This window comes from Leclercia sp. J807 (assembly GCF_009734465.1).
Lineage (GTDB): Bacteria > Pseudomonadota > Gammaproteobacteria > Enterobacterales > Enterobacteriaceae > Enterobacter.
On record NZ_CP046446.1, the window covers coordinates 1,948,399 to 2,170,245 of the forward strand.

Consider the following 221,847-nt stretch of genomic DNA (forward strand, 5'->3'; position numbering starts at 1 on the left):
TTCTGGTTCGATGCTACCCGTCTGCTGCGCACCCAGACCTCTGGCGTGCAGATCCGCACCATGAAAGAGAAGCAGCCGCCAATCCGCATTATCGCGCCGGGCCGCGTCTATCGTAACGACTACGATCAGACCCACACCCCAATGTTCCATCAGATGGAAGGGCTGATCGTGGATAAAAACATCAGCTTTACCAACCTGAAAGGCACTCTGCACGACTTCCTGAGCAACTTCTTTGAAGAAGATCTGCAGATCCGTTTCCGTCCTTCCTACTTCCCGTTCACTGAACCTTCTGCTGAAGTCGACGTGATGGGTAAAAATGGCAAATGGCTGGAAGTGCTGGGCTGCGGCATGGTGCACCCGAACGTCCTGCGTAACGTCGGCATCGACCCGGAAGTTTACTCCGGCTTTGCGTTCGGTATGGGGATGGAGCGTCTGACCATGCTGCGTTATGGCGTGACCGACTTACGCGCTTTCTTCGAAAACGATTTGCGTTTCCTCAAACAGTTTAAATAAGGGCAGGACAGAACAATGAAATTCAGTGAACTGTGGTTACGCGAATGGGTAAACACCGCGCTCGACAGCGAGGCGCTCTCTAACCAGATCACCATGGCAGGCCTGGAAGTGGACGGCGTTGAGCCGGTTGCAGGCGCGTTTAATGGCGTGGTTGTGGGTGAAGTGGTGGAATGCGGCCAGCACCCGAATGCAGACAAGCTGCGTGTTACCAAAGTAAACGTGGGCGGCGAACGCCTGCTGGATATCGTCTGCGGCGCGCCAAACTGCCGTCAGGGCCTGAAGGTAGCCGTGGCGACCGTTGGGGCGGTGCTGCCTGGCGATTTCAAAATTAAAGCGGCGAAACTGCGCGGCGAGCCATCAGAAGGCATGCTGTGCTCTTTCTCTGAACTGGGTATTTCTGACGATCACTCTGGCATCATTGAGCTGCCAGCAGATGCACCGATCGGTACCGACCTGCGCGAATACCTGAAGCTCGATGACAACACCATCGAAATCAGCGTGACCCCGAACCGTGCCGACTGCTTAGGCATTATCGGCGTTGCGCGCGACGTCGCTGTGCTGAACCAGACCGAACTGAACGTGCCAGAGATTGCACCGGTTGCTGCCACCATCAACGATACCGTATCTATTCAGGTTGACGCACCGGATGCCTGTCCGCGCTACCTTGGCCGTGTGGTTAAAGGCATTAACGTGAAGGCACCCACTCCGCTGTGGATGAAAGAGAAGCTGCGTCGCTGCGGCATCCGCTCCATCGATGCGGTGGTTGATGTGACCAACTACGTTCTGCTGGAACTGGGTCAGCCAATGCACGCGTTCGATAAAGATCGCATCGAAGGCGGCATTGTGGTTCGTATGGCGAAAGAGGGCGAGACCCTGGTTCTGCTCGACGGCAGCGAAGCCAAACTTAATGCCGACACGCTGGTGATTGCCGACCACGGCCAGGCGCTGGCGATGGGCGGGATCTTTGGCGGCGACCACTCCGGCGTGAACGATGAAACCCAGAACGTGCTGCTGGAATGTGCATTCTTCAGCCCGCTCTCCATTACCGGTCGCGCACGTCGTCACGGCCTGCATACCGACGCTTCTCACCGCTATGAGCGCGGCGTGGATCCAGCGCTGCAGTACAAAGCCATGGAGCGCGCTACCCGCCTGCTGATCGACATCTGCGGTGGGGAAGCCGGTCCGGTTGTTGATATGACCAGCGAGGCGCATCTGCCGAAGCCTGCGACCATTACCCTGCGCCGCAGCAAGCTGGACCGCCTGATTGGCCACCACATTGCCGATGCGCAGGTGAGCGACATTCTGCGTCGTCTGGGCTGCGACGTGACCGAAGGTCAGGACCAGTGGACAGCCGTTGCGCCAAGCTGGCGTTTCGATATGGAGATCGAAGAAGATCTGGTGGAAGAAGTGGCCCGCGTTTACGGCTACAACAACATCCCTGATGAGCCGGTGCAGGCAGGCCTGGTGATGGGCTCCCATCGCGAAGCCGACCTCTCTCTGAAGCGTGTGAAAACCATGCTGAACGATAAAGGCTACCAGGAAGTGATCACCTACAGCTTCGTTGACCCGAAAGTGCAGCAGCTGATCCATCCGGGCCAGGAAGCGTTGATCCTGCCAAGCCCAATCTCCAGCGAAATGTCCGCTATGCGCCTGTCGCTGCTGACCGGCCTGCTGGGCACCATCGTTTACAACCAGAACCGTCAGCAGAGCCGCGTGCGCATTTTCGAAACCGGGCTGCGCTTTGTGCCGGACACTCAGGCGAGCCTGGGTATCCGTCAGGATCTGATGCTGGCGGGCGCTATCTGCGGCAACCGCTATGAAGAGCACTGGGATCTCAGCAAAAACAGCGTTGATTTTTACGACCTGAAAGGCGATCTGGAATCGGTGCTGGATCTGACCGGTAAATTGTCTGAAATTGAGTTCCGTGCTGAAGCCATTCCGGCGCTGCATCCGGGTCAGAGCGCCGCGATTTATCTGAAAGGTGAACGCGTTGGTTTCATTGGTGTTGTGCATCCGGAACTGGAACGCAAACTCGATCTCAATGGCCGTACACTGGCGTTTGAACTGGAGTGGAACAAGGTCGCAGACCGCGTCATTCCTCAGGCTCAGGAGATTTCTCGCTTCCCGGCAAACCGTCGTGATATCGCCGTTGTGGTGGCTGAAAATGTGCCTGCCGCAGATATTTTGGCCGAATGTAAGAAAGTTGGCGTAAATCAGGTAGTTGGCGTAAACTTATTTGACGTGTACCGCGGCAAGGGCGTGGCAGAGGGCTTTAAGAGCCTGGCTATCAGTCTGATCCTTCAGGATACCAGCCGTACACTCGAAGAAGAGGAGATTGCCGCTACCGTTGCCAAATGTGTAGAGGCATTAAAAGAGCGATTCCAGGCATCATTGAGGGATTGAACCTATGGCGCTTACAAAAGCTGAAATGTCCGAATATCTGTTTGATAAGCTTGGGCTTAGCAAACGGGATGCCAAAGAGCTGGTTGAGCTGTTTTTCGAAGAGATCCGTCGCGCTCTGGAAAACGGTGAGCAGGTGAAACTCTCCGGCTTTGGTAACTTTGATTTGCGCGACAAGAATCAACGTCCGGGTCGTAACCCGAAGACGGGTGAGGATATTCCCATTACGGCTCGCCGCGTGGTGACCTTCAGACCCGGCCAGAAGTTAAAAAGCCGTGTCGAAAATGCTTCACCCAAAGCAGAGTGAGATGATCTAACTAAAAAGGCCGCGAAAGCGGCCTTTTTTCTTTGCGCTGCTGTAAACCCACCGTAAAATCAATTACATCTTTTTCCCGCAAAATGATTCCAATGTCTGAATTTGCCCGTCTGCAATACCGTTCCGATCTACGTAAAGTGCTCTTACTGCTGCTGGCGCTGATCACCGCGCTAGGGCTGAGCCTCTGCGCGGGCGATCAATGGATCGGGCCGCAGTCGTGGTTTACGCCGCAGGGGGAGCTGTTTATCTGGCAGATCCGACTGCCGCGTACCCTGGCCGTGGTGCTGGTGGGCGCTGCGCTGGCGCTAAGCGGGACAATCATGCAGGCGCTGTTTGATAACCCGCTGGCGGAGCCTGGCCTGTTGGGCGTTTCGAACGGGGCGGGTGTCGGGTTGATTGCCGCTGTGATGCTGGGTGGGGGAGCCCTGTCCGGATGGGAACTGAGCCTCTGCGCTATTGCCGGGGCACTCATCATTACCCTTATTCTGTTGCGCTTCGCCCGCCGTCATCTCTCAGTGAGCCGTCTGCTGCTTGCCGGAGTGGCGCTGGGCATCATCTGTAGCGCCCTGATGACCTGGGCGGTCTATTTTTCTACCTCATTTGATTTGCGTCAGCTGATGTACTGGATGATGGGCGGCTTCGGTGGCGTGAATTGGGAACAGGGCTGGCTGATGCTGCTGCTGGTGCCTGCCATCGTCTGGGGCTGCTTTCAGGCCGCGCCGCTGAACATCCTGGCGCTGGGCGAAGTCTCTGCTCGCCAGCTGGGATTGCCGCTAACCTTCTGGCGAAACATTCTGGTGATCGCCATTGGCTGGATGGTGGGCGTGGGCGTGGCGCTGTCTGGCGCCATCGGATTTATCGGCCTTGTTATCCCCCATATGCTGCGTTTGTGTGGCATCACCGACCATCGGTTGCTGCTGCCTGCTGCGGCCGTGACAGGCGGCGCTACGCTGCTTATTGCCGACATCATTGCGCGTCTGGCACTGACCGCGGCAGAGTTGCCGATTGGTGTTGTCACCGCTACGCTGGGAGCACCGGTATTTATCTGGCTATTATTAAAAGCGGGCCGCTGAGGCTGCCACTCTGAACATCAACCTGAGGGAATGTTATGCCGAACGATATTCTGAACACCGAAGTGACGACCATTGATGGAGAAAAGACCACTCTGGAAAGCTACAAAGGCAAAGTGCTGCTGGTGGTTAACGTGGCCTCTAAATGCGGTTTGACGTCCCAGTACGAGCAGCTGGAAGCGATGCAAAAGACATGGGAAAAAGAGGGGTTCAGCGTGCTGGGCTTCCCGTGCAATCAGTTCCTCGGCCAGGAGCCAGGCAGCGAAGAAGAGATCAAAACATTCTGCAGCACAACCTATGGCGTAACCTTCCCGATGTTCAGCAAAGTGGATGTTAACGGTGAGAACCGCCATCCGGTTTATCAGAAGCTGATTGCGGCAGCACCGACCGCCGTGGCGCCAGAGGGTAGCGGTTTTTATGAGCGTATGGCCAGCAAAGGGCGCGCACCGCTCTCTCCGGACGACATCCTGTGGAACTTTGAGAAGTTCCTGATCGGTCGCGACGGGAACGTCATCCAGCGCTTCTCACCGGATATGACCCCAGACGATCCGGCCATCACCTCTGCGGTTGAAAAGGCGCTGGCCAGCTAATGACCGTCCTGATGCAGCTCAGCGCCGTAGCGGTGAAAGGCCGGCTGGGCCCGCTTGATATCACCGTCAATAGCGGGGAGATCGTTCATCTTGTCGGGCCGAACGGTGCCGGGAAAAGCACGCTGCTCTCCCGTATGGCGGGTTTAACCGGTGGTGAAGGGGAGATTACCCTGTTGGGGGAACCCCTCTCACGCTGGTCGCCCACGTCGCTGGCCAGCCGCAGGGCATATCTGGCGCAGCAGCAAACTGCGCCGTTCGCCATGCCGGCCTGGCACTATCTGATGCTGCATCAGCACAATAGCCCGCAAAAAACGCTGTTAAGTGACGTGGCAGCGATGCTGGGTATTGAAGATAAGCTGTCCCGCCACGTCAGCCAGCTTTCGGGTGGAGAGTGGCAGCGCGTGCGGCTGGCAGCGGTGATCCTGCAAATCCATCCCCAGGGCAATCCGCACGGTCAACTGCTGCTGCTGGATGAACCCATGACCAGTCTCGATGTGGCCCAGCAGGTGGCGCTCGACAGAGCGTTAAGCGCGCTGTCACAGCAGGGCGTTGCGGTGGTCATGAGCAGCCACGATCTCAACCATACGCTACGCCACGCGCATCGCGTCTGGCTGCTGAAGCGGGGGCAGCTCATTGCCAGCGGGGCGCGTGATGCCGTGCTGACGCCTCCGAATCTGGCGAAAGCGTATGAGATGTCTTTCCGCCGTCTGGACATCGAAGGTCACAGAATGATTATTTCGACGTCACAGGAATAACCGCTTGTTGCACAGCGACATATTCACAGGCTAAATTACAGAAAATTCAAAAAATCAGAGGATTCGTCGGGAATGCGATTCTGTTTTCTCCTGGTAGCCGCGCTATTTCTTGCAGGATGCAGCAGTCATCGCGCACCGCCGCCCAACGCGCGGCTGTCTGATTCTATCGCCGTGATTGCAGGCCTTAACGATCAGCTCCATAGCTGGGGGGGCACGCCTTATCGCTACGGTGGCATGACCCGCGGTGGGGTGGACTGCTCGGGGTTTGTCCTGCTGACGTTTCGCGACAAGTTTGCCCTGCAGTTGCCGCGTGAAACGCGCCAGCAGGCGACAATAGGCACCGAAATTGATAAAGACGATCTCTTACCGGGCGATCTGGTCTTCTTTAAAACCGGTTCCGGAGAAAGCGGTCTGCATGTCGGGATATACGATACTGATAACCAATTTATACACGCCTCGACCAGCCGCGGCGTGATGCGTTCGTCTCTTAATAACGTCTACTGGCGTAAAAACTTCTGGCAAGCCCGGCGCATTTAACCCCGTCGCGCCAGCCGGGCGCGACGCAGCTTCTCTTTAAATGAGATTCGTTTCTGAGCATTAATTTACAGGGACCAGAGGTGGGAATTAATGTTAAGCAATTGTGGTAGTTAGCGAATACTGGCTATTAAACAGCAACCAGGATAAGATTATTTCAGGACTAAGGAAAATCCGAAAATTAAACGGAACGAATGAAATTATTCTTATTAAAATCCATAAGGTTGAATTGCTTCAGCATATGTTTCAGGATGTCATGTATCGTCTTTAAATCAGGACGGATGCCATGATTGTGATGCTGGATATTGCGTATCAAACAGAATTTTTATTGGTCCCTGCGCGCCATGACTCAGGAGCGCTAAAAGGACTTGAAATAAACGTCAACTTTGTGGGCGTTAACAACCAGGTGCGCATACCTACCGAGCTGGTGCGGCCTATGCTAACGCCTGTGCAGGAGTTGATGCTGTTTCAGGAGCAGCTCGCCTTGCTTGAAACCTGCAAACTCTTTTTTATTCAGCAACAGCTCATCGCCTGGATAAATATCTCGCCAGTCATCGTTGAATACCTGATAACAGAAGAAGAAGGTGTTTCAATATGTGAACGATATCCATGGCTGGAGTTCACCATTTATGAAAACTACCCTGACCTTAATAAAGGCAATTTAAATACCACGCTAATGAATTTCGCGCTGCGCTTTCCGCTGGTGTTGGGTAATTTCGGAACCGGGGATGCGTCAACCAAAGCCATTTTTGATGGCATGTTTAAACGCGTGGCGCTGGATAAAAATTTCATTCAGAATCATCTTACTGAAAATACCTTCGATCCTTTTTTACGGGCTATCTTTGCCCAGGTATCGCCGTACTGTCAGTCGCTGATGGTAGCGGGCGTTAATGATGAGATCGTCTTGCAACGGTTGTCGGCTTACGGCTTCAGTGCCATGCAGGGTAACCTGTGGCCTGCCGTTCCCCTTGAGCGGATCACGTCGCTGGTGCAGTGATAACCTTGGTCTTAACCGGTGTTTAACATCTGACAAACCCACTACACTAAAAGCAGGAGGACCTATGACCCTGTCTTTTACCGCGCACTGGCATGATGAACTACCCGGTTTTTACACGGCCCTGAAACCCACGCCCCTGAACAATGCCCGTCTAATCTGGCATAACACGGCGCTGGCAGACGAACTGGCAATCCCGGCCTCGCTCTTTACCCCTGAACAAGGCGCTGGTGTCTTTGGCGGCGAAACACTGCTGCCGGGCATGCAGCCGCTGGCGCAAGTCTATAGCGGGCACCAGTTCGGCGTCTGGGCCGGACAACTGGGAGACGGGCGGGGGATCCTGCTTGGCGAACAGCAGCTTGCCAATGGACAAACAATGGACTGGCACCTGAAAGGCGCCGGACTCACGCCATACTCGCGTATGGGCGATGGCCGCGCCGTGCTGCGCTCCACCATCCGCGAAAGCCTGGCTTCCGAGGCGATGCATGCCTTGGGCATTCCCACTACCCGCGCACTGTCGATTGTCACCAGCGATACCCCCGTCGCGCGTGAGACGATGGAGCAGGGGGCCATGCTCATCCGTGTTGCCCAGAGCCATGCCCGTTTCGGCCATTTTGAACACTTCTACTATCGCCGCGAGCCGGAGAAAGTCCGCCAGCTGGCAGATTTTGTTATTCGTCACCACTGGCCGCAGTGGCAGGACGAGGCCGATAAGTACATTCTCTGGTTCCGCGACGTGGTGGCGCGTACCGCATCCCTGATCGCCAGCTGGCAGACGGTGGGCTTTGCTCATGGCGTAATGAATACCGATAACATGTCGATCCTCGGGCTGACTATCGATTATGGCCCGTACGGTTTCCTCGACGACTATCAGCCAGGTTATATCTGCAACCACTCCGACTATCAGGGGCGTTACAGCTTTGATAACCAGCCTGCTGTCGGGCTGTGGAACCTGCAGCGTCTGGCCCAGTCCCTGTCGCCGTTCATTGATGTTGAAGCGCTCAACGACGCGCTGGATGGCTACCAGGAGGTGCTCCTGCAGCAATACGGCAAACTGATGCGCCGCAAGCTGGGGCTGATGACCGAGGAGAAGGGCGATAACACCCTCCTGAATAACCTGTTTGCGCTGATGGCTCGCGAAGGCAGCGACTACACCCGCACCTTCCGCATGCTGGGGCAAACCGAGCAGCAGAGCGCCGCTTCGCCGCTACGCGATGAGTTTATCGACCGTCAGGCCTTTGATGACTGGTTTGCGATTTACCGCGCGCGCCTGCAGCAGGAGAACGTTGCCGACGATGTGCGTCAGGCCCAAATGAATGCCGTTAACCCGGCGATGGTGCTGCGTAACTGGCTGGCGCAGCGGGCGATCGAGCAGGCTGAAAAAGGCGATTACGCTGAGCTTCACCGCCTGCATGATGCCCTGCGGACGCCGTTTGCTGACCGTAACGATGACTATATCAGCCGCCCGCCAGACTGGGGCAAGCGGCTTGAGGTGAGTTGCTCAAGCTAACGCGTGAGAAAACCGGCTGCGGTGGCGAAGGGGTTATTTTGTGAGGATGAGTTTTCCGGCATGTGTCTGGCGCAACAGGTAGTGCTGACCATGATGCTCGATGATGACGCGTCCCTCTTCGCCCAGCAGCTGTTTACTGTCGATACGGCGATCGGTCGCCTCCGGGGCCGGCGCTTTTTTGTCTTCATGACGGGCAAGCGTTGCTGCAGTGTTATCCATACGTGACATATAAGTTTTTAAAATAGCAATCAATGTAACATTGATAATCATTATCGATAAACTGACCGGTTCAGCAACTGTTTTTGTGAGAAAAAGTAAAGGGATTGAGAGATGCGCCCAGAAAAAAAGCCCGGTGGTGCTTAACTTACCGGGCCTACGGTAGGGGTTTGTAGGCCGGGTAAGGCGTAGCCGCCACCCGGCGCAGGTGCTAAAAGCGTGAGTCCACCGCCGCCGCAAGTTTATCCAGCAGCACTTCAGTATCTTCCCAGCTCAGGCAAGGATCGGTAATTGACTGGCCGTAAGTAACAGGCTGGCCGACCACCACTTTTTGCGTACCTTCGCGCAGGAAACTTTCGGCCATCACCCCGGCAATGGCGCTGGAGCCGTTGCGGATCTGCTGGCAAACCTCGTCGCAGACATCAAGCTGGCGACGGTGCTGTTTCTGGCAGTTACCGTGGCTAAAATCCACTACCAGCTGTTCCGGCAGGTCGAACTCCCGCAGGGTGTCGCAGGCTTCCGCGATATCCTGCGGATGATAGTTCGGCTGTTTGCCGCCGCGCATAATGATGTGGCCGTAAGGATTGCCGCTGGTCTGATAGATGGTCATCTGACCGTTCTTGTCCGGCGACAGGAACATATGGCTGGCGCGGGCGGCGCGGATGGCATCTACCGCGATGCGGGTATTGCCGTCGGTGCCGTTTTTAAAGCCCACCGGGCAGGAGAGCGCCGAGGCCATTTCACGGTGGATCTGGCTTTCGGTGGTACGGGCACCAATCGCCCCCCAGCTGATGAGATCGGCAATAAACTGTCCGGTCACCATATCGAGAAATTCAGTGGCGGTCGGCACGCCAAGCTCGTTGACCTGCAACAGCAGTTTGCGTGCCAGCTGGATGCCGTGATTGACCCGGTAGCTGCCGTTTAAATCGGGATCCGAGATCAGCCCCTTCCAGCCTACCACCGTGCGCGGCTTCTCAAAGTAGGTTCGCATCACGATCTCCAGTCGTGACTGGTGCTTATCCCGAAGTCCTTTCAGGCGCTGGGCGTAGTCCATCGCGGCGTCAAGATCGTGAATAGAGCAGGGACCTACAATCACCAGCAGGCGGCGATCGTCCCCATTAAGGATTTTTTCAATACGTTTACGTGACGTTGTCACGTTCTCGGCCACTGCCGCAGAAACAGGGTACCGCTGGGCCAGCTCTGCTGGCGTCACCAGGCTATCGATACGCGCTGTGCGGAGTTCATCGGTTTTATTCATGGTATTTCTCAGAATGTAGTGCTTCATCGGTAACTTACCGGGAAGTGATGGGCATCACCTTAAACCAATCCCCGCTGATTTCAAGTGCAGGGCACAGACGTGCCCTGTAATGGGGAGCAAGTATAAAGGATCGTGAACTAATGTACTAGCCTGTTAGTACATGCGGCGATTCAGGCCCATAATATCGAGAATTTTGGTGGCGATCTCTTCGACCGAATAGTTGGTGCTGTTCAGACACGGAATATTGTTTTTGCGGTACAGGGCTTCGACTTCAGCCACTTCCATACGGCACTGGCGCATGGAGGCGTAGCGGCTGTTTTCCCGGCGCTCTTCACGGATGGCCGCCAGGCGTTCCGGGTTAATGGTCAGACCAAACAGCTTATGTTGCAGGGGTTTTAACGCCGCCGGGAGTACCAGATTATCCATATCATCGGCAATAAAGGGGTAGTTGGCGGCGCGGATCCCGAACTGCATCGCCAGATAGAGGCTGGTAGGGGTCTTACCGCAGCGCGACACGCCGAGCAGAATGACCTGGGCCTGATCGAGATTACGCAGTGAGATACCGTCATCATGGGCGAGGGTGTAATCGATGGCGGCGATACGCGCGTCATATTTAGTGATATTCGCCGGGTTCAGGCCATGGGTACGGTGCGCCACCGGGGTGGGATCCAGTTTCATCTCCTGCTGTAGTGGGGCCACCAGCGCCTGGACGATATCCTGGCAAAAGCCTTCGCTCTGTAAAATGATCTGGCGAATCTCCGGGATCACAATCGAATAGAAGACCAGCGGGCGCACGCCGGTCTGCTGAAAAATGGCATCGATTTGATCTTTCACTGCTCTGGCGCGGCTCTCATTTTCCACAAACGGCAGGGTAATGCTGTTAATGGAAACCGGGAACTGCGACATCACCGCATGGCCCAGTACTTCGGCGGTGATGGCCGTACCATCGGAAATATAAAAAACGTGGCGATCGACAGCATTATCCATTTTGCACACTCGGTATATCAGATGTAATTGACTGAAAGCATAAATTAAAAAAGTAAAATACAACAGGCAATGTACGCTGGAAAATAAAAATGAAACGCTATTTTTATTTTAATTGAAAGGGGTGTTTCATTTTTCAGAATCACACTAAAGTCTGAGTATTTTTGTGGGAATCCATAAGAATCATCAGGTTAGGATTTAAGCGGGAAGAGTCTGAAAAGCTAAAAAATAAAAGTGCTTACACGATTCACCGTTTTTTTAGTGCGAATAAATATGACAGTATAAATACGCAGTAAGGAACTTCTTAAAACCCGTTCATATATCATAAAAGGATTGTTTCGATGTCCAACAATGGCTCGTCACCGCTGGTGCTTTGGTATAACCAACTCGGCATGAATGATGTAGACAGAGTTGGAGGCAAAAATGCCTCCCTGGGTGAAATGATTACAAATCTGTCCAGTATGGGTGTCTCCGTACCGAATGGATTTGCTACCACCGCCGATGCTTTTAACTATTTTCTGGATCAAAGCGGCGTAAACCAGCGCATTTACGAACTACTGGATAATACGGACATTGATGATGTCTCCGAGCTTGCTAAAGCCGGGGCTCAGATCCGCCAGTGGATCATCGACACACCTTTCCAGCCTGAACTGGAAAAAGCCATTCACGACGCCTACAACCAGCTTTCCGCTGACGATGCGCAGGCCTCCTTTGCCGTGCGCTCCTCTGCGACCGCAGAAGATATGCCGGATGCCTCCTTCGCCGGACAGCAGGAGACCTTCCTCAACGTGCAGGGCTACGATGCGGTGCTGGTGGCGGTAAAACATGTGTTTGCCTCCCTGTTTAACGACCGCGCAATCTCCTATCGCGTGCATCAGGGTTATGACCACCGCGGCGTTGCGCTGTCGGCGGGCGTGCAGCGCATGGTGCGTTCAGACCTGGCCTCATCAGGTGTGATGTTCTCTATTGATACCGAATCGGGTTTCGATCAGGTGGTCTTTATCACCTCTGCCTGGGGTCTGGGCGAGATGGTGGTGCAGGGTGCCGTCAACCCTGACGAATTCTATGTTCACAAGCCAACCCTGGCCGCGGATCGCCCGGCTATCGTGCGCCGCACTATGGGGTCGAAAAAGATCCGCATGGTTTACGCCCCGACCCAGGAGCACGGCAAACAGGTTCGTATTGAAGATGTGCCGCAGGAACAGTGCGACCGCTTCTCCCTGACCGATGCCGAAGTGCAGGAGCTGGCGAAGCAGGCGGTGCAGATTGAGAAGCACTATGGCCGTCCGATGGATATCGAATGGGCCAAAGACGGTAACACCGGCAAACTGTTCATCGTCCAGGCGCGCCCGGAAACCGTCCGTTCCCGCGGCCAGGTGATGGAGCGTTACACCCTGCATGCCCAGGGCAAAATCATCGCTGAAGGCCGTGCTATCGGCCACCGTATCGGCGCAGGCCCGGTGAAAGTGATCCACGACATCAGCGAAATGAACCGTATCCAGCCGGGCGATGTGCTGGTAACTGACATGACCGACCCGGACTGGGAACCGATCATGAAAAAGGCCTCGGCGATTGTCACCAACCGTGGCGGTCGTACTTGTCACGCGGCGATCATCGCCCGTGAGCTGGGTATTCCGGCGGTTGTCGGCTGTGGTGACGCCACGGAACGCATGAAGGACGATGAGAACGTCACCGTCTCCTGCGCCGAAGGCGACACCGGTTATGTCTACGCGGAGCTGCTGGACTTCAGCGTGAAGAGCTCCAGCGTGGATACCATGCCGGATCTGCCGCTGAAGATCATGATGAACGTCGGCAACCCGGACCGGGCGTTTGACTTCGCCTGCCTGCCTAATGAAGGTGTTGGCCTGGCGCGTCTGGAGTTCATCATCAACCGTATGATCGGGGTTCACCCGCGTGCGCTGCTGGAGTTCGATGACCAGGATCAGAAGCTGCAAAAAGAGATCCGCGAGATGATGAAGGGCTACGACTCGCCGAAAGAGTTCTATGTTGGCCGTCTGGCTGAAGGGATTGCGACGCTGGGTGCGGCCTTCTTCCCGAAACGCGTCATCGTGCGTCTCTCTGACTTCAAATCTAACGAATATGCCAACCTGGTGGGCGGCGAGCGTTACGAACCAGAAGAAGAGAACCCGATGCTGGGCTTCCGTGGCGCCGGTCGTTATGTCTCTGACAGCTTCCGCGACTGCTTTGCCCTGGAGTGCGAAGCGGTGAAACGCGTGCGCAACGATATGGGGCTGACCAACGTTGAGATCATGGTGCCGTTCGTGCGTACCGTGGATCAGGCGAAAGCGGTCATTGACGAACTGGCGCGTCAGGGGCTGAAGCGCGGCGAGAACGGGCTCAAAATCATTATGATGTGTGAGATCCCGTCCAACGCCCTGCTGGCAGAACAGTTCCTTGAGCACTTCGACGGCTTCTCTATCGGCTCGAACGATATGACGCAGCTGGCGCTGGGTCTGGATCGCGACTCTGGCGTGGTTTCCGCGCTGTTTGATGAGCGTAACGAGGCGGTCAAAGCGCTGCTGTCGATGGCCATCCGTGCCGCGAAGAAGCAAGGTAAGTACGTGGGTATCTGTGGTCAGGGACCTTCCGACCATGAAGACTTTGCCGCATGGCTGATGGAAGAGGGGATCGATAGCCTGTCCCTCAATCCGGACACCGTAGTACAAACCTGGCTGAGCCTGGCCGAACTTAACAAGTAACATTCAGGTTCTGCACGATAAAAGGTGAGGATGTTGATCCTCACCTTTTTTATTTTCCCCGAGACTTGCTCTCCATCACAAATAAATCAAAAAACTAAATATCATAATTTGTCTGTTAATTTAGACAATTGTTAGCAGGCAAGGCGTTGCTAATAATTGAGCCTCGAATGCGCATGAATCTGATTCTTGCGCAGCTGGTTGAAATAATTTTAACCTGATAAAAAGGCTCATTAAAAATGACAATTTCCTCTGTATTGAGTACGAAGGATAAAATAGGCTATGGATTAGGTGATATGGCCAGCGCGCTGGTGTGGCAAACGGCGACGTTATTTTTGGCCTACTTTTATACCGATGTTTTTGGTCTGCCTGCGGCCATTATGGGTACCATGTTTTTAGTCGTCAGGGTAGTGGATGCCTTTGTCGATCCCTGTATTGGCGCGCTGGTCGATCGCACCCAAACCCGCCACGGTCGTTTCCGCCCCTGGCTGCTCTGGTTCGCCATTCCGTTTGGCGTCAGCTGCCTGATTACCTTCTATGTACCGGACGTAGGCGCCACGGCAAAAATTATCTATGCCTGCGTCACCTACGCCATTTTAAGCCTTATCTACTCCGCCATTAACGTACCTTACTGCGCCATGCCCGGCGCTCTGACGCTGGATCCGCGCGAGCGCCACTCCCTGCAATCCTGGCGTTTTGGTTTGTCGTTTATCGGCGGCCTGATCGTCACGGTTATCGCCTTACCGCTGGTCTCTTATTTAGGCAATGACAACGTTCAGAAGGGCTATTTTTATGCCATGAGCCTTATGGGGTTATTAGGCATTATCTTATTCTTCTGCTGTTTCTTTATGACCCGCGAACGTTATTCTCCCCGTAATGACACCTCGGGCTCAATGCTGACGGATTTAAAACTGCTGGCCGGAAATAGCCAGTGGCGAATCGTTTTCCTGTTCAATATTCTCCTGCTCACCGCGGTGGTCACGCGTGGATCAGCAACGATGTATTACGTGAAATATGTTCTGCTGCGGCCTGAGCTGATTTTTGCTTTTATTGTCTCGGGGATGGTGGCTTCGCTGAGCGGCGCTTTATTATCCGAACGCCTGCTGGGAAAATTTGACCGGGTTCGCGCATATCAGTGGACCATTATTACCTTCGTTATTTTTGGCGCGCTGATTTTCTTCATTCCGCCTTCCCAGGTCTGGCTGATCTTTGGTTTGAATATCATCTTTAGCTTCATACAAAACCTGACCACGCCGCTCCAGTGGACCATGTTCTCGGACGTGGTGGACTACGAAGAGCATCGCAGCGGCCGCCGACTCGACGGGCTGGTGTTCTCTACCGCGCTGTTCGCCATCAAATTTGGTCTTGCGCTGGGCGGTGCCGTGGTGGGCTGGGTGCTGGGGATGGTGGATTACGCGCCGGGAGAGGCCACCCAGACCCCGCACGTGCTCTCTACGATCAACGCCTTGTTCACCCTGATCCCCTGCGGCCTGTTTATTTGCATGGTGCTACTGCTGGCGGTCTACAAGCTCAACAGCCGACTGGTGGATAACATTGCGCGTGAACTCGCAAGCAAACGTGAAACCCGTAACGAGGCTGGGCACCTCAGCCCGGCAATTCATTCCGCAACTCAGGAGTAACTGATGACTGCTATTTACAAGGATGCGGGCCGTCCCGTGCAGGAGCGCGTCGCCGACTTACTGGCGCGCATGTCCCCGGAAGAGAAATTTGCCCAGATGCACGCCTACTGGCTGATCCTCGATGAGAACGGCAATCACCGTGAGCGTAGCGATTTAAGCGATGAATTTGCCGGTGTAAGTGAACAGGCCGCCCTGAGCGAACGCCTGAAGCTGGGCGTCGGGCAGATCACCCGTCCGCTGGGCACCCACATCGTTGATGCCAGAACCGGCGTGCGTGCCGCTAACCGTCTGCAACGCATGATGATGGAGGAGACGCGGCTCGGTATACCGGCGCTGTTCCACGAAGAGTGCCTGGTGGGGCTGCTGTGTAAAGACGCCACCCTGTTTCCCTCCTCGCTGAATTACGGTTCAACCTGGGATCCGGAGCTGGTGCAGCGTGCCGCTGAACAGATAGGTAAAGAGGCCCGCTCGGTTGGCTGCCAACAGGGGCTGGCACCGGTGCTGGACGTCTCCCGCGACGTACGCTGGGGGCGTACAGAAGAGACCTTTGGCGAGGATCCGTGGCTGGTGGGTGTCATGGCAACAGCATATGTGAAAGGCTTGCAGGGCGATAAACGCGATCTGCTGGCGACCCTCAAGCACTATGTTGGCCACTCCTTTAGCGAAGGGGCGCGCAACCACGCCCCGGTTCATCTTGGTTTCAGCGAACTCAACGACACTTTCCTGCTGCCTTTTGAGATGGCGGTGAAGCTGGCGAATGCCGGATCAGTGATGCCGGCTTATCACGATATTGATAATCAACCCGGCCACAGCGACCATTTCCTGCTCACCACCGTGCTACGAGAGCAGTGGGGCTTTGACGGCATCATCGTGGCGGATTACGGCGGTGTGAGTCTGTTGCATCAGCATCATGGGGTGTCCCACGATGCAGCCGAATCGGCCGCACTGGCCTTTAACGCCGGGCTGGACGTCGAACTGCCAAAAGATGACTGTGCCCGACATCTGGCCGGGGCGGTGGAGCGGGGCCTGATCACCATGGAGAAAGTGGATGAGATCGTTGCCCGCGTGCTGACCGAAAAATTCCGCCTTGGTCTCTTTGAACATCCGTATGCCGACGAAAATGCCATCGATCTGCAAAGTGACGAGACTCGCCGGGTGGCCCGCGAGGTGGCGACGCGCTCGCTCACTCTGCTGGAGAACCGCGGCGTTCTGCCTCTCTCCGGTAAACCTCGCGTGGCGGTGGTTGGGCCCACGGCGGACGATCCGCTGGCGCTATTAAGCGGCTACAGCTTCCCGGTCCATTTGATCATCAGTGACATGGTGGAAGAGACCGCCCAGGTGACCACCCCGCTGCAGGCGCTGAAACACTACCTGGGCGAGGCCCACGTTCAGTATGCGCAAGGATGTCATATCATCGAAAAACGTATGGCGGGGGCCCCGGTTTTCCCGGGGGACAGCAGCGGCAAACCGATGCAGCAGTCACCGGTTTCGCAGGATACCCACCTCATCCCGCAAGCCGTGCGGGTCGCCAACGACAGCGATGTGGTAGTGGCATGCGTGGGGGACCTGGCGGGCCTGTTCCAGAGCGGCACCGTGGGTGAAGGTTCGGATACGGACAGCCTGAATCTGCCCGGCGTTCAGCAGCAGTTGCTGGAGGCGCTGGTGGCGACCGGCAAACCAGTGATCGTGGTGATGACGGGAGGGCGGCCATATAACCTGCAGGGGCTGGAAGATCGCGTAGCGGCCCTGATGATGGCCTGGGCGCCGGGTCAGGAAGGCGGCTGGGCCATTGCCGACGTACTGACCGGGCGGACAGAGCCACAGGGCAGGCTGGTGGTCAGCGTACCGAAAAGCGCGGGGGCAATGCCTTTCTACTACAACCACAAGCTGAAAAGCGGCGGTACGCCGTTCGCCTTCCACTTTGGGGCTCGCTATCCCTTTGGCTATGGCCTGGGCTGGACGACCTTCAGCTGGGGAGCCGCACGGCTGGCTGAGAGCAGTGTGCCCGTCGACGGCGAAGTGACGCTGAGCATCGACGTGAAAAACAGCGGCGAGCGCAGCGGGAGCGAAGTGGTCCAGGTTTACGTCCGGGATAAAGTTGCCAGCCAGGTGCGGCCGTTGCAGGAGCTAAAAGCCTTCCAGCGCGTCACCCTGTCTCCGGGTGAAAGCGCCACGCTCACCTTCACGCTGCCAGTTGATCTCTTCAACTTTACGCGGCGGGACGGCAAACGCGTTGTCGAACCGGGTGAGTTTGAGCTGCAGGTTGGGGCATCATCGGCGGATATTCGCGAGGTGGTGACGGTGAACGTGACCGGTCAAACGCGGGTGCTGACGGGTGAGTGGAAGATGCTTAGCAGATGCTCAGTAAGCCAGTTATAACGTAAGTGAGCTTACCTTGGTTCTTAATCAGGGTAAGCTCAAATTAAGTGATTAAAAAAATCCTCTTTTTTCCTTGAATAGCACTAATCCCTCATAAAAACGGTTCGTATAGGAATAATCTTACGCGCCTGAAATAAGCCCTGTGCCGCAAAATAGATTGCGCTCAAATATTACGCAATTATTGGCGGCACTTAATTCGAAAGGGCCTGTTTATTGTTAATAGAATGTCTAAAATTTATTCTTGATAGTTTGCTCGTGCAACGTTCTGCGGGCTGAATTGAGCAAGACACATCTCGTTTCAGGATCAGGAATTCCTTCAGCAACGATGAAAATTGATAACAGAATGATAACGGTCAAACTTGTTGCTGAGAAGATGGAGTGATGTCAGTGAATAATAACTAATGATGGTAGCAAGATTCTTCTAATTTTTTGTCAGGAAACATATTTAATGAAACTTAAAGCCGTGGCTGTGGCTTGTATTTGTGCTGTGTCTTTATCTGCTTGCTGTACTATTGTCGATGGAACCAAACAAAAAGTAGCAATTAACACTGATGCACCTGCGTTATTTAGTGTCAGGAATGCTGATGGAATGGAAGTCGCTAAAGGTATCGCTCCTACTACCGTTAATTTAAAACGTGGTGATGCGCCTTATCACGTAGAAGTAAGAAGAACAGAAACAAGTCCTGTTACTCGAGGCGATATAAATGATAGTAGTAATGGCTGGATGTGGGGCAATATTCTGTTCGGTGGTTTAATTGGAATTGGTGTAGACCACTTTGACGGGGCAAGCCGTGAACTTGATAAGCAGATAACACTGGTTACTATGAAAGATCCTAACCACCCTGAGCAGAACGCTAATGATTTTCAGCATGTAAGGGCTTTGGGTGAAGTGCCAGTAACACCTGTCACGATTAACAACACTATAAATAACAAGCAGGGTTAATTTGAAGTTCAATTCTGAATTAAATGCGGTAGGGAGAGGTAATTCTCAGAGCAATGGATAGAGGACGAGCAGGCCGCGTGTTATCGCAACGTGATATTGAAGGGCAGAGCTTTTAGAAGAATGCAAAGAAACCGCTGAGAAGTTTGGATGGGTTTTCACCATTCCGGAGAAGTTGGACACGCACCTTAACGAACGATGCAGGCTGGGCATCTAAGCCAACAGCATGACAGAAGCAGAGTTCAGCTTAGTACAGGCGAAAAGGCAAAAATGGGCCACTCCCGCTTCTAAGAGTGGGTGCGCTATGGTTTCAGGCTTGATGACTATTCGCAAGCAAGAACCAGTGCGTTTCACACGCTTCGAAATGACACATATATTAAGCGGTTGATTTATAAGGGGAGAGGAAGAGCAGTCTCTTTATACTTCAAACGGTTTGACACTAATGCTCTACGAAGCCGGTAACTCACTGAAAAAAAAGCCCATCGTGGGAGATGGGCAAAGACTACACACAGCAATTCGTTGTTTCACTCAGGGGATTTCCATGCTTATAAATCAAGGTGTTGTTGATTCATAACCGTGACCTAATAGTAGGCATAGGGAATTTTTGCGTCGATCAGATTCGTCTCAATAGTTTAAGAAGCATGAAGAATTTATGAAGTAGATTGAAGGAATTACGAGCAGGAGAGGCTTTAGCAGCGCTTAAGGGAAATCAAATTGATAAGTGGTGCTTTACATTCTGGTGGGCGAACCCACCAGAACGGGAGCGTTACTTTTTGACCTCGTCCGTTTCGTTAAGGGCGGCAAGCAGCACATCAGGATCGGTTGGCGGCAGCGGGACCTCATGCACCCACGCAGAGAAGAGTCGCCAGGAGACGGCCAGCAATACCGGTCCGATAAACAGGCCGATCATCCCAAAAGCAATCAGCCCCCCGATAACGCCGGAGAGGATCAGAATCAACGGCAGGTCGGCACCCATGCGAATCAGAATCGGGCGGATAACGTTATCCATCGTGCCCACCACGCAGCTCCACACCAGCAGGAAGGTGCCCCAGGTGGTATCGCCGCTCCAGTAGAGCCAGACAATCGCCGGGACCAGAACCAGCAATGGCCCCAGCTGCATCAGGCAGGTTAACAGCATCAGCACCGTAAAGAGGGTGGCGTAAGGCACCCCGGCGATCGCCAGACCCACACCGCCCAGCACCGACTGCACCAGGGCCGTCACCACCACACCTAGCGCCACGGCACGCACGGCCTGCGCCGCCAGCAGCATCGCCGCGTCGCCGCGCGTCGAGGCCAGACGGGTGGCGAAATGGCGAACACCCAGCGCTACCTGCTCGCCGCGCCAGTAGAGCAGGGCGCTGAACAGCAGCATCAGCACGCAGTGGACCACAAAGCGGCCCAGATGCGCGGCGGTACCCACAAACCAGGTGGTGGTGGCGCCAATATAGGGCCGTACTTTCGCCATAATTGCGCTGCCGCCCATATCCAGCAGGTTATGCCAGCCGGCATAGAGCTTATCGCCAATCAGCGGGATATCGTTGAGCCAGGCCAGCTCCGGCAGCGTCATATCGCCGCTGGTAATACTGGTGATGAGCGGGCCGCTGCCGTCAACCAGGCTATTGACCAGCAACGCGACAGGAATGACAAAGAGCAGGACCAGCAGTAACGTCATCACCAGCACCGCCAGCGTCCGGCGGCCAAACAGTAAGCGTTCAAGACGAATAAATAGCGGCCAGGTGGCGATAACCACCGTTCCTGCCCAGGCAAAACCGAGAATAAAGGGTTGAACAATCCATAGACACGCAATAATCATGATTGCCAGAAACAGCACCGACAGCAAAACTTGTGCAACGTCCCTGGGCTGGTGTCGATTGACCATAGATGAAATTTACCTTTTGAGAACACCGGCAAACCGGCGAGAACATAAAACCGCATCACTACAATCATTAGTGATTTCAGCCATTTTTAACAGGCAGATTCTGCCTGTAATTCTGTCGGGCGGATACGTTTAAAATGTGATACAAAATGTGAGACACAACGCAAACGATTATCTACAACTCTTAAGATTGGGCAGGGTCGACAGTAATGATCCCACAAATTTCTCAGGCACCCGGCGTCGTTCAGCTGGTGCTGAATTTTTTGCAGGCACTGGAGCAACAGGGTTTTACCGGCGATACCGCCACACGTTATGCCGACCGGCTGACCATGGCGACCGACAACAGTATCTACCAGCTACTTCCCGATGCAGTCGTTTTTCCCCGTTCTACCGCTGATGTGGCACTCCTGGCCCGTGTGGCCTCCCAGGAGCGTTTCGCTTCGCTGATTTTCACCCCTCGCGGCGGCGGCACTGGCACCAACGGCCAGGCGCTTAACACGGGGATCGTCGTCGATATGTCCCGCTACATGAACCGCATCATCGAGATCAACCAGGAAGAGGGGTGGGTGCGGGTAGAAGCCGGGGTAATCAAGGATCAGCTCAATCAGTTTCTGAAACCTTACGGCTATTTTTTTGCCCCGGAGCTGTCGACCAGTAACCGCGCTACTCTCGGCGGGATGATCAATACCGACGCCTCCGGTCAGGGCTCGCTGGTCTACGGTAAAACCTCCGATCACGTTCTCGGCGTGCGGGCGGTACTGCTGGGCGGCGATATTCTTGATACCCAGCCTGTGCCGGTTCAGCTTGCCGAAACGCTCGGCAAGGACAACACCACCGCCGGGCGCATCTACCGCACCGTGCTGGAACGCTGCCGAGACAACCGCCAGCTGATTATCGATAAATTCCCGAAACTGAACCGCTTCCTGACCGGTTACGATCTGCGTCATGTCTTTAATGACGATCTCAGTCAGTTCGATTTAACCCGCATCCTCACTGGCTCAGAAGGGACGCTGGCCTTTATCACTGAGGCGCGTCTCGACATCACCCGCCTGCCAAAAGTGCGCCGCCTGGTGAATGTAAAGTACAACTCATTCGACTCTGCGCTGCGCAATGCGCCGTTTATGGTGGATGCCCGGGCGCTGTCTGTTGAGACCGTTGACTCAAAAGTGCTCAACCTGGCGCGGGAAGATATCGTCTGGCACTCGGTCAGCGAGCTTATCGCTGACGTGCCCGATAAAGAGATGCTGGGCCTGAACATCGTTGAGTTTGCCGGCGATGACGCAGCGCTTATCGAAAGCCAGGTTGCTGACTTATGCCAGCGGCTGGACGAGCTGATCGCCCGGGGCGAAGGTGGGGTGATTGGCTGGCAGCTGTGTAACGATCTCGCTGGCATCGAACGTATCTATGCGATGCGTAAAAAAGCGGTGGGGTTGCTGGGCAACGCCAAAGGGGCTGCCAAGCCGATTCCGTTTGCTGAAGATACCTGCGTGCCGCCGGAGAACCTGGCGGACTATATCGTTGAGTTCCGCGCTCTGCTCGACAGCCACGGCCTGAGCTACGGCATGTTTGGCCATGTCGATGCCGGGGTGCTGCACGTACGCCCGGCGCTGGATATGTGCGATCCGCAGCAGGAGATCCTGATGAAGCAGATCTCCGATGAGGTGGTGGCGCTCACCGCCAAATATGGCGGTCTGCTGTGGGGCGAGCACGGAAAAGGCTTCCGCGCAGAGTACAGCCCGGCCTTCTTTGGCGAACAGCTCTATGGCGAGCTGCGCAAAATCAAAGCGGCCTTTGACCCGGATAACCGCCTCAACCCCGGTAAAATCTGTCCGCCTGAAGGGGTCGATGCGCCGATGATGCAGGTGGACGCGGTGAAACGCGGGACCTACGATCGCCAGATCCCCATTGCGGTGCGTGCCTCCTGGCGCGGCGCGATGGAGTGTAACGGCAATGGCCTGTGCTTTAACTTCGATGCCAAAAGCCCGATGTGTCCGTCGATGAAGATCACCAGCAACCGTATCCACTCCCCGAAAGGGCGTGCGACCCTGGTGCGCGAGTGGCTGCGTCTGCTGGCCGATCGTGGTGTCGATCCGCTGGCGCTGGAGAAAGAATTGCCGGAAAAACGCGCCAGCCTGCGCACCCTCGTCGAGCGCACCCGCAACAGCTGGCATGCGAGTAAAGGGGAGTACGACTTCTCCCACGAGGTGAAAGAGGCGATGTCGGGCTGCCTGGCCTGTAAAGCCTGCTCTACCCAGTGCCCGATTAAAATCGACGTGCCGGAGTTCCGCTCCCGCTTCCTGCAGCTCTATCACAGCCGTTATCTGCGCCCGATGCGCGATCACCTGGTCGCGACGGTAGAGAGTTATGCCCCGCTGATGGCCCGCGCGCCGCGCACCTTCAACTTCTTTATTAACCAGCCGCTGGTACGCAAGCTTTCCGAGAAGCATATCGGCATGATCGACCTGCCGCTGCTCTCCACGCCCTCCCTGCAGCGTCAGATGGTCGGCCACCGCTCTGCCAACCTGACCCTTGAGCAGCTTGAGGCGCTGAGCGCGGAGCAAAAAGCGAAAACGGTGCTGGTGGTGCAGGATCCCTTTACCAGCTATTACGATGCCCAGGTGGTAGCGGACTTTATTCGTCTTGCCGAGCGGTTAGGATACCAGCCGGTGCTGCTGCCGTTTTCACCAAACGGCAAGGCGCAGCACATCAAAGGTTTCCTCAGCCGCTTTGCGAAAACCGCGCAAAAAACCTCGGACTTCCTTAACCGGGTGGCGCAGCTGGGTATGCCGATGGTCGGGGTCGATCCGGCGCTGGTGCTCTGCTATCGCGATGAGTACAAACAGACCCTCGGTGACAAGCGCGGCGACTTCCACGTCATGCTGGTACATGAGTGGCTGCCGACGATCCTCGATGCGCAACCCGCCCAGGAGACCAGCGGCGAGGCGTGGTATCTGTTCGGACACTGTACCGAAGTAACCGCATTGCCGGGCGCGCCAGCACAATGGGCGGCCATCTTCGCCCGCTTTGGCGCGAAGCTGGAGAGCGTTAGCGTCGGCTGTTGCGGCATGGCCGGAACTTACGGACACGAGGTGGTGAACCACGCGAACTCGCTGGGCATCTACGAGCTTTCCTGGCATCAGGCGATGCAGCGCCTGCCGCGCAACCGCTGCCTGGCGACCGGCTACTCCTGCCGCAGCCAGGTCAAACGCGTCGAAGGCAACGGCGTGCGCCATCCGCTGCAGGCCTTACTGGAGATTATGGGATGATCTGGAAACGTGCGGTGACGTTGCAGGCGTTAAACGCCATGAGTGACGGAAATATGTTGGGGTTGCTGGATATCCAGTTTACCCGCATCGGCGAGGATGAACTGGAGGCCACCATGCCGGTCGACAGCCGCACCCATCAGCCTTTTGGGCTGCTGCACGGTGGTGCGTCGGTGGTGCTGGCTGAAACCCTGGGCTCGGTGGCCGGCTACCTCTGTACCGAAGGAGAGCAGAAGGTGGTGGGGCTGGAGGTGAATGCCAACCATATTCGTTCCGTGCGCAGCGGCCGGGTACGTGGCGTCTGTCGCGCGTTGCATGCTGGCTCGCGCCATCAGGTATGGCAGATTGAGATCCTGGATGAGCAGAACCGTTTATGCTGTTCGTCGCGGCTGACTACCGCGGTGATATAAAGCGAAAGGCCGCAAATGCGGCCTTTTTTCATTTTTTATCACCTTGAAATACCGACGTTTACTGGCGGGCCGCAAGAAATGTTAATTCGCGCACCCGGGTTTATGAGATTATTCCTATGCTCCTTCAAGAGCTAAGCCATATTGAGTGCCGGAGATAAGCGCCGGATGGAGCGAGAAGCCCTTAAGATTACCTCTGGTAGTCTTAAGGGCTTTCTTTTTTCCGCATTCAGTAATCGTTTTTAATGTCCTGCATGGCAGACAGGATAACCAGACCGGTAATGACGACGGCAACGATGGCGATGGTCACAAGTGCAATGAGCATTTCCCCTCCGTATGTTGCCCTTTTGCCGAAGCATAGCGCACCCGGCGGCGATCGCCTCAGTCTTCCGACTGATATTCAGAATACGCCTACAAAAAGAGAACACCCTGCTGGTGGGCTGTTTTACCTAGTATCTGGCGGGGAGCTTGTTGATGCTAATTAGTCGACCCTCTTCCATTTCCACGTAACCACCAGCTTTCAGATCGGCCAGAATACGCATCACCCCGCTGCGCGAAAGCTGGGTTTTATCCCGGATGTACCTTTCAGCGGTGATCCTGGCGCGAAAACTTTCGTCTTCGGCCATCAATTCCTGCAACTGCTGGCGAATTAATTCATACGCGGTGGGTGAGCCCACTGGCATAACGTGGTGATAGAGTCGGTTATAAACAAACATCAGGTGGCGGGAGACAACGCTCCACAAATCTTTTTCTGTACAGATGTCGTTGACTTTATCGGTCGCAAGCGTACCAATGACGCAAGGCTCAAGGGTTTTGAAGTAGTTGTCGAAGTAGATATCCGTCAGGTTTGCCAGACCCAAAATTGCCGGGCTGTTGGCGGTTGAAAGCAACATATCGTTGCTCCGGCGATAAATCGCCACGCTGCCCTCAATAATCAGATAAAAGACACCCTGACCATTGATACAAAGCTCGAACCGCTCTCCCCGTTGGGCGTGGTGAAGGGTCGCGTAGGGTTGCAGATGGGATACAAGCTCCTGCGCCCAGGGCGACCCACGCTGAGCCTGACCGGGCGGCGTCGTTGGCGATGGCATAAAATGACCTGCTGGATGAGGCTGACGTAATGAGGGTTATTATAGTGCTTGTGCGCCCTCCTGGCTCCGCGTTATGGCTCCTTAATCAATATTTCAGCGGCAGATGATGAATATCAATCAGTACCCCCCGCTGCATGGCGATATATCCCCCGGTTCGTAACTCCGACAGGATACGCATGATCCCGCTTCGGGACAGATAGGTCCGGCTTTTGATATAGGCTGCCGCGGTGGTGTTGAGCCGTACCGAGTCAGGCTCCTGTAACAGTTCGACTAACTGCAGACGAATAATGTCATACGCGGACATTTGCGATATCTGTGAACAGTGTTCATAGATTCGGGAAACCGTATAAATCAGCAGCCGCGAAAAGGGTTCCCATAACCCCTCATTGGCTACGATCTGATTAAATAAGGCCAGAGGCATGGGCGCCACCTCAACATCTTCCAGGGCTCTGGCGTATAAATGTTCCGAACATAGCTGACTGCTAACACCAATAATAAAAGGACCCGATTCAGAATTCAGCACCACGCCGTCGCCACGGCGATGCAGGGCTACGCTGCCACTTAATAACAGCCAGCACTGCCGTATCTCCCCATCGTAATAGTGCACCACATCGCCTTTATTTATCGTCACGGTCTCGGTAAAAGGACGAAGATGGGCAATCAGTTTTTCTATATCTGCAAAAGGTTTAAACGCCAGCGAAGAGGTGGTGGGAGCGCCCTTTACCGCCGTCATTCGGGTATTCATCAGGTGACCTCATCTTACTGAAACTAACGGTGATTCTTAACCGGGCGCGATTATCGTAAAAACTATTGATGCTGGGAATATCAGTCTCGGGTCTAAAAATAGACTGGTCGTGTCCGTTTATGATTAACATCTTGATAAGATTATGTTTTCTTGCTGGGTCTATTAATAGACCAGACGCTTAGACGGGGCATTCTATTCACTGAAGAACAAAAGTGAGAGCATCCCGGGCTGAATCTCGGCGCTGAAGGGCAGGCAAAAAAAAGAGTGGCAAAGTCTAAAACTAGACCGAGAAATAATTTGAGTTCAGGAAAATCTTTATATAAATTGCACCATGTGAGTGAAATTTGACCAGGGCGCTTTATGTAAAGTTACGATGGCACCTCTTTTACTCACAAAAAGGAACCAGCATAACGGGCATAAAAAAATAAAAGGTGATTCACACCTTAGGGAATGCTTTTGCCCAAAAAATGGTGATGGTAAGTGTTATTAAGGACATAATTCTATGAAAAAGACTATTGTTGCGTTAACGGCTCTGGCTGCAGTCTGCACTTCTTCTGTCTTTGCGGCAGCAGGTACGGTTAACTTTGCCGGAAATATTCTGGATTCTGCCTGCGACGTTGCTGTCGCTTCGCAAAACCAGACCGTAGTTATTGGCGATTTTTATAAATCTGAGTTCGCGGGTATGGGAGACCGAACCGCAGCAAAAGGCTTCGATATTATATTAAAAAATTGTCCAGATACCGTAACATCAGCAAAGGTTCGTTTTGACGGTACGCCGGATCTCGTTAACCCAAGTCTGCTGGCCATTAATACTGCGGTTTCGGGTGCGGCAACGGGCGTGGCAATTAATCTGATGTCAGCAGATAAAGTGGATCTGCCGCTGCATGGCGAGAATAACTATAACTATGAACTGACCAGCGACCAGGATAATACCCTGAAATTCTACGCGCAGTATATTTCGACAGCGTCAAGCGTGACGGCAGGTCCGGCAAACTCGGTCGCTAATTTCTCTGTTGTTTATAACTAATGACCTGACCGGACATCAGGTGGGGCCATAACACGGCCCCGTTGTCACTGAGGTATGTAATGAAATTTGTTCACAAAATCCTGCTCGCCAGTCTTTTTATTGTGACGGGCGTTTCGGCTGCACAGGCAGGGATCGTTATTGGCGGAACACGGCTTATATTTGACGGCAGCAAAAAAGAGGCCGCTATCAACGTCAATAATCCTGATAACTCACCTTATCTGGTTCAGTCGTGGATAGAGGGAGTGAGTGACAGTGCGCCGAAACCGCCTTTTATCATTACGCCACCTCTCTACCGGCTGGATAAAGGACAACAAAACGTTGAGCGGATTGTATTAACCGGGACACTGCCACAGGACCGCGAGAGTCTGTTCTGGCTGAATATCAAATCGATCCCCTCGGCAACGACCACCGAGAATTCGCTGCAAATTGCGGTGAAAACGCGAATTAAATTAATTTACCGTCCGGCAGGCTTAAAGCGCTCAACACCAGAGGAACAGGCGGATAAATTAATCTGGCGACGTAACGGCAATAAAATTGAGATCGTTAACCCCACTGATTATGTGATGAATTTTAATGAAATTACTGTTGGAGGTAAAAAAGTACCAGAGGCAACCTGGATATTGCCTCATGGACAAACGGCAATTTTCCTTCCCGCACAAACTATGGGCAGCGCCGTGGTCTTTAAATTGATTAATGATTTTGGCGGCACAGGGGACGCACATACAGCAAACCTGTGACCGCTAAAAGGTTGCAGGTGATATTCATGGAGCAGTATTAAGATGGAAATCAGCGGAAATAAAGCCACCTGGCTGGCAGGGGTTATTACCGTTGTCCTGGCCGGTGAGGTAAATAAAATTCAGGCGCGCGAATTTTTTAACCCCGAACTGATTGAACTCGATAATCCGGGGCTCGACAGAGCCGATCTGAATGGCTTTGAAACAGGTTCTCAGGCTGCAGGTGTTTATCATGTTGATATTGTTCTTGATGGTCAGCTGACGGACACCCAGGACGTTACGTTTCATAAGGTGACAGACAGTGAGGGTGAGTCGCGCCTTGAGCCCTGTCTCAGCGTCGACCAGTTGCGTCAATGGGGGGTTAAAACCGAGCGCTTTCCGGGGCTCAGTCAGCCAGGCTCGCCGTGCGCGCATCTGGCGGCTATCCCTCAGGCCAGCACCGATTTTCAGTTTGCCAGCCAGCGCCTTGCCATCAGCGTTCCACAGGCCGCGCTGACGATACAGGCCAGAGGCTTTGTTCAGCCTGCGCTCTGGGATGAGGGGATCACCGCCGCCATGCTCAACTACTCGCTCAGCGGTGCAAGCATTATGAACAAAAACGGCGGCAGCGACAGCAGTCAGTACGCCAACCTGCGGCCGGGTTTGAATATCGGTCCGTGGCGATTGCGAAACTACACGACCTGGTCACGGGGCAGCGAAGGTCAGACGCAGTGGGATAACGTTTATACCTATGCCCGAAGGGGCATTGTCCCGCTGAAAGCCCAGCTGACGCTCGGGGACAGCGCGTCACCGGCAGATGTGTTTGACAGCATGCCTTTTCGCGGCGGACAACTCGCTTCAGACGATGACATGCTGCCGGATTCGCTCAGGGGCTATGCGCCAGTGGTGCGCGGTATTGCAAGGACCAACGCGCAGATCATTATTCGCCAGAACGGCTATCAGATTTACCAGAACTACATCGCACCGGGCGCCTTTGAAATTACCGATATGTACCCGACCGGCGGCGCAGGGGATCTCGAGGTCACTATTAAAGAGGCCGACGGCAGCGAACAGCATTTTACCGTGCCGTTTGCCTCACTCCCGGTATTGCAGCGTGAAGGACAGCTGAAGTACGCCGTCACCGGCGGGCAATATCGCTCATGGGATCATCGCGTGGATAAAACTCCGTTCAGCCAGTTCACCGGCATCTACGGTATTCCGTATGGCCTGACCCTGTACGGCGGATTTCAGGGGGCGAGTAAATACCAGTCGCTGGCCGCTGGAATGGGAAAAAATATGGGCGATTTCGGTGCCTTTTCGGCAGACGTCACCCAGGCCTGGTCTACTCCGCAGGATCGCGCAAAATTGAACGGCCAGTCATGGCGGATGCGCTACAGCAAGAATTTTGTCAACAGCGGGACCCATGTTGCCATTGCGGGCTACCGCTACGCCACGCGGGGTTATTACGGGATGCAGGAGGTGCTGGACACCTATGGCAGCGACAGCGCGCTCAACGACAGGCGCCGTAATCGCGCCGAGTTAACCCTGAGCCAGACGCTTGGCAACCACCTGGGCTCGCTGATGTTAAGTGCCGTAAGGGAAGATTACTGGGATATCAGGCAACCAAAGATCTCATGGAGCCTGGGCTATAACAATTTCTGGCAGAGCGTCAGCTACGGGCTGACCTATACCCGGAGTAAAAGCGGCAGCGACGGCACGCGTGGTGATGCCAAAGAGCAGATGGTGGCCTTGAATATCAGCGTTCCGCTGGGAGCCTTCCTGCCGCAAACCTGGGTGAATTACGGTATGAGCGCCAGTAAAAACAGCGGCACCCTCCACAGCCTGGGGATGAACGGCACGGGGCTGGAAAACAATGCCCTGAGCTGGAATGTGCAGCAGGGTTACAGCACGGATAACGTCGGCTATACCGGCAATATAAACGGTGATTACAAAGGCACTTATGGTGAGGTGACGGCGGGTTACAGTTACGATCAGTACAGCGACCGGCTGAATTATGCCCTCCAGGGGAGCGTGGTCGCCCATGCCGACGGCGTGACCTTTTCTCAGACGCTCGGCGAAACCAACGTGCTGATAAAAGCGCCCGGCGCGGCAGGGGTAGGGATACAAAACCAGTCCGGGACGAAAACCGATTACCGCGGTTATACCCTCTGCAGCAACATGACACCCTACCGGAAAAATGACGTTTCGTTGTTGACCGATACCCTGCCTGACGATGTTGAGCTGGAACAGACGGTACAGACCGTGATCCCGACCCGGGGCGCGATTGTGCGCGCCAGCTATGTCGCCAGCGTCGGGCTGCGGATCCTGATGACGCTCACCCGACAAAATGGTCAGCCGGTGCCTTTCGGCGCTATCGCGACGGTGAACGGAGCGCAAAACACAGGTTTCATCGTGGGTGACGGCGGCCAGGTCTATTTAACCGGTTTGCAGCCGGATGTGAAATTAACGGTGAAGTGGGGCGAGGCGGCACAACAGCGTTGCCAGGCTCACTACATCCTTAATACCCAACAACCTCCCGGCGAGATAATTCGTGCGGATGTGGTTTGCCATTAATTGAATGATTGTGGATGACTCGACATGTCTATTATCAGGTGCCTATTCATCCTGGCGGGAATACTCTTTCCACTGTACGGCTATGGATGTGATTACACCTATATCGGTGCCCCGTATAGCGTTAATTACGGCAATATTATCGTTCAGCGCGATCTCCCGGTCGGGCAGGCGATCAGCAACGAAATTTATGGCTCCCTGGCGCTGACCTATAGCTGTACGCCAACGGGGAATGAAGGTTCAACCGCAGGCATGAAGAGCGGGGGACTGGCTTATGCGTTCACCACCGCCAACGGTCGCCGGGTATATCAAACCGGATTGCCAGGCGTCGGGGTCTCCGTGGGATATTATGAAAAAACCACCGCCGGGAGCGCCAGTTTTAATGGAACCACCTGGTTAGGGGCCGATCTTTTCAGCGCCTCCTGGAGCTCGAACGCTAATGAAGTACACGCCAGCAATTTCCAGCCGATTATTCAGTTCTGGAAAACCGGCGATATTACGTCGGGTTCTGTGAACGGACTACTGGCCTCCTTTGTCGCCTGGACAGAGCAATATCGGGGCGGCACGGCGGCACCGGATGTGCCCGTCTATGCCGGAACCGGTTCGATTACACAGGTAGCCTGCGCCATCACCACGCCAAATCTGGTATTCCTTCTCGGCGACGTGCCGGTAAGCCGTTTCGGCGATACGGTCGGCACCCTCCCTGAGGGGGGACAAAACACGCAAAACCTCGGCCTGAACTGCGACGCTGGGGCGAAAATTAACGTCACGCTGAACGGCATTCAGTACCCCGGACTCAGTAACAACAGCGTGCTGGCCTTAACCGGCCAGGGCTCGGCGGACGTAGCTGACGGCGTAGGTGTCCAGCTGCTTTATAACGGCGAGCCGCTGGTTTTAAACAGCACGATTGCCCTTAAACAGACGAGTGGCGGTCAGGAGAGTATGCCGATCACCGCCCGTTACTATCAAACCAAAACCTCAGTAAGCACCGGAACCGCGAATGCCAGTGCCACCCTGATCCTCACCTATCAGTAAAAGGAAACGATCGATGAGGCTGAATATTATCGGGATAGCGATCATCTGGCTGTACACCGCTGCAGCGTTGGCGACGGATGCGGTAAGCGTCTCAGTAAAAGGGAGGATTGTCGCCTCTCCCTGTATTTTTAATGGCGGAAATTCGAGTGTGAATGTCAATCTGGGAAATATGCAGGCGAAGAATATGGCTACGCCAGCGTCATCCTCCACGCCTGTGCCTTTTTCGCTCAACTTCACCCAATGTCCGGCGGCTACCCAGAGTGTGACGGTCAGCTTAACCGGGACGGCAGATCCCGTGGCCGGAGCGCACTATTACAGGAACAGCGGCACCGCCACAAATATCGCGCTGGGCATAATTGAAACCGGTACGGGGAATTTAAAAGGTCCGGGGAGCCGCATGACTCAAAATATTGGCGACGATCGTACTGCAACCATGAATTTGCAGGCCATTACCTATTCCGCTACCGGTGGCGTCACGCCTGGAACTATCAGCGTCGCCGTGGTCGCGACACTGGAATACAACTGAACGAGTGAGGGAAATACCGACGATGGTCAACGTGCTTATTAATGAGACAGAGACACTTTACTGTTATGCGCTGAAAAAATTGATTGTCGATCTCTTCGGGACGCAATTCGGGTGTGAAATAGAGTTTATGACGGAATTTACCCGAGAGTATATTAGCAACGCCGATCTCATGGTGCTGTCACTCTGCCGGGGAGAGCCCTTTATCTGTACGCCAGAATTACTGGCGCGCAGGAAAGGGGTGATGATTGGTCTGGTCAATGGCGAACACTACAGTAAAGAGACATTACCGGCCTGTTTTCAGGAGATGATTTTCGTGTCGCGGGATGCGCCGTTGAGCGATTTTTATCGGGTATTCAGTTCGGCCTGGCACACCCTGCAGCGCCACGAAGAGATCAGGGTTAACCCCGTCTGCGCCGAGTGTCAGCACCGGACTTTATCTCCGCGGCAGACGGTGATTATGGCGAGCCTGTACCAGGGGCTCTCGACGCCCGCTATTGCACAAAAGCTGAAGATCGACAGCAAAACGGTGTATGCCCACAAGTATGATGTCATGCAAAAATTCCAGCTGGAGAGCGATCACCATCTGCAGGCATTGCTGACCCGAATGCGGGACAAAAATATGCAAATAAACCTGCTGCGTGAATGTCTGAAAGCCTGATTGTTCCTGTGACGCTCTGAAAGATGCCCGCCTGCGCGGGCGTCTTACCTGTCTGGCTATCCCAAAAATAGGCATTTTCTATACATATTTTAGCTTTTGACCATTTCCACCGATTTCCTCTTGTAATTTCCAATATTATCAACCGATTAAACAATCTCCGTCAGGCCTGTTAAGCCCGTCATCAGGGTCTATGCTTAATAAAAGTATTCAAAAAGGGCGGTTAAGCCGAATGACCCTGCAAGTGAGGGGTTGAAGTGATAATCATTATCACTAACATGGTGTTATGCCCAGAGGGCGCAATACATGAGGTGGACTTATGGAACAGCATTCAGAAACGTTTGATCCAACAGATTTTGCATGGCGTGGATTATCGCTGACCCCTGCCGCAGCGGCGCACATTCGCGAGCTGATGAGCAAACAGGCAGGTATGCTCGGCGTGCGGTTAGGGGTGAAACAGACCGGCTGCGCCGGTTTCGGCTATGTCCTCACCACCGTCAGCCAGCCGGAAAAAGACGATCTGGTTTTTGAACATGACGGCGCCCGGCTCTATGTGCCGCTCCAGGCGATGCCGTTCATTGACGGTACGGAAGTGGATTACGTGCGCGAAGGCTTAAACCAGTTATTCAAATTCAATAACCCGAAAGCCCAGAACGAATGCGGCTGCGGCGAAAGTTTTGGGGTATAGGCGGTATTATGTCTCGACATACTGAAGCAACTGACGACGTCAACACCTGGTCCGGCGGCCACATTAATTACAAAGAGGGCTTCTTCACCCAATTGCAGACCGACGAGCTGGCAAAAGGGATTAACGAAGAGGTCATTCGTGCCATTTCCGCCAAGCGTAACGAACCCGACTGGATGCTGGAGTTCCGGCTGAATGCGTTCAAGGCCTGGCTGGAGATGGAAGAGCCGCACTGGCTGAAGGCGCACTACGACAAGCTGAACTATCAGGATTACAGCTACTACTCAGCGCCGTCCTGCGGCAACTGCGACGACACCTGCGCCTCTGAGCCTGGTGCGGTACAGCAGACCGGGGCCAACGCCTTTTTAAGTAAAGAGGTGGAAGAGGCGTTCGAACAGCTCGGCGTACCGGTGCGTGAAGGGCGCGAGGTGGCGGTGGACGCCATCTTTGACTCCGTCTCGGTCGCCACCACCTACCGGGAAAAACTGGGCGAGCAGGGGATCATCTTCTGCTCCTTCGGGGAGGCTATCCACGATCACCCTGAGCTGGTGAAGAAATATCTTGGCACCGTGGTGCCGGGCAATGATAACTTCTTTGCCGCCCTGAATGCGGCGGTGGCCTCTGACGGCACCTTTATCTACGTGCCGAAAGGCGTACGCTGCCCGATGGAGCTCTCCACCTATTTCCGTATCAACGCCGAGAAAACGGGTCAGTTTGAACGCACCATCCTCGTCGCCGATGAGGGGAGCTACGTCAGCTATATCGAGGGCTGTTCCGCTCCGGTGCGCGACAGCTATCAGCTGCACGCGGCAGTGGTGGAGGTGATCATCCATAAAGACGCCGAGGTGAAGTACTCCACGGTGCAGAACTGGTTCCCGGGGGATAACAACACCGGCGGCATCCTGAACTTCGTCACCAAGCGCGCCCTGTGCGAAGGCGACAACAGCAAAATGTCGTGGACCCAGTCGGAAACCGGCTCCGCCATCACCTGGAAGTACCCGAGCTGCATCCTGCGCGGGGATAACTCCATCGGTGAGTTCTACTCCGTGGCGCTGACCAGCGGGCATCAGCAGGCCGATACCGGCACCAAGATGATCCACATCGGCAAAAACACCCGGTCGACCATCATTTCGAAAGGGATCTCCGCAGGGCAGAGCCAGAACAGCTATCGCGGCTTAGTCAAAATCATGCCGACGGCCACCAACGCCCGTAACTTTACCCAGTGCGACTCCATGCTGATTGGCCCGGACTGCGGGGCGCATACCTTCCCGTATGTTGAGTGCCGTAACAACAGCGCCCAGCTGGAACACGAAGCGACAACCTCGCGGATTGGTGAAGATCAGCTCTTCTACTGCCTGCAGCGCGGCATCAGCGAAGAGGATGCCATCTCGATGATTGTGAATGGTTTCTGTAAGGATGTGTTCTCTGAACTGCCGCTGGAGTTTGCCGTGGAAGCACAAAAATTACTGGCGATTAGCCTTGAACACAGCGTCGGTTAAGGATTAAGGAAAGCACATGTTAAGCATTAAAGATTTACAGGTCAGTGTGGAAGATAAAGCGATCCTGCGCGGCCTGAGCCTTGAGGTTCGCCCGGGCGAAGTGCATGCGATTATGGGCCCTAACGGGTCGGGTAAAAGTACGCTGTCAGCGACTTTGGCCGGGCGCGAAGATTACGAAGTGGTTGGCGGTTCGGTCGACTTTAAAGGCAAAGATCTGCTGGAACTGTCGCCGGAAGAGAGAGCCGGGGAGGGCATTTTTATGGCCTTCCAGTACCCGGTAGAGATCCCAGGCGTCAGCAACCAGTTCTTCCTGCAGACCGCGCTGAATGCCGTGCGCAAATACCGCAGCGAAGAGGAGCTGGATCGTTTTGATTTCCAGGACCTGATGGAAGAGAAGATCCAGCTGCTGAAGATGCCGGAAGATCTGCTCACCCGCTCGGTCAACGTCGGTTTTTCCGGCGGGGAGAAGAAGCGCAACGACATTCTGCAGATGGCGGTGCTGGAGCCGGAGCTGTGCATCCTCGATGAAACCGACTCCGGGCTCGATATCGATGCCCTGAAGATCGTCGCCGACGGCGTTAACGCCCTGCGCGACGGCAAGCGGTCGTTCATCATCGTCACCCACTATCAGCGCATCCTTGATTACATCAAACCCGATTATGTGCATGTGCTTTATCAGGGGCGGATTGTGAAATCGGGTGATTTTACGCTGGTCAAACAGCTGGAGGAGCAGGGCTATGGCTGGCTTAGCGAACAGCAGTAACGCGCTGCAGCAGTGGCACCGCCTGTTTGAGGCGCAGGGCGGAACCCGCTCTGAACAGGCCCAGCAGCACCTGCAGCAGATGCTGCGCCTCGGGTTGCCGACACGTAAGCATGAGAACTGGAAATATACCCCGCTGGAAGGGCTGCTTAACGGTGAGTTTGTTTCCCGCACCGCCAGGGTGGCAGCGAGCGATCGGGATGCCCTGGCGCTTACCCTGGACGCCACGCGGCTGGTCTTTGTTGACGGACGTTTTAGTCCGGAACTGAGCGACAGCACCGACGGCAGCGGGTTTGAGGTGACCATTAACGACGAGCGGCAAAGCCTGTCGGCACCGATTCAGCCGGAGCTGTTCCTGCATCTGACCGAAAGCCTGGCTCAGAGCGTGACGCATATCAGCGTGAAACGTAACGCCCGTCCTGAAAAGCCGCTGCTGCTGATGCACATCACCCAGGGGCTTGAGGGCGAGGAGATCAACACTGCTCATTATCGTCACCATCTGGCGCTGGCCGAAGGGGCAGAGGCGACGATCGTCGAACACTATGTCAGCCTGACCCCGGCGCACCATTTCACCGGCTCGCGCCTGACCATGAACGTGGCGGCCAACGCCCGGCTGCACCATATCAAGCTGGCGTTCGAGAACCCTGCGAGCCACCACTTCGCCCATAACGACCTGCTGATGGCCGCCGATGCGACGGCATACAGCCACAGCTTCCTGTTGGGGGGCGCGGTATTGCGCCATAACACCAGCACCCAGCTGAATGGCGAAAATAGCACCCTGCGCATCAACAGCCTGGCGATGCCGGTAAAATCTGAAGTGTGCGACACCCGTACCTGGCTTGAGCACAACAAGGGCTACTGCAACAGCCGCCAGCTGCATAAAACCATCGTCAGCGATAAGGGCCGGGCCGTCTTCAACGGGCTGATCAACGTGGCGCAGCACGCCATCAAAACCGACGGCCAGATGACCAACAACAATCTGCTGATGGGGCGACTGGCGGAGGTGGACACCAAACCGCAGCTGGAAATTTACGCCGATGATGTGAAATGCAGCCACGGCGCCACTGTGGGGCGGATCGACGATGAGCAGATGTTCTATCTGCGCTCCCGCGGGATCGATAAGCAGGCGGCTGAGAAGATGATTATCTACGCCTTTGCCGCCGAACTGACCGAAGCCCTTGACGATGAAACGTTAAGACAGCAGGTGCTGGCACGTATCGGCCAGCGTCTGCCTGGAGGTGTGGCATGATTTTCCCTGTAGAGAAAGTGCGGGCGGATTTTCCTGTCCTGACCCGTGAAGTAAACGGTCTGCCGCTTGCCTATCTCGACAGCGCCGCCAGCGCGCAAAAGCCCACGCAGGTGATCGAGGCCGAGGCGGAGTTTTACCGGCATGGTTACGCGGCGGTGCACAGGGGGATCCACACCCTAAGCGCCGAGGCGACGCAGCGGATGGAGAATGTCCGTACCCGCGCGGCAACATTTTTAAACGCCCGCTCGCCGGAGGAGCTGGTCTTTGTTCGCGGCACCACCGAAGGGATCAACCTGGTGGCCAACAGCTGGGGCAGCGCCGAAGTGCACGCGGGTGATAACATCATCATCAGCCAGATGGAGCACCATGCCAATATCGTGCCCTGGCAGATGCTGTGCGAGCGCGTCGGGGCGGAACTGCGGGTCATCCCCCTTAACGAGGACGGCACGTTACAGCTTGAACAGCTGGATACCCTGCTGGATGAACGCACCCGGCTGGTGGCTATTACTCAGATCTCCAACGTGCTGGGTACCGAAAACCCGGTAGCGGAGATTATCGCCAAAGCCCACGTGGTGGGGGCGAAAGTGCTGATTGATGGCGCCCAGGCGGTGATGCACCATACGGTGGATGTCCAGGCGCTGGACTGCGACTTCTACGTCTTTTCCGGCCATAAGCTCTACGGGCCTACCGGTATCGGCGTGCTGTACGTCAAAGATGAGATTTTACAGGCGATGCCGCCGTGGGAAGGGGGCGGGTCGATGATCGCCACCGTCAGCCTGAGCGGAGGCACAACCTACGCCCGGGCGCCGTGGCGCTTTGAGGCGGGCACCCCGAACACCGGCGGCATTATCGGGCTGGGCGCGGCGATGGAGTATGTGTCAAACATCGGCCTTGATGCCATCGCCGAATATGAACAGATGCTGATGCGCTATGCTCTTGCGGAACTTGCCAGCGTGCCGGATCTTACGCTGTACGGCCCGGCGGACCGTCAGGGTGTTATTGCCTTTAACCTTGGCAAACACCACGCCTATGACGTGGGTAGTTTTCTCGATAACTACGGGGTGGCGGTGCGAACCGGGCACCACTGCGCTATGCCGCTGATGGCGTTTTATCAGGTACCGGCGATGTGCCGCGCATCGCTGGTGATGTACAACACACTGGAAGAGGTCGACAGACTGGTGGCCGGGCTGAAGCGTATCCACCAGCTGCTGGGCTAAAAAGAGGGCAAGAGATGGCTGCATTGCCAGACAGAGATAAATTGCTGCGTAATTTTACGCGTTGCGCAAACTGGGAAGAGAAGTACCTCTACATCATTGAGCTGGGGCAGCGTCTGCCTGCCCTCAGCGAAAGCGACCACGTCCCGGAAAATAGTATTCAGGGGTGTCAGAGCCAGGTGTGGATAATAATGCACCAGAATGAAGCCGGGGTGATTGAATTAGCGGGCGACAGTGATGCGGCAATAGTCAAAGGCCTTATTGCCGTCGTGTTTATTTTATATCAGCAGATGTCCGCCCAGGATATTGTCGCTTTTGACGTTCGCCCGTGGTTTGAAAAAATGGCGCTCACTCAGCATTTAACCCCCTCCCGATCCCAGGGGCTTGAGGCGATGATCCGCGCAATCCGCTCCAAAGCCGCCAACATTAGCTAAACTATCAGGACAGCCCTCATTCTGCTCCGCGAGACGGCTCCCGCCTCGCGGATTTTTCAGCTTTCTGACGTTCTGTCAGTGAATAAGGAATCTCAGTATGAAGCGCGCGTCTTTATTAACTCTCATTCTTTTAGGTTCGCTCAGCGCGCTTAATAGCGCCCGGGCGGTGGATTATCCTTTGCCACCGGCTGGTAGTCGGTTAATCGGGCAAAATCAGACCTATGTTGTTCAGGAAGGTGATAATAACCTGCAGGCCATTGCGCGCCGGTTTAATACCGCTGCGCATTTAATACTCGAAGCCAATAATACCATCGCCCCGGTCTATCCGGCGCCGGGAACGGTGATCACCATTCCGTCGCAAATGTTGCTGCCGGATACCCCCCGGGAAGGGATTGTGGTGAATCTGGCGGAGCTGCGGCTCTACTTCTATCCGCCGGGTGAAAACAGCGTGCAGGTCTATCCGCTGGGTATTGGACAGCTGGGGCTGGACACGCCGGTGACCACCACCCGCATCAGCCAGAAGATCCCGAATCCGACATGGACGCCAACTGCGGGCATCAGAGCGCGCTCGCTGGCCCAGGGGATCAAACTGCCGCCGGTAGTACCCGCAGGGCCAAATAACCCGTTAGGACGCTTTGCACTGCGTTTGGGCGTGGGTAACGGTGAATACCTGATCCATGGCACCAGCGCGCCGGACAGCGTGGGGTTGCGCGTCAGTTCCGGTTGTATGCGTATGAATGCGCCGGATATCAAAGCGCTCTTCGCCCAGACCTCTGTCGGCACGCGGGTGCAGATCATCAATGAGCCGGTGAAGTTCTCGGTTGAGCCGGACGGTAAGCGCTACGTTGAAGTGCATCGCCCGCTGGCGACGATGGAAGGGGAGAATCCGCAAACGCTGGCGATTGCCCACTCCAGTGCGCTTGCATCCTTTATATCGCAGAGCGGCAGCGATAAGACATTGGTGAACAAAGCGTTGTCGCGTCGGGCGGGTATTCCGGTAGAGGTCTCGACAGGTGCCGGGGCGAATGTTAACAGTACCGGGCTCTCAGCGAAGAACACGCTTTCGCCGATGGGGCATGAACAGGCGATTCAGTAAAGCGAAATGCGGGGCAAAAAAAATGGCGCACAATGTGCGCCATTTTATTAACACAGGTACTATTACTTACGGTATTTAGTAGCCTGGTTGTCCAGACGCTGGTTAGCGCGAGCTGCGTCGTCTTTAGCAGCCTGAACGTCGGAACGCATTGCGTTCACGTCGTTGCTCAGCTGGTCAACTTTAGCGTTCAGAGTCTGAACGTCAGAAGACAGCTGATCGATTTTAGCGTTGCTGGAGCAACCTGCCAGCAGAGTAGAACCCAGGATTACCGCGCCCAGTACCAGTTTAGTACGATTCATTATTAATACCCTCTAGATTGAGTTAATCTCCATGTAGCGTTACAAGTATTACACAAAGTTTTTTAGGTTGAGAATATTTTTTTGATGGGAATATGCCTATTTTTGATCGTTCGCTCAAAGAAGCACCTGTTTTGACTATTTCGAGGAAAATATTGTGTTAAAACAGACAATTTTCATCGGATTCATCTTAGAAAACGACCCCGTTAAATAGAAAAACCCGATTTGCTTTTTTAATAAATTTGGCTGATAGCGGAAATAAAAAAAGCGCCCCGAAGGACGCTTTTTATACAAACTAATTCGAACGAAATTATTACAGCACGTGAACAGATGCGGTATTAGTGGTGCCGCTTGGAACCAGTGCACCAGAAACCATCACCACTACGTCGCCTTTCTGCGCCAGGCCACGTTCAACCAGCTGCAGGGCCACTTCTTTACCCAGACGGTAGAAATCATCAGTAGAAGCGATCTCTTTAACCAGGTGTGGAACCACGCCTTTGCTCAGCACCAGCTGACGCGCAGTGGTTTCGTTGGTGGTCAGCGCCAGAATGGTGGCATCCGGGAAGTATTTACGCACTGCGCGAGCAGATTTACCGCCCTGGGTGGCGACGACAATCAGTGGCGCTTCCAGTTTCTCGGCTGTTTCTACCGCGCCACGGCATACCGCTTCAGTGATGCGCAGTTTACGGCTGTCGTTGTTGTAATCCAGACGGCTCTTCATCACGCGGTCGGTACGCTCACAGATGGTCGCCATGATGGAGACCGCTTCCAGCGGGTATTTACCTTTAGCAGATTCGCCAGACAGCATTACCGCATCGGTACCATCGAGGATGGCGTTTGCCACGTCGCCGGCTTCTGCGCGGGTAGGGCGTGGGTTTTTGATCATGGAGTCCAGCATCTGCGTTGCGGTAATAACCACTTTACGCGCGCGAACACACTTCTCGATCATCATCTTCTGCGCGAAGATTACTTCTTCAACCGGGATCTCAACGCCCAGGTCACCACGTGCAACCATGATGCCGTCAGAAGCTTCGAGGATTTCGTCGAAGTTGTTCAGGCCTTCCTGGTTTTCGATTTTGGAGATGATCTGGATGTTTTCGCCGCCGTGGGCTTTCAGGTGCTCACGGATTTCAACAACGTCAGAACGCTTACGGATAAAGGAAGCTGCAACGAAGTCAACGCCTTGCTCGCAACCGAAGATCAAGTCCTGTTTGTCTTTCTCAGCCAGTGCTGGCAGCGCGATGGAAACGCCTGGCAGGTTAACGCCTTTGTTTTCGCCCAGGTCGCCGTTGTTCAGCACTTTACAGATAACTTTGTTACCTTCGATAGCGGTGACTTCCATACCGATCAGGCCATCGTCCACCAGAACGGTGTTACCGACGGACAGGTCGCTGGTGAAGCCTTCATAGGTCACAGCAACGATTTCACTGTTGCCGACAACAGACTTGTCTGTAGTGAAGGTGAAAGTCTGTCCCGCTTTCAGCGAAACGTCGTTGCCGCCTTCCAGTTTAATGGTACGAATTTCTGGACCTTTGGTATCCAGCAGGATTGCTGCTTTTTTACCGGTCTTGCTCATCACGTTGCGCAGGTTCTGGATGCGCTGGCCGTGTTCAGCATAGTCACCGTGAGAGAAGTTCAGACGCATCACGTTCATGCCGGCGTCCAGCATCTTGGTCAGCATCTCTTCAGATTCGGTTTTCGGGCCGATGGTGCAAACAATTTTCGTCTTTTTCATGACAGTCTTAGTCTTTAAGTTGAGAAGGATATGGAAATCTCGCTCCGCGGGCGCAGAGCCCTGGAGTCAAACCTGTGTTGCGAAATTTTTTATGGCACGCAGTAAGGATAGGTGACATCAATTGAGCGTGCAGAAGAATGTGTGCCTGTGTTTCAGCCCAGGAAGAGAGGTTAAGTTGTATGCGTTGTTTTTTGTAGTCCAAGCGCTGAAACCATTCATCAGAAGACAGGCGCGCATTATACGCTGAAAGATGCGCAAAAGGAAAATGAAAACAGCGTTTCAAAAATTATATATGCAGTTTTACAAAGGGTTGTTATCAATGCGTTAAGGTTGACTACGTAGATGTTGCGCCCGCGAAAAACCTTCAGGCAAATGCCCCATTTTTATACGTTTCGCCATGGCGACTTTTTAGCTATCGATTGCAGAAAATTAGCAAAGGGCCTTCTCCCCACGCGCCACGCCTCTTATCACTCAAAGTTATAAGATATTCGTTTTCATTCATTCAAAAGCTAATAACGGCTGTTTACTATCGTTTGGACATCCATACTGCTAAACCGCCACAGGCGAACGGATTACCCGAAGAATGATTGTACTCAGGAATATTTCGAAGATTTTTGACAACGGAAAAGTGGCGCTGACAGCCGTTGATAACGTGAACCTGACGATAGAGCAGGGGCAAATTTATGGAATTATTGGCTACAGCGGCGCGGGTAAAAGCACCTTAATCCGCCTGCTTAACGGCCTGGAAAAGCCGACCACCGGCAGCGTGACCATTAACGGACACGATATCTCTGCGGCGAAAGGTGAAACCCTGCGCCAGGCGCGGCTGAAAATCAGTATGGTGTTTCAGCACTTCAACCTGCTGTGGTCGCGCACCGTGAGCGAGAACATCGCCTTTTCAATGCAGATTGCCGGGGTGCCTAAAGCCAAAATCAAAGCCCGCGTGGCAGAGCTGGTTGAGCTGGTGGGGCTGAAAGGCCGCGAACAGGCTTATCCGTCCCAGCTTAGCGGTGGGCAAAAGCAGCGCGTCGGCATTGCCCGCGCGCTGGCCAATAACCCGGACGTGCTGCTCTGCGACGAGGCCACCTCGGCGCTGGATCCCCAGACCACCGATCAGATCCTCGATCTGCTCCTCGACATCAACCGTCGTTTTAAGCTCACCATTGTACTCATCACCCATGAGATGCACGTGGTACGCAAAATCTGTGACCGCGTAGCGGTGATGGAAAACGGCAAAGTGGTGGAAGAGGGTGAGGTGCTGCAGGTCTTTACCCATCCTCAGCAGCCGATTACGCAACAGTTTGTGCGTCAGGTCAGCCAGTACGCCGAAGACGAAACCTTTAACAGCGAGCTGGCAAACGAACTGGAAGGCACCGTTATTAAGCTGACCTTTACCGGCCACAGCACTCACAAGCCGGTCGTCGGGGAACTGACGCTGCGCTACGGCCTGCCGTTTAACATCCTGCACGGCAAAATGACACAAACCGCCCACGGCGTCTTCGGCCAGCTCTGGCTGCACGTGGTGGCAACAGATGAACAACTGAACAATATCCTCGCCGATTTGCAGCACAGTGATATTGAAGGCGAGGTAATTAAACATGGCTGAGAATCTTTTCCCACACCTGAAATGGGACCAGCTCTGGGCGGCCACCCTGGAGACGCTGTATATGACGGCACTCTCCGGCGTTGCGACTTTTGTGCTCGGGCTTGTCCTGGGTCTGGCGCTGTTTTTAACCGCACGCGGTGGCATGTTCCACAACCGCACGGTCTACAGCGTCATTTCGATTGTGGTAAACGTCTTCCGCTCCATCCCGTTCATCATTCTGATTGTGCTGCTGATCCCCTTCACCAAAACCGTGGTGGGGACCATCCTCGGGGCCAACGCCGCACTGCCTGCGTTGATCGTCGGTGCCGCGCCGTTCTACGCCCGTCTGGTGGAGATCGCCCTGCGTGAAGTGGACAAAGGGGTGATCGAGGCGACGCGCTCAATGGGCGCCCGACTCAGCACATTAATCTTTCGCGTTTTACTGCCGGAATCATCGCCTGCCCTGGTGTCAGGGATCACGGTGACGCTGATTGCCCTGGTGAGCTACAGCGCCATGGCGGGGGTGATTGGTGCCGGTGGTCTGGGAAATCTGGCTTATCTGGAGGGATTCCAGCGCAACCATGGTGACGTCACGCTGGTGGCAACGGTGACCATTTTGATCATCGTTTTCATTATCCAGTTCTGCGGCGACATCATTACTTCCATTCTTGATAAAAGATAAACACAACAATACACAGGAACCATCATCATGAAAAAAACACTGACGTTGATCGCCGCAGCAACCCTGAGCGCCCTGAGCTTTGCCTCCTGGGCTGATACCCTGACCGTAGGGGCCTCCAACACCCCGCACGCCGAAATCCTGGAGCAGGCGAAGCCGATTCTGGCGAAACAGGGTATCGATCTGGAGATTAAACCGTTCCAGGACTACATCCTGCCGAACACCGCGCTGGCAGGCCGTGACATCGACGCCAACTACTTCCAGCACATTCCATACCTGAACAGCGTGCTGAAAGATCACGCCGGGGATAAAGAGTACGATTTCGTCAGCGCCGGGGCGATCCACATCGAGCCAATCGGTATCTACTCCAAAAAATACAAGTCGCTGAAAGATCTGCCGGAAGGCGGCAAAATCATCATGCGTGATGCGGTCTCTGAAGAGGGACGTATCCTCTCTATCTTCGAGAAAGAGGGCGTGATCAAGCTGAAGCCGGGCATCGACAAAGTGACCGCGCGCATCAGCGACATTGTTGAGAACCCGAAAAAGCTGCAGTTCACCCCCAACGTAGAAGCCTCTCTGCTGCCGCAGATGTATAACAACGACGAGGGCGCGGCGGTTGTCATCAACGCCAACTACGCCATCGACGCCGGTCTGGATCCGGTTCACGACCCGATTGCGGTAGAGAGCGGTGAAAACAACCCGTACGCCAACATCATCACCGTGCACCGTGGCGATGAGAAGAAGAAAGACATCGTGGCGCTGGTGGATGTCCTGCACTCTAAAGAGATCCAGGACTGGATCCGCAACAAGTATAAAGGCGCGGTGATCCCGGTTAACAACTGATTTATCCGTTTGATTTCAAAGCCCGGCGAGTCTCTCGTCGGGCTTTTTTGTATAACGGCGATGAATCTATTAAGCTGGCCTTTTAAGGCAACGGAGTGAAAGTCATGGGCAATGTAACCAAAGACGAAGCGCTGTATCAGGAGATGTGTCGCGTGGTAGGCAAAGTCGTTCTTGAGATGCGCGATCTCGGGCAGGAGCCAAAGCATATTGTCATCGCCGGGGTACTGCGCACCGCGCTGGCAAACCAGCGCGTGAAACGCAGCGAATTAACCACCCAGGCGATGGAAACCGTCGTTAAAGCGCTGGCCGGTTAAGCCGCCAGCGTTTCGCAAGCTGTTCAACGCCACAGCACAGCAGGTAATAGACCACGCCAGTAAAAATAAAAATAGCCGCCGGGTAGATCTGCACCCGGTTGTTCACCTGGCCTGCCACGGTGGTCAGCTCCGGCACGTTGACAATAAAGGCCAGCGAGGTGTCCTTCAGCAGGCTGATAAAAATCCCCATTAGCGAAGGCAGGGTGTTGCGCAACGCCTGCGGCAGCAGGAGTAACCCCAGCGTTTGCAGCGCGCCAAACCCCTGGGCCTGCGCGGCTTCATATTGTCCTCCAGGCAACGCATTCAGCCCGGCCAGCACGGAGTGCATCACGGCGGCGGCAGTAAACCACGCCAGCGCCAGTGTAACGGTGAGCGCCCCCGGCAGATCGCCTCCGGTGATGAGGGGTAACAGATACCACAGCCAGAAAATGACAAAAATCAGCGGGATCCCGCGGATAATCTCCGCCCACAGGAACAAGGTGTTGCGTATCGCCCCCGGAAACCGCCACGCCAGCCCCGCCAGCGCTATTCCAACCGGGAACGCCAGCGCCGCGGCACCCAAAGTCATCAGGAGCGTCAACAACACGCCGCCGGGCTCTCCGGCCGCAACCCGCCCCCAGAGCAGATAATCCAGGTTATCGGTAATGACAGTAAGTCCGGCTAACATCTCTCTTCACTCCGGGTCGTCAGCGCGGCTTTACGCCGCCGTTCTGTTGAGGGGCCCAGTTTCGTCAGCAGGACGCCCATCGCCACGCCGGTAAGCAGGTACAGCACCGTGCCAACGCTAAAGGCCTCCAGCGCGTGGGCGTTATAGCTCTCTGTCTGCCGCACCTGGTAGGTGAGCTCCGCAAAGCCGATGCCGCTCGCCAGCGAAGAGAGTTTCATCAGATTGAGGTACTGACCCACCACTGGCTGCCAGGCGTTCGCCAGCCCCTGCGGCAGCAGGATGTACCGTAACAGCGGCCAGGGGGAAAAGCCCTGCGCCAGGGCGGCTTCCCGCTGACCGGCGGAAACAGCGCGTAGCCCGGCGGTGATCTCCTCGGTCAAAAAGGCCGAGGTAAAGACCCCCAGCCCCCAGGCGGAGCAGAGAAACTCTGGCGTAAACCACCAGACCTGACCCGGCAGCACTGACCAGCCATGATCGTCCATCACAAAGGTGCGAAACCCCTGCGGCAGCCCGTTCCAGGCGGCGAAATACCAGAACAGCAGCTGCACCAGCAGGGGCGTATTGCGAAACAGCGACACCCACAGGGCGACGATATGCGCGCCGATGCGCCCCCCGGCGAGACGCAACCCCAGAGAGGCGAGAGTAATAAGGCTGGCGACCACCATCCCTGCCAGGGTCACCCACAGGGTGGTGAGAAAACCGGAGAGGATCCACTGCAAGGGCTGGCCGGTCAGCACCCCTTGCCAGTCGAGGGCAGGCATCACAACGCTCCCGGATGCAGCGGGTTCAACACCTTCTGCAGAAAACGCTGGGTGCGCGGATGGGCAGGATGCTGAAAGAACTGCTCTGGCGGAGCCACTTCCAGGATGTGGCCGCCGTCAATGAACACCACCCGGTCGGCAATCTCCCGGGCAAACTGCATCTCATGGGTGACCACAATCATGGTGATCCCGCTGTGGGCGAGGGCTTTCATCACCAGCAGGACTTCGCCAATCATCTCCGGATCGAGGGCCGAGGTGGGCTCGTCAAAGAGGATGATCTGCGGCGAGGAGGCCAGCGCCCGTGCGATCGCCACCCGCTGCTGCTGCCCACCGGATAAGGCTTCCGGATAGTGATCGGCTTTATCCGCCATCCCCACCTGCGCCAGTAGTGCATCGGCGCGGGAGCCGGCCTCTGCCGAATGCCAGCCATGGACGTGCCTCAGCGCCAGGGCGATGTTTTGTCGGGCCGTCAGATGGCTGTAGAGATTAAACTGCTGGAAGACAAAACCGACCCGGCTGCGCAGCTGGCGCAACGCCTGGCGGGAGAGCTGACGCGTCGATTTCCCGTCAATCAGGATGTCGCCGGAGGTGAGATCTTCCAGCTGGTTGATCAGGCGAATCAGCGTCGATTTACCGGAACCCGACGGGCCGAGAATAGCGACCACCTCACCGGGCGTCACGCTGAGGTTGATGCCTTTCAGCACCGGGCGATCGCCGTAGCGTTTCACCACTTCGCAAAAAGTGACGCTGGCCTGTTGCAGATGTGAAAAATCCGCGGCATGGGCCGCGGAGCGAGAGAATAAACCTGACAGCATATTACTGGGCTTCTATTTTAAAGGCGCGAGGCTGCGGGGAGGGCGTCTGTGGACCAAACCAGGCATCGTAGATTTTTGCCGCGTCGCCGGTATTCTCCAGCTTCACCAGCTCATCGTTCACCACCTTTAACAGTGCGGTTTCGCCTTTTTTCACTCCGACGCCAATCTCTTCTTTACTTAGCAGGTCAGGGAGGATCTTAAAGTTGGCTTTATCGGGCGCCTGCGCCAGCAGACCTGCCAGAATGGTGCTGTCCTGGGTGATCGCCTGCACGTTGCCGTTGCGCAACGCCGTCAGCGCCAGCGGAATATCATCATAAGAGAGCACGCGCGATTGCGGAAAACGCTGATGCAGCGCCTGCTCCCCGGTCGTCCCTTTCACCGCCCCGATACGCGCCTTGCTGTAGGCCTCCAGATTGTCCGCGCCCTTGGCCGGAACCAGGAACTGCTGCCCGGTCACGAAGTAGGGAGTCGAAAAGTCGATCACCTGCGCCCGTTCCGGGGTGATGGTGATATCCGCCACAATCAGATCCGCTTTCCCGGACTGCAGCAGCGGGATGCGGTTTGCCGGGTTAGTGGCGATCAGCTCCAGTTTTACCCCGAGCGATTTTGCCAGCGCTTTGGCGAAGTCGACGTCATAGCCGACGATCTCGTGGCTTTTCGCATCCACCGATCCAAACGGCGGATTGGCATCAAACGTTGCGACTTTCACCACACCCGCCGCCTTAATATCCGCCAGCTGGTCTGCCTGCGCCTGGGTGGAAACCATCCCGACAGCGGCCAGTAAAGCCAGTGCCAGCGTCCGTTTTGTGTGTATTGCCATAGGTTCCTCTGCTTCTGTTTTTATTTTGTCCCCATACGCTCCCATACCCGGCGCGGGTAGCCAAATGCCAATATTGTCTTTGCTTAACGAAAAAAATCATTAGTGAACAGCGCGTTACCCATCAGTTAAAGCAGCGTTGCTTTTGCGCCTGGCGCAAATCCTCTGCCGGAATCGGCATTTCCACCGCCGACACATTGCTGGTTTACTGCATTCAGGCTGAACACATGAGGAACAGGGCAATGGGCAAACTGATGAGTACGTTACGGCGGTTTTTTACCGCACGATCGGAAGAGAACAGCGCGCAGCGTATTATTGAATCCATTCTGCCTGTCGCCAGCCTCTACGGTGTGGATATCGCCAATATTGACCCGGAGTGGTTCCATGACCAAACGCCACGCTGAACACCGCCTGGTGCGGGAAACATACTGGAATGAGGTGTGCGATCTTCACCGCGCCCTCTGCCATTCTGGACACTAACATCCAAAAATCGCCGCAAGTTTTGTCCACGGCTTAGCTTCCTGCTAAGGTCTCTGGCGTCCTTTTCCTGCGCCAGTTAAATGAATGAACAGCAAAAACTATCTACAACGAGGGCTCCTGATTTGGCTCACGCTCGGCCTGCTCAGCAGCGTGCTGCTGTATGCCGAGCAGATCCGCCGTCAGTACTGGGCACTCGACCGGGAATTTGCCACGGCGTTTACGGAGATCGGCGCGGTTCTCACCCAGAATGAATCAGTGCTGCCGCTGTTGAATGGCGATGAAGATCTGGCGGCGCTGCGTAAAAAATTCCCGCAAATACTCGACCTGCAAACCACCTCTGGTCGCGCGCTCGACACCGCACGGGTTGAACCGGTGACGGCCAAGCAGTACTGGCTCTACAACCCCTGGCGACAGATCCGGGTGCTGATTGACCCTTCGCCGGTCCTCACCGCCTGGCCCCGCTTTTCCCGCCTCACCCTGAATCTCTCCGGTGAGATGGCGCCACCGCCAACAGAGGCTTTCTGGCACTGGCAGCGACAGTTTTCTCAGCATACCCAGCCGTTTATTCTGCTGGCCGAGGCCCAACCGGCGTGGCTGAGCGTGGCGCTGCTGCCGTTTGTCCTGCTGTTTGCGGGCTGGGCCATCGTGGTAGCGGCAGGTGGCGTGATCCTCTGGCAGCGTAAGCAGCGCCAGAACGCCGACCAGCGCGCCTGGTACTATCAACATGCCCGGCTCAATACCCTGGGGGAGATCACCGCGGGCATTGTGCATGAGATCAACCAGCCTCTCACGGCGGTGCAGACCTGGATCCAGGGGGCGCAGCGCCAGATGCGCCAGGATAACCCTGCGGCGGTTGCTCAGGCGCTGGGCTCGGCGCTGGTGCAAACCCAGCGCATTAGCGCGCTGCTGACCCGCTTTCGTGAGCACGTTACCCAGGAGGCTGTCACCTTAGGGGCGGTGGATCTGGCCGAGTGCTGGCGGCATGTCAGTAACCTGCTGGAGCATGAGCGCACCGCCAGTCCTGTTCGACTTACCCATGATTTCGCCGCCGATGCCCGCACGCTCTGCGCCGACCGGCTGTGGCTGGAACAGGTGCTGCATAACCTGCTCAGCAACGCTATTCAGGCCCAGCAGGAGCGCGCCGCGGGATGGGTGCATATCCGCAGCCACCGCGAAGGCGAACGCATCCACATAGCGATCACCGACGGCGGCCCTGGCTTTACCCCGGAAGCACTCCACAACGCCTTTATGCCTTTTTATAGTGGGCGAGAGGGCGGCACGGGGCTGGGAATGACCTTAACGGAGTCGTTGGTCACCCGGATGAATGGCACGCTGGCTCTGGATAATGCCCCGGAGGGCGGGGCCAGGATCAGATTACAGTTTGCTCACCACGGGGGTCAGGTAAATGGATAACGTCATCTGGTTGATTGATGATGATGCGTCAGTCAGGGAGTCGCTGGTTTTTCTTTTCACAGGTATGAACTGGCATGTGGAGCCTTATGACAGTATTGCCGCGTTTACCGCGGCTCAGAGTGGGGAAAAATCCCTGACCGGCTGTCTGCTACTGGACATGCGCATGCCGGGCAAAGGTGGGCTCGCCTGGCTGGAGGAGGGCGCCTGGCCGTGGCCGCTGCTGCCGGTGATCCTCATGACCGGCCATGGCACCATTGATGCCTGCCGCCGCGCGTTTCACAATGGCGTGTTTGAATTTTTCACTAAGCCGCTGGATGCCGACACGCTGATTGAATCCATTACCGCCGCCCTCGCCGAGAGCCAGCGGCGCTTGGGCGTCTGGCAGGAGGCCACGCGGGTCCGAGCGCGGTTTGAACAGCTCACCACCCGGGAACACGAGGTGCTGCTGGCGCTCATGGAAGGCAGCAGTAATAAAGAGGTCGCCGCCCGGCTGAATCTCTCCCCAAGGACAGTAGAAGCGCACCGGGCGGCGGTGTTCGTCAAGCTGGGCGTCTCAAGCCTGGTGCAGGCCATCCGGGAATACGACAAATTACAATCCGTATAACTACCAGGATCACCGCGTAGTCAACCGAATAACATTTCATCGCCCGCTTCGATACGCTGCAAGGGTTCCCACTTACAAGAGGATGTGCGATGAAAAAGTTAATGATGGCGGCAGTGTGTGTAGCAGGGATGGTCAGCGTATCGGCGCATGCACAGTCTGTAGCGCAAAAAAATCTCTCCCTGACTCAGGCGAATGCGTTAGCCAGTGCGGCGATCCAGGCCTGCACAGCAAAAACTATCAGGTCAGCGTCACGGTGGTGGATCGCGCCGGGGTGGTAAAAGCGGTGCAGCGCACGGATAACGCCGGTCCGCACACCCTGAAAGCCAGCGAAATGAAAGCCTTTACCGCCCTCAGCACAAAAAACGCGTCGGGGAAGGTGATGGAGTCTGCCCAGAGCAACGCGGGCGCGCAGAACCTGCGCGATATCCCGGGCCTGCTGCTGCTGGCCGGTGGTTTGCCGGTCAAAGAAGGGGATGAGACGATCGGTGCCATCGGCATTGGCGGCGCGCCGGGTGGGCACCTGGATGAAGCCTGCGCGCAACAAGCCATTGATGGGCTGAAGAAGTCGTAAAAATGCCCGGCGGCGCTGCGCTTACGCGGCTCTGAGGGAAGGATGTTGTAGGCCGGGTAAGCGTAGCGCCACCCGGTATAAAACTAAAAGCCCCGGCGCTAGTCCGGGGCTTTTTTATCAGATCTTGCAGGCGTCGCCGCAATCATCATCCGCCACGATCGCCTGGGCTTTTTTATCCGCATCTTCAAGGCGTTCAGCGTTACGTTCTTCGGCTTCGTCCAGCCCGTCAAACACCAGATTGTTGAGATCAATTTCCATCGTTTACCTGCTTTGTTCGGTTTTTGTTCCAGGTCGTATTATAGAGCAAAACAGAGGGAGGAGGCACCCCAGCGCACATAAGGATAATCCTTGCCATACTGATGACTCACCCGGACTCAGGAGGCGTTGTGATCGTCTTATGTAAAACCTGCGGCACGTCTTATGACGCCGACCGCGAACCGCAGCACTGTGCCATTTGCGAAGATGAGCGCCAGTATGTACCCACGACGGGCCAGGAGTGGCTTGATTTTTCCGCCCTGACCAACACGCACACCAACAAGTGGCAACAGCTTGAACCTGACTTATTGAGCATCAAAACCGTGCCCGCGTTTGCCATCAACCAGCGCGCGATCCTGCTGAAAACCGCGCAGGGTAATGTGCTGTGGGATTGCATCGCCAATCTCGATCCCGCCACCCAGGCGCTGGTGACCGCGCTGGGCGGTATCGACGCCATCGCCATCTCGCACCCGCACTACTACACCACCATGCAGGATTGGGCGGCGGCCTTTAACGCCCCGGTATACCTGCACGCCAGCGATCGGCAGTGGGTGATGAGGGACAGCCCGGCGCTGCGCTTCTGGGAGGGGGATTCGCTGGAGATCGCCCCTGGCGTGACGCTGCACCGACTGGGCGGCCATTTTGCCGGCGGGACAGTGCTGCACTGGCACCGCGACGACGGTATTCTGCTGGCCGGGGATATTCTGCAGGTAACACCGGGCAAAGATGCGGTGTCTTTTATGTGGAGCTACCCGAACATGCTGCCGCTTCCGGCAGGCGTCGTGGCTGAGATCGCCGCCCGGCTGGAAAAGGTTTCCTTCGAACGCCTCTACGGCGCCTTTGAAGGCCAGAACATTTCCGCGAACGCGCGGGACATTGTCCTGCGGTCGGTCCAGAAATATATTGCTTGTCTGAAGTCGTGACCGGTGGGTAAACTCAAAAAACCGTGATCTCGATCATGCCTGTAACAATCACAAAAAAATGAGACATTGCTATGCAACATATCATTGAAGGTTTTCTCAGCTTTCAAAAAGAAATTTTTCCGCAACGTAAAGACCTTTTCCGCAGTCTGGCGTCCAGTCAGAATCCCAAAGCGCTGTTCATCTCCTGTTCTGACAGCCGCCTGGTGCCGGAGTTAGTGACCCAGCAGGAGCCGGGACAGCTCTTTGTCATTCGCAATGCTGGCAACATCGTTCCGCCTTTCGGGCCGGAGCCGGGCGGTGTTTCCGCCACCATCGAATATGCGGTGGTCGCCCTGGGCGTGACCGATATCGTGATCTGCGGCCACTCTAACTGTGGCGCGATGAAGGCGATTGCCGACAACGCCAACCTCGAGCCGATGCCTGCCGTCTCTCACTGGCTGCGCTACTCCGATGCGGCGAAAGCGGTGGTGGAAAAGAAAACCTGGGAAACCCCGACCGACAAGGTCAACGCCATGGTGCAGGAGAACGTCTTCGCCCAGCTGAGCAACATCAAAACCCATCCTTCAGTGGCGGTCGGCCTGCGTAACAACGCTATTCGCCTGCACGGCTGGGTGTACGATATCGAAAGCGGCGAAATTCGCGCCCTGGATAAAGAGACGAAAACCTTCGTTTCGCTGTCCGATAATCCTGGCGTCTACTTCGAGTAACACGCCGCATTCAGGGCGGGCGATCCCGCCCTGATTTCCCTTACGGTAGCGCCTCAAGTTTCAGACCCGCGCGCTTCGCCGTTTCCGGCAGCAGATCCGCCGCCGTGACGTACCCGTCCGGATCCAGACAGCGGTTTGCCGCTCTCGCCTGTTGCAGTATCTCTTCATCCCAGTAGACGCGCTTACGCTGATCGCCTTCGGTGGTCAGAATGCACTCCATGTCGCCATCCAACGCGCGATAACGCCGCCAGCTGTTCGCCGGAACCGAAATGACCGAACGCTCAGGGGCGACAATGCTCACCTCTTCGCCCTCTTTATTCCAGGTCACCTCCAGCGTGCCTTTAAAGACCATGATCACCTGCACATCCGGGCAGAGGTGGCGACCTACCACATGCTCCGTGGCCAGGCGCAGCCACTCAACGGAAAAACCGTGCGGGTTAACGATAGCTGGCGCGGCGTGTTTATCCTGGCTGATACCAAAGCCGATCACCGGGGCGATCTCGCCGCCGTGGCCGGGCAGGACCGAATCGAGTAACCCCGCCGCCGACCAGCGCCGATCTTCCCCGGTTACCGCCCTCTGGCGCATCTCCTCCACGGAGTAGTGGCGCAGGGCGGCAATCTCTACCGCAGGCAATGGCGCCAGCAGTCCTGCCGGTTCCGGGAGGGTATCGCCCGCATTTACGTCGATAAGCATGTTGTCTTTGCTCAGATAGAGGCCATACTCGCTGGCCGCGTTCAGAATCGACGGATGCCAGATAATCCCCCCGGTGTTATTCCCCCCGAGCACCGTGTAGACCATGCCGCAGGTCTCTTCTTTACTGACATTGGTAAAGCCGCGGAAGATCCAGGTGGGAATAGAAAGAATGGCCGGAGCGCTGAACTCGGCTTCATTTTCCCCGTTGGCTCCCCAGCGAAAACGCCAGGTGCCCTCGTGAATCAAGAACACTTCGGCGGTGAAATGCAGATGTAGATTGTTGGTCACCCCTTTTGGCATCGCCGCGGCGCCGATATTAAAGCCGTGTGGTTCCGGGATGTTCACCACCTGAGCGGAGGACTGGGTAACGCCCGGGCCAATAAAGGAGTAGTTCTGTTTCAGGTGGGAGCCGGGTAGTTTGCAATCGATAAACGCCAGATTGCAGGACACCATATCTTCAGGGGCAACCAGACGGCTGCGGGCCAGTTCGGGGCTAATGTGACGTGCTTTCATCTTTTCTCCTGTTAATAACCTGATGCGCCGGTAGTGGGGAGCGCATTGCCCCGCGCCAGGGCGATGGCTTCGCGTGAGGCGCGGCCAAGTTGCATGACATCGTTCGCCGGGGTGACAAACTGAAAACCTTCGCTAATGCGCCGGGCAGCAGCCTCACCAGAGGTGCAAAAGATCCCGGCGATTTTTTGCCACTGACGACACCGACTGACGACCCGCTCAATGGCAGCCAGCATCTCAGGGTGACGGGATTCGGCGCTGGCGCTGCCGGTCAGGGTCAGCGACAGATCGTTCGGGCCAATAAAGACCCCGTCCAGCCCGTCGGTGGCAAGGATTGCATCCAGGTTCGCCAGCCCATCACGGGTTTCGATCATTGCCAGGGTCAATATTTCGTCGTTGGCGTGCTGCGGATAATCCGCGCCACCGTAGAGCAGCCCCCGGGCAGGGCCAAAGGAGCGGTTGCCCAGCGGTGGATAACGGCAGGCGGCCACAAAGCGGCGGGCCTCTTCAGCCGTGGAGATCATCGGGCAGATAATGCCGTAGGCACCCGCATCCAGCATGCGCATGATCTGCGCCGGATCGTTATCCTGCACCCGCACCAGCGGCACCGCCGGGGTAGCGGAGAGGGCCTGCAGCATGGAGAGCGCGCTGGCGAAGTCAATCATGCCGTGCTGAAGATCGACGGTGACGGCATCAAAACCCTGATGGCCGGCGATCTCCGCGCTGTAGCCCGACGGGATGGCCAGCCAGCCGTTAATCACGGCGCTGCCGTCGGGCATTGCCTTGAGTCTGTTTTTACGCATCTAAACACTCCTGGATCCAGTGACGTAGCGGGTGAGCAACCTCATCCGGCGCTTCAAGCAGGGTGAAGTGCCCGGCTGAGGCGAGGGTGACAAGCGTCGCCTGAGGCGCACTCTCAATAACCCGCTGGTGGTGAGACGGCGTGCAGATGGGATCGTGCAGGCCGTTGATAACAACGATGGGGCAGGCGAGGGCCGGGAGCGCCCCGCGATTGTCCCGCCGGGTAATGGCGATTTCGGTCTGCGTCGCCAGGATGGCGGGCCCGCATTCTCTGGCCATCTGGCAAATCAGATCGTGCAGGGCGGCATCCTGCGTGCGCGTCGGGGCAACGTATTTCGGCCACAGGCTGGCGGAGAGCCAGTCCGCCACACCCTGCTGTCGCGCCACGCGTACCGCCTCGCGTCGGGAAGCCGCATTTTCTGGCGTATCGGCAAGGGGATTGACCGACAGCAGCGCCAGCCCGGCGATGCGCTGTGGCGCGTCGGCGACCATCTGCAGGGCCACAATCGCCCCCAGCGAAAAGCCAGCCAGCAGGAAGCGCGGCGGCAGTTCGTGCAGCAGGTTTCGCGAGGCGTCTGCCGCCGACGTCGCGTCCGTCAGCGTAATGCAGAGCACGTCAGAGAGGTTGAGCCTGTCGAGCACCGGCTGCCAGAGACGCGCGTTACAGAGCGTGCCGCTAATCAGCACCAGCGGCAGGGCGTGATTATCCACAATCTTACTCCTCAGGTTGCGGTCCAGCCGCCGTCGACCATCAGCGCGCTGCCGGTGATCATCGCTGCGGCGCCGGAGGCCAGGAACACCACCGGCCCCATCACATCTTCGACGGTACCGGTACGTCCGAGCTTGATATTCTCCAGCACGTAGTGGCGAAAGGCGGGGTCGGCCAGCGACGATGCGGTCAGCGCCGTCTCAATAAAGGTCGGGCAGAGGGTATTAACCCGGATCCCCGCCTCGCCAAGCTCCAGCGCCATGGCTTTGGTTAACCCTTCCAGCGCAAATTTCGACGCGCAGTAGACGCTGCGCTTAGGGCCGCCGACATGCCCCATCTGGGAGGAGATGTGGATGATCGAGCCTGCTATTCGCTCCTCACGCATCCGGGCGGCGATCCGTTGGCTGACAAAAAAGGTCGCCCGCAGGTTGATCGCCATCACCGCATCAAAGTTCGCCTCGCTGACCGCCAGAAACGGTTCGTGGCGAGCCAGCCCGGCGCTGTTGACCAGAATGTCGAAGGCGGGCAGGGCTTCGGTGACGGCCTCCACCTGGGCGACATCGGTGATATCCAGCGCCACCGGACGCAGCAGCAGCCCGCGTTCGGCGGCGAGGGTGGCAGCCGCATCCAGCGCCTGGCGATCCCTGGCGGCAATCCACACCTCTGCGCCACTCTGCGCCAGGGCGACAGCGCAGGCGAATCCCAGTCCGCGGGAGCCGCCCGTCACCAGGGCCCGCTTTCCGTGCAGGCCGAAGGAGGGCATCTCAGGAAACGCCATGACTTACACCTTCTCTCTGATCGGCGCCGGGGTGGCGTAAGGCACCTCAACCTGGCCGTAGCGGCGGACGCGGATATTGGCCTGCTCAGCATGTCCGGCGAAGCCTTCCAGCAGCGAGAGGCGCGAGCAGTAGCTGCCGATCTCGGTGGTGGCTTCATCGCTGAGGACTTTCTGCCAGGTGCAGGTTTTCATGAATTTCCCCACCCACAGGCCGCCGGTGTAACGCGCCGCTTTTTGCGTGGGCAGCGTGTGGTTGGTGCCGATCACCTTATCGCCATAGGCAACGTTGGTGCGCGGGCCGAGGAACAGGGCGCCGAAGTTAGTCATGTTGGCCAGGAACCAGTCGTCCCGGGCGGTCATAACCTGGACATGCTCAGAGGCGATGCGGTCGGCTTCCGCGAGCATCTCTTCGTAGCTGTCGCAGACGATGATCTCCCCGTAATCGCGCCACGCCTGGCGGGCAATATCAGCGGTGGGCAGTTTTTCCAGCAGGCGATCGATCTCGCGCAGCGTCTCTTTGGCAAGGGTCATCGAGTTGGTCAGCAGAATGGCTGGGGTGGTCACACCATGCTCTGCCTGTCCCAGCAGGTCGGTGGCGCACATTTCGGCGTCAACGGTGTCGTCGGCAATCACCAGCGTCTCCGTCGGACCGGCAAAGAGGTCAATCCCGACCCGACCAAACAGCTGGCGTTTGGCCTCCGCCACAAAGGCGTTACCGGGCCCGACCAGCATATCGACCGGCGAGAGCGAATCGGTGCCCAGCGCCATCGCGCCGATGGCCTGAATTCCCCCCAGCGCATAAATTTCCGTGGCACCAGCCATTTTTTGCGCCGCGACGATTGCGGGTGCCGGTTCGCCGCCGAACGGCGGCGCGCAGCTCACGATGCGGGAGCAGCCCGCCACGTTGGCGGTGATAATCGACATATGCGCCGAGGCCAGCAGGGGATATTTCCCGCCCGGGACATAACACCCCACCGCATTAATGGGGATGTTTTTATGCCCGAGAATCACCCCCGGACGGGTTTCAATTTCCAGATCCCGCAGACATTCTTTTTGAGCGCGGGCGAAATTAAAGACCTGCTCCTGCGCAAATTCGATATCGTGAATATCCTGGCGGCTTAATTTATTGATACAGGCATTAATTTCCGCGTCGCTCAGGCGATAATCCTGCCGATCATAGCGGTCAAACTTAATGGATAATTCGCGAATAGCTTTATTACCGCGTTTTTCAATATCCGCCAGAATAAGCTCTACCGTTTCCCTTATTTGACGCTGCGCATCCTGACGTTCCTGAACCGGTTTACTGGTTTTAAGCATATAAGCCACAATCTCTTCCTCGCATAATTAAGGTGACAACTGTCCTCCCGGCGGGCCGGGATAAATGTTTGGGTGTTAAATATTACTGGTCGCGCGCGGGCGCGAGTGGGGCGTTAAGGGATAATTCCGCAGACGGCGGCGTTTTACGACTATTCACCCAGCGCACGGAGAGCGGGGTGGCAATGGCCGCGATAACCGACAGGCCAGCAATAAAGAGATAGCCGGACGACAGATTAATGTGCTGCATCATCACGCCCATGATCACCGGCCCGGCAAACATGCCGCAGGAGTAGATGGTCTGGAACAGACCCATGCGCGTGGACTGCTCATCGGAAGTGGTATTGACCACGCTCAGGGACATAAAGGCCGCGAACGCCATCCCGAACGAGAAGCCCGCCAGCGCCTGCAACAGATAGATGACATACATATTGCTGGTGAAGGGGATGCCTAAGGTCGACAACACCTGCAGGACAATGCCCAGCACCGCCGTCTTCATCAGCCCAAGGCGCTGATAAAAGAGGCTGCTGCACAGGGCGATGGCGAGGGCGTAGAAGATCAGATGGATGTTACTCAGCAGGGTTAAGATCCCGGCACGCCCGCCTAACTGCTCGGCATAGATCGGCGTCAGCGTATCGCGGGTAGCAAAAGGCACCAGGATAACGAGGGTCGCCAGGATACCGATCAGCCACACCGAACGGTCGGCCAACTGCAGGCGGGCACCGGCGATACAGGCTTTCAGCGTCGGGGCTTTGACCGGATCGTGTACATCCTGGATGCGGGTGGTGAGAAGCAGCGCCACCAGCGCCGAGACGCAGGAGACGAAAAATGCGATGTTGTTCTCAAAATAGTGAATCAACAGACCCCCAATGCAGTTGCCGAGAAACACCCCCAGCGGCCCTGCCAGCGCCAGAAAGGCCACCGCAGCAGGGGCATCTTTGCGGTCAAAATAGCGAATAAAGAGAATGTTGTAGAGCACCCAGGTGGCAGCGGTGACGCCGTCAGCCGCCTTCGCCAGATAGAGGGTGAGGGCGTTAGGCTCCAGCCATGCCAGTGGCCAGGCGATAATCGGCAGGACCAGCGCCCCCTGGATAAAGATTTTTCGACTCTTCACCACATCGGAAACAATCCCCAGCGGAAAGCGGATCAGCAGCGTGGCGAGGCCGCTGGCCCCCATGATGATCCCCATCACCTGCGGCTCCATCCCCTGGTTGATCATCATCGGGGCCAGGAACGCATCAATGCTGTGAATACAGATAAAAAACAACACGCTGATGATAAAAAAGAGCCGGGCTTCGGGTCGGCGTAACAGTGCTCGAAACATGGTTGTGAACCTCTTAAAACGTAATGGGTTAAAACCAGTCAAGTACAACGTTTACCGGCTCAATCCCTTTGGATACTGACCAGGCTGCCCGGTACAATTGACGGTGTGAATATTGCTCTGCATACGTATTCAAAAATTGAAGTTACGAAAAGGTTTCAAATTTGTAAAGGTCGTTTATCACCATTGTGAAAAAAATAATTTAGGCTGTTGCATACGCATGCAAACATGGTGTAAGTATAAAAAGTACCCGCTTCCTGCGGCGCGGTGACAGGGAATAGCCCTGCCACAAGTGCCGATGAGGGGAGTCACAGGGATAAGGAACTCACGGTAATGAAACGTAAGACTTTTACAGCGGTGACCTCTCAGCAGGTGGCGCAGCTGGCGGGAGTATCACAATCGGCGGTGTCCCGCACCTTCACGCCGGGGGCGAGCATCTCACCGGCAACGCGTGAGAAGGTGCTCAAGGCGGCGCGTGAGCTGGGCTATCGGCCTAACGCCATCGCCCGCTCGCTTAACACGGCCCGCTCGCGGATCATCGGCGTGGTGATCTCCTATTTTGATAACCAGTTTTACCCCCAGGTGCTTGAGGCGCTGGCGCAAAAGCTGGACACCCTTAACTATCACCTGCTGCTGTTTGTCGGCGATCGCGACGGGAATGTTGACCGGATTTTCGACCAGATCATGCAGTACCGGGTGGACGGCATCGTGCTGGCTTCGGTCACCCTGTCGCTCGACCTCTCCCAGGAGTGCCTTGCCGCCGGGATCCCGGTGGTGCTGTTTAACCGCAGCGAAGAGAGCGGAATGGCATCGAGCGTTAACAGCAATAACGAGGCGGCATCCCGCCAGATTGCCGAATTTTTACTGGCGGCAGGACATAAACGCTTTGCCTACGTAGGCGGGGTGGCGGACTCGTCCGTCAACATCGCCCGTCAGCGCGGGTATTTGCAGGCTTTGCAGGAGCAGGGCATTGACGATGTCCGGGTGGTGAACGGCAATTACGATGCCCAGGAGACGGCCCGAGCGGCCTATGCGCTCTTCTCTGCATCCCCCGCGCCGGACGCCATTTTTGTCGCCAATGACCATATGGCAGTGATCGTCATGGACGTGGCGCGCTACGAGTTTGGCCTGCGCATCCCGGAAGATGTCTCTATTGTGGGTTACGACGATATCGGCCCCTCCGGCTGGGCATCCTATGCATTAACTTCCGCGTCACAGCCCGTCGAGGCGATGGTCAGCGCCACGGTGGAGCTGCTGATGAAGCAGATCGACAGCGGTACGATCGAACCTGAACAAATTACCGTGCCGGGCAAACTGGTGGTACGCCACTCCGCGCGCCGACCGCATGCGGGGGCTATCGACGCCGAGGGTTATTACATGTTCCAGACGCAGGAGGACAAATGAGCAGATTGCCGGGCTTCAGCCCCCAGTTCGATTCCATCCAACAGTTTATTCTCACCCTGACGCATGTGGTCTGGGAACAAAAGGATATCGGCCAGCTTGCCGACTTCTACGCTACGCCGGTGGTCTTTATCACCCCGGAAAAACAGCTAACCGATCTGCCGCAGTTTATGCGCCTGACCCTGGAGGCGATGCACAGCTTTCCCCAGCGCACCGTGCTGACAGAAGACATTCTGGCGACCGAGAATCCCGGCAATGAGTACTACGCCGCCCAGCGTACCATCGCCTGCATTCGCCATATGGGCGAAGGCTTCTTCGGCGCACCCAGCGGCAAAACCCTCTGGGTGCGCACCTGGGCCGACCGTATCTGTGCCGACGGCGCGGTGCGCCAGGAGTGGCTTTTGCAGGACAGAGCGGCGATTGTCGCTCAGCTCGGACTCAACGTGCAGGAATTTGCGCGCAATCTGGCGGGCATGCAGGAGCAGCTGGGTATTCCCCGGGCGACCGCCGAAACGCTGGACGCCCGCTGGGCGGGTGGCCCGGAAGGGGATGATGTCGAAGGGCCGATTGCCGGAGTAGTAGAGCGCTATCTCACCATGTGGGCGGGCGGTAACAGCGGCACCGTGCCGGGTCTGTATCATCCTGCCGCCACGCTCTACGCGCCGGGCCACTGCAGCGGCACGGGAGAGCAGGAGATTGCTGCACTACTGTCGGGATACCGCGCCTCTTTTGCCGACAGCGAAGTGCAGCTGCACCACCTTATCGTGCGCCGCGACCCTGGCGAGCCGGTGCGCATTTCGCTGCGCTGGTCGCTCCTGACCTGGCACGACGGATATGGCAAGTTTGGCGTGCCGACCCGTAAGCCGGTATCGATCACCGGTATCAGTCAGCTTGAATTACGCGATGGTTTAATTATTCGCGAATATCTTGGTATTGATGAATTAGCTATCTGGTCGCAAATCGTCAATTAACCGGAGGTCCGCCTCCGCTATATTTCTTACCTGAACGTTTTTAAATCCGCCGCAATAAATATTGCGGCTCCATTCTCCATCCATTCCGGGTGCGGGATCGTATTGTCTGAAAACAGAAGCAGGGGTTTATATGTCTTCAACTGAAGCAACAAATAAAGCACCAGCCGTACCTGAAAAAAATAATAAGCTCACCCGTGATGAACCGGTATTACAGGTTGAGCGTCGCGACTTTATTGATTTAGTGCCGCAGAAACGTCCGCGGGCGCAATCATTACGCGGGTTCGATGAGTGTTATACCGACATAGTCGATTATATTGTTCGCTGCACCCATAAAATATGGGATGAACGCGACGTAGGATTAATTTACACCCACTATACGCACAACTGCGTCTTATATAACGCGCTGGGTACTCTCTATACCCGCGAGCAGGTGGTGCAGGATACGCTGCAACGCCTGGTGGCTTTTCCGGAGCGCCGCGGCATGGCGACCCAGGTGATCTGGAACGGTAACGACGTGGACGGTTTTTACACCTCGCACCTGGTGACCGGCAGCGGGCGCCATACCCAGTTCAGCCACCTTGGCAAACCGACCAACCGAACGTTCGTCACCCGCACCGTGGCCGACTGCATGATCCACGAGAACAAGATCTATCGCGAGTGGGTGGTGAGCGACAACATGTCGCTGATGAAGCAGCTGGGACTGAACACCGATGAGATCGCCTTTAACATGGCGAAAGAGCAGTTCGACAAGGGCTTTCGCGTTACCGACATCGGTGAAAACGGCCGCATGCTGGGGCAGTATCCGCCGGAGATGGTCTGCGATGTCTCCATCGCCCATACCGACACCGAAGAGCAGTGCCTGCGCTGGATGCACGAAATCTATAACCGCCGGATGCTCGGCAAGATCAAAGAGGTCTACGCGCCGAACGTTCAGTGGCATGGCCCGCTGATGAAAGAGCTGTACGGCACTGCGTCGGTGACGCACCAGACCCTGGCCCTGATCGGCATGATCCCTGACGGCGCCTGGCTGCCGCAGCACATCTGCTCCAACCCGTGCGACGAAGGCGGCACGAAAGTAGCGATACGCTGGATCATCGAGGGTCACCACCTGGGCTACGGCGAGCTGGGTAAACCGACCGGTAAACGTCTGTTCGTGATGGGGATGTCTCACTACCACATTATTAACGGCAAAATTGTCGACGAGTGGGTGCTTTACGATCACCTGGCGCTGCTGGCACAAATCAAACTGGGTCAAATGGAGGAAGCATAATGTCTGTACAGTCAATTGTTGACCAGGTGAGCTGGATCAAACGTCCCCAGGGGCAGGATGCGCAGGCCGACAAATCGTTAACCGACACGGTCGGTGGCATTATTGCGCGGGTAAAAGACGAGGGCGACGCGGCCCTGAGAGATTTCTCGCGGCAGTTTGATAAGGTGGTGCCCGCGCAGTTTGAAGTCACGGCCAAGGAGATTGAGACCGCGCTGCGCGAGATGGACCCGCAGACCCGCCGCGACAGCGAGTTTGCCATCGCCCAGGTCAGGCGCTTTGCCGAGGCTCAGCTTGCCACCATGCAGCCGCTGGAGGTGGAAACCCTGCCTGGCGTGCATCTGGGGCACCGGATTATTCCGGTTCAGACGGTGGGGTGTTATGTGCCGGGGGGCCGCTATCCGATCCTCTCCGCGTCGGTGATGTCCATCGTGCCCGCCACGGTTGCCGGATGCGAACAGATCATCGCCTGTCTGCCGCCCGCGGCACACCCGTCGATGATTGCGGTCTGTCACCTGGCCGGGGCCCATCGGATCTTTAAAATTGGCGGCGCTCAGGCGGTGGCGGCCATGGCCTGGGGAACGGAGAGCGTACCGGCAGTGGACAAAATTGTCGGACCGGGCAACGCCTTTGTGAACGAGGCCAAGCGCCAGGTGTTTGGCAAAGTGGGGATTGATGCCCTGGCGGGGCCGAGCGAGATCTTCACCGTCGCCGACGACAGCGCCGATGCGCGCATTATTGCCGCCGATCTGCTGGCGCAGGCCGAGCATGATGTCCACACTCGCGTCGGGCTGGCAACCACCAGCCGGGCAATCGCCGAGGGGGTGCTGTCAGAAATTGAGCGCCAGCTGATGACGCTGCCTACCGCCGCGACCGCGGGCGAAGCCTGGCGTCGTCAGGGAGAAATTGTGGTCTGCGACAGCGAAGAGCAGCTGATCGCCTTTGCGGATCATATGGCGACCGAGCATCTGCAGGTCCATACCCGCGACCCGCACAGCACGGCGGCGAAAATCCGCAATTATGGCTCGCTGTTTATCGGCCAGAACGCAAGCGTGGTCTTCTCGGACAAATGTTGCGGCACCAACCACACCCTGCCAACCATGGCGGCAGCACGTTACACCGGCGGGCTGTGGGTGGGGGCTTACGTTAAAATCTGTACCCATCAGTGGATCGATGAGCAGGGCATCGCGGCGATTGCGGAACCGGCCATTCGCCAGAGCCGTACCGAGGGGATGCAGGGGCACCGTCGCGCCGCGGAGATCCGTCTGCATCCGGAAGCGCTGGATGCCATCACCTCCGGGCTGCGGGACTGATTGCAACGGGAGGTCAGCGCGCTGCGCTGGCCCCCGGCATGACTGTGAAGAGGACAATATGCAAAAGAGTCGGTTGATTCCCCCCAGGGATGCCCCCGAAGAGATAGCCCGACGGCTGGCGATCATCGCCGGGCAGCCGCAGCTGAACGCAATCCTCGGCATCAACCCGGAGGCGCAGGCCCAGGCGCACATCTGCCAGTCGCTGCGGCGTCGCGGCCAGCTGCTGGGGCCGCTACACGGCGTGCCGCTGATCGTCAAAGATAATATCGCCTGCACCGGACTGCCGATAACGGCAGGGTGTCAGGCCCTGGCCGCGCTTCGGTCCACAGGGGATGCGCTGGTGGTGCGCCGTCTGCGGGCTGCCGGGGCGATAATTCTGGCCCGGGCCAATATGTCCGAGTTTGCCTTCGACGTCCGCTCCCGCAGCTCCCTTGGCGGCGATGTACATCATCCGCTTTTCCCAGGCATCACGGCAGGCGGCTCCAGCGGTGGCAGCGCGGCGGCGGTAGCGGCAGGGATGGCGGAGGGGGCGTTAGGAACCGATACCGGCGGTTCGATCCGCATCCCGTGCAGCTATACCGGGCTGGTGGGGTTAAGACCGCGGGTGCGCAGGGTGCAAATGGAGGGCATCGCGCCGCTCTCTCTCAGTAAAGACACGGTGGGGCCGATGGTACATAGCGTGCAGGATGCGGCCCTGCTGCACTGGATTATTCACGGCCAGACGCCACGGACCCTTGAACCCGTTTCGCTGAAAGGGGTGCGTTTTGGGGTGCTCCGCACCCTGCAAGGGAGCGACTCACACCTGGGAGAGGTATGGCATGCCGCCCTCGCGCAGCTTGCGCGTCACGGCGCAACGCTTACGGAGATCGACCTGCCGATACTGCGCGACGTGGAGGAAGCAACCTGCCTGAGCCTGTTCGAATTTCGCGTGGGGTTCGATGCCTGGTTAAAGCGGCAGCCAGGGGCGCCGACGGATCTGCATGCGATTGTGGCATCCGGGCAATTTTTACCGGAGTTTTTGCCGCTGCTGACCCGGATGCTCGCCAGCGACAAACTAAAAACCCCGGCGTGGCGCGCCGAAAGAGAGCTGCGGCGTCGGCTGCGCCACACTCTTGGTCAGGTAGCTGAGCAGGCGGGAGTCGACGCTTACCTTTACCCAACGGTATGCCGTATACCTAACAGCCTGGAGAAGATGCCGCCCGGATGTGCGCCTGAGCTGGCGGCCATCAGCGGTTTCGCCGCGATCACGCTTCCTTGCGGCAGAACGTGCAGCGGCTTTCCCGTGGGGCTGGAAATTCTCTCTCCCGCAGCCGATGAATCTCCGCTGCTGGCGTTGGCCGCCGCCTGCGAAACCGCCTTTACTCCGCCATAAACGGCAATCGCCTGCGTACGCGGGAGGCGGGCTGAACGGCGGCTTTCGCCATCGCTTCGCCGATCTCCGCACAAGCCACCAGACCCTGGACAAAGGGACGATCGTGCATCAGATAGGGCAGGGCGCCGAAGGCGATGCGCCCGCGCAGGTACTCCGGTGCCAGCAAAGTGTAATCGTCGCCGACGTCGGGGATATCTTCTCCCGCAGAGACAAGCTGTTCGCGCAGGGAAGGGAACGGCAGGTCTTTGCTTTTCAGCGCTTTTTGCCCGCGGGCGTCGATAAAGGTATCAAAGATCCAGCGTTTACCCTCGGCGTGAATGACCGTCCGGGTCTCTTCTGCGGCCAGTTCATACTCATTGCCCAGCGCCTCGATGCTGATGATGCCCGCCTCGCGCAGGGCCAGCAGTCGGCGCACCGACCGTGAGGGGATCGCCGCATAATTGTCGATAAACACCCGCGCCAGCCCCGTTTTGAAACGTTCTCTGTCGGTCTCATCCAGGTAGGGCACAATCTTCTCCACAGCCTCATGCAGCCGCAACACGGTGTAGCGCCACGGCAACGTGCGGCGGTCCCGCTTGTTGCGCTCCACTTCATCCAGGTTAGAGACCGCCCAGCGGAACGGGCCATGCTTCTGGCGATCGGCAAACCAGGCGTCGCGGATGCTGTCGGCGGTGAGGATGTCCAGGGCGATCGCCTTGCTCCACTGCGGGTCGGCCTGCTTCAGCTCTTCAACCATCAGCCTGAACACCCGGTCGAGCAGGCCGGTGGTGCCCTGCTGGATCGCCGCCTCGATGGCCGTTTCCGTAACCACGGTTAAAGGCTCGTAAGGGATAGGACAGTAGAAATCGGCTTCGGGCAGGATGCCAGAGCGGGACATCAGCACAATCTTCAGCGCCTCGCTCTTCTCATCGAGCCGGTAGTGGATCTGCTCGTCATCGGTCTCAATGAATTTGCCATGCTGTACGGCGACGGCCATTGCCGCGTCCAGTCCGCTCAGGGAGGTACCTAAAATGCCCACCTTGCCCGCGCCGATACTGGCCTCCATCAGCCCGGACCAGGGGCTCGGGAAGAAGTCGCGTGGAGAGGTATCTTCGTCCGGCCAGACGTGGCCGGTGGCGATCACCGCCAGCTCGAACTGGTCAGGAGTGAGTTTGCCGTCGGTCCAGATGCTCACCCCCTCGGTGCTGGCCAGCAGATCGCTCACCTGACAGGACTCCTGGACGGTGATCTCGAAGCCCTGTTTTCGTGCCTGTGCGATGAGCGCCTGGAACTGGTCACGGAAATACTGGCCCAGCAGAATGCGCGGCAGGAACTGTCGGTCGTGCAGGGTGGATTTCTGCACGCCGTAGCGCGCAAGATGCGCCTCGCTCTGGGTGCGCAGCCACGCGAGGTAGGTGGAGAAAAGGGGCGGGATCTCAATGCTGGCGATGTTGGCCAGCATCATGCGCGAGTTATCTTCATCGCTATAGGGCATCCCGACGCCGGCCTCTTCAGCCTGTTCATAAACGGTAACGGAAAGCGGTGTATTCAGTTTCAGAAGAGAAAAGAGGGTATAGATCCCCGTGGGACCTGCTCCGACAATGGCAATTTTTTTCATTGTGTTTACCTGCTGTTTTTTTACCGAATCCATGGGAAAAATGCTATGCAGGTTAAGTGTGGTAGAAAACGGGTGATGAGCAACTCAGAAACGAAGCGAAAGTGATAAATCAGAGAAGAAGAGGGATTGCACCATTTCAGAACTGAAATGGTGCGTCCGAGTGGACTCGAACCACCGACCCCCACCATGTCAAGGTGGTGCTCTAACCAACTGAGCTACGGACGCAGAATGGTGCGTTCAATTGGACTCGAACCAACGACCCCCACCATGTCAAGGTGGTGCTCTAACCAACTGAGCTATGAACGCATTGTTGTGTGTGACAACGGGGACGGATATTAGCGGCAGTGGTCGCATGAGGCAAGAGGCAAACCGCAATTTTCTTTCAGATTTCACGCGATTGCTCTATTCCCGCGCAAAATGAAGAGAAAGTAGCCGCCCGCAGGCGGCTGGCGGGTGATTAACGTGCAGCGCGTTGCAAAATCACGCTGGATGGCTGGCGCTGTAAAAAACGCATGCGCAGCATCATCATAACGGCGGCGGAGGTCAGACCGATGATAAAGCCCATCCAGAAACCGGCCGGGCCCATACGATCCACCACCAGATCGGTGAGCGCCAGAATATAGCCGCTCGGCAGACCCAGCACCCAGTAGGCGATAAAGGTGATAAAGAAGATCGACCGCGTATCTTTATAACCTCGCAGCACGCCGCTGCCGATCACCTGGATTGAATCGGAAAGCTGGTACACGGCCGCGAGCAGCATCAGATGGGAGGCCAGCAGCACCACTTCCGGGTTATCGTTATAGAGCAGGGCAATCTGCTCGCGCAGCGTGACGGTGAACAGCGCGGTGCAGACGGCCATGCACATGCCTACGCCAATGCCGGTCCGGGCTGCGATTTGCGCATCCAGCGTGGAGCCCTGACCGAGGCGATAACCGACGCGAATGGTCACCGCGGCAGCAAGCGACAGCGGCAGAACGAACATCAGCGAGCTGAAGTTAAGGGCGATCTGGTGCCCGGCCACATCCACAATCCCCAGCGGGGAGACGAGCAGCGCGACCACCGCGAACAGCGTCACCTCGAAAAAGAGCGCCAGCGCGATAGGCAGGCCCAGCTGCACCAGACGTTTGACCACCTCCATGTCCGGCTGGCTGAAACCCGCTTTGTTACGGATATCACGCATGGAGCGGGCACGCTTCACATAAGAGAGCATGCCGAAGAACATCACCCAGTAGACTGCCGCCGTGGCAACACCGCAGCCGATGCCGCCCAGTTCAGGCATGCCGAAATGACCGTAAATAAAGATGTAGTTCACCGGAATATTGACCAGCAGGCCGATAAAGCCCATCACCATGCCCGGTTTGGTCTTCGCCAGACCTTCGCACTGATTACGCATCACCTGGAAGAATAAATAACCCGGCGTCCCCCAGAGAAGGGCGCGTAAATAGCCGACGGCTTTATCCGCCAGGGCCGGGTCAATATTGCGCATGGCGTGAATAATATAGCCCGCGTTCCATAGCACCAGCATGATCAACACCGAGACCAGACCGGCCAGCCAAAAGCCCTGACGGATCTGATGGGCGATGCGATCCCGCCGCCCGGAGCCGTTCAGCTGGGCAATCACTGGCGTCAAGGCCAGCAACAGGCCGTGGCCGAAGAGAATAGCCGGTAGCCAGATAGAGGTACCGATGGCTACCGCGGCCATATCGGTGGCGCTGTAACCACCCGCCATAACCGTATCGACGAACCCCATTGAGGTCTGGGCGATTTGCGCGAGTATCACCGGGATTGCCAGAGCTAATAACTGACGCGCTTCACTCATGTACTTCTGCACGTGAACACCTTTGGTTTTGTTGTTATTTGAATGCAAAAAAAGCCGCTGCGAAAAACAGCAAGAAGAAGATGCGGGGAATTCCAGCTATTGTAGCGGGGATAAGCTAATTATCTAGTGAAAAAATCGCCAGAAAAGGTGGGTACTGGCAACCTCTATTTTCAACTGTTATTGTGGTGAGATTAAACGGTGTTAACACCGAAGGAACAAACAGGAGTCGTAAGCATGTTTACTGGTATTGTGCAGGGCACCGCAAAACTGGTGTCCATTGATGAAAAACCCAACTTCCGCACCCATGTCGTCGCCCTGCCGGATGAGATGCTTGATGGGCTGGAGACCGGGGCATCGGTTGCACACAACGGTTGTTGCCTGACGGTGACCGAAATTAACGGTAATCTCATCAGCTTCGATTTAATGAAAGAGACGCTGCGCATTACCAATTTGGGCGACCTGGTTGAGGGCGATATTGTTAACGTGGAGCGCGCCGCGAAATTCAGCGACGAAATTGGCGGGCATTTAATGTCAGGCCATATTATGACCACCGCGGAAATCGCCAAAATCCTCACCTCAGAAAATAATCGTCAAATCTGGTTCAAGGTGCAGGATCCGTCATTGATGAAGTACATCCTCTATAAAGGTTTTATTGGCGTGGATGGCATCAGTCTGACCGTTGGTGAAGTAACGCCTACCCGATTCTGCGTCCACCTGATCCCGGAGACGCTGCAGCGCACCACCCTCGGCAGCAAAAAGCTGGGTCACAGAGTGAATATCGAAATCGATCCGCAAACCCAGGCGGTGGTGGATACCGTGGAGCGCGTACTGGCGGCCAAAGAGGCCGCCGCTATCCAGCAGACGCTCAACGACGCGTGATAAAAAAAGACCCCGGCAAGCCGGGGTCTTTTTTAGCGGGCCACCCGCAGACCGTGCTCCACACCGCGGCTGAATACCACCTGCCACAGCTGAATATCACGGGCGCGAAACGCACCGGCACAGGCATTCAGATAGTAGCTGAACATCCGTTTAAATCGTTCAGAATAGTTGTCGGCGATCTCCGGCCAGCTGGCAATGAAGCGCTCATGCCAGGCCATCAGCGTGGTATCGTAATCAGCGCCAAAATTATGCCAGTCCTCCATCACAAAATGGGCTTCGCTGGCGTTGGCAATCTGGCGAACTGAGGGTAAACAGCCATTCGGAAAGATGTACTTGTCTATCCAGGGATCGACGCGATGGTCGGTTTTTCTCGAACCAATGGTATGCAGCAGGAACAGGCCATCCGGCTTCAGGTTACGATCCACCACTTCAAAATAGGTGTTGTAGTTTTTTGGCCCCACGTGCTCGAACATCCCCACCGAGACAATACGGTCGAACTGATCGTTCAGATCGCGGTAATCCTGCAACAGGATAGTCACATCCAGCCCGGCGCAACGCGCCTGCGCCATGCGTTGCTGTTCCGCTGAAATGGTCACGCCGACTACGCTCACGCCATAGTGCTGCGCCATAAACTCTGCCAGACCACCCCAGCCGCAGCCGATATCCAGTACCCGCATACCGGGCTGTAGCTGCAGTTTTTCGCAGATGAGCCGCAGTTTATCCTGCTGCGCCTGCTCAAGCGTGGTGGCCTCTTTCCAGTAACCGCAGGAGTACTGCATCGCCGGATCGAGCATGCGGCTGAACAGGTCGTTGCCAAGATCGTAGTGCTCTTTGCCGACAATCCAGGCGCGCTTTTTACTTTGCAGGTTGAACAGACGGGCAGTGGCGATGCGAAGGGTATCCTTCAGGTGGCTGGGCAGCTGTGATTCCAGACCCGCGCGCAACACCTTGTGGAAAAAGATGTCCAGCCGTTCGCACTCCCACCAGCCGTCCATGTAGCTCTCGCCGAGACCCAGCGAGCCCTGCTTCAGGACGCGTTTAAAAAAATCGGGGTGTTTAATTTGTAAATCGGAGGATGCCGGGCCGTTGATGGTGATACCCGCGCGGCTCAGCAATTCATTGACTATCCGGAACCAGTCATCATTCCGGATGCTGACTTCTTCTATACACGATGAACTCATAGCTTCTCCATCACCTGATGTGATCAGAACCCATAAACAGCGTAGACGCTCTTTATGGAGAGTGAGAAATTTCACGGTGTGACCCGTGAGGCTAATATCCGACGTAGAACAGAGGAAGGGAGAGGACCCTTGCCGAAAGGCCATCCATGGTAAAACGGGAGCACTCCGGCTCCCGTTAACACTTAATATTTGTAGTATTTATCAGAACGCTTCAGTCAGTATAGGACTGATATCATGGTGATTCAACAAGATATTGTTAGCGCGCTAATTAACTATCCTGTCAGGCGTGGGAAGATTCGGCCTGCGGGCGCTCATCCTGCTGGCCCGCAGGGAGATACTGCATCCGATAGCCAAGCGCAGCCAGCACGACGGTTGCGACCATTACGCTGGTGGTGGTGAGCAACGGGGTAGCAATCAGCCAGGAGACCAGCAGGCTGGCGAGGAAGCAGAGTCCCAGTTGCAGGGTGTTCTGCAGCGCCGCCGCGCTGCCGGTCGCCTGCGGGAAGGGACGCAGCGCCTGCGCTACCACGATAGGGTAGATGGCACCGTTCGCCACTGCCATCAGGCAGAAGGGGGCTAGCAGCGCCGCCAGGCTGACGCCCGGAATAAACCCGATCGCCCAGGTGCCGATCACGCTCACGGCAAACAGGCCCAGCAGCCACGGCAGCATCTGGTGACCCGACCATTTTTGCAGGGCGGCGCGGCAGCCGTACCCCCCAATCAGGAAGGCGATGGTCTGCGGCACATAGCTCAGGCCAATCACCGCCGGGCTGTAGCCCATATCGTTGAGGATAAACGGCGAGCCGGTCAGCCAGGCGAAGAAGCTGGCGGAACAGGCAGCGTAGATCAGCACGTTACCGCGGTAGATCCGGGAGCGAAGCAGGGTAAAGAAGGTCACGCGGGAGGTTGGCTGCGCCTCTTTTACCGTCACTGGCTTCAGGAAAAAGGCCGGGAGCATCAGCACAAGGGTAATGGCAAACAGCACCGCAAAAATGGCCTGCCAGCTGAAATGGGCGAGGATCCAGCTGCCGAGCAGCGGTGCCAGCGCCGGCGACAAGCCAACCAGCGGCATGATGGTGGCGAAAATGCGGTTGGTTCGCGAGGCCGGGTAGTAATCGGTCACCAGCGCCTGCCATGTCACCGCCGCGGCGCAGACCCCCACCGCCTGGATGAAGCGCAGCACCAGCAGCCAGGTGGCGTCGCGTACCCACAGCATGCCGAGGCAGCCGAATGCAAAGATGGCTAAGCCAGCCAGCAGAACCGGCTTGCGTCCGAAGCGATCAGACATCGGTCCCCAGAGCAGCTGCGCGAAGGCAAAACCGGCCAGGAAGAGGCTCAGGCTGGCGCTGATGGCGGCAGCCGGGGTTTGCAGATCCGCCTGCATGATGGCGAATGCAGGCAGATACATATCGGTGGCGAGAAAGCCCAGCACGCTCAGGCCGCCGAGCCAGACTAAAAATCCTTTCCCGGGTTGCATTGTTTTATTGTCCTTATGGATGCAGGTTTAGGTAGCCGCTGAGTGTAGGCAGTGCAATCCCGCTTGTGAAACGTTAATATTTGGCGGTTGCATTCAAATTTTTTGCAGGCAGAAAATGTGGTCAGAATATTCCCTTGAAGTGGTGGATGCCGTTGCGCGTAACGGCAGCTTCAGCGGCGCGGCGCAGGAGCTACATCGCGTCCCGTCAGCCATCAGCTATACGGTGCGTCAGCTTGAGGAGTGGCTGGCGGTGCCGCTGTTTGAACGGCGTCACCGTGATGTGGAGCTGACGCCTGCAGGGCTGTGGTTTCTGAAGGAGGGGCGCTCTGTTATCAAAAAAATGCAGATCACCCGCGAACAGTGTCAGCAGATCGCCAACGGCTGGCGCGGGCATATCTCCATTGCGGTGGATAACATCGTTCGTCCCGAACGCACCCGTCAGATGATCGTCGACTTTTATCGCCACTTCGCTGACGTTGAGCTGCGGGTCTCCCAGGAGGTCTTTAACGGTGTCTGGGATGCGCTGGCGGACGGCAGGGTGGAGATGGCGATCGGCGCGACCCAGGCGATACCGGTGGGGGGACGCTACGCGTTTCGCGATATGGGGATGCTAAGCTGGGTCTGCGTGGTGGCCAGCCACCATCCGCTGGCCGCGCTTCCCGGCCCGCTCAGCGATGACACTCTGCGCAACTGGCCGTCGCTGGTGCGAGAAGATACCTCCCGCTCGCTGCCGAAACGGATCACCTGGCTGCTGGACAACCAACGGCGGATCGTCACCCCGGACTGGGAATCGTCTGCGACCTGCCTGTCGGCCGGGCTGTGCGTGGGGATGGTGCCGGTCCATTTTGCCCGGCCCTGGATAGACAGCGGCAAATGGGTGGAGCTGACGCTGGAAAACCCCTTCCCGGATGCGGCCTGCTGCCTCACCTGGCAACAAAACGACATGTCACCGGCGCTGGCGTGGCTGCTGGATTATCTGGGGGACAGTGAAACGATGAACAGGGAGTGGCTGCGGGAGCCAGAGGTACTGGCTCCCTGAGCGGATCAACGGCGGTAGTCGCGGAACGGGCCATCGGCGACGGAGCGGCGTTCGATCAAACGCGGGTGCACTTCAATGGACTGCGACTCTTCACGTTTGTTGACGATACGGTCGAGCAGCATGTTGAAGGCGGTCTCGCCCAGCGAATCTTTTGGCTGGTGGATGGTGGTCAGCGCCGGGGTGAAGAAACGGGCGTTGCGCACGTTATCATACCCGATCAGCGAAACGTCCTGCGGCACGCGCAGCCCCATCTCGTCAGCGGCACACAGGGCTCCCATCGCCATCACATCGCCGCCACAGAAAATAGCGGTTGGACGCGGCGTCTGGGAGAGGATCTGCTGCATGGCGCGATAGCCGGACTCCGGCTCAAAGTCGCCCTGGACGATCCAGTTTTCTGGCACCGTGATTAAGGCCTCTTCCATCGCTTTCATAAAACCGGCCAGACGACCGGCGCCGGTGTTGCGCTCCAGCGCGCCCGGGATGACGCCGATATCGCGATGACCGCGTTCGATCAGATAACGTCCGGCCATGTAGCCACCTTCAAAGGCGTTATCAATGACCGAGTCGGTGAAGTCGGCTTTCGCTTCGCCCCAGTCCATCACCACCATCGGGATGTTGCGATACTCTTCCAGCATCTTCAGCAGCGGCTCCGGGTATTCCGAGCACATCACCAGCAGGCCGTCGACGCGCTTTTGCGCCATCATCGACAGATAGGCCCGCTGCTTCTCCAGGCTGTTCCAGGCGTTGCCGAGGATCAGGGTATAACCTTTCTGGAAGCAGTTTTTCTCTACCGCTTCAATAATTTCTGCGAAGTAGGGGGCTTCGCTGCTGGTCGCCAGCAGGCCGATCGATTTGGTGTGGTTCACCTTGAGACTACGGGCGACGGCGCTCGGAGAATAGTGCAGCTCTTTGATCGCTGCCCAGACGTTGTTACGCGTCTCTTCCGCCACAAAGCGGGTTTTGTTAATAACATGTGATACGGTTGTAGTGGAAACGTTTGCGCGTTTCGCTACGTCTTTAATTGTTGCCATCAGATGTCACTCCAGACCATATCTTAAGCTCCTGAAAAACCAATAGGTAAACGTTTGCCTTCACTCGCCCTAATTGCGCAATTTGAATTGCGGTACGCCGGGAAAACGACACAGGACGTCAGGAGGGGGTCAATGGCCGGTACGCTAATAAATTTAGCGTGGAATTTTGGCTGATCTTGACCAAAAGGGGAAGAGTAAAAATCGATATCATTCTAAATCCAGCAAGATTTTTACCCTGAACTGTGCAAAAATGAGCAAGCTCACTCTTCGTAGGGTGATTAAAAGGAGAAAAATTGATGAGTACCGATCTTAAGTTTTCGCTGATTACCACCGTTATTGTTCTGGGTCTGATCGTTGCCAGCGGACTGACGGCTGCGCTGCACTGATATTTGCGAGGGAGTTAACGCTCCCTCGTCTCCTTACTCTCATTGTTACGCTTCTTGCAAAAATCTTTTGCCAAATTGTTAACTTCTCATTTTTTGTGATTGATGTCATGCTTTCGCCTTCATTGTTCTGTGTCGCCTGACGACACGGTATCCGGAGTTGAAGTATGAAAATCAATTTTCCGCTGCTGGCCCTGGCCATTGGCGCATTTGGCATCGGCACCACCGAGTTTTCTCCAATGGGACTGCTACCGGTTATCGCCCGGGGTGTGGATGTCTCTATTCCCGCTGCGGGCATGTTAATCAGCGCCTACGCTATCGGCGTAATGGTAGGGGCGCCGCTGATGACCTTGCTGCTTTCCCATCGCGGTCGTCGTAATGCGCTGATCTTCCTGATGGCGATCTTTACCGTCGGTAACGTGCTGTCGGCGCTCTCCCCGGATTACACCACCCTGTTGCTGTCGCGTATTTTGACCAGCCTTAATCACGGCGCCTTCTTTGGCCTCGGGTCGGTGGTCGCCGCAAGCGTGGTGCCGAAGCATAAACAGGCCAGCGCCGTAGCAACCATGTTTATGGGGCTCACCATCGCCAACATTGGCGGCGTACCTGCCGCAACGTGGATGGGCGAAGCTATCGGCTGGCGGATGTCCTTCCTGGCGACGGCGCTTCTGGGCGTGGTCTCGATGGTCGCGCTCTTCTTCTCCCTCCCTGCGGGCGGCGCGGGCGAAAAGCCGGAGTTGCGCAAGGAGCTGGCGGTGCTGATGCGCCCGCAGGTGCTTTCCGCCTTGCTGACCACGGTGCTGGGCGCCGGAGCGATGTTCACCCTCTACACCTACATTGCGCCCGTTCTGCATGACATTAACCAGGCGACGCCTGCTTTTGTTACCGCGATGCTGGTGCTGATTGGCGTCGGTTTCTCGCTCGGCAACTTCCTGGGCGGCAAGCTGGCGGACCGCTCCGTAAGCGGCACCCTGAAAGGCTTTTTACTGCTGCTGATCGCGATTATGGTGGCGATCCCGTGGCTGGCACGTAATGAAGTGGGGGCGGCGTTCGCGATGGTGGTATGGGGGATGGCGACCTTTGCGGTGGTACCGCCGCTGCAAATGCGCGTGATGCGCGTGGCAAGCGATGCGCCAGGGTTATCCTCTTCCGTCAATATCGGGGCGTTTAACCTGGGGAATGCGCTGGGTGCGGCGGCAGGTGGTGCGGTGATCTCAGGCGGGCTGGGGTACAGCTTTGTTCCGGTGATGGGAGCCATCATTGCCGCGCTGGGACTTCTGCTGGTGCTAATGGCCGACAGAAAACAACCTGAACCGGTTTGCGCCGCCGAATAACACCAAAACGCAGAAGGCCCGGCCTTCTGCGTTTTTTGTTATGCCGCGAAGTTCTTCGCAACAAATTCCCAGTTTACCAGCGCCCAGAAGTGCTCAAGGTAGTTCGGGCGCGCATTACGGTAATCGATGTAGTAGGCGTGTTCCCATACATCCACCGTTAACAGCGGGGTAGCGTTGCTGGTCAACGGCGTGCCCGCATTGGACGTGGAAACGATGGCTAGCTTCCCGTCCGCCTCTTTCACCAGCCAGGTCCAGCCTGCGCCAAAGTTTTTCACCGCGGCGTCGGTAAACTTCGCTTTAAATTCCGCAAAGCTGCCAAAGGTGGCGGTGATGGCGTTAGCCAGATCACCCGTCGGTTCGCCACCGGCCTGAGGCGCCAGGCAGTGCCAGTAGAAGGTGTGGTTCCACACCTGGGCGGCGTTATTGAAGATGCCGCCCTCAGAACTACGCACGATCTCTTCCAGGGTTTTCCCTTCAAATGGGGTGCCGGCGATCAGGTTATTCAGGTTGGTGACATAGGTCTGGTGGTGTTTGCCGTAGTGATACTCCAGGGTTTCCGCAGAAATATGCGGGGCCAGGGCGTCTTTTGCATACGGTAATGCAGGTAATTCAAACGACATTGCTTCTCTCCTTATTATAGTGAACCATCCAATAACCATATTGAATGTAAGGATAGAGTAGCAAATTGAAAGACCCTACAAAAGAGGAACTTACCCCGCAGGCTTACCCGCGGGGTAGGGGGTTAACGCAGCGTGCTGGGCTTCATCACGCGGCGAGCGCCAACGTAATGGCGCTGCCAGTAGTCTTCGCTCAGGGAGGTGATCTGAATATCCTGGCCGGTGCGCGGCGACTGAATAAATTTGCCGTTGCCAACGTAAACACCAACGTGATCGGCGGTGCCGCGACCCTGGGTGCGGAAGAACACCAGATCGCCGCTTTCGAGCTCACCGCGATCTACCGGGGAGGCGTCACGCAGATGGTACATTTCGTTGGCGGTGCGCGGAATGCGGAACTTCACCAGATCTTTATAGGCGTAATAGACCAGACCACTGCAGTCGAAACCGGTACGCGGTGAGCTGCCGCCCCAGCGATACGGTTTACCAATCTGGCCCATCAGCTTATTTAACGCCGTTTTCTGCGCTTTTTGCACCCGGACTTTGTGCGCTTCGGCAAGGGTCGTGGTCTTGCTGGTTTTCACGCACTGCGCTTTACGTCCTTTACGGGATGTACATTTTTCTGTCACAACGCGGGAAGCGGTTTGAGTTGTACGGGGCGCGCTGCGGGAGGAATTTTTGCTTTTCTTACTGGAGGTGGCTGGCTGTGTTTTAGCGAGGCTGCTTTTTTTGCTGCTGCTCTTTTTACTGGCGGTGCTTTTTTTGCTGGTGCTCTCTTTTTTCGTGGTTTTGCTGGTGCTGCTTTTTTTCTTCGGTTCGGTGGCTTTTGCCAGATGCGTTTTGTGGGCGGCAGAAGGCCGCGCCTGCTCTGAGGCGTTTGCCACCGGCGTGAAGGTGAGAGATGAAAACAGCAAAGCACAGAGCGTGATCGAGAATTTATTTATTCGCGCCACTGGGCATTCCCCTGGTAATAGCTGGATATAAATTATCCTGCGTCTGATTTACAAAACTTGTCGATTCTAATCTATAAAAAGCCCCTGCGTTAATAAACTTTTTGCATCTAAAACTGCGTTTCGTTAGCAAGTGCAAAAAATCGGAATTTCAACCGGTTGATTTGTACATTCGCTGAGCAAAGACGCAGGGGGGAACGGGATAAGGTAGTTTTACAATGCAACTTTACGCCACGTTCGGTAAAATCATATACGTGACGAAAATGTTATTTTCCGTAGTCGGCCTGAAACGCTACAATGTCAGACTATTGCCGTAACAGAAGTAAAAGGAAGCAAGACATGAGCACTACTATTGAAAAAATTCAGCAGCAGATTGCTGAAAACCCGATCCTGCTGTACATGAAAGGTTCTCCGAAACTGCCTAGCTGTGGTTTCTCCGCTCAGGCGGTGCAGGCGCTCTCTGCCTGTGGCGAACGTTTTGCTTACGTTGATATTCTGCAGAACCCGGATATCCGCGCTGAGCTGCCAAAATACGCTAACTGGCCGACCTTCCCGCAGCTGTGGGTTGACGGTGAACTGGTTGGCGGTTGCGACATCCTGATTGAGATGTATCAGCGCGGCGAACTGCAGCAGCTGATTAAAGAGACGGCTGCGAAGTACAAATCTGAAGAGCCAGGCGCCGAGTAATCTCGCGCACGGTAAATAAAAAAGCGACCTTCCGGTCGCTTTTTTTATGCGTTGTTGCCAACATCTGGCAGCGGCCAGCCGCCGAGACGCTTCCAGCGGTTAACGATTTCGCAAAACAGTTCCGCCGTGCGTTCGGTATCGTACAGGGCGGAGTGCGCCTGTGTGCCGTCAAAATCGATACCGGCGGTAATACAGGCTTTCGACAGCACGGTTTGCCCCAGCGCCAGCCCGCTTAAGGCCGCGGTATCGAAGGTCACAAACGGGTGAAACGGATTACGTTTCAGCGACGCGCGCTCGGCGGCAGCCATCATAAAGCTGTGATCGAAGGTGGCATTGTGCGCCACCATGATTGCGCGATTACAGTTCTGCTCTTTCATGCCCTTGCGCACCATTTTAAAGATGGCATGCAGCGCGTCATATTCACTCACTGCCCCACGCAGCGGGTTATGCGGATCAATACCATTAAATGCCAGCGCCTCAGGCTGCAGGTTCGCTCCTTCAAAAGGTTCAACGTGAAAATGCAGCGTGGAATCCGGCAGCAAATTGCCCTGTTCATCCATCTTCAACGTGATGGCGGCAATTTCCAACAGCGCATCGGTTTTGGCGTTAAATCCAGCAGTTTCGACATCAATCACGACAGGATAAAAACCACGAAAACGGTCGCACAGACCGGTAAGTTGAGCGTTATCGGACATCTGGATCTCTTACAAGGGGAAAAAAGCAGTGCGTATTATGGCAAATTTTGAGGCGAGATGCAGTAAAACAACGGGCGCATGGCGCGCCCGTCAGGATCAGTTGCCCAGACCGCGACCGGCGTCTTTGGCTTCGATCAGTTCGATTTTATAACCGTCCGGATCTTCAACGAAGGCGATCACGGTGGTGCCGCCCTTAACCGGACCCGCTTCACGGGTCACGTTGCCGCCATTGCTGCGGATTCGCTCGCAGGCTTCTGCCGCGTTATCCACTTCCAGGGCGATATGGCCGTAGGCTGTGCCCAGCTCGTAGCTATCCACACCCCAGTTATAGGTGAGTTCGATAACCGCTTCGTCGCTCTCCGGGCCGTAACCGACAAAGGCCAGGGAGTATTTGTATTCCGGGTTTTCGCTGGTGCGCAGCAGGGTCATGCCCAGCACGTTGGTGTAGAAATCGATGGAACGTTGCAGATCGCCAACGCGCAGCATGGTGTGAAGTAGGCGCATATTATCCTCTTAGCTTTTATCATCTTGAACAGAAACGATGTTTTAGTATAGCGGCGAAGTGTCGCCGCTATCAATGCGAGGGCTTATAAAGAGGGGTAATCGGTGTAACCTTCCGCGCCGCCGCCGTAGAAGCTCTCCGGACGCTGCGGGTTCAGCTCGGCTTTGCGCTGCAGACGAGCCACCAGGTCCGGGTTGGCGATATAGGCGCGGCCAAAGGCCACGGCATCGATCAGCCCTTTGTTAATCAGATCTTCGGCTTTCTCCGGTGTATAAGCCCCGGCACCGATGATCACGCCCGGGAAACGGTCGCGCACTTTCTGACGGAAGGCATCGGTGTATGGCTCGCCGCCGGCCCAGTCTGGCTCGGACATGTGCAGATAAGCGATGCCGCGTTTTGCCAGCTCTTCGATCAGATACAGCGCGTCGGCTTCTTCGTTCGCGCCGTTATCCACGTTCTGGAAAGAACCGATTGGCGAGACGCGAATACCAATGCGATCCGCGCTCCACTCTGCAGAAACCGCATCAATCACCTCAAGCACCAGACGGGCGCGATTCTCAACGCTGCCGCCATACTGGTCAGTACGCTGGTTAGAGGAAGGCGACAGGAACTGGTGCAGCAGATAGCCGTGGGCCCCGTGCAGTTCAACCAGATCGAAACCGGCTTCGCGAGCATTGGCGACGGCCTGGCGGAAATCGTTCACGATCCCCGGGATCTCGTCCAGCTCAAGCGCACGTGGCGTGGTGGTGTCAACGCGGATGGCGTTGCCATTCTCATCGCGCAGGGAGGTGCGGGTACCCGCATTGATCGCAGAAGCAGACACCGGCGCCTGACCGCCAGGCTGGATGCTGCTGTGGGAGATACGGCCAGTGTGCCACAGCTGAACCGCGATGCGGCCATCTTCAGCATGCACGCCGTCGGTAATTTTCTTCCACGCCGCGATCTGCTCCGGGCTATGCAGGCCAGGGGCGCCGGCATAACCTTTCGCCTGAGCAGAAATTTGCGTGGCTTCAGAGATGATCAGTCCTGCGCTCACGCGCTGGCGATAGTATTCGCCCATCAGCGGCGTCGGGATATCACCCGGCTCAATGCTGCGCAGGCGGGTGAGGGGCGCCATAAAGACACGGTTTGGTGCTTCGATCGCGCCCACCTTAAGCGGGGTAAACAATTTTTCAGCTGACATAAAGGCTCCTGAGTAGACCGGTCGTCTAGTAATTTGCGAAATAAAAACGCCTGTTAACTGCCAGGCGTAGCAATAATGGTTTTGACATGATCCAGGGCGCTTTCAAGCGGCAGCGCGCTGCGGGACATTTTGGCCTGCAGATTGGCCCCCAGCCACAGGGAGTAGAGCACCTGCGCCTGGGTGAGCGGTTCCCCGACGAAGGCCAGGGATTTCTCCTCGCGACCCTTCGCCAGCGCCTGCGCCAGCAGGGTGATGACACCCGTGGCCCCTTTATCCATTGCCGTGCGCATATCTTCCGAGAGATCGCACACTTCAGCAGAGAGTTTTACCGTCAGACAGCCGCTGATAATGCCCTGGGCGCAGAACTGGGCCAGCGTCTCCTGATAATAAGCCAGAACACGATCGCGATAATTGCCCTGACCGCTGGCGAAATGGCTGGCCAGACGCTGATGGTAATCCGCGTAATGCCGCTCCAGCAACGCCACGCCAAACGCCTCTTTTGAGCGGAAGTAGTGATAAAACGACCCCTTCGGCACATCGGCGGTTTTCAGCAGCTCGCTCAGACCCATCCCGGTGAACCCGCGGTGCATGCAAAGACGCTCGCCGGTCGCAAGGAGATGTTCGCGTGTATCGTGTTCAGTGTGCTTATTCATGTCGACAATGTAATAGACCAATCGGTCTATTGCAAGCCTTACGTTCGACGACAGGCGGTAAGCAGGTCCATTTGCGACTGATAAACGGAGGTGCGAATGTTCATCATCCCCAGCACCGTGGAGAAGAGATTATCCTGCGACACCGCCTCTTTCGCGGCGTGGTTACGCAGGCACTGCGCATCCACGCCAAAGTTCTTTTTATAGTCCTGCGAGAGCCAGAACATAAACGGAATGTGCGTCTGCTGCGAAGGTGCCAGCATGTACGGCGTACCGTGCAGGTAAAGACCGTTTTCCCCCAGCGATTCTCCGTGATCGGAGAGATAAACCAGCGCCGTGTTCATCGTCGCCTGACGCGCCTTCAGGGCGTCGATGGTTTTACTCACCACGCTGTCGGTATACAGGATGGTATTGTCGTAGGTGTTCATCAGCGCCTGGTGATCGCAGTCCTGGATCTGGTTAGTGTCACAGGTCGGCGTAAATTTGCGGTACTGCTCCGGATAGCGCTGATAATAGGCCGGGCCGTGGCTGCCCATCAGGTGGATCACCAGCACCGTATCCTGTTTGAGCCCATCAAGGGTCTCATTCAGACGATACAGATTAACGTCATCAATACAGGATTTATCCTTACAGAACTGATCCAGCTTCCACTGGGTCATGTCGGTATGCGGGATGCGATTACAGGCCCCTTTACAGCCGCCATCGTTATCCCGCCACAGCAGGTTTACCCCGGCGTGGGCCAGCACATCCAGCAACCCTTCCTGATGATGGGCCAGATCGGCATCATATTTTTTGCGCGGCATTCCTGAGAACATGCACGGCACGGAGACGGCAGTTTCCGTGCCGCAGGAGGAGGCCTGCGGGAAGTTGATCATCTCCTGCTTTTCCAGCTCAGGGTTAGTGTCGCGACCGTAACCGTTGAGGGAGTAGTTTTCAGCCCGGGACGCCTCGCCAATCACCAGCACCAGCACGGTTTTTTTCTGCTGCGCCAGCAGCACCGGGCCTTTACGCGCGTCTTCCCCGAGGTGGATGAGAGTCTGGTCGCCCGCAAACCAGCGCGCCTTGCTGTACTTGACGATGGCGCTGACGTAATTCGCTGGCGTCACCATTTTGACGATGCCCTTGTTATTGCGAAACAGCGAGGCGTAGTCCTTGTAAAAGAGCGCGGCCACCAGAAGGATCACCACCAGGCTGGCGAGGATGGCCGCCACGCGCATCAACAGCGTCTGCCACCACTTACCCGGACGAATACGAATCAGCGCCAGCACGGCGGCCGGCACCAGCCCGGCTATCGCCAGCCACAGCATCAGCTGCGGGGTGATGAGCGCCGTGGCCTCCTGAGAGTTGGTCTCGAAGACGTTAACCATCATATTCTGGTCAATCACCGCGCCGTAGGTAAACATGAACCAGGTCGCCGCCGCGCATCCCAGGGTGAGCAACACCAGCAGCGGTTTACGGATAAGTGGAATATTCAGAATGCTGAAGACAATGACCCAGCCGCAGAACAGCACCAGCGGCACGGTCAGGGCAAAGACAAAATCATGCAGCCGGACGGGGGCGATGACCTGCCAGCTACGGTGAATAAAGAGGGCGTTTAACAGGGTAAACAGGAGCGCGCAGCCCAGCGTGAATCGCGTGTCGTTACACTGTAACTTTTTTAACATCTGCATCATCGTCAACCAGCAAGAATAGTGATGAGGCGAGTATAGGGAGCGAAGATTAGTGAAACCTTAATGCCACAATTCTGTGGTTGACCTCTTGCGTAACCCCGGCTTAAGGTCTTCACTTTACTGAATCTTGGGTTTCGGGAGGTGCGTGTGGCTGAACAACTGGAGTTCTTTCCTGTCCAGAGCCCGTGCCGCGGTATTTGCCAGTCGGATGAGCGAGGGTTTTGTCGCGGCTGTATGCGCAGCCGGGAAGAGCGTTTTAACTGGCAATCAATGAGCGATGCCCAGAAACAGGAGATCCTGCGCCTGTGCCGTCAGCGTCTTTTGCGCAAATTGCGCGCAAACAAGCCCCCTGAAGCTGAAGAACCTCAGCAGCCCTCACTTTTTTAGCGTCACAAACGCGTATACTCTCCCCAGACTTTTTTTAAAGGAAATTGCTATGGTTCAGCGTATTACCCTTGCCCCGCAGGGCCCGGAGTTTTCTCGTTTTGTGATGGGCTACTGGCGTCTGATGGACTGGAACATGTCCGCCCAGGAGCTGGCCAGTTTTATTGAAGAGCATCTGGATCTGGGGATCACCACTGTCGATCACGCCGATATTTATGGCGGCTATCAGTGTGAAGCGGCCTTCGGCGAGGCGATGAAGATCTCTCCCGCGCTGCGTGAGCGTATGGAGATCGTCACCAAATGCGGTATCGCCACCACGGCGAAAGCGGAGCATGCCCTCGGCCACTACATCACCGACCGCGACCACATTATTCGTAGTGCAGAACAGTCCCTCACGAATCTGGCGACCGATCGCCTTGACCTGCTGCTGATCCACCGTCCCGATCCGCTGATGGACGCCGATGAGGTTGCCGAAGCCTTCCTCGCCCTGCACCAGAGCGGCAAGGTGCGCCATTTTGGTGTCTCTAACTTTACGCCAGCCCAGTTTGCCCTGCTGCAGTCGCGTCTGCCGTTCACCCTGGCGACTAACCAGGTTGAAATTTCGCCAGTTTATCAGCCGCTGCTGCTGGACGGTACCCTCGATCAGCTCCAGCAATTGCGTATTCGCCCGATGGCCTGGTCCTGCCTCGGCGGCGGTCGCCTGTTTAATGATGATGCCTTCCAGCCGCTGCGCGATGAGCTGGCGAAGGTGGCCCAGGAGCTGAATGCCGAAACCATCGAGCAGGTGGTCTATGCGTGGATTTTACGTCTGCCATCTCAGCCGCTGCCGATCATCGGTTCCGGCAAAATTGAGCGTGTACGTTCGGCGCTGGCAGCAGAGCAGCTGAACATGACCCGCCAGCAGTGGTTCCGCATCCGTAAAGCCGCGCTAGGCTACGACGTGCCGTAATTCTCTATTTGTCTGACTTTCCGGTTAAAACGTTGCCCCTGGTATAAACTTAAGGGGCAAAAAATAACCAAGGAGGTCATATGAAGCGATTTACTCTGGCAGCGTTGACGCTGGTGGTTTGTGCAGGTGCGCAGGCTGCCAGCGAAGAAGTAAAGATGAACCTCGTCACCTCTCAGGGGATCGGCCAGTCCATCGGGACAGTCACCATCACTGAAACCGATAAAGGCCTTGAGTTTTCTCCGGATCTTAAAGCCCTCCCTCCGGGCGAACACGGTTATCACGTCCACGCCAAAGGTTCCTGCGAACCGGCCATGAAAGATGGCAAACCGTCCGCCGCTGAGGCCGCGGGTGGACACCTCGATCCCCATAACACCGGCAAACATGAAGGGCCGGAGGGGATGGGCCACTTAGGCGATCTGCCAGCGCTGGTGGTCAACAATGACGGTAAAGCGACCGACCCGGTCGTTGCCCCGCGCCTCAAAAAGCTGGACGAGGTGAAAGGCAAAGCGCTGATGATCCATGTCGGCGGGGATAATATGTCGGATCACCCTAAACCTCTGGGCGGTGGCGGGGAGCGTTATGCCTGCGGGGTGATCTGATCGCTCAGGGTGCCCGGAGCGGGTGCCTGTTCCAGCTGGGATAGCGAGCAGTGCAGCCGCCAGATCAGGGCTGCAAGCTCCTGTCCGGCGGGCTGCGGATGATGCGACAGGGTGTCACAGATACGCTGAAGCTCATCCAGCGTGGCGGCCAGGGGACGCTGCTGTACGCCGCGTTCGCTCATAATGTCACGCAGCAGTGAGACGGCGACGTCGCGCACCCGTGCCAGCGGATCCGAGCGCGTCTCCCAGTCCCGTAACTGCCAGACCACATGGCTGCAGTTCAGCAGCACCACCCCCCAACGCAGCAGCCAGCGTCGCGCCAGCGCATCCTGACTGTTATTGAGCTGGTTCACATGGTGATAGACCAGCGATTCGTAGCCATTCTCGCTGAGCCGCGGCCTGCGGCTCAGCTGATCGACAAATCCGCGCCGCAATTCGCGAATGTGACGACGGCTCTTACGCGCATCCGAGCCGGGGCGCAGCACCGCAAAGGCCAGCCACGTCAGCCCCACGCCAAGAATTTTTGCCAGGTTGTCATTAAGGAAATCGGCAAAGTCATACACCGGTGGGTTGGTCACCGAAATAAACGAACCCATAAAGACAATAAGCTGCCCCCACAGACCGGCGAGGGCGGGCATCTGCTGCTTCAGCAGCTGCATGGTGGTCAGCAGCGGGAAGAGAAACAGCAGAAACAGCCAGAGGTCCGAGATCTGCACCATCAGGCCAAACTTGACCACAAAGCTGAAGAGCGAGAGCAGGATCAGGGTGCGCAGCAGCAGGGTGAGCGAGTTAAAGGGCGAGGCCGCCACCGAATAGAGCACGCTGCTGATCGCGGCTAGGGTCAGGGCCGCCCCCCCGGCTTCCCACTGGGCGGTAATGGTCCAGGCGCCCACCAGACTGAGAGCGCAGAAGGTGCGAAACCCGCTCCACAGCGCTTCCAGATTATCGGTATGCCGGGCCAGCGCCGGGCTGCGGGGAACGATAAACTCTGTTATTGGCGTCGCGGTTTCAACGGCTTTTATCCAGCGGCTGCTCTGTAGATAAAGCCGACAGAAATAGCGTAGCCGCTGCCAGAAAGCACGATGGCGGTAATCCGCGTCGTTGCCTGGTCTCAGCGGAGCAAGGATCCGCGCCACGGTATAAAAATCGGCGTCAGGCCGGGCAAGGGTGGCGAGCAGCTGGTCAATGACCTCCCGGGTGTGGGCGGGCGGATTGGGCCAGTTCAGCAGCATGCGGCGAAGACTGGAGATGGCGCTGGTCATCCGAAGCTGCTGGTGGAGGAGATAATTGAGCAGGGCATTCTGGCGGCGAAAACGGTAGTGGCTCCAGAAAGCCTGAATGCGCAGCAGGTTCATGGTCAGGATCTGGGCGATGACCTTTTCGTGGGCCAGGCGAATGGCATCGTTACTGTCGGGCTGCCACAGCAGGCTGGCGTGCTCAAGCAGCCGGGTGTGCATGGTTTTTAACGCGGTAATAAGGGCTTTGCCGTCGGAGGTGCTGGGCAGGATCATCATCATTACCCCGCCGCTAAGGATGCCAATAATGACCTCGCAGACGCGGGCCTGGGCGATATCCCACAGCTGGGTGGTGTCGAGAATATCAATGACCGGAAAGGCGATGATCGCCGCGGTGTATCCGGCCAGCTGGAAGGCATAGGCGACGTTATTGGTGAAATGGGCGCAGGCCCAGGTGCAGAGCGCCAGCCAGGCCGCCATGCTGAACAGAAATAGCCACGGATCGCTGAGCGTATGACCAGCAATAATCAGCGCTGCGGTGGCGCCGAGCAGGCTGCCCGCCACCCGGCCAAGGCTTTTACTGATCACCCCGCCAACGGTCGGGAAGCTGACCACCGCCGCCGAGGTCATCGCCCAGTAGGGTTCGTCGAGGTTAAGACAGTAGGCGACGGTGAGAGCCAGGCACATCGCAATCCCGTTGCGCAGGGCGTAGCGCCACTGCGCCGGAGTCGCCTTTATCCATGGCAGGTTGCGCCAGGAGAAAGCGGGCAGGTTCACCGGGCGGTTCCCACAGAGACGGTGCAGGTCGTGCCGGAGACCAGCGTCAGGTCAGACGGCAGCTTGTCAAAACTGATGCGCACCGGGATGCGCTGCGCCAGCCGCACCCAGGGAATATTGGGTTTCACGTCGGGCACCAGTCCTGAATCGGTCTCCACGCTCTGATCGTAGATAGCCCGGCCAATACTCGATACGTGACCCTGTAACTTTTGCGAACTGCTGTAGAGTACGATCTGCGCCGGTGCGCCTTCGCGGATATGCCGGAGCTTGGTCTCTTCAAAATAGCCCACCACGTAAAAGGAGTGGCTGTCGACCAGGGCGAACACCGGCTGGCCGGTGGTGGCGTAATCGCCCACCCGGGTAGAGAGATTGGTGACCCAGCCGTCCACCGGCGCTTTAACCACCGTCTGAGTCAATTGCCACTGCGCCTGTTTTAGCGTGGCTTCAGCCACCGCTACGTTGGCCTGCATCGCCTTGACGTTGATATTGGCGGTATCCAGATCTTCAGCAGAAATATAGTTTCGCGACAGATGGCGACGTCGGTTTGCTTCGTTGTTCGCTTTCGCCAGATCGGACTGGGCTTTAGCCAGCTGCGCCTCGGCGTTGAGCACCGCAATATGGAAAGGGGTTTCATCAATTCTGAAGAGCACCTCTCCCGCATGGACAAACTGGTTATCCTTAACGTGCAGGGTGGTGATGGTTCCTGAGACCTGGGGCGTCACGCTGACCTGTTCGGCGCGCACCTTTCCATCCCGGGTCCAGGGGGACTGCATATAATAATTCCATAGCCACCATCCGGCGATGATCGCCACGGCCAGAACCAGTAATGATGAAAAATATTTGATTGTTTTCATAAGCATAGTCACCACACAATGAGCAGAACCAGTCCCAGGCAAACTGCAAGGACGAACAGCGAAAGATCCATCAGCATGGGGTGCCAGATTTCACCGGAATAGATCCAGTCGCGCAGCAAGCGGTGGGTGACAAGCCAGAGAATAAAACCCAGCATCACCGCTTTGAACAGAGGGGGAAAGTAAACCGAGGCACCTACTATCAGATCCTGAAGCGGTAACCCCGAGGCGTTAAGCGTGAACGTCACGTGCCGGTTCCTTTGCAAATGGGGAGTGGCCAAAAAGCGCGGCCGCATAACGCGCTGAGGCGTCACAACAAAGTGTAAATCAGACTCTCATCAAGGATGTATGCAGTATTGCATTTGTTTTGGCAATATAAATGCTGCACACTATTCTAAAATCAGTATAATAACTTAGCAAGCTAATTATAAGGAGATGAAATTGGAATCGCCACTAGGTTCTGATCTGGCAAGGTTAGTACGCATCTGGCGTGCTCTGATTGACCATCGCCTGAAACCTCTGGAATTGACACAGACGCATTGGGTCACGCTGCATAATATCCATCAGCTGCCACCCGACCAGTCACAGATCCAACTGGCAAAAGCGATTGGCATCGAGCAGCCATCACTGGTACGTACGCTCGATCAACTGGAAGAGAAGGGACTGATCTCACGCCAGACCTGCGCCAGCGATCGTCGTGCCAAGCGGATTAAACTCACAGAGAAAGCCACCCCCATCATCACAGAGATGGAGGCGGTGATCAGCAAAACGCGCGGTGAGATCCTCTCCGGGATCACGCCCGCCGAACTGGAACTGCTGATCTCGCTGGTAGCGCGGCTAGAGCACAATATCAATGAGCTACAGTCCCGCGACTAACCTTTAAAAAAGCCTTGCGAACGCAAGGCTTTTTCTTTACTGGAACACGACCACCCGGTTACGCCCGCTCTCCTTCGCCTCGTACATCGCCTTATCTGCATGTTCGACGCACTCTTCAGCGCTGATTTTCCCTGTGGCGGTAAACACGCCCATACTGATGGTGATGGGCTCGGGGAGTTGTCCGTCGGAGCTAGCTTTATCGAAGCTGCTCAGTTTTAAGCGTATCCGCTCCGCAACCTGGCGCGCCGCTTCAGGGGGAGTATGGGTTAACAGCAGGACAAACTCTTCTCCTCCAATGCGCGCCGCAACGTCCTGTGGCCGGACGGAATCCTTCAGCAGCTGAGCGACAAACTGCAACACTTTATCCCCCTGCAGGTGCCCGTAGCAGTCGTTGATACGCTTAAAACGATCGAGATCGCTGACGATAACCGAGACCGGCTCCGTCGATTTTACCGTACGAAGGGCGTGGTTCAGGGCATCATAAAAATAGCTGCGGTTGTAGAGCCGTGTCAGCGGATCGCGAATGGAATTCTGGTAAGACTGTTGATACTTCAGATGCGATTCACGATAAAGATTAAATACGTCGTACAGCAGGACAAACATAATCAGCAGCGTGGCGACAGCCTCAAATAACCGTGCGCGATACCACGAGATATCTTCTGCCTGTCCGCCCAAAAACAACATGGCTAGCGTGGCGATATAACAGAGGCATAAGAAATTACCGCCAATCCAGAACAGATTGCGTACCCGCGTGGTACGCAGCAGCGCGGCTAATGCAATAACCCAGAGCGTGATGAGCGTAATGTTAATGGGCCGTTTCCACAGCAACAGATATTGCCGGGTTTCGTTGTCGACCAAATGTAATGATAATAACGCAACATTGCTGGAGTAGAGCCAGGCCAGTATCAATATCAGGGCCGTAAATATAAACATGCCTGTAATGACAGAAAGATGGAAAATCCGTGACAGCGGCCGGTTACGGATTGCATACAGCACAGCCGCAACGATAAACAGTACGCCCATCAGCAGATGACGGAACGTAAAGTAAATCATGGCGTCGTTATAGTTAATGACACTGTACCGATAGATATCCAGCCACGCCGGGAAGCTGGAGAGCGTGCCCACCATCAACAGAGCGGAGCCGATAAAGGCGAATGCAAAGCACATCAGATATAAACGCATTCTGTCGCACCAGTATTTCATTACCATAAAACAGGCAATAAACAGGTGAAATACCAACAAAAAAATGGTGAGCATGGGAAAAAGAAGCGGTGAAAATGATGCGGTCTTTTCAACCACTCCAAAAAAGAGAGAGTGTAAAATCCCGATGACAATAAAGCAGCCCAAAAAGAACTGCACATACTTGTTCTTAATATAATGATTTATCGCAAGCATATATTTTTTAAATAAAGAGGAAAAAGGTTATGCGAATGGTCTCATATGCACAGATGGAATACTTTGCGCAGGAACAAGCAGTATGAAAATTAAATATAAGCGACGTAAATGTATTTGGTGAATATATTTGTGAGGATGATACTTAATGGAATAGGGCGTGGTGAGATGACCACGCCCATAAGGTTATTAACGAGGGGAGACGGTGACCTGGCTGCCGTTGCTGGCCAGTACCACACGTTGACCAGCAGTAAACCGGGTGTTGCCCTGTTTCTGGACCACCATAATGGTGCTGCCGTCATCCTTGCGGATCTCTAACTCAACGCCCTGGGATTTGTTCATCGCACCCTGGACGCCCTGACCCGCAACACCACCGGCTACGGCACCTGCCGCGGTTGCCAGGGAGCGACCTGTGCCGCCACCCACGGTGTTACCGAGGAAGCCACCCAGTACCGCACCGCCAAGTGCGCCGATCACATTGTTCTCATCACCACCCTGAATCTGTACCGGGCGCGCGTTCACGATGGTGCCGTAAGTGACATTCTGAACCTGTTTCGCCTCAGAGGCACTGTAAACATCCCCGGAAAGGGAATTGTCATTAACACAGCCAGCCAGAGTGAATCCAACCAGCGAAACGGCCAGTACACGTAAAATCATTTGAATCTCCTGTTCACCAAAAACGCTCGTTGAGCATCCGTTATGGCTAAATTATATGGCATCGGGTGCCATAAATCCTATATTTGCTCAAACACAATCAGAATGGTACTCGATTCTCACTCAACCATAGCTATACAAGCGACGATGTCACCCTGCAGGCGATACGGATTATTCCTGGAATGACGCCCAGCAACAGCTATTGTTAAAAAGTATGAGTCCGCCGTAGCATTGATAATCGGTTTATGGTGGAGTGAGTTATCAGCCCAAACGGATTAAGGAAAACGGATGAAATCGGGTCGCTACATTGGCGTAATGTCAGGAACCAGTCTGGATGGTGTGGATGTTGTCCTGGCGGCAATAGACGAGAATATGGTTGCCCAGCAGGCAAGCCTTAGCTGGCCTATTCCCCAGGAGACGAAACAGGCGATCCTGAATATCTGTCAGGGCCAACAGCTGACGCTGTCGCAGCTGGGACAGCTTGATACGCAGCTCGGACGCCTGTTCGGCGATGCGGTGCTGGCGCTGATGAATCAGGAGAATCTGCGTCCGCAGGATGTGGTGGCGATCGGCTGTCACGGACAAACCGTCTGGCATGAGCCTGGCGGCGACGCGCCGCATACCTTGCAGATAGGCGATAACAACCAGATCGTCGCCAAAACCGGGGTGACGGTGGTGGGGGATTTCCGCCGCCGCGACATGGCCCTCGGCGGGCAGGGCGCCCCGCTGGTTCCCGCGTTCCACCACGCCCTGCTGGCCCATCCTACGGAGCGCCGCATGGTGCTCAATATCGGCGGCATCGCCAATCTTTCTTTATTGATCCCAGGCCAGCCGGTACGCGGGTTCGACACCGGGCCGGGAAATATGCTGATGGACGCCTGGATCTGGCGTCAGGCGGGTAAAGCCTACGATAAAGACGCCCAGTGGGCCTGCAGCGGTAAAGTCATTATCCCGCTGCTGCAAAGCATGCTCTGCGATCCCTATTTTGCCGCACCGGCGCCGAAAAGCACCGGACGCGAATACTTCAACTACGGCTGGCTTGAGCGTCAGCTGGCGAACTTCCCGGGCCTGGCGCCTGAGGATGTACAGGCCACGCTGGCAGAGCTTACTGCCGTTTCGGTGTCGGAACAGGTGCTGTTGAGCGGGGGCTGCGAGCGGCTGCTGGTGTGCGGCGGTGGCAGCCGTAACCCACTGGTGATGACCCGTCTCGCCGGTCTGTTGCCGGGCACGGAGGTGACCACCACCGACAAGGCTGGGATCAGCGGCGATGACATGGAGGCGCTGGCCTTTGCCTGGCTGGCGTGGCGCACGGTGGCAGGCCTGCCGGGGAACTTACCCTCGGTAACCGGGGCCCGCGAAGCGAGCGTGTTAGGTGCTGTTTTTCCAGCGAATCCGCGGCAAAATCAGAGTTAACCGAATTTCACTTAAGCCTGGTGTGGGTGAGAATAGCCGAAAAAACGGGAGGGCCTTCGCGCCCTCCGGGACCAGGAAAGTCTTCGGAATTTACCCATGAAAAAACTGCTTCTTGCTTTTACTCCCTTTCTGCTGGCGAGCTGTAGCGTTTACAACCAGTTCGTCGAGCGCATGCAAACCGACACGCTGGCCTATCAGTGCGACGAAAAGCCCCTTACCGTTAAGCTCAACAATCCCCGTCAGGAAGTCAGTTTCGTCTACGACAATAAGCTGCTGACGCTGAAACAGGGCATGTCCGCCTCCGGGACCCGTTACAGCGACGGGGTATATGTCTTCTGGTCGAAAGGCGACAGTGCAACGGTCTACAAGCGCGATCGCATTGTGCTGAACAATTGTCAGATCGAAAATCCGAAGCGTTGAGATTTTGCAGGGGGCGGCGCACAATAGCGTCACCCATTGTCAACGTCAGTTAACGCCATGACAGATAACGACGAATTGCAGAAAATTGCGCACCTTAGGCGCGAATACACCAAAGGCGGCCTGCGTCGCCAGGATCTCCCCGCCGAGCCGCTGGTGCTGTTTGAGCACTGGCTGAAACAGGCCTGTGAAGCACAACTGGCCGATCCCACCGCGATGGTGGTTGCCACCGTCGATGGAAATGGCCAACCCTACCAGCGTATCGTGCTGCTCAAGCATTACGACGACAAAGGGCTGGTGTTCTACACCAACCTCGGCAGCCGTAAAGCGCAGCATCTGGAAAATAACCCGCGTATCAGTTTGCTCTTCCCGTGGCATATGCTGGAGCGCCAGGTGATGGTCACCGGTTCCGTTGAGCGCCTCTCTACCCTTGAAGTGGTGAAGTATTTCCACAGCCGTCCGCGCGACAGTCAGATTGGCGCCTGGGTCTCTAAACAGTCAAGCCGCATCTCTGCCCGCGGCGTGCTGGAGAGCAAGTTCCTTGAGCTGAAACAGAAATTCCAGCAGGGCGAAGTGCCACTGCCAAGTTTCTGGGGCGGCTTCCGCGTCTCTGTTCAGCAGATGGAGTTCTGGCAGGGCGGTGAACATCGCCTGCACGACCGCTTTTTATACCAGCGCGATAACGGTGCCTGGAAAATCGATCGTCTCGCACCTTAATCCCCGAAATTTGTTCTCTTAAGCGCTGGCGCTACGTTGGTCAGCGCTTTATTCTATGTACCTTTCGCGTCTGGCGAAAAGTCGTGTACCGGCAAAGGTGCAGTCGTTTTATACATGGAGAATTTGATGGCAAGCAGTAACTTGATTAAACAATTGCAAGAGCGGGGGCTGGTAGCCCAGGTGACGGACGAGGAAGCGTTAGCAGAGCGACTGGCGCAAGGCCCGATCGCGCTCTATTGCGGCTTCGATCCTACCGCTGACAGCTTGCATTTGGGGCATCTGGTTCCTTTGTTATGCCTGAAACGCTTCCAGCTGGCTGGCCATAAGCCTGTGGCTCTGGTCGGTGGCGCAACGGGTCTGATTGGCGACCCAAGCTTCAAAGCCGCTGAGCGTAAACTGAATACGGCGGATACCGTAGAGGAGTGGGTCGCGAAAATCCGCAAACAGGTCGCCCCATTCCTCGACTTTGACTGTGGTGAAAACTCCGCGATCGCTGCGAACAACTACGACTGGTTTGGCAGCATGAACGTGCTGACCTTCCTGCGTGATATCGGCAAGCACTTCTCCGTTAACCAGATGATCAACAAAGAAGCGGTGAAGCAGCGTCTGAACCGTGACGATCAGGGCATCTCCTTTACCGAGTTCTCCTACAACCTGCTGCAGGGGTATGACTTTGCCTGTCTGAACGAGCTGCACGGCGTGTCGCTGCAGATTGGCGGCTCCGATCAGTGGGGTAACATTACCTCCGGTATCGATCTGACCCGTCGTCTGCATCAGAATCAGGTCTTCGGTCTGACCGTTCCGCTGATCACCAAAGCGGACGGCACCAAGTTCGGTAAAACTGAAGGCGGTGCGGTATGGCTCGATCCGAAGAAGACCAGCCCGTACAAGTTCTACCAGTTCTGGATCAACACCGCAGATGCTGACGTTTATCGCTTCCTGAAGTTCTTCACCTTTATGGACATTGAAGAGATCAACGCTCTTGAAGAAGAAGACAAGAACAGCGGTAAAGCGCCACGCGCCCAGTACGTGCTGGCCGATGAGGTCACGAAGCTGGTTCACGGCGAAGAGGGCTTAGCGGCGGCCAAGCGCATTACCGCCAGCCTGTTTAACGGCACCCTGAGCGATCTGAGCGAAGCAGACTTCGAACAGCTGGCGCAGGATGGCGTGCCGATGGTGGAGATGGACAAAGGTGCCGATCTGATGCAGGCCCTGGTCGACTCTGAGCTTCAGCCGTCCCGCGGCCAGGCGCGTAAAACTATCGCCTCCAACGCCATCACCATCAACGGTGAAAAACAGTCTGATGCAGAGTACGTCTTCGCTGACAGCGATCGCCTGTTTGGTCGTTATACCTTACTGCGTCGCGGTAAAAAGAATTACTGTCTGGTTTGCTGGAAATAATCATAAAAGCACAGGGGCGTGGGAAACCACGCCCCTTTATTTTTTCAGGGTTGTGGTAAGAAAATGAAGAATATCCTCGCCATCCAGTCCCACGTTGTTTTTGGGCATGCTGGCAACAGTGCCGCAGAATTTCCGATGCGCCGTCTCGGGGCCAATGTCTGGCCATTAAATACCGTTCAGTTTTCCAACCATACGCAATACGGTAAATGGACCGGTTGCGTGATGCTGCCCGCTCATCTCACAGAGATTGTTCAGGGCATCGCTGATATCGACAAACTCAAAACCTGTGATGCCGTGCTGAGCGGTTATCTGGGTTCAGCCGAGCAGGGCGAGCATATTCTCGGTATTGTTCGCCAGGTTAAGGCGGCGAACCCGGCGGCGAAATACTTCTGCGATCCGGTGATGGGCCATCCGGAGAAAGGCTGTATCGTGGCGCCTGGCGTGGCGGAGTTTCACGTGCGTCACGCTCTACCTGCCAGCGACATCATTGCCCCAAACCTCATTGAACTGGAGATCCTCTGTGAACATCCGGTAAACAGCGTGGAGGAGGCCGTTGCGGCGTCCCGGGAACTGATTGCGATGGGGCCGGAAATCGTGCTGGTCAAGCATCTGGCCCGCGCCGGAATCAGCCCGGATCGCTTTGAGATGCTGCTGGTGACCAAAGATGAAGCCTGGCACATCAGCCGTCCGCTGGTGGATTTTGGCAGTCGTCAGCCGGTGGGTGTGGGCGATGTGACCAGTGGTCTGCTGCTGGTGAAACTGCTGCAGGGGGCAACGGTGCGTGATGCGCTTGAGCACGTCACGGCGGCGGTGTATGAAATTATGATCGCCACCAAAGCCCTGCAGGAGTACGAGTTGCAGGTGGTGGCGGCCCAGGATCGTATCGCGAAGCCAGAACACGTTTTCAGCGCGACCCAACTGTAAACATGTGCCGGGTGGCGCTGCGCTTACCCGGCCTACAGTTTTTGTAGGCCCGGCAAGCAAAGCGCCGCCGGGCGAAAAGCGCTTACTTCAACCCTTCCGCTTCCAGTGCTGCCGCTACGGCAGGACGCTCCGCCATACGCGCCATATAGGCGTCAATATGGCTTAATCCTTCCATGTTCAGCTTCACGGCCCGTGCCCAGCGCAGGACGGTAAACAGATACGCATCGGCAATGGTAAAGCGCGGCCCACAGATCCACTGATCGTCTTTCAGCGACGCGTTCACATACTGCAGTTTCTTCTCCAGCAGGGCGCGAACGGTCGGCTTGTACTCTTCCGGGGTGTCCGGGCGGAACAGCGGGGTAAAACCTTTATGCAGTTCGGTGGCGATGTAGTTCATCCATTCAATGGTTTTATAGCGAGCGATAGTGCCGGCTGGCGCCAGCAGTTGGCGATCCGCGACGCTGTCCGCCAGGTACTGCATAATGGCAACACCCTCGGTGAGCAGGGTGCCATCTTCCAGCTGCAGGGCCGGAACCTGGCCTTTAGGGTTTACCGCGAAAAAATCATCGCCGTTTTCCAGACGCTTTTGCATCAGATCAACACCGTTGAGGGTGAAGTCTTTACCGCTCTCGCGCAGCGTAATATGGGAGGCAAGAGAGCAGGCGCCTGGTTTATAGAACAGTTTCATCGGTCACTCCTGTTTACGTAGGTTTACCCTATGTTAGTGCGCCCCATAATAAAAAAAAAGCCGCTAACGCACAGTTAGCGGCTTGTATTCAGTCGTTTCCCGATGACATTACACGGCGGCAGTGCTGCTCGCTTTAGCGGTAGTGTCGTCGTCCTGAGTCATGCGGTTCAGTTTTGGTGCAGTCAGCATCATCAGCACAGCAATAACCGCAGTGGCAATACCAATCTGCAGGAACACATCACCATAGACATGCAGAGACTGCAGCGGATCGGTCACATCAGAAGGCACAGCCATCAGGTTGGCAATCTTACCGGCGATGATGGCAGCACCCGCAGTGGTCAGGAACCAGCTACCCATGATGAAGCCCATCAGGCGCTGTGGCACCAGCTGCGCAACCATCGCCAGGCCCAGACCGGAGATCATCAGCTCACCGATAGACTGCAGCGCGTAGCTCAGGATCAGCCAGTTAACGGAGACGATACCCGCGTCGCTGGCGAATTCCGCGCCCAGCGGCAGTACCAGGAAGGCACCAGAGCACAGCACCATGCCCACCGCGAACTTGTGCGGCATTGGCAGACGGTCGCCCATCTTGTTGTAGATGGCAGCCAGGATCGGGCTACCTACCATGATCCAGAACGGGTTCAGGGCCTGGAACTGCTCAGGCTCGAACGCGATACCCAGGATAGAGTGCTCAACGTTACGGATCGCGAAGAAGTTCAGAGAGGTTGGCATCTGGCTGTACAGCACGAAGAAGACAATCGCTTCAACCATCAGAATGAAAGCAACCACCATCTTACGACGCGCTGCGCCCTGCATGGCAAAGGCTTCTTTCGCGAAGATGCAGACGATACCCAGCGCAACCACGCCCAGCACCGCACGGGCGATACCCTGGTTGTGCAGCAGCCAGGTGGCGATAGCAACCAGCACGACAACACCGACCAGCGTTGCCAGCAGTTTACCCATCTGTACTGGCGCAAAGTCAGGTTTTGAACCGTAGTCTTTCACCCAGCTGCGGCAGAACAGGAAGTTCACCACGGTGATCAGCATACCGACAAAGCTCAGGGCAAACGCCACGCTCCAGCCGAATTTTGCTGCCAGCCACGGGGTCGCCAGCATGGAGAAGAAGGAACCGATGTTGATGGACATGTAGTACATGGTGAATGCACCGTCCAGACGCGGGTCATCTTTCTTATAGCAGGTAGAAAGCAGGGCAGACGGGTTCGCCTTGAACAGGCCGTTACCCACCGCGATGGTCGCCATACCCAGGTAAACCACGCCAGCATCGTGACCAGACCAGGCTACCAGACCATAACCGATCGCCAGAACGATGGCGCCCAGCAGAATGACACGTTTGGTTCCCAGTACTTTATCGCCCAGCCAGCCACCAATTGCGACCAGACCGTAGACCAGAGCACTGAAAGAAGAGAACAGGGTGATGGAATCGGCTTCGGACATACCCAGTTGTTTCACCAGGTAAACCGCCATGATCCCTTGCAGACCGTAGTAACCAAAACGCTCCCACAGCTCAATAGAGAATATGAGATAGAACGATTTCGGTTGTTTGAAAGCGTTAAGACTTACGCTCTCTTCAGCTGGTTTATTGTTTGCAGTAGACACATATACCTCTTTTTTTACATCCCATATTAACGGGGGTGTTCATAGCGTGATGACCGTAGTCCATCCGCTTTATAGTTATAGTGGGAGGGGAAACGGCGGGTAATGTTCACTATCCTGACCCGTCTGGCAAGACGTTTGTAATAGTCTGTTACATTTAACTCCTGCCCTATAATGCGCCAGAAACCTAAATGTTATTTAGCGTTAAATTTTACCGTTTCGTTGAAACTGGTTTTTTTCACTGTCTTTCAGGAGAAAAAATCGCCATGTGGCGATATGTTCTGCTGTAAAAGGTGTTGGGCAGTGATATGGCCTATATTCTGAAAAATAACCGGACATATCTACGGGTGGGGAGGGGGTATTTCTTGATGCTGTAGGGCTTTAGTAGCCATTTTGACACATAAAATTAACAGTGTGTGAACAGGGTGATCGCGATCACATTTATATAGAAAATTTTGCTGACGAAAAAACAATTAACCTGTTTGATTGTTATATAGCCGCACAATGCACGAACCCTAAAGTTTAGCTCAGACAGAAAAACTGCAAAAGGTGAGCCTGGTAGATAGTCATGCTCGCTATAAGGATTTTGCGTTATGAAAAAACCGTCTGATGACGGTTTTAGTGGTCTGTTTTCTCTTTATATTCACAGAGATCTTCGATAATACAAGAGCCGCAGCGGGGTTTACGCGCAATGCAGGTATAGCGCCCGTGGAGGATCAACCAGTGATGGCAGTCGACCTTAAACTCCGCAGGAACCACTTTCAGCAGCTTATCTTCGACCTGCTCTACGTTTTTGCCGGGGGCGAAGTTCGTTCGGTTGCAGACGCGGAAGATATGGGTGTCCACGGCAATGGTCGGCCAACCAAAGGCGGTATTCAGCACCACGTTAGCGGTTTTACGGCCCACGCCGGGCAGCGCTTCCAGCGCCGCGCGATCTTCCGGTACCTCACCGCCGTGCAGCTCTATCAGCATCCGGCAGGTCTTGATCACGTTCTCGGCTTTGCTGTTAAACAGGCCGATGGTCTTGATGTACGACTTTACCCCCTCAACGCCAAGCTCCAGCATCGCCTGAGGCGTGTTGGCGACAGGGTAGAGCTTCGCGGTGGCTTTATTGACGCTCACGTCAGTAGCCTGCGCGGAGAGTAACACCGCGATCAGCAGTTCAAACGGCGAGGTAAAATTCAGCTCAGTGGTCGGGTGCGGGTTATTCTCCCGCAGGCGCTGTAAAATGGTTAAACGTTTCTCTTTGTTCATGAGGCCTTCTCAGGGATCCCTTCCTCTACGCTGCGCTTGGCAGCGCGGCGTTTACGTTTCTCATCAATGAGGTATTTCACCGCCAGCATCATCCCCAGGCCAATAAACGCGCCAGGGGGCAGCATCGCCAGCAGGAACGGCGTATCGGTGTGGAACACTTCAATACGCAGGACTTTGGCCCAACTGCCCAGCAGCGCATCTGCGCCATCGAACAGGGTACCGTTGCCAAGGATTTCACGCATGGCGCCCAGCACAAACATCGCCCCGGTTGCCCCCATACCGATGGCAAAGCCATCAAAAGCTGAAATCAGCGGATCGTTTTTCACCGCAAAGGCTTCGGCGCGGCCCACCACGATACAGTTGGTCACAATCAGCGGGATAAAAATCCCCAGCGACTGATAGAGGCCAAAGGCGTAGGCATTGATCAGCATCTGCACGACGCTCACCACCGAGGCGATAATCATCACGTAGATTGGAATACGAATCTCCGACGGCGTCCAGCGGCGCAGGGCAGAGATCGACAGGTTGGTCAGGGTCAGTACCAGGGTGGTGGCAAGGCCAAGGCCCAACGCGTTGGTAACGGTGGAGGTGACGGCCAGCAGCGGACACATCCCCAGCAGCTGTACCAGCGCGGAGTTGTTTTTCCACAGCCCCTGAACAAAAACCTCTTTTACCTGGCTCATGAACGCTCCTCACAGGCGGGCAGATTGTTAAGTTGTGCAGGCAGCGATTGCGCGTAAACCCCCGCACGTTTAACGGCGTTCACTACCGCTCGTGGGGTGATGGTCGCACCGGTAAACTGATCGATATCACCGCCATCTTTTTTCACCGCGAACGCCGGATCGTCAATACCGTGGATCACTTTACCCGCGAATTGCAAAATCCAGTCGCTTAAGCGGGTTTCGATCTTATCTCCAAGCCCTGGCGTTTCGTGATGCTCGGTCACGCGCGTACCCAGCACGGTGCCGGAAAAATCGGTGCCCACCAGCAGCCTGATAGCGCCGGAGTATCCATCCGGCGCGGTGGCTTCCATCACCACGCCGGCCGGCGTATCGCCTTTACGGGCGATAAAAATACGGTGGGTGCCTTTGCCAAGCGCTGGCGTTTGGACAAGATAACAGCTCTTCTGCAGATCGTTATCGTAGATATCTGCCGGGATCACCTGATCAAACAGCGCTTTTTGCTGACGGGCCGCCTGTTCATCAATGGTGGATTTGGTTAAGCCGTTGACCAGCGCGGTCATGCCGGTGAGCACGGCGGCAAAGAGCGCCAGCGTCACGCCGTGTTTTTGCATCGTTTTTAGCATGGCGAGATCCTTAGCGATGGCCGTACACACGCGGACGCGTGTAGTAGTCGATGAGTGGAACGGTGATGTTCGCCAGCAGCACGGCAAAGGCCACGCCGTCCGGGTAACCGCCAAAGCTGCGGATCAGCCACACCAGCAGACCCGCCAGCGCGCCAAAAATCAGGCGCCCACGGTTGGTGGTGGAGGCCGTTACCGGGTCGGTAAGAATAAAGAAGGCGCCCAGCATGGTCGCGCCGGAGAGCAGATGGATCTGCGGCGACGCCAGCGACTCCGGTGAGAAGAACCAGCCCAGGCCGGAACAGACCGCCAGCGTTACCAGGAAGCTCACCGGGATATGCCAGCGGATCGCTTTCTGCCACAGCAGGAACAGGCCACCGGCCAGATACGCCAGGTTAACCCACTGCCAGCCCGCGCCTGCCAGCACGCCGCTGTATATCGGATATTGCAGGATCTGCTCCACGCTATGACCGGCGTGCAGGGACGTTTTAAAGGTATCAAGCGGGGTCGCCTGGCTAATACCGTCGACACCCATCCGCAAGGTGTTCATATCCGCGCCGTTGGCGGTATGGCCGGAGAAGATCACCTGCACGGCATCCATAAAGCCTGGCACCGTCGCGGCAATCTCATGCGGCGGCAGCCAGCTGGTCATCTGCACCGGGAAGGAGATCAGCAGCACCACATAGCCAATCATCGCCGGGTTAAACGGGTTATGCCCGAGGCCGCCATACAGCTGCTTGGCGATGATCACCGCGAACACGGTACCGAGCACCACCATCCACCACGGAGCGAACGGCGGAATACTGATGGCCAGCAGCAGGCCGGTGAGCAGGGCGGAATTGTCCGCCAGGATTTTGCCCACCGCGATTTTTCGCAGTTTAAGTACCAGTGCTTCGGCTGCCAGTGCGCTCACACAGCCAAGGATAATCTGCAGCAACGTACCCCAGCCGAAGAACCAGAGCTGTACGGCAATGCCCGGCAGCGCGGCCAGGCAGACCAGCATCATAATGCGCGATGTCTGGCGCTGGTTATGGGTATAAGGGGAGCTTGCGATTCTGAAAACCATTTAATCCTCGTTAACTGCCTGCTGTGCGGCTCTCTTCGCCTGTACCCGCGCGATGGCGGCAGCCACTGCCGCTTTGCGTGGATCGTCATTGGCTGCCGGCTCTTCTTCCTGTTGCGCCGCCTTGCGCGCTTTTGCTCTGGCAATGGCGGCTTCGACTGCCGCTTTACGCGGGTCGACGGGGGTGGGTTCTTCCTGTTTTGCTTCCGGTGGCACGGCTTTACGGGCTTTGGCCCGGGCAATCGCCGCTTCGACGGCCGCTTTACGCGGGTCGACCGGAGCCTGTTCAACCTGAATATCATCCTGCTGCGCCGCTTTGCGGGCTTTCGCGCGGGCGATGGCCGCTTCGACCGCGGCTTTACGCGGATCGACTGGCGCTGGCTCGCTCTGGTTCTCTTCCGGTGGCGCCGCTTTGCGGGCTTTTGCGCGGGCAATGGCCGCTTCGACCGCGGCTTTACGCGGATCCACCGGAGCAGGCTCGGCCTGAGTCTCTTGCGGTGGCGCGGCTTTGCGGGCTTTTGCGCGGGCAATCGCCGCTTCGACCGCCGCTTTACGCGGATCGGTTTCTGTTGATGCGGCAGCAGCCTGCGCTTTTTCCGCCTGACGGGCGCGGGCCTCTGCTTTGCGCGCTTCGCGGGCGGCAATCATCTCGCTGTTATCCGGGCGCTGACCCGCCGGGATCACCACATCTTCTGTCGCGGTGGCTTTCTTCTCACGCACACGCGCCAGGGCAGCATTAATGGCATCCTGGTCTTTCGCCGCAGGCTGAACTGCCGCTTTCTTATGGCGCTCTTCGCGGGCGGCTTTCTCGCGCTCAAGGCGCTGCTGGCGCGCTTCAAACCGTGCTTTGGCTTCGGCAGCGCGTTTCTCTTCCTGGGCGATCGCGTAAATTTCGGCTTTCTCGACACGGAAATACTGCACCAGCGGAATATTGCTTGGGCAGACCCAGGCGCAGGCGCCACACTCAATGCAGTCGGCCAGGTTGTGGGATTTCGCCTTATCGTGGATCTGCCCTTTGCTGTACCAGTAGAGCTGCTGAGGCAGCAGATCCGCCGGGCAGGCATCGGCACAGGCGCTGCAGCGAATGCAGCCTTTCTCTTCCTGCTCTTCGCCCATCTCGCTGACGGATGGGGCCAGCAGGCAGTTGGTGATTTTTACCACCGGGACATCCAGCCACGGCAGGGTAAAGCCCATCAGCGGCCCGCCCATAATTACCATTTGCTCGGCGCTCGGGCAGAACCCGGCCTGATCCAGCAGATGACGAACCGGCGTGCCCAGACGCGCCCAGACGTTGCCGGGACGGCTAACCGATTCCCCGGTAAGGGTAACGACGCGCTCGGTAAGCGGCTCGCCGTCAACAACCGCACGTTTAACGGCATAGGCGGTACCGACGTTCTGCATCAGGACGCCAATGTCAGACGAGCGACCGCCGTGCGGGACCTGCTTGCCGGTTAAAATCTGGGTCAGCTGCTTGGCGCCACCGGAGGGATACTTGGTGGGGATAACGCGCAGGCTGATATCATGGCTGCCCGCCAGTACCGCACGCAGCATGGAGATGGCCTGCGGTTTGTTATCTTCAATGCCGATCAGCACTTCCTGCGGCTGCAGAATGTGCGCGAGGATGCGAATGCCCTCGACGATCTGCGCGGCACAGTCCTGCATCAGTCGATCGTCCGCGGTGATATACGGCTCGCACTCGGCGGCGTTGATAATCAGGGTTTTGATCTTGTCGCCGCCGCCCTGCAGTTTGTTGCCGGTCGGGAAGCCCGCGCCGCCCAGACCGGCGACGCCAGACTGGTGAATGCGTTCAATCAGCGCCTCGCGGCTGTGGCTGCGGTAGTCGCTCCAGCCGTCGCGCTCAATCCAGCGATCTTCGCCATCGGCGTCGATGATGACGCACAGCTCAGAGAGGGCGGAAGGGTGGGCAACGGTATGAGGAGCAATCGCCACCACGGTGCCGGAGGTCGGGGCATGCACAGGCAGCATACGTCCGCGTCCAAAGGTCAGCGGCTGGCCGCGTAACACGCTGTCGCCAGGTTTAACGCACAGCTCACCCTCAGCACCGATGTGCTGTTTAAGGGGGATAACAAAACGATTGGCCAGCGGGATCTGGCGCAGCGGCGTGCCGCTGGACTGGGTTTTCATCTCTGGCGGATGAATACCGCCATCGAAATCCCAGATCTTCTCTTTTCTGAAGGCAGAAAATAACTTAAGCATGTTGTTCCACAGGAATAATGCGCACCGGAATGGTCTGAAGATCCCATTTCCAGCTATCGGTCGTGGTGGCTACCGGGCGTAACTCAATGCACTGGGTCGGGCAGGGGGCGACACAGAGGTTACAGCCGGTACACAGGTCTTCCATCACGGTATGCATGGCGCGCGTGGCGCCCACAATGGCATCTACCGGGCAGGCCTGAATACATTTGGTGCAGCCGATACAGTTGGGCTCATCGATCACCGCCAGCATGCGCACCGGCTCCTGTGCGCTTTCATCACCATCGACCGGCTGAGGGTCGACGTTCAGCAGTCCGGCAATCTTCAGCATCACCGCTTCGCCGCCAGGCGCACAGCGGTTAATTTTTTCGCCGCCGTTGCCCACCGCCTCTGCGTAAGGGCGACAGCCAGGGTAGCCGCACTGCCCGCACTGGCTTTGCGGCAGCAGCTCATCAATTTTTTCGACAATCGGGTCATCCTCCACCGCAAAGCGGCGCGAGGCGTAACCGAGAATGATGCCAAACAGCAGCCCCAGAACACTGAGGGCAGCGATGGCAATCCAAATTGCATTCATTACAACTTCACCAGACCACTAAAGCCCATAAAGGCCAGAGACATAAGACCGGCGGTAACCAGCGCGATGGCGTTACCGCGAAACGGTGCTGGAATATCCGCCGCGACCAGGCGTTCGCGGATCGCCGCAAACAGCACCATCACCAGCGAGAAGCCGACCGCGGCGGAAAAGCCGTACAGTGCCGACTGCAGGAAATTGTGCCCAAGGTTGATGTTGAGCAGCGCCACGCCGAGCACCGCACAGTTGGTGGTGATCAGCGGCAGGAAGATGCCGAGCAGGCGGTATAACGCCGGGCTGGTTTTACGCACCACCATTTCGGTGAACTGCACCACCACAGCGATAACAAGAATAAAGGCCAGCGTGCGCAGATAGGTCAGGCCGAGGGGGATTAAAATCCAGGTATCCACCCACCAGGCGCAGATCGAGGCGAGGGTCAACACGAAGGTGGTGGCCAGCCCCATCCCCATTGCCGTTTCGAGCTTTTTGGAGACGCCCATAAATGGGCACAGGCCAAGGAACTTCACGAGAACGAAGTTGTTTACCAGCACCGTGCCGACAAAGAGCAGTAAGTAATCGGTCATTATTCAGCCTGACATAAAAAAGCCGCCTATTATCGGATAAACCGGCGCAGGCGACAACAGGTTAACTGTAAGGTTATTACGGATTCACAAAGGTGTTCTTTACGCGGGCCGAGCGCTTAAAGTACGGCACGAACAGCGCGGTCACCAGCAGTGGGAAGAGAAGTTGACGCACTGCCAGCGCATCGGAAACCGGCGAAAAGGCGAAGGCTTTCACGGCCAGCAAGACAGAGACCAGCAGCCAGATAATATAGTGCTTAGGCACGCTGCGGCGGCGTTTAAAAAACGCGATGGTCAGCCACAGCGTGTAGTACCACATGGCAATCGCAAAGGCGAAAGAAATAAACCACATGACGATAGCGGAGGTATTTTGCGCGCCCAGCGTTTTAAGCGCATGCGGCGTAATTAATGCAGTGGAATAAAGTACCAGCGCCAGCGAGGCACTTAATAATGCAACCAGCAGCCAGGCGAGCGGAGCAAGTAACCAGCCGCCAATTTTTTCTCCAGCCGTTGTGGTCATGTTCTCTCCCGATAGTCAGCGAAAAGCGCGAACTGCAAATTAGCAGGGGCGAGAGTATATAACATTTCCAGGCAATGGGTACCCTTTTAGAGCACGTAACGCCACACCGACTTAGGCACTTCGCCAATGTTGAACAGGCGTCCCCCAGAGACCAGCTCAGCGCGGCGATGGTCAGCGGCGCGGTACATGCTGATAATATCCTGATTGTCACTCAGGGTGTAGTTCAGGTGGTCAAACAGCTTTTCCAGGCTTTCAAGGGAATTAATTTTGCGAAATTTTAATAAATAGTCCTGAACTGTCATTTTAATAATTTTCCATATAAGAGTGAGTAATGCCAAAGGAGTAATTCGGTCGAATAATAAACGGTTCAAATAAGACGTAAACGGTTTGCCAAAGCGCACCGGCAAAAATAAGACTTTTCTTGACTGATGAAATCAGGCGTCGGTCGACGCCTGGCGAAGAAGGTTAACGCTGTTCATGACGGCTGGCAATAAGCAACTGACATCATATGTCACTATTTTTGATGAGCGTATGAGGCTTGGCCTGGTTGACCGTATTTACCGGCTCAGGGGGCTGGTAGTTATCAATATGACTGGCAATGGCGAGCAGTATCACCGACACGCCCAGTACTATCCATCCCGCTAACTCGATAATGCGATTAATTATTGTCGTCATGATTCTTGGTAATGTTTTATCCATAAATACAGATCCAGAATTTTACAGCGCGATATGCCGCTGAGCAAGCGCTTTACATGGATGTTTTACGATTGTATTCAGCGAGTTATAAAAGTTAATCAGAAATTACTGATTGCTTCTCTTGCTTTAGGGCAAGGTCCGCCAGATTAATCTATTGTGACGGGAGAGGAGATAGTGTGAAATATGCAGGTCAAAAGATGAGAGGCGATTTCATGAGCGACAAAATCCGTGTGGGATTAATAGGTTATGGTTATGCGAGTAAAACGTTTCATGCCCCGCTGATTGATGGCACCCCGGGGATGGAGCTGGCAGCAATTTCCAGCAGCGATGCGACGAAAGTCCATGCCGACTGGCCAACCGTGCCGGTGGTTTCTGAGCCGAAGCATCTGTTTAACGATCCCAATATCGATCTGATTGTTATCCCGACACCGAACGACACCCATTTCCCGCTGGCAAAAGCGGCCCTTGAAGCGGGCAAGCATGTGGTGGTAGATAAACCCTTTACCGTGACGCTGTCACAGGCGCGGGAACTGGACGCGCTGGCGAAAAGCCTGGGTAAACTGCTCTCCGTCTTCCACAACCGCCGCTGGGACAGCGACTTTCTCACCGTTAAAGCCCTCATTGCCGATGGCTCTCTGGGGGAAGTGGCATTCTTCGAATCACATTTCGACCGTTTCCGTCCGCAGGTGCGTAATCGCTGGCGTGAGCAGGCGGGTCCGGGCAGCGGCATCTGGTACGATCTGGCCCCACATCTGCTTGACCAGGCCGTTAATCTGTTTGGTCTGCCGGTGAGCCTGAACGTCGATCTGGCCCAGCTGCGCCCTGGCGCGCAGGCCACGGACTACTTCCATGCGGTGTTGAGCTATCCGCAGCGGCGCGTGGTACTGCATGGCACCATGATGGCGGCGGCGGAATCTGCACGCTATATCGTGCACGGCTCCCGCGGCAGCTATGTGAAGTTCGGTCTCGATCCGCAGGAAGATCGTCTGAAAAACGGCGAACGCCTGCCGCAGGAAGACTGGGGCTATGACATGCGTGACGGCGTGCTGACCCGCGTGGAAGGCGAAGAGCGTGTGGAAGAGACCTGGCTGACGCTGCCGGGCAACTATCCGGCCTATTATGCCGGTATTCGCGATGCACTAAACGGCGACGGGGAGAACCCGGTCCCGGCAAGCCAGGCGATTCAGATTATGGAACTGATCGAGCTGGGTATCGAGTCCGCGAAACATCGCGCGACTCTCTGTCTGGCCTGAAAAAAGCCCGGCATTGCCGGGCTTTTTCTTATCCGCGTGCGACCTTGTCGCGCAGCGCCTGCTTCTCGGCAGGCGTTAAAAATGCCATCTCCAGACCATTGATCTGCGCCTGGCGAATCTGCTCGCGGCTCAGTCCGGCCTGCGGGGCGGCTACCGTGTATTCGTGAATGATATCGACTCCCTGAACCGCCGGATCGTCAGTGTTCAGCGAGGCCATTACCCCGTGCTCGAGGAAAGTTTTCAGCGGGTGGTGCGCCAGCGTCGCCACGGTGCTGGTCTGAATGTTGGAGGTCAGACAGGATTCGATTCCGATGCGTTGTGCCGCCAGGAAGTCCATCAGGTCGCGGTCTTCCACCGCCTTCACCCCGTGACCAATACGCTCGGCGCCCAGCTCGCGGATCGCCTGCCAGATGCTCTCCGGGCCCGCCGCTTCACCGGCATGGACGGTGATGTGCCAGCCTGCGTCGCGGGCGCGATTGAAGTGGGAGAGGAACAGACTGCCCGGGAAGCCCAGCTCGTCACCCGCCAGATCGACCGCAGTGATATGTTCCCGGTGAGCCAGCAGGGCTTCGAGTTCCTGAAGACAAGCGGCTTCGCCAAAGGTACGGCTCATGATCCCAATCAGGCGGGCTTCCACATTAAAGGCTTTACAGCCTTCGCGAACGCCAGCGATCACCGCCTCTACCACACCGTCAACCGGCAGGTTGTGGGACATCGCCATATAGCCTGGCGAGAAACGCAGCTCAACGTAATGCAGACCGTTGCGCGCGGCGTCCTCAATATTCTCGAAGGCAACGCGACGGCAGGCTTCCAGCGAGGCGAGGACTTTTACCCCCCAGTCGAGCTTGCTCAGGAAGCTGACCAGATCCGGTTCATTTTCTGTTACCTGCACATGCGGGATCAGCGACTCAAGGGTTTGTGCGGGCAGGGTTAAATTATACTGACGACCCAAGTCAAGGATGGTCTGGGCACGAATGTTGCCATCAAGGTGGCGATGTACGTCAGTTAACGGGAGGGTGGTATCAATCATGGTCGCACTCTTTATTAGGTAAAGTGCGACACATTATAAAAATAAAACGGAGCAAAAAGCTAATTGCGCAAGATAAATATCCGTTGCGCAATGCTATTACCGCAGGGCGTGAATCCCGGCAATCAGTCGTTCCACCCCTTGCTCCAGTTTACTGCGCGGGCAACCGGCATTGAGTCGGATAAAACCGTTACCCTCTTCGCCATAGGTATATCCCGGCATAATCGCTACTTTTTGCTGCTCAATCAGCACGTTTTGCAGCTTTCGGTCGTCGATATTTAGCGGTCGCAGATCGATCCACGCCAGATAGGTCGCCTCTGGTGGCTGCCAGTTTAACGCGGGAAAGGCACCATTAAGTCTGTCGGCTACATAGTGCAGGTTGGCCTCCAGATAATTGCGCAGCGCATCCAGCCAGGCTTCACCCTGTTGGTAGGCGGCAATATGCGCCACCAGCGCCAGCACCGACGGCGAAGAGAGGCCGTCGCGCCCCTTCAGCGCCTGCAAATAGTCCATGCGGCTGGCTTCATCACCGATCAAACCGTATGCGCCGGTAAGAGCAGGAATATTAAAGCTCTTGGATCCGGAGGTGAGAAGCGCCCATTTTCCCTGCGCCACTTCGCACCAGGGGATGTGCTGATGGTTACCCCATACCATATCCATATGAATTTCATCGCTGATGACCGCCACGCCGTGACGCGCGCAAAGTTCAGCTATGATCTTCAGCTCATCCCGGGTCCACACTTTGCCGGTGGGGTTGTGCGGGCTGCAGAGCAATAAAATGGTGTTCTGCGGCTGGGCCAGCACCGCTTCCAGTTCGGCCATATCGCACTGCCAGCCCGCCGCCGAGTGTTGCAGGCCGACGGAAACTACCTTACGGTCATTACCGGCAATGGCGTTGTAAAACGCATCATAGGCCGGAGTGTGGATCACCACGCCATCGCCTGCATCCGACCACTGGCGAATCAACTCTGAGACCATATAGATCACTGAGGGGCCATAGACGATGGCGTCAGTGTCGATAACGCTGTCAAAGCGCTGGCGGAACCAGTGGGCCACAGCGGCCAGGAATGCGTCGTTTTTCCAGCGGCTGTAGCCAAACACCCCGTGGCTGATGCGGGCTTGCAGGGCCTCGATGATGCAGGGCGCAGTGGCAAAATCCATGTCCGAGATGGTAAACGGCAGCAGATCGGCGGCGCCGAAGCGATCGGCAACATAGTCCCACTGGGTACACCAGGTGCCGTGACGATCCACGACGGTGGAAAAATCAAACATAACGTCTCCTTAAAAGAGAACCCCCTCCTGGGGAGGGGGCTGGGGCATCAGGCTTCTACTGTTCGCATCAGGGTCGCCAGCTCATCTTTCACTGACTGCACCTGCGGGCCGATGACCACCTGCAAATTGTGCTGGTTGAGCTGAACCACGCCGATGGCGCGATTGGCCTTCAGGGCGTTGGTATCCACTTTGGACATATCCGCCACCGACAGGCGCAAACGGGTAATGCAGTTATCGAGAGAGGTGATGTTATCCGCACCGCCCAACGCCGCGAGGATCGCTGGCGTATTGTAGCCGGATTTGCCGGTCACGCCCGCCACCGCCTGCTCCACGCTCGCCGCGCTCTCAATATCGCGTCCCGGCGTTTTCAGGTTAAAGCGGGTGATGGCGAAGCGGAAGATCCCGTAGTAGACCGCAAACCAGATCGCGGCCACCACCGGCACCAGATACCACTTGGTCGACAGGCCGTGCAGGATGCCGAACACCACAAAGTCAATCACGTTGCCGTCGGTATTACCGATGGTGACGCCAAGCACCGCCATGGTGGTAAAGCCCAGGCCGGTCAGCACGGCGTGAATAAGGTACAGCACCGGCGCGACAAAGAGGAACAGGAACTCGATCGGTTCGGTGGTACCGCCGACCACGCAGGCGATTACGCCGGAGATCAGCAGGCCCTTAATCTTATGACGGTTTTCCGGACGGGCGCAGTGGTACATCGCCAGCGCCGCACCCGGCAGGCCGCCGAGGAAGGCCGGCATTTTCCCCTGGGAGAGGAAGCGGGTAGCGCTCTCCGAGAAGCCGTGGGTGGTCGGGCAGCTCAGCTGCGCCTGGAAGATGGTCAGCGCGCCGCTCACATCGTGACCGCACACCTCCATCGTGCCGCCCGCTTCCGTGAAGCGGATCAGGGCGACAAGAATATGCTGAAGTCCGAATGGCAGCAGCAGGCGTTCGCCGGTACCGAAGATCATCGGACCAAAATCACCGGCGCTGTTGATAATACGGCCAATACCGGTAATACCCATGGCAAAGACCGGCCAAATCAGCGGAATGATCAGGCCAAACAATCCCATCACCACCAGCGTCACAATTGGCACAAAACGGGTGCCGCCGAAGAAGGCCAGCGCATCCGGCAGACGGATATTGTGAAAACGTTCATGCAGCATCCAGATGATCACACCCGCGATCACGGCCCCGAGGATGCCGGTATCAATCGACTGAATACCAATTACGCTTTGAATGTTATTGGCTTTCAGTACTGCCGCGTCGGTGGTCGGCAGAATGCCTTTGGCGGTCAGCCAGAAGTTCACCGCCAGGTTCATCACCGCGTAGCCCACAAACCCGGCAAAGGCCGCCACGCCTTTGTTTTCGCGGGCCAGCCCCAGCGGGATGGCGATGCAGAACATCACCGGCAGGAAGCTAAAGGCAAAGGAGCCGACCTTGCTCATCCAGATGAATCACGATTGAAGTGATATTGATATGTTAAATCAGATAGTTAAGGTTATGCGGTTTTTCTATGGGGCATCAGTGGGGCATTTTGAGTAAATGATGCGTTCAAAATGCCCACCTGGTCATGGTTATTCTCGGTCATCCATTTGCCGTAAACCGTGAATAGCATTTGCGCTGACGAATGGCCCATCTGGTGCGCAACGAAATTTGGGTTCGCTCCGGCGACCAGTGCCCAGCACGCATATGTGTTTCTTGTTTCATAAGACCGTCTTTGCCGGACGCCTGCACGACGCAGGGCAGTGCGCCATGCTGAATTAATGGATCCGGGAACGTAGCACATCGTCTTCTTACCGTTCATTGAAGTAATGGACGGGGAGAATATAAAGGTGCATTCATCGGTTCTCTTTTTTTTGTATTCCCGTAGGCTGACGCTTACCTTGTGGGATGCCATCATTCTTGTCAGTGGCATTTGCGCTTTGAGGGCATCAATTGCTGGCTGGGTCAGCTGTATGGTTCGAATCCCGGCGTTGGTTTTTGGCAGGGTGAAGTTACCCTTCAGGGAATAGTTCCGTGACACCGTAACAGTCCAGTTAACAGTATCCACATCCTCCCAGGCTAACGCGCTTAGTTCGCCATGCCTGACGCCTGTATTTACCGCAAAGATAACCATATTCTGAAACTGCAGCGTTGGGCAGGCTGCAACCACTCGCTGATACTCGCCAGAAGTAAGAGGATCTGGAACGGGCCTTTCTTTTGCGAGCGGTGTAATACCTGCCATCAGATCGGTTTTCAGGTAGCCACTTTTGAAAGCAAAGCCCAGCATCCCGCCAAGACATGCCATATAGCTATTGACTGTAGGAACGCTTCTTCCCTTTTTGGGCGGGTGATTTAGGCCATGCCTAGTCTTCTGCCAGCCGTTCAGTAGCTCCTTCCTGGCACTAAGGATATCTTCAGTGTTCAGGCTGCCGATGTACCTGTGCTCACCAATTGTTTCGATAGTTGTTGTGAGGTGGCAATCGTAACGCCTCAACGTCCCGAGGCTAAGCTCCATCTCCTTAAGGCCAAGCCATTTCGATTTCAGTTCAAGTAGTGAGATTTGCTTTCTGACGGTACTGAATTTCTCTGAGTTCGATGAATCCGGGAATTGTGAGGCATAATTGAATGTGCCTGTCTTTATCGCAAAGCAGACCGAAGCCCGAAGCTCACCTGCCATTTTCCTGTTTTTCGGCGTGTCAGGAACGCCGAGATTTTCCCTGACACGCTTCCCCTGATATATGAACTATATTCGTAACGATTCTCCATGAACCTCTACGCCTGTTGGGTATGCTGCCATAATCATTCCTCGTTTGATGTGCCAAAGGACATTTAAGCAGATATTCTCCGGCGTTTCGCTGGACTTTGGTGCTCGATCCAGTGGTTTATCTCATCGCGGTTATACATGATTGGGCTGTTTTGCTTGGGTGCCATATCAGGGGCAACATGGCGATAATGCTTCCCCTCCATCCAGGTCGACCGGCGGGCATGCTGAATCATGTGCTTTGACATGCCGGTCGTCGCAGTTAAAAGTTCCTCTGTGACCCATTTATTCGGTACCAGCTGAATAATGTCGCTCATGGTTTTCTCCTATGCATACCACTTGTCGATTTCATCGTATTCCTTTACGACATCTTCATATCCCAGCGCCTTAAGCAGGTCGCAGATCACATCATCTGCGTTGCAATGCGCGATTTCTTTGTCACCCAAGCTCTGCAGTATCTTTAATTTGTTGATAGCCTCTTCACGCGTCATAGGTTTCTCCAGGCAAAAAGAAGCCCTCGCAATGGAGGGCTGAAAGGGGGATAACGTGGCAGTGCATTCGCACCCAATAGCCGACTCAGTGAATCAGCTATCAGTTGCGATACCTGTCAGGTATATTGATTCGCATTGAAATGGAGGGATGCATGGCTACCTATAAGCAGATCCAGGAATACGTAAAAGCTCACAATGGCGTTAGCGTTAAAACATGCCATATCGCTCATGTTAAGCACATGCATGGGTTCAAGATGAGGCAGGCACCGAACCGTATCTCTCCTGACTCAAGGGTGTATGAATGCCCTGATAATTACGTACCGCTCATCGAGCAAGCAATGAAGCATTTCGGGATGATTGCTTAGTTTTAACCGGCTATCAGTTGCGCTACAGAGTGAGGAGATCGAGCTTTTGCAGTATTGCCGTGGTGTCCTCGTCAGATACCTCATCCTGCCAGTTGAACTCCTCAAGCGCTGCCGTTACCGTATCCCTCTGTTCATCCGTAAAGAAATCATCCCGGTAGTCACTCCACGACGCCGCTACAAGGCGGCCGCCTGCCACATCCATATCGGCACTTACCGGCGGCTCCTTGCCATCTTCATACTCAACGACGAATGTCATCTTCCCCATAATCTCTCCTCATGCCGCACGCATAGCGCGAAGCCGTTTAATGTGATCTGCTGTTTCGATTTCTTCTTCGATACGCTCGGCCTCTGCTTTGGTGAGAGGCTCTAACTCGTTTTGAAAGCTCATCATGCTGGCGATGCCGCGGCGACCCTTCCGGGTCTAGTGGACGACTTCATGAGTTGCGCGGAGGATTTTGCATGGTGATCCGAACAGGTCGGCATACCACGTATTAGGCTGGATTATCCTGAACATTGGCTGACTCCATATAAGCACTGATGAAAGCGGCGGCCGCCCGTGCGTTTATGGCGTTGCCGTAACCTCTGAGCCTGCCAGTGCGGTTGCTGCTTGCCACTCTTGCCACCCCGGGCTCGACTCGTCCCAGGCGTGCGGCAGTCCCATCAACCAACGGGAATGTGCCGGGTTCAACTGGACGCCATTTTCCATCTCGACATAGGAGCCAATCTGCATCACGCCAAAAACCGTTAACCTCAAGGGGCCGCATGTGTACGCCTGACGCGGCAACTGATCCAGCCTGTCCTTTCCATCCCGCTGCGCAGTCATCCCTGCTGAGTCTTTCCAGTCGCGCGACGTCGGCGTCACCCATCCTGCTAATTTCACCGCTCCGCCAAGATTCTCCAGCCCCCGATCTGTTTCTGGCTGATTCTTCACGTTCGCCGTTGGTGTCGGCCAGCTTGCCAGGGTTACAGCCGTCTGAATATTCATCCCGCCCATGCGCCAGGACGTTCCCGCGCCGGTCGTCGATTTCGCTGTTGGCGTGGGCCACCCAGTAGGCTCGCTCTCTGATGTGCGGAGCACCGATGCTCGCTGACGTAAACGGCACAAGCCCGAAGGCGTAGTCCATTCCTTCCAAGTCTGCCTGTACAAGGTCGAACCATGCGTTTGCGTTACCAGCTGCAACCTGCTCGCCAAAGACGTGCTGAGGTCTGCGCTCGCTGATGAGGTGTAAGAAGGCTGGCCAAAGGTGCCGCTCGTCAGCAAACCCATCTCCTTTGCCTGCCGCGCTGAAAGGCTGGCACGGGCAGGAGCCGGTCCAGATCGGTTTATCGTCAGGCCATCCGGCGAGGCGGAGGGAATGCGACCAGACTCCAATCCCTGCAAACATGTGTACCTGGGTGAATCCCCGCAGGTCGTCAGGTGTGACATCTTCAATACTCCGTTCGTCAACTTCGCCTGGCGCGATGTGGCCGTTGGCGATCAGGTTGCGCAGCCATTGGGCCGCATACGTATCAATCTCGTTGTAGTAGGCCGCCATAGTCAGCGCCCCTGCTTCTGTCTGAGTTCGCTATCCTGCTGGCAACTGGCGCAGCGCTGGCATCCCGGCACCTTCACCCGACGCAACTCCGGGATATCCTCGCCGCAATCGCTACATTGCTTAGCCGATACCGCGTCACGGTTAATCCGGTGAGCACTCAACGCAGCTTCACGCTGCAACTCTTCGACGGCTGATGCGTCGTCTGCAAAATCTGCCATGGTCAGTGCTCCCTGAACTGTTCATTGATGCGGCTGACGGCAAACGCCAGCAATAAAAAGGGAGCGATAAGCTCCCGGGTGATTTTTGCTGTCATAAGCCGACGGCCTTTGCGAGCGTTTCGCTAACCTTCTGGATGTGGTCGCGCAACTCTTGCAAACTCTGCGCCTCCGACTCCAGAATCTCCTTGTGCATCAACTCACGGACAAGATGCTCAAACTTGCTGTAGTAACCCAGGCGAGAGAGAATTTCCTGACCGGCGTTCTTTCCCTCTTTGCTGATTTTCTTCTCGCTTAAAATCAGGTCGTGCGCTGAACCGGTTACGACGTACTTTTCACCGAGTTCGATTCGAATACTTTTGCTCATGGCTCCACTCCATAGCGCCCATTCAGGCGCCCAATTTCGCTATTAAATTTGATAAGGCTGATGCCTAGAGGCTCGACGATTTGGTGATATTTTCGGAGGATAGGCGGGACGACTTTGTTCCAGTTCGGCTTTGGCTTTGTGCGCATCGCCGCCTTCAATTCTTCACTGCATCGCCGGGCCTGACAGTGCAAGGCATTCTCCTGTTCTGTGGTCATCCGCTTCATGCCGCCTCCTGCCTGTTAAGATATTCCTCAGCCAGTCGCTGCGCCTTGAGCGGGTTGCAGATGACATCACCCCATGGCATCAGCCAGCCGTTAGGCCCGACAATGAATGTCAGGCGAAGTCCGTGAACTACTATGTCGTCGTGAGCGTGTTTCATTGCGTCACCCTCATTTCAGGTTTAAGTCGATATTCCATCCCGCCCAGGCACTTCCCGCCGAACCCCTGACCCCACGGAGTCGCATCACACATCTCCTTCACCATCTCCAGCTCAGCAGCAGTGATGTACTCGCTTTTCTCTTCCAGTGAGCCGCCCCAGCCTGCGTAGAACGCTTCGTGAGTGACCAGGTTAATCCCGGCGTTGAAGCATCCGTCGCCCGGGTTAACGCCGCTCCAGTAGGTAGCGATGAAGTTTTTGCTGTCCTTGCTCAGCAGCCGGACAAGCGTCTCTTTCGAGTAAAGGCGTCTGCCAGATATGTGGTGCATAGCGAATTGCGGGTGTGGTTAACCCGCCTCCGTGAGGTGAAATAGGGTGGTTGAGGTGGTTAGTCAGGCGTCAGTACGGGGCGTCGTCGTCGAAGTCGAAGTTCATCGGTGGTTCGCTTGGTTGGGGTGCTGAGCGCTGCTGACGTTGTGGCTGAGATGCCGCCTGCTGGGTATGCTGCTGACCATTGCGAGGCGGCAGGTCTATATCCCGAACCAGGATGGTTGGGGTCTGTACCTGCGATCCGTCCTGCTTGGTCCATTCCTCAATGACGAACTCACCCGTCACCGTGACCTTTGCACCCTTAACAATCGCCGTTGAGAGCTTCTCAGCCATAGCGCCGAACATCTTGCAGTTCAGCCAGGATGTTTTCTCGTTGTCGCCAAACCCGGACTTTGCAGGGAGGGAGAACGAGCAGATGTGCTTGCCGTTTGGGGTGACGCGGAGAACCGCGTCTTTCCCGACATTGCCAGAAACTGTGATCGTGTTAATTGCCATTTATGCCGCCTGTTTAAGCTCTTTAAGTCGGATGCCGGTTACGTCTTTGCATTTCGCCTGATGGTCAGCAAACCCATTAAGGCGTGACCATGTGGTGGCGTAACGCTCCTGGAGTGTTTTGCTGTCGTTTTCGGTACTGGCGTACTGCGTAAACTCGGCAAGGATCTGATCTGCCGCCGCAGGCTGAACTTGATGAACCTCAGCATCAGCGTCGCTCGCCGTCTCTTCCGTTGGGATACAGAAGGCCTGAAACGCCGCGTATTTGTAGGCGATCGACATAGCCTTATTGGTGGCCTTGTCACCGCTGTCCATCGCTTCGCCGTAGGTGGTGACCGTGTGGACACTACCGTCTTCAGTGCTGACGAAATCGAAGTCACCGCGAACCGTGATATAGAACAGAGCGCCGCCGTTTTTGCTGGTTCGCTCTACGCTTGTGCGCTCGGTGTAGCGGGGGAGAATGAGGAGCTTGTGCTTTACCAGTTCCGGGGCCAGCGCGTTATAGATATCGTCGATACCGCGAAACGCGTAGTTAACTTGGCTCCCTTGTTTCCTCTCCTTTCTGATACCCTGCTCAGCAAGGGCAGAAGCAACACCGCTGATTGCTGCGTAAACTTTTTTATTTTCCATAGCCACCTCAGAACGGGCATCCCCCGAGGAAATAACGTTTATTCAGAACTTCAAGTCGAGACAGGTTCAGGTACATTCGCATCTGATCCCTGTCACCCTTAAAGCGGAAGTAAAGAGCCTGCTGCGTGTAAATGCGGCGCTGTAACAGGCTGCCTTTCTCTGTCGTTTCAGCTGCCATAATTTGCCTCCTGAAATCAGAATGTGCGTCACCCGGCACCGATTGGCTGCCAGATGTGAAATGGGGTGGGGGATTACTGGATTTCGCGGACTACTTCGAAAGCACCGCATCGGGAATTGCCTGATGCGTCCTCACTGGTTACCGGAGCGCGCACAAGAAATGCGCCCATATCTCCCCAGTCTCGCTGCAGGCTCTTTTCCGACGGTTCTTTTTGGCCCAGCGCTTCGAACACTGCAGCTCGCTCAAGGTCATATTGAGCACGACCATCCATCACGAAATATTCAAACTTCTGCATAATCACCTCAGTGCTGAATTGGTTGGCCGGTTCCATCGAGCAGAACGTCAATAACCCGGTCGTTAACCCGGATGATTTCCGCATCGGTGTGCAGGTACACCCATTTGCGTTCGTGGATGACAGCTGACACGCGGTAGGTGCGCCCTTCGTGCAGCGCCATCATTCCAGGCTCAACACACTGGCGAATGATGGGGGTGGTGCCGTAGTGGGCAATCATGATTGTTTCTCCACCTACTCAAGCAGCCCGGCCAGTTGCATCTGTTTGCGGTCCATCGTTAATGACTCGCGCGGCTTATCGACCGATGAGAGTTTCCACTCGTTATCGTTTAACTTCGATGCGGTGTACTGCTTGCCGTTGTGGGTGACTGTCATGAGGCCTCCGAGCGAGCGGATACACGCTTCATAAGGTCCGAAACCTCTTTTGAAAGGTTTTCATCGTGAATATTGCTAAAACGATAAACCCTGTCGCCAAGCTTCATTACCGCATCAGCAGGGTCATCAAGACGGAAATCCAATTCGGAACGGTTTAGCCACTTCTCTTGCGATTTGTCATATTGGCGATGCATCAAATACCAGCACCCGAGCCTGAACTGCATTTCGTAGTGCCAGCACGTATCAAGACTGACTTCAACTTGGTCGACAGTGAACCAGTCAAGGCTATAGCGATGCCTGGAAAGCGAAACTTTCTTCATAATCATCTCCGCGCTTAAGCCGCGCCGCTGAACGTTAAAAAACCCTGCGCATATAGCGTATTTATTTCCGTTGGCGGTGGATGGCCGCCGTCTCATAACTCACGCTCACTCACTGGAATGAGCTGGGGTATGAGGCAATAAAAAACCCGCCGGAGCGGGTTAGTTCGTAGTCAGTGAAAGCGCCGAAGTTCTCGGCCAGTAATATTTAGGTTTCGCTCGCGAGCCCGGCTTTGGCCCAACACAGACGATGTAGCTTTCTTCTTTTCTCGGAAGTCCAGGAGAGGATAGAAATTCCATAAATTTAGATTTTTTAATGCTACCCCTGGCCGGAATTACCTCAACCACATCACCAACTTTCACCTTCCATCCACCACCTGCCTGACTTGACCAAATTACCTCATCGCCTTCTTTGAATTTTCTTACTGGCTGATATGCCATACCCTTAACCTCTGTAGTTACCCGCGTAAAAAAGGCCGCCATCAGGCAGCCTCAGCTTGAATGATTGCCGGGATTTTTAGCCACGCCCGGCGCGTGGTTTCTCGTGTACCCCTACAGCGAGAAATCGGATAAACTCACTTTACCCCTACAGAGAGCAAAGAGAGTTCCACCGATGAACAACTCATGGTGGCAGGAATTAATGCGTTTTTTCCTGCAAGGAATGACACTTAAACAGTTGATTCATATGCTTATCATCCTTGTTTTCCTGATAGTAGTTATGCCAGTCAGCGCGAAAGAATGGATTAACTTGCATAACCCGGAAATCCTCCCTCAGTACTGGATGTATTACATCCTGCTGTTCTGTGTGAGCTATGTTCTTAATGGCCTTATTTACTCCGCTTACCACTTCGCACTGGCGCGAATTCAGGCTTCGAATGCCATACAGGTTAAGGAGCGCGAAAAGAAGACCGTTCACGATATGTTCAATTCATTAACGCTTGGTGAGAGGGCGCTTTTAGCTTTTGCTGTACAAGCAAATAATCGACTTCAAATCGAGAAGGGTGATCCCGCATCAATTTCTTTGCTCGAAAAAGGGCTTCTCATTCGTTTGCCGAACACAGCTTATCGTCCCGACAGGGATCAATTCATCATCCCGGAGAAGCACTTTAATGAGTGTTACATACGCTTTGCCGGAAAGTCAGATAGCCTCATGGATGAGCTGATTGAGCACGAGAAAAGCATCAAAAATTCCACTGCTTAGCTGACAGCTCACTCGGCAGCTTACGGGCCTCTGCCTTGCTGCCAACTTCGTAGCGCTCTTCCGTCTGCCGGCCATCAACACCGATGACCAGGAACTTCTGCGATCTGCTTGCGTAGTAGTGTGCTGTTTTCATGATTTTCTCCTGTTGAAATGCTCTGGTGGTGTGGTGGCTGGCACTGAGGCGCCACTCTCACTTACTTCCTGACGCCCTGTTTTCTGTATTGGCAAACAACTATCTGCCCAGCCGGTTTTCAGGTCTTATCACACTGCTAGCGTTGCACCTCGCTTGAGGACACCGCCACCACACCCCAAAGCACTTCGCCACACTCTCGCAGTGGCCGCGCTCATGCCCTTGAGTATCTGTCGCTCATCGCCGCTCATAACCGGTACGCGACTGGCTTTCGCGTTGCTTTACCGGCATACCCTTTTCCTCGATTAACCCTGACCAGCGGTATGTCGCAGTTCGGACCTGCGTCTGGCTCTCTCATGGAGACTCGGGGCCGCATCACTACTGCGGCTTATACAAGCGGTCTGCCCGCGTTAGTGCTTCATCGGAATTCCTCCTCTTTGCTGTATCAGCGCCAACTCCCTGCCAGTGTTGCCCATTCTCACGCCGTTCTCGCTCTCGCGCGGGGATAACCTCACACCGGCCGGATCGCACCCGGTGCTACGCCACGTTTTCGTGTAGGGGTCTAAACAGGTCATTGACGCTGTAAAACTCTGCATATTGTTAAAGAGCATCGAATCGGTAGTGGTGCGCCGTTCTTCTTGGGGTAGATATTGTACCAATAGTTCATGTAAGTAAAGTACCAAAAGTACATATTTGAGGTGTGCGCAGTTCATTTTCAGTTATATTATTGATTAAAAAGTAAATTTAGTTTTTGCGACATTGTTTTGATGCGCTAATTTGTGTGCTTGGTTGAAAAATGTACTTAAACTCCATGATATGCTTCACAAGATATCGGTGGAGGTGGGTATGCAGATAGACGAAGAGCGTTTGGACATGATTGTTCGGGCAATAGGCGCGGCAGTCGTGCAGATTATTGCTGACGGCAATGAGCTCAGCCGGAGTGCCCTGATAGATCAGCTGGAACGTAACCGGCATGAAACCGGCAATGTGATAGGGAAGGGGGCTAACAGGGATGCTGCGGAGTTGGTGAGGAAGGGGCAATAAAAAAGCCCGCACGGGCGGGCAGGTAGTGTTGCGATAGTTATTGTTATCAGCTTCAGGCTGGATAGTTATCGGCAGAATGGCGGATAGCTTTATGGGTGGGCAATAAAAAACCCGGCGCGGCGGCCGGGCTTATATCAACTTAGCTCGCGTTTTCGCAGCCTGGCAGGCTACGGTCGATAACTAAGTTGCCTTCAACGCGCAACCCAATCTTACCGAACAGGAAGGAGTGGTTGAGCTGGGTTACTACCACATCAGACAGGCCAACTGCACAGCGGTCTTTCTCAATAGCGCGGTCTGCTGCGGTTTTAACGTTAGGAATACCGGTAGGGAAGATAATTACCGGGTAGCTGTCCTCGGCGGTTACACGCTTTCCTTTGTAGAACTTGCCACCGTTGAGGTTGTAATTTTTAGTGCTCGCCACTGTCAGATCAGCAACGCGAACAGTACAGCCAGACAATAAAAGCACCCCAAGAGCTACTGCTAAAATCTTTTTCATTAAATGTTTCCTTTTGATTGCAATCGGAAACATCTTAACATAACGATAAAGTACAAAATACCCGGTGCGGTGGCCGGGGTGGGTTTATTCCACGCTTTTATCGCTTTCTGGTGGTAGGTACATTGTCATCTGCACTGGCTTCTTCCCGTAATGATGAGCTACTCTGCTCCGAAGCTCATGCATTGTGTCGCAAGTTTTCGCTACACCAATAACTTCCCAGCAGCGAGACACTAGCTGTCTTACGCCAATATTTTCTGTAAGTTGCCTATGCCAGTGAACTCCCGTTGAAGGTTTGTTTTCTCTGAGATACTTAGCCACATCAGGATCGAGCGTGTCATAAATCAACTCAATCACGAGCTTTCCCCACCATTTAGGTCGTGTTTGCAGTGGGGTGCTCCAACCAGTGAGTCTGCCAAACTCTTCCCAAAGCTCATCTGGAAAGGTCTTCTCCCAAGCTCTTAACTCTTCTGCTATAAAGGCTCTCAGTTTTACTTGTAACGCATCTTCGGCGCGCTCGTACTGATAACCAGTTGCCTCATCTATCAAGGCATCAAGGCCGGTTCTTGTAAGACCAGAAGAAAGAACGGCACACTTTATGGCAATTTGACGCTGGCGAGGAGTTAAGGTCGATTCTGTACTATAAAGCGCCTGGATATAGCCACGGCAGATTAGCTCGAACTGCTCAGATTTTAATCCTTGGCTTTTAAACTGCGTTCCTGGAACTGAAAACTCTAAAAGTTCCTCCAGGATTAAGTCACTGTTTATATAGTCGTGACCTTGCACCTATATAGTCCGCCAGCGCGCCAGAGTCTACTTCAGCAATAGCTTTGACTGTAGCACGTAGTGCAATAACACGATCGCCCGTATCAAGAACATAGCAGTCTATATCTTCTCCGCCGAGGTTGATTTTTCCTTTCCATTTAGCGAAGGGAGACTGCATCGGAGGTGTTACTTCTGGTTCCATCTCGTCCTCTTTTTTCTTAATTTCCCTGAATAGTTAACGCTCCGATCTAATGTCGAATGCGCGCTGTGTATAAATTATCGTAAGATTACGCAAATACTTAATCTAACTAAAATCACCAGATTGTGCTTTTCTTCTTCTGGGATTTCCCAGCTATGCGCCGACCAGAACACCTTGCCGATCACGCGAATCGCTTATAAGCCTGCGACTGACAAAGCAGCACTTTGCCCATGATGTGCAGGCGATCTTCTTCCGCCTCGTCGATATACCACGCGTTATAGTTTGGGTTGTCAGAGAGCACCGCAAGGCGGTCTTTTTCCATCTGTAGGCGTTTAATGTGTAGTGTTCTGCCGAAGACAAAAACATATACCCCGTCGCCATGGAATCTGTTAACAGAGACATCAACAAAAATCTGATCGCCAGGCTCAATGGTGCCTTCCATGCTGTCTCCAGTCACGGTGATCATCTTTACGTTCTCAGCTGGGCGCCCGCCAAAAATAGACTTGGCATGCTCCGACGCATATTCAATGAGATGCACGGTTTCCACCACCTCTGAATCGGTATAAACCCCAGGACCTGCGCTTGCCTGTACATCCAGAACGGCCACTCGATAACCTTTCCTAACTGGCGCGGCTGTAGGTGCCCGCGCGAAATCATCATCATCTCCATCACCGAGCAACCAACCTGGCACTACATCAAGCATAGTCGCCAGTTCGGCCAGCTTTCCTCTTCTCGGGATTGACTCGGCGTTGAACCATTTACTAACTGCTTTGGCTGTGACTTTTTGCGCCGAGGCTATAGCAGCCTGACGTCCGTGTTTTTCCATGCCCGCTCTGTCACAGGCCAGTGCTAGCCGGTGGGCAAAGATTTTTCGCACTTTTTCTTCTTGAACCATAGGTTCAATCATAATACCGCTTGCGTGAACTATCAGTTCCGTCATAATATGTACTTACGGTTCATTAATAAGGTTGTTTTATGCAAATCACAACGCTCGGAGATGTCATCAGGACGGTTCGTGTATCCGTCGTAGCCAAAGCATGCGATCGCACCCCAAGGGCGATTTACAAATGGATTGCTCGTGGCGCTTTACCGCGTACCGACTTTACCGACGAGACGGACTACGCAGGGAAGATTGCTGCGGCCTCTGGCGGTAAGTACTCCGCTGAAGAGATCCGAAACATCAGCAAGCCGCAGTAAGTATGCACCATCGTTCTTTAACAATCTGGAACCCATTTTTACCGGCTGAGTAATCAGCCACGAATATTCATTTAACTAAAGGGAATACAGATGCAAACACTTACTTATCAAAATCATAACAGCATTATCCCGAGCGTGATGATAAATCGCGCTCAGCAAAAACAAGAAGATAACCACGATGCGATCCGCAATGCGATCCGATCATGGGCAGCTTCTCAGGGGCAGGACGTGGTGACGATGCTGATCGTCAATGAGTACCGGGAGCAGGGCGGAGTGAATATCACATTCCCCAAAGATGTAAGCCGTCAGCGGCAGAAGTTGTTCCGCTTCCTCGATAACCGGTTCGACTCCGATCAGTACCGCGAGAACGTTCGCCAGCTGACACCGGCAATCATGTCTGTTCTGCCTATCGAGTACCGCACAAAGCTGATTGGCGCTGACTGCAAACTGGTCAGGCTGGCAGAAGCCGAGAAGGAAGTATCGGAAGCGAAGCAGGCCGTCATGCTGGACGCACCAGAGCATCAGAAGCTGAAAGAGGTAAGCGAGGGTATAGCAGCGCTGTTCAGGCTCATGCCGGACCAGGTAGGCCCGCTGATGACGATGGTCACTTCAATGCTGGGAGTTATGTGATGGGTACTACCAAAAAAGCGAAAGCCCTTGAAGCGGTCACTTCAAAGGCCTTCTCAACACTGTGTTACGCCAAGTAACGGGAGCAAGTATGGCAAATATAGCCAGAGTATTCAACTTCCCTGCTCATGAGCCGGGAGCCTTCAGGAGCAACAGAATGGAGAACAAAAAGTTCGGTCATTTCTCTCTGTTCAGAAGCCTTCTGCAAACTGATTGGGCAAAAGACACCGCGAAAATGGCCCTTTGGGTTCGCCTTCTTGGTGAAGCCTCCTATCGCTTGAGAACTGTCGAATTCGCAGGGAAGCAGTGGGAGCTTTCCACCGGCCAGCTCGTCACTACCGCGGCGATTCTTGCACGAAAACTTCGCGATCAGGATGGTAAGGAAAAGAGCCCACAGGCAGTAACAAGGATGCTCAATTTCTTCATGCGAGAAGGGATGATCAGCACGGAGGGGAACAGGTTCGGCACCGTGATAACCATCACAAATTACACCGAATATCAGGTGATTTTACCCGATGAACCTTCCGATGAACCATCCGACAAAGGCAAGCCCAGTAATGGCGCGGCTTTGAGGCTGGTAGGCGATGAACCATCCGAAGAACTACCCGATGAACAGAACAAGAAGGTATTAAACAAGAATATAAATAATAAAACCCTTACGTCCGAGAATTCTGACGAATCCTCTGACAAGCCCGCGAAGAAATCACCTGTTCTGAAACCTGATGCTGCGATCCAGAGCGGCGGTAAGTGGGGAACCTCTGAAGACCTCCGCTGCGCCGAGTGGCTGTTCAGTGAAGTCCAGCGCATCGCCCCATCTGCAAAGCAACCTGCCTGGGCGGGATGGGCTAACGATATTCGCCTGATGCGCGAGAGAGATGGCCGGACGCACAAAGAAATCGCTCAGCTGTTCAAGTGGGCCTGCAACGACAGCTTCTGGCAGGGCAACGTGTTATGCCCGTCAACGCTGCGTGACAAGTGGACTCAGCTGGATATCAAGCGCAACAAGCAGGCGGCGGCACCGGCCTCTGGTAAGCCAAAAATCGACATGAACAACACTGACTGGATACACGGGGTGGACCTATGAAAAGCCTTGCCGAGCAGATGCACAATTTCGATCGGGAGCAGATGCGCCGCGTAGCGCACAACCTGCCAGAACAGTACGAAGACAAAGCGCCGGTTGAGCGGGTGGCTCAGGTCATCAATGGCGTGTTTACCCAACTCACGGCCACATTTCCGGCGGCTGTCGCAAATCGCAGCCAGGAAGACATGAACGAACTGCGCCGCCAGTGGGTACTGGCATTTCGTGAGAACGGTATCAGCACGATGGAGCAGGTTGCCGCCGGGATGCGCGTTGCCCGCCGACAGGAGAAGCCTTTCCTGCCATCTCCCGGACAGTTCATCGCCTGGTGCAAATCGGAAATGGCAAGCGTCGCCGGACTCCCAACTGCTGACGAGCTGGTAAGCCAGGTCTACCAGTACTGCCGCGATCGGGGCTTGTACCCTGATGCCGAGTCATACCCGTGGGAGTCGAATGCTCAGTACTGGATGATCACCGGGCTGTATCAGAACATGCGAGCAAACGACCTGAGCGACGCCGAGCTGCGCCGCAGGGCTGCCGGTGAGCTGTCGCTCATGGCAAACCGGATAAACGCCGGGGAAGTGATTCCAGCGCCAACAAAGACACTCCCGATCCTGGGTGGAAAACCCTTGGGCAGATCGCAAAGCCTGGCCAGGCTGGCAGAGATTCGCGAAAAGCACGGGCTGAGGGGGCCGAAATCATGAGCATGACAATCCGAGAGCAGTTACTGGCGGCGATGCGCAACAACCCGGGAATCAACACCGTCATGCTGGCCTCAATGCTGGGCATGACCACCAAGAAGATATCCGGGCCACTGAGCACCCTGCTGGCTGACGACCTGATAGCTTTCGAGGGCAAACACGGCCAGCGCCTGTACAGCCTTACCAGTTACGGCATGCGCTACGCACCAGACACCATCCCCGAAATCACCCGCGGTAAATCGGCGTTAGTCCAGCGTAGCGACAGCAATGTGATCTGCCAGGAATGCCGCCAGAGCGAGGCTATGAAGCGCGTTCTGATGGTGTGGGGAAGGGTGCCAGCATGATCGAATGGAGTGACTACCGCTGGATGGTTAGGACCATGGCGAAAGATTACGGCGTAACGCTTATCAGCATCGCTAAGCACTGCGGCGTATCGCGCGTGAGGCTTAACCAAATTTTGCAGGCTGGGCCATCCCAAGAGCAGGAAGAACTCATTGCTGAAGCTCTGGGCTGCTCAGGGTGTGACCTTGCGGAAATCCACAGGCAAATGGGCGAACTGTCAGATAAATACGGGGAGCCATCAGCATGAGCACATTCACACGCACAGCCAACCCTCTTAACAACCTATTCAATCAGTGCCTGGCATCAGTCAGGGGCGGGAGAGCAGAAGTATGAGCATCAAAACTTACGCAGTGAATTGCAACGACGCATGGCTTAACACTGAGGGCGATGACATTTCTGGCTCATACGTCAAGTACAAAGACCATCAGGACGTAGTTGCCGAACTCGAAGCCAAGTGCGCGGCGCTGGCTGCTGAGAATGCGGCGCTGAAATCGTTTGGCGACAAGCTTGCTGAGATGCATAACGATTTAAATGGCGAAGGTACAGGAATTCAGGGGTGTGCAGAAGTGGCCTGCCAACAGGTGGCGCTTGAGGCTGCAATGGAAGAATTTGACGCTATCAAAACCCCGGCCACCGACGCCTTCCTGGCTGAAGTGCGGGCGCAGGTTTGGATTGAAGGCAATGTGCCAGCAGAGTTTGGGCGCTATTGGGTGAGATACGAAACAGATGTTGGTCCGCAATATTGCTCCGCTAAGTGGATGGAGTACAACTTCTGCGCAGGAAGTGATACCAACATTCACAAAATCTGGCTCGCTGACCACTCACGTTCAATCAACAGCCTGAAGGGTGTAACCCACTACACCATGTTGCCAGAGCCAATCGAAGGAGGTGCCAAGTGAGTGCAGAAATTACCTCTATCTCTGGCTTTCTCAACGACCTCCGCTGGGGTGTTGATAAACACGTCATTAACTATGAAAACGAGCATGTCTGGATGGGGCCATGCGAACAAGGTGGCTTCACTGACTGCTGTTATTACGGCTACGAATGCGAACGCCACAAGCCTATCAGAGAAGCAGAGGACGCCGCCCAGCTTCGCCAGGAGGTCGCACAATGAGCAACATCAACAAACAGGCGTTGCGCCAATCAGCAGAGAAAGCCCAAGAGCATGGCGTGTTCAACATGGATATCCACTCTGAAACCGTTCTGGCGCTGCTGGATGAGTTGGAAGCCTCACAGGAATTGGTCGAGCTTCAGCGCTTCAAGCTTGAGCGACAGGCGGAGGACTTACACCAGGCTAAATCGCTGGAAAGCATCCACAGAGATAAACGCTTCGAAGTGGAAAGAGAGTTCAGTAGCTACAAAGATAACGCTGAACGCAACACCAGTCGGCTGGCTCAAGAGGTGTGTCGGCTGGAAGATGAGTTACAGGCCGCTGGAATCATCACTAAGATGGGGGAGTAGGGATATGGCTGAATTTACGAAAGAGCAGTTGATTGAGCACGCGCAAGCTGAGTCGGCAGCACTAAAAGCCATGATTGAACATGGTGTGCACAGTGATGACGTTGTTGATTTTCTTAAGCGCAAGATGCACCTAGATGAAATCGCACTGGCAGCGCTGACGGCTGAGCCATTCATGTACGGCATAGTTGCCCCGGAAGGTGAAGCTTATTTCGATGAGTGTTGCGTTTCTGGCGGCAAATCTGATTTATCGGAAATCGTCAGCAATCTCAATGATCAATGCGAATCGCCAGGCGAAGAGTACAGAGAGGTTCCGCTCTACCGCCTGCCACTGCTGGAGGGATTGAAATGATGGAATTGACCAAAGAGCGTATCGAGCTATTCATCAAAAGACCGCTTGATAACGGACTGACTCGCGGCGAGCAGATGGAAATGGCCCGCCAGCTGCTTGCCGGGCTGGAGCAGGAGCCGGTGGGTATCACAGACAGAAGCGAAATCGAGGGACTTAAGCGCGGGGAAATGGCTAACGTAATGCCGCCTGACTTCAAAGGGGTTGATGAGGGCGATAAGGTTTTGCTCTACGCAGCACCACAGTTACCGCAGCCAGTTGAACCGGAAATAACCAGTGAGGAGCTGGATAATGAACTCCTTGAGCAGCTAATCGATTTTCGCCGGGATACGCTTAGTTATCACAAAAAAGAGGGCAACAAAGTCCAGACGGTTATGCATGGGGTGGTATTAAGGGCGATGCTTGAGCTTCAAGAGCTCCGCGCCGCCATGCTTCAGGGTGCTGAACCTGTGCAGGGGTGGATTGCGTGCAGTGAGCGGATGCCAGATAGGATGGTCGATGTAATCACATCCAACGGCGTAGAAATAGGGAAGGGGTGGTGGGACGGCTATTCCTGGAAGGAATGGCACAAGTATGACGCTGTTCCTGGAAAAATAACTCACTGGATGCCACTGCCAAATCCCCCTCAGGAGTAATTCATGAAATTCTTACCAGTTGTTGGTTGGGAGGGGATCTACCAAGTTAATGAGCGTGGTGATGTGTTGAGCATTCCCAGGGAAATTTTGAGGTGTGATGGCTCTAAACAGAGATTTAAGGTGAATCGCCACGGATAATCTAGACACTTCCGAGCCGTTGATAATACTGGTTTTCATATTCTGTCGGTGACATCTGTTCGCTAGAACCATGCCGACGCTTACTGTTATAAAACATTTCGATGTAATCAAAAATATCACTGCGGGCTTCTTCCCGCGTTCCGTAGATCTTTTTCTTTATCCGTTCACGTTTCAACAACTGGAAAAAACTTTCTGCAACCGCATTATCATGGCAGTTACCGCGACGGCTCATGCTACCCTCCAGGCCGTGTGATTTCAGGAACGACTGCCACTCATGGCTTGTGTACTGACTGCCCTGATCCGAATGAACCAGCACCTGTTTTTCGGGATTACGCCGCCATACAGCCATCAGCAGTGCGTTCAGGACAATGTCCTTTGTCATCCGGGATTGCATGGACCAGCCGATAATTTTGCGTGAGAACAGATCAACAACAACGGCAAGATACAGCCAGCCTTCGTGGGTCCTGATGTAGGTTATGTCCGTTACCCAACGCTCATCAGGAGCATCCGGATTGAACTGTCGCTGGAGCCTGTTGGGTGACACGATACTGGCCTCGCCTTTACGTGCCCGCGGGCTTCGGTATCCGACCTGAGCCTTTATTCCGACACGTTTCATCAGTCTCCAGACTCTGTTTACTCCGCACTGTTGCCCGCTGTCACGCAGATCCAGATGGATTTTGCGATAACCATAGACGCATCCCGATTCCAGCCAGAACTGTTTAATCTGTCCTGTCAGTCTCAGGTCTGCCTGATGGCGTTGTGAATGCGGCTGCTGAAGCCAGGCGTAAAAACCACTGGGATGAACATCCAGCACCCGACAGAGCAGGCGAACAGGCCAGCAACAGGAGTTGTCACGGATAAAGACGTACCTCAGTCGGACAGCTTTGCGAAGTACGCCGCGGCTTTTTTTAATATGTCCCGTTCGTCGGTAACCCGTTTCAGCTCTTTCTGGAGACGGCGGATCTCGGCCTGAGCATCTGACTGTTCTTTATTAGTGGAAGAATCCGGACCGTACTTCTTTATCCAGGCATAAAGGCTGTGGGTGGTGATATCGAGACGTGTTGCAACGCTGGAAACAGAATAACCGCGATCAACAACCTGTTTGACTGCTTCAGTTTTAAACTCTTCGGGATAACGCTTACCGCTCATGGGCACCTCTCTTTAAGCCATCTTAAATGACTCTGAGGTGTCTGTTAAACCCGTGGCGATTCAAGGGCAAGCAACTAAAACCTTTTCTAAACTCGGCTGGATATTGCGTTGTCAGGCTTAGTGATGCCTCATGTGGCAGAAGGGTAATTGCAAGAGTGCATAGGTTAGTTGCAGAAGCGTTTTTACCAAATCCAAATGGAAAGCCAGAGGTGAACCATATCGATGGGGATAAATCTAACCCATCCTTAAGAAATCTTGAGTGGGTTACGCCTCATGAAAATAGGAAGCACGCATGGGATACAGGACTAAGAAATAGAACCCACCTGCCAGCATACAAAGGGGAGATGCAAGCAAATTCAAAATTAAACGATGAAAGCGTTATGGAAATAAGATCGCTTAGAATCTCTGGCGTTTCATACGGGGTTCTATCTAAAAGATATGGAGTGTCTAAACGAACCATTATCAGGGTTGTTACTGGAGAGTCGTGGTCTCATTTGCCGCTTCCAGCAGCACCGAAGCAGGAGACTAAACCGTGACTGAACGTCAGAAGTTCATGGCAGAAATCGAGCGCATTTGTGGCGGGAAGACCGCCAGATACGTACTGCACGATTGGGATTTGTATTTTAGGTTAGGGTACAGAGCCCATAATGCAGGCGAGGCATATCGCGAGGCTATCCAATGCGAGTGATACCAAATCAATTCGACCAAAGAGAGGCAATCTTGTAACGTAATTTCTGAATATTAAGAGTGTGAATAAAAAAGGCGGGGATTCCCGCCTTTTTAGGTTAAATCTTCTCTCCTGTAAACTGAAACTGCTGTTTTCCTGCGGCTGAAGGGAGGACGAACCACAGGTAGGTTCTTGGAGCATCCTCAGTTATGGATACCTTTGCCAGCGTATTAACAGCATATGAAAAACCTTGCAATAACGCAGTTTCGATATCAGAGATGCTGGCTCTTGTGTCATCTACCATCCAATAGCTAGCAATTTTGGGGTTCCCACTGCTATTAGTAAGATTTACATCAAGATAAACTCTCTCAATTCCATCACTGCCCGTGCGTCTAGCTACTGTATAATTATTTACGCGATAATCAGCCATTCTTCATCCTTAGTTTTAGTTATGTTTCAATGCTATAAATTAACTACATCGACAATGTACACTTTGATTTTTAATAATCAACCAGCCATAATTAAGTCGCCGCCGGAGTTGAACGCCCGGCGGTACCCCTGCGCATATAATGGGGACGTTATATGCGACCAAGTTTTGAATACATTCTTTGCCCATCGGCGTCATCTGATGCTGAGGGTTCTCTGCATTCTGCGTTACCTCTCGGAGGTGGCGTATGATTCTCCCAAAAGACGGCATCAAGCTACATCGTGGCAACCTGAATGCTATCACCCAACACCTTCACCCACTTCTGAATGACGGGCAATGCTTCCGGCTTCAGCTCAAGCCGTGGCGCGAGAAACGCAGCCTTTCGCAGAATAGCCTTAGCCACGTTTGGTACGAGGAGATCAGCGCATACCTGATCGCCTCAGGTCGCACCGACGCCACCAAGGAATGGGTAAAGCGCAACCTCAAAAAAACCTTTCTCGGGTACGAAGACGTTGAATACACCGACTTCACTACCGGGGAGAAAACGGTAGAACGCCAGCTCCGCCACACCTCCGATCTTGATACCGGCGATATGCACCACTTCATGTGTCAGGTGGAGCGGTGGTGTGCGCAATTCGGCCTCGTCCTGACCATCCCTCAAAGCAGCGAATTCCAGGTGCTGCGCGAAAAACAAGACCAGTAAGGAAAGCACATGGCACTCAAAAGAGATAAACACGACTCCATTTTTTCTGAGCTGGTTCGCGAACGCGCCAACTGGTGCTGCGAAAGTTGCGGCCGTGATTTCAGCACAAACCACGCATCACTCCATTGCTCACACATCAATGGACGCCGCCATACCTCTACCCGCTGGCACCCTCTCAATGCGCTGGCCCACTGCGTTGGCTGCCATCGTCGCCTGGGAGAGGAGCCGATCCAGTTCACCCGCCACGCTGAGTACGAATACGGTGTGATGACTGTAGAGCAGGTAGCCCGCGCAGCGCTGCACCCGATGAAGATTAAGCCGTGGCAGAAAGAGGAGATGTACCAGCATTACAAGCAGGAGCTGGCAAGGATTAAAGCGCTCCGCATTACCGGCATGCTTGGCCGTATCGAGTTCGCCGCGCCTGACTGGTACCAGCAGGGCATCACTTTGCGCATGGGTGAAGCAACATGACCCGCGACCAGATAGCCCGATACCAGGCAGAAAGCGTCATGCGCGCCAAGATGCCGCCAGTAGCAAAGCACAGCCAGAACCAGACCAAAACCAAAGAGCCATTAGGAGAAGCAGCATGAACCTCGAAAGCGCAGTTAAATTTCACTCTCCTAAATCGCCACAGCTATCAGACGCACCAAGGTCGACCGCGTCAGATTCTTTAACTGGCACTGATGTTATGGCGGCATTCGGCATGGTGCAAAGTCGCGCCCCACTTGGATTCAGTGCTTTTAGCGGGAAGATGAATCTGAGCGAAGTCGATAAAAAGAAAGCTGTTCAGTTGCTAATGCAATACGGGGTAAAGCACTGCGATAAGGTGGCAGCCTTTCGCAAGCTTGAGACAAATGTTAAGGGCAAGATCCTGCAAACCCTCGCAACTTTTGCATATCAGGATTATTGCCGATCAGCGGCCAGCCAGCTTACCTGCTCATGCTGTAAGGGCCGCGGCGTAATCAGGAGGGAGAAACTGGTGGTTAAGCACCCCGGATGTGGAGAGAAAACGCCTGCAAAAACAGCTAAAGAGCAGGTGGAAGAAACGTGCAAGAAATGTAGTGGCCGAGGCGTCATATCAACATCCTGCGTGAAGTGCAGAGGGAGAGGTGTGGCAATGGATCGCAAGAAGTCAGAGGAGCAGGGCGTGCCAGTTATGAGTGCTTGTCGTCAATGTTCAGGGAGGGGGTATGAGCGCCTTCCGGCAGCGTCCTGCTATCGTGCCATCTGCGAGTTTACTGATGCTATTTCACCTGGCGTATGGGACAAGGCCGTTAAGCCATTCTATGAGAATTTAATTGCAGAGATTGAAAAGGCGGAATCTTCAGCAAATGCGATCTTATCGAAAGTTACTAGCAAAGTTTGATTCCGATAACGATTGCAGCTTGCACAATGACGAAAGTTAGAATATCATCGCCCTAACACTATAAATCCGTGAATTGTTACGGTAAAGAATTCAAGCCCGAGGTTAACGCCTTGGGCTTTTTCGTATCTGGAATACCCCTACCTGGGACTATAAGCGCATAGCGCAACGCAGCACCCATCGATTGGCGGACCAGAACCCGCCTTTTTTACTCAGGCCGCAGACAATCACCCTCAGATGCCACGTAGCCCTGGTGTCTGACGGCCTTCTCTACACATGGACCACCTATGTCTGAACCTCTAACCATTGCTGGCGGTGTAACGTCCGCAACAATCGGAGTGACGTTCGCATCTCTGTTCCCCGAGGCAACGCCCGGCGTAATGCTGTGCGCGCTGGCTGGCGCAGCAATGTACGTTCTGACATCCGATCCACACCAACTGTGGAAGCAGTTCCTGTTCGCCGTCATCAGCTTTGTCGGTGGGGTTTTCTTCTCAGTACCGATGGCGAAGATACTGGCCGGGGTGATTAATACCGCCCTTGGCTTGCTCCAGCCACCGGTAAGTATCGAAGTATCCCCGAACATTGGCGCGCTGGTTTCCGCTTCCATCTCTGTCGCAGTCCTGCTTCGCATCCTCGCCAAATCAAAGCGGGGGAGAATGCCGGGACTGGAGGAGGAAGGCAAATGACATGGCAAACCATCGTCCTTGATGTAAACGCCATTATCTGCGCGCTTATCGCCATCAGGCTGTTGTTCTTCAGTAAGAGTGGAAAGCGACACCGTCCGGCTGTTGCATGGATGGCGTACATGATGATCCTCGCCGCCGGCTTTACGGCATTCCGCATTCTCTACGGCAAGTACCTGCAGGTTGACCCGGGCGAACTGATGCTGAACATCGCTATCTGCATCGCCGTGTGGCGCTCCCGCGGCAATCTCGCCAAAGTTTTCCAGAAGGCCGGACAATGACCAAAGACGATATCTTCAATGCCATCCTCGGAAAAGAGGGCGGGTACGTTAATCACCCGAACGATAAAGGCGGCCCGACGAACTGGGGGATCACTCAGGCAACGGCCCGCGCACACGGTTATACCGGTGATATGCGTGACCTGACCCGCGAGCAGGCTCTCAACATCCTCGAGGCCGATTACTGGTATGGCCCTCGCTTTGACCAGGTGGCGGCTGTCTCCCCGGTCATTGCCGCCGAACTCTGCGATACCGGCGTGAATATGGGGCCATCGGTACAGGTTAAATGGTTCCAGCGTTGGCTGAACGTATTCAACAACCAGCAGCAGTTCTATCCAGACCTGATCGCCGACGGCCAGATTGGCCCCCGCAGCATCAGCGCGCTGAAATCATTCCTGTCGAAACGCGGCAGTGAAGGGGAGATGGTATTGCTCCGCGCATTGAACTGCTGCCAGGGCCAGCGCTATCTCGAACTGGCAGAGCAGCGCCCGGCTAACGAGTCGTTTATCTATGGCTGGATCCGAGAGCGCGTGAGCCTATGACCAGACTGAAAGCTATCCTGGCTGGGATCGGGCTCGCCATAATGCTGGTACTGGCCGCATTTGGTCTTGGCGGTATGCGTGGCCGGGAAAAGGCCGAAGCAGAGGCAGAAAAGAAACGCACCGACGAGAATGCCGCTGCCACCAAAGCAGCTGCAGAGCGTCGCGTTGAAGTAACCAAGGAGGCCAGCAATGTTCAGCAGACGGTTAGCCATATGCCTGATGATGATGTTGATCGTGAGCTGCGCGCAAACTGGACCCGCAAAGGTTGAGGTTATCGACACCGGCTGTGATTGGGTCAACGTCATCCGCCTCACAGAGCATGACATCGAAGTGATGGATCGCCAGACGAAGAAAGACGTACTGGTGCATAACAAGTCGTGGCAGGTGAACTGCCAGCCGAATGAATACCGGGCCTCGCAATAGCGGTGATTTCACTAACTGAAAAAACCAGATGAGCGCCACCACTTTGAGAGAGTGATTTTTATTAGGCGGAAATATACAGCGTATCTGATGATGAGTTTGTTAAAAGAGATTAAAATAGTCTCTTCGAAAATCACGGTGTAACGCGATGAAAATAGTTAACAAAAAACAGTTCCATAAGCTGCCCGCTAATACTGTTTACAGTAGATATAAGTCTTGTTTGTTAGGTGACCTTGAGATCAAGGGTAATACGATTGGCAGATATGAATTTATGAACTGCAGGATTACAAATGCTGTAGATATGTCTGATCCAGAGTTAGATAAATTTGATATTCTCGTAGCAGCAGAGGATGACGGCGTTAGCTTCGGTATGGATTTCGCTAGAGAATATCCGGAACGACTATTCGAAGAGGATGAGTTGTTTGCAGTATGGGAAAAAGATGACGTTGTAAACTTGATAGCAAGATTAAGTAAATGCCTTTAACGAAGACCGCCTCCGGGCGGTTTTTTATTGCCATCACCATGGGCAGACCCATCGTAATGGCTTTATGCAAAAGCTCTGGCGCTGGTATGTAATTACTTTGCTAGTAATGCCTCGGCTATGTAATCCCAACGGTCAAGATACTGCCCCTCATCAGCTTTGCTTATTTTGAATAGGGGGGCACTGTGATGCCAAGTGGCATGGCTGGCGACTACTTCGCTCGGAACGATGAAAACTTCGGGAAAGGTTTTATTGGCTATATCTTCAGACATATTGCAGAACACGTAAAAGAAATCAGGAGAGGCAGCAGGCATGTGCTTGCCGACCATCCATTGACGTGGCTGGCTTCTTGCCCAAGAGCCTTTAACCTGAATACTGATACTCTTTGAACCGTCAATAGTGGCAATTATATCTACAGCGCTAGAACCACTCGTTGTTAGTGCTGCGGATATTCCCAGGCGTGACAGCATATAGGCAATGAAATATTCACCTGCATCCCCAGCGCTTTTAGAAGAGCGTTTAACAATTTCTGACATACTCAATCCTTTGGAATAAAACATGGCACTCACCGACAAACAAGAAATGTTCTGTCGCGAGTACCTCATCGACTTAAACGCCACGCAAGCGGCTATTCGGGCGGGGTACAGCGCAAAGACAGCTAACCGCACTGCGTCCGAAAACCTGTCAAAACCTGACATCCAATCCAGAATTGCCGAACTGAAAGCGCAGCGCAATGATCTGGTTGGCATAAATGCGACATACGTCCTGAATCGTCTCGTTGAGATAGACCAGATGGACGTGCTCGACATCCTCAAAGATGACATGAGCCTGAGGCCGGTAAGCGAGTGGCCTTCATCATGGCGTCGTTACCTTAGCGGCTTTGATGTGGCCGAAATGTTCGAGGGTCGCGGGGAAGAACGTGAAATGGTCGGGCTGCTTAAGAAAATTAAGTGGCCGGATAAAGTTAAAAACCTCGAGCTGCTCGGAAAGCACATTGATGTGATGGCTTTCAAAGAACAGGCGACGCATGAGCATACAGGCAAGAACGGCGGCCCGATCGAAATGGTGACGCTGACCAAAGAAGAATACAAGGCTGCACGGCAGGAGATGATGGAGGATGACGACTGCTGAGCAAAAGACATTTGCCCGCCGGGTTGAATGTGAAGAGGACGGCCTGTATTACGCGCGCTACTTCTTCAAACAGCGAACCGGCGGCAAGATGATTGTCGCGCCTCACCACAAGGTGATTCAGCAGACGCTGGACCGCGTTATCGATGGTGAGATTACGCGCCTGATCATCAACGTTCCGCCTGGGTACACGAAGACGGAACTGGCGACCATCAACATGATGGGACGTGGCCTGGCGCTGAACTGCCGGGCCCGCTTCATGCACCTGTCATATTCGCACAATCTGGCGCTGCTGAACTCCTCAACCGCGCGCGGCATGATTAAGTCGCAGGCGTATCAGTCGATGTGGCCGATGTCACTGCGCGATGACGCTGACAGTAAGGCGATGTGGTGGACCGAGCACGGCGGCGGCGTTTATGCGTCGTCAGCTGCCGGGCAGGTTACCGGCTTTCGTGCCGGACACATGGAGCCAGGCTGGCAGGGCGCGCTGATTATCGATGACCCGGTTAAGCCGGATGATGCTTACTCGGAGATCGTCCGCGACGGCGTGAACAACCGCTTTAACGAGACAATAAAATCACGACTGGCGATCGAGACGACGCCGATGATTGTCATCATGCAGCGCATTCACTACCACGACCTTAGCGGCTACCTGCTGCGGGGCGGCAGCGGTGAGAAGTGGCACCACCTGAATCTGCCGGTGCTCATCAACAACAGCCAGCCATACGCCGACCAGTACCCGGAGAACACCCACGCTATCCCGATTGACCACGGCCTGCCTGATGGCTGGCTATGGCCGTTTAAGCACAACGAATCGCACCGCGTATCGCTGTTCTCGCACCGGCGCACCGCCGAAGCCCAGTATATGCAGAACCCGAAACGCTTCAATGCGGAGGGCGCGCTGTGGAACGAGGAGGTGATCAGCGCCGCACACGCGATGCGGATCACTCAGGAACTGGCCCGTACGGTCGTGGCAATCGACCCGCAGGCCACCAACAGCGAAGAGAGTGACGAGTCAGGCATTGCCGTCGCCAGTGTTTACGGTACCGGCGATGAACGGCAATACAGCCTCGATGCAGATTACAGCGGGAAGTATTCGCCTAACGGCTGGGCTACCAAAGCCATTGAAGCCTATGAACAGCATGAAGCTGATGCGATCGTCATCGAAACCAACCAGGGCGGCGATATGGCGGAGGACACGCTACGCAATGCCGGGTTCGGCGGCCGCATCATCCGCGTGCACGCCAGTAAGGGTAAATACGCACGTGCAGAACCCATCTCCGCGCTGTATGCGCAGGGCCGGGTTGCTCACCGTGGCAGCCTCTACGAGATCGAGAACCAGTTCATGGAGTACGTGCCATCTACTGCGAAGAAATCACCTGACCGGCTTGATGCTGCGGTATACGCGCTCACCGAACTATCAGAACCACAATCAACCGGCATGTTGGTGCGCTCGCGCTGACGGAGGACACCGTGAACGAAAGCGAAAATAAACAACTCGCCACGAACGCCAGCATCGACCGCGAGCGGATGCGTTACGTCAACGCACTGTTCAATGGAACCAGTAACACCAAGCGTAAGCGCCTGTATCAGGAGTTTGGGTATCCACAGGATCTCTGCTTCGATGACTTCTACCGGGCGTACCGCCGCAATGCCATCGCTGGCGCCGCGGTGACGCGCATGGTTGATGGTTGCTGGGAGGATTACCCGGAAGTTTACGAAGGCGACCAGACGAAGGATGCAACGCAGCAAACGACCTGGGATAAGCGGGTCAACAAGCTGCTCAAGCGCTGCTGGAAGCAGATTAAGGGCGCTGACAAGCGTAACCTCGTAGGCCGCTACTCTGCGCTACTGATTCAGGTCAAAGACAGTAAGCCATGGTCAGAGCCTGTTGATAAGGCGATGGTCGGCAGGCTGCAGGAAAGGGCGCTCGTCCGGTTGATTCCGGTCTGGGAGGCCCAGCTCGACCCGGTCAGTTATAACGAGGACCAGAACAGCGAGGACTACGGCGCTGTCAGCATGTACTCGTTTACCGAAATTCCGGTGCAGCAGCAGCGCAGCGGACAGCCCGGGCGAATCATCAACGTTCACCCTGACCGCGTCATTATCCTTGCTGAAGGCTCGGATGACGGGCGGCTTGATTCCGGCGAATCGCTGCTGGAAGAGGGCTTCAACAAACTGCTGGACCTCGAGAAGGTCTCCGGCGGCGCGGCTGAGGGGTTCCTGAAGAACGCCAGCCGGCAACTCAACTTTAACTTCAGCGCCAAGACAAGCTTTGCGCAGCTGGCAAGGGCGCTGGGCGTTAGCGAGGCCCAACTCTCTGAGGGGATGGATGACCAGGTTCGCCGACTGAATGACAGCACAGACAGCGCAGTCATCATGCAGGAGGGTGATACCAGCGTGCTTTCCGTGGCCGTTGCCGATCCTGAGCCTACCTGGCGCACCGCGCTGAGCGAGTTCTGCGCGACCGTTCCTATCCCTGTGAAAGAGCTCGTTGGGATGCAGACAGGTGAGCGCGCCAGTACTGAGGATGCAAAAGGCTGGGGCCGCACCAGGATGAGCCGCCGGAAAGGGTTCCTGACTGACGTTATCACCGATGTGGTTTCGCGCTTCTGGACGCTTGGCATTATTCCTCCGGCGCGGAATGAAGAAATTACCGTGGGATGGTCCGATCTACTGGCGCCGAGTCAGGCAGAGAAGATTGCCAATATGGATAAGCTGGCAGACGTCGCCGTTAAATCGACGAACGCATTCGGCCGTTCAGCCATCACCGAGAACGAGATACGCGCGGCAGGCGAGCTGCAAGCCCTGCCAGAACTTGATGACGAGGTGCTGCCAGATGGCAATAAGCCAAAGCCTGACCTACTGGCCGACCCAGAATCAGAAGCCGAAGAGTCCGGTAATACCACGGTCGAAGGTTGACCCCACGATGTCGCGCAAACCAGTCAGCAGGATGGAGCGCGATATCGAGGACCGGTATTACGCGATTAAGGTTGCCCTGAAAGCCCTGTTCGACCAGCGCCTGACCGGGCGTGAGCGCGAGGTTAACAGCCACAGCTGGCACTTCCTGTGTCACGTCAACGGCGAGGATCAGAGGCTCTACCAGGTCAACGCCGGGAAGTTCATCTACGACATGACCCCGCAGGAACTGGCGGAGCTGCTCGAAGCGGTGCAGGGCATCCTTGACCAGTACCTGCTGGAGGGTGGCGAGCAGAATCAGTGGGCGATGGATTACGTCGCAGCAGAGGCCCTGAGAGGGACTTTAGAGGCCTTCAATAACCTCTCGCAGCAGTCGCAGGTATACGCCAGCCAGACGACGCTACAGCAACTTTTAAGCAGCCCTGGTTATCAAAACCAGATTGCCTCCGCCAGGCTGACAACGTTCAGCGACTGGAAGGCGATCAGCGATGCTGCCAGGGCAGACCTGACAGGAATCATCACCGACGCAGTAGCGCGCGGGGTTAACCCGAGGGAAACGGCCAGCGTCATCAGTAAGCGCCTTGACGTGAGCATGTCCAGAGCCAAGGCGATTGCCCAGACTGAGCAGGTCGGTGCGCTGCGGCAGGCGCAATGGAACGAAACGGACTGGGCTTCTGACAGACTAGGGCTGAATACCGGCCTGCTGTGGCTGTCAGCGCTTAAGCCCACAACGCGCAACTGGCACGCTAGCCGTCACGGCAGGGTCTACACCACCGAAGAGGTGCGCGACTTCTACGCCGTGAACGGGAACCGGTACAACTGCTACTGCAGCCAGATTCCGGTGCTGCTCAACGACGACGGCAGCATATTCAATGAGGGACTGGCGGATAAGTTGAAGAAAGAGCGCCAGCAGTGGAAACTGGACGAAGCGGCATGATACAAAAAAGGTTTTGCGGAGGATGTATGGCGAAACCTGAAGAGCCGTATCGTAAGTTGATTGTTGAAAGCTTTTATCCCGCCAACATGTCGGGGAGAAAGGGAAAGGTGCATATCAGGCCCATCCCTGGCCAATGGGCGAGCACGTCACTGGCTGTTGAATGCTCAAAAAAGTTGTCAGATGTGAAGGTTTATCCTATTGGCAGCCAGTTTGAAATCACCGCCAAACTCACCGATAGAGAGGATGGCGGAGAGTACATTTACAGCTCATTCCGATGGGAATTTAAACACATCAAATAGGTCGCCACGGCGGCCTTTTTTATTGCCTGAAATCCACCAATGAGGCCCACATGTGGACACTTAAGTACGATCCGACCCTGTATGGACACGGTTGGATTTATTCAAAGCCAGTGGAGCTAAGGTATGAGAGCGGCCAGGTGCTAAATGTCGAGGCGTCCTGGTGGTTCCCTGTTAAGCCCACCAAGAAGCAACTCCGCCAGGCGCGGAAAAACAAACTTCACTAACGAGGACCCAGCATGAAACGCAACCGCGTTAACGTGCTGACCGTCGTCAACTCCGCTTCAAACATCACAACCGAAACCGTCAATGGCAAACCACATATCGTGGTTCGCGGCATCACGCCTGTCGTGGACGATATTGTGATGAACCGGAAGTTGTACCCGGCAGCTGAAATCGAAAAGGCCTACAACACGCTCGAGCGTAACCCGATGCCGCTGGGCCACCCGAAGGTGGATGGCAAGCACGTATCGGCGCGTGATGTCCAGGCGGTAAACGAGTACCACGTCGGGGCCTGGCTGCAGAACGTCAGCCACAAAGACGGGAAGGTAACGGGCGACATGTACGTTAACCGTCAGTACGCCGAATCCAGCGAGAAGGGCAAGCGCCTGATAAACCGCCTGGACGAGATGCTGGCCGGCACCAACTCGGATCCGATCCACATCTCCACTGGCCTGCTGTATTCCGGCATCGCCGCCAACGGCGAGTCGAAGGGCAAAAAGTACAACGAGATCGCCACCAACATGATGTTCGACCATGTGGCGGTGCTGCTCGATGAACCTGGCGCCGGAACGCCGGATGAGGGTGTGGGCATCTTCGTGAATGCCGAAGGCGATGAGCAGGAGATCGAAGTGGCGAACCTGGCCGACGCCGCCGACTGCACCCGCGAAGGGATGCTCAACAAAACCCGATTCTTCTTCACCAATGCCTCCAATTTCTCCTTCGACGATATCCAGCGCGCCATCAGCGACAAGCTGCGCGAGGGTGCGGGCGAAGATAAGTGGCTCTGGCCGGAAACGGTGTGGCCAGACAGCTTCATCTACCGGGATGACACCAGATACCTGAAGCAAAAGTACCTCATCGATGATGCCGGTAAGGCCGTATTCGTCGGAGAGCCTGTAGAAGTCGTGCGCAAACCAACTGAGTACGAGATTAAAACCAACGGAGAGAACGATCCGATGAAAGAACTGATTATCAATGCGCTGCAAGCCGCTGGTAAGCCGACCGAAGGCAAGTCCGACGCCGAGCTGATGGACGCATACAACCAGCTGGCAGCAGAGAAAGCAGCCGCCAAATCCGAAACGCCTGAAGAGAAGGCGACTCGCGAAAAGGCAGAGAAAGAAGAGCGTGAGCGCGCCAACAACCAGGCGGAAGCCCCTGCATGGTTTAAGCCATTCGCCGACGATCTCGCCGCGGTTAAATCTGGCCTGACCATCAACGCCGATAAGGAGAAATCAGAGCAGCGTGCAGCCGTGAAAGCCAAGTTCGGCATGACCGATGTTGCGGTGAACGCGCTGGACGGCGAGCCGCTGAAAGAGCTGTTTGCTCAGTGCCAGACCTCAACCGGCCTGAATGGTGCATTCCGCCAGGCTACCAATAACCAGTCAGTCAGCGAAATGCCGGAGTAAAAAATGGCTAAAGACGGAAAACATGTAATCCACGCCGGTGGCGTATTCCCAAACCCGACCCTCAACCGTGAAGGTCGCGCCACTGCGGTTAAGCCCGGCACTCTGGGCTTCTTCGACGCTGGCGTTTTCAAAGTCTCCGTGGACGGCAGCGAAAAGGCGATCATCTACGCAGCTGATTACGATTATCTGCGCTGCAAGACGGTGGATGACACCTATGCGGTCGATGATCTGCTGGTTGCCATTCACCCGCTGCCGGGCATGTTCCTGAACGTGCGTGCTGCTGCCGGTACCTACAAAAAAGGCGACGCGCTCTCAATCGTAAACGGTCAGGTCAAGAAACAGGCCGGGACCGAAGCCGATCGCGCCTATTGCGACGAAGAACGCGCCATTACCGCCGCTGCTGGCGACCTCATTCGCGTAGTGATTAAGTAAGGAGTCACTGAATGCTTGTTTATTCTAAATCGCTGGGCGAAAAGACCGGCAACCTGGCCGTGAACCAGTACCAGTTCGGCATGCTTTCGCAGGAGCGTGATGCCGCGCTGAACCACCAGGGCATCAACGTTATGCAGGAGATGGCCGATCGCATCAATGCGGTTAACCACCTGAACGGCATTAACGCGGTGCGCTCTCCGGCGGATCTGTATAAGGCATTTGACCAGACCGTTCTGCGTCAATTCCAGCCGAACACTGAGTTCACCCTGTTCAACGACCTGATGCCGCTGTCTCGCTCTGTGCGCATCAACCAGACCGTGTACGAATACGCCAAATCCGGCGGCCGTATGTGGGCCCACACCTCCATGTCCGGTCAGATCGGCGCCGCGCTGGATGCCGTGCAGTACCAGTACGACGGCACCATGGTTCCGGTGCACGATACCGGCTTCAAGTTCCACTGGCGTGAGCCGCGCCTGAACAACCCGGACGCGTTCGACATCATCTCTGATGCTCAGTTCGAGTCCACCAACGAAGTGCGCCGTCAGTATGTGGATTACATCTACAACGGCTACCGCGACGCAGAAGGGACTTACATCAAGTTCGATGACAAGACCTGGAAGGGCCTGAAGAACGACGAGCGCGTGGCGATGGTGGACCTGGGCGCATCTGGCCTCAATATCGACTTCACCAGTGCGTCGGCGACCGCTGAGCAGATCCGCAACGCAGCTATCAAGCTGCGCGATACACTCAAGCTGACCAACAACCAGTACGCTGAGCAGACCTGGTATGTGTCGAGCGCCATCATCTCCAACCTGGAGCGCTACTTCAGCGACAACTACCAGTCTGACACCATCCTGCAGGAGCTTCTGAAGCTGTCCGGCATTGCCGCGATTAAAGAAGATGCTCAGCTGACCGGTAACCAGATCCTGATTGTTCCGCTGACCGCTGGCGTGATTGCTCCGATTGTAGGCCAGGCGTTTGGCACCGTCGCCGATCCGCGACCGTTCTACAACAGCGATTACATCTGGCGCACCTGGGGAGCTGCCGGCCTGATGGTCAAGACCGACATCAACAGCAAGAAAAGCGTCATCTACGCACACAGCTAAGGAGTGAGATATGGCACTGGTAGAAATCGTAACAGACAATCTGTACGCCGGTGCCAACCTCCGCAATCTGGAGGTTGGTGCGATCGTTGAAGTTGACGATGAGACCGCGGCGCGCTGGAAAGCGTCAGGTAAGGCAAGGGACACCGAAAAGAAGAAGGGCGAAAAGTTGGTGTTTGAGGTGGCAACGCCGTCAGCCCTCGTCTCTGCTGACTCATCAGCGCTGCAGGCCAAGCTCAATGAAGCGCTGGAGCAGTTGAAGCAGGCTCATTCGGACGCTGAAGTGAAAGACAAAGAGCACGCCGACGCGCTGGAGCAGCTGAAGCAGGCTCATTCCGCTGAGCTGGAAGCCGCCACTAAGCGCGCTGACGAAGCAGAAGCGGCGCTGACAGAAGCAACCAAGAAGGCGAAATAACCATGGCTGACCCAATCACGGCGGCAGACGTGCAGGCGTTCCTCGGTGAATTGGGTTACTCCATTCCGGGGGCGCTGCTGGAGCCGATCCTCTGCGTGGTGAACAAAATCATCCCGTGCCTCGATGGGGCCGGGTATGACGACTGCACCGCGAAGCTGATCCTGATGTACGCCGCTGCGCTTATGGCGACGTCGTCCGGCGCTCGCCGCATCAAATCGCAGGGTGCGCCGTCTGGCGCGTCACGCTCGTTTGAGTATGGCGATGACAGTATCACCTGGCTGCGCGATTCACTGGGTCGCCTCGATACCAGCGGCTGTACCGGGGAGTTGCCGATCAGCGCTGGTAACAGCGTCGGCATGTTCATGGTTGTCGGGGGCTGCTGATGACTTGGACATCCGTAAGCGTCCGGTTGCCGCGCTCATTCACCCGTGTCTGGGTGCTTACAGATACCGGGCGGGAGACTACCGGCTACGTGAAATCGGACGGCGAGTGGTTCATTAACTGTGAGCGTATCCGGGCGACTGGTGCGAAGGTGCTGAGGTGGAAGGAATGAAACGAGGCGGGTTACTGCAAAACGGCCGGCTTTATCGTGTCGGTGAGGTCGTCATGGGCTCATTCATCCCACCGAATGCCCGTAAGCGCAGTGAGCAGCTTAAAGGCCATGGCGGAAACGTGACGGTGGTGCTGCGCTGGAGGGAAGACTGATGTCGTCTACAGCTTCATGGTCATACAACAAACCCTGCACGCTGTGGCGCAAAGGGGCTGGCGGTAAAGATGAAAACGGGGACCCGATTTCAGCTTATGAGCCGCCAGAAACCATCATGTGCGATTATATCGGTGGCCTTTCTGCAAAGCTCGGCTCGCTCGGCAAAGAGGTAGTCGTAAAAAACACCTTCTTCACTGCCTATGCGCTGGCTGACGAAGGCGATTACATCCTTATCGGCCCCAGCACCAATCCAGACCCACTTAGCGCTGGCGCTGATGAGGTTCGCCACGTGACGCGGTGGAACGACACGCTGGAAGGCCTGGAAGACGACTGGGCGATAATTACTGGGGTCTAAGCATGGCAGGCAAAGTTCGCGGAATGCGGGAAGCTAAGGCTAACTTAGATCTTCTTCTGAAGGATATCACCGGTAGAAAAGCTATTCGCGGCATCCAGTCTGCTCTCCTGATACTCGGTGCGGCATCAGCAAAAGAAGTCCCACGGGATACGTCCACTCTGCTAAACAGCCAATTCCGAGAGATCGATTTTAAGGGCACCCGAATAACAGGTCGCGTGGGTTATTCAGCTAATTATGCCGTCTATGTTCACGAAGCCCCTGGCAAATACCTGAATACACAAACTGATCGCCCCGTTAAGCGTGGTGAAACTCCTGGGTCACGAGGTGTGATTTGGGGACCAAATGGCAACCCCAAGTTCCTATATTGGCCTGCGGTTGATAACCAAGGCGCAATGTACGACGCCTTCAGAAAAGAGATGGAACTATGACACCCATGATGCACGAGCGGGTGCGCAACATGTTCGGTGATGCTGGCCTGACAGCCGGATTCACGGTGCAGAAGCTGATGTACGACGACCCGGGAGATCTAACGCAGGCTGTGATGGTGTTCAGGCCAAACGGTGGTTCGAACATCCGCCATGATCTTGGCTCTGAGCATCACGTCCTAGTTGATGTGATCGGCGCGAAGGATAAGCGAGGGGACGCCGCCAATGCCGTGCAGCGCATCGTCGATTACGTCCAGGCCAACCCTATGGCTGATGAGTGCGTCGGCTACATCCAAAACATGGGCGCCATCCCGCCACCAGTGCTTACGGAAGAAGGGCGGATAGTATTCCGACTTCAGTTCGCATGCACCTATGGCGAATAACTACCCCAACCAAATAGACCCGCTCCGGCGGGTTTTCTTTTTAAGTCAAAGAGGAAGTTTCACATGGCTAATTGCCCTAGCTCTAACGAGCGTCTATTCGGTGGCGCGGTGGTGCTGGAAGTCGCCGACGGCTGCCCGGATGTCAAACCACTTGAATCAGAGTGGAAGTCCCTGGCTGCTGGCACCTCGAAAGGCTTCGACTTCAACCCGAACTCGGTAACTTCAGATGCGGATGACGGCGGCGGCTATGTCGAAACCATCATTACCAACAGCGATTTCACCATCAGTTTTGAAGGTGAGGTGCGCAAAAAGGACAAGCTGGATCAGTATGGCATTGGCAAGTTCATCAAGTATTTCTCTGGTGAGCTAAGCGCCAAGCGTCAGCCTGGTATCTGGGTGCGCATGGAATACGGACCGGTCGAATTTGTTGGCTACATGGTTGCTACGGCGCTGAGTTCTGACGGCGGTACCAACGATATCGTCACGTTCTCTACCGAGTTCAAAGTCGGCGATGCCAGCACCATCGAAGTTAACGAGGTGACAGCGGTAGCAGTGACTGGCGTAACGGTGACCCCTGCTACCAGCACTGGAGCGGCAGGCGGTACCAGTACCTTTACGGTGAATATCGCCCCGACTGGCGCAACCAATAAAGACTTCACCGTAGCATCAACCGATCCAACCAAGGCCACTGCTACAGCTTCCGGTACCACCGTCACGGTGAACCGCGTCGCCGCCGGCAGCGCGCAGATCATCATCAACACCGAAGACGGAAACTTTGTGGCCGTGCATACGGTTACCGTTACCTAACGAACATTCCAAAGGGCGGCGTGCTGCCCTTGATAATGATCGTTACCTGGGAAGGACCATGACAGCATTAATCGACATAGGCGAGTTTTCTGTCAGTGATGGACGTGAGGGCGGAAAAGACTACCTGCTGAGACCATCCCTGATGGCTATGACGCGGATCGGCACTCCCGCGGAGATTGTTCAGGCGTATGCCACGGTGCACGGTAGTGATGTTGCTGCCGTGATCCAGGTCTGCACTGACACGCTTGGCCGCTTTCCGGACTGGCTATCGCCTTCGATGAATCGCATTGCAGAACGGCTGCTATCGCTGAGCATGCATATAATGCAGGCCTGCTGTGATGACGATCTCACCCCGATGATAGGTGAGTGGAAAGGATGGAGTCGATACGTTGTTTACCGGCCCGGGCAGATGCCGAGAAACGACATCATCGTGCTGGCTCAGCACCTCATGCAGCATGGCGTTGTTGGTAAGGCCAGTGTGCGCCGCCTGCAGCGGCATGAGTCAGGCGAAACGACGGATGAGTTTAAGGCCTTCGACTACATCAGTGCGGCGCGTAGCCACTTCGGCATGAACCGGGATGAAGCGGCGGCGCTGACCATGACCGAGTTTCAGCTGATGCTGGCGCAGAAATACCCTGATCAGAAGGGCTTTACCCGGGAAGAGTACGACGCGATTGCTGATGATTACCTGGCGAAACAGGCGGCGAGAAGGGCTAAGCAGAAGTAGCCCACTCAGGTGGTGGGCTATTTAGTAACTAGTGCGATAAATAAAGGGGCTAGGATGGCCGAGATCAGCAGAGCGATAAGCCACTTCTGATTTTCGTCCATTTTATCGATGATGCGGCGTTCTAATCCGTGCATATCACCACGAATACCGATCATCTCGTTGCGAGTTTCTGAAATCAATTTTTCCTGATTTTCAGCTATTGTCTCGATTCGCGTCATTCTTTCATTCATGCCGCTACCTCCACCGTCACCGCCTCCGCCGAAATCGTTAGCTTTGTCATGATTTCGCTCAAGACGCAACGCAGTCTTACGGTCAAAAGTGACATCTATTACATTGTTATTCATCGACTTTGCTCACGGAAAAGAAGGCATGAGCTTCATGTATAAGAATACCATCCTTTGTCAGAGATGTGCCTATAAGATAATCGCCCTCAGATTCGAATTTGCACCGTTCAAAGTGCATGCCCATGGAGGTGGCTAGAGTGTTCTTGCTACCAGGGTATCCCTTGGCCCTTATCCAAACACCCTTTTCCCCGCTCATGCTGATTTCGAGACCATCTTCTTCTCGGTAGAGGTTGGCTGCAAACCAGTATTCTTTAGAGTGCTCAAGGCCGAGGAAATGGACTTGGAAAAAGACATCTACCGTAACTGGTAGCTCAGTTGTTTCCATAAGAAGCATGGGCAGCTTATCGTTACCCTCTGATTTATGATAAGGGAACAGAAACGCAATTTTCTCAGTGGTCATTTTCCATCCTTGTGATGCTGGTTGGGTTGGCTTTTACCTAAAGTTTCTTCGATAACCTTATCCAATATCTTATGCATCTCCTTTATGCCGATGTGGTTAAGAACGGCTGTATTTGCATCACCTGAAGCTAAAGCGTCTTGAAGTATTTGAACTATTTCCGCATTCATAGAGCGGTTATTTTCTTTGGCTGAAGCCTCAACTTTTTCTTTTAATTCAATTGGTAACCTAATTCTTAGCTGTGGATCTTCTCTGCTCATTTTTATTACCGGCCTGCAAAAAATTCACAATAAGTAAATTATGCCCCACGGTGGGGTTGACAGCAATGACGCACGGTGTGACACTTACATAAGGCCTCACGGTGGGGCATTTACTGGAGGGTTTAATGGAAAAGGCAAAAGACATGTACCAACGCAAAGTTCGCTTCCCTGAAGACGTGCGTAAGGCTATCGAGAAGAACGGTGGCGATGAGTGTCGTCAGTTTAATACAGAGCTGATTTACCAGTTGAGAAAGGTGTATGGATTGGCAGGTGAGAAAAGTGCTCAAGCATAAAAACGTTGAAGCCCCGGCTGCGCTAACAGTCAGGGCTTCGGTATCGAACAAATCCAGCGACGGACATATCGACATGAATATTGTACATAACAACGAATTAACTTTCCAGAATATCAGCTTTTCTTACATGGAAATGGCGGGTCAGATCTGGCTCACAGCTTCTGAGGTTGGCCAGGCGCTTGAGTACGCTGACGACAAGGCTATCCACCGCATCTTTAATCGTCATGCTGATGAATTTACTTCTCAAATGACAGGGGTGGTCAAAGTAACCACCCCCGGAGGAATGCAGGATATGCGGGTGTTCTCTCTTCGCGGTGCACACCTGATCGGGATGTTTGCTCGCACGCCGAAAGCTAAGGAGTTCCGCCGCTGGGTATTGGATGTTCTGGATCGTGAAGTTGCGAATGGCAGTGTCAGCCCGGCATTCAATTTCGAGATGCATGCACACAATGCAAAGGTGGCACTCGATTATGCAGAGTTCATTTATCAGCATTGGTGTGAAGAGATCAGGCCTTCACTGAGCCTCGTAGGATCTCCGTTGGCGAACAGCTTGAATGAGCGCATTAAAGTACTTGCCTCTATTACCTACGGTTTGAATTCCGGGTTAGCGAAGGCAGCAAAAGAGAAGGGGATGATCCACTGATGGGCGCATGGGATGGCGCAAAAGAAAAGCCAGCAGGTGGGCTGCTGGCATTCATTGAGTATATGAACTTTCGGAGAACATATGCATTCGATTATCAAGCATTTTGAGTTCAAGTCAAGTGACAGCCAAATCGTTAGTGTTGAAGCGGCGAGATTCAAAGGGAAGCCAGTGTTTCTGGCGGTAGACCTTGCTCGAGCCTTAGGGTATGCAGATCCACATGATGCGCTTAACAAGCACTGTAAGTCACTGATTAAACTTAATTCCGGCGAATCGACGGAATCAGGGTTTGGATCACGCCCGCGAGGAGTGATTCTGGCTGGTCAGGCTGATATGTTCCGCCTCATTATGCGGAGCAATCTCCCGTCAGCAGAGCGCCTTCAAGACTGGGTGTGTGAAACGGTGCTGCCAGCGCTGATGGAAACAGGCACATACTCTATGAAGCCCGAGAAATCATCATCTGGACTCCCTGAGTTTCGTCGTGCCAGAACCATTAAGCTTGAAACAGAGGCGATGGCACTAGCCTTATCCTATATGCCGAAACTGAGCGATGTTGCTAAGCAGACCGCAATGGCTCGTGCGGTTAATGATGCCGCTGGTATTGAGCTTCTCCCTTTGCCAAAAGTTGAAGAGCATCTTCACACTGCCGCGGACATAGCTGAAATGCTGGGCGTATCTCCACAAAAGATCGGTCGCCTTGCCAATAAACATGAACTGAAAACTGAGCAGTACGGCATGTACGTATGGGACAAGGCGAAGCACTCAGACAAACAGGTGGAGGCGTTCCGCTACAACGCTGAGGGCGTGAAGGCGCTACGCCACCTGATCCATGGTGCTGACGTTGCCTAACCACCCCGTTTAAACCGACATTTATTCCAACCCGCTTAACTGCGGGTTTTTTCGTCGCCATTCGATTGAGATCAATAAATCAGTAGTTGCCGTTGCGCCTGTGCTATTCCTGGGTAGGATGTTTCCAATTTTACCAATGGGGAATAGGGTTATGAGAAAGACAATGCTGTTGTTAGTGCTAAGTTGCTCTTTGTCTGTTGCGCATGCAAACAGCGATATGAGATCAACACTGCGAGCTTCTGAGAATGCAATTTGTCAGGATAACCTAAAAAAAGAGCAGTGCATTACAGCGGTTCAGAAGCTCATGTTTGCAGTCAACAAAGTTACTGAGCTTAATGAAAACTGCAAGAAGTCGAATGGGAATGTTGGAATTGAACAGCAATGCCAACAGTCTGAAGAAGCTATAGGCTACATAAATAGCCTGGTAAATAAACCATAACCAACCCGCTCCGGCGGGTTTTTTTATAGCCGGAGATAATAATGGCAGGCGCAGAAAATGCTGGAAGTATCGTTTATGAAGTAAGCGCCGAAGTAGCGCCTCTATTACAGGGTGGGCGTCAGGTAAACAGGGTTCTTAGCGATATTGAGTCCGCATTAGACGATAACATAAACCAGTTCAAGCGGCTTGAAACCAGTGTTAGTACCACCGCCCAAGCGGTATCTACTGCAACAAGAAGTATGGGTAATCTTCGCGGCGTTTTTGGGCAGCTTGGGTACCAGGTGCAGGACATCGCGGTTCAGTTACAAATGGGCCAAAATGCAATGCTTGTGTTCGCACAACAAGGCTCACAGATCGCTTCTATCTTTGGTCCTGGTGGCGCTGTAATCGGTGCAATTATTGCCATCTCTGGCGCAATAGCTGGAGCGCTTCTCCCATCCCTTTTTAATTCCAAAGATGCAACACAAGAGCTTGAATCCGCCCAAAAGGCGCTTTCAGAGACTGTTGTAAAAACCGACTCAGGAGTGAGTGCTCTATCTGAAAAAATACAGCGACTAGCAGCAGTTAGTTCAGATGCTGCAAAGGCACAGATAGCCGTAGCCATGACTGATGCGCAACGAGCCATCAGCGCTGCAGGAAGCGTCATCTCTGACCAAATCAATGATTTGGGAACCTGGCGTAACAGCATGTCAGCTGCTGAAAGTCAGTTAACCACGCTCGAAGGTAAAGGCGTTGATGTTTCGAAGATGCTAAAAGATCTTGGCGGAAGCTATGAGGGAAATATTGCTGGCATCAATATTCTGAACAACGTAACCAATTCAATGTCCGAGGCGTTCGGAATAACACAGACTCAGGCTGTTGGCCTGGTAAAAGTATTCCGAGACCTCCAAAAAGAGCCTACAGCAGAAAACATGCAGGCCGCAGCATCTGCCCTTTCCTCGCTCAGTGAGCAAACTGGTTATGCAAACCCCAAGCTTAATGAGTTGACCAATGTCGTCAACCAAAACTATGTCTCTGCGGCAAATGCAACAGATGCGATCAACGTTCTTAAAGGCGCTCTTGACAACCTTACCGGCGCAACAGAGTCATCCCAGAAGGCATTATCGGGCAATGCGGAGCAATTAAATAAACTGGTTGAGGCTGCAAAAAATGAAGCCGCAACTGTCGGATTTAGTACCCGACAGCGAGCTAAATATGTGGCTGGTCTTTTAGGGGCAACAGATGCTGAATTGAAGTCTCTCGATGCAAGCTATGACCGAATAGAATCATACGAGAACGAGCAGAAGGCGCTTAAAGAGCAAGAAGGAGAGCAAAAGAAAGCAGCATCGGAAGCTGAGGCAGCGGCTAAACGGTCAGCCGCTGCGCAGCAACAGGTGGTTAATCAGCTGGAACAGTTATCAGAAAAATATCAGATAGCCGTTCTTGAACAGCAAGGTATGGGCCGGGAAGCTGCGGTCCTGGCTGCTCAACAGCAAATGGGGGCAGCTGCCACCAAACAGCAGGTGCAACAGGCGGGAGATCTTGCTGGCAAGTTGTACGATGTTGCCCAAGCCACAAAAGCAGCACAGGAAGCGGAGCAGGCTAGAAAGCAATCGAGCCAGAACTTCTCCAACCTTCAAGGCCAGGCATCGCCAGTAGCAGCAGTAGATAACCAGTTTCAGCAGCAGATGGATCAGCTCAACCAATATGCCATCTACTATCCCCAGAAAATAGCTGAAGTCGAAGCTACACGGGCAGCGATAGAGGATCAGTACCGGCAAAAGAGGGTGGCAGCCATGTGGCAAGAATGGCAGCAGCAAAGCACGATAAACGCTCTTGCCGCTTCAGCTGTAGAGTCTTTGCAAAGCGGCGCAACAAATGCCATCACAGGGTTGGTAAACGGCACGCAAAGTCTTTCCGAAGCGTTTGCTAACCTTGGCACGTCAGTAATTAACGGCATTGTGAGCAGTCTCGTACAGATGGGTACACAGTGGGTTATGTCCGCAGCGATGGGGCAGGCTGCGCAGGCCGGCGCAATAGCGGCGAACCAGGCGGCGGCAACTGCGGCGCTTGCGGCATCCACTTTGGCCGGAACAGCTGCCGCCACGACGCTTCTCGCATCGTGGTCTCCCGCTGCGATGGCTGCTAGTATCGCAACATCTGGTGGTGCGGCAACAGCTGGGTTGGCTGGTTATAACGTTGCAATGGCTGGCTCGAAAATAATGACCGTCGCCGGTGCCCGCGAACACGGCGGGCCGGTCTCGGCCAGCTCTATGTACCGCGTTGGCGAGGGCGGTAAACCTGAGATTTTCAAAGCCAGCAATGGTAGCCAGTACATGATCCCCGGCGATAACGGTCGCGTCATCAGTAACCGGGATATTGGCGGGGGTGGTGGGGCGTTCAATTTCAGCCCGATTATCAATCTCAACGGTGACTACTCCGCACAGCAACAAGCCATGCTCGAGGCCGCAGTTAAGCGCGGGGCGCAGCAGGGATACGCCATGGCCGTCAGCGACGTCGCCAGCGGAAAAGGCAAACTCTCCAACGCTCTGACCAACAATTTCAACACCAGTCAACGCCTCACATAAGGAGTTCCCATGGGGATCAGCAGCACCATTGATTTCCCGCACCAGTACCTGCCAATGCCCCAGCGATCCGGTCATGGATTCACTCCGGTAAGCCCTCTCCAGCGTTCCACTATGACATCCGGCCGCACCCGGCAGCGCCGCAAATACACCTCGGTCCCAACTGAGGCGGGTGTTTCATGGGTATTTAATGATGCCCAAGCGCAGCTGTTTGAGGTGTGGTTCAGAGACGTGATAACGGACGGCGCAGCGTGGTTCAACATGCGCATGCGCACGCCAATGGGCGTTGGTGACTACGTCTGCCGGTTCAAGGATATCTACGACGGGCCGGTGCTGTTCGGGTTAGGGTTCTGGAAATTCACGGCAACTCTGGAGCTGTGGGAACGTCCGATTCTGCCGCCTGGCTGGGGTAATTTCCCTGAGTTCATCGTTGGGCAGAGCATCATTGATTACGCGCTCAATAAGGAGTGGCCGGAAGCATGACCAGTCCAACTCTGAACAGGCTGTACGCCAGCGGCGGCAGCGAGGCGCTACTGAATACGTTGCAGATTACCGTCGGTGGGCAGGATTACTGGCTGGTCGAGAACTTCGAAGATATCACCGCTGTTACAGAGGCGGGGGCGACAGTGACATTCCAGGCAGCTGCAATGGCCGTCGCGCTGCCAGCCAGGAACAAAGACGGTACGCAGGATCTGCAGTTCGCCATCAGCAACATTGACGGCATCGTTTCCACTGCGATACGCAACGCCCTGGCTAACCTGAACAACGGCGCGCTGGTAATGCGGCAGTACATATCGACCGACCTTAGCTACCCGGCGGCACCACCTATCGTTCTGCAGATTAAGGACGGGTACTGGAAGGCCACAGAGGTGCAAATTACTGCCGGATTCCTGAATATCCTGAAAACCGCGTGGCCGCGATACCGATACACGCTCCCTGTCTTCCCGGGCCTCCGCTACCTCCAGTAGGAAATCACCATGTTCAATCCAGATAAATACCGTTCTGTCGAGTGGCAGAAGGGCGGGCGCGCTTACCCCGCGCTTGACTGCTTTGGCATCGTCAACGAAATCAGGCGCGATCTGGGTCTGGCTCCGTGGCCTGATTTCGCCGGAGTCACGAAGGATGATAACGGCCTCGACCGGGAGGCGAGGGGTCTGATGGCTGGCCTGACTCGATGTGAACCGGCCCCGGGCGCGGGTATCGCCTGTTATTCCGGCTCTGTGGTGACGCACGTTGCCATCGTGATCGAGATTGACGGCCAGTTGCGTGCCGCAGAGTGCAATCCCCGCACAAACGTGACCTTTCTGCCGCTGGCGCGGTTTGCGCGCCGCTTTGTCCGCGTGGAGTATTACCAGTGACGATCCGAATCTATCCCTCCCGGTTGCCGGGCGAACCGCTGGAAAAGCACGATCATGAAACGATGACCCTCAGCGCCTGGTTTTCGCGGAACGTGAAGGACTGGACGCCGGATCAGCAGCACCCGGTCGCGGTTGAAATCGACGGCGTTCCCGTGCCCGCGTCAGAGTGGCCACTGTGCGTTATCAAGCGTGAAACCGACGTCAGGATGTATCCGGTGCCGTACGGTACCGGCGCAGAAATCGCTATCTGGGTTGCCGTCAGCGTAGCCGTCGCCTCTGCTGCCTACAGCATCTACATGATGAGCACAATGTCTCAGGCTGGCGGTGGTGGGGCCCAGGCAGCCAGCGGCGATCAGATTGACCTCAACCCGGCCAAAGCGAACGCGGCGAAACTGGGAGACCCAATCCGGGAAATCTTCGGCAAATATCGCGTCTGGCCTGATTACGTTGTGCAGCCGGTGAGCCGTTTCGTCAACGAGACCAGCATGGAAACAAGCATGTTTCTGTGCGTGGGTGTCGGCGATATGGTGATTAACCAGTCCGATATCCGGATCGGTAATACGCCGATCTCCGCGTTCGGTACCGACGTGCGTTACACCATCTACCCGCCAAGCGCGACAGTATCAGGCGACACGCGTACCGAAAACTGGTTTAACTCACCAGAGGTAGGGAATACGGGTTCAGGTACCGCCGGGCTGGATCTGGGCTCAAGCGGCCCGGAGACGGTCAGCATTATCGCTGATGCGCTGGTCGTGTCCGGGAACTCCATCACGCTGGTTGACGTATCGTCGTCTGGCGATGAAGAGATCCCGCCGTCGTGGACTGTCGGAACGGTGATCACCGTGCTGGCCCCAAACTCATATACGGTTGTATCGTCCGGCGGTTACAGCGTTATTTATGGCGGGGTGGAGGAACTGGCCCCCTCGGTAGGGCTGCCGGTATCCCTCAACTATAACGGCAACGACTACGATCTGGTGATCGCCAGCTACGCCCCGGGAGTTCCGTCGGTGCCGGGTGTGGGCGGTAGCGCCGCCAGCATCACCGCGAGTGCCGCGCCGACGACCTACGATTTTAGCAGCACGCCTGTGACGTTCAGCATCAGCTGGCAGGGCACGACCTATCCGGTATCGCTGGTGACCAACTACGTCACCATGTCAGGCCTGATTTCCTCGATCACTTCGCAACTATCCGGCTCCGGCCTGGTCGCGCGCGATAACAGCGGTCGGCTTGAAATCGGTGAGGTCAGTAGCCCTTATGCCGGTGGGTCCATCACTAACAGCCCGTTACCGGTTGCTGCGTTTGGTGATGCCCCGGTTAACACGGCGGGCGTGAAATCTACGGGCGGCACGGCGGAGGTACGGGCACACATCACCCTGGCCTACAACAGCGCCACCGGCACGCCGTTTACCGGTCTGCCAGAGGGCATTCAGCGCTTCACTCTGGGTCTGGCCGGGAACCAGTTCCGGATCACCGATGTGGACAGCCAGACAGTAACCGTTGAGCGGCTTACCGTCACCACCGGCCCGGGTGGTGAGACCATCACCACGCCGGATCCATCGTGGCCTGGATTCACTGAGCGCACGCTGCTGGATGCGACCGTTACGGGTGTCAGCGATGATTACGAATGGGTTGGCCCGTTCCTGGCCTGCCCCGACGGTGAAACCCTGGACGCATTCGAGGTGAACATTAACTTCCAGAGCGGCCTGGTGCGTTACACCGACCAGGGGAATAAGCGTTCCATGCCGGTACGGCTGGTGATCCAGTATCGCAAGGTTGGCACCACCGCCTGGCAGCAGCAGTCTCCGTTCTATTCACGCAGTACCGAAAACCAGATCGGGTTTACGCATCGCTACAGCGTGTCGCCGGGGCAATATGAGATCCGGATGCGCCGCACCGAACCGGTTAAGGGTGGCAGCACGCGCGACCAGGTATTCTGGCAGGCGCTGCGCTCACGACTCAGCAAGCGCCCCACGAAGTACGATGGCGTCACCACCATGGCGCTGACCGTGCGCACAGGGAATCGCCTGGCGGCCATGTCCGATCGCCGGATTAGCGTTACACCAACCCGGATTTACAGCGGCGGAAGAACTGCGCGGAGCATCAGCGGGGCACTCTACCATGTGCTCGAGTCCCTGGGGTTCACGGCCAGCCAGATTGATACGGCGGCAATTGACGCGCTGGAGCAAACCTACTGGACGCCCCGCGGTGAAAGGTTCGACTGGGCGAGCGGTGAGAGTAAGTCAGCGCTCGAGGTGCTGCAGAAAATCACCAACGCCGGGATGGGGTACTTCCTGTTGTCGGATGGGCTGGCTTCTGCCGGCAGGGAAGGGATTAAACCCTGGGTCGGCATGATCACTCCTCAGGAAACCACCGAGGAACTGCAGACCGCGTTTAAAGCCCCGTCACAGGACGATTACGACGGCGTGGACGTGACCTATATCAATGGCACCACCTGGGCAGAGGAAACCGTGCAGTGCCGCCTGCCTGGCAACTCAACGCCGCTGAAAATCGAGAGCTACACGCTGGATGGCGTACTGGATGAGAACCGCGCCTACCGGATCGGCATGCGCCGGTTGCTGGGCTACCAGCTGCAGCGCCTGCAGCACACCACCTCTACCGAGATGGATGCGCTCTGCTATGAGTTTATGGATCGCATTGTGCTGGCCGACGATATCCCGGGCAGCCAGACGCTGAGCTGCCTGATTACGGATATGAAGTATGACAGCAGCAAAATCACCCTGACGCTCAGCGAAGCGCCGGACTGGTCGTTTCAAAGCCCGCGCGTGATTATCCGCCATCAGGATGGCCGGGCATCGGCAATGGTCGTACCGACTCGCATTGACGACTTCACTATCTCGGTGCCGTACAGCGCCGCGCTGGAGCCGGAATTGTGGGCGATGAACGACGCGTACATTGAACCGCCGCGCCTGCTGTTCTGCTCATCAGTTCGTGTGCCGTATGACGCACTGGTGGGGGAAACATCTCCGGGCAATGACGGGATCAGTCAGGTAACAGCCATCCAGTACCACCCAGGAAAGTATGCCTATGACGACGCCACATACCCCGGTGACGCCGCTTAACAGCAAATCAAAATTATCTGACCCGCTTCGGCGGGTTTTTTATGCCCGGAGCGAGCATGACTACCTATTTCACGAAAGAACCGCTGGGATCAACGAGTCCGTATGTTTTATTCGATAACGCCCAGAACTTTGACTATGCGCTGAACGATATTACCCTGGCAATCTGGAAAGACCGTTTTGGGCGAAACAGGAAAACATACTGGGGCTGGGAGCAGGAATCTGCGGCGCAGCTACTGAATCAACAGCAGCGCTTCAACACGTTTGTTCAGAGTTCGGGTTATAAGGTTATTGGTGATTATACTGCTGGCCCGCTAACTATTAGCGAATACAATCAGCTAATTCGCTATAACAACGAACTCTGGAAATTAACTGCCGCAACTGATCTCCCATTCACGACGACCGGTAATGACGCGGCATCATGGGTGAACGATTCCGCGCATTTCGTCAGTGTAGGTGATGCAGCATTGCGGCAGGAATTAGGCGCTCGCGGCGGCTCTGGTTTGATTGGGGATTCATTCAAACCAGCAACCTGGTCTCAGTTTGCTGGCGGCGCAGACCCCGCTGGCATCTCCGATTCAACAGCAGCATTAATTTCAGCCTATGATGCCGCAGAAAGCGGCACGATAATCTTTATACCTAAAGGGATGTATAAAGAAGGCACTGAAACAAAAGAGATCCGCTCAGACTCACTATGGTTAGATCGTGACTTCGGTGAAGGGGTGGGAATAACAACCGAAACCCGAAAAACGCCTCTACTGATAACGGTTGGCAACCCCGATGAACCGGTGCTTAGTTCTGAGCATACGCGGTCAGGTATAAATATTACCGCCATCGGTCGGGGGGCGCAGCACATCGACTGCATCCGTGCCACAACAATCAATTACTCAACAAATGGGAACGGCAATACTGCTATTTATGGCGCGGCTCTGTCTACGCCAGGGGCGTTATGGACAGCCGCTCTACATGGCGAGATAAAGCATCAGGGGAATTCAACGATTGCTGTCTCCGCCGAAGCTGCCAGTTATTCGGATAAGGGTACGTTTTACGGAGCAGTACTTAACAACACGACAGGCACAGCAGCAGAGACTCACCCCACAACGGGTGCGCCAGCTACATTACATCCATCAGCCACTGCCTTGTATATCACTGGTAGCAATCAACGTGGTGAAATGGGCCAATGGATACGTGGCATCCGGTTCTCGCCCCTGTCAATGCGTGTAACCGGCACTCTTGTTCGCGATGAATCAGCATGTGCGCAAGGGTGGTGGTCACAGCCTTCTTCCTCGAAAACCATTGCTGACATTTTCCTGGAAGGAACGGCTCCAGTGGGTGCTATTTTCCAGGGTAACTATGCAACTGGCAACGCTATCCGCCTGGCATCTGGGCTTGGCATTGCATATGAGGGGACGGGGGCCATTAAAACAAAGTACGACAGCTCAACCCTGAGGTGGGGGTTGTTCAGTGGCGCAATTGAGAGGGTAACTTTTCACACCGCCACCCCCGGCATGTATTTCAACGGTGTCCGCGTAGTGGCCGGTCAGCAGGCCGCAATAAATAATGCAGCAGCTGGCACCGAGATCTCCACCATAAACAGCATTCTCTCAGCAATGAGAAATCATGGCTTAATCGCAGCGTAAAAAGGAATTAATTATGGAAACAGTATCAATCACATTCAATGCCCAACAATTATCAATCATCGGGGAAGCATTGGGTAATCTGGCCTACCGAATTGCAGACCCTGTGGTGAGACACATTAATCAGCAGATTTCCCAACAAAACAATGATGGGGCACCTCGCAGTGATGATCCAAATAATGATGCCAATAAAAAGGATGTGACCGATGGCCTTAAAAACTAACGAAGCAACTAATGGTCTTTATATCCGCGTAGAGCTTCCCCGGGTATACGGAAAGTACCGTGCACAGTTCGATCTGATTCAGTACGTTGACCACCCGGTAACTGGTGAGAAAACAGAGATTGGACGGGAAATGATGGAGTGTGATTATGCTCTTGATGGGTCTAACATCTTTGAGCAATGCTATGTTCACGCGAAAGGAAAACTCCCTTACGCAACGCTCGATTGCTGAAAGAATAACCTGCTTGCCTTCCTGGCGGGGGTATTGATAGGTGTCGCCGCATTGATCTGCATCCTCTTTAAAACTACTGTATGTATACACAGTAAAATAAGAAGGAGGGGTTATGCCACGCAGAATCGATATTGAGGGTGCTTTTCACACAGCCATTAAACACGAGTCCAACGGGCGCCGTACGGTGACTACTGAGGACTTCGTGAAGCATCTGGCCTGCGCTAACTGGAACTGGTCGCTTAAAGAGGCGAACGAATGGATCGAGAGTCACGTTTCTACCTTTAAAGATATCTCAACCAGCGAGGGCCAGGCGCGCACCTTTATGCTCTATAACCCTAACGGAGGTCTGTAATGGGCTTTCCATCTCCAGCGGCTGATTACGTTTCTCAGCGAATGACCCCGGAGCTCATTTGCGGCGTCGGTATTGATACCCGCATTCTTGAAACATCATTCGGTTTCGCATTAATCGAACCGGTTACCCGGTTAGTGCAAGGTCAGGTTCTGCTGATTTTGTCCGGCGGCAGGACGCAGTTTGCGAAACTCAGGGGAAGGGCATTAATCACGGATGATGGCGAAGCGATAGAGGGGGAGGCCGCAGAGGAAGTGGAAGTTTTGGGGCGCGTGACGTTCTTCATCAACAGCGCGCTGCAGGATGACAGGGTGGTGTGATGGGGCATGGGTGGGGCATAAAGTTACCGCGAAACGACGTTAGTTCATTGCAAATGACAAATCGTATCGCGGCAACATAGCAGAAGTTACCGCACTTCAATCCAACATCAAGCCACTTCGTTAAAAGACTTAATAGTCTCCAGATAAAGATCGCCTGCAGCACGGGGTTGCCGAGGAACGGGATCAGGGTAATAACATCGTGGCTGCTGAGCGAACTGCCGATACCCAGCATGATCCCGCAGAAGGAGAGCAGAGCCACGGGCAGCATAAAGGTTTTACCCAGTTGCTGGAAAAACTCCCACAGCGAGATTTTTTGTGCTGCTTTCGCCGTCATAAAACGACTCCTTTATTGTTAAAATAAATTTACCTGCCTCAGTGCTGCGAGAAGATAAAACGTTTTATCAAAGTTTAGTGCGCGCTAAATCTCATTCTCAGGCTTTGGCAGAGAGTATAAAGATAACGTATTGATAAAACGTTTTACCGATCTCATTATCAGGGAGACACCTCCACACATGGCTGTAGCGAAAAAAATTACCATTAACGACGTCGCGCTGGCGGCGGGTGTCTCCGTGAGCACGGTTTCACTGGTTCTGAGCGGGAAAGGGCGCATTTCCCCTGCGACGGGGCAGCGCGTCAACGAGGCGGTTGAGCAACTGGGATTTGTGCGTAACCGCCAGGCATCGGCGCTGCGGGGTGGGCAAAGCGGGGTGATTGGCCTGATCGTCCGCGACCTGACCTCGCCGTTCTATGCCGAACTGACGGCGGGCCTGACGGAGGCGCTGGAAGCCCAGGGGCGGATGGTCTTTTTACTGCATGGCGGCCGGGAGGCGGATCAGCTGCTCCAGCGCCTCGATATGCTGCTGACGCAGGGGGTGGATGGGGTGATTGTTGCCGGGGCTTCCGGGGTAAGCAATGAACTGTGCGAGCGCGCGGCAGCCAAAGGGGTTCCGCTGGTGTTTGCCTCCCGCGCCAGCTATCTCGACGAAGCGGATACTCTGCGCCCGGATAACATGCAGGCGGCACAAATGCTGACCGAGCATCTTATTCGCCGCGGCCATCAGCGGATTGCCTGGCTGGGCGGTAAAAGCTCGTCGCTGACGCGCGCCGAACGGGTGGGCGGCTACTGTGCGACGCTGATCAAATATGGCCTGCCGTTCCACAGCGAGTGGGTGGTGGAGTGTGAATCCCGCCACAAGCAGGCGGCAGAGGCGATCGGTAACTTGCTACGCGCCAGCCCCACCATCAGCGCCGTGATTTGCTATAACGATGTTATCGCCATGGGCGCCTGGTTCGGCTTAATCCGTGCCGGACGGCAGAGCGGCGAAGGCGGGGTGGAAACCTTCTTTGGTCATCAGGTGGCGCTGGGCGCCTTTGCGGATGTGTCAGAGAACGCGCTGGACGATCTGCCGATTGTCTGGGCCACCACACCGGCACGGGAAATGGGCTACACGCTGGCCGACCGCATTATGCAGCGGATCGATAAAGCCGACGTGCAGGCGGGGCATCAGATTGTGTCGGCCCGCCTGGTGACGGTGAAATAACTTTATCCATGCGGCGTGAGCGGGTTACGCGCCAGCCGCGCCTCCAGTGCCTCGACAAACTTGCGCACCTTAACTGGAATCAACCGCGACGTCGGGTAGACGGCCCAGACGGCCAGCGCTTCCGGCCTGGCATCCTCCAGCGCGATCCGCTTCACCAGGCCTTGCGCAAAGGCGGGTTCAAGGTACCAGCGGGACAGGTTGGCAATGCCCATGCCGCCCAGGCACGCCTCAAAGATCGCCTCGATAGAATTCGCCGAAAACCGCCCCGATACTTTCTGTTTGCTTCGCTGTCCCCCCTGGTCGAACGCCCAGTGGGTGGTATCAGAGGTGGTTAAACAGCTGTGCGCCGCAAGATCGCTGAGCGTTTTCGGATAGCCATGCTCCGCCAGATACGCTGCGCTGGCGCAGAGGTCACGGGGGTTATCACAGAGGCGATGCGCCACCAGACGGTTGTCCCGCAGCGGGGCGATACGTAACGCCACGTCTATTCCTCTGCCGACAATATCAACCTGCTCATCGGTAGCGAGCAGATCGACCTGCAGGGCCGGATGCTGGCGCATAAAGTCGGGCAGCATCGGGGCGATGATTTTACGGCCAAACGCCGCCGAGGCGGTAATGCGAAGCCGCCCGGAAAGGGAGGCGCCATCAGGAAAGAGGTCGGCCAGGGCATTGGTTTTATCTTCCAGCAGCGCCTGGGCATGGGGTAAAAAGACCTCGCCGTCGCTGGTGGGTGAAAGGGAGCGTGTGGTGCGATGCACCAGCCGCACGCCCAGCTCCGCTTCCAGATTATTCAGGCATCGCGAGGCCGCCATGGCGCTCATTGAGAGCCGACGGGCGGCACCCGCCAGGCTTCCCGCTTTTATCGCTTCAACGAACACTTCCACATCGTCCAGTCTCATTATCTCGCATCCCGTTATACTGGCCTATCAAATTACACATCTACACTAATTGTCGTTATAGCGCCATAGTCACTCCACATCCTGATAAACAGTGAATTCGGAGTGAAGATGAAAAAGATGACAACGGTTTTAGCGCTCAGCAGCCTGTTTTTGGCGGGCTCTGTGTGGGCAGACGCACCCGCGCAGATTAAACAGCAGGTGCCGGGTTACTATCGCCTGGCGGTGGGGCAATATGAGGTAACGGCGCTTTTCGATGGCTACAACGATCTCTCGCCGTCGCTGTTAAAAGGGCTCTCAGCCGACAAAATTCGCGACCTGCTGGCGCAGCATAAGATTGATGCCGAGCGCATGCCCACCTCCTTTAACGCCTTTTTAGTCAACACCGGTAAGCATCTGGTGATGATCGACAGCGGGGCGGGCCACTGCGTGCCGCAAACCGCAGGGCAATTGATTCCCAACATGCAAGCCTCCGGATATCGTCCTGAGCAGGTTGATACTATCTTCCTGACCCACCTCCACCTGGACCATGTCTGCGGCCTGAGCGATGCCGCGGGTAAGGCGCTATTCCCGAATGCCACGGTTTACGTGCCGCAGGCGGAAGCTGACTACTGGCTGGATCCGGCGAAAGAGGCCAGCGCCCCCGCCAACGCAAAAGAGTATTTCGCTATCGCCCAACACGCCCTGGCCTCTTATAAAGCGGCGGGCCGCCTGAAAACCTTCGTGCCGCCCGCCTCGCCGATCCCTGAAGTCCAGACGGCCTACGCACCCGGCCATACGCCCGGCAGCACGGTGTATCGTTTTGCCTCTCAAGGGAAAGGTATCAACTTTATCGGCGACCTGATTCACGCCCCTGCGGTGCAGTTCCCGCACCCGGAAGTATCGATTCGCTTTGACGTGGATGCGCAAAAAGCCACCTCATCACGTGGGCAGGAGTTCAACGCCCTGGCAAAAGAGGGCGAATGGATGGCGGCAGCGCACCTGGCGTTCCCGGGCATCGGGCACATTACTGCCGACGCTCAGGGTTACAGCTGGAACCCGGCGATTTATGGCCCGTATCAACGTGCGGCCGACGTGCCATTGCTGAAATAAGACGAGGAGAGCAAAATGAAAAGTTACACCGTAACAGCGAATGGCATCCGTCAGTTTGTGGTTGAAGAGGGGGAAGGCGCACCGGTGATCCTGCTCCACGGCTTCCCGGAAACAAACTACGCCTGGCGCTATCAGATTCCGGTTCTGTCTAAACACTACCGGGTGATTGCTCCGGATTTGCGCGGCTACGGCGAGAGCGATAAACCGGCCTCCGGCTACGATAAACGCACTATGGCGCGCGATATCCGCGAGCTGATGCGCGTACTCGGCCTGAAGAAAGTGGTGCTGGTAGGGCATGACCGCGGCGCGCGCGTCGCGACCCGCTTTGCGAAAGATTATCCTGAGCTGGTGGATCGCCTGGTGGTGATGGATAACGTGCCCACGCGTATTGTGGCGCGCGATCTGAATGCCTCCATCGCCCGGGCCTACTGGTTCTTTCTGTTCCACCTGGTGCCCGATCTGCCGGAAGCCCTGATTGCTGGTCGAGAGCATATCTGGCTACGCCACTTCTTCTCGGACTGGACTTACGATCCTTCCACCATCAGCGGCGAGGCGTTTGATACCTACGTCCGGGCCTATCAGGCGCCCGGTGCCGTGCGGGGGGCGATGGCCGATTATCGCGCCAACGCTGAAGATGTGGCGCAGGATCTGGCGGACGCGGAGGTCAAAATTGCCTGCCCGGTGATGTCGCTGTGGGGCAATGATTTTCACGCCGTGGGTAAGCTATTTGATATGCAGAGCGTCTGGGCGGAAATGGCGGACGATCTGAGGGCGTATGGTATTGAAGAGTGCGGGCATCTGCCGCAGGAAGAGCAACCGGAGCAAGTGAACGCCCTGCTGATGGACTTCCTGACCGGCTGGAAAGGATGACTGGCAATAAAAAACCCCTCCGCAGAGGGGTTTTGCTGTTTACTGCTGAGGAACCGCAGGCGCTGGCGGAGCAGCCGGTGCTGGCGGAGCCGCAGGTTCATCCGGTACCGCCAGGTTCAGGGCCGGTACGCCAAACATGCCGACGAACTCCTCCAGCGGCATCTTCTGGCCATTCAGGGTTACCTGACCATTGCTGTACTGCAGGCTGGTGCCGATCACGTTATCTTCCACGGTGGTGATGCGGAACATCTGTCCCATCGCCGCCAGGCCTTTCACCTGCTGGCTGGCCAGCTTGCCGGCATCATCCTCGTTATAGCCTTCCAGCTTCGCAATCTGGGTCATGAACTCGGTTGCCATGTCCATCGGAATGGTCAGCTTGCTCTCCAGCGATTTCACGCTGCGATCCACTTCCTGCGCCAGGGTCTGCGCTTCACCGGTGGCGGTGGCGGGATCCTTCATGAACAACGAGAGGTTGAAGTTGGTTTCGCCTTTGCTGTTTTTCCAGCTCAGCGGCGCGATAGTCACCACCGGCTCGCCTTTGAGCAGGATCGGCAGATTACCGAAGAAGGCTTCCGCCGCTTTCTGCTGATAGAGCGCCGGATTGTTGGTCATCAGCTCTTTATCCGCCAGCAGCGCCTGGCTCTGGGCGCGATACTGCTGGCTGAACTGGTGCCATGCCTGACCGTCAATATTGCCGATCTTCAGGGTCAGCTTGCCGGTACCCAGATCCTGATTCTGCACTTTCAGGCTCTTCAGGTTGTAATCCAGCTGGCTGTTGATGCTCTTGCCATCTTTAGAGAGATCCGCGGTGGCTTTCAGATCTGTGCCTTCCAGCACCGCCATCTCTTTGCCTTCAATGGCGATAGCCATTTTATCGAGGGTCAGTTTCTGATCGCCGATGCGCTCGTCAAAACTGGTCAGACGGCTGTTGCCATCAATGCTCAGGTTATTGAAGGTCAGCTGGACTTTCTGATCGTACTCGTTCACCGCGTTGACCCGGCCGCTTGCCGCTTCACCTTTCAGCGAGACGTTTTTGCCGTCGCGATCGGCATCAAGCTGGAAGTTACCGCCGCTGAACGCAACCTGCTCGTCGCCATTCTCGTAATTCAGGGCTTTCAGGGCGATATCAGAACGGGTATCACCGGCATAGCTGATGCGCGTATTGACCTCAAAAGGCGACTCATTTTTCGCCAGATCGAACAGCGGCTTAGAGGCTTCGTTATTGACCAGCGTCGATTTGACCGAGGCCATAGAGGGGATGAGGTTGAAGGATTTCAGCTGGGCCAGCGGGAACGGACCGTGGTCGACATCTTCGTTCAGCACCAGGCTCTGTCCCGGTTGCAGCCACGGATTAGTGGTTCCTGCTACCGGCTTAACGACCATCTGCAGATGGCTGCTGAACACGCCGCGCTGATAATCCTGATAGCTCAGCTCCAGCCCGGCTTCCGGCGCGGTACGCTTAAGTTCACTGTTCGCCTGGGCCACCATCTCACCCAGACGGCTCTCCAGCTGTTTCCCGGTGTACCAGGCCGCGCCCGTCCAGACCAGCCCTAATGCAACAATAACGCCTGCAGCTATAACCGATTTTTTCATCGTGATTATCCATAAAATGAAACCGAGCGGTGAAAACCGCCCGGTGAGGTCATAAGGTTAGCAATAGCTTAGCAAAAATTGTTAAAAAATTCAGCAGGTCACTGGAGCTTGTTGAATACCCGCGCCAGACGGCCGACGCCGCTGACGCTAATCGGGGAATCATTCGCGGCAATAAAGGCCGACTCACCAGGCTTCAGCACCAGGCGCTCCTCGCCCTTGCTCAGCACCGCTTCACCCTCAACGCAGAAGAGAATAGCCGCGCTCTGCTGGGCAATCCGGGTCTCTTCGCTGCTGAGATCGTGCAGGGAAAACGCAAAGTCTTCCACCGGGATGGGGAAGTCCAGCTCTGCGCCGTTTTTTACCGGCTGGGTGAGTAGCTCAGCCGCCGGTTTCGCGACGAATTTGACGTTGGCCACCAGTTCAGGGATGTCGATGTATTTCGGCGTCAGCCCCGCACGAAGTACGTTATCGGAGTTAGCCATTACCTCCAGCGCCACCCCTTGCAGGTAGGCATGCGGCGTTTCGGCAAACAGGAACATCGCTTCGCCCGGCTCCAGTTTCACCACGTTCAGCAGCAGTGGAGAGAAGAGGCCGCTGTCGTCCGGGTAAAATTCCGAAATCACGCGGATGGTCTCCCACGGCTCACCCTGCTGGCTGTTCAGGGCCGCTTTCAGTACCGCCAGCGCACGGGATTTTTCGTCCCCCTGCATATTAAGCAGGCTGGCGAAGAGGTGGCTCAGGCGATCGGCGTCCGGTTTTTCGAGGAAGTGGGCAATGGCGCTGTGCGCTCCGGCAACCGGCTGCAGCAGCGAAACGATCTCAGAGAACTCGCGGAAGGCGTTCATCGCCAGGAACGGCGTCAGGGCAAAGACCAGTTCCGGTTTGTGGTTCGGATCTTTATAGTTACGCTCGGCGGCGTCCAGCGGAATGCCTGCCGCGTTCTCTTTCGCAAAACCCGCTTCGGAGGCCTGCTTGTTCGGGTGAACCTGAATGGAGAGCGGCTGATCGGCGCACAGCACCTTAAACAGGAACGGCAGCTCGCCAAAGCGTTCGGCGACGGCGCTGCCCAACAGCGTGGCTTTATCACCCTCGATAACGTCACGCAGGGAACGTTCGCCCTGGGCATCGGTAATTTTTGAGCTGCTCTTCGGGTGCGCCCCCATCCACAACTCTGCCATCGGCAGGTTGTCCGGGTTGGCGATACCGTAGAGATCCGTTAACGCAGTTTTACTTCCCCAGGCGTAGTGCTGCACTGAGTTGATGAGTTTTTGCATTATCAAGCCCTGTTTCATATGTGGAATTATCTGCCCGTATTAAAGCAATAAACTGTCCGGAAGTAACCTGCGCGCGGAAAAAGTCGTACTAGTCTCAGTTTTTGTTAAAAAATTGTGTAGGATAGGCTGACTCGCTTTTAAGCAGGGCAGCGGAACATCTGCTCTAAATAAACAGACCGAAGCAGTAAGTGAGAGATCAATGTCGAATAAACCCTTCCATTACCAGGATCCTTTCCCGCTGGCCAAGGATCAGACCGAATATTACCTGTTAACCCGCGACCACGTTTCTGTCTCTGAGTTTGAAGGACAGGAGATCCTGAAAGTTGACCCGCAGGCCCTGACCTTACTGGCGCAACAGGCGTTCCACGATGCCTCGTTCATGCTTCGCCCGGCGCATCAGCAGCAGGTGGCCGATATCCTCAGCGACCCGCAGGCCAGCGAAAACGACAAATATGTCGCCCTGCAGTTCCTGCGTAACTCCGATATCGCGGCAAAAGGCATTCTGCCAACCTGCCAGGACACCGGCACCGCCATCATCATGGGTAAAAAAGGCCAGCGTGTCTGGACCGGTGGCGGCGACGAAGCGGCCCTGGCGCACGGCGTGTATAACACCTATATCGAAGACAACCTGCGCTATTCACAAAACGCCCCGCTGGATATGTATAAAGAGGTCAATACCGGCACCAACCTGCCGGCGCAAATCGACCTCTACAGCGTGGATGGCGACGAATACAAATTCCTCTGCATCGCCAAAGGCGGCGGTTCAGCGAACAAAACCTATCTCTATCAGGAGACCAAAGCGCTGCTCACGCCGGGCAAGCTGAAAAACTACCTGGTGGAGAAGATGCGCACCCTCGGCACCGCGGCCTGTCCGCCGTACCACATTGCCTTTGTGATCGGTGGCACCTCGGCGGAAAGCACCCTGAAAACCGTCAAGCTGGCCTCGACCAAGTACTACGACAATCTGCCGACCGAAGGTAACGAGCACGGCCAGGCATTCCGCGACGTTCAGCTTGAGCAGGAACTGCTGGTGGAAGCCCAGAACCTCGGCCTTGGTGCCCAGTTTGGCGGCAAATATTTCGCCCACGATATCCGCGTGATCCGTCTGCCGCGCCACGGCGCATCCTGCCCGGTGGGGATGGGCGTCTCCTGTTCGGCGGACCGCAACATTAAAGCGAAGATCAACCGCGACGGCATCTGGATCGAGAAACTGGAGAACAACCCAGGTAAATACATTCCGGAAGCGCTGCGCAAAGCGGGCGAGGGCGAGGCGGTACGCGTCGACCTGAACCGTCCGATGAACGAGATCCTGGCTCAGCTCTCTCAGTACCCGGTCTCTACCCGTCTGTCCCTGAACGGCACCATTATCGTGGGCCGCGATATCGCCCACGCGAAGCTGAAAGAGCGTCTGGATAACGGCGAAGGTCTGCCGCAGTACATTAAAGATCATCCGATCTACTACGCGGGCCCGGCAAAAACCCCGACCGGTTATGCCTCCGGCTCCTTAGGGCCAACCACCGCGGGTCGTATGGACTCCTACGTGGATCAGCTCCAGGCCAACGGCGGCAGCATGATCATGCTGGCGAAGGGCAACCGCAGCCAGCAGGTGACGGACGCCTGCCACAAGCACGGCGGCTTCTACCTTGGCAGCATCGGCGGCCCGGCCGCGGTACTGGCGCAGGGCAGCATCAAGAGCCTCGAGTGCGTGGAGTATCCGGAGCTGGGTATGGAAGCGATCTGGAAAATCGAAGTGGAAGACTTCCCGGCGTTTATCCTCGTGGATGACAAAGGCAACGACTTCTTCAAACAGATCCAGTCCTCCCAGTGTTCGGCCTGTGTGAAGTAGTTTGTAAACCTGCCGGGTGGCGCTGCGCCACCCGGCAAAGCCCGACAAAAAGAGCGCACAAAGCGCCATACCCTTTTTCTTATCTCATCAATACTTGTTTCTTTGAGCTGTGAGCAATCCACTTCAGTGTTATCAAGGAGAAAGTATGACCACCTCACGCAGTGAGAAAGATTCGATGGGTGCCATCGACGTCCCGCAGGACAAACTCTGGGGCGCGCAAACCCAGCGTTCGCTGGAACATTTCCGTATCTCCACTGAAAAGATGCCGGTCTCGTTGATCCAGGCCCTGGCGCTGACCAAACGCGCCGCGGCGAAGGTCAACCAGGATTTAGGCCTGCTCTCCGGGGAGAAAGCTAACGCGATTATCACCGCCGCCGATGAAGTGCTGGCAGGTAAACATCCTGATGAGTTCCCCCTCGCCATCTGGCAGACCGGCTCCGGTACCCAGAGCAATATGAACATGAATGAGGTGCTGGCGAACCGCGGCAGCGAGCTGCTCGGCGGGGTGCGCGGCATGGAGCGCAAGATCCACCCCAACGACGACGTCAACAAAAGCCAGAGCTCCAACGATGTCTTCCCGACGGCGATGCATGTGGCGGCGCTCATCGCCCTGCGCGAACAGCTCATCCCGCAGCTGAACGTGCTGAAGCAGACCCTCAATGACAAAGCTCAGGCTTTCGCCGATATCGTCAAAATTGGCCGTACCCACCTGCAGGATGCCACGCCCCTGACCCTTGGCCAGGAGATCTCCGGCTGGGTGGCGATGCTCGATCACAACCTGCGTCATATCGACCACAGCCTGCCGCACCTGGCGGAGCTGGCGCTGGGCGGCACCGCGGTAGGCACCGGGCTCAATACCCATCCTGAATACGCGGTACGGGTGGCTGAAGAGCTGGCAAATATCACCGGGCAGCCGTTTGTCACGGCGCCGAACAAGTTCGAGGCGCTGGCGACCTGTGATGCGCTGGTACATGCCCATGGGGCGCTGAAAGGGCTGGCGGCCTCGCTGATGAAAATCGCCAACGACGTGCGCTGGCTGGCTTCCGGGCCGCGCTGCGGCATCGGTGAAATCAGCATCCCGGAGAACGAGCCGGGCAGCTCCATCATGCCGGGTAAAGTCAACCCGACCCAGTGCGAAGCCATGACCATGCTCTGCTGTCAGGTGATGGGCAATGACGTGGCGGTGAACATGGGCGGGGCCTCGGGCAACTTTGAGCTGAACGTCTACCGTCCGATGGTGATCCACAACTTCCTCCAGTCGGTGCGTCTGCTGGCGGACGGGATGGTGAGCTTTAACGAGCACTGCGCGGTAGGCATCGAGCCGAATCGCGAGCGCATCAGCCAGCTGCTCAACGAGTCGTTAATGCTGGTGACGGCGCTCAATACCCATATCGGCTATGACAAGGCGGCGGAAATCGCCAAAAAAGCGCACAAAGAGGGGCTGACCCTGAAAGCCTCCGCCCTGGCGCTGGGGTATCTCACCGAGGCCGAGTTCGACAGCTGGGTCCGCCCGGAAGAGATGGTCGGCAGCCTGAAATAGTTACTCCGCCACGTACAGGTGCAGCCGCGGGATAATCAAGCGCAGCGGCTGTGCCTGCGGCTTATAACGGTGCTGAACGTTGTCCGCATCGTAATTGAGCAGTTCACCAATATCGGGTATCACCGCCCCTTGATCGGCATCGTAAAGGGCGATCAGCGGCGTCGGGCAGGCGTATTGCACCTGCTTTTGCTGCCCGGCATACCAGACGCGGGCGATTGGCTGCACTTTTACCGGCCGCTTGATCTTCAGCCGCGCCTGTGCAGGCAGGGCGTGAATGGCGGTATATTCTGCCTCCAGCCGCTCCACCCACTGATCCCGTGACCAGGGCGCTACGGCGCGCGGCGACTTGAGGCTTTTCTCCAGCATCGCCAGCACCTCATCGCGGGTGAAATTTTTGATGATGTGCTTATTGGCCCAGCCGAAGCGCAGGGTGGCGGGGTGGTTGATTACCGTTAACGTGCGATAGGCGTTGAGAGTGATCAAACCTGGTAGCTGGTGGTGCACCCACTCAAAGCGGGCGGCAGGCGCCAGACCTGACTCCTCGGTGACGATTTTTTCAAATTCCGCTTTTAGGGCATTAATAGTCGCAATGCGATCGGTGATTTGCTCCCGGTGCGCGGCGTCGCTCTGCAGGCAGATCACCCCCGGCAGGCGCACGGCGGCCTTGCTGCTGCGATTCTCGGATTGCTGCTGGATAAAGAGATGACGATAGTGTTGCAGCGCCATCGTCAGCGCCTCCTGGCCGAGGTGCTGCTTCACCGTAATGGCGTTGAGCGGATCGTGCTCGGCGCCTTTGGCGACGTCCGGCAGGGAGAAGACGCGCCCGGCCAGCAGGCGACAGGCCTGGAGTTCGGGGGTCAACTGCGCCAGCTCGTGCTCCATCTGGCGAAAGGTTGAGTTTAAGCGTTCGATAAGATCGTAAGTTGCCATAGCGCACCACATTAGTTACAACATACTTAGTTTATAGCACAGCACGCCGGGTCAGGCCAGCGTGCGGTTTGGGTCAGTCAGGGATGGGCAGGGCGATATGATGCCAGACGGGCCAGTTGAAGCAGAAACGGGCCCCGCCGAGGTCGCTGGCTTCGCAGCTGACGTCGCCCCCCAGCGCCTGGGCGATAGAGTGGACGATCGCCAGCCCCAGGCCGCAGCCGCCGGTGGCGCGGTCCCGGCTCGGGTCGAGTCGGACAAAAGGCTCAAACACCCGCTGGCGGGCCTCTGGCGCAATGCCCGGACCATCATCTTCCACCGACAAACTGGCGCGGCTGCCGTTTAGCGTCAATGCGATCCGCAGTTGGTTATCGCTGTAGCGCAGGGCGTTGTTCACCAGGTTATCCAGCACCCGCTCCATCAAACGCATATCCAACGCGCCGTAATCGCCATCCACGCTGCTGATCAGCAATGTGCGCTGCGGGTTAACGCTCTGCACATCCTCCACGTAGCTGCGCAGCCATGCAGGCAGATCCGGGGTGGTGAGCTTAAGTTCGTTCTGCGGTCGGTCGAGGCGAGCGTAGGTCAGCAGCTCCTCAATCAGCGCCTCGAGCTGGCTGATATCGCGATTCAGCGCCTGCGACTCTGTTTCGGTCAGGTTTTCACTCATCTCCAGCCGGTAGCGCAACCGTACCAGGGGGGTGCGCAGCTCATGGGCGATACCGTCAATCAGCTGTTTTTTGCTGGCGATGAGGGCGTTGATATTGTCAGCCATCTGGTTAAAGGCCACCCCCAGCCGCTCAAAGCTCGAGCCGCTGTCGAAGTGGATCCGTTCGGTCAGATGCCCGTCGCCAAAACGCTGGGCCGCGGCCTCGAGGCGCAGCATGTCCTGCCAGTGGGGGCGCATCCAGATAAACACCGGGAAGGCCAGCGAAATGGCGATAAAGGCCAGCAGGGCGATATCCAGCAGGCGCATCTGATGCAGGAAGTAGAGATACGGCACCGGGCCGACCGCCAGGACGTAATGGCTGCGCGGAATACGCTGAATAAAGGTGTACTGATCGTCCAGCGCCACGATATCGCCTTCGCGCAGCCGCTGCATGATCGGGGCATCCAGGGTGTATTTCTTCAGCGGCTCGATGCGCAGTTTGAATGACAGGTTCAGATCCAGCTCTTTGATGGTGCGCGCCCAGTCGTGAGGGGGGATCTCACGCAGTTCGCTGCGCATCAGATAGAGCGAGCTTTTCATCAAATCATCCAGCGACTGTCTGCCCGCCCGTTCGGCGGTGAACTTATAGACCAGCCCAACCAGCATGGTCATCACCAGGAAGCAGACGAACAACAGAAGGTAAAACTGCACAAACAGTTTTTTCATGAAATATCACCCAGCTACAACGCGTTGAAGAGGCTGCCCGAACATAAGATTGACTCGCTAAGAGCGGGCATCGCCTACTTTACGCAATGGGCTGCCGCATGGCATAGCGAATGTTGAAGGTTTTGCCTTGTTTCATGACGTCCGCTTGCACATGCCAGGCGTCTTCAATCAGAGCAGGGGTCAGCACCGCATCAGGCGGGCCGCTGGCTATCACGCTGCCGGATTTCAGCAGGACCAGCCGGTGGCAGTAGTTGGCGGCGAGATTCAAATCGTGCAGGGCCACCACCACCGTAATGGGTAGCTGCCTAATCAGCGTCATCAGCTCCAGCTGATACTCGATATCCAGATGGTTGGTCGGCTCATCGAGGATAAGCAGCCGTGGCTGCTGGGCCAGAGCGCGGGCAATCTGGCAGCGCTGCCGCTCTCCGCCGGAAAGCTGCCGCCACAGCCGGTGACGCAGCCCGGCAAGTTTCATCAGCCGGATCGCGTGCTCAACCGCCTGGTCGTCCTTTTCACTCCAGCCCAAAAGCCCCCTGCGGTGCGGCGTGCGCCCCAGCCGGACAATCTGCTCCACGCAGAGATCGCCATCCACTCCGGCGTGCTGGGGAACAAAGGCCAGCTGTTTGGCCCGATCTCTCACGGAGATTTTATTGAGCGGGGTGCCGTTCAGCTGAATATGGTGCGCATGACGCGGGAGTAACCCGGCCAGACAGCGCAGCAGGGTCGACTTTCCCGAGCCGTTCGGGCCTAACAGGCCGACAATTTCACCCGCCTCCAGTTGCAGACTGATGTTGTTCAGCACCTGGCGGGACTGGAAGGTGACCTGCAATCCGCTTAATGAAAGGGTCATACGTTTTTCTCCCGGCTGCGATAGAGCAGAACCACAAAGGCAGGCGCGCCGACTAACGCGGTGACCACGCCAATGGGCAGGACCTGATGGGTGATGAGCGTGCGGGAAACCATATCGGCGAGGATCATGAAATGACTCCCGACCAGGAAGGTCAGGGGAATTGAGCGGCGATGCCCGGGGCCGCACAGCATCCGGGTAACGTGCGGGATCACCAGCCCGACAAACCCCACCGCGCCAATGATACTGACCATTACCGCCGTCACCAGCGCGCAGGTGAGCAGCAGGATAATGCGCACCAGGGTGACCGGCACGCCGAGGGTAGTGGAGACCTCATCGCCAAAGGTGAAGGTATCCAGCGCTCGCGAAAAGGCGAAGATCACCATAAATCCGGCCAGCACGACCGCCAGAGCCAGAATGGCATCCGGCCAGCGAACCCCGCTCAGGCTGCCCAGCAGCCAGAACATCACGCTGCGGGACTGCTCGGCATTGGCGGAGGTGCTGACAATGTAGGCGGTCAGGGCGTTAAAGAGCTGCGTCCCGGCGATGCCCGCCAGCAATATCCGTGGCGGGCTGTCGGTCATGCCGTGGGTGATAAGCATGATAAGCCCGAACGCGCAGCAGGCGCCGATAAAGGCACCACCGCTGATGCCCAGCGTGCTGCCGCCAATCCCCAGCAACATCACACAGACGGCACCCAGCGACGCGCCGGAGGAGATCCCAAGAAGATAGGGCTCTGCCAGGGGGTTTCGCAGAATGGCCTGCATCACCAGGCCGCAAAGCGCCAGACCCCCTCCGCTGCAGGCGGCCATCAGCGCCCGGCTCATGCGGTACTGCCAGACAATGCCTTCCTCAACCTGGGGCAGCACATAGCTACCAAGCCCCAGACCGTTGAGAATGGCTTTACCTGCGTTCGTATACGACACCGGCATATCCCCGACGGTGGCAGCGAAAACCAGCATCAACGGCAGCGTCACTATCCCGACGGCCATCAGGCTATGCTGCCGCCAGCGCGGCAGGGTAAAGGGGGCGCGGAGAATCATGATACTCATTGTTCAGCCTGGAACGTTGCCAGTTTTTCGCCGATCGCCTCAACGGCATCGACATTACGCAGGGAGGGGTTAAGTGACATTGCGGGTACCACCACGATCTGCCCCTTTTTCACGGCGGGGATGTTTCGGGTCACCGGATCGTCGTTTAAAAAGGCCTTTTTGACCGCCACATCATCCGCAGGGTAGAGACGGCGGGACATCTCAGCGATGACGATTACGTCAGGCTGCGCCTGGGCGATATGCTCCCAGGTCACGGCAGGCCATTCGTCATGGGAATCAATGATGTTTTTCAGCCCAAGCGTGTGGCTGATCCACCCCGGCGCGCCGTAATCGCCTGCCACCCAGGGATCGCCTTTCAGACGGCTGCTGGAGAACCAGAACACCACTTTCAGGGGGCGAGTCTGTTTCACGGCAGCACGGGCCTGCGCCTGCTTAATACGCTGTTTCAGCGCCTCGTTAAGCGCATTACCCTGCGGCTGGACGTCGAAAATGGTCGCCAGTTCATCTATTTCGCGTTCGATTTCGGCGATGGAAAACGGTGTGCTCCGCGCCCCGTCGCCATTTGAGCTGTCGGTGACGCTTTTGCCAATGCAGTCGGCAGGGGAGATCCAGGTCGGGATCCCCAGTGTGGCGAACTGTTCCCGGGTGCCCGTTTCCCCCTGCGGCCCGATATGCCAGTGATACTGGGCCAGCACCAGATCAGGACGCTCCGCGGTGACCGCTTCAAAGGAAGGGGCATTATCCGCCAGCTTTTTCAGTCCGTTACCCTGTTTTGCCAGCGCATCGGGCAGGGGGCCAAACCAGACTGAGGTTGCGCTGATCTTCTTTTCGAGCCCCAGCGCCAGCAGTAATTCCGTCTCGTGTTGCCCCACCGTCACCACCCGTTGCGGGGCCTGAGTAAAGGTCTCCTTGACCCCGCAGTTCTCTACCGTCAGCGGATAAACCGTCGCGGCGAATAGCGGCTGCACGAATAAAGTAAGGACAAAAGCCAGCGCCCTGTTTTGATTAAACACGTTCTCACCCTCATAGATGTTATGTTATAACATAATACATATTATGCGGGCGGGCGCAAAAGGTTAATCATCAGGAGTAAAAATGGGCGGCTGTCGCCTCTGCTATACGTCCCAGGCGTGGGGCGCGAAAAGGTAGCCTTTGTTACGCACGGTTTTGATGCGGAACGGCTCGGTAGCGTTATCCAGTAGCTTCTTGCGCAGGCGGGAGATGGCCACGTCCACGCTGCGGTCCAGGCCATCGTAGCTGACGCCGCGCAAGTTTTTCAGTAGCGCGTCCCGATCCATAATCTGTCCGGCATGGGTTGCCAGCTCCCACAGCAGATCGAAATCTGCCGTCGACAGCGCCACCTGCTCGCCGGAAAGCAGCACCTGGCGATTAACCGGATCGATGGAGAGTGTGCCAAAACGCAGCGCCTTGTGCGGGGTGAGCTGCGGGGCCGGGGATTCGCTGGAGGCGGCAACGTGCTGGCGCAGATGCAGACGCACACGCGCCAGGAGTACAGCCGGTGGGGTGGTTTTGAGGATGTAGTCGTTTGCCCCCATCTCCAGGGACAAAATGTGGTTCATGTCGCTGTCGAGGGAGGTGAGCAGCACAATCGGCCCGTTCCAGCGGGCGCGCAGATCCCGGCACAGGGTCATGCCATCTTTACCGGGTAGCATAATATCCAGCAGCACCAGATCGGGTTTTTCCCGCGCCACCACCTCTTCTGCGCGGTCGCCGCGCGGTTCGACGATGACCTCAATATCATGTTTACCCAGATAAGCGGCGATCAACTGACCGACTTCGGGTTCATCCTCAACGTATACGATCTTGTTCATAGCAAGGCTGTGTCTGCGAAAAACGCCAACATACACCGCGCAACCTTAACCTTCCATTAATCATTCGCAAAATGTTGCCGTTCCGTTATTCTGCCCGACATTGTTATTGTCTTGTTAAGGGGAGAAGGATGGGACTGGTGATAAAAGCGGCGTTGGGTGCGCTGGTGGTGTTACTGATTGGGGTACTGGCGAAAAGCAAAAATTATTACATTGCCGGGTTGATTCCGCTGTTTCCCACCTTTGCCCTCATTGCCCACTATATCGTCGCTTCGGAGCGCGGGATCGAGGCGCTGCGGGCGACCATCGTGTTTGGCATGTGGTCGATTATTCCCTATTTTCTCTATCTACTTTCGCTGTGGTACTTCACCGGCATGATGCGTTTGCCCCTGGCGCTGGGCGGGGCGGTACTCTGCTGGAGCCTCAGCGCCTGGGTGTTAATTTTCTGCTGGAGCCGCTTTCACTAACGTAAAGGACGTCCACCATCCACGCCAAAGGATCGGCCCGTGACGTAGCAGCTGGTCAGAATATAGTCGATTAAATCAATCACCTCTTTTTCTCCCGGGGCGATTTTCATAAGGGACTTATTCAGCGCCTTCTGACGATAGTCAGCATCGTCATGTTCATTAAACATGATCAGCGACGGCGCGATGGCGTTGACTTTCACCTCCGGGGCCAGCTTGCGGGCAAACGAGCGGGTCATGTTATCCAGCGCGGCTTTGCTGGCGGCGTAAGCAATGTGCTTATCGCTGCCGCGCTCAACCACGTAGTCGGTAAAGTGGATGATGTCGCTGGCGGCATGGCCGTGGCCGCGCAACAGCCCCTGCAGGGCGTGGTTGAGCAGGTAAGGGGCATGGACGTGGATCTGCAACATGCAGGAGAGCGTGTCGCTGAGCGAGTGCTCCGGGGATTCCGCCATCCATGCGCTGGCATTATGGATGATGGCGCGTAAGCCGGTGGTTTCCGCTTTTACCTGGTCGGCAAAGGCCAGAATGCCCTCGTCAGAGGAAAAATCCGCCTGAATACAGGTTGCACCCGCCTCGCACAGGGTCTCAATCGCCGGGTATTTTGTGCGATAGCTGACAATGACAGGCTGGTGAAGATTCAAGAAATGGTGGGCAAGCGCGAGGCCGATACGACGACCTCCGCCAGTAATCAGGATCGGGAGCGGTTTTGCCTGTCCCATCGTGTTCTCCTTATCCGTTCGACGATGGGACGCGGTTGCTTATCCCATCAACATCCACGTTGCCGGTAATGCGGCAACCAGTAATAAGCCAATCAGCACGATTTCACGGCGCTTCAGCGCGTGCTGGAGCTGGTGCGTGCGACGGGCATAAATAAACACCAGCAGTCCCGGCGCATAGAGCACGACGGAGAGCAGCAAATGCATCGGTCCGGAGGCATACAGCAGCCATAAGCCGTAAATACAGGCGCCCATCCCCACGACGGTATGCATCGGTCGGGTAGCTATTTTTAACAAATATGCGCCCACCAGGAAATAGGGTACCAGAATCATCTCGGAGGCGATGGTTAACAACGTGTTATAGTCTGAACCTGTGAGCCAGATCAGCACCAGACAGATCTGCACGCTGATGTTGGTCAACCACAGCGACGCGGACGGCGCATTGTTTTTGTTCTGTTGCGCGAACAGACGCGGGAAGGCTTTATGGGTTGCGGCCAGGAACGGCACCTCTGCCGCCATAATGGTCCAGCTCAGATAGGCGCCGCATACGGAGACGATCAGACCGGCGGCAATCACCACCTCGCCCCAGGAACCCATCATTTTCACCATCAGGCCCGCCATCGAGGGGTTACGCATCTCCGCCAGCTCCGGACGCGCCACCACGCCCAGGGAGAGCAGGGTGACCAGCAGATAGACCCCTAATGCGGCCAGTACGGCCAGCAGCGTGGCGCGACCAACATCGTGCTTATTGCGCGCCCTGGCCGAGACAACCACCGCGCCTTCCACCCCGATAAAGACCCACAGGGTGATCAGCATGGTGTTTTTCACCTGCTCCCAGACCGGGACACCCAGCGCCACGCCGGAAAAGTCCATGCTGAAGAGATCGAGACGAAACGCAATAAACGCCAGCACGATAAAGAGCCCCAGCGGCACCAGCTTCGCAAGCGTTGCGACCAGGTTGATACTGGCCGCGGTCTGGACGCCGCGCAGTACCAGGAAATGCACGACCCACAGCAGCACCGAGGAGCCGACAATGGATTGCCAGGTATTGCCATCACCAAACAGGCGCAGTTCAGGGGAGTCGGTAAAGAAACTGAGCGCAGAGAAGACGATCACCAGATAAGAGACGTTGGCGATCACCGCGCACAGCCAGTAGCCCCAGGCGGAACAGAAACCCACCAGCTCACCAAAGCCTTCACGGGCGTAGGTAAAAATACCGCCGTCGAGGTCGGGACGAATGCGCGTCAGCAGCAGCATGGCGAAGGCCAGCAGCAGGATCCCGATGCCGGTGATCCCCCAGCCAATAAGCAGCGCAGACGGGCTGGCGACGGCCGCCATATTCTGCGGCAGACTGAATACACCCGCACCGAGCATGGAGCTTAAAACAAGCGCAGTTAAAGCGCTCAGGCCAAGTTTCTTTTCCATTGGCTTCCTTTTTAAAAAGGGTCAGATCCAGAATAATTATTTCGTCGAAGCGCATAAAAATGGTGGATCACACTAAGGCGCGGGATTTTACGGAGTGTTACGAGCGCATGCAATGAGGAAGGGCTGAATTGTGGCGGTAAAGCGAAAAAAAAGGCGGCATAACGCCGCCTGAGTGAACCCGGGTACTTATTTGTACAGGTCAGCGCTGATGGTCATGTTATTACCGCGCTCCTGCCACTGGCGGGTGATGTGGTAATACTTGGCCCCTTTCTTCGCCGCACGCTTCGCCACCTGGTAAGAAATTTCGGTCATGTTGCCGTAGTTACCGGTGAACTTGATGCTGTCGAACGGAATCATCTGCGCGGCAGTGGCGTTGTTCAGCTCTTCAATTTTGGTGCCGTCGTTGAGCGTAACGCTATAGCGACCGCCTTTGGTGGTTTGGGTTTCAAAGAAACGGCCCACACCAGCAACGCTGGCGCCTGGTGCAGCGCTGGTCGCCACGCCCGGGATTTCCACTTTCTTCGCTTCTTCGCCGCCTTTGGCAATAGCTGCGCGGCCAGCATCAGAGTCAGCCGGGATGGCATCCGGGCTCTGCAGGACACGTTTTTTCGCATCTTTTTTGTAGATGTAAGCAGTGATGCGCTGGTTGCCGCCCTGGTTAGCATCGATCTGGCGAACGATGTAGTAGGAGTCAGCCCCTTTCGCTTTTGCGGCTTTGGTGATGGCGTCGTTCACTTCCGGCTGGCTGCGGTAGAAGCCCTGAATGGTGACAGTATCATACGGCTCAAGCAGAACGGCCTGATCTTTCGGCAGCTCCATCACGCCGTTAATCACACGGTTTTTCACCTCATCCGCTTTCGGGGCATCGGCTTTATAGAGCGCAACGGTGACGCGCTGGTTGCCGCTGCTGCCGTATTCGGAGTTATCCACGACGTAGAATGCGGCGGCGCCCTCTTTATCGGCACGTTTGGAGGCGGCATTAACTGCATCGCCAATTGCGTTAAAACGACCTACGATCGTAACGTGATCGTAAGGTTTCGTTGCAGCCGCTTGCTCCGGCGTTAACTCTGTCGCGGCATTGGCAGACAGAGCGGTCGCAGCAAGGAGTGCGGACGCCAGGAGAGTGTTCTTAAGCTTCATAAAAATAATCCTTCGCCTTACGCAAACCAGGTACTGGTGTAGTTGTTAATTTGAAAACGTTGACGATTATTGCATTTAACACCCTCTGCTGTCTGCGCCATTTTTTACAGCGAGCAGCAAGGGGGCGATCAATTTCCATAACCTTTAGAGATATGTTGAAAAAATACCCGTTTGACCACTAAAACTAATAAAGCATATAACTTTCACAAGTTGATTTAATGTTAATAAGTTGTTTCTAGCTGGCGCTATATCGTGTTTTTACCGCTTCGACTGAGCTAAACATCGGCCCTGGCGACGAAATAAAGGTAGATATGCCTGTCAGAGATGCAGATCACTTATTTTTGACAGTTAAAGGCATAAAAAGTGTTTTCTTGCTGTGGATCACAGGCGGTATTTTCAGTAGGTTATAGAAAGTTTGTTACTGTTTTATTTTCTGCGGATAGTCGTGAGCGGCAGGTTAACGCCTGTTGCTGTCGTTATATATCCGTGATGAATATTCGACAAACCATCATCAAAAACCGATGGAAGGGATTACTATGCGTATTGGGGTACCAAGAGAACGGTTTGCCAATGAAACCCGTGTAGCGGCGACACCAAAAACGGTGGAACAGCTCCTAAAACTGGGTTTTACCGTCGCGGTTGAAAGCGGCGCAGGCAAGCTGGCAAGTTTCGATGACGAGGCGTTTGTTCAGGCGGGCGCAGAGATTGTAGACGGCGCAAACGTCTGGCATTCGGATGTCATTCTGAAGGTCAATGCACCAGAAGAGGATGAAATCGCGCTGCTCAATCCGGGCACCACGCTGGTGAGCTTCGTCTGGCCAGCCCAGAATCCGGAGCTGATGGAGAAGCTGGCGGCGCGCGGCGTCACCGTCATGGCGATGGACTCTGTGCCGCGTATCTCGCGTGCGCAGTCGCTGGATGCCCTGAGCTCTATGGCGAACATCGCCGGTTATCGCGCCATCGTCGAGGCGGCACATGAGTTTGGTCGCTTCTTTACCGGCCAGATCACCGCTGCGGGTAAAGTCCCACCCGCGAAAGTCATGGTGATTGGCGCAGGCGTTGCCGGTCTGGCAGCTATTGGCGCGGCGAACAGCCTCGGCGCGATCGTTCGTGCTTTTGATACCCGTCCGGAAGTAAAAGAACAGGTGCAGAGTATGGGCGCCGAGTTCCTGGAACTGGACTTCAAAGAAGAGGCGGGCAGCGGCGACGGCTACGCCAAAGTGATGTCCGAAGCCTTTATTAAAGCCGAGATGGCGCTGTTCGCCGCCCAGGCGAAAGAGGTGGACATCATTGTCACCACCGCGCTCATTCCGGGCAAACCGGCACCGAAACTGATCACCCGCGAAATGGTCGACTCTATGAAGGCCGGTAGCGTGATCGTCGATCTGGCTGCGCAAAACGGCGGTAACTGCGAATACACCGTTCCGGGTGTGGTCACCACCACCGCTAACGGCGTGAAGGTGATCGGCTATACCGATCTGCCGGGCCGTCTGCCAACCCAGTCCTCCCAGCTCTACGGCACCAACCTGGTGAACCTGCTGAAGCTGCTCTGCAAAGAGAAAGACGGCACGATCACCGTTGATTTCGAGGACGTCGTCGTGCGTGGCGTCACCGTGGTCCGTGAGGGTGAAATCACCTGGCCGGCACCGCCGATTCAGGTTTCCGCGCAACCGCAGGCCGCCGCCAAAGCCGCCCCTGCACCAAAAGAGCCTGAAAAACCCGCTTCGCCGTGGCGTAAGTACGCCTTGATGGCGCTGGCCATTATCCTCTTTGGCTGGCTGGCAGACGTGGCGCCGAAAGAGTTCCTCGGCCACTTCACCGTCTTCGCGCTCTCCTGCGTGGTGGGTTACTACGTGGTGTGGAACGTTTCCCATGCGCTGCATACGCCGCTGATGTCGGTTACCAACGCCATCTCCGGGATCATTGTGGTCGGAGCATTATTGCAGATTGGTCACGGCGGCTGGGTCAGTTTCCTGAGCTTTATCGCGGTACTGATCGCCAGTATCAATATTTTCGGTGGTTTCACCGTGACTCAGCGCATGCTGAAAATGTTTCGTAAGGGATAAGGGGTAACCTATGTCTGGAGGATTAGTTACCGCTGCATACATTGTTGCCGCGGTCCTGTTTATTTTCAGCCTCGCGGGGCTTTCAAAGCATGAAACGTCGCAGCAGGGCAATAACTTTGGTATCGCCGGGATGGCGATTGCGCTGATTGCCACGATTTTCGGACCGGACACCGGCAACGTCGCGTGGATCCTGGTGGCGATGATCATCGGCGGTGCGATTGGTATTCGTCTTGCCAAACGCGTGGAAATGACCGAGATGCCGGAACTGGTGGCGATCCTGCACAGTTTCGTCGGTCTGGCGGCGGTACTGGTTGGCTTTAACAGCTACCTCTATCACGAGCCGGGGATGGATCCGATTCTGGTTAATATCCACCTGACTGAAGTGTTCCTTGGCATCTTCATCGGGGCGGTGACCTTTACCGGTTCTATCGTGGCGTTCGGTAAGCTGCGCGGCAAAATCTCCTCTAAACCGCTGATGCTGCCAAACCGTCACAAGCTGAACCTCGCCGCGCTGGTGGTGTCGTTTCTGCTGATGGTAGTCTTCGTGCGCACCGACAGCGTGGGCTTGCAGGTACTGGCGCTACTGGTGATGACCATCATCGCGCTGGCATTCGGCTGGCACCTGGTGGCCTCTATCGGGGGTGCCGATATGCCGGTGGTGGTTTCCATGCTGAACTCCTACTCCGGTTGGGCGGCGGCGGCGGCGGGCTTTATGCTGAGCAACGACCTGCTGATCGTCACCGGTGCGCTGGTGGGTTCCAGCGGTGCGATCCTCTCCTACATCATGTGTAAAGCGATGAACCGCTCGTTCATCAGCGTGATCGCCGGGGGCTTTGGTACCGACGGACAAACTTCCGGCGGTGAGGAAGAGGTGGGTGAGCATCGTGAAATCAGCGCGGAAGAGACGGCTGACATGCTGAAAAATTCGCACACGGTCATCATCACCCCAGGCTACGGCATGGCGGTAGCGCAGGCGCAGTATCCGGTTGCGGAAATCACCGAACGTCTGCGTGCTCGCGGCATTAAGGTGCGCTTCGGTATTCACCCGGTTGCCGGCCGTCTGCCAGGCCACATGAACGTGCTGCTGGCTGAGGCGAAAGTGCCTTACGATATCGTGCTGGAGATGGATGAGATCAACGACGACTTCTCCGATACCGATACCGTGCTGGTTATCGGCGCCAACGACACCGTCAACCCGGCGGCGCAGGACGATCCGAAGAGCCCGATCGCCGGTATGCCGGTTCTGGAAGTGTGGAAGGCGCAGAACGTTATCGTCTTCAAACGCTCCATGAACACCGGTTACGCTGGCGTACAGAACCCGCTGTTCTTTAAAGAGAACACCCACATGCTGTTTGGCGATGCCAAAGCAAGCGTGGATGCGATCTTAAAAGCGCTGTAAGCCTCTCTTATATCCACATTGAACAAACCGCCCACCAGGGCGGTTTTCTTATTTCTGCCGCCAATGTATTCCATCTGTCTATACTTTTAACTTTGTGTAAAGGGAGGAGAGATAATGCGGTTTTTGTCCCACTTCGATTTTTTGGCGCTCATGATGACCCCCACGTTCTGGATTGGCTTTGGCACCGTGGTGGTGGTGACGCTTCTGGTTTACTGGCTGTTAAAGCGCATCATCACCTTTGTACACAAGGGGATCACCAACTGGGGCGATAAGCATCCCACCACACGCCGGATGCAGCTGATCCTCACCGAGATGCTGAACAGAACCAGCCGGGTCATGCTCTTTGTGGTCGCTTTTCTTATCAGCCTGCGCTTCGTGGAACTTCCTGACCGCCTCTCCGGCACTCTCAGCCACGCCTGGTTCCTAGTGCTGGCGATTCAGGTGGCGCTGTGGATGGATCAGGGGGTAGTCTCCTGGCTACGACACGTGATGCTGGCGCCGGGAAGCCATAAAAACCCGGTCACGCTGGTGATCACCGGCCTGATCCTGCGGGCGATTGTCTGGTCAGTGATGCTGCTCTCTATTCTTGCCAACGCGGGCGTTAATATCACGGCGCTGGTTGCCAGCCTGGGGGTGGGGGGTATCGCCATTGCGCTGGCGGTGCAAACTATCCTGAGCGACGTCTTCGCTTCGCTCTCAATAGGGTTCGATAAGCCCTTCGAAATTGGCGATTTCGTGGTGTTTAACGACGTGGCCGGGACGGTGGAGCATATCGGTCTTAAAACGACGCGTATTCGCAGCCTGAGCGGGGAGCAGATTGTCTGCGGTAATGCGATCCTGCTTCAGCAAACGCTGCACAACTATAAGCGCATGCAGACGCGCCGTATCGTCTTTACCTTTGGCGTCGCCAGCGACACGCCGCCTGAGAAGCTGCGCATCATTGGCGATAACGTGAAAAAAATCATCACCGATATCGGCGAAACGCGTTTCGACCGTGCCCATCTGCTCGGTTTTGACAAAGACCGCCTCACCTTTGAGGTGGTGCATATCGTCAACACCGCGGATTACAACAAATACATGGATATCCAGCAGGAGATCAATATCCGGATCCTGGAGAGCCTGAATGAGGAGGGGGTAAAACTGGCCCTGCCGAGCATGGTGCTGCATGCGCCGTGGATGAAAGAGGGCGACAGCGCACAGCCTTCGACACAGCCCGCCACCGAGAGCTAGAAAAAAAAGCCCGCCAATTGGCGGGCTTTTTTACATTTAGTCGTCTTCGTCGTCGTCGAGTTCGACCGGGGTTTGGTACTGATCGGGCTTGATGACCAGCAGGTCACAGCGCAGATGGTCGATCACCTGTTCGGCGGTGTTGCCGAGGAAGGCGGCTGAAATACCGGTGCGGCCAATAGTGCCTAACACCACGATACCTGCCTGCAGATGCTCGGACAGGTCGGGGATCACCTCTTCAGGCAGCCCTTTTTCAACATGGGTCAGTTTTTCATCAATACCGAATTTTTGCCGCAGGGATTTCATCGCCAGCAGATGCTGGCCGCGGATGGCGTCGTTATAAACGGTCGGGTCAAATTCCGGGAGTTCAATGGCGATATTGATGGGCGTAACCGGGTAGGCGCCCACAAGGTGGACTTCGGTATGGTTGACCTTCTCGGCGAGATAGAGCGTCTCTTTGATCAGCTTCTCGTTGAGGGCGTTGTGGTAGTTCTCTTCGCTGGCAAGATTGACCGCCACCACCGCTTTGCCGCCTTCCGGCCACGGCTGGTCTTTGACCATCCACACCGGGCACGGACATTTGCGCAGCAGGTGCCAGTCAGTCGGCGTGAAAATCACCGCCTCAAGCTTGTCGTGCTGGTGGGCCATTTTCAGAAGCAGATCGTGTTCGCCGCTCACCACTTCCTGGATGATGGCTTCAAAGGGACGGTTATGCCACACCACCTTAATCTCAATGGGTACACCGGCATCAAGATAGAATTTTGCCTGTTCGCGGATCCAGGCCGTACGCTGGCTGATCACGCCCTGACGCATAGCGGTGCGTTCGTCAGGCGACAGAAGGGTGGTCATTTCGTAAGAAAAGTCATATATCGGCAGAAACGCTTTGATTCTGCCACCAATCCGTTGATGTAAATAGACAGCTCGTCGTAACGCCGGTTGATCGTCCTGATTAGGATCGATGGCCACCAGCATGTTTTGATACTTTGCCATACAGGTCTCCTTACTACTGTCACCACAGTCTGTAAGTAAAAGAGTAACCTATATATATAAAATGAAACAGAGGGGAAGTTTTGCCAGATCAATAAATCAGTAAAATTACCGATCTGGCATACAGCAGTCAGATGAATTTATGCGACGTTACGCGAGTGGCCCGCCAGCACCGCCAGCGCTTCACCATTCTCAATGGTGATGTATTTACCTTTTACCGCCAGCATGCCGCTTTTCTGGAAACGACCCAGCAGACGGCTGATGGTTTCAACGGTCAGGCCCAGGTAGTTACCGATATCACCACGGGTCATGGTCAGACGGAACTCACGCGGTGAAAAACCACGTTCGGCGAAACGACGGGACAGGTTATAAATAAACGCCGCCAGACGCTCTTCCGCGTTCTTTTTGGAAAGCAGCAGAATCATATCCTGATCGCCTTTGATCTCACCGCTCATCAGACGCATCATCTGCTGACGCAGGTTAGGCATTTTGCCTGACAGATCGTCCAGAGTTTCAAACGGGATTTCGCAAACCATTGAGGTTTCCAGCGCCTGGGCGAAGCTCGGATGGTTACCGGTGCCGATAGCGTCAAAGCCGACCAGGTCGCCCGCCAGGTGGAAGCCGGTGATCTGCTCGTCGCCCTGTTCGGTGATGGTATAGCTCTTGATGGTGCCAGAGCGGATAGCGTACAGCGACTTCAGTTCGTCTCCCGCTTTAAACAGCGTCTGCCCTTTCTGAATCGGCTTTTTACGCTCGATAATATTATCAAGCTGATCAAGCTCGTGCTCATTCAGGGTAAACGGGATACAGAGCTGGCTGATGCTGCAGTCCTGACAATGGATAGCACAACCGCCAGACTGAATGCGTCGAATAATTCGCTTTTCCGGGATCATAGGTATGCTCAAGCCTTAATTGATATTGGTCAATTTTAACATCTTTTTTGACCCTGCGTAAGCCTGGGGAAACCATCAATAAGGACAAGAAGCGTGAATGTGTTAGCATCTTCTTGAAATTCCACAACTTGGTTGCGGATATTTCGACTAACTTAAGGAATATTAAGCACTAAAAGCCTGGAACTACAGCAGTAAATAGCCTTCATGACGCAGTAACCACTCTTTGCGCTGCACCCCGCCAGCATAGCCGGTGAGGGTGCCGTTACGTCCGATAACGCGATGGCAGGGCACCACAATACTAACCGGATTGGAGCCGTTTGCCGCCCCGACGGCACGCGCCGCGCCCGGGCGACCAAGCTGTGCGGCCAGCTGCCCATAATGCATCACCTGGCCGCAGGGGATGGAACGCAATGCCTGCCACACCTCACGCTGAAAAGGGGTGCCCGCGGTGGCGGTTGGCAGGGTGTCGATAATGCTGAGATCGCCCTCGAACCAGGCGGTGAGCTTTTCGCTCAGCCCGCCCGGATTGCTGGCGCTGATGCGCTCGTAGCCCTGCGCCCGGTAGTGGATATTCAGCAGCTCCACCATCCGGTTGCTGTGCTCCTCCCACTCAACGGCGCGCAGGTTGAATTGCTCATCGGCAATGACCCATAGCGGCCCGAGGGGCGTTGCAATTTTGTCTTCGAGTAATCTCAGCATCTGGCACATTCCTTAGTTCAGTCGCGGGTAGACCCCAGGCCCGATAGGCAGGCCGACAAGATACCACGCCACCAGCATCAGCAACCATACCCCTAAAAAGATAAGCGGATACGGCAGGACCAGCGAATAGTAGGTACCCAGTTTCGCCTCGGGCTTATAGCGCTGCAGGAAGCCTAAAAATAGCGGTACAAAGGGGGAGACCGGCGCCAGCGGGATCACCGATGAATCCGCCACGCGAAAGAGGATCTGCGCAAAGGCGGGGTGGAACCCCAGCAGCATGAACATCGGCACGAAGATGGGGGCCAGAATCGACCAGATGGCCGAACCGCTGGCGATAAACATGCACAGCAGGGACGACAGCAGCGCCAGGCCCACAAACGCCGGCACGCCGCTCAGCCCGGCACTCTCCAGAATATCGGTCAGTCCCACCGCCATAAATTTGCCCATATTGCTCCAGTTAAACATGGCGACAAACTGCGCCAGCGGGAACACCATCACAATAAACCCGGCCATCTCCTTCATCGGCTCAATCATCAGCTGAGGCAGATCGCCCTGACGACGCACCTTGCCCGTGGCGATGCCGTAGGCGAGTGAGACGACAAAGAAGAAGAGGATGATCAGCGGCACAATGCCTTTAATAAACGGTGAGGGCAGCACGGTGTGCTTCACCGGATCGCGCAGGATGCCGCTCTCCGGCACCACCATCAGCGCAATAACGGCGATAAACAGCAGCGACACCACCCCGGCCACCCGCAACCCCCGGCGCTGCTCTGGCGTTAACGCTTCCAGCTTTTCTTCGCTGCTGCCCTGCCATTTGCCCAGGCGCGGCTCCACGATCTTATCGGTGATCAGCCCTCCGACAATCGTCAGCACAATCACCGAGCTGGCCATAAAGTACCAGTTGTCGATCACGCTGACGTGCATCGCAGCATCGATGGATTTTGCCGCTTCGGTGCTAATGCCCGAGAGCAGCACGTCGGTAGTGACGATCAGCAGATTGGCGGTAAAGCCACAGCCGACCCCGGCGATGGCCGCCAGCAGACCCGCCACCGGATGCCTTCCCACCGCAAGGAAGATCAGCGCTCCCATCGGGGGCATGATCACCAGCGCGGCATCCGATGAGATATGGCTGAAGAAAGCGATAAACAGCACCATATAGCTGGCGTAACGCGCGCTGACGTGGGAGGCCATCTTGACCATCAGCGCAGGCAGCAGGCCGGAACGTTCAGCCAGACCCGCCCCCAGCACCAGCGCCAGGATGGCCCCCAACGGTGCGAAGCCGCTGAAGTTTTTGACCACGTTCGGTAAAAACCAGTGCAGACCTTCAACGCTGAGCAGGTTCTTTACCGCCACCATGCTGCCGTCAGCCGGATTACGGGCGCTGACGTCAAAGGCCGATAATATGGCGGTAGCGACCATCAAAATCACAATCAAATAGACAAATAGCAGGAAAGGATGGGGCACTTTATTGCCGATCCTTTCAACCCAACCATAGAGCTTGCCGGTAGGGGAATGCGAAGGTATGGATGACATACTCATGGGCGTTCCTCGGGAGTGTTGTGTTGTTGTGTTTTATTATTTTAAAGGTGACGGTGTCACGTTTTCAGGGATCGGGCAAACGTACGGTTTTTCATTTATTTGTTGAGTAAACTCCTCGCGGCAGGCGGCCAGCAGCGCCGGATCCTGAAGAAGCGCCAGGGCGGTTGCGCCCATCACTTTGCCCGCCTGCAGCATGCCTTTATGGGCAATGGAGGTGCGACCCTGGGCAACCAGTTGCCAGGTATGGAGCGGTGTGCCCACGGTAAAGCAGGGGCTGAAGCACTGGGCAACCGGCATTTTCCAGCTCACATCACCCACGTCGGTGGAGCCCGCCAGCACGTTATCGGTGATGGCATAAGGGGCCACCTCGTCAATCAGCAGGGTCTGCTGATGGCGGCGGGCAAACGCTTTACCCGCTTCACCCCCGGTCGCGGCGATATTTTTCAGGCTGTTCTGCAGATCGTTGTCGCTCAGCGTGGCGCGGATCTCCGCCGCGAAGGCGCGCTCCTCGTCGCTCCACTCTGGCGTAGCGTAATGCTGAACGGCGCGGTACATGGCGGCCTCCAGCGTCCGGTTAGGCAGGTAGCTGGAGCAGGCCTTTTCAAAGCGTCGCTCCACGATGGTTTCGGTCATCAGCGCCGCGCCCTGGGCAACCTTTTCGATACGCTCATAGATCTGCTGCGCGTCGGCCATCTCCGGGGCGCGGATCAGATAGAGCACTTCCGCCTGTGCCTGAACCACGTTCGGTGAGATGCCCCCGGTATCGGTGATGGCGTAATGGACCCGGGCTTTTTCAATAATGTGTTCATTAAGGAAATTGGTGCCGGTGGTCATCAGGGTGACGGCATCCAGCGCGCTACGGCCAAGATGCGGGGAGTTGGCCGCATGGGCCGCGGTGCCGTGAAAACGCCATGCCACCTGGATGTTGGCCAGGGTGCTGACGTTAAACATGCCTGCGAACGCTTCGGGGTGCCAGGTAACGGCGGCATCCACATCGTCGAACAACCCCTCACGCACCATAAAGGTTTTTCCCGATCCGCCTTCCTCGCCGGGGCAGCCGTAAAAGCGCACGGTACCGCTGCCGCCGTGCTGCTCCAGCCAGCTTTTTACCGCCACCGCGGCCGCCAGCCCGGCGGTGCCGAGCAGGTTATGCCCGCAGCCGTGGCCGTTGGCCCCCGGGGTGTCGCTTTGCGGGGTGGCGCAGTGCGCCTGCTGGCTTAATCCTGCCAGGGCGTCATACTCACCGAGAATGGCAATAACCGGTTTCCCCTCGCCGTAGCTGGCAATAAAGGCGTTGGGTATGCCCCCGGCCTCGCGGGACAGGGTAAAGCCCGTCTCTTCCAGGGCGCTGGCAAGCCGTTCGGCAGACCAGAACTCTTCGAAACGGGTTTCCGGGTGATCCCAGATCGCATCGGCAATGGCGGTAAACTGCTGCGCGCGGGTGTCGATGGCATCCTCAACAAAACGGTAAATTGACTGCATTACACACCTCGCGTCCACGGGAAGTTAAGCGCGGTACGCGCCAGGGTTTCGATGGCAATCAACATCACCGTCTCATCGAAGTCGAATTTTTCGTTGTGATGTCCGGCGCTGAGGGTGGTGCCAAATACCATATAGGAGGCAAGCCCGCCGTTTTGCTGGACGCGGGCCATCATCAGGGTGGCATCTTCTGAGCCGGCAGGGGCTTTCACCTTATCGATGGCCTGCTCAACGCCCGCGACCTGTTGCGCCTGCTCGCGTAAGTAGTTCACCCACGCCGGGGACGGCGTGCTGGAGGTGGCCGCACCCATCAGCCGCAACTCGCTGCTGACGCCATGCATCGCCGCCGCACCGTCAATCACCGCTTTCGCGCGCGCAAAGACGTAGTTGTTAATCGCTTCGCTCTCGCCGCGGGTCTCCACTTTCAGCAGGGCGCTGGCGGGTACGACGTTACGGCCGCTGCCCGCCTGCATCACGCCGACGTTAACCCGCGAGGCACCTTCGCTGTGCGGGGCGATGCTGTGCAGGCCAATCGCCGCCTGGGCAGCGGCCAGCAGGGCGTTGCGTCCCTCTTCAGGCTTGCCGCCCGCATGTGCCGCCACGCCGGTAAAGCGCACGTCGAATTTGGTGGTGGCCATGAAGTTATCGCTGCCGCAGATGACGGTGCCCGCAGGGACGCCAGTACCAATGTGGATGGCGGTGAAATAGTCCACGCCGTCGAGCGCGCCGGCCGCCACCATCGCCCGTGCGCCGCGGGTACCTTCTTCGGCAGGCTGAAAGATCAGTTTGATGGTGCCGTTGAGCTGCTCGCGGTACTGCATCAGCAGATGCGCCAGTCCAAGACCAATAGTGGTGTGACCATCGTGGGCGCAGGCGTGCATCATGCCCCCGTTACAGGAGGCAAAACCTTCCCGGAAAGGTAGGTGGTCGTTGTCGCGGGCTTCATCGAGATCCAGCGCGTCCATGTCCACGCGAAACGCCAGCGTCGGCCCGGGGCGGCCCGTTTGCAGCGTGGCGACAATACCGGTAAAACCGCCTTCGAAGGCGCCAAGCCATTTTTCAGGCGCGCCTTGCTGACGGGCGCGGGCAAAGGCTTCTGCCAAAGTGGCATCGTCAGGCAGGCCCATCCGGGTGTCGGCATCGACCACATCCCGGCCCATCGCCAGGTCATAGCCCAGCTGATCCAGTCTCTCTGCGACCTTTGCCGCGGTGCGGAACTCCACCCATCCGGATTCAGCAAAATGGTGAAAATCGCGTCGCCACGCGATGAGTTGGGGGAAGAGGGCCTTCAGGTCCTGCGCCAGTGTATGCATATCGTTTCCTGTCATCATTAGAATATGTGAACTGCTTCACACTGTGATAGTTTTTACTTATCACTAACCGTTTTTTCACAGATTTAACCGTTCGTGGCTTACCCTGGCACAATCAATTCCATTACAGTAGATGACAGTTTCTTTTCTCTGATAAACAACGGTTATCGGTGCCGACATGACATTTCAGGTTAAATTTCACCAGTTGCGGGCTTTCGTGGAAGTGGCAAAACAGGGAAGCATTCGGGGAGCCAGCCGGGTACTGAACCTGTCGCAACCGGCGCTGACCAAATCGATTAAAGAGCTGGAGGAGGGCATCGCGGCGCAGCTGTTCATCCGCCGCAGTAAAGGGGTGACCCTCACCGAGTGCGGAGAGAGTTTTTATCAGCATGCCAGCCTGATCCTCGAAGAGTTGCGCAGCGCCCAGGATGATATTCGTCAGCGACAGGGCCAGCAGGCGGGGCAGATTAATATTGGCATGGGCGCCAGTATTGCTCGTTTGCTAATGCCCGCGGTTATCACCCGCTTCCATCAGCAGCACCCCCAGGTCAAAGTGCGAATTATGGAGGGACAATTAGTTTCGATGATTAATGAATTACGTCAGGGCGAACTCGATTTCACCATAAATACCTATTATCAGGGGCCTTATGATCATGAATTTACGTTTGAAAAATTGTTTGAGAAACCGTTTGCGATATTTTGTCGCGAAGGTCATCCGGCGACTGGCGCTAAATCAATTAATGAGTTACTGAAATACAGCTGGACAATGCCAACACCCCGCGGCAGTTATTATAAGCAGCTGGAAGAGATGTTTTCTCACCGCGAACAGATCCCGCATATAGGCGTGGTATGTGAAACCTTTTCGTCAAGCATCAGCCTGGTGGCGCACAGTGATTTTCTTAGCATTTTGCCGCAGGAGTTAGGCTGCGACCCGCTGCTGGCGCAGCGTCTGGTCATGATCCCGGTTAAAGAACCCCTACCAAAAGCCACCTATTACCTGATTCAAAGAAGGGATTCACGACAAACGCCGTTGACTGCATCTTTAATCACACAATTCAGACGTCACGCCCGGCAGGTTATTTCTTAACCACATTAAGGTTAAAAAAATGGAGCCTGTCGACATCCAACAGACCCCACAGTACACACAGCATTGCTCCACATGCGACTCTGCTTATTGTTTCCATAGTGCAGATACCTTTGTATATATCATTTCCTGACAATAATACAGATAAGAAAGCGCCTGGTTTTTAAAAGTTTTACCTAAGTCATAAACTTTATCATTAATAAAAATAAACTTCAGGCAGGTTTAATTACCAATTAAAATAACTGTATTTATTATTATTTTCTTATCGGTTGTCCTTTGGCCGTGCAGACAGGGCAACGCCGCATTGAGCCAGGGTAAGGGGGCAGGTATAGTAGCCTGTCAGCTAAGCAGGAGGATGCCATGAACCCAGAAGATAAATCGCTTTTTCTCGATGCGATGGAGGATGTCCAGCCCCTCAAGCGCTGTGCTGAGGTCCACTGGCAGCCAGCGCGCACCACGCGCACCCGCCAGCCTGTGGATACCACCCAGCTTGATAACTTTCTGACCACCGGCTTTCTGGATGTGATCCCTCTGGCCGAGCAGCTGGCTTTCCAGCGTGAAGGGGTACAACAGGGGGTTATCGACAAGCTGCGCTCGGGTAAATATCCGCGTCAGGCGAGCCTGACCTTGCTGCGCCAGCCCGTTGAGCAGTGCCGCCAGCAGCTCTACACCTTTATCCGTCAGGCGGAGCGTGACGGTCTGCGCAACCTGATTATCATTCATGGTAAAGGGCGCGACGACAATTCTCACGCCAACATCGTGCGCAGTTATCTGGCGCGCTGGTTAGCGGAGTTTGAAGCGGTGCAGGCCTTTTGCGTCGCCCAGCCGCACCACGGTGGCAGCGGCGCCTGTTACGTCGCGCTGCGTAAATCAGGTGAAGCGAAGCAGGAAAACTTTGAGCGTCACGCCAAACGCAGCCGTTAGCGTATGGAAAACACCGCTTTATGCTATCGCCAGTTTGGTGAGCCTGAGACTGTTCTGCGGCGGGAAACGGCGATAAAAGCGTCGCTGCAGCCGGGATATCTTCGGGTGCAGATGCTGATGGCGCCGGTCAACGCGTCGGATCTGATCCCCATTACGGGCGCTTACCGCCATCGCATTACCCTGCCTGCCGTCGCCGGATACGAAGGCGTAGGGCGGGTGATTGCCGCGCCGGACAGCGCGGCGGCGCTTATCGGCACGCGGGTTTTGCCCCTGCGCGGGGAAGGCACCTGGCAGCAGTATGTGGATTGCCCGGCGACGCTTGCGATCCCGGTTCCGGATACCATTCCTGACTCGCTGGCGGCGCGGGCGTTCATCAATCCGCTGGCGGCCTGGCTGATGCTCAGCCTCTATCCCCCACAGGGGAAACGGGTGCTGTTGACGGCCACCGGTTCGGACTGCGCCATTTTGCTGGGGCAGTGGGCGCTGCGGCAGGGCGCAACCGAGGTCTACGGCGTTCACCGCTCGGCGGTACACGCAGATCGGCTGCGGGCGATGGGGATTATCCCGGTTGCCCAGCACGAGCTGGACAGCGTGCGTGCCCTCGCTGCGGCCAGCGATATCGTCTATGACGCCACCGGCGGCGAGCTGGCGCTGGCGATCCTGGGGGCGATGGACAAAAGCGCCGCCTTTATCTGCTACGGTTTGCTCTCCGGTCAGCCCTTTGCATTACAACGTCATTTTCCGTCGGTGCACTGGTTTCATATCCGCAACTATCTGGATGCGCTCGCACCTGAGGCGTGGCAGGCCACATTTCGCGATATCTGGTCATGGCTTGTCGCCAGCCATTACAGTGACACGACGCTACTGCCTTTTACCGACTGGCAGTCGGCGCTTGCCCATTACCGCCAGGCGGGACGAACCCGCAAGCCGGTGCTGGAGTTTGGCTAACCGTCACGTTTCCCGGCTCATATCGCTGAGCAGCAGGGCAATGCTTTTGCCGCCCTGCGTCTGCTCCAGCGCAATCTTCGCAATAATGGTCAGGGGCACCGACAGCAGCATGCCAACCGGACCCAACAGCCAGCCCCAGAAGATCAGCGACAAAAAGACCACCAGGGTTGAGAGACCCAGCCCGCGGCCCATCACGCGGGGCTCGAGGATATTGCCGAAGATCAGGTTCACCAGCAGATAGCCTGCCAGCAGCACCAGCGCAGCGTAAAAACCGCTGAAGACCAGCACCTGGGCAATAGGGGGAATGGCGGCCAGCACCGAACCGATGTTAGGGATATAGTTCAGCGCAAAGGCCAGCAGCGCCCAGACAAAGGCGAACCGTACTTCCAGCGCCGCCAGCATCCCCCACACCACCAGCCCGGTCACCAGACTGATGGCGGTCTTCAGCACCAGATAGTGCGACACGCTGTCAAGGGCGCGCTGGATGGCAGCCATGCCTTCCACCGGCCGGGTCATCAGCGGCTGGAGTTTCGCTGGTAGCTGCGGCACCTCCAGCAGCATAAAGACCACGGTCAGCAGCAAAAGAAAAATGGAGGTCATGGCGCTGGAGAGCTGGGCCAGCAGGGCGGTCACCAGCGTCATAGCGGCATTGGGGTCGATATATTTCAGTAGGTCTTCCATCGACACTTCAATTCCGGCCCGCTGTAGCCAGGGTTCAAGATGCAGCAGCGGAACAGCCAGCGAGGTGCGATAGTGCGGCAGGGTGCGGGCCAGTTCATTCAGCGAGGTGCCAAGATAAGCCACCAGCAAAGCCATCAGCACCACGATAAGCAGGATCGGCAGGGTAATAGCCAGCACGCGTGGCAGACGAAGCCGCACCAGTCTTCGCACAACAGGCTGAAGCACCACGGCGATAAACAGCGCCAGGATAAAAGGCACGATAATATCCGCCGCGAAACGGATCCCGGTCAGTACAATCACCAGCATGCCAAGCATGATGACTATTTTTAATCCGTTGAGGGTAATAATGGGTTTCGCCATGCTGGCTCCTGATAATGTCCTTTATATTTATTCTAACGGTGCTGCACGTTTAATAAATTAACCAAACGCAAACGATGAGGGTAAAGAAATGAAAAAACTTTGAGTAAAATCCTGGCTTATGGTAAAAATCAGCTGTGTTTAACTACCGGAGACAATTTTCATCTGCACTGACGAGAAGCAACACCGCAGATAATTGTAATTTTATGGACAATCTGTTCAGTACCGTTTTATCAAAAATCACTCCCGCTTTGTTCTCCTCTTTTTGCCTTACGTCTGGCGAGCAACACTGGCGCAACGCGCTGTAGACCCTCTCTCTGCCTGAGCTGGCGCATTGCGTCCAGCTAATCTGTTACGTTTTTTTTATCCGGCTGCCGTTACTGGCGAGCCGCGAAGGATTATATTCTCAAGCAGGAGAAAAAGATGTTTTACGGGATCCTCTTAGGTCTTGCTATCGTTGCTGAAATAACCGGCACCCTCTCCATGAAATGGGCCAGCGTCACCGGCAGTCACAGCGGCTATATTTTAATGCTGTCGATGATTGCGCTCTCCTATATTTTCCTCAGTTTTGCGGTTAAAAAAATCGCACTGGGCGTGGCCTACGCGTTATGGGAAGGTATTGGTATTTTGTTAATTACGCTCTTCAGCGTGATGCTGTTTGATGAGTCGCTTTCTCTGATGAAAGTGGCCGGTCTGACGACGCTGGTGGCGGGCATCATATTAATTAAATCCGGCACCCGGAAACCGGCAAAATCGCGTGCGGAGGTGACCCATGCAGCAGTTTGAGTGGATCCATGCCGCCTGGTTAGCCCTGGCTATCGTGCTCGAAATTATTGCCAACGTTCTGCTCAAATTCTCAGACGGTTTTCGCCGCAAAACCTACGGCCTGCTGTCGATTGCCGCGGTACTGGGCGCCTTCAGCGCGCTGTCACAGGCGGTGAAGGGGATTGATCTGTCGGTTGCGTATGCCCTGTGGGGCGGGTTTGGTATTGCGGCAACGCTTGCCGCAGGCTGGATCCTCTTCGGACAGCGGTTGAATCAAAAAGGGTGGGTTGGCCTGGTGCTGCTCCTCGCCGGAATGATCATGATAAAACTGGCCTGATAACGTCGCTGCCTGTCATTACGGGCAGCGAAATTTATCTCCTGTATTACGCTTAGACGGAGGGCATAAAAAAGGACGGTGACTGAATGCGTAACCCTTTAAGCTGGCATAAAATTCCTTCTGCCAGGACCTTGTTTGCCATGATCTTCATGGCAGGGGTCGGCTTAATTTTCTCTGTGGTCGCCTTGCTCTACCTCTCCCTCAACCTTATCAGCAGTAAAGCCAACGAAATCGACGAGCAGCGCACCGCGCTCTCGGTAGAGGGTGCTATTCAGACATCGGTGAACCGGGTCTGGTCGCTGGTGATTGATAATGCTGTCTGGGACGATGCCGTGCGGGAGGCCTATCGCCCGGCGCTCGACATCGACTGGCTCTACAACACCTGGGGCGCGGGCTACAAGGTGAATAACCTTTATGACGGCACCTTTGTACTCGACGAACGGTTTCAGGTGCTGTGGGGATCGTTCCAGGGCCAGCCTTTCGCTGAAAAAAACCTCGACTTCTTTGGCGACGGTTTAAAATCGCTGATCCTGATGCATACCAACGCCCTGCGCTCAGATAAAAATATCTACGCCGGGATCACCCGTACCCGGGCAGGGATTGCTTTTGTTGGCGTTGGCCTGATCCGTCCGACGATTGGCAGCCTGCGGGTGGGGGATAATACGCGTCGTTTTCTGGTGATAACTCGCCACATCAACCCACAAATCCTGCGCGATCTCGGGAATACGTTTCAGATCGATAACCTGACCTTTACGCCGGAGCGGGTGAGCGACGTCAGCGTGCCGCTAAAAAGCTCCTCCGGCGAAGTGCTGGGCTATCTTTCATGGCAGCCGCGACTGCCGGGGGCCGCAGCGGCGAAAGCGGCCTCCCTCGACATCACGCAGATCGTCTTGCTCACCGCGGCGCTGATTTTGCTGTTTATTCTCTTCAGCTGCGTGGGGCTGTATAAACTGGCGCGGGGGGAGACGCTGGCGCGGTCGGTGGCGCGCACCGACTGGCTGAGTCATCTACCCAACCGCCGGGCGCTGATTGAAGAGCTGGAGCGAGTGAGCCAGCGCGGCGATACCGATCGCAAAAGCGTGGTGTTTATCGATCTCGACGGCTTTAAGGACGTCAATGATATCTACGGCCATGAGGTGGGCGACGCGCTGATCGTCATCATCGCGGGCGCGCTGCGCGACAATGTGCCCAAAGACGGCATGCTGGCCCGGATGGGCGGCGATGAGTTTGCCATGACGATCGGGGGCGACAACGCCGAAGCGCTCGCCTCGGCGTTTGGTGGCTTTGTGCTTGATTATCTCCACTCGCCCATCGTCGTCGGTGAGCGTTCCATCCACATTGGCGCCAGTATCGGCATCGCCAGCGGCACGCTGGTGGAGTGCACCAGCACCGAGCTGTTCCGTCGCGCCGATATTGCCATGTACCACTCGAAAATTACCGGCAAGGGGCGGGTGACGCACTATGATGCCGAGCTGAACAACGCGCGCGAGCGTCGGCTGGCGATTGAGGGGCAGATCCGTCATGGTCTGGAACATAATGAGTTTGACGTCTGGTATCAGCCGATCATCGATGCCCGCAGCCAGAAAATGGTCGGCGTGGAAGCGCTGGTGCGCTGGCCGCGGCGTCCCGAGGGGCCGCTGGCGCCGGATGAGTTTATTACCGTCGCCGAAACCAGCGGTCTGATCTACGGCCTGGGGCAGTTTGTCCTCAGAAGGGCCTGTCAGGACCTGGAGCCATACACGGATTTAAAACTCTCGGTCAACATCTCCCCGGCGCAGTTTCGTGATCCCGAATTTGAAGCCAAAGTGGAAGGTGCGCTGGCCCTCAGCCGCTTTCCCCCCACGCGCCTGCAGCTGGAAGTAACTGAAACCTACGTGCTGGAAAATCCCGAGCGGGCACGCTCAGCCATCAATAATCTTAAGGCGCAGGGTATCGCGGTGGCACTGAACGATTTCGGTACCGGCTACTCCAGTATCGGCTATCTGCGTCGCTTTAACTTCAATACCATCAAGATTGATAAATCCCTGGCCGGGCTGGTGGATCATGACGAACAGGCCTCGGCGCTGGTGAGCGGTACGGTGCGCATTGCCACCGCGCTGGGGATGACGGTGGTCGCAGAAGGGGTGGAGAACGAAAAACAGATGAAGCTGCTGCGTCTGGCGGGCTGCGATCAGCTCCAGGGCTACTGGTACAGTCAGCCGATGCCGATAGAGGCGATTATGGCGCTACGCCAGCAGCGCCAGTGTTAAGTCACTCCTGGGCCAGCTCTGCCAGCTTGTCACGAAAACCGGTGATCGACAGGGCGCGGTTATCGGCCCGCCAGCGATCTTTCGCCGCCGGGGCCGAGCTTTGAACGCCGATAAGTTGCCAGCCTGCGGCGGTATTCAGCATCAGCGGCGAACCGCTGTCGCCGGGCAGGGTATCACACTGATGGGACAGCACGCTGTTTTGCGCCCAGCCGGTGACGATACAGTCCTGATGGGTGTACAGCACATCCAGATGATCTTCCGGATATCCCGCCTGGCTCACCTTGCGATCGGCCTCTTTCAGGGCGGCGGTCAGCTCCGCTTTATCCCCGGCAAACAGCGGTAGCGGGGTGATCCCCGACGGCGGGTTGCGCAACACCACCAGACCAAAATCCCACGAGGCGGCAGAGGGCGGCACAATCCAGCCATCGCCGTCGGCTTTCAGCCGTCTGCCTAACGAGGCATCGACGCGGCCTTCAATGCCGTGGATCTCATAACGCCAGCTCCCCTTTTGCGAGATGAAGCGCAGGGCAACGGCCTTATCCGGTTTACCTTTCGGCGGCACCAGCAGGCAGTGTCCGGCGGTCAGCGCCAGTCGAGGGGTGATGAGGGTGGCGGTACAGAGGTTTCCGCTGGCTGTCTCCAGCTGGCCAATGGCCTCCCACGGCGCGCGGGACGGATCGGCGACACGCGTGCGATCGTCATGACCAAAAAACAGCGTTTGAATCTCTTTGGCGTTCGCAGCCTCGTTGTCGCCATCGTCCGCATGACTTAATCCAGAAAAGAGAAAAAATGTTCCCAGCACAATCGCAACAGATTTACGCATATCACACTCTAAAGGGATTAATTATGATTATTAAATATGAACCCTGGTAATTAACTATAGACGGGACAGCGCGAAAGTGGGAGTAAAATCAGCGTACTACAGTCAGGAAATATAAAACACACCCGCGACAAGTGCGCATAAAATAAGCGTGACAAGAATTAACTCAAACCGATAGCGCTGCAACATAACGCCCTCCGGATAAAAAAACGGCGCTGCCACCTTGCCGGTACAGCGCCGATGACCAACGTGTCCGTCTCGGACACGTTAAGCTAAGCGGGCTTATGCAGCCGGTTTTGCAGTTGGAGCAGCAGCTTCGTGTTTCACTGCTTTTTTATGGTGTTTTTTCGCTGCCTGCGCTTTCTGGGCTACAGGTGCGGCCTCTTCTTTCTTCACAGCTTTTTTGTGGTGCTTTTTAGCCGCCTGCGCTTTTTGTACAGCGGCTTTTTTGTGTTTTTTATGCTGCACGGTTTTCGCAGCCGGTGCCGCGGTAGAGGTGGCAGCCGGAGCCGCGGTGTTGGCAACAGCGTCAGCGGCGAATGCAGCAGAAGAGAGACCCATAGCAGCGGCAACAACCAGAGCTAATACCTTTTTCATCATCTTACCCTCGAATTGGTTTTTTCATTTAACCCCACTGCGGGGCCGTTGAAAGAACTATATCCCTGAAATTTCGGGGCTTCCGTGAGTGATTGGTATCGGCGTGTAACCATATGTACAACGCCGGGTCGATGACCCGGCGTGGGGGATTACAGATAGCGCGAGGTCAGATGATCGCGGAAGTAACGGCTGTTGAGATCTTCTCCGGTCGCCTGCTCAATCAGCTGGGCGGTGGTGAAGCGGCTGCCGTGCTGCCAGATGTTCTGGCGCAGCCAGTCGAACAGGGCGCTGAAATCCCCGGCGGCGATGGATGCGTCCAGTCCCGGTAGCGCGGTTTTGGCCGCACTGAACAACTGCGCGGCGTACATAGCGCCTAAGGTGTATGACGGGAAGTAGCCAAAACCGCCGTCGGTCCAGTGGATATCCTGCATACAGCCGTTGCGGTAATTATCTTTTGTTGATAAGCCCAGCCAGGCCTGCATTTTCTCATCCCACAGCGCCGGAATGTCCTCCACCTCGATTTCGCCGTTAATCAGCGCCCGCTCAATTTCATAGCGCAGCACGACGTGTGCCGGATAGCTCACTTCGTCGGCATCCACGCGGATATAGCCAGGCTTCACCCGCTGGTTCCAGGCGACAAAATTCTCTGGTGTAAAGGCCGCCTGGGTGCCGAAACGTTCATGGACGGCCGGGAGCAGGTGGTTGAGGAACGCCTTGCTGCGTCCGAGCTGCATTTCAAAGAAGAGGCTCTGGGATTCGTGGATAGCGGTAGAACGCGCCAGGGCGATGGGCTGACCAAGCCAGTTGCGCGGCAGGTTCTGTTCATAGCGCGCATGGCCGGTTTCGTGGATCACGCCAAACAGGGCGCTCAGCAGTTCGTCTTCGTTGTAGCGGGTGGTGATGCGCACGTCTTCCGGCACGCCGCCACAGAATGGGTGAGCGCTGACGTCCAGACGGCCCGCGTTAAAGTCGAACCCAAGGCTCTTCATCGCCTCCAGCCCCAGCTCACGCTGAATGGCGGTCGGGAACGGGCCCTGCGGCGGTACGAAGGATTGCTGCGCCTGCTTCTCGACCACCTGCGCCAGCAGATCCGGCAGCCAGGTTTTGAGATCGCCAAACAGCTCGTCCAGCCGGGCGCTGGTCATGTCCGGCTCGAAGATATCCAGCAGCGCGTCGTAAGGGGTGCAGCCTTTGGCCTCGGCGCGCAGGCGGGCCTCTTCCCGGCTCAGTTTCACCACATCTTTCAGGTTGACGGCAAAACCCTGCCAGTCGTTCGCGGGACGTTGGGTGCGCCAGGCATGCTCGCATTTACTGCCCGCCAGCGATTTGGCTTCAACCAGCGATTCCGGCAGCAGCGCAGCCTGCTGATAGTGGCGTTTCATCTCCCGCAGGTTAGCCTGTTCAACGTCGTTAAGATCTTCGCTTTCGGCGTTACGCAGCCAGTCGGCCACGTTTTTATCGGTCAGGATTTGATGCTGCAGGACGCTCAGCTCTGCCAGCGCTTCACCCCGCGCGGCGCTGCCGCCTGCAGGCATCATAGTAAGCATGTCCCAGCCGGCGATGGCGGAGAGGTGGGAGAAGCGGGAGAGACGCTGGAAGGTGCGGGTGAGTTGCTGATAGTTATTCTTTTCCATTAAGACCTCGTGTCTGCATCAACTGATAGCTAAAAGTACCATCAGGTTGGGCGAAACACGAGGTCACGTAACATTAATGCAATCGTTTGTGCAGATTAGCCCCCACAACCAGCGCCCCACACAACATCAACGCAATAAACCCACCTACGCCATTCCAGCCATACTGGTGCCAGAACACGCCGCCGAGCGTCCCGGCGATGCTGGAGCCGAGATAGTAACTGAACAGATACAGCGACGAGGCCTGGCCCTTGGCACGACGGGCGCGCGGGCCGATCCAGCTGCTGGCGACCGAGTGGGCGGCGAAGAAACCGGCGGAGAAGAGCAGCATCCCGGCAAAAATCACCCACAGGTTAGCGAGCAGCGTCAGCAGAACCCCGGCCAGCATCACGCCGGTGGAAACCAGCATCACCGGCCCACGCCCGAAGCGGGTGGTCATCGCTCCGGCTTTTGGGGAGCTCCATGTACCGGTGAGATAGGCCACCGACAGCAGGCCCACCAGCGCCTGGCTCAGATGCCACGGCGAGAGCATCAGCCGGTAGCCGATGTAGTTAAAGAGGGTGACAAACGAGCCCATCAGCAGAAAACCGGTGAGAAACAGCAGGGGCAGCCCCCGATCCCGCCAGTGCAGGCGGAAGTTAATCAGCAGCGTTTTGGGCCGCAGCGCGGTGGGGCGAAAATGGCGCGACTCCGGCAGGATCTTCCAGAACATCAACGCGGAGGCCAGGGCAAAGCAGCCGATTGCCGCCAGCGCTATTCGCCAGCTAAAGAAATCGGTAAAGACGCCGCTCAGCAACCGCCCGCTCATGCCGCCGATGGAATTACCGCTGATGTAGAGCCCCATCGAGAAAGCGACAAAGCTGGGGTGGATCTCCTCGCTGAGGTAGGTCATGCCCACCGCGGCCACACCGCTGAGGGAAAGCCCGATCAGCGCGCGCATGATTAAAATCCCGTGCCAACTGGTCATCATCGTTGACAGCAAGGTGCAAACCGACGCCAGCAGCAGTGCGGTGACCATCACCGGCTTACGTCCGATAGCGTCCGAGAGCGGCCCGGTAAAGAGCAGGCCGACCGCCAGCATCCCGGTCGAGATTGAGAGGGAAATACTGCTGCTGGCCGGGGAGACGCCAAACTCCTGGGATAGCACCGGCAGGATCGGCTGCACACAGTAGAGCAGGGCAAAGGTGGCTAGCCCCGCGGAGAAAAGAGCCAGCGTGACGCGCATAAACTGCGGGGTGCCGCGTTTGATAAACCGAACCGGTTGCGCATTGTTGGGTAAGAGATCGATATCATTGATTGGGGCGATATCAGCCGTTGTTGTGCGACTCACGTAAGTTCCTTGCTTCAACATCCCCGTGATTTCTGGTGACGGGTATGACCACAGGGATCAGGGTAGGAAATTGTAAATATTCTGTCTAATATATTAATAATCTCAAATGATACTTTTAAAATATGAATATCGAACTGCGTCATCTACGCTACTTTGTCGCCGTCGCGGAGGAGCTGCATTTTGGGCGCGCGGCGGCGCGGCTCAATATCTCCCAACCGCCTCTCAGCCAGCAAATCCAGGTTCTTGAGCAGCAGGTGGGCGCTCGCCTGCTGGCGCGCACCAACCGCAGCGTCGGGCTAACCCCCGCAGGGCGACAATTTCTGGCGGACAGCCGCCAGATCCTGAGCATGGTGGAAGAGGCAGCTGCCCGGGCAGAGCGCCTGCACCATGGCGAAACCGGCGAGCTACGCATCGGATTTACCTCCTCCGCGCCCTTTATCAGCGCCATCTCCCAAACGCTGTCGTCGTTTCGCCGCCTGTCGCCGGATGTGCATATCCAGACCCGAGAGATCAACACCCGGGAGCAGATTGTCCCCCTCAGCGAAGGCTCGCTCGATCTCGGCCTGATGCGTAACACTCAGTTGCCGGATACCCTGGCCTGGCAGCGGGTGCTGCGCGAACCGCTGCTGGCGATGATCCACCGCGATCACCCTCTGGCGGCAAGAACTGAAATCTCGGTAACGGAGCTGGCGCAGGAGCCGTTTGTCTTTTTTGACCCGCACGTTGGCACCGGTCTGTACGACGACATCCTGGGATTACTGCGGCGCTACGGAGTAAACCCGGTCATCACCCAGGAGGTAGGCGAGGCGATGACCATTATCGGACTGGTGGCGGCGGGGCTGGGGGTATCGATCCTGCCGGCCTCGTTCAGACGGCTGCAGCTCCATGAGATGCGCTGGGTGGCGCTCACCGAACCGGACGCGGTTTCAGAGATGTGGCTGGTATGGTCAAAACACCATGAACTCAGCGCGGCGGCACAGCGGTTCAAAGATCTGCTTATCAACGCGGCAATGGGTCGCTGACCGGCAAAAAAAGCGGGTAAAAATGTGCTGTAAATCACAAGGCTAAGTAAAAATTTGACGATTACTGTAGAAGTGCTTCACCATAGCCCACAGTTTATTTCGAAGCGCGAAAATAAGGGAGTACGTGGTGGTTGCTGATAGTCAGCCAGGGCATATCGATCAGATTAAGCAGACCAATGCAGGTGCAGTATATCGCCTGATTGATCAGCTTGGGCCGGTCTCGCGCATCGATCTTTCTCGGCTTGCGCAACTGGCGCCTGCCAGTATCACCAAGATTGTGCGTGAGATGCTCGAAGCTCACCTGGTGCAGGAAACAGAAATTCAGGAGCCGGGCAGTCGTGGCCGTCCGGCCGTTGGGCTGGTGGTGGAAACCGAAGCCTGGCACTACCTCTCATTGCGCATCAGCCGCGGTGAAATTTACCTTGCGCTGCGCGATCTCAGCAGCAAGCTGGTGGTGGAAGATCGGCTGCCGCTGGAACTGCAAGCTGTCCAGCCGCTGGAAGTGCGGATCACCGCCCTAATCGACCAATTCTTCATTCATCATCAGCAGAAGCTGGAACGCCTCACCGCCATTGCCATCACCATGCCCGGTATCATTGATACGGAAAATGGAATTGTCCACCGGATGCCGTTCTACGACGACGTCAAAGAGATGCCGCTGGGTGAGGTGTTGAAAAATCACACCGGCGTGCCGGTCTATATTCAGCATGATATCAGCGCCTGGACGATGGCCGAGGCGCTGTTCGGCGCCTCTCGCGGCGCCCGGGACGTGATTCAGGTGGTGATCGACCACAACGTGGGGGCCGGGGTGATCACCGATGGCCGCCTGCTGCACGCGGGCAGCAGCAGCCTGGTGGAGATTGGTCACACCCAGGTCGATCCCTATGGCAAGCGCTGTTACTGCGGTAACCACGGCTGTCTGGAGACTATTGCCAGCGTTGACAGCGTGCTGGAGCTGGCCCAACTCCGGCTCGGCCAGTCGATGAGCTCCGCGCTACACGGCCAGCCCCTGACGGTCGAGTCGCTCTGCGCCGCTGCGCAGCAGGGCGATCTACTGGCAAAAGATATTATTACCGGCGTCGGCACCAACGTCGGGCGGATCATTGCCATTATGGTTAACCTGTTTAATCCGCAGAAAATCCTCATTGGCTCGCCCCTGAGCCAGGCGTCGGATGTGCTCTTCCCGGCAATCGCCGACTCCATCCGCCAGCAGTCCTTGCCGGCCTACAGCAAGCACATCATGGTGGAAAGTACTCAGTTCACCAATCAGGGCACGATGGCCGGCGCAGCGCTGGTGAAGGATGCGATGTATAACGGCTCACTATTGATTCGTCTGTTGCAGGGTTAACTGTTTTTTTACAGTCTTACCAAAAATTGCGCTATCTCAAACCGGGCAGATAGCGCATGCCTTAGACTTCCTCCACTGAATTATTTCCTTCATTTATATTTTCAGAGCATAACGGTGGAGTAAGTGATGCTTAAGCGTTTCTTTGTAACGGGTACTGATACCTCCGTCGGCAAGACGGTGGTGTCCCGCGCCTTGCTGCAAGCCATGATGGCCAGCGGAAAGCGTGTTGCAGGGTACAAACCGGTAGCCAAAGGGAGTAAAGAGACGCCAGAGGGATTGCGCAATAAAGATGCGCTGGTGCTGCAAAGCGTCTCCTCTTTAGAACTTCCTTATCATGCCATTAACCCCATTGCGCTTAGCGAAGATGAGAGCAGCGTGGCGCACAGCGGGCTGGTGAATTACACCCTGTTATCGAACGGGCTTGCCAGCCTGAGCGAAAAGGTGGACCACGTGGTGGTCGAAGGGACCGGCGGCTGGCGCAGCCTGATGAACGATCTGCGCCCGCTGTCAGAATGGGTGGTGCAGGAGCAACTGCCGGTGCTGATGGTGGTCGGTATTCAGGAGGGCTGTATCAACCACGCCCTCCTAACCGCCCAAGCCATCGCCAATGACGGCCTGCCGCTGGTGGGGTGGGTAGCGAACCGCATCAATCCGGGCCTGGCGCACTATGCCGAAATTATTGATGTGTTAAGCAAAAAACTGCCTGCACCGCTGGTGGGTGAACTGCCGTACCTGCCGCGCGCCGAACAGCGTGAGCTAGCGCAGTATATCGACCTCTCTGCTTTCGGCCGGGTGCTGACCGTAGATCGAATCATGGCGTAACGTTCGCGACAGCACGGACGCCACCACACAGGCAATCAGCAAACCGGGCAGCAGAACATACTGCCCGGTCATTTCACAGACCATCAGCGCCGACATGATTGGTGCGTGCGTCGTGGCGGCGAGCAGCGTCGCCATCCCTGCCAGCCCCAGCAAAATCGCGGTTTCAGAGCCGGGCAACCACAGCATAAAGAGCTGGGCAAAGAGCATGCCGGTCGCCATGCCGACAAACAGCGTTGGCGTAAAAACCCCACCCGGTGCGCCAGAGCCGCTGCTGGCCAGAACCGCCAGCAACTTGCAGATAAATACTCCCGCAATGACCGACAGCAACGGCGGTGCCAGCAGGAACCCCTGTACCACGCTGTAGCCATTCCCCCAGACCTTAGGGGTCAGCAGCGACAGCAGGCCAACGATGAGGCCACCCAGCGCAAGCTGCCACGGTGGAGAGAGCTTCAGGCGCAGAAACAGGGAATGGCTGAAGGCCATGAGCCACATCAGCGCCGGGCCGCAGATGCCCGCCAGCAGGCCCATTCCCACGATCAATGAATAATCCACCCCGGTCAGCGTGTCGCTGAGGTGTACCTCATACAGCGTATTCGCGCCGGGGCTGAGCAGACGGGTGGTGAGCAGGGCGACCACGGCGGCAATTACTACCGGGCCGAGCGAGGCCAGCATCAGGGTGCCGAAGAGGATCTCAGCAATAAACAGGCTCCCGGCTAAGGGGGCATGGTAAGCGCTGGCCATCCCGGCGGCGGCACCGCAGGCAATCCACAGTTTCCATTCCGTTTTGGGGGTAAAGCGCTGGGCGAAAAAGGAGGCGGCGAGGGCGGCCAGCAGGATCATCGCCCCTTCCCGGCCAATGGCGCTGCCGCTGGCGACGACCAGCAGCGACGCCAGGGATTTGACCAGGCTGGCGGCGTAGTCAAACTGTCCGTCACCCGTTTCAAGCGCCTCCATATAGTCGGTAGGCGCATGGGGCCGCTGGGCGGTCATTTTCTGCCATCCCCACAGCAGCAGCCCGGCAGCCAGCCCGCCGAGAGCAGGGGTCAGGACGCGTCGCCAGGGCGACAGGGCGCTGGCAGCATTCACCAGACTGCCGCTTTCGTTACTCAGAAACAGCCACTCCAGTAAATAGAGAGCATGGCGGAACAGGGCCACGGCCAGTGCCGCCAGCACACCGGTGACGCTGGCAATCAGCAACCGGCGAAACATCGCGCGGATGTCAGGGTAAGCATGGAGTCGATGCATGGGTTACGCGTAAATGAGGAAGATACAATATTTTGACGGGAAAACGCGGGGTTAGCAATGCGAAGAGCCGGGCAAGACCCGGCTTACAATATTAACTGTCGCTGTGAATATTCAGCGCCCGGCGCGTGCGGCCGGAGCTTAAGTATTCCGCAATATAGTCCTGAGAAATTTCGCCGTTATAGCGCCCCTCTTCATCGACAATCGGCATCCAGCTGGTGTTGCTCTCATACAGACGCGACAGCACCACGCGCAGGTTGTCCTCAGCTTTGCCGGTCATGCGGAACGGGTGGAGCAGATCGGCGCAGGTGCCGGTGGCATTGCGCGCTTCCCGGCGCTTCACAAAGCCCAGCGGTTTGCCATTTTCATCCACCACGGTGACGGCGCGAATGTCGTTGTCGTCCATGATGGCAAAGGCTTCCGGCAGCGGCGTGGCTGGTCGCACGGTCAGGGTTGGCTGTTGATCCGTGACATCGCCCGCGGAGACCAGCAGCAGACGCTTCAGGGTGCGGTCCTGGCCAACGAACGAGCCGACAAATTCATTGGCCGGTTTCGCCAGCAGTTCGTCCGGGCTGGCGCACTGGACAATGCGCCCCTGGCGGAAGACGGCAATACGGTCCCCCAGCTTCAGCGCCTCGTCGATGTCGTGGCTCACCAGCATCACCGTTTTTTTCAGCTTGCGCTGCATCTCAAGGAACTGGTTCTGGATCACCTCGCGGTTAATCGGGTCCACCGCACCGAAAGGCTCATCCATCAGCAGTACCGGAGGATCCGCCGCCAGGGCGCGAATCACGCCGATACGCTGCTGCTGACCACCGGACATTTCGCGCGGGTAGCGGTTGAGGAACTTATGCGGATCCATCGCCACCATATCCATCAGCTCTTCGGCGCGGGTTTTACAGCGGGCTTTATCCCAGCCCAACATGCGCGGTACGACGGTGATGTTCTCTTCGATGGTCATGTTCGGGAACAGGCCAATCTGCTGGATCACGTAGCCGATGTTGCGGCGCAGGGTCACGGTGTCCATCTCGCTGGTGTCCTGGCCATTAATCTGGATGGTGCCGCTGCTCGGAGTAATCAGCCGGTTAATCATCTTCAGGGTGGTGGTTTTGCCGCAGCCGGATGGGCCGAGCAGGACGCACATCTCCCCTTCGGGCACGTTCAGGTTGACGTTATCTACGGCCTTAAAGGTCTGGCCGTGCTTCTGTGAAAATTGTTTGGTGAGGTTTTCCAGTTTTATCATTATCGAATCCCCTTTGGAGTCAGAACGATCTGCAGACGGTGCAGTAACCAGTCGAGCACAATCGCTAAAAGACAAATCATCAGCGCGCCGGCAATCAGCATACGAATATCACTCCCGCCGATGCCGTTAAGTAGCAGCAGGCCAAGCCCGCCCGCGCCGATGACGGCGGCAATCGCCATCACGCCGATATTCATTACGACCGCGGTACGGATGCCGCCGAAAATCACCGGCAGCGCCATGGGAATTTCTACCCAGCGCAGACGCTGCCAGAAGGTCATGCCGATGCCGCGACCCGCTTCGCGCAGGCCGGGCGGCAGGCTGTCCAGTGCCGTATGGGTGTTACGCACAATCGGCAGCAGCGAGTAGAGAAACACGGCGGTAATTGCGGGCAGGGCGCCAATACCCTGACCGATCATGGAAAAGAGTGGGATCATCAGGCCGAACAGAGCAATGGACGGGATGGTCAGCACGATGGTGGCAATCCCCAGCACCGGCGTCGCCAGCCATTTGTGACGGACAATCAGAATGCCCAGCGGCACGCCGATAATAATGGCTAAGCCCACCGCCAGCGCCACCAGCCACAGGTGCTGGAAGGTCAGGGTCATGATGTAACCCCAGTTATCAAGAATGTAGTGAATGGTATCCATAGCGCCTCCTTACAGCAGCTGCTTGCTACGCAGGAAATCACGGGCGACCTGCTGCGGTGACTGATGATCGATATCCACCTTTTTGTTCAGCTCGGTGATGACGTCGTTGTTAAGCTGGGCAGAGAGGGTATTCAGCGCCTCTTCCAGCCCCGGGTTGGCTTCCAGCGTATCCTTGCGCACCACCGGGGTCACCGCGTAGCTCGGGAAGAAGCCTTTGTCATCTTCCAGTACCTTCAAATCGAAGCCTTTAACGCGTCCGTCAGTGGTGTAAACCAGCCCGGCATCGACAAAGCCGTCGCGCACCGCGTTATAGACCAGACCGGGATCCATCTGGCGAATTTGCGGGCGATCCAGCTCCATGTTGTAGGCTGCCTGCAGCGGCTTCATGCCATCGCTGCGCCCGGAGAACTCCAGATCCAGACCCAGCATCCAGTTGTTATCAGGGTCGGTTTTGCGCACCTGCTCAATCTTCGCCACCAGCTCTGACATGGTGTTGATATTTTCAGCCTCGGCGCGCTTACGCTGCATGGCAAAGGCGTAGGTGTTGTTCATATCAGCAGGTTTGAGCCACACCAGACCGTGCTTCGCATCCAGACGTTTCACCGTCTCGTAAGACTCCTCTGGCGACATGCGTTTGTTGATGTGGTTAAAGATGATCAGCGAGGTGCCGGTATACTCCCAGGTCATATCGATCTGCTTGTTGATCATCGCATTACGGGAAATGACGGTGGCAATGTTGGTCTGAGGCTTAACCTCAAACCCTTTCTTTTGCAGATACTGCACGGTCATCGCCGAGAGAATATGCTGTTCGGTAAAACTCTTGGTCGCCAGGATCAGGGGCGCTGCGAGCGCCTGGCTGGTAAAGAGCGCGGCGGTACAGAGCGCCGCCAGGCCGGTAAACAGTCTCATAGAACCTCCTTATTATTGTTATCGTGCGAGATGCGGGCTCATCAGACGGCCCAGCGCCGCCAGCAACGTATCCAGAATCAGGGCGAACAGGGCGGTGGCCGCCGCGCCCAGGATCAACGTCGGGAAATCATTCAGGTAGATGCCGGGGAAAATCAGCTCGCCGTAGCTGCTGGCGCCAATCAGGAAGGCCAGCGGTGCGGTACCGACGTTAATGGCGGTGGCGATACGAATACCGGAGAGCATCACCGGCCAGGCGTTAGGCAGCTCCACCTGGCGCAGACGCTGCCATTTGGTCATCCCGATGCCGTTTGCCGCTTCCAGTAACGATGCCGGAACCGAGCACAGTCCGGCGTAGGTGTTACGCACAATCGGCAGCAGCGAGGCGAGGAACAGGGCGATAATGGCAGGCGTATCGCCGATGCCAATTACCACCATTGCCAGGGCCAGAACCGCCAGCGGTGGCAGGGTGTTGCCGACGTTAAAAATCTGCATGACGTATTCGGCGATACCGCGCGCGGCCGGGCGGCTCAGCAAGATACCGCTGGGGATACCGACCAGCAGGGCGAAGAACATGGATGAGAAGACTAAAATCAGATGCTGTTGCCCGAGATAGACCAGGTCAACCTGGCGCGCTTTGATCGTCTCCAGCCCAATTCCCCAGACGAGGAGGGCGACGACCACAATAATCGCGCCGACAAAAAGCAGCGAGCGTTTGAGTAATGGATGCATTGCAGTGTGTCTCCCTGTGCGCATGCGTTATAGCAACCACCGGTTGCCTGTTGTTATGCCATGTTTTGGCAGGGGTAATGGAGCTATAGCAAGGGTTTGGGAAGGGTTCCAGCGAAGCGGTAGAATCTTTAACCTTATGAAAATAGGGGTGATAATGGGTTAAGCCTTACGGGACAAGGGTTGGATAGGGGCAGGCGGAATAGTCTTAAAGATAATTTCGTTAAGTGACAACGTCACTTAACGAGTGGAAGGTATCTGTTATTTACTCAGCGCAGCGCGGACTTTTCGCACGCGTAGAGAGGTCGTTATGATGGAGAAGGCGGCCACGAAAACCAGCATGATTCCCAGCGCCAGCATCGCAGTAAACCCAAACCACCTGAATAGGACCAGCCCGGCAATCCCTCCCGTAATGAACGAGAAAAGGGTGGTGAGATGGGTTGTAAGTTGGCTGCGTTGTGCCGCCGTATCTTTGGAGTAATCCCGGCGTAGCATCGCCACCACCACGGAGGCCAGCGAAATGCCTGCGTCGGTTAAGGTGCCGGTAATATGGGTGGAGCGTACCCGCCCGCCGGAAAGTTGGGTGGAGGTGGAATTATGGATCCCCATCAGCCCGCAGAGAAAAACAATAATTTCCCTGTTGGTCGTGAAGGTATGAAAATAGATTTCATGCAGGGAGACGCCGGCCAGTAATAACCCTTCAATAAACAAAACCTGACAAAAAATGAGCCGCACATTATGCATGATGCCCCATAAAACAATAATCCGCGCAATAATTGCCCCGGTTACAAACGACAAAATAATGGTGGCGAAGAAAATAATATCGTTCAGATCCGTTGAGGAAACTTCGCTGGAAAATTGTGAGGTATTGCCTGTCATATGGGAAGGAAAGAAGCCGAAAGCCCCCAGTGCAATGGCATTCAGCAATCCTGCGGAGGTCGCCAGCCAGAGGGCAAGACGACGATCCTCCTGATGGGTTCGTTCTTTCTTAAGTTTAATCAGCAAAGAATACCTCCGGTTTGAGCTTTGCCTGAATAATCAGGCTAGCAAAGCCTGGTCATGGATTGTCCAGGATAGTACTTAATTATTAAGGCACCGGAGGTGGGCGGGAATTAAGTAATTAAATAAAATAACCTTGATAACAAAGTGCTTATTTACCCGGCGCATTATGCTCAAAGCATGCCATTATTTCCGTGGCGTAAAAACGCCGGGCGCTGATTTAAACGTTCAAACCAGGCCTCGATAGCGGGCACCGGTGGATGCTCAAAAGGCGTCATCTTCCAGCGGTTCACCGACAGCCCCAGCACCACATCGGCCAGGGTAAAAGTGTCGCCCGCCACCCATGCCCCGGTGCGTTGCAGCTGCTGCTCAAGGATCGCGATGTGGTGGTTCCACTCCTTAATTCCTGCGGCAATTCGCGCCGGATCGTTAAAGTCCGGGTTTTTACGCCCCAGGGCCGGAAAGACATACCGCCAGGCGTTGTTAAATTCCGAAGCCTGCCAGTCCATCCAGCGTTCGACGTTGGCGCAGGCTTGCGGATCTGTCGGGAGAAGGTCGTCGCGCCCGGCCTTACGCGCCAGATAGCGGCAAATGGCGTTGGATTCCCAGAGCACGAAATCATTGTCGATCAGCACCGGCACCATCGCATTCGGGTTCAGCGCGCGGAAGGCGTCGGTTTCCGTTGAGGCAAAGCCGCTGCCGTAATCTTCCTGAAGATAGTCCAGACCCACTTCTTCACAGGTCCAGAGCACTTTGCGCACGTTAATGGAGGTGGTTTTGCCGAGGATTTTTAGCATGATGCAGGTGTCCTTTGTCGGGTGAGTTAACAACAGAGCCGCTATTCAGTGAGTTTAGGGCAAACTTTGGTGGGGAAGTATTCCTGTTGGCTTACCATCTTCCGATAGGCGGCAGGCGTCATGCCTGTGAGCCGACTGAACACACGCCGCATGACATCCGGACCTGAGAAACCACATTCTGCGGCTATTTTTTTTGCGGGCAGCTTCTCTTTTTCAATCAGCAAGCGCGCTTTCGACACACGTTCGCGCTCCAGCCATTGAGCCGGGGTCAAGCCGATCTCCTGGCGAAATATACGCGTAAGATGCCTTTCACTAAGGTTGATGTGTTGCGCCAACATGGAAACCGAGCCAATCTCTTTAATATTCTGAATTGCCCAACGCTGAAGATCCTGGAGCGCTGAGCGTCCGTTCAGGGAAAGTTGGCTTCGTCTGACAAAGTGAGACTGATTAACAGGCCGACGAAAGAACATCACTAACTGATCCGCAACCTCGGCCGCAATTTCCCGACCCAGATCTTCTTCTACCAGCCTCAGTGCCAGATCGAGGCCGGATGTCACACCGGCGGCAGTACGCACCCTACCATCGGCGATAAACAGCGCATCGCTTTCCACAACTATTTCAGGATGTCTGATAGAAAGCAGTTCCGCACAATTCCAGTGGGTGGTGACCTGCTTACCGTTGAGTTTTCCGGTAAGCGCCAGCAGCAGCGCGCCAGTACATACGGATCCAAACCGCTCACTTTTTTCGCATAAGTCGGTAATACCCGCCAGGACATTGCTCTCTGGCGTATAACCAGACATACCTGGTGCGCCCGCAATGAGAAACGTATCAGGAACGAGTTCTGAAATATCCGTGAGTGAAAAATCTGCCGTAAGCCTGACGCCGGACGAGGCCTGTACAGCAGAGCCACTGACGGAAACGACATACAGACGATAAAATTGACGTCCCAGGATTCTGTTAGCCTCAGCAAAAACATCTATAGGCCCGCCTACATCAAGCAACTGCACGCCCGGCACCGCCAGTATGGCTATGGTATGACTCATTTTCTCCTCCCGGCGTCTGAATAAATCCAGATGTCCTTATTCGTCGTAAAAGTACGGTAGCAGACATGAATGATAAACCCTAATTTAGAGGCACACCATAGCCATCTAAGGAGTTATTCATGCGTTCTGCAATTAAAGGTATCAGCGTCCCGGACAGCCGTATGGCCAGAGAAGCCACGGAATTTATCAGGGACACCGAAACAGAGCTGCTGTTTAATCATTCAAGCCGGGTTTATTACTGGGCGGCCCTGGCCGGAGAGGAAAGGGGTCTGAAAGTAGACAGTGAGCTGCTGTACATTGGCTGTATGTTTCATGACATTGGGCTCACCCATGAGCATTGCAGCTGTGACAAACGTTTTGAAGTAGACGGCGCCAATGCGGCACGTACCTTTCTGAAGGGATATGGTATCGCTCCTGCCGACATTGATAAGGTATGGACAGCCATTGCACTCCATACCACACCCGGCATACCTGAGTTCATGGCACCAGAAATAGCCCTGGTTACCGCAGGCGTGGAAATGGATGTGCTGGGAATCGATTATGAAAAATTCTCAGAAGCAGATATTAAAGCGGTTACGCAGCAGTATCCCCGTACGCCAACATTTAAAGAGGATATTATTCAGGCATTCTATGACGGTATAAAACACAAGCCGCAGACGACATTCGGTAACGTAAAGGCTGACGTTATTAAGGATAAAGAACCCGGTTTCACTCCTTTTAACTTCTGCAATATTATCCGGCAGTCACGCTGGCACGGCTGAGCCGCCGCAACGCACTAATTGAATGAGCGCAGCAGTTAAATATCAGGGATGATCTTGAGCTTAAATATGGATGATGCCTTCACAGGCGGCGCATGACGTTTAGCTGAAGACGTCATGCGCCTTTTTGCGGCAGTTAACGGTTGGCGCATAGACAGATTGAGCCAGACCAATGCTGCTGTTTTTAGCGGGGGCAGACCTATCCGCTGCTCTGCCATGAACCCTGCCAGGGATAATTCCCGGATCCATCAGTCATTGAACGGTGGGTCTATGTAACATCCTGGACCGCTGGCTCATATCGTAACGTCTCAATAATCATCGAGAGTGCTGGCAGGAGCTGGCGCTCGCTGGAGTAGAAAATGTGGAACCCCTGGCGCAGCGGGCACCACGTCTCAAGCACTGATCGAAGACGGCCCTGCTCCAGCCAGGGGCGGGCGAGGTTTTCCGGTACAAAAGCCAGACCATATCCCGCCAGAGCTGCATCGAGCGCCGCATATACCGAGTTAAAGATCAAAGGGCCATCGACACGACAAGCCTCCAGGGTGTCACCCTTTTTAAGTTCCCAGGGGCTGATACCCTCTTTCATGGAGTAGCGGGTATTGATGCAGGCGTGTCGGGCCAAATCCTCCGGCGTGAGCGGCAGCTGTCTTGCAGAAAGATAATCAGGGGAGGCCACAATGACGTTTCGCCAGTCGGGTGAAATCCGCACGGAAGCCATATTTTTGCCGATCCTGTCGCCTGGCCTGATACCGGCGTCAAAGCGATCGGCAACAATATCGGTCAGGGCCGGATCGTTCGATACCTCCAGCTTGACGTCAGGATAGTGCAGCAAAGCAGCGGAAAGGCGCGGCCAGACAAAGGTGTTCCAGGCGAAATCCGACGCCGTGATGCGGACCGTCCCGGCGATCTTGCTGCCCAGCTCGCTCAGGGAGGCCAGTTCCCCGGCAATGACATCGAAGCGGGGAGATACCCGCTCAAGCAAGCGCTGCCCGGCCTCGGTGGGAGAGACGCTGCGCGTGGTGCGGATCAGCAGTCGTAGCCCCAACCGCGCCTCAAGATTACGGATGGTATGGCTTAACGCCGACTGGGAAACGCCCAGTTCGGCAGCAGCCCGGGTAAAACTGCGTTCCCGGGCAATAGTAATAAACGCCACAATATCCCTGAAGATTTCGCCTGACATATTCCGCCTCGGTTATGCGTGAAACACGCCGTTATGCCTGATTCTCATGGAAACGCAACGCTTCAACCATCAGCGTCATGGCCCGGGAATGCTGGCGCCGGTTAGGGTAATAGAGATGCAAGCCCGGCCAGAGCGGGCACCATGCTTCGAGTACCGACACCAGCTCGCCTGAATCCAGCCAGGGCTGAACCATATCCTGCGGCAGGTAGGCGAGCCCCAATCCTGCTTTTGCAGCTTCGAGAATGTCGTAAGCGTTATTACAGATGACGGGGCCGCCGATCCTGACGGAGAACTCACGCTGACCCTCGGTAAATTCCCAGTCATAAAGGCCGCCATAAGTAGAGGTGCGCAGCCGAATGCATCTGTGCTGGTCGAGTGCCTCAGGCCGCCCGGGGACTGGAAATCGCGTAAAATAGTCCGCCGATCCGACCACCGTATTCTTCACATCCGGACTGATACGCACGGAGATCATGTCCTGCGCCAGCTCCATACCGAATCTGACACCGGCGTCATAGCCTCTGGCGGCAATATCGACGCTGGCATACTCGCTGATCAGCTCAACGGTGATATCGGGATACTGCTGCAAAAAGGGGGAGAGTTTAGGCCACAAAACCTGGCGAATGGCATAGTCAATGGCGGTGATGCGCAGGGTGCCGGTCGGCTTGTCTCGCAGATCGTTCAGCGATTCAAGCTCTTTCTCGATGTAGGCAAATTCGGGCACGATCCTGTCCACCAGATGTTGCCCCGCCATGGTCAGGGATACCCGACGCGTGCTACGCAGCAACACGCGTACGCCGAGCCGCTCCTCCAGACCGCGGATGCTGGCGCTCAGGGCGGGCTGGGTAACGCCCAGCTGCGCCGCTGCCCGGGTAAAACTCCCGGTTTGCGCTACCGCAATAAGCGCTAATAAATCGCTGAAACCCTCACGAGCCATTTCTTCCTCACACGGACGCGACACAGGAGATAAGTCAGGTTTAAAAACATTAATGAATTCTGCTTATAAATGCAAGAAATAGGCCGCACTGGTCTGGGTTGACTACGTCAGGTATATTTATTTGCAAGCAAACAAGGATGGGAAGAAATAATTTCCGTCAGGCGTAATCAAGAAATAATTGAAAAGAGATTGAACGGCGCGGGTGGATATTTTTCATCACGCTGAAGGTTCACGAAATTACCATTAAAACAGATCAATCATGCTGATAGAAATATCGGTCAGGAGGCGTTATGTCATTATCTAAAGTTTCATTATTGCTGGCATCATTATTTGTTGCCAGCGCTGCATATTCTGAACAACCCCAGCCAACTACCGTTGCCGAAGGTATTAATGCCATGAACGCACAGAAAGTGTCGTTTCAGAATGGTGATGTCAAAATGGCGGCCAATCTCTACCTGCCGCCTGATTACGATAGCGCGAAAAAATACCCCGCCATCGTCGTTTCTCATCCCTGGGGCGGCGTAAAAGAACAGACCTCGGGTCTTTACGCCCAACAGCTGGCAAAGCGCGGATTTATTACTCTGGCCTATGATGCTTCTCACTACGGCGAAAGCGGCGGTTTGCCGCGTGACCTGGAAAACCCGGCAGACCGGGTACAGGATATTCGCAGTGCGATTGGCTACCTGAGCAGCCTGCCGCAGGTTGATGCCGCACGCATCGGGGCGCTGGGCATCTGTGCTGGTGGCGGTTATACCCTCCACGAAGCGCAAACCGATCTGCGGGTGAAAGCGGTCGCCGGGGTCGTGACCTACGACATCGGGGATGCGACCCGGAACGGTATTGAGGGGGCGCCGGTCTCGGCTGCCGACAGGCTGAAATTACTGCAAAGCGTCGATGCGCAGTTAAATAAAGAGGCCGCCGGTGCCCCGCTGAAGGTTGAACAGCTCCTCCCGGCGCGGGATAGCGTCGATGCCCGTACGCCGAATTTTGTGCGGGAAGCGACGGAATATTATCTCACCCCGCGGGGCGCGCATCCGAATGCCCGAAACCGCTATGTCGTGACCAGTCCGGGGCTGCATATGGCCTATTACCCGCTGGAGCATATGGAGGATATTTCTCCCCGGCCGGTATTATTAATTGCGGGGGAGAAAGCAGAAACCCGTAAATTTAGCCAGCAGGCTTTTGATAATGCAAAACAGCCGAAGGAATTAATGATTATTCCTGGCGCATCGCATTTTGATTTATATGACAAGCCGCAGTACGTCACTCCGGCGGTGGATAAACTCGCTGCTTTCTTCGGTAAACATCTTTAACAGCCAGCTTCTATTCAAACAGGAAAAATATTATGACCTATTCACTCAATAATAAAATTGCCTTAGTGACCGGAGCCGCTTCGGGTATTGGTCTCGCCACCGCCCAGGCCTATGCTGAGGCGGGTGCATCCGTCGTGCTGGCTGATATTAACGCCGGGGCGGTGACGCAGGCCGCAGAGTCGCTGGTGGCTTCCGGCTATACCGCTAAAGCGATGACCTGCAACGCGGCGGATCTGGATGACGTCGCCGCGATGGTGCAGGAGACCGTCGCGACCTTTGGCCGCCTCGATATCGCCTTCAACAACGCCGGGATCCAGAATGTGCTGGCAGAGATTGCGGATGCGACAGCAGAAGATTTCGACCGCGTCACGGCGGTAAACCTGCGCGGCGTCTGGGGCTGTATGAAGTACGAACTGCAGCAGATGCGTAAGCAGGGCAGCGGCGTCATCGTGAACTGCTCATCTATCGGCGGGATTGTGGGTGGTGCAGAACGCGCTAACTACCACGCTGCCAAGCATGGCGTGCTTGGCCTTACCAAAAGTGCTGCGCTCGAGTATGCCGCGCGCAACATTCGCGTTAACGCCGTCTGCCCGGGGCTTATCTGGACACCAATGGTTGACGCTATGGTTGCCTCAGGCCAGAAAGAGGCGCTGGAGGCGATGGTGCAGGGCGTTCCTATGCAACGTCATGGCAGGGCTGAAGAAATTGCAGACGTGGTGCTTTGGCTCTCCAGCGATGCGTCATCCTACGTGACAGGCCAGTTCATATCCATTGATGGCGGCCTGACCATGCGTTAAGCCATCATATGGCCAGATGCCAAAGCAGGCGCTGGCCGCTTCAAGCTTAAGAATGTCTTACTATTTAAGTGGTGATCTATTCATTTATTATATTTGTTGCAATATGACCGATTTTTAAAGTTTCTAACCTTCTCGAGGGACAATAATGGAAAAAAATTTCACGCCAGAACAGATAGAAATGATCAATCGTATTGTCTTTGCACACATTGATCGGATGAACGAGAAAACTGCTGAAATTGTTGAAGAAACAGAGAGAGCAGCACATCATGAACTTCAGGAGAGCGGGATTGATATGACTGATTTCTCTCCTGCTAACAAGAGTTTTTTGATGGTTACGCTCATCCAGAACCTGATAGATCGTGTTCACGGCGGCGATATGACGGTTGCCCAAAGGTTGATTACGATGGAAGCCAAAAGGCTGAATGTCAGCGTAAATGAATAATGTCCACTTCAGGTAGATAGAGAGATTGCATGCCTGTTTCATTTAAAAAGGCATTCAATTATTCCTCTTACACCCACATGAGTAAAGTGAGCACGATAGGTACTGCATCCCAGCGCACTGAGCAGCACCACATCTGCCAGAGTGGCTTGCCGGATTTATAGCATCATAAGCTCCCGTCCTGATGAAATTCACGATTCAGGCGCTATACCTTAACAGCCAGTGATAAAGTGGCAGGCAAACATATTAAAGGATTATAAATATGCAGATTATTTTTGTGCCCGCCTTAATCGTCGTCCTGATTGATAAAGAGCAGGAGCTGGGGCGGGCGTTAACACAGGAAGAGGTAGAAGCTATCCGCGATGGCGCTACGGCCATCCGGCTGCCGGACGAGGCGGCCAACGATATGATCAGAGAGCGCGGCTACCGCGATATTGACCCAGAAAATGTCTGGCAAGAGTGGGTGGCGTACAAAGCAGGCTGACGCCATCACGTCAGGTCAGCCTGTCTGAGGGATAGCGCCTATTTCACCAGAGCAAACAGATCGTTCAGCGATTCGCTCATGGTGGGGTGGGTGAAGATCTGATCGCGCAGCACCGTGTACGGCAGCCCGGCATCCATGACCGTTTTTACGATGTTGATCACCTCATGCGAATCTGCAGCCAGTAACGACACGCCCAGTATCTGCTGAGTGTCATTTTCGACCACGGCTTTCAACATTCCCCGTGTATCGTTAATAACGCGTGCCCGCGGGATCGCCGCCACCGGCAGTGACACCACCTGAATATTTTTTCCCTGCTCCCGCGCCTGCGCTTCCGTTAAGCCGATGCGCGACAGCGTAGGGGTCATAAATACCGAATAAGGGATATTCAGCCGATCGTCCGTGGTACGCGTCCCTTTACCCAGCAGCTGATCGTACACGATGCGGTAATCATCGAGGGATACA

General features: G+C 55.8%; 244 protein-coding genes, 2 tRNA genes, 1 other RNA gene and 6 pseudogenes (2 of these 253 cut by a window edge). 134 read left to right on the forward strand and 119 right to left on the reverse strand.

What is annotated here, in order from left to right:
- From pheS to selO, 9 genes are all read left to right on the forward strand, one after another.
- Positions 1-513, forward strand: partial view of a phenylalanine--tRNA ligase subunit alpha gene (pheS, locus tag GNG26_RS09240; RefSeq protein WP_103179306.1) — the 3' portion only. 471 nt of this gene lie to the left of the window's left edge; the window shows 513 of its 984 coding nt (coding positions 472-984); the start codon falls outside the window, past its left edge; its stop codon occupies positions 511-513.
- 15 nt (positions 514-528) lie between these two features.
- Positions 529-2,916, forward strand: coding sequence for a phenylalanine--tRNA ligase subunit beta (gene pheT, locus GNG26_RS09245; RefSeq protein ID WP_156238479.1), 2,388 nt, complete (start codon positions 529-531; stop codon positions 2,914-2,916).
- Positions 2,917-2,920: 4 nt separating this feature from the next.
- Positions 2,921-3,220, forward strand: a complete 300-nt coding sequence (ihfA, locus tag GNG26_RS09250) for an integration host factor subunit alpha (RefSeq protein WP_006820203.1) — start codon at positions 2,921-2,923, stop codon at positions 3,218-3,220.
- Between the two features lie 101 nt (positions 3,221-3,321).
- Entirely contained in the window at positions 3,322-4,302 is a 981-nt protein-coding gene (btuC, locus tag GNG26_RS09255; protein ID WP_156238480.1) for a vitamin B12 ABC transporter permease BtuC, read from the forward strand.
- 35 nt (positions 4,303-4,337) lie between these two features.
- Positions 4,338-4,889: a glutathione peroxidase gene (locus GNG26_RS09260; protein WP_156238481.1), complete on the forward strand. Its 552-nt coding sequence runs from the start codon at positions 4,338-4,340 to the stop codon at positions 4,887-4,889.
- Entirely contained in the window at positions 4,889-5,644 is a 756-nt protein-coding gene (gene btuD, locus GNG26_RS09265) for a vitamin B12 ABC transporter ATP-binding protein BtuD (protein ID WP_156238482.1), read from the forward strand. Before GNG26_RS09260 ends, btuD begins: the two co-directional genes overlap by 1 nt.
- A gap of 72 nt (positions 5,645-5,716) precedes the next feature.
- Positions 5,717-6,181, forward strand: a complete 465-nt coding sequence (locus GNG26_RS09270) for an NlpC/P60 family protein (protein ID WP_103179311.1) — start codon at positions 5,717-5,719, stop codon at positions 6,179-6,181.
- A gap of 283 nt (positions 6,182-6,464) precedes the next feature.
- Positions 6,465-7,175 carry an EAL domain-containing protein gene (locus GNG26_RS09275; RefSeq protein WP_156238483.1) on the forward strand — a complete coding sequence of 237 codons (711 nt, stop codon included), beginning with the start codon at positions 6,465-6,467 and terminating at the stop codon, positions 7,173-7,175.
- 64 nt (positions 7,176-7,239) lie between these two features.
- Positions 7,240-8,682, forward strand: coding sequence for a protein adenylyltransferase SelO (selO, locus tag GNG26_RS09280; protein WP_156238484.1), 1,443 nt, complete (start codon positions 7,240-7,242; stop codon positions 8,680-8,682).
- Positions 8,683-8,715: 33 nt separating this feature from the next.
- Here the strand turns inward: selO and hemP are convergent, their stop codons facing one another.
- From hemP to GNG26_RS09295, 3 genes are all read right to left on the reverse strand, one after another.
- A complete protein-coding gene (hemP, locus tag GNG26_RS09285; protein WP_156238485.1) occupies positions 8,716-8,952 on the reverse strand; it encodes a hemin uptake protein HemP in 237 nt (78 codons plus the stop codon).
- Between the two features lie 157 nt (positions 8,953-9,109).
- Positions 9,110-10,156 (reverse strand): 3-deoxy-7-phosphoheptulonate synthase AroH, encoded by a 1,047-nt coding sequence (gene aroH / locus GNG26_RS09290; protein WP_156238486.1) that lies wholly within the window; start codon positions 10,154-10,156, stop codon positions 9,110-9,112.
- A 153-nt stretch (positions 10,157-10,309) separates the two neighbouring features.
- Positions 10,310-11,143, reverse strand: coding sequence for a pyruvate, water dikinase regulatory protein (locus tag GNG26_RS09295; RefSeq protein WP_103823860.1), 834 nt, complete (start codon positions 11,141-11,143; stop codon positions 10,310-10,312).
- Between the two features lie 338 nt (positions 11,144-11,481).
- Here GNG26_RS09295 and ppsA point away from each other — a divergent pair, with 338 nt between their 5' ends.
- From ppsA to GNG26_RS09315, 4 genes are all read left to right on the forward strand, one after another.
- Positions 11,482-13,860, forward strand: a complete 2,379-nt coding sequence (gene ppsA, locus GNG26_RS09300) for a phosphoenolpyruvate synthase (protein ID WP_103823861.1) — start codon at positions 11,482-11,484, stop codon at positions 13,858-13,860.
- A gap of 236 nt (positions 13,861-14,096) precedes the next feature.
- Positions 14,097-15,497: an MFS transporter gene (locus GNG26_RS09305; protein WP_156238487.1), complete on the forward strand. Its 1,401-nt coding sequence runs from the start codon at positions 14,097-14,099 to the stop codon at positions 15,495-15,497.
- A 3-nt stretch (positions 15,498-15,500) separates the two neighbouring features.
- Positions 15,501-17,876 carry a glycoside hydrolase family 3 N-terminal domain-containing protein gene (locus GNG26_RS09310; RefSeq protein ID WP_156238488.1) on the forward strand — a complete coding sequence of 792 codons (2,376 nt, stop codon included), beginning with the start codon at positions 15,501-15,503 and terminating at the stop codon, positions 17,874-17,876.
- Positions 17,877-18,324: 448 nt separating this feature from the next.
- Positions 18,325-18,819 carry a hypothetical protein gene (locus GNG26_RS09315; protein ID WP_156238489.1) on the forward strand — a complete coding sequence of 165 codons (495 nt, stop codon included), beginning with the start codon at positions 18,325-18,327 and terminating at the stop codon, positions 18,817-18,819.
- A 464-nt stretch (positions 18,820-19,283) separates the two neighbouring features.
- On the opposite strand, the gene rprA is transcribed toward GNG26_RS09315, so the two are convergent.
- Positions 19,284-19,394: antisense sRNA RprA (gene rprA, locus GNG26_RS09320), an RNA gene on the reverse strand.
- 188 nt (positions 19,395-19,582) lie between these two features.
- Positions 19,583-20,695 (reverse strand): AI-2E family transporter YdiK, encoded by a 1,113-nt coding sequence (gene ydiK / locus GNG26_RS09325; protein WP_114315220.1) that lies wholly within the window; start codon positions 20,693-20,695, stop codon positions 19,583-19,585.
- Positions 20,696-20,901: 206 nt separating this feature from the next.
- Here ydiK and GNG26_RS09330 point away from each other — a divergent pair, with 206 nt between their 5' ends.
- Together GNG26_RS09330 and menI are read left to right on the forward strand one after the other, a co-directional pair.
- Positions 20,902-23,958, forward strand: a complete 3,057-nt coding sequence (locus GNG26_RS09330; protein ID WP_156238490.1) for an FAD-binding and (Fe-S)-binding domain-containing protein — start codon at positions 20,902-20,904, stop codon at positions 23,956-23,958.
- On the forward strand, positions 23,955-24,365 hold the full coding sequence (gene menI / locus GNG26_RS09335) for a 1,4-dihydroxy-2-naphthoyl-CoA hydrolase (protein ID WP_156238491.1): 411 nt from the start codon (positions 23,955-23,957) through the stop codon (positions 24,363-24,365). The genes GNG26_RS09330 and menI overlap by 4 nt, the downstream gene beginning before the upstream one ends.
- 446 nt (positions 24,366-24,811) lie before the next feature.
- Here menI and GNG26_RS09340 read toward each other — a convergent pair whose 3' ends face one another.
- Both GNG26_RS09340 and GNG26_RS09345 read right to left on the reverse strand, forming a co-directional pair.
- On the reverse strand, positions 24,812-25,453 hold the full coding sequence (locus GNG26_RS09340; protein ID WP_156238492.1) for a winged helix-turn-helix transcriptional regulator: 642 nt from the start codon (positions 25,451-25,453) through the stop codon (positions 24,812-24,814).
- An 85-nt stretch (positions 25,454-25,538) separates the two neighbouring features.
- On the reverse strand, positions 25,539-26,198 hold the full coding sequence (locus tag GNG26_RS09345; protein ID WP_156238493.1) for a helix-turn-helix domain-containing protein: 660 nt from the start codon (positions 26,196-26,198) through the stop codon (positions 25,539-25,541).
- 502 nt (positions 26,199-26,700) lie between these two features.
- Here GNG26_RS09345 and GNG26_RS09350 point away from each other — a divergent pair.
- The 13 genes from GNG26_RS09350 to GNG26_RS09410 all read left to right on the forward strand — a co-directional run bounded on the left by GNG26_RS09350 (position 26,701) and on the right by GNG26_RS09410 (position 39,662).
- Positions 26,701-27,225: a fimbrial protein gene (locus GNG26_RS09350; RefSeq protein ID WP_156238494.1), complete on the forward strand. Its 525-nt coding sequence runs from the start codon at positions 26,701-26,703 to the stop codon at positions 27,223-27,225.
- A 59-nt stretch (positions 27,226-27,284) separates the two neighbouring features.
- Positions 27,285-27,962 carry a molecular chaperone gene (locus tag GNG26_RS09355; RefSeq protein ID WP_156238495.1) on the forward strand — a complete coding sequence of 226 codons (678 nt, stop codon included), beginning with the start codon at positions 27,285-27,287 and terminating at the stop codon, positions 27,960-27,962.
- Between the two features lie 42 nt (positions 27,963-28,004).
- Complete coding sequence (locus GNG26_RS09360) at positions 28,005-30,512, forward strand: fimbria/pilus outer membrane usher protein (RefSeq protein WP_156238496.1); 2,508 nt, start codon at positions 28,005-28,007, stop codon at positions 30,510-30,512.
- A gap of 24 nt (positions 30,513-30,536) precedes the next feature.
- A complete protein-coding gene (locus tag GNG26_RS09365) occupies positions 30,537-31,544 on the forward strand; it encodes a fimbrial protein (protein WP_156238497.1) in 1,008 nt (335 codons plus the stop codon).
- 13 nt (positions 31,545-31,557) lie between these two features.
- Positions 31,558-32,070, forward strand: a complete 513-nt coding sequence (locus GNG26_RS09370) for a fimbrial protein (protein ID WP_156238498.1) — start codon at positions 31,558-31,560, stop codon at positions 32,068-32,070.
- Between the two features lie 127 nt (positions 32,071-32,197).
- Positions 32,198-32,728: a helix-turn-helix transcriptional regulator gene (locus GNG26_RS09375; protein ID WP_197080141.1), complete on the forward strand. Its 531-nt coding sequence runs from the start codon at positions 32,198-32,200 to the stop codon at positions 32,726-32,728.
- 316 nt (positions 32,729-33,044) lie between these two features.
- Positions 33,045-33,413: a Fe-S cluster assembly scaffold SufA gene (gene sufA / locus GNG26_RS09380; protein WP_156238500.1), complete on the forward strand. Its 369-nt coding sequence runs from the start codon at positions 33,045-33,047 to the stop codon at positions 33,411-33,413.
- 8 nt (positions 33,414-33,421) lie between these two features.
- Entirely contained in the window at positions 33,422-34,909 is a 1,488-nt protein-coding gene (gene sufB / locus GNG26_RS09385) for a Fe-S cluster assembly protein SufB (RefSeq protein ID WP_114387292.1), read from the forward strand.
- Between the two features lie 16 nt (positions 34,910-34,925).
- A complete protein-coding gene (sufC, locus tag GNG26_RS09390; protein WP_039029104.1) occupies positions 34,926-35,672 on the forward strand; it encodes a Fe-S cluster assembly ATPase SufC in 747 nt (248 codons plus the stop codon).
- On the forward strand, positions 35,647-36,918 hold the full coding sequence (sufD, locus tag GNG26_RS09395; protein WP_103823877.1) for a Fe-S cluster assembly protein SufD: 1,272 nt from the start codon (positions 35,647-35,649) through the stop codon (positions 36,916-36,918). Before sufC ends, sufD begins: the two co-directional genes overlap by 26 nt.
- Entirely contained in the window at positions 36,915-38,135 is a 1,221-nt protein-coding gene (sufS, locus tag GNG26_RS09400; protein ID WP_114315208.1) for a cysteine desulfurase SufS, read from the forward strand. Before sufD ends, sufS begins: the two co-directional genes overlap by 4 nt.
- 14 nt (positions 38,136-38,149) lie before the next feature.
- Positions 38,150-38,566 (forward strand): cysteine desulfuration protein SufE, encoded by a 417-nt coding sequence (gene sufE, locus GNG26_RS09405; RefSeq protein ID WP_103179326.1) that lies wholly within the window; start codon positions 38,150-38,152, stop codon positions 38,564-38,566.
- A gap of 97 nt (positions 38,567-38,663) precedes the next feature.
- Positions 38,664-39,662, forward strand: coding sequence for a L,D-transpeptidase family protein (locus GNG26_RS09410; protein ID WP_114315207.1), 999 nt, complete (start codon positions 38,664-38,666; stop codon positions 39,660-39,662).
- 62 nt (positions 39,663-39,724) lie between these two features.
- On the opposite strand, the gene lpp is transcribed toward GNG26_RS09410, so the two are convergent.
- A complete protein-coding gene (lpp, locus tag GNG26_RS09415; protein ID WP_001082307.1) occupies positions 39,725-39,961 on the reverse strand; it encodes a murein lipoprotein Lpp in 237 nt (78 codons plus the stop codon).
- 310 nt (positions 39,962-40,271) lie between these two features.
- Positions 40,272-41,693 carry a pyruvate kinase PykF gene (gene pykF, locus GNG26_RS09420; protein ID WP_103179328.1) on the reverse strand — a complete coding sequence of 474 codons (1,422 nt, stop codon included), beginning with the start codon at positions 41,691-41,693 and terminating at the stop codon, positions 40,272-40,274.
- A gap of 583 nt (positions 41,694-42,276) precedes the next feature.
- On the opposite strand from pykF, the gene GNG26_RS09425 reads away from it, so the two are divergent.
- The 4 genes from GNG26_RS09425 to fumD all read left to right on the forward strand — a co-directional run bounded on the left by GNG26_RS09425 (position 42,277) and on the right by fumD (position 45,114).
- On the forward strand, positions 42,277-43,299 hold the full coding sequence (locus tag GNG26_RS09425) for a methionine ABC transporter ATP-binding protein (RefSeq protein ID WP_156238501.1): 1,023 nt from the start codon (positions 42,277-42,279) through the stop codon (positions 43,297-43,299).
- Positions 43,292-43,960, forward strand: a complete 669-nt coding sequence (locus tag GNG26_RS09430; RefSeq protein WP_103179330.1) for a methionine ABC transporter permease — start codon at positions 43,292-43,294, stop codon at positions 43,958-43,960. Before GNG26_RS09425 ends, GNG26_RS09430 begins: the two co-directional genes overlap by 8 nt.
- A gap of 27 nt (positions 43,961-43,987) precedes the next feature.
- A complete protein-coding gene (locus GNG26_RS09435) occupies positions 43,988-44,800 on the forward strand; it encodes a MetQ/NlpA family ABC transporter substrate-binding protein (protein ID WP_156238502.1) in 813 nt (270 codons plus the stop codon).
- 104 nt (positions 44,801-44,904) lie between these two features.
- Entirely contained in the window at positions 44,905-45,114 is a 210-nt protein-coding gene (gene fumD / locus GNG26_RS09440) for a fumarate hydratase FumD (protein ID WP_014831602.1), read from the forward strand.
- Here fumD and GNG26_RS09445 read toward each other — a convergent pair.
- Genes GNG26_RS09445 through GNG26_RS09460 form a run of 4 tightly spaced genes read right to left on the reverse strand, consistent with a single transcriptional unit; the run spans position 45,095 to position 48,177 of the window.
- Positions 45,095-45,781 carry an amino acid ABC transporter permease gene (locus GNG26_RS09445; RefSeq protein WP_156238503.1) on the reverse strand — a complete coding sequence of 229 codons (687 nt, stop codon included), beginning with the start codon at positions 45,779-45,781 and terminating at the stop codon, positions 45,095-45,097. The two genes, fumD and GNG26_RS09445, sit on opposite strands and share 20 nt — an antisense overlap.
- Complete coding sequence (locus tag GNG26_RS09450) at positions 45,775-46,542, reverse strand: amino acid ABC transporter permease (RefSeq protein ID WP_156238504.1); 768 nt, start codon at positions 46,540-46,542, stop codon at positions 45,775-45,777. The genes GNG26_RS09445 and GNG26_RS09450 overlap by 7 nt, the downstream gene beginning before the upstream one ends.
- The gene (locus GNG26_RS09455) at positions 46,542-47,357 is read right to left on the reverse strand and encodes an amino acid ABC transporter ATP-binding protein (RefSeq protein ID WP_156238505.1); all 816 of its coding nucleotides are present in this window, start codon (positions 47,355-47,357) and stop codon (positions 46,542-46,544) included. The genes GNG26_RS09450 and GNG26_RS09455 overlap by 1 nt, the downstream gene beginning before the upstream one ends.
- A gap of 1 nt (position 47,358) precedes the next feature.
- Complete coding sequence (locus GNG26_RS09460) at positions 47,359-48,177, reverse strand: ABC transporter substrate-binding protein (RefSeq protein ID WP_156238506.1); 819 nt, start codon at positions 48,175-48,177, stop codon at positions 47,359-47,361.
- A gap of 239 nt (positions 48,178-48,416) precedes the next feature.
- Here GNG26_RS09460 and GNG26_RS22485 point away from each other — a divergent pair, with 239 nt between their 5' ends.
- From GNG26_RS22485 to GNG26_RS09475, 4 genes and pseudogenes are all read left to right on the forward strand, one after another.
- Positions 48,417-48,578, forward strand: coding sequence for a hypothetical protein (locus tag GNG26_RS22485; RefSeq protein ID WP_197080142.1), 162 nt, complete (start codon positions 48,417-48,419; stop codon positions 48,576-48,578).
- Between the two features lie 160 nt (positions 48,579-48,738).
- The gene (locus GNG26_RS09465; RefSeq protein ID WP_156238507.1) at positions 48,739-50,067 is read left to right on the forward strand and encodes a sensor histidine kinase; all 1,329 of its coding nucleotides are present in this window, start codon (positions 48,739-48,741) and stop codon (positions 50,065-50,067) included.
- Positions 50,060-50,671 carry a response regulator transcription factor gene (locus GNG26_RS09470; RefSeq protein ID WP_114315200.1) on the forward strand — a complete coding sequence of 204 codons (612 nt, stop codon included), beginning with the start codon at positions 50,060-50,062 and terminating at the stop codon, positions 50,669-50,671. Before GNG26_RS09465 ends, GNG26_RS09470 begins: the two co-directional genes overlap by 8 nt.
- 89 nt (positions 50,672-50,760) lie before the next feature.
- Positions 50,761-51,242, forward strand: a pseudogene (locus GNG26_RS09475) (heme-binding protein).
- Between the two features lie 117 nt (positions 51,243-51,359).
- Here the strand turns inward: GNG26_RS09475 and GNG26_RS09480 are convergent.
- Entirely contained in the window at positions 51,360-51,500 is a 141-nt protein-coding gene (locus GNG26_RS09480) for a hypothetical protein (RefSeq protein WP_032617828.1), read from the reverse strand.
- Positions 51,501-51,628: 128 nt separating this feature from the next.
- Between GNG26_RS09480 and GNG26_RS09485 the strand changes: the two genes are divergently transcribed.
- Both GNG26_RS09485 and GNG26_RS09490 read left to right on the forward strand, forming a co-directional pair.
- Positions 51,629-52,420 carry an MBL fold metallo-hydrolase gene (locus tag GNG26_RS09485; protein ID WP_156238508.1) on the forward strand — a complete coding sequence of 264 codons (792 nt, stop codon included), beginning with the start codon at positions 51,629-51,631 and terminating at the stop codon, positions 52,418-52,420.
- Positions 52,421-52,491: 71 nt separating this feature from the next.
- On the forward strand, positions 52,492-53,127 hold the full coding sequence (locus tag GNG26_RS09490) for a carbonic anhydrase (protein WP_103823889.1): 636 nt from the start codon (positions 52,492-52,494) through the stop codon (positions 53,125-53,127).
- Positions 53,128-53,167: 40 nt separating this feature from the next.
- Here GNG26_RS09490 and GNG26_RS09495 read toward each other — a convergent pair whose 3' ends face one another.
- The 6 genes from GNG26_RS09495 to GNG26_RS09520 form a co-directional block, all read right to left on the reverse strand.
- Entirely contained in the window at positions 53,168-54,334 is a 1,167-nt protein-coding gene (locus GNG26_RS09495; protein ID WP_156238509.1) for a cupin, read from the reverse strand.
- An 11-nt stretch (positions 54,335-54,345) separates the two neighbouring features.
- Positions 54,346-55,134 carry an HpcH/HpaI aldolase/citrate lyase family protein gene (locus GNG26_RS09500; protein WP_103823891.1) on the reverse strand — a complete coding sequence of 263 codons (789 nt, stop codon included), beginning with the start codon at positions 55,132-55,134 and terminating at the stop codon, positions 54,346-54,348.
- Complete coding sequence (locus tag GNG26_RS09505; RefSeq protein ID WP_231604254.1) at positions 55,127-55,843, reverse strand: alpha/beta fold hydrolase; 717 nt, start codon at positions 55,841-55,843, stop codon at positions 55,127-55,129. The genes GNG26_RS09500 and GNG26_RS09505 overlap by 8 nt, the downstream gene beginning before the upstream one ends.
- An 11-nt stretch (positions 55,844-55,854) precedes the next feature.
- Positions 55,855-56,619: an SDR family NAD(P)-dependent oxidoreductase gene (locus GNG26_RS09510; RefSeq protein WP_114315195.1), complete on the reverse strand. Its 765-nt coding sequence runs from the start codon at positions 56,617-56,619 to the stop codon at positions 55,855-55,857.
- Between the two features lie 3 nt (positions 56,620-56,622).
- On the reverse strand, positions 56,623-57,945 hold the full coding sequence (gene hisD, locus GNG26_RS09515; protein ID WP_114387276.1) for a histidinol dehydrogenase: 1,323 nt from the start codon (positions 57,943-57,945) through the stop codon (positions 56,623-56,625).
- A gap of 73 nt (positions 57,946-58,018) precedes the next feature.
- The gene (locus GNG26_RS09520) at positions 58,019-59,257 is read right to left on the reverse strand and encodes an MFS transporter (protein ID WP_156238511.1); all 1,239 of its coding nucleotides are present in this window, start codon (positions 59,255-59,257) and stop codon (positions 58,019-58,021) included.
- A 330-nt stretch (positions 59,258-59,587) separates the two neighbouring features.
- Between GNG26_RS09520 and GNG26_RS09525 the strand changes: the two genes are divergently transcribed.
- From GNG26_RS09525 to GNG26_RS09545, 5 genes are all read left to right on the forward strand, one after another.
- A complete protein-coding gene (locus GNG26_RS09525; RefSeq protein WP_103823895.1) occupies positions 59,588-60,658 on the forward strand; it encodes a LacI family DNA-binding transcriptional regulator in 1,071 nt (356 codons plus the stop codon).
- The gene (locus GNG26_RS09530) at positions 60,655-61,626 is read left to right on the forward strand and encodes a nuclear transport factor 2 family protein (protein ID WP_114315192.1); all 972 of its coding nucleotides are present in this window, start codon (positions 60,655-60,657) and stop codon (positions 61,624-61,626) included. The genes GNG26_RS09525 and GNG26_RS09530 overlap by 4 nt, the downstream gene beginning before the upstream one ends.
- A gap of 130 nt (positions 61,627-61,756) precedes the next feature.
- Complete coding sequence (locus tag GNG26_RS09535) at positions 61,757-62,896, forward strand: ester cyclase (RefSeq protein WP_156238512.1); 1,140 nt, start codon at positions 61,757-61,759, stop codon at positions 62,894-62,896.
- Entirely contained in the window at positions 62,896-64,206 is a 1,311-nt protein-coding gene (gene hisD, locus GNG26_RS09540) for a histidinol dehydrogenase (RefSeq protein ID WP_156238513.1), read from the forward strand. The genes GNG26_RS09535 and hisD (GNG26_RS09540) overlap by 1 nt, the downstream gene beginning before the upstream one ends.
- Before the next feature lie 58 nt (positions 64,207-64,264).
- Complete coding sequence (locus GNG26_RS09545) at positions 64,265-65,578, forward strand: amidase family protein (RefSeq protein WP_156238514.1); 1,314 nt, start codon at positions 64,265-64,267, stop codon at positions 65,576-65,578.
- Here the strand turns inward: GNG26_RS09545 and GNG26_RS09550 are convergent.
- The 4 genes from GNG26_RS09550 to mdtK all read right to left on the reverse strand — a co-directional run bounded on the left by GNG26_RS09550 (position 65,565) and on the right by mdtK (position 69,006).
- Complete coding sequence (locus GNG26_RS09550) at positions 65,565-67,175, reverse strand: FAD-NAD(P)-binding protein (protein WP_156238515.1); 1,611 nt, start codon at positions 67,173-67,175, stop codon at positions 65,565-65,567. The genes GNG26_RS09545 and GNG26_RS09550 overlap by 14 nt on opposite strands.
- A gap of 148 nt (positions 67,176-67,323) precedes the next feature.
- A tRNA-Val gene (locus GNG26_RS09555) sits at positions 67,324-67,400 on the reverse strand.
- A gap of 4 nt (positions 67,401-67,404) precedes the next feature.
- Positions 67,405-67,481 (reverse strand) — tRNA-Val (locus GNG26_RS09560).
- Between the two features lie 151 nt (positions 67,482-67,632).
- A complete protein-coding gene (mdtK, locus tag GNG26_RS09565) occupies positions 67,633-69,006 on the reverse strand; it encodes an MdtK family multidrug efflux MATE transporter (RefSeq protein ID WP_103823931.1) in 1,374 nt (457 codons plus the stop codon).
- 222 nt (positions 69,007-69,228) lie between these two features.
- On the opposite strand from mdtK, the gene GNG26_RS09570 reads away from it, so the two are divergent.
- Positions 69,229-69,873 carry a riboflavin synthase subunit alpha gene (locus GNG26_RS09570; RefSeq protein ID WP_114315188.1) on the forward strand — a complete coding sequence of 215 codons (645 nt, stop codon included), beginning with the start codon at positions 69,229-69,231 and terminating at the stop codon, positions 69,871-69,873.
- 32 nt (positions 69,874-69,905) lie between these two features.
- Here the strand turns inward: GNG26_RS09570 and cfa are convergent, their stop codons facing one another.
- Entirely contained in the window at positions 69,906-71,054 is a 1,149-nt protein-coding gene (gene cfa / locus GNG26_RS09575) for a cyclopropane fatty acyl phospholipid synthase (RefSeq protein WP_103823901.1), read from the reverse strand.
- A 280-nt stretch (positions 71,055-71,334) separates the two neighbouring features.
- Positions 71,335-72,531, reverse strand: coding sequence for a purine nucleoside transporter PunC (gene punC, locus GNG26_RS09580; protein WP_156238516.1), 1,197 nt, complete (start codon positions 72,529-72,531; stop codon positions 71,335-71,337).
- Between the two features lie 115 nt (positions 72,532-72,646).
- Between punC and punR the strand changes: the two genes are divergently transcribed.
- A complete protein-coding gene (punR, locus tag GNG26_RS09585) occupies positions 72,647-73,570 on the forward strand; it encodes a DNA-binding transcriptional activator PunR (RefSeq protein ID WP_103179355.1) in 924 nt (307 codons plus the stop codon).
- Positions 73,571-73,575: 5 nt separating this feature from the next.
- Here punR and purR read toward each other — a convergent pair whose 3' ends face one another.
- Positions 73,576-74,601 (reverse strand): HTH-type transcriptional repressor PurR, encoded by a 1,026-nt coding sequence (purR, locus tag GNG26_RS09590; RefSeq protein ID WP_103179356.1) that lies wholly within the window; start codon positions 74,599-74,601, stop codon positions 73,576-73,578.
- Between the two features lie 296 nt (positions 74,602-74,897).
- Between purR and GNG26_RS09595 the strand changes: the two genes are divergently transcribed.
- Complete coding sequence (locus GNG26_RS09595) at positions 74,898-74,987, forward strand: YnhF family membrane protein (protein WP_103179357.1); 90 nt, start codon at positions 74,898-74,900, stop codon at positions 74,985-74,987.
- Between the two features lie 164 nt (positions 74,988-75,151).
- Positions 75,152-76,318, forward strand: a complete 1,167-nt coding sequence (locus tag GNG26_RS09600) for an MFS transporter (RefSeq protein WP_156238517.1) — start codon at positions 75,152-75,154, stop codon at positions 76,316-76,318.
- 38 nt (positions 76,319-76,356) lie between these two features.
- On the opposite strand, the gene sodB is transcribed toward GNG26_RS09600, so the two are convergent.
- The gene (gene sodB / locus GNG26_RS09605) at positions 76,357-76,938 is read right to left on the reverse strand and encodes a superoxide dismutase [Fe] (RefSeq protein ID WP_156238518.1); all 582 of its coding nucleotides are present in this window, start codon (positions 76,936-76,938) and stop codon (positions 76,357-76,359) included.
- Positions 76,939-77,060: 122 nt separating this feature from the next.
- A complete protein-coding gene (locus GNG26_RS09610) occupies positions 77,061-77,885 on the reverse strand; it encodes a C40 family peptidase (RefSeq protein ID WP_156238519.1) in 825 nt (274 codons plus the stop codon).
- A gap of 336 nt (positions 77,886-78,221) precedes the next feature.
- Here GNG26_RS09610 and grxD point away from each other — a divergent pair, with 336 nt between their 5' ends.
- Complete coding sequence (gene grxD / locus GNG26_RS09615) at positions 78,222-78,569, forward strand: monothiol glutaredoxin 4 (RefSeq protein WP_032617810.1); 348 nt, start codon at positions 78,222-78,224, stop codon at positions 78,567-78,569.
- A gap of 44 nt (positions 78,570-78,613) precedes the next feature.
- Here the strand turns inward: grxD and rnt are convergent, their stop codons facing one another.
- From rnt to eptA, 5 genes are all read right to left on the reverse strand, one after another.
- The gene (rnt, locus tag GNG26_RS09620; RefSeq protein ID WP_114315182.1) at positions 78,614-79,264 is read right to left on the reverse strand and encodes a ribonuclease T; all 651 of its coding nucleotides are present in this window, start codon (positions 79,262-79,264) and stop codon (positions 78,614-78,616) included.
- 96 nt (positions 79,265-79,360) lie between these two features.
- Positions 79,361-79,768: a lactoylglutathione lyase gene (gene gloA, locus GNG26_RS09625; RefSeq protein ID WP_103823907.1), complete on the reverse strand. Its 408-nt coding sequence runs from the start codon at positions 79,766-79,768 to the stop codon at positions 79,361-79,363.
- Between the two features lie 83 nt (positions 79,769-79,851).
- A complete protein-coding gene (locus tag GNG26_RS09630; RefSeq protein ID WP_156238520.1) occupies positions 79,852-80,949 on the reverse strand; it encodes an alkene reductase in 1,098 nt (365 codons plus the stop codon).
- A gap of 53 nt (positions 80,950-81,002) precedes the next feature.
- Positions 81,003-81,602 carry a TetR/AcrR family transcriptional regulator gene (locus GNG26_RS09635; protein WP_103179364.1) on the reverse strand — a complete coding sequence of 200 codons (600 nt, stop codon included), beginning with the start codon at positions 81,600-81,602 and terminating at the stop codon, positions 81,003-81,005.
- Positions 81,603-81,640: 38 nt separating this feature from the next.
- Positions 81,641-83,269 carry a phosphoethanolamine transferase EptA gene (gene eptA, locus GNG26_RS09640; protein WP_156240160.1) on the reverse strand — a complete coding sequence of 543 codons (1,629 nt, stop codon included), beginning with the start codon at positions 83,267-83,269 and terminating at the stop codon, positions 81,641-81,643.
- Between the two features lie 147 nt (positions 83,270-83,416).
- On the opposite strand from eptA, the gene GNG26_RS09645 reads away from it, so the two are divergent.
- The 3 genes from GNG26_RS09645 to sodC all read left to right on the forward strand — a co-directional run bounded on the left by GNG26_RS09645 (position 83,417) and on the right by sodC (position 85,201).
- Complete coding sequence (locus GNG26_RS09645; RefSeq protein WP_103179366.1) at positions 83,417-83,656, forward strand: DUF1289 domain-containing protein; 240 nt, start codon at positions 83,417-83,419, stop codon at positions 83,654-83,656.
- 49 nt (positions 83,657-83,705) lie between these two features.
- Positions 83,706-84,602, forward strand: coding sequence for an aldo/keto reductase family oxidoreductase (locus GNG26_RS09650; protein WP_156238521.1), 897 nt, complete (start codon positions 83,706-83,708; stop codon positions 84,600-84,602).
- 80 nt (positions 84,603-84,682) lie between these two features.
- Complete coding sequence (gene sodC / locus GNG26_RS09655) at positions 84,683-85,201, forward strand: superoxide dismutase [Cu-Zn] SodC (protein ID WP_103179368.1); 519 nt, start codon at positions 84,683-84,685, stop codon at positions 85,199-85,201.
- Here sodC and GNG26_RS09660 read toward each other — a convergent pair.
- From GNG26_RS09660 to GNG26_RS09670, 3 genes are read right to left on the reverse strand one after another with little or no spacing between them, the layout of a single operon-like run.
- The gene (locus tag GNG26_RS09660) at positions 85,180-87,213 is read right to left on the reverse strand and encodes an FUSC family protein (protein ID WP_156238522.1); all 2,034 of its coding nucleotides are present in this window, start codon (positions 87,211-87,213) and stop codon (positions 85,180-85,182) included. The genes sodC and GNG26_RS09660 overlap by 22 nt on opposite strands.
- On the reverse strand, positions 87,210-88,073 hold the full coding sequence (locus tag GNG26_RS09665) for an HlyD family secretion protein (protein ID WP_156238523.1): 864 nt from the start codon (positions 88,071-88,073) through the stop codon (positions 87,210-87,212). The genes GNG26_RS09660 and GNG26_RS09665 overlap by 4 nt, the downstream gene beginning before the upstream one ends.
- A 2-nt stretch (positions 88,074-88,075) precedes the next feature.
- Entirely contained in the window at positions 88,076-88,312 is a 237-nt protein-coding gene (locus GNG26_RS09670) for a DUF1656 domain-containing protein (RefSeq protein WP_103823914.1), read from the reverse strand.
- Between the two features lie 187 nt (positions 88,313-88,499).
- Here GNG26_RS09670 and slyA point away from each other — a divergent pair, with 187 nt between their 5' ends.
- Positions 88,500-88,940, forward strand: a complete 441-nt coding sequence (gene slyA / locus GNG26_RS09675; RefSeq protein WP_103179372.1) for a transcriptional regulator SlyA — start codon at positions 88,500-88,502, stop codon at positions 88,938-88,940.
- Between the two features lie 36 nt (positions 88,941-88,976).
- On the opposite strand, the gene GNG26_RS09680 is transcribed toward slyA, so the two are convergent.
- Positions 88,977-90,335, reverse strand: coding sequence for a GGDEF domain-containing protein (locus GNG26_RS09680; RefSeq protein ID WP_114388426.1), 1,359 nt, complete (start codon positions 90,333-90,335; stop codon positions 88,977-88,979).
- Between the two features lie 186 nt (positions 90,336-90,521).
- On the reverse strand, positions 90,522-90,989 hold the full coding sequence (gene slyB, locus GNG26_RS09685; RefSeq protein WP_156238524.1) for an outer membrane lipoprotein SlyB: 468 nt from the start codon (positions 90,987-90,989) through the stop codon (positions 90,522-90,524).
- A 285-nt stretch (positions 90,990-91,274) separates the two neighbouring features.
- Here slyB and anmK point away from each other — a divergent pair, with 285 nt between their 5' ends.
- The 5 genes from anmK to pdxY all read left to right on the forward strand — a co-directional run bounded on the left by anmK (position 91,275) and on the right by pdxY (position 95,858).
- Entirely contained in the window at positions 91,275-92,399 is a 1,125-nt protein-coding gene (anmK, locus tag GNG26_RS09690; RefSeq protein ID WP_103824564.1) for an anhydro-N-acetylmuramic acid kinase, read from the forward strand.
- 96 nt (positions 92,400-92,495) lie between these two features.
- Positions 92,496-92,819 (forward strand): C-type lysozyme inhibitor, encoded by a 324-nt coding sequence (gene mliC / locus GNG26_RS09695; protein ID WP_103824563.1) that lies wholly within the window; start codon positions 92,496-92,498, stop codon positions 92,817-92,819.
- 57 nt (positions 92,820-92,876) lie between these two features.
- On the forward strand, positions 92,877-93,533 hold the full coding sequence (gene pdxH / locus GNG26_RS09700) for a pyridoxamine 5'-phosphate oxidase (protein ID WP_156238525.1): 657 nt from the start codon (positions 92,877-92,879) through the stop codon (positions 93,531-93,533).
- Between the two features lie 126 nt (positions 93,534-93,659).
- On the forward strand, positions 93,660-94,934 hold the full coding sequence (gene tyrS, locus GNG26_RS09705; protein WP_156238526.1) for a tyrosine--tRNA ligase: 1,275 nt from the start codon (positions 93,660-93,662) through the stop codon (positions 94,932-94,934).
- 63 nt (positions 94,935-94,997) lie between these two features.
- A complete protein-coding gene (pdxY, locus tag GNG26_RS09710; protein ID WP_156238527.1) occupies positions 94,998-95,858 on the forward strand; it encodes a pyridoxal kinase PdxY in 861 nt (286 codons plus the stop codon).
- A gap of 82 nt (positions 95,859-95,940) precedes the next feature.
- Here pdxY and gstA read toward each other — a convergent pair whose 3' ends face one another.
- From gstA to blr, 12 genes are all read right to left on the reverse strand, one after another.
- Positions 95,941-96,546: a glutathione transferase GstA gene (gene gstA, locus GNG26_RS09715; RefSeq protein WP_103824559.1), complete on the reverse strand. Its 606-nt coding sequence runs from the start codon at positions 96,544-96,546 to the stop codon at positions 95,941-95,943.
- 108 nt (positions 96,547-96,654) lie between these two features.
- Positions 96,655-98,163: a dipeptide/tripeptide permease DtpA gene (dtpA, locus tag GNG26_RS09720; RefSeq protein ID WP_103824578.1), complete on the reverse strand. Its 1,509-nt coding sequence runs from the start codon at positions 98,161-98,163 to the stop codon at positions 96,655-96,657.
- A gap of 615 nt (positions 98,164-98,778) precedes the next feature.
- Complete coding sequence (gene nth / locus GNG26_RS09725; RefSeq protein WP_103824558.1) at positions 98,779-99,414, reverse strand: endonuclease III; 636 nt, start codon at positions 99,412-99,414, stop codon at positions 98,779-98,781.
- Positions 99,411-100,097 (reverse strand): electron transport complex subunit E, encoded by a 687-nt coding sequence (locus GNG26_RS09730; protein WP_156238528.1) that lies wholly within the window; start codon positions 100,095-100,097, stop codon positions 99,411-99,413. Before GNG26_RS09730 ends, nth begins: the two co-directional genes overlap by 4 nt.
- A complete protein-coding gene (rsxG, locus tag GNG26_RS09735) occupies positions 100,094-100,720 on the reverse strand; it encodes an electron transport complex subunit RsxG (protein ID WP_156238529.1) in 627 nt (208 codons plus the stop codon). The genes GNG26_RS09730 and rsxG overlap by 4 nt, the downstream gene beginning before the upstream one ends.
- 10 nt (positions 100,721-100,730) lie before the next feature.
- Positions 100,731-101,783 carry an electron transport complex subunit RsxD gene (gene rsxD, locus GNG26_RS09740; protein ID WP_156238530.1) on the reverse strand — a complete coding sequence of 351 codons (1,053 nt, stop codon included), beginning with the start codon at positions 101,781-101,783 and terminating at the stop codon, positions 100,731-100,733.
- Positions 101,784-103,997: an electron transport complex subunit RsxC gene (rsxC, locus tag GNG26_RS09745; protein WP_156238531.1), complete on the reverse strand. Its 2,214-nt coding sequence runs from the start codon at positions 103,995-103,997 to the stop codon at positions 101,784-101,786.
- Complete coding sequence (rsxB, locus tag GNG26_RS09750) at positions 103,990-104,568, reverse strand: electron transport complex subunit RsxB (RefSeq protein ID WP_114315166.1); 579 nt, start codon at positions 104,566-104,568, stop codon at positions 103,990-103,992. The genes rsxC and rsxB overlap by 8 nt, the downstream gene beginning before the upstream one ends.
- Entirely contained in the window at positions 104,568-105,149 is a 582-nt protein-coding gene (gene rsxA, locus GNG26_RS09755) for an electron transport complex subunit RsxA (protein WP_039029166.1), read from the reverse strand. The genes rsxB and rsxA overlap by 1 nt, the downstream gene beginning before the upstream one ends.
- 76 nt (positions 105,150-105,225) lie before the next feature.
- Positions 105,226-105,666: a DUF2569 domain-containing protein gene (locus GNG26_RS09760; protein WP_103179388.1), complete on the reverse strand. Its 441-nt coding sequence runs from the start codon at positions 105,664-105,666 to the stop codon at positions 105,226-105,228.
- A gap of 86 nt (positions 105,667-105,752) precedes the next feature.
- Positions 105,753-105,968, reverse strand: a complete 216-nt coding sequence (ydgT, locus tag GNG26_RS09765) for a transcription modulator YdgT (protein ID WP_103179389.1) — start codon at positions 105,966-105,968, stop codon at positions 105,753-105,755.
- Between the two features lie 202 nt (positions 105,969-106,170).
- Entirely contained in the window at positions 106,171-106,341 is a 171-nt protein-coding gene (gene blr / locus GNG26_RS09770) for a division septum protein Blr (RefSeq protein ID WP_168194517.1), read from the reverse strand.
- Between the two features lie 233 nt (positions 106,342-106,574).
- On the opposite strand from blr, the gene GNG26_RS09775 reads away from it, so the two are divergent.
- Positions 106,575-107,615 carry an oxidoreductase gene (locus GNG26_RS09775; protein ID WP_103824550.1) on the forward strand — a complete coding sequence of 347 codons (1,041 nt, stop codon included), beginning with the start codon at positions 106,575-106,577 and terminating at the stop codon, positions 107,613-107,615.
- Between the two features lie 28 nt (positions 107,616-107,643).
- Here the strand turns inward: GNG26_RS09775 and add are convergent, their stop codons facing one another.
- The 6 genes and pseudogenes from add to GNG26_RS09805 all read right to left on the reverse strand — a co-directional run bounded on the left by add (position 107,644) and on the right by GNG26_RS09805 (position 113,148).
- The gene (add, locus tag GNG26_RS09780; protein ID WP_156238532.1) at positions 107,644-108,645 is read right to left on the reverse strand and encodes an adenosine deaminase; all 1,002 of its coding nucleotides are present in this window, start codon (positions 108,643-108,645) and stop codon (positions 107,644-107,646) included.
- 96 nt (positions 108,646-108,741) lie between these two features.
- Complete coding sequence (locus GNG26_RS09785) at positions 108,742-109,914, reverse strand: MalY/PatB family protein (protein WP_156238533.1); 1,173 nt, start codon at positions 109,912-109,914, stop codon at positions 108,742-108,744.
- Between the two features lie 47 nt (positions 109,915-109,961).
- Positions 109,962-111,368, reverse strand: a pseudogene (gene malX, locus GNG26_RS09790) (maltose/glucose-specific PTS transporter subunit IIBC); the annotation flags it as partial.
- 44 nt (positions 111,369-111,412) lie between these two features.
- Positions 111,413-112,636, reverse strand: coding sequence for a site-specific integrase (locus tag GNG26_RS09795; protein WP_231604314.1), 1,224 nt, complete (start codon positions 112,634-112,636; stop codon positions 111,413-111,415).
- An 89-nt stretch (positions 112,637-112,725) separates the two neighbouring features.
- A complete protein-coding gene (locus tag GNG26_RS09800) occupies positions 112,726-112,974 on the reverse strand; it encodes an excisionase family protein (protein ID WP_022650951.1) in 249 nt (82 codons plus the stop codon).
- A 9-nt stretch (positions 112,975-112,983) separates the two neighbouring features.
- Complete coding sequence (locus GNG26_RS09805) at positions 112,984-113,148, reverse strand: hypothetical protein (RefSeq protein ID WP_156238534.1); 165 nt, start codon at positions 113,146-113,148, stop codon at positions 112,984-112,986.
- 152 nt (positions 113,149-113,300) lie between these two features.
- Here GNG26_RS09805 and GNG26_RS09810 point away from each other — a divergent pair, with 152 nt between their 5' ends.
- A complete protein-coding gene (locus GNG26_RS09810; RefSeq protein ID WP_156238535.1) occupies positions 113,301-113,513 on the forward strand; it encodes a hypothetical protein in 213 nt (70 codons plus the stop codon).
- Positions 113,514-113,535: 22 nt separating this feature from the next.
- On the opposite strand, the gene GNG26_RS09815 is transcribed toward GNG26_RS09810, so the two are convergent.
- From GNG26_RS09815 to GNG26_RS09875, 16 genes and pseudogenes are all read right to left on the reverse strand, one after another.
- Entirely contained in the window at positions 113,536-113,778 is a 243-nt protein-coding gene (locus GNG26_RS09815) for a hypothetical protein (RefSeq protein WP_156238536.1), read from the reverse strand.
- Positions 113,779-113,787: 9 nt separating this feature from the next.
- A pseudogene (locus tag GNG26_RS22650) lies at positions 113,788-114,027 on the reverse strand (DUF4222 domain-containing protein).
- Positions 114,005-115,054 (reverse strand): DNA cytosine methyltransferase, encoded by a 1,050-nt coding sequence (locus GNG26_RS09820; RefSeq protein WP_156238537.1) that lies wholly within the window; start codon positions 115,052-115,054, stop codon positions 114,005-114,007. The pseudogene GNG26_RS22650 and the gene GNG26_RS09820 overlap by 23 nt, the downstream one beginning before the upstream one ends.
- The gene (locus tag GNG26_RS09825; RefSeq protein WP_156238538.1) at positions 115,051-115,266 is read right to left on the reverse strand and encodes a TraR/DksA C4-type zinc finger protein; all 216 of its coding nucleotides are present in this window, start codon (positions 115,264-115,266) and stop codon (positions 115,051-115,053) included. The genes GNG26_RS09820 and GNG26_RS09825 overlap by 4 nt, the downstream gene beginning before the upstream one ends.
- A 91-nt stretch (positions 115,267-115,357) precedes the next feature.
- Positions 115,358-115,630, reverse strand: coding sequence for a DUF5405 family protein (locus GNG26_RS09830; protein ID WP_114387879.1), 273 nt, complete (start codon positions 115,628-115,630; stop codon positions 115,358-115,360).
- Positions 115,627-115,845: a hypothetical protein gene (locus GNG26_RS09835; RefSeq protein ID WP_156240161.1), complete on the reverse strand. Its 219-nt coding sequence runs from the start codon at positions 115,843-115,845 to the stop codon at positions 115,627-115,629. Before GNG26_RS09835 ends, GNG26_RS09830 begins: the two co-directional genes overlap by 4 nt.
- A gap of 5 nt (positions 115,846-115,850) precedes the next feature.
- A complete protein-coding gene (locus tag GNG26_RS09840; protein ID WP_156238539.1) occupies positions 115,851-116,009 on the reverse strand; it encodes a DUF1317 family protein in 159 nt (52 codons plus the stop codon).
- Positions 116,006-116,335 carry a hypothetical protein gene (locus GNG26_RS09845; protein WP_156238540.1) on the reverse strand — a complete coding sequence of 110 codons (330 nt, stop codon included), beginning with the start codon at positions 116,333-116,335 and terminating at the stop codon, positions 116,006-116,008. The genes GNG26_RS09840 and GNG26_RS09845 overlap by 4 nt, the downstream gene beginning before the upstream one ends.
- Positions 116,336-116,405: 70 nt before the next feature.
- Positions 116,406-116,831, reverse strand: coding sequence for a single-stranded DNA-binding protein (locus GNG26_RS09850; protein WP_156238541.1), 426 nt, complete (start codon positions 116,829-116,831; stop codon positions 116,406-116,408).
- Positions 116,832-117,458, reverse strand: coding sequence for an ERF family protein (locus tag GNG26_RS09855; RefSeq protein WP_156238542.1), 627 nt, complete (start codon positions 117,456-117,458; stop codon positions 116,832-116,834).
- A 7-nt stretch (positions 117,459-117,465) separates the two neighbouring features.
- The gene (locus GNG26_RS22490) at positions 117,466-117,636 is read right to left on the reverse strand and encodes a hypothetical protein (protein ID WP_072036738.1); all 171 of its coding nucleotides are present in this window, start codon (positions 117,634-117,636) and stop codon (positions 117,466-117,468) included.
- A gap of 73 nt (positions 117,637-117,709) precedes the next feature.
- Entirely contained in the window at positions 117,710-117,931 is a 222-nt protein-coding gene (locus tag GNG26_RS09860) for a hypothetical protein (protein ID WP_231604257.1), read from the reverse strand.
- 7 nt (positions 117,932-117,938) lie between these two features.
- Complete coding sequence (locus GNG26_RS09865) at positions 117,939-118,148, reverse strand: cell division protein FtsZ (protein ID WP_156238543.1); 210 nt, start codon at positions 118,146-118,148, stop codon at positions 117,939-117,941.
- 14 nt (positions 118,149-118,162) lie between these two features.
- Positions 118,163-118,303, reverse strand: a complete 141-nt coding sequence (locus GNG26_RS22495; protein WP_197080143.1) for a hypothetical protein — start codon at positions 118,301-118,303, stop codon at positions 118,163-118,165.
- Positions 118,300-118,623: a hypothetical protein gene (locus tag GNG26_RS09870; RefSeq protein WP_156238544.1), complete on the reverse strand. Its 324-nt coding sequence runs from the start codon at positions 118,621-118,623 to the stop codon at positions 118,300-118,302. The genes GNG26_RS22495 and GNG26_RS09870 overlap by 4 nt, the downstream gene beginning before the upstream one ends.
- Positions 118,624-118,782: 159 nt before the next feature.
- Entirely contained in the window at positions 118,783-119,061 is a 279-nt protein-coding gene (locus GNG26_RS09875) for a hypothetical protein (RefSeq protein WP_156240163.1), read from the reverse strand.
- Positions 119,062-119,233: 172 nt separating this feature from the next.
- On the opposite strand from GNG26_RS09875, the gene GNG26_RS09880 reads away from it, so the two are divergent.
- Positions 119,234-119,821 (forward strand): super-infection exclusion protein B, encoded by a 588-nt coding sequence (locus tag GNG26_RS09880; RefSeq protein WP_156238545.1) that lies wholly within the window; start codon positions 119,234-119,236, stop codon positions 119,819-119,821.
- Here GNG26_RS09880 and GNG26_RS09885 read toward each other — a convergent pair.
- Positions 119,802-119,954 carry a hypothetical protein gene (locus tag GNG26_RS09885; protein WP_156238546.1) on the reverse strand — a complete coding sequence of 51 codons (153 nt, stop codon included), beginning with the start codon at positions 119,952-119,954 and terminating at the stop codon, positions 119,802-119,804. The genes GNG26_RS09880 and GNG26_RS09885 overlap by 20 nt on opposite strands.
- 843 nt (positions 119,955-120,797) lie before the next feature.
- Between GNG26_RS09885 and GNG26_RS09890 the strand changes: the two genes are divergently transcribed.
- Positions 120,798-120,995 carry a hypothetical protein gene (locus tag GNG26_RS09890; RefSeq protein ID WP_156238547.1) on the forward strand — a complete coding sequence of 66 codons (198 nt, stop codon included), beginning with the start codon at positions 120,798-120,800 and terminating at the stop codon, positions 120,993-120,995.
- Positions 120,996-121,134: 139 nt separating this feature from the next.
- Here GNG26_RS09890 and GNG26_RS09895 read toward each other — a convergent pair whose 3' ends face one another.
- The 4 genes from GNG26_RS09895 to GNG26_RS09905 form a co-directional block, all read right to left on the reverse strand.
- Positions 121,135-121,491, reverse strand: a complete 357-nt coding sequence (locus GNG26_RS09895; RefSeq protein WP_156238548.1) for a lipoprotein — start codon at positions 121,489-121,491, stop codon at positions 121,135-121,137.
- Between the two features lie 84 nt (positions 121,492-121,575).
- Positions 121,576-122,274, reverse strand: a complete 699-nt coding sequence (locus GNG26_RS09900; RefSeq protein WP_231604260.1) for a P63C domain-containing protein — start codon at positions 122,272-122,274, stop codon at positions 121,576-121,578.
- A complete protein-coding gene (locus tag GNG26_RS22655) occupies positions 122,246-122,455 on the reverse strand; it encodes a hypothetical protein (protein ID WP_231604263.1) in 210 nt (69 codons plus the stop codon). Before GNG26_RS22655 ends, GNG26_RS09900 begins: the two co-directional genes overlap by 29 nt.
- A gap of 178 nt (positions 122,456-122,633) precedes the next feature.
- A complete protein-coding gene (locus GNG26_RS09905; protein WP_231604265.1) occupies positions 122,634-123,359 on the reverse strand; it encodes a S24 family peptidase in 726 nt (241 codons plus the stop codon).
- Positions 123,360-123,427: 68 nt separating this feature from the next.
- Between GNG26_RS09905 and GNG26_RS09910 the strand changes: the two genes are divergently transcribed.
- The 11 genes from GNG26_RS09910 (at position 123,428) to GNG26_RS22505 (ending at position 128,839) form a co-directional block, all read left to right on the forward strand.
- Entirely contained in the window at positions 123,428-123,649 is a 222-nt protein-coding gene (locus GNG26_RS09910; protein ID WP_156238550.1) for a Cro/Cl family transcriptional regulator, read from the forward strand.
- A gap of 90 nt (positions 123,650-123,739) precedes the next feature.
- Positions 123,740-124,279 (forward strand): toxin YdaT domain-containing protein, encoded by a 540-nt coding sequence (locus GNG26_RS09915; protein WP_156238551.1) that lies wholly within the window; start codon positions 123,740-123,742, stop codon positions 124,277-124,279.
- Positions 124,280-124,433: 154 nt separating this feature from the next.
- On the forward strand, positions 124,434-125,360 hold the full coding sequence (locus GNG26_RS09920; RefSeq protein ID WP_156238552.1) for a replication protein: 927 nt from the start codon (positions 124,434-124,436) through the stop codon (positions 125,358-125,360).
- Entirely contained in the window at positions 125,357-126,058 is a 702-nt protein-coding gene (locus GNG26_RS09925; protein WP_156238553.1) for a replication protein P, read from the forward strand. The genes GNG26_RS09920 and GNG26_RS09925 overlap by 4 nt, the downstream gene beginning before the upstream one ends.
- A complete protein-coding gene (locus GNG26_RS09930) occupies positions 126,055-126,399 on the forward strand; it encodes a transcriptional regulator (RefSeq protein WP_156238554.1) in 345 nt (114 codons plus the stop codon). Before GNG26_RS09925 ends, GNG26_RS09930 begins: the two co-directional genes overlap by 4 nt.
- Positions 126,396-126,644 carry a helix-turn-helix transcriptional regulator gene (locus GNG26_RS09935; protein WP_156238555.1) on the forward strand — a complete coding sequence of 83 codons (249 nt, stop codon included), beginning with the start codon at positions 126,396-126,398 and terminating at the stop codon, positions 126,642-126,644. The genes GNG26_RS09930 and GNG26_RS09935 overlap by 4 nt, the downstream gene beginning before the upstream one ends.
- Before the next feature lie 82 nt (positions 126,645-126,726).
- Positions 126,727-127,296 (forward strand): hypothetical protein, encoded by a 570-nt coding sequence (locus GNG26_RS22660; protein ID WP_156238556.1) that lies wholly within the window; start codon positions 126,727-126,729, stop codon positions 127,294-127,296.
- Positions 127,293-127,511 carry a hypothetical protein gene (locus tag GNG26_RS09945; protein ID WP_156238557.1) on the forward strand — a complete coding sequence of 73 codons (219 nt, stop codon included), beginning with the start codon at positions 127,293-127,295 and terminating at the stop codon, positions 127,509-127,511. Before GNG26_RS22660 ends, GNG26_RS09945 begins: the two co-directional genes overlap by 4 nt.
- Positions 127,508-127,858: a hypothetical protein gene (locus GNG26_RS09950; protein WP_156238558.1), complete on the forward strand. Its 351-nt coding sequence runs from the start codon at positions 127,508-127,510 to the stop codon at positions 127,856-127,858. The genes GNG26_RS09945 and GNG26_RS09950 overlap by 4 nt, the downstream gene beginning before the upstream one ends.
- Positions 127,859-127,862: 4 nt before the next feature.
- Positions 127,863-128,207: a hypothetical protein gene (locus GNG26_RS09955; protein WP_156238559.1), complete on the forward strand. Its 345-nt coding sequence runs from the start codon at positions 127,863-127,865 to the stop codon at positions 128,205-128,207.
- A complete protein-coding gene (locus GNG26_RS22505) occupies positions 128,204-128,839 on the forward strand; it encodes a DUF551 domain-containing protein (protein ID WP_197080144.1) in 636 nt (211 codons plus the stop codon). The genes GNG26_RS09955 and GNG26_RS22505 overlap by 4 nt, the downstream gene beginning before the upstream one ends.
- A gap of 139 nt (positions 128,840-128,978) precedes the next feature.
- Here GNG26_RS22505 and GNG26_RS09970 read toward each other — a convergent pair.
- A protein-coding gene (locus tag GNG26_RS09970; protein ID WP_120773485.1) for an IS3 family transposase occupies positions 128,979-130,126 on the reverse strand; the annotation gives its coding sequence in 2 pieces (ribosomal slippage) (positions 128,979-129,889 and positions 129,889-130,126; 1,149 coding nt in all).
- Between the two features lie 26 nt (positions 130,127-130,152).
- On the opposite strand from GNG26_RS09970, the gene GNG26_RS09975 reads away from it, so the two are divergent.
- Positions 130,153-130,662, forward strand: coding sequence for an HNH endonuclease (locus GNG26_RS09975; protein ID WP_156238561.1), 510 nt, complete (start codon positions 130,153-130,155; stop codon positions 130,660-130,662).
- Positions 130,663-130,911: 249 nt separating this feature from the next.
- Here the strand turns inward: GNG26_RS09975 and GNG26_RS09980 are convergent, their stop codons facing one another.
- Positions 130,912-131,223 (reverse strand): hypothetical protein, encoded by a 312-nt coding sequence (locus tag GNG26_RS09980; RefSeq protein ID WP_156238562.1) that lies wholly within the window; start codon positions 131,221-131,223, stop codon positions 130,912-130,914.
- A gap of 244 nt (positions 131,224-131,467) precedes the next feature.
- On the opposite strand from GNG26_RS09980, the gene GNG26_RS09985 reads away from it, so the two are divergent.
- The 9 genes from GNG26_RS09985 to GNG26_RS10025 all read left to right on the forward strand — a co-directional run bounded on the left by GNG26_RS09985 (position 131,468) and on the right by GNG26_RS10025 (position 135,693).
- Positions 131,468-131,923: a YbcN family protein gene (locus GNG26_RS09985; RefSeq protein ID WP_156238563.1), complete on the forward strand. Its 456-nt coding sequence runs from the start codon at positions 131,468-131,470 to the stop codon at positions 131,921-131,923.
- A gap of 9 nt (positions 131,924-131,932) precedes the next feature.
- Positions 131,933-132,394, forward strand: a complete 462-nt coding sequence (locus GNG26_RS09990; protein WP_156238564.1) for a hypothetical protein — start codon at positions 131,933-131,935, stop codon at positions 132,392-132,394.
- Positions 132,391-132,513 (forward strand): hypothetical protein, encoded by a 123-nt coding sequence (locus tag GNG26_RS09995; protein ID WP_156238565.1) that lies wholly within the window; start codon positions 132,391-132,393, stop codon positions 132,511-132,513. The genes GNG26_RS09990 and GNG26_RS09995 overlap by 4 nt, the downstream gene beginning before the upstream one ends.
- Positions 132,510-133,289, forward strand: a complete 780-nt coding sequence (locus tag GNG26_RS10000; RefSeq protein WP_156238566.1) for an antitermination protein — start codon at positions 132,510-132,512, stop codon at positions 133,287-133,289. Before GNG26_RS09995 ends, GNG26_RS10000 begins: the two co-directional genes overlap by 4 nt.
- A gap of 284 nt (positions 133,290-133,573) precedes the next feature.
- Positions 133,574-133,972, forward strand: coding sequence for a putative holin (locus GNG26_RS10005; RefSeq protein WP_156238567.1), 399 nt, complete (start codon positions 133,574-133,576; stop codon positions 133,970-133,972).
- Positions 133,969-134,250, forward strand: coding sequence for a phage holin family protein (locus GNG26_RS10010; protein WP_156238568.1), 282 nt, complete (start codon positions 133,969-133,971; stop codon positions 134,248-134,250). Before GNG26_RS10005 ends, GNG26_RS10010 begins: the two co-directional genes overlap by 4 nt.
- Entirely contained in the window at positions 134,247-134,789 is a 543-nt protein-coding gene (locus tag GNG26_RS10015) for a glycoside hydrolase family 108 protein (protein ID WP_156238569.1), read from the forward strand. The genes GNG26_RS10010 and GNG26_RS10015 overlap by 4 nt, the downstream gene beginning before the upstream one ends.
- Entirely contained in the window at positions 134,786-135,058 is a 273-nt protein-coding gene (locus GNG26_RS10020) for a hypothetical protein (RefSeq protein WP_156238570.1), read from the forward strand. Before GNG26_RS10015 ends, GNG26_RS10020 begins: the two co-directional genes overlap by 4 nt.
- Before the next feature lie 299 nt (positions 135,059-135,357).
- Positions 135,358-135,693 carry a hypothetical protein gene (locus tag GNG26_RS10025; protein ID WP_156238571.1) on the forward strand — a complete coding sequence of 112 codons (336 nt, stop codon included), beginning with the start codon at positions 135,358-135,360 and terminating at the stop codon, positions 135,691-135,693.
- Between the two features lie 92 nt (positions 135,694-135,785).
- On the opposite strand, the gene GNG26_RS10030 is transcribed toward GNG26_RS10025, so the two are convergent.
- The gene (locus GNG26_RS10030) at positions 135,786-136,226 is read right to left on the reverse strand and encodes a hypothetical protein (protein WP_032617987.1); all 441 of its coding nucleotides are present in this window, start codon (positions 136,224-136,226) and stop codon (positions 135,786-135,788) included.
- A 22-nt stretch (positions 136,227-136,248) separates the two neighbouring features.
- Here GNG26_RS10030 and GNG26_RS10035 point away from each other — a divergent pair, with 22 nt between their 5' ends.
- From GNG26_RS10035 to GNG26_RS10110, 15 genes are all read left to right on the forward strand, one after another.
- Positions 136,249-136,821 (forward strand): terminase small subunit, encoded by a 573-nt coding sequence (locus tag GNG26_RS10035; RefSeq protein WP_156238572.1) that lies wholly within the window; start codon positions 136,249-136,251, stop codon positions 136,819-136,821.
- A complete protein-coding gene (locus tag GNG26_RS10040) occupies positions 136,808-138,280 on the forward strand; it encodes a DNA-packaging protein (protein ID WP_156238573.1) in 1,473 nt (490 codons plus the stop codon). The genes GNG26_RS10035 and GNG26_RS10040 overlap by 14 nt, the downstream gene beginning before the upstream one ends.
- An 11-nt stretch (positions 138,281-138,291) precedes the next feature.
- Positions 138,292-139,740, forward strand: a complete 1,449-nt coding sequence (locus GNG26_RS10045; protein ID WP_156238574.1) for a DUF1073 domain-containing protein — start codon at positions 138,292-138,294, stop codon at positions 139,738-139,740.
- 31 nt (positions 139,741-139,771) lie between these two features.
- Positions 139,772-140,674 (forward strand): phage minor head protein, encoded by a 903-nt coding sequence (locus tag GNG26_RS10050; protein ID WP_197080158.1) that lies wholly within the window; start codon positions 139,772-139,774, stop codon positions 140,672-140,674.
- 26 nt (positions 140,675-140,700) lie between these two features.
- Entirely contained in the window at positions 140,701-140,973 is a 273-nt protein-coding gene (locus tag GNG26_RS10055; protein WP_156238576.1) for a hypothetical protein, read from the forward strand.
- A 236-nt stretch (positions 140,974-141,209) separates the two neighbouring features.
- Positions 141,210-142,598, forward strand: a complete 1,389-nt coding sequence (locus GNG26_RS10060; protein ID WP_156238577.1) for a DUF2213 domain-containing protein — start codon at positions 141,210-141,212, stop codon at positions 142,596-142,598.
- A gap of 3 nt (positions 142,599-142,601) precedes the next feature.
- A complete protein-coding gene (locus GNG26_RS10065) occupies positions 142,602-143,030 on the forward strand; it encodes a hypothetical protein (RefSeq protein ID WP_088902288.1) in 429 nt (142 codons plus the stop codon).
- 11 nt (positions 143,031-143,041) lie between these two features.
- Positions 143,042-144,136 carry a major capsid protein gene (locus tag GNG26_RS10070; RefSeq protein WP_156238578.1) on the forward strand — a complete coding sequence of 365 codons (1,095 nt, stop codon included), beginning with the start codon at positions 143,042-143,044 and terminating at the stop codon, positions 144,134-144,136.
- A 10-nt stretch (positions 144,137-144,146) separates the two neighbouring features.
- Positions 144,147-144,548, forward strand: coding sequence for a hypothetical protein (locus GNG26_RS10075; RefSeq protein ID WP_156238579.1), 402 nt, complete (start codon positions 144,147-144,149; stop codon positions 144,546-144,548).
- Positions 144,549-144,550: 2 nt separating this feature from the next.
- Positions 144,551-144,931, forward strand: coding sequence for a hypothetical protein (locus GNG26_RS10080; protein WP_057107433.1), 381 nt, complete (start codon positions 144,551-144,553; stop codon positions 144,929-144,931).
- A gap of 321 nt (positions 144,932-145,252) precedes the next feature.
- Positions 145,253-145,609, forward strand: coding sequence for a hypothetical protein (locus tag GNG26_RS10090; RefSeq protein WP_156238581.1), 357 nt, complete (start codon positions 145,253-145,255; stop codon positions 145,607-145,609).
- A 2-nt stretch (positions 145,610-145,611) separates the two neighbouring features.
- Positions 145,612-146,037, forward strand: coding sequence for an HK97 gp10 family phage protein (locus GNG26_RS10095; protein WP_156238582.1), 426 nt, complete (start codon positions 145,612-145,614; stop codon positions 146,035-146,037).
- Complete coding sequence (locus GNG26_RS10100) at positions 146,034-146,417, forward strand: hypothetical protein (protein WP_156238583.1); 384 nt, start codon at positions 146,034-146,036, stop codon at positions 146,415-146,417. The genes GNG26_RS10095 and GNG26_RS10100 overlap by 4 nt, the downstream gene beginning before the upstream one ends.
- Positions 146,418-146,480: 63 nt before the next feature.
- Complete coding sequence (locus GNG26_RS10105; RefSeq protein ID WP_104651802.1) at positions 146,481-147,224, forward strand: Ig-like domain-containing protein; 744 nt, start codon at positions 146,481-146,483, stop codon at positions 147,222-147,224.
- A gap of 58 nt (positions 147,225-147,282) precedes the next feature.
- Positions 147,283-147,951: a DUF6246 family protein gene (locus GNG26_RS10110; protein ID WP_156238584.1), complete on the forward strand. Its 669-nt coding sequence runs from the start codon at positions 147,283-147,285 to the stop codon at positions 147,949-147,951.
- A 17-nt stretch (positions 147,952-147,968) separates the two neighbouring features.
- On the opposite strand, the gene GNG26_RS22820 is transcribed toward GNG26_RS10110, so the two are convergent.
- From GNG26_RS22820 to GNG26_RS22670, 3 genes and pseudogenes are all read right to left on the reverse strand, one after another.
- A complete protein-coding gene (locus GNG26_RS22820; protein WP_370463895.1) occupies positions 147,969-148,169 on the reverse strand; it encodes a hypothetical protein in 201 nt (66 codons plus the stop codon).
- A 118-nt stretch (positions 148,170-148,287) separates the two neighbouring features.
- Positions 148,288-148,695, reverse strand: coding sequence for a hypothetical protein (locus tag GNG26_RS10120; protein ID WP_156238585.1), 408 nt, complete (start codon positions 148,693-148,695; stop codon positions 148,288-148,290).
- Positions 148,696-148,790: 95 nt separating this feature from the next.
- Positions 148,791-148,952: pseudogene (locus GNG26_RS22670) on the reverse strand (Arc family DNA-binding protein); the annotation flags it as partial.
- 125 nt (positions 148,953-149,077) lie between these two features.
- Between GNG26_RS22670 and GNG26_RS10130 the strand changes: the two are divergent.
- The 14 genes from GNG26_RS10130 to GNG26_RS10195 all read left to right on the forward strand — a co-directional run bounded on the left by GNG26_RS10130 (position 149,078) and on the right by GNG26_RS10195 (position 160,930).
- The gene (locus GNG26_RS10130) at positions 149,078-149,245 is read left to right on the forward strand and encodes a hypothetical protein (RefSeq protein WP_002462729.1); all 168 of its coding nucleotides are present in this window, start codon (positions 149,078-149,080) and stop codon (positions 149,243-149,245) included.
- Positions 149,211-149,888, forward strand: coding sequence for a Bro-N domain-containing protein (locus GNG26_RS22675; protein ID WP_231604272.1), 678 nt, complete (start codon positions 149,211-149,213; stop codon positions 149,886-149,888). Before GNG26_RS10130 ends, GNG26_RS22675 begins: the two co-directional genes overlap by 35 nt.
- Positions 149,889-149,969: 81 nt before the next feature.
- Complete coding sequence (locus GNG26_RS10140) at positions 149,970-150,734, forward strand: BRO family protein (protein WP_156238587.1); 765 nt, start codon at positions 149,970-149,972, stop codon at positions 150,732-150,734.
- Between the two features lie 151 nt (positions 150,735-150,885).
- The gene (locus GNG26_RS10145; RefSeq protein ID WP_156238588.1) at positions 150,886-151,173 is read left to right on the forward strand and encodes a hypothetical protein; all 288 of its coding nucleotides are present in this window, start codon (positions 150,886-150,888) and stop codon (positions 151,171-151,173) included.
- 41 nt (positions 151,174-151,214) lie between these two features.
- Positions 151,215-153,740, forward strand: coding sequence for a phage tail length tape measure family protein (locus GNG26_RS10150; protein ID WP_156238589.1), 2,526 nt, complete (start codon positions 151,215-151,217; stop codon positions 153,738-153,740).
- A 9-nt stretch (positions 153,741-153,749) separates the two neighbouring features.
- Complete coding sequence (locus GNG26_RS10155; protein WP_059364068.1) at positions 153,750-154,220, forward strand: hypothetical protein; 471 nt, start codon at positions 153,750-153,752, stop codon at positions 154,218-154,220.
- Positions 154,217-154,705 (forward strand): DUF1833 family protein, encoded by a 489-nt coding sequence (locus tag GNG26_RS10160; protein ID WP_032180653.1) that lies wholly within the window; start codon positions 154,217-154,219, stop codon positions 154,703-154,705. Before GNG26_RS10155 ends, GNG26_RS10160 begins: the two co-directional genes overlap by 4 nt.
- Positions 154,706-154,714: 9 nt before the next feature.
- Positions 154,715-155,095, forward strand: coding sequence for a nitrite transporter (locus tag GNG26_RS10165; RefSeq protein WP_156238590.1), 381 nt, complete (start codon positions 154,715-154,717; stop codon positions 155,093-155,095).
- Positions 155,092-158,175, forward strand: a complete 3,084-nt coding sequence (locus GNG26_RS10170; RefSeq protein ID WP_156238591.1) for a host specificity factor TipJ family phage tail protein — start codon at positions 155,092-155,094, stop codon at positions 158,173-158,175. Before GNG26_RS10165 ends, GNG26_RS10170 begins: the two co-directional genes overlap by 4 nt.
- A gap of 56 nt (positions 158,176-158,231) precedes the next feature.
- Positions 158,232-159,812 carry a hypothetical protein gene (locus GNG26_RS10175; protein ID WP_156238592.1) on the forward strand — a complete coding sequence of 527 codons (1,581 nt, stop codon included), beginning with the start codon at positions 158,232-158,234 and terminating at the stop codon, positions 159,810-159,812.
- Positions 159,813-159,825: 13 nt separating this feature from the next.
- Positions 159,826-160,032 carry a hypothetical protein gene (locus GNG26_RS10180; protein ID WP_156238593.1) on the forward strand — a complete coding sequence of 69 codons (207 nt, stop codon included), beginning with the start codon at positions 159,826-159,828 and terminating at the stop codon, positions 160,030-160,032.
- A complete protein-coding gene (locus GNG26_RS10185; protein ID WP_156238594.1) occupies positions 160,016-160,261 on the forward strand; it encodes a hypothetical protein in 246 nt (81 codons plus the stop codon). The genes GNG26_RS10180 and GNG26_RS10185 overlap by 17 nt, the downstream gene beginning before the upstream one ends.
- 112 nt (positions 160,262-160,373) lie before the next feature.
- On the forward strand, positions 160,374-160,613 hold the full coding sequence (locus GNG26_RS10190; RefSeq protein WP_156238595.1) for a DNA polymerase V: 240 nt from the start codon (positions 160,374-160,376) through the stop codon (positions 160,611-160,613).
- Positions 160,613-160,930: a hypothetical protein gene (locus GNG26_RS10195; protein WP_156238596.1), complete on the forward strand. Its 318-nt coding sequence runs from the start codon at positions 160,613-160,615 to the stop codon at positions 160,928-160,930. Before GNG26_RS10190 ends, GNG26_RS10195 begins: the two co-directional genes overlap by 1 nt.
- A 139-nt stretch (positions 160,931-161,069) precedes the next feature.
- On the opposite strand, the pseudogene GNG26_RS10200 reads toward GNG26_RS10195, so the two are convergent.
- Positions 161,070-161,264: pseudogene (locus GNG26_RS10200) on the reverse strand (PTS sugar transporter subunit IIBC); the annotation flags it as partial.
- Between the two features lie 178 nt (positions 161,265-161,442).
- Here GNG26_RS10200 and GNG26_RS10205 point away from each other — a divergent pair.
- A complete protein-coding gene (locus tag GNG26_RS10205; protein WP_103824546.1) occupies positions 161,443-162,471 on the forward strand; it encodes a Mal regulon transcriptional regulator MalI in 1,029 nt (342 codons plus the stop codon).
- A 2-nt stretch (positions 162,472-162,473) separates the two neighbouring features.
- On the opposite strand, the gene GNG26_RS10210 is transcribed toward GNG26_RS10205, so the two are convergent.
- Entirely contained in the window at positions 162,474-163,370 is an 897-nt protein-coding gene (locus tag GNG26_RS10210) for a LysR family transcriptional regulator (protein ID WP_156238597.1), read from the reverse strand.
- A 117-nt stretch (positions 163,371-163,487) separates the two neighbouring features.
- On the opposite strand from GNG26_RS10210, the gene GNG26_RS10215 reads away from it, so the two are divergent.
- Both GNG26_RS10215 and GNG26_RS10220 read left to right on the forward strand, forming a co-directional pair.
- Positions 163,488-164,459, forward strand: a complete 972-nt coding sequence (locus GNG26_RS10215; protein WP_231604274.1) for an MBL fold metallo-hydrolase — start codon at positions 163,488-163,490, stop codon at positions 164,457-164,459.
- 15 nt (positions 164,460-164,474) lie between these two features.
- Complete coding sequence (locus GNG26_RS10220; RefSeq protein WP_156238599.1) at positions 164,475-165,329, forward strand: alpha/beta fold hydrolase; 855 nt, start codon at positions 164,475-164,477, stop codon at positions 165,327-165,329.
- Between the two features lie 39 nt (positions 165,330-165,368).
- Here GNG26_RS10220 and GNG26_RS10225 read toward each other — a convergent pair whose 3' ends face one another.
- Positions 165,369-166,922 (reverse strand): YdgA family protein, encoded by a 1,554-nt coding sequence (locus tag GNG26_RS10225; protein ID WP_156238600.1) that lies wholly within the window; start codon positions 166,920-166,922, stop codon positions 165,369-165,371.
- A 98-nt stretch (positions 166,923-167,020) separates the two neighbouring features.
- On the reverse strand, positions 167,021-168,196 hold the full coding sequence (manA, locus tag GNG26_RS10230) for a mannose-6-phosphate isomerase (RefSeq protein ID WP_156238601.1): 1,176 nt from the start codon (positions 168,194-168,196) through the stop codon (positions 167,021-167,023).
- Between the two features lie 199 nt (positions 168,197-168,395).
- Here manA and fumA point away from each other — a divergent pair, with 199 nt between their 5' ends.
- Together fumA and fumC are read left to right on the forward strand one after the other, a co-directional pair.
- Positions 168,396-170,042, forward strand: coding sequence for a class I fumarate hydratase FumA (gene fumA / locus GNG26_RS10235; RefSeq protein ID WP_156238602.1), 1,647 nt, complete (start codon positions 168,396-168,398; stop codon positions 170,040-170,042).
- Between the two features lie 145 nt (positions 170,043-170,187).
- Positions 170,188-171,582 carry a class II fumarate hydratase gene (gene fumC, locus GNG26_RS10240; protein ID WP_156238603.1) on the forward strand — a complete coding sequence of 465 codons (1,395 nt, stop codon included), beginning with the start codon at positions 170,188-170,190 and terminating at the stop codon, positions 171,580-171,582.
- Here the strand turns inward: fumC and tus are convergent, their stop codons facing one another.
- The 6 genes and pseudogenes from tus to rstA form a co-directional block, all read right to left on the reverse strand.
- Positions 171,583-172,512 carry a DNA replication terminus site-binding protein gene (gene tus, locus GNG26_RS10245; RefSeq protein WP_156238604.1) on the reverse strand — a complete coding sequence of 310 codons (930 nt, stop codon included), beginning with the start codon at positions 172,510-172,512 and terminating at the stop codon, positions 171,583-171,585.
- A gap of 73 nt (positions 172,513-172,585) precedes the next feature.
- On the reverse strand, positions 172,586-173,884 hold the full coding sequence (rstB, locus tag GNG26_RS10250) for a two-component system sensor histidine kinase RstB (RefSeq protein WP_156238605.1): 1,299 nt from the start codon (positions 173,882-173,884) through the stop codon (positions 172,586-172,588).
- Positions 173,885-173,963: 79 nt separating this feature from the next.
- Positions 173,964-174,734, reverse strand: coding sequence for an ABC transporter ATP-binding protein (locus GNG26_RS10255; protein ID WP_156238606.1), 771 nt, complete (start codon positions 174,732-174,734; stop codon positions 173,964-173,966).
- Positions 174,731-175,774: an iron ABC transporter permease gene (locus GNG26_RS10260; RefSeq protein WP_231604320.1), complete on the reverse strand. Its 1,044-nt coding sequence runs from the start codon at positions 175,772-175,774 to the stop codon at positions 174,731-174,733. Before GNG26_RS10260 ends, GNG26_RS10255 begins: the two co-directional genes overlap by 4 nt.
- 5 nt (positions 175,775-175,779) lie before the next feature.
- Positions 175,780-176,810, reverse strand: a pseudogene (locus tag GNG26_RS10265) (ABC transporter substrate-binding protein).
- An 88-nt stretch (positions 176,811-176,898) separates the two neighbouring features.
- On the reverse strand, positions 176,899-177,615 hold the full coding sequence (gene rstA / locus GNG26_RS10270; protein WP_114387179.1) for a two-component system response regulator RstA: 717 nt from the start codon (positions 177,613-177,615) through the stop codon (positions 176,899-176,901).
- A gap of 128 nt (positions 177,616-177,743) precedes the next feature.
- On the opposite strand from rstA, the gene GNG26_RS10275 reads away from it, so the two are divergent.
- A complete protein-coding gene (locus GNG26_RS10275; protein ID WP_103179408.1) occupies positions 177,744-178,079 on the forward strand; it encodes a GlpM family protein in 336 nt (111 codons plus the stop codon).
- On the opposite strand, the gene folM is transcribed toward GNG26_RS10275, so the two are convergent.
- From folM to ydgH, 3 genes are all read right to left on the reverse strand, one after another.
- Positions 178,076-178,798 carry a dihydromonapterin reductase gene (gene folM / locus GNG26_RS10280; protein ID WP_103179409.1) on the reverse strand — a complete coding sequence of 241 codons (723 nt, stop codon included), beginning with the start codon at positions 178,796-178,798 and terminating at the stop codon, positions 178,076-178,078. The two genes, GNG26_RS10275 and folM, sit on opposite strands and share 4 nt — an antisense overlap.
- Before the next feature lie 39 nt (positions 178,799-178,837).
- Positions 178,838-180,220 carry an amino acid permease gene (locus GNG26_RS10285; protein WP_114315151.1) on the reverse strand — a complete coding sequence of 461 codons (1,383 nt, stop codon included), beginning with the start codon at positions 180,218-180,220 and terminating at the stop codon, positions 178,838-178,840.
- Between the two features lie 186 nt (positions 180,221-180,406).
- Entirely contained in the window at positions 180,407-181,360 is a 954-nt protein-coding gene (gene ydgH / locus GNG26_RS10290) for a DUF1471 family protein YdgH (RefSeq protein WP_114387176.1), read from the reverse strand.
- Between the two features lie 536 nt (positions 181,361-181,896).
- Between ydgH and pntA the strand changes: the two genes are divergently transcribed.
- From pntA to GNG26_RS10305, 3 genes are all read left to right on the forward strand, one after another.
- Entirely contained in the window at positions 181,897-183,426 is a 1,530-nt protein-coding gene (gene pntA / locus GNG26_RS10295) for a Re/Si-specific NAD(P)(+) transhydrogenase subunit alpha (protein WP_103179413.1), read from the forward strand.
- A gap of 10 nt (positions 183,427-183,436) precedes the next feature.
- On the forward strand, positions 183,437-184,825 hold the full coding sequence (gene pntB / locus GNG26_RS10300; RefSeq protein ID WP_103824530.1) for a Re/Si-specific NAD(P)(+) transhydrogenase subunit beta: 1,389 nt from the start codon (positions 183,437-183,439) through the stop codon (positions 184,823-184,825).
- A gap of 114 nt (positions 184,826-184,939) precedes the next feature.
- Positions 184,940-186,055, forward strand: coding sequence for a mechanosensitive ion channel family protein (locus tag GNG26_RS10305; protein WP_114315148.1), 1,116 nt, complete (start codon positions 184,940-184,942; stop codon positions 186,053-186,055).
- A gap of 36 nt (positions 186,056-186,091) precedes the next feature.
- Here the strand turns inward: GNG26_RS10305 and uspE are convergent, their stop codons facing one another.
- The 6 genes from uspE to GNG26_RS10335 form a co-directional block, all read right to left on the reverse strand.
- The gene (gene uspE, locus GNG26_RS10310; RefSeq protein WP_103179416.1) at positions 186,092-187,042 is read right to left on the reverse strand and encodes a universal stress protein UspE; all 951 of its coding nucleotides are present in this window, start codon (positions 187,040-187,042) and stop codon (positions 186,092-186,094) included.
- Positions 187,043-187,179: 137 nt separating this feature from the next.
- Complete coding sequence (fnr, locus tag GNG26_RS10315; protein ID WP_032617879.1) at positions 187,180-187,932, reverse strand: fumarate/nitrate reduction transcriptional regulator Fnr; 753 nt, start codon at positions 187,930-187,932, stop codon at positions 187,180-187,182.
- 183 nt (positions 187,933-188,115) lie between these two features.
- The gene (gene ogt / locus GNG26_RS10320) at positions 188,116-188,631 is read right to left on the reverse strand and encodes a methylated-DNA--[protein]-cysteine S-methyltransferase (protein WP_103824528.1); all 516 of its coding nucleotides are present in this window, start codon (positions 188,629-188,631) and stop codon (positions 188,116-188,118) included.
- A 12-nt stretch (positions 188,632-188,643) separates the two neighbouring features.
- Positions 188,644-190,170 (reverse strand): p-aminobenzoyl-glutamate transporter, encoded by a 1,527-nt coding sequence (gene abgT, locus GNG26_RS10325; RefSeq protein ID WP_156238608.1) that lies wholly within the window; start codon positions 190,168-190,170, stop codon positions 188,644-188,646.
- A gap of 36 nt (positions 190,171-190,206) precedes the next feature.
- Positions 190,207-191,652 (reverse strand): M20 family metallopeptidase, encoded by a 1,446-nt coding sequence (locus GNG26_RS10330; protein ID WP_156238609.1) that lies wholly within the window; start codon positions 191,650-191,652, stop codon positions 190,207-190,209.
- Positions 191,652-192,962 (reverse strand): M20 family metallo-hydrolase, encoded by a 1,311-nt coding sequence (locus tag GNG26_RS10335; RefSeq protein WP_156238610.1) that lies wholly within the window; start codon positions 192,960-192,962, stop codon positions 191,652-191,654. Before GNG26_RS10335 ends, GNG26_RS10330 begins: the two co-directional genes overlap by 1 nt.
- Before the next feature lie 175 nt (positions 192,963-193,137).
- On the opposite strand from GNG26_RS10335, the gene GNG26_RS10340 reads away from it, so the two are divergent.
- From GNG26_RS10340 to GNG26_RS10350, 3 genes are all read left to right on the forward strand, one after another.
- Entirely contained in the window at positions 193,138-194,046 is a 909-nt protein-coding gene (locus GNG26_RS10340) for a LysR family transcriptional regulator (RefSeq protein ID WP_114315143.1), read from the forward strand.
- A 357-nt stretch (positions 194,047-194,403) separates the two neighbouring features.
- A complete protein-coding gene (gene smrA / locus GNG26_RS10345) occupies positions 194,404-194,967 on the forward strand; it encodes a DNA endonuclease SmrA (protein WP_156238611.1) in 564 nt (187 codons plus the stop codon).
- A 3-nt stretch (positions 194,968-194,970) separates the two neighbouring features.
- Complete coding sequence (locus tag GNG26_RS10350) at positions 194,971-195,915, forward strand: zinc-dependent alcohol dehydrogenase family protein (protein ID WP_156238612.1); 945 nt, start codon at positions 194,971-194,973, stop codon at positions 195,913-195,915.
- A 3-nt stretch (positions 195,916-195,918) separates the two neighbouring features.
- Here GNG26_RS10350 and GNG26_RS10355 read toward each other — a convergent pair whose 3' ends face one another.
- Positions 195,919-196,956, reverse strand: coding sequence for an AI-2E family transporter (locus tag GNG26_RS10355; protein WP_156238613.1), 1,038 nt, complete (start codon positions 196,954-196,956; stop codon positions 195,919-195,921).
- Positions 196,957-197,376: 420 nt separating this feature from the next.
- Here GNG26_RS10355 and mdtJ point away from each other — a divergent pair, with 420 nt between their 5' ends.
- The 3 genes from mdtJ to GNG26_RS10370 all read left to right on the forward strand — a co-directional run bounded on the left by mdtJ (position 197,377) and on the right by GNG26_RS10370 (position 200,304).
- On the forward strand, positions 197,377-197,739 hold the full coding sequence (gene mdtJ / locus GNG26_RS10360) for a multidrug/spermidine efflux SMR transporter subunit MdtJ (protein ID WP_156238614.1): 363 nt from the start codon (positions 197,377-197,379) through the stop codon (positions 197,737-197,739).
- Positions 197,726-198,055 (forward strand): multidrug/spermidine efflux SMR transporter subunit MdtI, encoded by a 330-nt coding sequence (mdtI, locus tag GNG26_RS10365; protein WP_156238615.1) that lies wholly within the window; start codon positions 197,726-197,728, stop codon positions 198,053-198,055. Before mdtJ ends, mdtI begins: the two co-directional genes overlap by 14 nt.
- A gap of 86 nt (positions 198,056-198,141) precedes the next feature.
- Entirely contained in the window at positions 198,142-200,304 is a 2,163-nt protein-coding gene (locus GNG26_RS10370; protein ID WP_156238616.1) for an EAL domain-containing protein, read from the forward strand.
- A 1-nt stretch (position 200,305) separates the two neighbouring features.
- On the opposite strand, the gene GNG26_RS10375 is transcribed toward GNG26_RS10370, so the two are convergent.
- From GNG26_RS10375 to GNG26_RS10390, 4 genes are all read right to left on the reverse strand, one after another.
- Positions 200,306-201,127 (reverse strand): serine protease, encoded by an 822-nt coding sequence (locus GNG26_RS10375; RefSeq protein ID WP_156238617.1) that lies wholly within the window; start codon positions 201,125-201,127, stop codon positions 200,306-200,308.
- Positions 201,128-201,406: 279 nt separating this feature from the next.
- Positions 201,407-201,721, reverse strand: coding sequence for an acid resistance repetitive basic protein Asr (gene asr, locus GNG26_RS10380; protein ID WP_114387169.1), 315 nt, complete (start codon positions 201,719-201,721; stop codon positions 201,407-201,409).
- Positions 201,722-201,870: 149 nt separating this feature from the next.
- Entirely contained in the window at positions 201,871-203,355 is a 1,485-nt protein-coding gene (locus GNG26_RS10385) for a carboxypeptidase M32 (protein WP_156238618.1), read from the reverse strand.
- Between the two features lie 73 nt (positions 203,356-203,428).
- The gene (locus GNG26_RS10390; RefSeq protein ID WP_156238619.1) at positions 203,429-204,682 is read right to left on the reverse strand and encodes an MFS transporter; all 1,254 of its coding nucleotides are present in this window, start codon (positions 204,680-204,682) and stop codon (positions 203,429-203,431) included.
- 122 nt (positions 204,683-204,804) lie between these two features.
- Between GNG26_RS10390 and GNG26_RS10395 the strand changes: the two genes are divergently transcribed.
- The 3 genes from GNG26_RS10395 (at position 204,805) to bioD (ending at position 207,874) form a co-directional block, all read left to right on the forward strand.
- Positions 204,805-205,704: a LysR family transcriptional regulator gene (locus tag GNG26_RS10395; protein ID WP_156238620.1), complete on the forward strand. Its 900-nt coding sequence runs from the start codon at positions 204,805-204,807 to the stop codon at positions 205,702-205,704.
- A gap of 127 nt (positions 205,705-205,831) precedes the next feature.
- Entirely contained in the window at positions 205,832-207,052 is a 1,221-nt protein-coding gene (gene mlc / locus GNG26_RS10400; protein ID WP_114317096.1) for a sugar metabolism global transcriptional regulator Mlc, read from the forward strand.
- Between the two features lie 126 nt (positions 207,053-207,178).
- A complete protein-coding gene (gene bioD, locus GNG26_RS10405) occupies positions 207,179-207,874 on the forward strand; it encodes a dethiobiotin synthase (RefSeq protein ID WP_114315131.1) in 696 nt (231 codons plus the stop codon).
- Here bioD and clcB read toward each other — a convergent pair.
- The 8 genes from clcB to GNG26_RS10445 all read right to left on the reverse strand — a co-directional run bounded on the left by clcB (position 207,809) and on the right by GNG26_RS10445 (position 215,480).
- Positions 207,809-209,119, reverse strand: coding sequence for a voltage-gated ClC-type chloride channel ClcB (gene clcB / locus GNG26_RS10410; protein ID WP_156238621.1), 1,311 nt, complete (start codon positions 209,117-209,119; stop codon positions 207,809-207,811). The two genes, bioD and clcB, sit on opposite strands and share 66 nt — an antisense overlap.
- A 91-nt stretch (positions 209,120-209,210) precedes the next feature.
- Positions 209,211-210,359 carry an osmoprotectant ABC transporter ATP-binding protein OsmV gene (gene osmV / locus GNG26_RS10415; RefSeq protein ID WP_103824510.1) on the reverse strand — a complete coding sequence of 383 codons (1,149 nt, stop codon included), beginning with the start codon at positions 210,357-210,359 and terminating at the stop codon, positions 209,211-209,213.
- The gene (gene osmW / locus GNG26_RS10420) at positions 210,359-211,006 is read right to left on the reverse strand and encodes an osmoprotectant ABC transporter permease OsmW (protein WP_114387163.1); all 648 of its coding nucleotides are present in this window, start codon (positions 211,004-211,006) and stop codon (positions 210,359-210,361) included. The genes osmV and osmW overlap by 1 nt, the downstream gene beginning before the upstream one ends.
- 9 nt (positions 211,007-211,015) lie before the next feature.
- Positions 211,016-211,915 (reverse strand): osmoprotectant ABC transporter substrate-binding protein OsmX, encoded by a 900-nt coding sequence (gene osmX / locus GNG26_RS10425; protein ID WP_103824509.1) that lies wholly within the window; start codon positions 211,913-211,915, stop codon positions 211,016-211,018.
- Positions 211,916-211,933: 18 nt separating this feature from the next.
- Entirely contained in the window at positions 211,934-212,644 is a 711-nt protein-coding gene (gene osmY, locus GNG26_RS10430) for an osmoprotectant ABC transporter permease OsmY (protein ID WP_103824508.1), read from the reverse strand.
- Between the two features lie 258 nt (positions 212,645-212,902).
- Positions 212,903-213,646, reverse strand: a complete 744-nt coding sequence (locus tag GNG26_RS10435) for a YoaK family protein (protein ID WP_156238622.1) — start codon at positions 213,644-213,646, stop codon at positions 212,903-212,905.
- A gap of 167 nt (positions 213,647-213,813) precedes the next feature.
- Entirely contained in the window at positions 213,814-214,437 is a 624-nt protein-coding gene (locus GNG26_RS10440; RefSeq protein WP_114387160.1) for a glutathione S-transferase family protein, read from the reverse strand.
- Between the two features lie 41 nt (positions 214,438-214,478).
- Entirely contained in the window at positions 214,479-215,480 is a 1,002-nt protein-coding gene (locus GNG26_RS10445; RefSeq protein ID WP_156238623.1) for a GlxA family transcriptional regulator, read from the reverse strand.
- A 119-nt stretch (positions 215,481-215,599) separates the two neighbouring features.
- Between GNG26_RS10445 and GNG26_RS10450 the strand changes: the two genes are divergently transcribed.
- On the forward strand, positions 215,600-216,241 hold the full coding sequence (locus GNG26_RS10450; RefSeq protein WP_156238624.1) for an HD domain-containing protein: 642 nt from the start codon (positions 215,600-215,602) through the stop codon (positions 216,239-216,241).
- Between the two features lie 265 nt (positions 216,242-216,506).
- Here GNG26_RS10450 and GNG26_RS10455 read toward each other — a convergent pair whose 3' ends face one another.
- Positions 216,507-217,418, reverse strand: a complete 912-nt coding sequence (locus tag GNG26_RS10455) for a LysR family transcriptional regulator (RefSeq protein WP_156238625.1) — start codon at positions 217,416-217,418, stop codon at positions 216,507-216,509.
- Positions 217,419-217,449: 31 nt separating this feature from the next.
- The gene (locus GNG26_RS10460) at positions 217,450-218,352 is read right to left on the reverse strand and encodes a LysR family transcriptional regulator (protein ID WP_156238626.1); all 903 of its coding nucleotides are present in this window, start codon (positions 218,350-218,352) and stop codon (positions 217,450-217,452) included.
- Positions 218,353-218,642: 290 nt separating this feature from the next.
- On the opposite strand from GNG26_RS10460, the gene GNG26_RS10465 reads away from it, so the two are divergent.
- The 4 genes from GNG26_RS10465 to GNG26_RS10480 all read left to right on the forward strand — a co-directional run bounded on the left by GNG26_RS10465 (position 218,643) and on the right by GNG26_RS10480 (position 221,385).
- Positions 218,643-219,665, forward strand: coding sequence for an alpha/beta hydrolase (locus tag GNG26_RS10465; RefSeq protein WP_156238627.1), 1,023 nt, complete (start codon positions 218,643-218,645; stop codon positions 219,663-219,665).
- 32 nt (positions 219,666-219,697) lie between these two features.
- On the forward strand, positions 219,698-220,462 hold the full coding sequence (locus tag GNG26_RS10470; protein ID WP_156238628.1) for an SDR family NAD(P)-dependent oxidoreductase: 765 nt from the start codon (positions 219,698-219,700) through the stop codon (positions 220,460-220,462).
- A gap of 145 nt (positions 220,463-220,607) precedes the next feature.
- Positions 220,608-220,904 carry a nitroreductase gene (locus GNG26_RS10475; RefSeq protein WP_156238629.1) on the forward strand — a complete coding sequence of 99 codons (297 nt, stop codon included), beginning with the start codon at positions 220,608-220,610 and terminating at the stop codon, positions 220,902-220,904.
- Between the two features lie 259 nt (positions 220,905-221,163).
- Positions 221,164-221,385 carry a hypothetical protein gene (locus tag GNG26_RS10480; protein ID WP_156238630.1) on the forward strand — a complete coding sequence of 74 codons (222 nt, stop codon included), beginning with the start codon at positions 221,164-221,166 and terminating at the stop codon, positions 221,383-221,385.
- Between the two features lie 38 nt (positions 221,386-221,423).
- Here the strand turns inward: GNG26_RS10480 and rclA are convergent, their stop codons facing one another.
- Positions 221,424-221,847: the end of a reactive chlorine resistance oxidoreductase RclA gene (gene rclA, locus GNG26_RS10485; protein ID WP_156238631.1), read on the reverse strand. It continues 902 nt past the right edge of the window; 424 of the gene's 1,326 nt are visible here — the last part of the coding sequence; the start codon falls outside the window, past its right edge — the gene reads right to left on this strand; the stop codon is at positions 221,424-221,426.

What these genes read in the sequence shown, in the direction of transcription:
- GNG26_RS09315 (WP_156238489.1), top strand. Translation starts at nt 18,325, where the DNA reads ATGAAACTTAAAGCCGTGGCTGTGGCTTGTATTTGTGCTGTGTCTTTA.
- rnt (WP_114315182.1), bottom strand. Translation starts at nt 79,264, where the DNA reads ATGTCCGATAACGCTCAACTTACCGGTCTGTGCGACCGTTTTCGTGGT.
- add (WP_156238532.1), bottom strand. Translation starts at nt 108,645, where the DNA reads ATGATTGATACCACCCTCCCGTTAACTGACGTACATCGCCACCTTGAT.
- GNG26_RS09925 (WP_156238553.1), top strand. Translation starts at nt 125,357, where the DNA reads ATGAAAAGCCTTGCCGAGCAGATGCACAATTTCGATCGGGAGCAGATG.
- GNG26_RS09785 (WP_156238533.1), bottom strand. Translation starts at nt 109,914, where the DNA reads ATGTTTGATTTTTCCACCGTCGTGGATCGTCACGGCACCTGGTGTACC.
- punC (WP_156238516.1), bottom strand. Translation starts at nt 72,531, where the DNA reads ATGCAACCCGGGAAAGGATTTTTAGTCTGGCTCGGCGGCCTGAGCGTG.
- rsxB (WP_114315166.1), bottom strand. Translation starts at nt 104,568, where the DNA reads ATGAATGCAATTTGGATTGCCATCGCTGCCCTCAGTGTTCTGGGGCTG.
- GNG26_RS10335 (WP_156238610.1), bottom strand. Translation starts at nt 192,962, where the DNA reads ATGCATACACTGGCGCAGGACCTGAAGGCCCTCTTCCCCCAACTCATC.
- GNG26_RS09845 (WP_156238540.1), bottom strand. Translation starts at nt 116,335, where the DNA reads ATGCACCACATATCTGGCAGACGCCTTTACTCGAAAGAGACGCTTGTC.
- GNG26_RS10070 (WP_156238578.1), top strand. Translation starts at nt 143,042, where the DNA reads ATGCTTGTTTATTCTAAATCGCTGGGCGAAAAGACCGGCAACCTGGCC.
- grxD (WP_032617810.1), top strand. Translation starts at nt 78,222, where the DNA reads ATGAGCACTACTATTGAAAAAATTCAGCAGCAGATTGCTGAAAACCCG.
- GNG26_RS09920 (WP_156238552.1), top strand. Translation starts at nt 124,434, where the DNA reads ATGGAGAACAAAAAGTTCGGTCATTTCTCTCTGTTCAGAAGCCTTCTG.
- hisD (WP_156238513.1), top strand. Translation starts at nt 62,896, where the DNA reads ATGTCTGTACAGTCAATTGTTGACCAGGTGAGCTGGATCAAACGTCCC.
- GNG26_RS09760 (WP_103179388.1), bottom strand. Translation starts at nt 105,666, where the DNA reads ATGACCACAACGGCTGGAGAAAAAATTGGCGGCTGGTTACTTGCTCCG.
- GNG26_RS09330 (WP_156238490.1), top strand. Translation starts at nt 20,902, where the DNA reads ATGATCCCACAAATTTCTCAGGCACCCGGCGTCGTTCAGCTGGTGCTG.
- btuD (WP_156238482.1), top strand. Translation starts at nt 4,889, where the DNA reads ATGACCGTCCTGATGCAGCTCAGCGCCGTAGCGGTGAAAGGCCGGCTG.
- GNG26_RS09305 (WP_156238487.1), top strand. Translation starts at nt 14,097, where the DNA reads ATGACAATTTCCTCTGTATTGAGTACGAAGGATAAAATAGGCTATGGA.
- GNG26_RS10000 (WP_156238566.1), top strand. Translation starts at nt 132,510, where the DNA reads ATGAACCTCGAAAGCGCAGTTAAATTTCACTCTCCTAAATCGCCACAG.
- GNG26_RS10445 (WP_156238623.1), bottom strand. Translation starts at nt 215,480, where the DNA reads ATGAGTCATACCATAGCCATACTGGCGGTGCCGGGCGTGCAGTTGCTT.
- GNG26_RS09360 (WP_156238496.1), top strand. Translation starts at nt 28,005, where the DNA reads ATGGAAATCAGCGGAAATAAAGCCACCTGGCTGGCAGGGGTTATTACC.
- GNG26_RS09895 (WP_156238548.1), bottom strand. Translation starts at nt 121,491, where the DNA reads ATGAAAAAGATTTTAGCAGTAGCTCTTGGGGTGCTTTTATTGTCTGGC.
- ihfA (WP_006820203.1), top strand. Translation starts at nt 2,921, where the DNA reads ATGGCGCTTACAAAAGCTGAAATGTCCGAATATCTGTTTGATAAGCTT.
- GNG26_RS10440 (WP_114387160.1), bottom strand. Translation starts at nt 214,437, where the DNA reads ATGCTAAAAATCCTCGGCAAAACCACCTCCATTAACGTGCGCAAAGTG.
- GNG26_RS10190 (WP_156238595.1), top strand. Translation starts at nt 160,374, where the DNA reads ATGCCACGCAGAATCGATATTGAGGGTGCTTTTCACACAGCCATTAAA.
- GNG26_RS10035 (WP_156238572.1), top strand. Translation starts at nt 136,249, where the DNA reads ATGGCACTCACCGACAAACAAGAAATGTTCTGTCGCGAGTACCTCATC.
- GNG26_RS09905 (WP_231604265.1), bottom strand. Translation starts at nt 123,359, where the DNA reads ATGATTGAACCTATGGTTCAAGAAGAAAAAGTGCGAAAAATCTTTGCC.
- GNG26_RS09805 (WP_156238534.1), bottom strand. Translation starts at nt 113,148, where the DNA reads ATGACGCGTGAAGAGGCTATCAACAAATTAAAGATACTGCAGAGCTTG.
- GNG26_RS10020 (WP_156238570.1), top strand. Translation starts at nt 134,786, where the DNA reads ATGACCAGACTGAAAGCTATCCTGGCTGGGATCGGGCTCGCCATAATG.
- GNG26_RS10095 (WP_156238582.1), top strand. Translation starts at nt 145,612, where the DNA reads ATGGCAGGCAAAGTTCGCGGAATGCGGGAAGCTAAGGCTAACTTAGAT.
- GNG26_RS22655 (WP_231604263.1), bottom strand. Translation starts at nt 122,455, where the DNA reads ATGGAACCAGAAGTAACACCTCCGATGCAGTCTCCCTTCGCTAAATGG.
- rstA (WP_114387179.1), bottom strand. Translation starts at nt 177,615, where the DNA reads ATGAACAAGATCGTATACGTTGAGGATGAACCCGAAGTCGGTCAGTTG.
- GNG26_RS09850 (WP_156238541.1), bottom strand. Translation starts at nt 116,831, where the DNA reads ATGGCAATTAACACGATCACAGTTTCTGGCAATGTCGGGAAAGACGCG.
- GNG26_RS10225 (WP_156238600.1), bottom strand. Translation starts at nt 166,922, where the DNA reads ATGAAAAAATCGGTTATAGCTGCAGGCGTTATTGTTGCATTAGGGCTG.
- GNG26_RS10285 (WP_114315151.1), bottom strand. Translation starts at nt 180,220, where the DNA reads ATGGAAAAGAAACTTGGCCTGAGCGCTTTAACTGCGCTTGTTTTAAGC.
- GNG26_RS09860 (WP_231604257.1), bottom strand. Translation starts at nt 117,931, where the DNA reads ATGCAGAAGTTTGAATATTTCGTGATGGATGGTCGTGCTCAATATGAC.
- GNG26_RS10160 (WP_032180653.1), top strand. Translation starts at nt 154,217, where the DNA reads ATGACCAGTCCAACTCTGAACAGGCTGTACGCCAGCGGCGGCAGCGAG.
- ogt (WP_103824528.1), bottom strand. Translation starts at nt 188,631, where the DNA reads ATGCTGAGATTACTCGAAGACAAAATTGCAACGCCCCTCGGGCCGCTA.
- GNG26_RS09375 (WP_197080141.1), top strand. Translation starts at nt 32,198, where the DNA reads ATGACGGAATTTACCCGAGAGTATATTAGCAACGCCGATCTCATGGTG.
- GNG26_RS22660 (WP_156238556.1), top strand. Translation starts at nt 126,727, where the DNA reads ATGAGCATCAAAACTTACGCAGTGAATTGCAACGACGCATGGCTTAAC.
- mdtI (WP_156238615.1), top strand. Translation starts at nt 197,726, where the DNA reads ATGCAGCAGTTTGAGTGGATCCATGCCGCCTGGTTAGCCCTGGCTATC.
- GNG26_RS09460 (WP_156238506.1), bottom strand. Translation starts at nt 48,177, where the DNA reads ATGGCAATACACACAAAACGGACGCTGGCACTGGCTTTACTGGCCGCT.
- GNG26_RS09875 (WP_156240163.1), bottom strand. Translation starts at nt 119,061, where the DNA reads ATGGCATATCAGCCAGTAAGAAAATTCAAAGAAGGCGATGAGGTAATT.
- rsxA (WP_039029166.1), bottom strand. Translation starts at nt 105,149, where the DNA reads ATGACCGATTACTTACTGCTCTTTGTCGGCACGGTGCTGGTAAACAAC.
- smrA (WP_156238611.1), top strand. Translation starts at nt 194,404, where the DNA reads ATGAACCCAGAAGATAAATCGCTTTTTCTCGATGCGATGGAGGATGTC.
- GNG26_RS09835 (WP_156240161.1), bottom strand. Translation starts at nt 115,845, where the DNA reads ATGACCACAGAACAGGAGAATGCCTTGCACTGTCAGGCCCGGCGATGC.
- GNG26_RS09500 (WP_103823891.1), bottom strand. Translation starts at nt 55,134, where the DNA reads ATGCGTAAAAACAGACTCAAGGCAATGCCCGACGGCAGCGCCGTGATT.
- GNG26_RS10470 (WP_156238628.1), top strand. Translation starts at nt 219,698, where the DNA reads ATGACCTATTCACTCAATAATAAAATTGCCTTAGTGACCGGAGCCGCT.
- hemP (WP_156238485.1), bottom strand. Translation starts at nt 8,952, where the DNA reads ATGATTATCAATGTTACATTGATTGCTATTTTAAAAACTTATATGTCA.
- clcB (WP_156238621.1), bottom strand. Translation starts at nt 209,119, where the DNA reads ATGCATCGACTCCATGCTTACCCTGACATCCGCGCGATGTTTCGCCGG.
- GNG26_RS10150 (WP_156238589.1), top strand. Translation starts at nt 151,215, where the DNA reads ATGGCAGGCGCAGAAAATGCTGGAAGTATCGTTTATGAAGTAAGCGCC.
- pheT (WP_156238479.1), top strand. Translation starts at nt 529, where the DNA reads ATGAAATTCAGTGAACTGTGGTTACGCGAATGGGTAAACACCGCGCTC.
- anmK (WP_103824564.1), top strand. Translation starts at nt 91,275, where the DNA reads ATGAAATCGGGTCGCTACATTGGCGTAATGTCAGGAACCAGTCTGGAT.
- GNG26_RS09490 (WP_103823889.1), top strand. Translation starts at nt 52,492, where the DNA reads ATGCAACATATCATTGAAGGTTTTCTCAGCTTTCAAAAAGAAATTTTT.
- GNG26_RS09435 (WP_156238502.1), top strand. Translation starts at nt 43,988, where the DNA reads ATGAAAAAAACACTGACGTTGATCGCCGCAGCAACCCTGAGCGCCCTG.
- GNG26_RS09275 (WP_156238483.1), top strand. Translation starts at nt 6,465, where the DNA reads ATGATTGTGATGCTGGATATTGCGTATCAAACAGAATTTTTATTGGTC.
- GNG26_RS09985 (WP_156238563.1), top strand. Translation starts at nt 131,468, where the DNA reads ATGATTCTCCCAAAAGACGGCATCAAGCTACATCGTGGCAACCTGAAT.
- sodC (WP_103179368.1), top strand. Translation starts at nt 84,683, where the DNA reads ATGAAGCGATTTACTCTGGCAGCGTTGACGCTGGTGGTTTGTGCAGGT.
- GNG26_RS10195 (WP_156238596.1), top strand. Translation starts at nt 160,613, where the DNA reads ATGGGCTTTCCATCTCCAGCGGCTGATTACGTTTCTCAGCGAATGACC.
- gloA (WP_103823907.1), bottom strand. Translation starts at nt 79,768, where the DNA reads ATGCGCCTACTTCACACCATGCTGCGCGTTGGCGATCTGCAACGTTCC.
- GNG26_RS09910 (WP_156238550.1), top strand. Translation starts at nt 123,428, where the DNA reads ATGCAAATCACAACGCTCGGAGATGTCATCAGGACGGTTCGTGTATCC.
- slyA (WP_103179372.1), top strand. Translation starts at nt 88,500, where the DNA reads ATGAAATTGGAATCGCCACTAGGTTCTGATCTGGCAAGGTTAGTACGC.
- GNG26_RS09630 (WP_156238520.1), bottom strand. Translation starts at nt 80,949, where the DNA reads ATGTCAGCTGAAAAATTGTTTACCCCGCTTAAGGTGGGCGCGATCGAA.
- GNG26_RS10165 (WP_156238590.1), top strand. Translation starts at nt 154,715, where the DNA reads ATGTTCAATCCAGATAAATACCGTTCTGTCGAGTGGCAGAAGGGCGGG.
- GNG26_RS09410 (WP_114315207.1), top strand. Translation starts at nt 38,664, where the DNA reads ATGAAGCGCGCGTCTTTATTAACTCTCATTCTTTTAGGTTCGCTCAGC.
- GNG26_RS10275 (WP_103179408.1), top strand. Translation starts at nt 177,744, where the DNA reads ATGGGACTGGTGATAAAAGCGGCGTTGGGTGCGCTGGTGGTGTTACTG.
- osmV (WP_103824510.1), bottom strand. Translation starts at nt 210,359, where the DNA reads ATGATAAAACTGGAAAACCTCACCAAACAATTTTCACAGAAGCACGGC.
- GNG26_RS09990 (WP_156238564.1), top strand. Translation starts at nt 131,933, where the DNA reads ATGGCACTCAAAAGAGATAAACACGACTCCATTTTTTCTGAGCTGGTT.
- GNG26_RS09870 (WP_156238544.1), bottom strand. Translation starts at nt 118,623, where the DNA reads ATGAAGAAAGTTTCGCTTTCCAGGCATCGCTATAGCCTTGACTGGTTC.
- manA (WP_156238601.1), bottom strand. Translation starts at nt 168,196, where the DNA reads ATGCAAAAACTCATCAACTCAGTGCAGCACTACGCCTGGGGAAGTAAA.
- GNG26_RS09355 (WP_156238495.1), top strand. Translation starts at nt 27,285, where the DNA reads ATGAAATTTGTTCACAAAATCCTGCTCGCCAGTCTTTTTATTGTGACG.
- osmY (WP_103824508.1), bottom strand. Translation starts at nt 212,644, where the DNA reads ATGCATCCATTACTCAAACGCTCGCTGCTTTTTGTCGGCGCGATTATT.
- cfa (WP_103823901.1), bottom strand. Translation starts at nt 71,054, where the DNA reads ATGAGTTCATCGTGTATAGAAGAAGTCAGCATCCGGAATGATGACTGG.
- tyrS (WP_156238526.1), top strand. Translation starts at nt 93,660, where the DNA reads ATGGCAAGCAGTAACTTGATTAAACAATTGCAAGAGCGGGGGCTGGTA.
- GNG26_RS09535 (WP_156238512.1), top strand. Translation starts at nt 61,757, where the DNA reads ATGTCTTCAACTGAAGCAACAAATAAAGCACCAGCCGTACCTGAAAAA.
- lpp (WP_001082307.1), bottom strand. Translation starts at nt 39,961, where the DNA reads ATGAATCGTACTAAACTGGTACTGGGCGCGGTAATCCTGGGTTCTACT.
- osmW (WP_114387163.1), bottom strand. Translation starts at nt 211,006, where the DNA reads ATGGATACCATTCACTACATTCTTGATAACTGGGGTTACATCATGACC.
- tus (WP_156238604.1), bottom strand. Translation starts at nt 172,512, where the DNA reads ATGGCAACTTACGATCTTATCGAACGCTTAAACTCAACCTTTCGCCAG.
- abgT (WP_156238608.1), bottom strand. Translation starts at nt 190,170, where the DNA reads ATGAGTATGTCATCCATACCTTCGCATTCCCCTACCGGCAAGCTCTAT.
- GNG26_RS09595 (WP_103179357.1), top strand. Translation starts at nt 74,898, where the DNA reads ATGAGTACCGATCTTAAGTTTTCGCTGATTACCACCGTTATTGTTCTG.
- GNG26_RS10210 (WP_156238597.1), bottom strand. Translation starts at nt 163,370, where the DNA reads ATGAGACTGGACGATGTGGAAGTGTTCGTTGAAGCGATAAAAGCGGGA.
- GNG26_RS09865 (WP_156238543.1), bottom strand. Translation starts at nt 118,148, where the DNA reads ATGATTGCCCACTACGGCACCACCCCCATCATTCGCCAGTGTGTTGAG.
- GNG26_RS09600 (WP_156238517.1), top strand. Translation starts at nt 75,152, where the DNA reads ATGAAAATCAATTTTCCGCTGCTGGCCCTGGCCATTGGCGCATTTGGC.
- GNG26_RS09425 (WP_156238501.1), top strand. Translation starts at nt 42,277, where the DNA reads ATGATTGTACTCAGGAATATTTCGAAGATTTTTGACAACGGAAAAGTG.
- rsxC (WP_156238531.1), bottom strand. Translation starts at nt 103,997, where the DNA reads ATGCTTAAGTTATTTTCTGCCTTCAGAAAAGAGAAGATCTGGGATTTC.
- ppsA (WP_103823861.1), top strand. Translation starts at nt 11,482, where the DNA reads ATGTCCAACAATGGCTCGTCACCGCTGGTGCTTTGGTATAACCAACTC.
- pntB (WP_103824530.1), top strand. Translation starts at nt 183,437, where the DNA reads ATGTCTGGAGGATTAGTTACCGCTGCATACATTGTTGCCGCGGTCCTG.
- GNG26_RS10140 (WP_156238587.1), top strand. Translation starts at nt 149,970, where the DNA reads ATGCATTCGATTATCAAGCATTTTGAGTTCAAGTCAAGTGACAGCCAA.
- blr (WP_168194517.1), bottom strand. Translation starts at nt 106,341, where the DNA reads ATGACGACAATAATTAATCGCATTATCGAGTTAGCGGGATGGATAGTA.
- GNG26_RS09955 (WP_156238559.1), top strand. Translation starts at nt 127,863, where the DNA reads ATGGCTGAATTTACGAAAGAGCAGTTGATTGAGCACGCGCAAGCTGAG.
- GNG26_RS09975 (WP_156238561.1), top strand. Translation starts at nt 130,153, where the DNA reads ATGACTCTGAGGTGTCTGTTAAACCCGTGGCGATTCAAGGGCAAGCAA.
- GNG26_RS10105 (WP_104651802.1), top strand. Translation starts at nt 146,481, where the DNA reads ATGGCTAATTGCCCTAGCTCTAACGAGCGTCTATTCGGTGGCGCGGTG.
- GNG26_RS09680 (WP_114388426.1), bottom strand. Translation starts at nt 90,335, where the DNA reads ATGCTTGCGATAAATCATTATATTAAGAACAAGTATGTGCAGTTCTTT.
- GNG26_RS09980 (WP_156238562.1), bottom strand. Translation starts at nt 131,223, where the DNA reads ATGGCTGATTATCGCGTAAATAATTATACAGTAGCTAGACGCACGGGC.
- GNG26_RS22485 (WP_197080142.1), top strand. Translation starts at nt 48,417, where the DNA reads ATGGGCAAACTGATGAGTACGTTACGGCGGTTTTTTACCGCACGATCG.
- GNG26_RS10460 (WP_156238626.1), bottom strand. Translation starts at nt 218,352, where the DNA reads ATGGCTCGTGAGGGTTTCAGCGATTTATTAGCGCTTATTGCGGTAGCG.
- sodB (WP_156238518.1), bottom strand. Translation starts at nt 76,938, where the DNA reads ATGTCGTTTGAATTACCTGCATTACCGTATGCAAAAGACGCCCTGGCC.
- GNG26_RS10055 (WP_156238576.1), top strand. Translation starts at nt 140,701, where the DNA reads ATGGCGAAACCTGAAGAGCCGTATCGTAAGTTGATTGTTGAAAGCTTT.
- GNG26_RS09455 (WP_156238505.1), bottom strand. Translation starts at nt 47,357, where the DNA reads ATGCTGTCAGGTTTATTCTCTCGCTCCGCGGCCCATGCCGCGGATTTT.
- GNG26_RS09665 (WP_156238523.1), bottom strand. Translation starts at nt 88,073, where the DNA reads ATGCTTATGAAAACAATCAAATATTTTTCATCATTACTGGTTCTGGCC.
- GNG26_RS09525 (WP_103823895.1), top strand. Translation starts at nt 59,588, where the DNA reads ATGAAACGTAAGACTTTTACAGCGGTGACCTCTCAGCAGGTGGCGCAG.
- rstB (WP_156238605.1), bottom strand. Translation starts at nt 173,884, where the DNA reads ATGAAAAAACTGTTTGTGCAGTTTTACCTTCTGTTGTTCGTCTGCTTC.
- GNG26_RS22505 (WP_197080144.1), top strand. Translation starts at nt 128,204, where the DNA reads ATGATGGAATTGACCAAAGAGCGTATCGAGCTATTCATCAAAAGACCG.
- GNG26_RS09930 (WP_156238554.1), top strand. Translation starts at nt 126,055, where the DNA reads ATGAGCATGACAATCCGAGAGCAGTTACTGGCGGCGATGCGCAACAAC.
- fumD (WP_014831602.1), top strand. Translation starts at nt 44,905, where the DNA reads ATGGGCAATGTAACCAAAGACGAAGCGCTGTATCAGGAGATGTGTCGC.
- GNG26_RS10185 (WP_156238594.1), top strand. Translation starts at nt 160,016, where the DNA reads ATGGCCTTAAAAACTAACGAAGCAACTAATGGTCTTTATATCCGCGTA.
- GNG26_RS09260 (WP_156238481.1), top strand. Translation starts at nt 4,338, where the DNA reads ATGCCGAACGATATTCTGAACACCGAAGTGACGACCATTGATGGAGAA.
- GNG26_RS10350 (WP_156238612.1), top strand. Translation starts at nt 194,971, where the DNA reads ATGGAAAACACCGCTTTATGCTATCGCCAGTTTGGTGAGCCTGAGACT.
- GNG26_RS10155 (WP_059364068.1), top strand. Translation starts at nt 153,750, where the DNA reads ATGGGGATCAGCAGCACCATTGATTTCCCGCACCAGTACCTGCCAATG.
- GNG26_RS10205 (WP_103824546.1), top strand. Translation starts at nt 161,443, where the DNA reads ATGGCTGTAGCGAAAAAAATTACCATTAACGACGTCGCGCTGGCGGCG.
- GNG26_RS10375 (WP_156238617.1), bottom strand. Translation starts at nt 201,127, where the DNA reads ATGCGTAAATCTGTTGCGATTGTGCTGGGAACATTTTTTCTCTTTTCT.
- GNG26_RS10110 (WP_156238584.1), top strand. Translation starts at nt 147,283, where the DNA reads ATGACAGCATTAATCGACATAGGCGAGTTTTCTGTCAGTGATGGACGT.
- GNG26_RS10050 (WP_197080158.1), top strand. Translation starts at nt 139,772, where the DNA reads ATGGAGCGCGATATCGAGGACCGGTATTACGCGATTAAGGTTGCCCTG.
- GNG26_RS10450 (WP_156238624.1), top strand. Translation starts at nt 215,600, where the DNA reads ATGCGTTCTGCAATTAAAGGTATCAGCGTCCCGGACAGCCGTATGGCC.
- GNG26_RS09450 (WP_156238504.1), bottom strand. Translation starts at nt 46,542, where the DNA reads ATGCCTGCCCTCGACTGGCAAGGGGTGCTGACCGGCCAGCCCTTGCAG.
- GNG26_RS09310 (WP_156238488.1), top strand. Translation starts at nt 15,501, where the DNA reads ATGACTGCTATTTACAAGGATGCGGGCCGTCCCGTGCAGGAGCGCGTC.
- GNG26_RS22495 (WP_197080143.1), bottom strand. Translation starts at nt 118,303, where the DNA reads ATGACAGTCACCCACAACGGCAAGCAGTACACCGCATCGAAGTTAAAC.
- GNG26_RS09890 (WP_156238547.1), top strand. Translation starts at nt 120,798, where the DNA reads ATGCAGATAGACGAAGAGCGTTTGGACATGATTGTTCGGGCAATAGGC.
- GNG26_RS10260 (WP_231604320.1), bottom strand. Translation starts at nt 175,774, where the DNA reads ATGATTCTCCGCGCCCCCTTTACCCTGCCGCGCTGGCGGCAGCATAGC.
- ydgH (WP_114387176.1), bottom strand. Translation starts at nt 181,360, where the DNA reads ATGAAGCTTAAGAACACTCTCCTGGCGTCCGCACTCCTTGCTGCGACC.
- GNG26_RS10355 (WP_156238613.1), bottom strand. Translation starts at nt 196,956, where the DNA reads ATGGCGAAACCCATTATTACCCTCAACGGATTAAAAATAGTCATCATG.
- GNG26_RS09935 (WP_156238555.1), top strand. Translation starts at nt 126,396, where the DNA reads ATGATCGAATGGAGTGACTACCGCTGGATGGTTAGGACCATGGCGAAA.
- osmX (WP_103824509.1), bottom strand. Translation starts at nt 211,915, where the DNA reads ATGAGACTGTTTACCGGCCTGGCGGCGCTCTGTACCGCCGCGCTCTTT.
- btuC (WP_156238480.1), top strand. Translation starts at nt 3,322, where the DNA reads ATGTCTGAATTTGCCCGTCTGCAATACCGTTCCGATCTACGTAAAGTG.
- GNG26_RS10100 (WP_156238583.1), top strand. Translation starts at nt 146,034, where the DNA reads ATGACACCCATGATGCACGAGCGGGTGCGCAACATGTTCGGTGATGCT.
- GNG26_RS09370 (WP_156238498.1), top strand. Translation starts at nt 31,558, where the DNA reads ATGAGGCTGAATATTATCGGGATAGCGATCATCTGGCTGTACACCGCT.
- sufB (WP_114387292.1), top strand. Translation starts at nt 33,422, where the DNA reads ATGTCTCGACATACTGAAGCAACTGACGACGTCAACACCTGGTCCGGC.
- GNG26_RS09470 (WP_114315200.1), top strand. Translation starts at nt 50,060, where the DNA reads ATGGATAACGTCATCTGGTTGATTGATGATGATGCGTCAGTCAGGGAG.
- GNG26_RS10330 (WP_156238609.1), bottom strand. Translation starts at nt 191,652, where the DNA reads ATGCAGTCAATTTACCGTTTTGTTGAGGATGCCATCGACACCCGCGCG.
- GNG26_RS09445 (WP_156238503.1), bottom strand. Translation starts at nt 45,781, where the DNA reads ATGTTAGCCGGACTTACTGTCATTACCGATAACCTGGATTATCTGCTC.
- GNG26_RS10145 (WP_156238588.1), top strand. Translation starts at nt 150,886, where the DNA reads ATGAGAAAGACAATGCTGTTGTTAGTGCTAAGTTGCTCTTTGTCTGTT.
- mliC (WP_103824563.1), top strand. Translation starts at nt 92,496, where the DNA reads ATGAAAAAACTGCTTCTTGCTTTTACTCCCTTTCTGCTGGCGAGCTGT.
- GNG26_RS10370 (WP_156238616.1), top strand. Translation starts at nt 198,142, where the DNA reads ATGCGTAACCCTTTAAGCTGGCATAAAATTCCTTCTGCCAGGACCTTG.
- GNG26_RS09295 (WP_103823860.1), bottom strand. Translation starts at nt 11,143, where the DNA reads ATGGATAATGCTGTCGATCGCCACGTTTTTTATATTTCCGATGGTACG.
- GNG26_RS22820 (WP_370463895.1), bottom strand. Translation starts at nt 148,169, where the DNA reads ATGACGCGAATCGAGACAATAGCTGAAAATCAGGAAAAATTGATTTCA.
- GNG26_RS10455 (WP_156238625.1), bottom strand. Translation starts at nt 217,418, where the DNA reads ATGTCAGGCGAAATCTTCAGGGATATTGTGGCGTTTATTACTATTGCC.
- GNG26_RS10075 (WP_156238579.1), top strand. Translation starts at nt 144,147, where the DNA reads ATGGCACTGGTAGAAATCGTAACAGACAATCTGTACGCCGGTGCCAAC.
- GNG26_RS09270 (WP_103179311.1), top strand. Translation starts at nt 5,717, where the DNA reads ATGCGATTCTGTTTTCTCCTGGTAGCCGCGCTATTTCTTGCAGGATGC.
- pdxH (WP_156238525.1), top strand. Translation starts at nt 92,877, where the DNA reads ATGACAGATAACGACGAATTGCAGAAAATTGCGCACCTTAGGCGCGAA.
- GNG26_RS09550 (WP_156238515.1), bottom strand. Translation starts at nt 67,175, where the DNA reads ATGAAAAAAATTGCCATTGTCGGAGCAGGTCCCACGGGGATCTATACC.
- GNG26_RS22490 (WP_072036738.1), bottom strand. Translation starts at nt 117,636, where the DNA reads ATGGCAGCTGAAACGACAGAGAAAGGCAGCCTGTTACAGCGCCGCATT.
- asr (WP_114387169.1), bottom strand. Translation starts at nt 201,721, where the DNA reads ATGAAAAAGGTATTAGCTCTGGTTGTTGCCGCTGCTATGGGTCTCTCT.
- GNG26_RS09855 (WP_156238542.1), bottom strand. Translation starts at nt 117,458, where the DNA reads ATGGAAAATAAAAAAGTTTACGCAGCAATCAGCGGTGTTGCTTCTGCC.
- folM (WP_103179409.1), bottom strand. Translation starts at nt 178,798, where the DNA reads ATGGGACAGGCAAAACCGCTCCCGATCCTGATTACTGGCGGAGGTCGT.
- GNG26_RS09365 (WP_156238497.1), top strand. Translation starts at nt 30,537, where the DNA reads ATGTCTATTATCAGGTGCCTATTCATCCTGGCGGGAATACTCTTTCCA.
- GNG26_RS09495 (WP_156238509.1), bottom strand. Translation starts at nt 54,334, where the DNA reads ATGAAAGCACGTCACATTAGCCCCGAACTGGCCCGCAGCCGTCTGGTT.
- GNG26_RS09840 (WP_156238539.1), bottom strand. Translation starts at nt 116,009, where the DNA reads ATGAAACACGCTCACGACGACATAGTAGTTCACGGACTTCGCCTGACA.
- purR (WP_103179356.1), bottom strand. Translation starts at nt 74,601, where the DNA reads ATGGCAACAATTAAAGACGTAGCGAAACGCGCAAACGTTTCCACTACA.
- GNG26_RS10305 (WP_114315148.1), top strand. Translation starts at nt 184,940, where the DNA reads ATGCGGTTTTTGTCCCACTTCGATTTTTTGGCGCTCATGATGACCCCC.
- GNG26_RS10090 (WP_156238581.1), top strand. Translation starts at nt 145,253, where the DNA reads ATGTCGTCTACAGCTTCATGGTCATACAACAAACCCTGCACGCTGTGG.
- GNG26_RS09430 (WP_103179330.1), top strand. Translation starts at nt 43,292, where the DNA reads ATGGCTGAGAATCTTTTCCCACACCTGAAATGGGACCAGCTCTGGGCG.
- sufD (WP_103823877.1), top strand. Translation starts at nt 35,647, where the DNA reads ATGGCTGGCTTAGCGAACAGCAGTAACGCGCTGCAGCAGTGGCACCGC.
- GNG26_RS09465 (WP_156238507.1), top strand. Translation starts at nt 48,739, where the DNA reads ATGAACAGCAAAAACTATCTACAACGAGGGCTCCTGATTTGGCTCACG.
- GNG26_RS10005 (WP_156238567.1), top strand. Translation starts at nt 133,574, where the DNA reads ATGTCTGAACCTCTAACCATTGCTGGCGGTGTAACGTCCGCAACAATC.
- sufE (WP_103179326.1), top strand. Translation starts at nt 38,150, where the DNA reads ATGGCTGCATTGCCAGACAGAGATAAATTGCTGCGTAATTTTACGCGT.
- GNG26_RS10080 (WP_057107433.1), top strand. Translation starts at nt 144,551, where the DNA reads ATGGCTGACCCAATCACGGCGGCAGACGTGCAGGCGTTCCTCGGTGAA.
- fumA (WP_156238602.1), top strand. Translation starts at nt 168,396, where the DNA reads ATGTCGAATAAACCCTTCCATTACCAGGATCCTTTCCCGCTGGCCAAG.
- aroH (WP_156238486.1), bottom strand. Translation starts at nt 10,156, where the DNA reads ATGAATAAAACCGATGAACTCCGCACAGCGCGTATCGATAGCCTGGTG.
- rsxD (WP_156238530.1), bottom strand. Translation starts at nt 101,783, where the DNA reads ATGGTTTTCAGAATCGCAAGCTCCCCTTATACCCATAACCAGCGCCAG.
- gstA (WP_103824559.1), bottom strand. Translation starts at nt 96,546, where the DNA reads ATGAAACTGTTCTATAAACCAGGCGCCTGCTCTCTTGCCTCCCATATT.
- punR (WP_103179355.1), top strand. Translation starts at nt 72,647, where the DNA reads ATGTGGTCAGAATATTCCCTTGAAGTGGTGGATGCCGTTGCGCGTAAC.
- GNG26_RS09520 (WP_156238511.1), bottom strand. Translation starts at nt 59,257, where the DNA reads ATGTTTCGAGCACTGTTACGCCGACCCGAAGCCCGGCTCTTTTTTATC.
- nth (WP_103824558.1), bottom strand. Translation starts at nt 99,414, where the DNA reads ATGAACAAAGAGAAACGTTTAACCATTTTACAGCGCCTGCGGGAGAAT.
- pntA (WP_103179413.1), top strand. Translation starts at nt 181,897, where the DNA reads ATGCGTATTGGGGTACCAAGAGAACGGTTTGCCAATGAAACCCGTGTA.
- rsxG (WP_156238529.1), bottom strand. Translation starts at nt 100,720, where the DNA reads ATGCTAAAAACGATGCAAAAACACGGCGTGACGCTGGCGCTCTTTGCC.
- mdtJ (WP_156238614.1), top strand. Translation starts at nt 197,377, where the DNA reads ATGTTTTACGGGATCCTCTTAGGTCTTGCTATCGTTGCTGAAATAACC.
- GNG26_RS09545 (WP_156238514.1), top strand. Translation starts at nt 64,265, where the DNA reads ATGCAAAAGAGTCGGTTGATTCCCCCCAGGGATGCCCCCGAAGAGATA.
- GNG26_RS09880 (WP_156238545.1), top strand. Translation starts at nt 119,234, where the DNA reads ATGAACAACTCATGGTGGCAGGAATTAATGCGTTTTTTCCTGCAAGGA.
- GNG26_RS10030 (WP_032617987.1), bottom strand. Translation starts at nt 136,226, where the DNA reads ATGTCAGAAATTGTTAAACGCTCTTCTAAAAGCGCTGGGGATGCAGGT.
- GNG26_RS10395 (WP_156238620.1), top strand. Translation starts at nt 204,805, where the DNA reads ATGAATATCGAACTGCGTCATCTACGCTACTTTGTCGCCGTCGCGGAG.
- selO (WP_156238484.1), top strand. Translation starts at nt 7,240, where the DNA reads ATGACCCTGTCTTTTACCGCGCACTGGCATGATGAACTACCCGGTTTT.
- GNG26_RS09810 (WP_156238535.1), top strand. Translation starts at nt 113,301, where the DNA reads ATGGCTACCTATAAGCAGATCCAGGAATACGTAAAAGCTCACAATGGC.
- GNG26_RS09730 (WP_156238528.1), bottom strand. Translation starts at nt 100,097, where the DNA reads ATGAGCCAGGTAAAAGAGGTTTTTGTTCAGGGGCTGTGGAAAAACAAC.
- GNG26_RS10385 (WP_156238618.1), bottom strand. Translation starts at nt 203,355, where the DNA reads ATGGAAAAGAATAACTATCAGCAACTCACCCGCACCTTCCAGCGTCTC.
- GNG26_RS09995 (WP_156238565.1), top strand. Translation starts at nt 132,391, where the DNA reads ATGACCCGCGACCAGATAGCCCGATACCAGGCAGAAAGCGTCATGCGC.
- sufS (WP_114315208.1), top strand. Translation starts at nt 36,915, where the DNA reads ATGATTTTCCCTGTAGAGAAAGTGCGGGCGGATTTTCCTGTCCTGACC.
- GNG26_RS10175 (WP_156238592.1), top strand. Translation starts at nt 158,232, where the DNA reads ATGACTACCTATTTCACGAAAGAACCGCTGGGATCAACGAGTCCGTAT.
- GNG26_RS09800 (WP_022650951.1), bottom strand. Translation starts at nt 112,974, where the DNA reads ATGAGCGACATTATTCAGCTGGTACCGAATAAATGGGTCACAGAGGAA.
- GNG26_RS10480 (WP_156238630.1), top strand. Translation starts at nt 221,164, where the DNA reads ATGCAGATTATTTTTGTGCCCGCCTTAATCGTCGTCCTGATTGATAAA.
- GNG26_RS09635 (WP_103179364.1), bottom strand. Translation starts at nt 81,602, where the DNA reads ATGAATAAGCACACTGAACACGATACACGCGAACATCTCCTTGCGACC.
- eptA (WP_156240160.1), bottom strand. Translation starts at nt 83,269, where the DNA reads ATGCAGATGTTAAAAAAGTTACAGTGTAACGACACGCGATTCACGCTG.
- GNG26_RS09480 (WP_032617828.1), bottom strand. Translation starts at nt 51,500, where the DNA reads ATGGAAATTGATCTCAACAATCTGGTGTTTGACGGGCTGGACGAAGCC.
- GNG26_RS10040 (WP_156238573.1), top strand. Translation starts at nt 136,808, where the DNA reads ATGACGACTGCTGAGCAAAAGACATTTGCCCGCCGGGTTGAATGTGAA.
- GNG26_RS10215 (WP_231604274.1), top strand. Translation starts at nt 163,488, where the DNA reads ATGACAACGGTTTTAGCGCTCAGCAGCCTGTTTTTGGCGGGCTCTGTG.
- GNG26_RS10010 (WP_156238568.1), top strand. Translation starts at nt 133,969, where the DNA reads ATGACATGGCAAACCATCGTCCTTGATGTAAACGCCATTATCTGCGCG.
- GNG26_RS09650 (WP_156238521.1), top strand. Translation starts at nt 83,706, where the DNA reads ATGGTTCAGCGTATTACCCTTGCCCCGCAGGGCCCGGAGTTTTCTCGT.
- sufC (WP_039029104.1), top strand. Translation starts at nt 34,926, where the DNA reads ATGTTAAGCATTAAAGATTTACAGGTCAGTGTGGAAGATAAAGCGATC.
- GNG26_RS10465 (WP_156238627.1), top strand. Translation starts at nt 218,643, where the DNA reads ATGTCATTATCTAAAGTTTCATTATTGCTGGCATCATTATTTGTTGCC.
- GNG26_RS09950 (WP_156238558.1), top strand. Translation starts at nt 127,508, where the DNA reads ATGAGCAACATCAACAAACAGGCGTTGCGCCAATCAGCAGAGAAAGCC.
- GNG26_RS09915 (WP_156238551.1), top strand. Translation starts at nt 123,740, where the DNA reads ATGCAAACACTTACTTATCAAAATCATAACAGCATTATCCCGAGCGTG.
- GNG26_RS09350 (WP_156238494.1), top strand. Translation starts at nt 26,701, where the DNA reads ATGAAAAAGACTATTGTTGCGTTAACGGCTCTGGCTGCAGTCTGCACT.
- GNG26_RS10025 (WP_156238571.1), top strand. Translation starts at nt 135,358, where the DNA reads ATGAAAATAGTTAACAAAAAACAGTTCCATAAGCTGCCCGCTAATACT.
- GNG26_RS09885 (WP_156238546.1), bottom strand. Translation starts at nt 119,954, where the DNA reads ATGAAAACAGCACACTACTACGCAAGCAGATCGCAGAAGTTCCTGGTC.
- GNG26_RS10340 (WP_114315143.1), top strand. Translation starts at nt 193,138, where the DNA reads ATGACATTTCAGGTTAAATTTCACCAGTTGCGGGCTTTCGTGGAAGTG.
- GNG26_RS10255 (WP_156238606.1), bottom strand. Translation starts at nt 174,734, where the DNA reads ATGACCCTTTCATTAAGCGGATTGCAGGTCACCTTCCAGTCCCGCCAG.
- GNG26_RS10015 (WP_156238569.1), top strand. Translation starts at nt 134,247, where the DNA reads ATGACCAAAGACGATATCTTCAATGCCATCCTCGGAAAAGAGGGCGGG.
- slyB (WP_156238524.1), bottom strand. Translation starts at nt 90,989, where the DNA reads ATGATTTTACGTGTACTGGCCGTTTCGCTGGTTGGATTCACTCTGGCT.
- GNG26_RS09775 (WP_103824550.1), top strand. Translation starts at nt 106,575, where the DNA reads ATGAGCGACAAAATCCGTGTGGGATTAATAGGTTATGGTTATGCGAGT.
- GNG26_RS09340 (WP_156238492.1), bottom strand. Translation starts at nt 25,453, where the DNA reads ATGCCATCGCCAACGACGCCGCCCGGTCAGGCTCAGCGTGGGTCGCCC.
- menI (WP_156238491.1), top strand. Translation starts at nt 23,955, where the DNA reads ATGATCTGGAAACGTGCGGTGACGTTGCAGGCGTTAAACGCCATGAGT.
- bioD (WP_114315131.1), top strand. Translation starts at nt 207,179, where the DNA reads ATGCTTAAGCGTTTCTTTGTAACGGGTACTGATACCTCCGTCGGCAAG.
- GNG26_RS09570 (WP_114315188.1), top strand. Translation starts at nt 69,229, where the DNA reads ATGTTTACTGGTATTGTGCAGGGCACCGCAAAACTGGTGTCCATTGAT.
- GNG26_RS10220 (WP_156238599.1), top strand. Translation starts at nt 164,475, where the DNA reads ATGAAAAGTTACACCGTAACAGCGAATGGCATCCGTCAGTTTGTGGTT.
- GNG26_RS10180 (WP_156238593.1), top strand. Translation starts at nt 159,826, where the DNA reads ATGGAAACAGTATCAATCACATTCAATGCCCAACAATTATCAATCATC.
- GNG26_RS09825 (WP_156238538.1), bottom strand. Translation starts at nt 115,266, where the DNA reads ATGGCAGATTTTGCAGACGACGCATCAGCCGTCGAAGAGTTGCAGCGT.
- GNG26_RS10120 (WP_156238585.1), bottom strand. Translation starts at nt 148,695, where the DNA reads ATGACCACTGAGAAAATTGCGTTTCTGTTCCCTTATCATAAATCAGAG.
- sufA (WP_156238500.1), top strand. Translation starts at nt 33,045, where the DNA reads ATGGAACAGCATTCAGAAACGTTTGATCCAACAGATTTTGCATGGCGT.
- ydiK (WP_114315220.1), bottom strand. Translation starts at nt 20,695, where the DNA reads ATGGTCAATCGACACCAGCCCAGGGACGTTGCACAAGTTTTGCTGTCG.
- pykF (WP_103179328.1), bottom strand. Translation starts at nt 41,693, where the DNA reads ATGAAAAAGACGAAAATTGTTTGCACCATCGGCCCGAAAACCGAATCT.
- ydgT (WP_103179389.1), bottom strand. Translation starts at nt 105,968, where the DNA reads ATGACAGTTCAGGACTATTTATTAAAATTTCGCAAAATTAATTCCCTT.
- GNG26_RS10475 (WP_156238629.1), top strand. Translation starts at nt 220,608, where the DNA reads ATGGAAAAAAATTTCACGCCAGAACAGATAGAAATGATCAATCGTATT.
- GNG26_RS09815 (WP_156238536.1), bottom strand. Translation starts at nt 113,778, where the DNA reads ATGGGGAAGATGACATTCGTCGTTGAGTATGAAGATGGCAAGGAGCCG.
- pdxY (WP_156238527.1), top strand. Translation starts at nt 94,998, where the DNA reads ATGAAGAATATCCTCGCCATCCAGTCCCACGTTGTTTTTGGGCATGCT.
- GNG26_RS22675 (WP_231604272.1), top strand. Translation starts at nt 149,211, where the DNA reads ATGGATTGGCAGGTGAGAAAAGTGCTCAAGCATAAAAACGTTGAAGCC.
- GNG26_RS09510 (WP_114315195.1), bottom strand. Translation starts at nt 56,619, where the DNA reads ATGGCGTTTCCTGAGATGCCCTCCTTCGGCCTGCACGGAAAGCGGGCC.
- GNG26_RS09830 (WP_114387879.1), bottom strand. Translation starts at nt 115,630, where the DNA reads ATGAGCAAAAGTATTCGAATCGAACTCGGTGAAAAGTACGTCGTAACC.
- GNG26_RS10065 (WP_088902288.1), top strand. Translation starts at nt 142,602, where the DNA reads ATGGCTAAAGACGGAAAACATGTAATCCACGCCGGTGGCGTATTCCCA.
- fnr (WP_032617879.1), bottom strand. Translation starts at nt 187,932, where the DNA reads ATGATCCCGGAAAAGCGAATTATTCGACGCATTCAGTCTGGCGGTTGT.
- uspE (WP_103179416.1), bottom strand. Translation starts at nt 187,042, where the DNA reads ATGGCAAAGTATCAAAACATGCTGGTGGCCATCGATCCTAATCAGGAC.
- GNG26_RS09345 (WP_156238493.1), bottom strand. Translation starts at nt 26,198, where the DNA reads ATGAATACCCGAATGACGGCGGTAAAGGGCGCTCCCACCACCTCTTCG.
- GNG26_RS10130 (WP_002462729.1), top strand. Translation starts at nt 149,078, where the DNA reads ATGGAAAAGGCAAAAGACATGTACCAACGCAAAGTTCGCTTCCCTGAA.
- GNG26_RS10060 (WP_156238577.1), top strand. Translation starts at nt 141,210, where the DNA reads ATGAAACGCAACCGCGTTAACGTGCTGACCGTCGTCAACTCCGCTTCA.
- fumC (WP_156238603.1), top strand. Translation starts at nt 170,188, where the DNA reads ATGACCACCTCACGCAGTGAGAAAGATTCGATGGGTGCCATCGACGTC.
- GNG26_RS09530 (WP_114315192.1), top strand. Translation starts at nt 60,655, where the DNA reads ATGAGCAGATTGCCGGGCTTCAGCCCCCAGTTCGATTCCATCCAACAG.